The sequence below is a fragment of the Microbispora sp. H10885 genome, from assembly GCF_014161415.1.
In the GTDB taxonomy this organism is placed as follows: Bacteria; Actinomycetota; Actinomycetes; order Streptosporangiales; family Streptosporangiaceae; genus Microbispora; species Microbispora triticiradicis.
Genome location: NZ_JABBWY010000008.1, coordinates 170367 through 401052 on the forward strand (window position 1 = coordinate 170367; position 230686 = coordinate 401052).

192 protein-coding genes, 3 tRNA genes and 4 pseudogenes (2 of these 199 only partly in view) are annotated in these 230686 nt (G+C 69.4%); 102 read left to right on the forward strand and 97 right to left on the reverse strand.

Annotated features, from left to right (window positions below; all coding sequences use genetic code 11):
* Both HHX37_RS22170 and HHX37_RS22175 read right to left on the reverse strand, forming a co-directional pair.
* Window positions 1–284: the 5' end (the start) of a PQQ-binding-like beta-propeller repeat protein gene (locus HHX37_RS22170; protein ID WP_182886601.1), read on the reverse strand. 1336 nt of this gene lie to the left of the window's left edge; only the first 284 of its 1620 coding nucleotides appear in the window; the start codon lies at window positions 282–284; the stop codon falls past the left edge of the window.
* Between the two features lie 227 nt (window positions 285–511).
* A complete protein-coding gene (locus HHX37_RS22175) occupies window positions 512–2266 on the reverse strand; it encodes a glycoside hydrolase family 15 protein (RefSeq protein WP_182886602.1) in 1755 nt (584 codons plus the stop codon).
* 184 nt (window positions 2267–2450) lie between these two features.
* On the opposite strand from HHX37_RS22175, the gene HHX37_RS22180 reads away from it, so the two are divergent.
* From HHX37_RS22180 to HHX37_RS22230, 11 genes are all read left to right on the forward strand, one after another.
* Window positions 2451–2825, forward strand: a complete 375-nt coding sequence (locus tag HHX37_RS22180) for a DUF488 domain-containing protein (RefSeq protein WP_182886603.1) — start codon at window positions 2451–2453, stop codon at window positions 2823–2825.
* 439 nt (window positions 2826–3264) lie between these two features.
* Window positions 3265–4323 (forward strand): ketoacyl-ACP synthase III family protein, encoded by a 1059-nt coding sequence (locus HHX37_RS22185; protein ID WP_182875537.1) that lies wholly within the window; start codon window positions 3265–3267, stop codon window positions 4321–4323.
* Window positions 4323–5315, forward strand: coding sequence for a 3-oxoacyl-ACP synthase III family protein (locus HHX37_RS22190; RefSeq protein ID WP_182886604.1), 993 nt, complete (start codon window positions 4323–4325; stop codon window positions 5313–5315). The genes HHX37_RS22185 and HHX37_RS22190 overlap by 1 nt, the downstream gene beginning before the upstream one ends.
* 53 nt (window positions 5316–5368) lie before the next feature.
* Window positions 5369–6256, forward strand: a complete 888-nt coding sequence (locus HHX37_RS22195; RefSeq protein ID WP_182883223.1) for a Phenylacetic acid catabolic protein — start codon at window positions 5369–5371, stop codon at window positions 6254–6256.
* The gene (locus HHX37_RS22200) at window positions 6257–7357 is read left to right on the forward strand and encodes a Phenylacetic acid catabolic protein (protein ID WP_182886605.1); all 1101 of its coding nucleotides are present in this window, start codon (window positions 6257–6259) and stop codon (window positions 7355–7357) included.
* Complete coding sequence (locus tag HHX37_RS22205; RefSeq protein WP_182883225.1) at window positions 7354–7839, forward strand: iron-sulfur cluster assembly protein; 486 nt, start codon at window positions 7354–7356, stop codon at window positions 7837–7839. The genes HHX37_RS22200 and HHX37_RS22205 overlap by 4 nt, the downstream gene beginning before the upstream one ends.
* Entirely contained in the window at window positions 7836–8576 is a 741-nt protein-coding gene (locus HHX37_RS22210) for an SDR family NAD(P)-dependent oxidoreductase (protein ID WP_111701112.1), read from the forward strand. The genes HHX37_RS22205 and HHX37_RS22210 overlap by 4 nt, the downstream gene beginning before the upstream one ends.
* Window positions 8573–9373, forward strand: a complete 801-nt coding sequence (locus HHX37_RS22215; protein ID WP_182886606.1) for an enoyl-CoA hydratase/isomerase family protein — start codon at window positions 8573–8575, stop codon at window positions 9371–9373. The genes HHX37_RS22210 and HHX37_RS22215 overlap by 4 nt, the downstream gene beginning before the upstream one ends.
* A gap of 5 nt (window positions 9374–9378) precedes the next feature.
* Window positions 9379–11082 carry an AMP-binding protein gene (locus HHX37_RS22220; RefSeq protein WP_182886607.1) on the forward strand — a complete coding sequence of 568 codons (1704 nt, stop codon included), beginning with the start codon at window positions 9379–9381 and terminating at the stop codon, window positions 11080–11082.
* A 152-nt stretch (window positions 11083–11234) separates the two neighbouring features.
* On the forward strand, window positions 11235–12533 hold the full coding sequence (locus HHX37_RS22225) for an MFS transporter (RefSeq protein ID WP_182886608.1): 1299 nt from the start codon (window positions 11235–11237) through the stop codon (window positions 12531–12533).
* Window positions 12534–12594: 61 nt separating this feature from the next.
* Window positions 12595–13827, forward strand: a complete 1233-nt coding sequence (locus HHX37_RS22230) for a cytochrome P450 family protein (RefSeq protein ID WP_182886609.1) — start codon at window positions 12595–12597, stop codon at window positions 13825–13827.
* Window positions 13828–14313: 486 nt separating this feature from the next.
* On the opposite strand, the gene HHX37_RS22235 is transcribed toward HHX37_RS22230, so the two are convergent.
* From HHX37_RS22235 to HHX37_RS22280, 10 genes are all read right to left on the reverse strand, one after another.
* On the reverse strand, window positions 14314–15618 hold the full coding sequence (locus tag HHX37_RS22235) for a flavin-containing monooxygenase (protein ID WP_182883229.1): 1305 nt from the start codon (window positions 15616–15618) through the stop codon (window positions 14314–14316).
* A 25-nt stretch (window positions 15619–15643) separates the two neighbouring features.
* Window positions 15644–16633 carry a zinc-binding dehydrogenase gene (locus HHX37_RS22240; RefSeq protein WP_220499743.1) on the reverse strand — a complete coding sequence of 330 codons (990 nt, stop codon included), beginning with the start codon at window positions 16631–16633 and terminating at the stop codon, window positions 15644–15646.
* An 18-nt stretch (window positions 16634–16651) separates the two neighbouring features.
* A complete protein-coding gene (locus HHX37_RS22245) occupies window positions 16652–18145 on the reverse strand; it encodes an aldehyde dehydrogenase family protein (RefSeq protein ID WP_220503048.1) in 1494 nt (497 codons plus the stop codon).
* Window positions 18142–19674 (reverse strand): GMC family oxidoreductase, encoded by a 1533-nt coding sequence (locus tag HHX37_RS22250; protein ID WP_182886610.1) that lies wholly within the window; start codon window positions 19672–19674, stop codon window positions 18142–18144. Before HHX37_RS22250 ends, HHX37_RS22245 begins: the two co-directional genes overlap by 4 nt.
* A 24-nt stretch (window positions 19675–19698) precedes the next feature.
* Entirely contained in the window at window positions 19699–20907 is a 1209-nt protein-coding gene (locus HHX37_RS22255; RefSeq protein WP_208868463.1) for an MFS transporter, read from the reverse strand.
* Complete coding sequence (locus tag HHX37_RS22260; protein ID WP_182886611.1) at window positions 20904–22142, reverse strand: cytochrome P450; 1239 nt, start codon at window positions 22140–22142, stop codon at window positions 20904–20906. The genes HHX37_RS22255 and HHX37_RS22260 overlap by 4 nt, the downstream gene beginning before the upstream one ends.
* Window positions 22143–22260: 118 nt before the next feature.
* A complete protein-coding gene (locus HHX37_RS22265) occupies window positions 22261–23610 on the reverse strand; it encodes an aspartate kinase (RefSeq protein WP_182886612.1) in 1350 nt (449 codons plus the stop codon).
* Between the two features lie 41 nt (window positions 23611–23651).
* Window positions 23652–24764: a 3-dehydroquinate synthase II family protein gene (locus tag HHX37_RS22270; protein WP_182883234.1), complete on the reverse strand. Its 1113-nt coding sequence runs from the start codon at window positions 24762–24764 to the stop codon at window positions 23652–23654.
* A gap of 45 nt (window positions 24765–24809) precedes the next feature.
* Window positions 24810–25661 carry a 2-amino-3,7-dideoxy-D-threo-hept-6-ulosonate synthase gene (locus HHX37_RS22275; protein WP_310738343.1) on the reverse strand — a complete coding sequence of 284 codons (852 nt, stop codon included), beginning with the start codon at window positions 25659–25661 and terminating at the stop codon, window positions 24810–24812.
* Between the two features lie 15 nt (window positions 25662–25676).
* Window positions 25677–26690 (reverse strand): ParB and winged helix-turn-helix domain-containing protein, encoded by a 1014-nt coding sequence (locus HHX37_RS22280; RefSeq protein ID WP_182886613.1) that lies wholly within the window; start codon window positions 26688–26690, stop codon window positions 25677–25679.
* 257 nt (window positions 26691–26947) lie between these two features.
* Here HHX37_RS22280 and car point away from each other — a divergent pair, with 257 nt between their 5' ends.
* Window positions 26948–30409: a carboxylic acid reductase gene (gene car / locus HHX37_RS22285; RefSeq protein ID WP_220503049.1), complete on the forward strand. Its 3462-nt coding sequence runs from the start codon at window positions 26948–26950 to the stop codon at window positions 30407–30409.
* Here the strand turns inward: car and HHX37_RS22290 are convergent.
* On the reverse strand, window positions 30406–31068 hold the full coding sequence (locus HHX37_RS22290) for an HAD family hydrolase (protein ID WP_220503050.1): 663 nt from the start codon (window positions 31066–31068) through the stop codon (window positions 30406–30408). The two genes, car and HHX37_RS22290, sit on opposite strands and share 4 nt — an antisense overlap.
* 65 nt (window positions 31069–31133) lie before the next feature.
* Here HHX37_RS22290 and HHX37_RS22295 point away from each other — a divergent pair, with 65 nt between their 5' ends.
* Complete coding sequence (locus HHX37_RS22295) at window positions 31134–31721, forward strand: TetR/AcrR family transcriptional regulator (RefSeq protein WP_182875551.1); 588 nt, start codon at window positions 31134–31136, stop codon at window positions 31719–31721.
* Here the strand turns inward: HHX37_RS22295 and HHX37_RS22300 are convergent, their stop codons facing one another.
* Both HHX37_RS22300 and HHX37_RS22305 read right to left on the reverse strand, forming a co-directional pair.
* Window positions 31722–32828 carry an acyl-CoA dehydrogenase family protein gene (locus HHX37_RS22300; RefSeq protein WP_182886614.1) on the reverse strand — a complete coding sequence of 369 codons (1107 nt, stop codon included), beginning with the start codon at window positions 32826–32828 and terminating at the stop codon, window positions 31722–31724.
* Entirely contained in the window at window positions 32825–33874 is a 1050-nt protein-coding gene (locus HHX37_RS22305) for a ScbA/BarX family gamma-butyrolactone biosynthesis protein (RefSeq protein ID WP_182886615.1), read from the reverse strand. Before HHX37_RS22305 ends, HHX37_RS22300 begins: the two co-directional genes overlap by 4 nt.
* A gap of 205 nt (window positions 33875–34079) precedes the next feature.
* Between HHX37_RS22305 and HHX37_RS22310 the strand changes: the two genes are divergently transcribed.
* Window positions 34080–34730, forward strand: coding sequence for a ScbR family autoregulator-binding transcription factor (locus tag HHX37_RS22310; RefSeq protein ID WP_165900710.1), 651 nt, complete (start codon window positions 34080–34082; stop codon window positions 34728–34730).
* A 36-nt stretch (window positions 34731–34766) separates the two neighbouring features.
* Complete coding sequence (locus HHX37_RS22315; RefSeq protein ID WP_182886616.1) at window positions 34767–35780, forward strand: aldo/keto reductase; 1014 nt, start codon at window positions 34767–34769, stop codon at window positions 35778–35780.
* Window positions 35781–35818: 38 nt separating this feature from the next.
* Here HHX37_RS22315 and HHX37_RS22320 read toward each other — a convergent pair whose 3' ends face one another.
* A complete protein-coding gene (locus HHX37_RS22320; protein WP_182886617.1) occupies window positions 35819–38620 on the reverse strand; it encodes a helix-turn-helix transcriptional regulator in 2802 nt (933 codons plus the stop codon).
* Window positions 38621–38956: 336 nt separating this feature from the next.
* Here HHX37_RS22320 and HHX37_RS36955 point away from each other — a divergent pair.
* Window positions 38957–39121: pseudogene (locus tag HHX37_RS36955) on the forward strand (GntR family transcriptional regulator); the annotation flags it as partial.
* Between the two features lie 1284 nt (window positions 39122–40405).
* Here HHX37_RS36955 and HHX37_RS37845 read toward each other — a convergent pair.
* Complete coding sequence (locus tag HHX37_RS37845; RefSeq protein WP_182886618.1) at window positions 40406–43258, reverse strand: ATP-binding protein; 2853 nt, start codon at window positions 43256–43258, stop codon at window positions 40406–40408.
* A gap of 316 nt (window positions 43259–43574) precedes the next feature.
* On the opposite strand from HHX37_RS37845, the gene HHX37_RS22330 reads away from it, so the two are divergent.
* A complete protein-coding gene (locus HHX37_RS22330) occupies window positions 43575–44351 on the forward strand; it encodes a hypothetical protein (RefSeq protein WP_182886619.1) in 777 nt (258 codons plus the stop codon).
* Between the two features lie 42 nt (window positions 44352–44393).
* Here the strand turns inward: HHX37_RS22330 and HHX37_RS22335 are convergent, their stop codons facing one another.
* From HHX37_RS22335 to HHX37_RS22385, 11 genes are all read right to left on the reverse strand, one after another.
* Window positions 44394–44999, reverse strand: a complete 606-nt coding sequence (locus HHX37_RS22335) for a response regulator transcription factor (RefSeq protein ID WP_111701440.1) — start codon at window positions 44997–44999, stop codon at window positions 44394–44396.
* Window positions 44996–46099, reverse strand: coding sequence for a sensor histidine kinase (locus HHX37_RS22340; RefSeq protein ID WP_182886620.1), 1104 nt, complete (start codon window positions 46097–46099; stop codon window positions 44996–44998). Before HHX37_RS22340 ends, HHX37_RS22335 begins: the two co-directional genes overlap by 4 nt.
* A gap of 10 nt (window positions 46100–46109) precedes the next feature.
* Window positions 46110–46868: an ABC transporter permease gene (locus tag HHX37_RS22345; RefSeq protein WP_182886621.1), complete on the reverse strand. Its 759-nt coding sequence runs from the start codon at window positions 46866–46868 to the stop codon at window positions 46110–46112.
* Entirely contained in the window at window positions 46865–47626 is a 762-nt protein-coding gene (locus tag HHX37_RS22350; protein ID WP_182886622.1) for an ABC transporter permease, read from the reverse strand. The genes HHX37_RS22345 and HHX37_RS22350 overlap by 4 nt, the downstream gene beginning before the upstream one ends.
* Window positions 47610–48536 carry an ABC transporter ATP-binding protein gene (locus HHX37_RS22355; RefSeq protein ID WP_182886623.1) on the reverse strand — a complete coding sequence of 309 codons (927 nt, stop codon included), beginning with the start codon at window positions 48534–48536 and terminating at the stop codon, window positions 47610–47612. Before HHX37_RS22355 ends, HHX37_RS22350 begins: the two co-directional genes overlap by 17 nt.
* A 186-nt stretch (window positions 48537–48722) precedes the next feature.
* Window positions 48723–50198 (reverse strand): aldehyde dehydrogenase, encoded by a 1476-nt coding sequence (locus tag HHX37_RS22360; protein WP_182886624.1) that lies wholly within the window; start codon window positions 50196–50198, stop codon window positions 48723–48725.
* A gap of 105 nt (window positions 50199–50303) precedes the next feature.
* Window positions 50304–51794 (reverse strand): xylulokinase, encoded by a 1491-nt coding sequence (locus HHX37_RS22365; protein ID WP_182886625.1) that lies wholly within the window; start codon window positions 51792–51794, stop codon window positions 50304–50306.
* Window positions 51791–52501 carry a class II aldolase/adducin family protein gene (locus HHX37_RS22370; protein ID WP_182886626.1) on the reverse strand — a complete coding sequence of 237 codons (711 nt, stop codon included), beginning with the start codon at window positions 52499–52501 and terminating at the stop codon, window positions 51791–51793. The genes HHX37_RS22365 and HHX37_RS22370 overlap by 4 nt, the downstream gene beginning before the upstream one ends.
* 106 nt (window positions 52502–52607) lie before the next feature.
* Window positions 52608–52838: a hypothetical protein gene (locus HHX37_RS22375; RefSeq protein WP_182886627.1), complete on the reverse strand. Its 231-nt coding sequence runs from the start codon at window positions 52836–52838 to the stop codon at window positions 52608–52610.
* Entirely contained in the window at window positions 52835–53626 is a 792-nt protein-coding gene (locus HHX37_RS22380; RefSeq protein ID WP_182886628.1) for an FAD-dependent oxidoreductase, read from the reverse strand. Before HHX37_RS22380 ends, HHX37_RS22375 begins: the two co-directional genes overlap by 4 nt.
* Entirely contained in the window at window positions 53623–55035 is a 1413-nt protein-coding gene (locus HHX37_RS22385) for an NAD(P)/FAD-dependent oxidoreductase (RefSeq protein ID WP_182886629.1), read from the reverse strand. Before HHX37_RS22385 ends, HHX37_RS22380 begins: the two co-directional genes overlap by 4 nt.
* A gap of 320 nt (window positions 55036–55355) precedes the next feature.
* On the opposite strand from HHX37_RS22385, the gene HHX37_RS22390 reads away from it, so the two are divergent.
* From HHX37_RS22390 to HHX37_RS22480, 19 genes are all read left to right on the forward strand, one after another.
* The gene (locus HHX37_RS22390; RefSeq protein WP_182886630.1) at window positions 55356–56915 is read left to right on the forward strand and encodes an APC family permease; all 1560 of its coding nucleotides are present in this window, start codon (window positions 55356–55358) and stop codon (window positions 56913–56915) included.
* Between the two features lie 124 nt (window positions 56916–57039).
* Window positions 57040–57639, forward strand: a complete 600-nt coding sequence (locus HHX37_RS22395) for a sugar O-acetyltransferase (protein WP_182886631.1) — start codon at window positions 57040–57042, stop codon at window positions 57637–57639.
* Window positions 57640–57732: 93 nt separating this feature from the next.
* A complete protein-coding gene (locus tag HHX37_RS22400; RefSeq protein WP_259406658.1) occupies window positions 57733–58560 on the forward strand; it encodes a DeoR/GlpR family DNA-binding transcription regulator in 828 nt (275 codons plus the stop codon).
* Window positions 58561–58847: 287 nt separating this feature from the next.
* Complete coding sequence (locus HHX37_RS22405) at window positions 58848–60617, forward strand: DUF262 domain-containing protein (RefSeq protein ID WP_182886633.1); 1770 nt, start codon at window positions 58848–58850, stop codon at window positions 60615–60617.
* A 720-nt stretch (window positions 60618–61337) separates the two neighbouring features.
* The gene (locus HHX37_RS22410) at window positions 61338–61688 is read left to right on the forward strand and encodes a DUF2637 domain-containing protein (RefSeq protein ID WP_182886634.1); all 351 of its coding nucleotides are present in this window, start codon (window positions 61338–61340) and stop codon (window positions 61686–61688) included.
* A gap of 463 nt (window positions 61689–62151) precedes the next feature.
* Window positions 62152–62901, forward strand: a complete 750-nt coding sequence (locus HHX37_RS22415; RefSeq protein WP_182886635.1) for a CBS domain-containing protein — start codon at window positions 62152–62154, stop codon at window positions 62899–62901.
* A complete protein-coding gene (locus HHX37_RS22420) occupies window positions 62898–64862 on the forward strand; it encodes a DUF2075 domain-containing protein (RefSeq protein ID WP_310740472.1) in 1965 nt (654 codons plus the stop codon). The genes HHX37_RS22415 and HHX37_RS22420 overlap by 4 nt, the downstream gene beginning before the upstream one ends.
* A 567-nt stretch (window positions 64863–65429) precedes the next feature.
* Window positions 65430–65690, forward strand: a complete 261-nt coding sequence (locus HHX37_RS22425) for a hypothetical protein (protein WP_182886636.1) — start codon at window positions 65430–65432, stop codon at window positions 65688–65690.
* A 344-nt stretch (window positions 65691–66034) separates the two neighbouring features.
* The gene (locus HHX37_RS22430) at window positions 66035–67141 is read left to right on the forward strand and encodes a hypothetical protein (protein WP_182886637.1); all 1107 of its coding nucleotides are present in this window, start codon (window positions 66035–66037) and stop codon (window positions 67139–67141) included.
* Entirely contained in the window at window positions 67138–68367 is a 1230-nt protein-coding gene (locus HHX37_RS22435; RefSeq protein WP_182886638.1) for a hypothetical protein, read from the forward strand. Before HHX37_RS22430 ends, HHX37_RS22435 begins: the two co-directional genes overlap by 4 nt.
* On the forward strand, window positions 68364–70136 hold the full coding sequence (locus HHX37_RS22440; protein WP_182886639.1) for an Hsp70 family protein: 1773 nt from the start codon (window positions 68364–68366) through the stop codon (window positions 70134–70136). The genes HHX37_RS22435 and HHX37_RS22440 overlap by 4 nt, the downstream gene beginning before the upstream one ends.
* Window positions 70137–70179: 43 nt before the next feature.
* Window positions 70180–71475: a hypothetical protein gene (locus tag HHX37_RS22445; protein WP_182886640.1), complete on the forward strand. Its 1296-nt coding sequence runs from the start codon at window positions 70180–70182 to the stop codon at window positions 71473–71475.
* 373 nt (window positions 71476–71848) lie between these two features.
* Window positions 71849–72100 (forward strand): hypothetical protein, encoded by a 252-nt coding sequence (locus HHX37_RS22450; protein WP_182886641.1) that lies wholly within the window; start codon window positions 71849–71851, stop codon window positions 72098–72100.
* 507 nt (window positions 72101–72607) lie between these two features.
* On the forward strand, window positions 72608–77218 hold the full coding sequence (gene pglW / locus HHX37_RS22455; protein ID WP_182886642.1) for a BREX system serine/threonine kinase PglW: 4611 nt from the start codon (window positions 72608–72610) through the stop codon (window positions 77216–77218).
* On the forward strand, window positions 77215–80832 hold the full coding sequence (gene pglX / locus HHX37_RS22460) for a BREX-2 system adenine-specific DNA-methyltransferase PglX (protein WP_182886643.1): 3618 nt from the start codon (window positions 77215–77217) through the stop codon (window positions 80830–80832). Before pglW ends, pglX begins: the two co-directional genes overlap by 4 nt.
* Before the next feature lie 21 nt (window positions 80833–80853).
* The gene (locus tag HHX37_RS22465) at window positions 80854–84720 is read left to right on the forward strand and encodes a BREX-2 system ATPase PglY (RefSeq protein WP_182886644.1); all 3867 of its coding nucleotides are present in this window, start codon (window positions 80854–80856) and stop codon (window positions 84718–84720) included.
* On the forward strand, window positions 84720–87557 hold the full coding sequence (gene pglZ / locus HHX37_RS22470; RefSeq protein WP_182886645.1) for a BREX-2 system phosphatase PglZ: 2838 nt from the start codon (window positions 84720–84722) through the stop codon (window positions 87555–87557). The genes HHX37_RS22465 and pglZ overlap by 1 nt, the downstream gene beginning before the upstream one ends.
* The gene (brxD, locus tag HHX37_RS22475) at window positions 87557–88876 is read left to right on the forward strand and encodes a BREX system ATP-binding protein BrxD (protein ID WP_220503051.1); all 1320 of its coding nucleotides are present in this window, start codon (window positions 87557–87559) and stop codon (window positions 88874–88876) included. The genes pglZ and brxD overlap by 1 nt, the downstream gene beginning before the upstream one ends.
* The gene (locus HHX37_RS22480) at window positions 88876–91002 is read left to right on the forward strand and encodes a DEAD/DEAH box helicase (RefSeq protein WP_182886646.1); all 2127 of its coding nucleotides are present in this window, start codon (window positions 88876–88878) and stop codon (window positions 91000–91002) included. Before brxD ends, HHX37_RS22480 begins: the two co-directional genes overlap by 1 nt.
* 245 nt (window positions 91003–91247) lie before the next feature.
* On the opposite strand, the gene HHX37_RS35815 is transcribed toward HHX37_RS22480, so the two are convergent.
* The 4 genes and pseudogenes from HHX37_RS35815 to HHX37_RS22490 all read right to left on the reverse strand — a co-directional run bounded on the left by HHX37_RS35815 (window position 91248) and on the right by HHX37_RS22490 (window position 93667).
* On the reverse strand, window positions 91248–91847 hold the full coding sequence (locus tag HHX37_RS35815; RefSeq protein WP_310740490.1) for a transposase: 600 nt from the start codon (window positions 91845–91847) through the stop codon (window positions 91248–91250).
* Window positions 91848–91883: 36 nt separating this feature from the next.
* Window positions 91884–92150, reverse strand: a pseudogene (locus HHX37_RS38265) (helix-turn-helix domain-containing protein); the annotation flags it as partial.
* Between the two features lie 3 nt (window positions 92151–92153).
* A complete protein-coding gene (locus tag HHX37_RS35825; protein ID WP_220503053.1) occupies window positions 92154–92861 on the reverse strand; it encodes an ISL3 family transposase in 708 nt (235 codons plus the stop codon).
* 203 nt (window positions 92862–93064) lie between these two features.
* On the reverse strand, window positions 93065–93667 hold the full coding sequence (locus tag HHX37_RS22490; RefSeq protein ID WP_182886647.1) for an ATP-binding protein: 603 nt from the start codon (window positions 93665–93667) through the stop codon (window positions 93065–93067).
* Window positions 93668–93881: 214 nt separating this feature from the next.
* Here HHX37_RS22490 and HHX37_RS22495 point away from each other — a divergent pair, with 214 nt between their 5' ends.
* Window positions 93882–95267: a hypothetical protein gene (locus tag HHX37_RS22495; RefSeq protein WP_182886648.1), complete on the forward strand. Its 1386-nt coding sequence runs from the start codon at window positions 93882–93884 to the stop codon at window positions 95265–95267.
* 69 nt (window positions 95268–95336) lie between these two features.
* Window positions 95337–96224, forward strand: coding sequence for a phosphotransferase enzyme family protein (locus HHX37_RS22500; RefSeq protein WP_182886649.1), 888 nt, complete (start codon window positions 95337–95339; stop codon window positions 96222–96224).
* Between the two features lie 23 nt (window positions 96225–96247).
* Here HHX37_RS22500 and HHX37_RS22505 read toward each other — a convergent pair whose 3' ends face one another.
* From HHX37_RS22505 to HHX37_RS22560, 12 genes are all read right to left on the reverse strand, one after another.
* The gene (locus HHX37_RS22505) at window positions 96248–98974 is read right to left on the reverse strand and encodes a LysM peptidoglycan-binding domain-containing protein (RefSeq protein WP_182886650.1); all 2727 of its coding nucleotides are present in this window, start codon (window positions 98972–98974) and stop codon (window positions 96248–96250) included.
* On the reverse strand, window positions 98971–99390 hold the full coding sequence (locus tag HHX37_RS22510; RefSeq protein ID WP_182886651.1) for a pilus assembly protein TadG-related protein: 420 nt from the start codon (window positions 99388–99390) through the stop codon (window positions 98971–98973). Before HHX37_RS22510 ends, HHX37_RS22505 begins: the two co-directional genes overlap by 4 nt.
* A complete protein-coding gene (locus HHX37_RS22515; protein ID WP_182886652.1) occupies window positions 99387–99818 on the reverse strand; it encodes a TadE/TadG family type IV pilus assembly protein in 432 nt (143 codons plus the stop codon). The genes HHX37_RS22510 and HHX37_RS22515 overlap by 4 nt, the downstream gene beginning before the upstream one ends.
* Window positions 99815–100189: a TadE/TadG family type IV pilus assembly protein gene (locus HHX37_RS22520; RefSeq protein WP_182886653.1), complete on the reverse strand. Its 375-nt coding sequence runs from the start codon at window positions 100187–100189 to the stop codon at window positions 99815–99817. The genes HHX37_RS22515 and HHX37_RS22520 overlap by 4 nt, the downstream gene beginning before the upstream one ends.
* On the reverse strand, window positions 100186–100398 hold the full coding sequence (locus tag HHX37_RS22525) for a hypothetical protein (protein ID WP_182886654.1): 213 nt from the start codon (window positions 100396–100398) through the stop codon (window positions 100186–100188). Before HHX37_RS22525 ends, HHX37_RS22520 begins: the two co-directional genes overlap by 4 nt.
* Before the next feature lie 21 nt (window positions 100399–100419).
* Window positions 100420–101289 carry a type II secretion system F family protein gene (locus HHX37_RS22530; protein ID WP_182886655.1) on the reverse strand — a complete coding sequence of 290 codons (870 nt, stop codon included), beginning with the start codon at window positions 101287–101289 and terminating at the stop codon, window positions 100420–100422.
* Window positions 101286–102119 (reverse strand): type II secretion system F family protein, encoded by an 834-nt coding sequence (locus HHX37_RS22535; protein ID WP_182886656.1) that lies wholly within the window; start codon window positions 102117–102119, stop codon window positions 101286–101288. Before HHX37_RS22535 ends, HHX37_RS22530 begins: the two co-directional genes overlap by 4 nt.
* Complete coding sequence (locus HHX37_RS22540) at window positions 102116–103429, reverse strand: CpaF family protein (protein ID WP_182886657.1); 1314 nt, start codon at window positions 103427–103429, stop codon at window positions 102116–102118. Before HHX37_RS22540 ends, HHX37_RS22535 begins: the two co-directional genes overlap by 4 nt.
* On the reverse strand, window positions 103426–104169 hold the full coding sequence (locus tag HHX37_RS22545) for a hypothetical protein (protein WP_182886658.1): 744 nt from the start codon (window positions 104167–104169) through the stop codon (window positions 103426–103428). The genes HHX37_RS22540 and HHX37_RS22545 overlap by 4 nt, the downstream gene beginning before the upstream one ends.
* A gap of 6 nt (window positions 104170–104175) precedes the next feature.
* Window positions 104176–104826: an SAF domain-containing protein gene (locus HHX37_RS22550; RefSeq protein ID WP_182886659.1), complete on the reverse strand. Its 651-nt coding sequence runs from the start codon at window positions 104824–104826 to the stop codon at window positions 104176–104178.
* A 4-nt stretch (window positions 104827–104830) separates the two neighbouring features.
* Window positions 104831–105649, reverse strand: coding sequence for a hypothetical protein (locus HHX37_RS22555; protein WP_182886660.1), 819 nt, complete (start codon window positions 105647–105649; stop codon window positions 104831–104833).
* Between the two features lie 982 nt (window positions 105650–106631).
* On the reverse strand, window positions 106632–107126 hold the full coding sequence (locus HHX37_RS22560) for an NUDIX domain-containing protein (protein WP_182886661.1): 495 nt from the start codon (window positions 107124–107126) through the stop codon (window positions 106632–106634).
* 227 nt (window positions 107127–107353) lie between these two features.
* Between HHX37_RS22560 and HHX37_RS22565 the strand changes: the two genes are divergently transcribed.
* Window positions 107354–107806, forward strand: coding sequence for a hypothetical protein (locus tag HHX37_RS22565; RefSeq protein WP_310740473.1), 453 nt, complete (start codon window positions 107354–107356; stop codon window positions 107804–107806).
* Window positions 107807–108008: 202 nt separating this feature from the next.
* A complete protein-coding gene (locus HHX37_RS22570) occupies window positions 108009–108704 on the forward strand; it encodes a PolC-type DNA polymerase III (protein ID WP_220503054.1) in 696 nt (231 codons plus the stop codon).
* Window positions 108705–108887: 183 nt separating this feature from the next.
* Here HHX37_RS22570 and HHX37_RS22575 read toward each other — a convergent pair whose 3' ends face one another.
* From HHX37_RS22575 to HHX37_RS22590, 4 genes are all read right to left on the reverse strand, one after another.
* Window positions 108888–109976, reverse strand: coding sequence for an SIS domain-containing protein (locus tag HHX37_RS22575; protein WP_182886663.1), 1089 nt, complete (start codon window positions 109974–109976; stop codon window positions 108888–108890).
* A 53-nt stretch (window positions 109977–110029) separates the two neighbouring features.
* Window positions 110030–110836 (reverse strand): BtpA/SgcQ family protein, encoded by an 807-nt coding sequence (locus HHX37_RS22580; protein ID WP_220503055.1) that lies wholly within the window; start codon window positions 110834–110836, stop codon window positions 110030–110032.
* 291 nt (window positions 110837–111127) lie between these two features.
* Entirely contained in the window at window positions 111128–111364 is a 237-nt protein-coding gene (locus HHX37_RS22585) for a DUF397 domain-containing protein (protein WP_182886664.1), read from the reverse strand.
* Window positions 111361–112260, reverse strand: coding sequence for a DUF5753 domain-containing protein (locus tag HHX37_RS22590; RefSeq protein WP_182886783.1), 900 nt, complete (start codon window positions 112258–112260; stop codon window positions 111361–111363). Before HHX37_RS22590 ends, HHX37_RS22585 begins: the two co-directional genes overlap by 4 nt.
* Before the next feature lie 208 nt (window positions 112261–112468).
* Between HHX37_RS22590 and HHX37_RS22595 the strand changes: the two genes are divergently transcribed.
* From HHX37_RS22595 to HHX37_RS22615, 5 genes are all read left to right on the forward strand, one after another.
* The gene (locus tag HHX37_RS22595; RefSeq protein ID WP_182886665.1) at window positions 112469–113974 is read left to right on the forward strand and encodes a transcriptional regulator, XRE family protein; all 1506 of its coding nucleotides are present in this window, start codon (window positions 112469–112471) and stop codon (window positions 113972–113974) included.
* Window positions 113975–114028: 54 nt separating this feature from the next.
* Window positions 114029–115015 (forward strand): asparaginase, encoded by a 987-nt coding sequence (locus HHX37_RS22600; RefSeq protein ID WP_182886666.1) that lies wholly within the window; start codon window positions 114029–114031, stop codon window positions 115013–115015.
* A 25-nt stretch (window positions 115016–115040) separates the two neighbouring features.
* Complete coding sequence (locus tag HHX37_RS22605) at window positions 115041–115511, forward strand: PPC domain-containing DNA-binding protein (RefSeq protein WP_182886667.1); 471 nt, start codon at window positions 115041–115043, stop codon at window positions 115509–115511.
* 975 nt (window positions 115512–116486) lie between these two features.
* A complete protein-coding gene (locus HHX37_RS22610; protein ID WP_182886668.1) occupies window positions 116487–116864 on the forward strand; it encodes a hypothetical protein in 378 nt (125 codons plus the stop codon).
* Window positions 116865–117024: 160 nt separating this feature from the next.
* Window positions 117025–117351: a hypothetical protein gene (locus HHX37_RS22615; RefSeq protein WP_182886669.1), complete on the forward strand. Its 327-nt coding sequence runs from the start codon at window positions 117025–117027 to the stop codon at window positions 117349–117351.
* 274 nt (window positions 117352–117625) lie between these two features.
* Here the strand turns inward: HHX37_RS22615 and HHX37_RS22620 are convergent, their stop codons facing one another.
* Window positions 117626–118843 (reverse strand): hypothetical protein, encoded by a 1218-nt coding sequence (locus HHX37_RS22620; RefSeq protein ID WP_182886670.1) that lies wholly within the window; start codon window positions 118841–118843, stop codon window positions 117626–117628.
* A gap of 172 nt (window positions 118844–119015) precedes the next feature.
* Here HHX37_RS22620 and HHX37_RS37850 point away from each other — a divergent pair, with 172 nt between their 5' ends.
* Complete coding sequence (locus tag HHX37_RS37850) at window positions 119016–119522, forward strand: NUDIX hydrolase (RefSeq protein WP_307800810.1); 507 nt, start codon at window positions 119016–119018, stop codon at window positions 119520–119522.
* Window positions 119523–119542: 20 nt separating this feature from the next.
* Here HHX37_RS37850 and HHX37_RS22630 read toward each other — a convergent pair whose 3' ends face one another.
* From HHX37_RS22630 to HHX37_RS22675, 10 genes are all read right to left on the reverse strand, one after another.
* Window positions 119543–120076: an NUDIX hydrolase gene (locus HHX37_RS22630; RefSeq protein ID WP_182886672.1), complete on the reverse strand. Its 534-nt coding sequence runs from the start codon at window positions 120074–120076 to the stop codon at window positions 119543–119545.
* Window positions 120073–120912: a class I SAM-dependent methyltransferase gene (locus HHX37_RS22635; RefSeq protein ID WP_182886673.1), complete on the reverse strand. Its 840-nt coding sequence runs from the start codon at window positions 120910–120912 to the stop codon at window positions 120073–120075. The genes HHX37_RS22630 and HHX37_RS22635 overlap by 4 nt, the downstream gene beginning before the upstream one ends.
* Window positions 120913–120963: 51 nt before the next feature.
* Entirely contained in the window at window positions 120964–121887 is a 924-nt protein-coding gene (locus HHX37_RS22640) for a DUF2797 domain-containing protein (RefSeq protein ID WP_220503059.1), read from the reverse strand.
* Between the two features lie 31 nt (window positions 121888–121918).
* On the reverse strand, window positions 121919–122620 hold the full coding sequence (locus tag HHX37_RS22645) for a dTMP kinase (RefSeq protein WP_182886674.1): 702 nt from the start codon (window positions 122618–122620) through the stop codon (window positions 121919–121921).
* Window positions 122621–122637: 17 nt separating this feature from the next.
* Entirely contained in the window at window positions 122638–123705 is a 1068-nt protein-coding gene (locus HHX37_RS22650; protein ID WP_182886675.1) for a hypothetical protein, read from the reverse strand.
* Window positions 123702–124520: a hypothetical protein gene (locus HHX37_RS22655; protein WP_182886676.1), complete on the reverse strand. Its 819-nt coding sequence runs from the start codon at window positions 124518–124520 to the stop codon at window positions 123702–123704. The genes HHX37_RS22650 and HHX37_RS22655 overlap by 4 nt, the downstream gene beginning before the upstream one ends.
* The gene (folE, locus tag HHX37_RS22660) at window positions 124520–125218 is read right to left on the reverse strand and encodes a GTP cyclohydrolase I (protein ID WP_259406660.1); all 699 of its coding nucleotides are present in this window, start codon (window positions 125216–125218) and stop codon (window positions 124520–124522) included. The genes HHX37_RS22655 and folE overlap by 1 nt, the downstream gene beginning before the upstream one ends.
* Complete coding sequence (locus HHX37_RS22665; protein WP_182886677.1) at window positions 125215–125625, reverse strand: 6-pyruvoyl trahydropterin synthase family protein; 411 nt, start codon at window positions 125623–125625, stop codon at window positions 125215–125217. Before HHX37_RS22665 ends, folE begins: the two co-directional genes overlap by 4 nt.
* A 141-nt stretch (window positions 125626–125766) precedes the next feature.
* Window positions 125767–126501, reverse strand: coding sequence for a 7-carboxy-7-deazaguanine synthase QueE (locus tag HHX37_RS22670; protein WP_182886678.1), 735 nt, complete (start codon window positions 126499–126501; stop codon window positions 125767–125769).
* Between the two features lie 132 nt (window positions 126502–126633).
* Window positions 126634–127089 (reverse strand): ATP-binding protein, encoded by a 456-nt coding sequence (locus tag HHX37_RS22675; RefSeq protein WP_208868378.1) that lies wholly within the window; start codon window positions 127087–127089, stop codon window positions 126634–126636.
* Between the two features lie 164 nt (window positions 127090–127253).
* On the opposite strand from HHX37_RS22675, the gene fxlM reads away from it, so the two are divergent.
* The 11 genes from fxlM to HHX37_RS22730 all read left to right on the forward strand — a co-directional run bounded on the left by fxlM (window position 127254) and on the right by HHX37_RS22730 (window position 137608).
* On the forward strand, window positions 127254–128477 hold the full coding sequence (gene fxlM / locus HHX37_RS22680; RefSeq protein ID WP_182886679.1) for a methyltransferase, FxLD system: 1224 nt from the start codon (window positions 127254–127256) through the stop codon (window positions 128475–128477).
* Window positions 128478–129196: 719 nt separating this feature from the next.
* A complete protein-coding gene (locus HHX37_RS22685; RefSeq protein ID WP_220503060.1) occupies window positions 129197–129940 on the forward strand; it encodes a hypothetical protein in 744 nt (247 codons plus the stop codon).
* A gap of 666 nt (window positions 129941–130606) precedes the next feature.
* The gene (locus HHX37_RS22690) at window positions 130607–131005 is read left to right on the forward strand and encodes a hypothetical protein (RefSeq protein ID WP_182886681.1); all 399 of its coding nucleotides are present in this window, start codon (window positions 130607–130609) and stop codon (window positions 131003–131005) included.
* Between the two features lie 39 nt (window positions 131006–131044).
* Window positions 131045–131473: a hypothetical protein gene (locus tag HHX37_RS22695; protein WP_182886682.1), complete on the forward strand. Its 429-nt coding sequence runs from the start codon at window positions 131045–131047 to the stop codon at window positions 131471–131473.
* An 8-nt stretch (window positions 131474–131481) separates the two neighbouring features.
* Window positions 131482–131787 carry a hypothetical protein gene (locus tag HHX37_RS22700; protein WP_182886683.1) on the forward strand — a complete coding sequence of 102 codons (306 nt, stop codon included), beginning with the start codon at window positions 131482–131484 and terminating at the stop codon, window positions 131785–131787.
* Between the two features lie 71 nt (window positions 131788–131858).
* A complete protein-coding gene (locus tag HHX37_RS22705; RefSeq protein WP_182886684.1) occupies window positions 131859–132941 on the forward strand; it encodes a DUF4192 domain-containing protein in 1083 nt (360 codons plus the stop codon).
* Entirely contained in the window at window positions 132899–134446 is a 1548-nt protein-coding gene (locus tag HHX37_RS22710; protein ID WP_310740474.1) for a YifB family Mg chelatase-like AAA ATPase, read from the forward strand. The genes HHX37_RS22705 and HHX37_RS22710 overlap by 43 nt, the downstream gene beginning before the upstream one ends.
* A gap of 88 nt (window positions 134447–134534) precedes the next feature.
* Complete coding sequence (locus HHX37_RS22715; protein WP_182886685.1) at window positions 134535–134738, forward strand: hypothetical protein; 204 nt, start codon at window positions 134535–134537, stop codon at window positions 134736–134738.
* Window positions 134739–135022: 284 nt separating this feature from the next.
* Complete coding sequence (locus tag HHX37_RS22720; protein WP_182886686.1) at window positions 135023–135556, forward strand: hypothetical protein; 534 nt, start codon at window positions 135023–135025, stop codon at window positions 135554–135556.
* A gap of 135 nt (window positions 135557–135691) precedes the next feature.
* Window positions 135692–136714, forward strand: a complete 1023-nt coding sequence (locus HHX37_RS22725; protein ID WP_182886687.1) for a DUF932 domain-containing protein — start codon at window positions 135692–135694, stop codon at window positions 136712–136714.
* A 408-nt stretch (window positions 136715–137122) separates the two neighbouring features.
* Window positions 137123–137608: a hypothetical protein gene (locus HHX37_RS22730; RefSeq protein ID WP_182886688.1), complete on the forward strand. Its 486-nt coding sequence runs from the start codon at window positions 137123–137125 to the stop codon at window positions 137606–137608.
* A 187-nt stretch (window positions 137609–137795) separates the two neighbouring features.
* Here the strand turns inward: HHX37_RS22730 and HHX37_RS22735 are convergent, their stop codons facing one another.
* From HHX37_RS22735 to HHX37_RS35830, 8 genes are all read right to left on the reverse strand, one after another.
* The gene (locus HHX37_RS22735; RefSeq protein ID WP_220503061.1) at window positions 137796–140126 is read right to left on the reverse strand and encodes a GmrSD restriction endonuclease domain-containing protein; all 2331 of its coding nucleotides are present in this window, start codon (window positions 140124–140126) and stop codon (window positions 137796–137798) included.
* 218 nt (window positions 140127–140344) lie between these two features.
* Complete coding sequence (locus HHX37_RS22740; protein ID WP_182886690.1) at window positions 140345–140728, reverse strand: C40 family peptidase; 384 nt, start codon at window positions 140726–140728, stop codon at window positions 140345–140347.
* 284 nt (window positions 140729–141012) lie between these two features.
* The gene (locus tag HHX37_RS22745) at window positions 141013–141849 is read right to left on the reverse strand and encodes a replication-relaxation family protein (protein ID WP_182886691.1); all 837 of its coding nucleotides are present in this window, start codon (window positions 141847–141849) and stop codon (window positions 141013–141015) included.
* Window positions 141846–144224 (reverse strand): type IV secretory system conjugative DNA transfer family protein, encoded by a 2379-nt coding sequence (locus tag HHX37_RS22750; RefSeq protein WP_259406704.1) that lies wholly within the window; start codon window positions 144222–144224, stop codon window positions 141846–141848. The genes HHX37_RS22745 and HHX37_RS22750 overlap by 4 nt, the downstream gene beginning before the upstream one ends.
* 5 nt (window positions 144225–144229) lie before the next feature.
* Window positions 144230–145981 (reverse strand): VirB4 family type IV secretion system protein, encoded by a 1752-nt coding sequence (locus HHX37_RS22755; protein WP_182886693.1) that lies wholly within the window; start codon window positions 145979–145981, stop codon window positions 144230–144232.
* Complete coding sequence (locus HHX37_RS22760; protein ID WP_182886694.1) at window positions 145978–146913, reverse strand: PrgI family protein; 936 nt, start codon at window positions 146911–146913, stop codon at window positions 145978–145980. The genes HHX37_RS22755 and HHX37_RS22760 overlap by 4 nt, the downstream gene beginning before the upstream one ends.
* Window positions 146910–148478, reverse strand: a complete 1569-nt coding sequence (locus tag HHX37_RS22765; protein ID WP_182886695.1) for a proline-rich domain-containing protein — start codon at window positions 148476–148478, stop codon at window positions 146910–146912. Before HHX37_RS22765 ends, HHX37_RS22760 begins: the two co-directional genes overlap by 4 nt.
* A 134-nt stretch (window positions 148479–148612) precedes the next feature.
* Window positions 148613–149746 (reverse strand): hypothetical protein, encoded by a 1134-nt coding sequence (locus HHX37_RS35830; RefSeq protein ID WP_310740476.1) that lies wholly within the window; start codon window positions 149744–149746, stop codon window positions 148613–148615.
* A 422-nt stretch (window positions 149747–150168) separates the two neighbouring features.
* Here HHX37_RS35830 and HHX37_RS22775 point away from each other — a divergent pair, with 422 nt between their 5' ends.
* The 3 genes and pseudogenes from HHX37_RS22775 to HHX37_RS38270 form a co-directional block, all read left to right on the forward strand.
* The gene (locus HHX37_RS22775; protein WP_182886696.1) at window positions 150169–150669 is read left to right on the forward strand and encodes an XF1762 family protein; all 501 of its coding nucleotides are present in this window, start codon (window positions 150169–150171) and stop codon (window positions 150667–150669) included.
* Window positions 150666–151685, forward strand: a complete 1020-nt coding sequence (locus HHX37_RS22780) for a DNA-methyltransferase (RefSeq protein ID WP_220503062.1) — start codon at window positions 150666–150668, stop codon at window positions 151683–151685. Before HHX37_RS22775 ends, HHX37_RS22780 begins: the two co-directional genes overlap by 4 nt.
* Before the next feature lie 301 nt (window positions 151686–151986).
* A pseudogene (locus HHX37_RS38270) lies at window positions 151987–152931 on the forward strand (recombinase family protein); the annotation flags it as partial.
* Between the two features lie 869 nt (window positions 152932–153800).
* On the opposite strand, the gene HHX37_RS22790 reads toward HHX37_RS38270, so the two are convergent.
* Window positions 153801–153873: transfer RNA gene (locus HHX37_RS22790), tRNA-Arg, on the reverse strand.
* Window positions 153874–154030: 157 nt separating this feature from the next.
* On the opposite strand from HHX37_RS22790, the gene HHX37_RS22795 reads away from it, so the two are divergent.
* Window positions 154031–154534, forward strand: a complete 504-nt coding sequence (locus HHX37_RS22795; RefSeq protein ID WP_182886697.1) for a hypothetical protein — start codon at window positions 154031–154033, stop codon at window positions 154532–154534.
* 137 nt (window positions 154535–154671) lie between these two features.
* Window positions 154672–155784 carry a D-alanyl-D-alanine carboxypeptidase family protein gene (locus HHX37_RS22800; RefSeq protein ID WP_182883278.1) on the forward strand — a complete coding sequence of 371 codons (1113 nt, stop codon included), beginning with the start codon at window positions 154672–154674 and terminating at the stop codon, window positions 155782–155784.
* A 13-nt stretch (window positions 155785–155797) separates the two neighbouring features.
* Here the strand turns inward: HHX37_RS22800 and cpaB are convergent, their stop codons facing one another.
* The 5 genes from cpaB to HHX37_RS22825 form a co-directional block, all read right to left on the reverse strand.
* The gene (gene cpaB / locus HHX37_RS22805) at window positions 155798–156391 is read right to left on the reverse strand and encodes a Flp pilus assembly protein CpaB (RefSeq protein ID WP_310740477.1); all 594 of its coding nucleotides are present in this window, start codon (window positions 156389–156391) and stop codon (window positions 155798–155800) included.
* Window positions 156392–156404: 13 nt separating this feature from the next.
* A complete protein-coding gene (locus HHX37_RS22810; protein WP_182875567.1) occupies window positions 156405–157208 on the reverse strand; it encodes an S-methyl-5'-thioadenosine phosphorylase in 804 nt (267 codons plus the stop codon).
* 92 nt (window positions 157209–157300) lie between these two features.
* Entirely contained in the window at window positions 157301–157642 is a 342-nt protein-coding gene (locus tag HHX37_RS22815; RefSeq protein WP_138461836.1) for an FmdB family zinc ribbon protein, read from the reverse strand.
* A 128-nt stretch (window positions 157643–157770) separates the two neighbouring features.
* On the reverse strand, window positions 157771–159276 hold the full coding sequence (locus HHX37_RS22820; RefSeq protein ID WP_310738346.1) for a potassium/proton antiporter: 1506 nt from the start codon (window positions 159274–159276) through the stop codon (window positions 157771–157773).
* A gap of 31 nt (window positions 159277–159307) precedes the next feature.
* Window positions 159308–159883, reverse strand: coding sequence for a 5-formyltetrahydrofolate cyclo-ligase (locus tag HHX37_RS22825; protein ID WP_111701426.1), 576 nt, complete (start codon window positions 159881–159883; stop codon window positions 159308–159310).
* 24 nt (window positions 159884–159907) lie between these two features.
* On the opposite strand from HHX37_RS22825, the gene galU reads away from it, so the two are divergent.
* The 10 genes from galU to HHX37_RS22875 all read left to right on the forward strand — a co-directional run bounded on the left by galU (window position 159908) and on the right by HHX37_RS22875 (window position 167107).
* The gene (gene galU, locus HHX37_RS22830) at window positions 159908–160813 is read left to right on the forward strand and encodes a UTP--glucose-1-phosphate uridylyltransferase GalU (RefSeq protein ID WP_111701425.1); all 906 of its coding nucleotides are present in this window, start codon (window positions 159908–159910) and stop codon (window positions 160811–160813) included.
* A 5-nt stretch (window positions 160814–160818) separates the two neighbouring features.
* Entirely contained in the window at window positions 160819–162003 is a 1185-nt protein-coding gene (glp, locus tag HHX37_RS22835; RefSeq protein ID WP_182886698.1) for a gephyrin-like molybdotransferase Glp, read from the forward strand.
* Window positions 162000–162527, forward strand: coding sequence for a cyclic pyranopterin monophosphate synthase MoaC (moaC, locus tag HHX37_RS22840; protein ID WP_310738347.1), 528 nt, complete (start codon window positions 162000–162002; stop codon window positions 162525–162527). Before glp ends, moaC begins: the two co-directional genes overlap by 4 nt.
* Window positions 162490–163011: a MogA/MoaB family molybdenum cofactor biosynthesis protein gene (locus tag HHX37_RS22845; RefSeq protein ID WP_182883373.1), complete on the forward strand. Its 522-nt coding sequence runs from the start codon at window positions 162490–162492 to the stop codon at window positions 163009–163011. Before moaC ends, HHX37_RS22845 begins: the two co-directional genes overlap by 38 nt.
* 61 nt (window positions 163012–163072) lie before the next feature.
* Window positions 163073–163714, forward strand: coding sequence for a GNAT family N-acetyltransferase (locus HHX37_RS22850; RefSeq protein ID WP_111701422.1), 642 nt, complete (start codon window positions 163073–163075; stop codon window positions 163712–163714).
* A 112-nt stretch (window positions 163715–163826) separates the two neighbouring features.
* Complete coding sequence (locus HHX37_RS22855) at window positions 163827–164405, forward strand: hypothetical protein (protein WP_182883281.1); 579 nt, start codon at window positions 163827–163829, stop codon at window positions 164403–164405.
* 20 nt (window positions 164406–164425) lie between these two features.
* A complete protein-coding gene (locus HHX37_RS22860; protein WP_182883282.1) occupies window positions 164426–164992 on the forward strand; it encodes a hypothetical protein in 567 nt (188 codons plus the stop codon).
* Window positions 164993–165342: 350 nt separating this feature from the next.
* Window positions 165343–166056: a hypothetical protein gene (locus HHX37_RS22865; protein ID WP_182886699.1), complete on the forward strand. Its 714-nt coding sequence runs from the start codon at window positions 165343–165345 to the stop codon at window positions 166054–166056.
* 50 nt (window positions 166057–166106) lie between these two features.
* Window positions 166107–166183, forward strand: a tRNA-Ala gene (locus HHX37_RS22870).
* Window positions 166184–166315: 132 nt separating this feature from the next.
* Window positions 166316–167107, forward strand: coding sequence for a GNAT family N-acetyltransferase (locus HHX37_RS22875; RefSeq protein ID WP_182886700.1), 792 nt, complete (start codon window positions 166316–166318; stop codon window positions 167105–167107).
* A 102-nt stretch (window positions 167108–167209) separates the two neighbouring features.
* On the opposite strand, the gene HHX37_RS22880 is transcribed toward HHX37_RS22875, so the two are convergent.
* Window positions 167210–167752, reverse strand: coding sequence for a hypothetical protein (locus HHX37_RS22880; protein WP_182886701.1), 543 nt, complete (start codon window positions 167750–167752; stop codon window positions 167210–167212).
* Between the two features lie 167 nt (window positions 167753–167919).
* Between HHX37_RS22880 and HHX37_RS22885 the strand changes: the two genes are divergently transcribed.
* The 3 genes from HHX37_RS22885 (at window position 167920) to HHX37_RS22895 (ending at window position 169887) form a co-directional block, all read left to right on the forward strand.
* Window positions 167920–168504: a TetR/AcrR family transcriptional regulator gene (locus HHX37_RS22885; RefSeq protein WP_220503063.1), complete on the forward strand. Its 585-nt coding sequence runs from the start codon at window positions 167920–167922 to the stop codon at window positions 168502–168504.
* The gene (locus HHX37_RS22890; RefSeq protein WP_182886702.1) at window positions 168501–168875 is read left to right on the forward strand and encodes a VOC family protein; all 375 of its coding nucleotides are present in this window, start codon (window positions 168501–168503) and stop codon (window positions 168873–168875) included. Before HHX37_RS22885 ends, HHX37_RS22890 begins: the two co-directional genes overlap by 4 nt.
* A gap of 160 nt (window positions 168876–169035) precedes the next feature.
* Window positions 169036–169887: a cellulose binding domain-containing protein gene (locus HHX37_RS22895; RefSeq protein ID WP_182886703.1), complete on the forward strand. Its 852-nt coding sequence runs from the start codon at window positions 169036–169038 to the stop codon at window positions 169885–169887.
* Window positions 169888–169943: 56 nt separating this feature from the next.
* Here HHX37_RS22895 and HHX37_RS22900 read toward each other — a convergent pair whose 3' ends face one another.
* Both HHX37_RS22900 and HHX37_RS22905 read right to left on the reverse strand, forming a co-directional pair.
* On the reverse strand, window positions 169944–171305 hold the full coding sequence (locus HHX37_RS22900) for a hypothetical protein (protein ID WP_182886704.1): 1362 nt from the start codon (window positions 171303–171305) through the stop codon (window positions 169944–169946).
* A 102-nt stretch (window positions 171306–171407) separates the two neighbouring features.
* Window positions 171408–173009, reverse strand: a complete 1602-nt coding sequence (locus tag HHX37_RS22905) for a dolichyl-phosphate-mannose--protein mannosyltransferase (protein ID WP_310740478.1) — start codon at window positions 173007–173009, stop codon at window positions 171408–171410.
* A 150-nt stretch (window positions 173010–173159) separates the two neighbouring features.
* On the opposite strand from HHX37_RS22905, the gene rsmI reads away from it, so the two are divergent.
* The gene (gene rsmI, locus HHX37_RS22910; RefSeq protein WP_111701407.1) at window positions 173160–173987 is read left to right on the forward strand and encodes a 16S rRNA (cytidine(1402)-2'-O)-methyltransferase; all 828 of its coding nucleotides are present in this window, start codon (window positions 173160–173162) and stop codon (window positions 173985–173987) included.
* On the opposite strand, the gene HHX37_RS22915 is transcribed toward rsmI, so the two are convergent.
* Complete coding sequence (locus HHX37_RS22915) at window positions 173957–175453, reverse strand: hypothetical protein (RefSeq protein WP_182886706.1); 1497 nt, start codon at window positions 175451–175453, stop codon at window positions 173957–173959. The genes rsmI and HHX37_RS22915 overlap by 31 nt on opposite strands.
* Before the next feature lie 293 nt (window positions 175454–175746).
* Here HHX37_RS22915 and HHX37_RS22920 point away from each other — a divergent pair, with 293 nt between their 5' ends.
* From HHX37_RS22920 to HHX37_RS22940, 5 genes are all read left to right on the forward strand, one after another.
* Complete coding sequence (locus HHX37_RS22920) at window positions 175747–176976, forward strand: glycosyltransferase family 2 protein (RefSeq protein WP_208759110.1); 1230 nt, start codon at window positions 175747–175749, stop codon at window positions 176974–176976.
* Window positions 176977–177088: 112 nt separating this feature from the next.
* A complete protein-coding gene (metG, locus tag HHX37_RS22925) occupies window positions 177089–178675 on the forward strand; it encodes a methionine--tRNA ligase (protein WP_182886707.1) in 1587 nt (528 codons plus the stop codon).
* Between the two features lie 2 nt (window positions 178676–178677).
* Entirely contained in the window at window positions 178678–179535 is an 858-nt protein-coding gene (locus HHX37_RS22930; RefSeq protein ID WP_182886708.1) for a TatD family hydrolase, read from the forward strand.
* A 50-nt stretch (window positions 179536–179585) separates the two neighbouring features.
* On the forward strand, window positions 179586–180458 hold the full coding sequence (gene rsmA / locus HHX37_RS22935; protein WP_182886709.1) for a 16S rRNA (adenine(1518)-N(6)/adenine(1519)-N(6))-dimethyltransferase RsmA: 873 nt from the start codon (window positions 179586–179588) through the stop codon (window positions 180456–180458).
* A 183-nt stretch (window positions 180459–180641) separates the two neighbouring features.
* Window positions 180642–181685, forward strand: a complete 1044-nt coding sequence (locus tag HHX37_RS22940) for a M4 family metallopeptidase (protein WP_182886710.1) — start codon at window positions 180642–180644, stop codon at window positions 181683–181685.
* 17 nt (window positions 181686–181702) lie between these two features.
* Here the strand turns inward: HHX37_RS22940 and HHX37_RS37855 are convergent, their stop codons facing one another.
* A complete protein-coding gene (locus tag HHX37_RS37855; RefSeq protein WP_396776473.1) occupies window positions 181703–184846 on the reverse strand; it encodes a serine/threonine-protein kinase in 3144 nt (1047 codons plus the stop codon).
* A gap of 174 nt (window positions 184847–185020) precedes the next feature.
* On the opposite strand from HHX37_RS37855, the gene HHX37_RS22950 reads away from it, so the two are divergent.
* The 3 genes from HHX37_RS22950 to HHX37_RS22960 all read left to right on the forward strand — a co-directional run bounded on the left by HHX37_RS22950 (window position 185021) and on the right by HHX37_RS22960 (window position 189845).
* Window positions 185021–185947 (forward strand): 4-(cytidine 5'-diphospho)-2-C-methyl-D-erythritol kinase, encoded by a 927-nt coding sequence (locus tag HHX37_RS22950; RefSeq protein ID WP_182883296.1) that lies wholly within the window; start codon window positions 185021–185023, stop codon window positions 185945–185947.
* 58 nt (window positions 185948–186005) lie between these two features.
* A complete protein-coding gene (locus HHX37_RS22955) occupies window positions 186006–187841 on the forward strand; it encodes an ABC-F family ATP-binding cassette domain-containing protein (protein WP_182886712.1) in 1836 nt (611 codons plus the stop codon).
* 471 nt (window positions 187842–188312) lie between these two features.
* Entirely contained in the window at window positions 188313–189845 is a 1533-nt protein-coding gene (locus tag HHX37_RS22960) for a trypsin-like serine peptidase (protein WP_182886713.1), read from the forward strand.
* A gap of 492 nt (window positions 189846–190337) precedes the next feature.
* On the opposite strand, the gene HHX37_RS36985 is transcribed toward HHX37_RS22960, so the two are convergent.
* The 3 genes from HHX37_RS36985 to HHX37_RS22975 all read right to left on the reverse strand — a co-directional run bounded on the left by HHX37_RS36985 (window position 190338) and on the right by HHX37_RS22975 (window position 194895).
* Window positions 190338–191855: a trypsin-like serine peptidase gene (locus tag HHX37_RS36985; RefSeq protein ID WP_259406664.1), complete on the reverse strand. Its 1518-nt coding sequence runs from the start codon at window positions 191853–191855 to the stop codon at window positions 190338–190340.
* 528 nt (window positions 191856–192383) lie between these two features.
* Window positions 192384–194033 carry a trypsin-like serine peptidase gene (locus HHX37_RS36990; RefSeq protein WP_259406665.1) on the reverse strand — a complete coding sequence of 550 codons (1650 nt, stop codon included), beginning with the start codon at window positions 194031–194033 and terminating at the stop codon, window positions 192384–192386.
* Window positions 194034–194358: 325 nt separating this feature from the next.
* Window positions 194359–194895 carry a MarR family winged helix-turn-helix transcriptional regulator gene (locus tag HHX37_RS22975; RefSeq protein ID WP_182883299.1) on the reverse strand — a complete coding sequence of 179 codons (537 nt, stop codon included), beginning with the start codon at window positions 194893–194895 and terminating at the stop codon, window positions 194359–194361.
* Window positions 194896–194978: 83 nt separating this feature from the next.
* Between HHX37_RS22975 and HHX37_RS22980 the strand changes: the two genes are divergently transcribed.
* Both HHX37_RS22980 and HHX37_RS37860 read left to right on the forward strand, forming a co-directional pair.
* Window positions 194979–195737, forward strand: coding sequence for a trans-aconitate 2-methyltransferase (locus HHX37_RS22980; RefSeq protein WP_182883300.1), 759 nt, complete (start codon window positions 194979–194981; stop codon window positions 195735–195737).
* Between the two features lie 109 nt (window positions 195738–195846).
* On the forward strand, window positions 195847–197307 hold the full coding sequence (locus HHX37_RS37860; protein ID WP_182883301.1) for a CYTH and CHAD domain-containing protein: 1461 nt from the start codon (window positions 195847–195849) through the stop codon (window positions 197305–197307).
* Window positions 197308–197319: 12 nt separating this feature from the next.
* Here the strand turns inward: HHX37_RS37860 and HHX37_RS22990 are convergent, their stop codons facing one another.
* The 4 genes from HHX37_RS22990 to HHX37_RS23005 form a co-directional block, all read right to left on the reverse strand.
* Entirely contained in the window at window positions 197320–198189 is an 870-nt protein-coding gene (locus HHX37_RS22990; protein ID WP_182886714.1) for an NUDIX hydrolase, read from the reverse strand.
* Window positions 198190–198218: 29 nt separating this feature from the next.
* The gene (locus HHX37_RS22995) at window positions 198219–200315 is read right to left on the reverse strand and encodes an RNA degradosome polyphosphate kinase (protein ID WP_182883303.1); all 2097 of its coding nucleotides are present in this window, start codon (window positions 200313–200315) and stop codon (window positions 198219–198221) included.
* 125 nt (window positions 200316–200440) lie between these two features.
* Entirely contained in the window at window positions 200441–201418 is a 978-nt protein-coding gene (locus HHX37_RS23000) for a TetR/AcrR family transcriptional regulator (protein ID WP_220499771.1), read from the reverse strand.
* A 223-nt stretch (window positions 201419–201641) separates the two neighbouring features.
* On the reverse strand, window positions 201642–202580 hold the full coding sequence (locus tag HHX37_RS23005) for an acyl-CoA desaturase (protein ID WP_182886715.1): 939 nt from the start codon (window positions 202578–202580) through the stop codon (window positions 201642–201644).
* A 438-nt stretch (window positions 202581–203018) separates the two neighbouring features.
* Here HHX37_RS23005 and HHX37_RS23010 point away from each other — a divergent pair.
* From HHX37_RS23010 to HHX37_RS23020, 3 genes are all read left to right on the forward strand, one after another.
* Window positions 203019–203092, forward strand: a tRNA-Gln gene (locus HHX37_RS23010).
* Window positions 203093–203259: 167 nt separating this feature from the next.
* The gene (gene glmU, locus HHX37_RS23015; RefSeq protein WP_182883306.1) at window positions 203260–204735 is read left to right on the forward strand and encodes a bifunctional UDP-N-acetylglucosamine diphosphorylase/glucosamine-1-phosphate N-acetyltransferase GlmU; all 1476 of its coding nucleotides are present in this window, start codon (window positions 203260–203262) and stop codon (window positions 204733–204735) included.
* 233 nt (window positions 204736–204968) lie between these two features.
* Window positions 204969–205946, forward strand: coding sequence for a ribose-phosphate diphosphokinase (locus tag HHX37_RS23020; protein ID WP_182875596.1), 978 nt, complete (start codon window positions 204969–204971; stop codon window positions 205944–205946).
* A 58-nt stretch (window positions 205947–206004) separates the two neighbouring features.
* Here the strand turns inward: HHX37_RS23020 and trpS are convergent, their stop codons facing one another.
* Complete coding sequence (gene trpS / locus HHX37_RS23025; RefSeq protein WP_182883307.1) at window positions 206005–207093, reverse strand: tryptophan--tRNA ligase; 1089 nt, start codon at window positions 207091–207093, stop codon at window positions 206005–206007.
* A 285-nt stretch (window positions 207094–207378) separates the two neighbouring features.
* On the opposite strand from trpS, the gene HHX37_RS23030 reads away from it, so the two are divergent.
* Together HHX37_RS23030 and pth are read left to right on the forward strand one after the other, a co-directional pair.
* Entirely contained in the window at window positions 207379–207978 is a 600-nt protein-coding gene (locus HHX37_RS23030; protein WP_111701389.1) for a 50S ribosomal protein L25/general stress protein Ctc, read from the forward strand.
* 79 nt (window positions 207979–208057) lie between these two features.
* Window positions 208058–208669 (forward strand): aminoacyl-tRNA hydrolase, encoded by a 612-nt coding sequence (gene pth, locus HHX37_RS23035; protein WP_182886716.1) that lies wholly within the window; start codon window positions 208058–208060, stop codon window positions 208667–208669.
* Between the two features lie 51 nt (window positions 208670–208720).
* Here pth and HHX37_RS23040 read toward each other — a convergent pair whose 3' ends face one another.
* The 6 genes from HHX37_RS23040 to HHX37_RS23065 form a co-directional block, all read right to left on the reverse strand.
* The gene (locus HHX37_RS23040) at window positions 208721–210052 is read right to left on the reverse strand and encodes a UDP-glucose dehydrogenase family protein (RefSeq protein WP_111701387.1); all 1332 of its coding nucleotides are present in this window, start codon (window positions 210050–210052) and stop codon (window positions 208721–208723) included.
* Between the two features lie 122 nt (window positions 210053–210174).
* Window positions 210175–211377, reverse strand: a complete 1203-nt coding sequence (locus HHX37_RS23045) for a NosD domain-containing protein (RefSeq protein ID WP_220499749.1) — start codon at window positions 211375–211377, stop codon at window positions 210175–210177.
* A 3-nt stretch (window positions 211378–211380) separates the two neighbouring features.
* Window positions 211381–213342 carry a right-handed parallel beta-helix repeat-containing protein gene (locus HHX37_RS23050; protein WP_182886717.1) on the reverse strand — a complete coding sequence of 654 codons (1962 nt, stop codon included), beginning with the start codon at window positions 213340–213342 and terminating at the stop codon, window positions 211381–211383.
* Window positions 213339–215657, reverse strand: a complete 2319-nt coding sequence (locus tag HHX37_RS37865; RefSeq protein ID WP_182886718.1) for a right-handed parallel beta-helix repeat-containing protein — start codon at window positions 215655–215657, stop codon at window positions 213339–213341. The genes HHX37_RS23050 and HHX37_RS37865 overlap by 4 nt, the downstream gene beginning before the upstream one ends.
* Window positions 215658–216875 carry a glycosyltransferase family 2 protein gene (locus tag HHX37_RS23060; RefSeq protein ID WP_220499750.1) on the reverse strand — a complete coding sequence of 406 codons (1218 nt, stop codon included), beginning with the start codon at window positions 216873–216875 and terminating at the stop codon, window positions 215658–215660. It abuts the gene before it with no gap.
* A gap of 371 nt (window positions 216876–217246) precedes the next feature.
* Window positions 217247–217843, reverse strand: coding sequence for an exonuclease (locus HHX37_RS23065; protein WP_111701383.1), 597 nt, complete (start codon window positions 217841–217843; stop codon window positions 217247–217249).
* A gap of 350 nt (window positions 217844–218193) precedes the next feature.
* Between HHX37_RS23065 and HHX37_RS23070 the strand changes: the two are divergent.
* From HHX37_RS23070 to HHX37_RS37015, 8 genes and pseudogenes are all read left to right on the forward strand, one after another.
* Window positions 218194–218835, forward strand: a pseudogene (locus HHX37_RS23070) (sugar transferase); the annotation flags it as partial.
* A gap of 2 nt (window positions 218836–218837) precedes the next feature.
* Window positions 218838–219611, forward strand: coding sequence for a 3'(2'),5'-bisphosphate nucleotidase CysQ (locus tag HHX37_RS23075; protein ID WP_310740479.1), 774 nt, complete (start codon window positions 218838–218840; stop codon window positions 219609–219611).
* A gap of 10 nt (window positions 219612–219621) precedes the next feature.
* The gene (gene cysD / locus HHX37_RS23080) at window positions 219622–220536 is read left to right on the forward strand and encodes a sulfate adenylyltransferase subunit CysD (RefSeq protein ID WP_182883312.1); all 915 of its coding nucleotides are present in this window, start codon (window positions 219622–219624) and stop codon (window positions 220534–220536) included.
* A complete protein-coding gene (cysN, locus tag HHX37_RS23085; protein ID WP_182883313.1) occupies window positions 220536–221798 on the forward strand; it encodes a sulfate adenylyltransferase subunit CysN in 1263 nt (420 codons plus the stop codon). The genes cysD and cysN overlap by 1 nt, the downstream gene beginning before the upstream one ends.
* Window positions 221799–221971: 173 nt before the next feature.
* Window positions 221972–222895, forward strand: a complete 924-nt coding sequence (locus HHX37_RS23090; protein WP_310740481.1) for a sulfotransferase — start codon at window positions 221972–221974, stop codon at window positions 222893–222895.
* Window positions 222892–223812, forward strand: coding sequence for a glycosyltransferase family 2 protein (locus HHX37_RS23095; RefSeq protein ID WP_182886719.1), 921 nt, complete (start codon window positions 222892–222894; stop codon window positions 223810–223812). The genes HHX37_RS23090 and HHX37_RS23095 overlap by 4 nt, the downstream gene beginning before the upstream one ends.
* A gap of 80 nt (window positions 223813–223892) precedes the next feature.
* Entirely contained in the window at window positions 223893–224669 is a 777-nt protein-coding gene (locus tag HHX37_RS37010; protein ID WP_182886720.1) for a WecB/TagA/CpsF family glycosyltransferase, read from the forward strand.
* Complete coding sequence (locus HHX37_RS37015) at window positions 224666–224923, forward strand: DUF6247 family protein (RefSeq protein WP_182886721.1); 258 nt, start codon at window positions 224666–224668, stop codon at window positions 224921–224923. The genes HHX37_RS37010 and HHX37_RS37015 overlap by 4 nt, the downstream gene beginning before the upstream one ends.
* Window positions 224924–224953: 30 nt before the next feature.
* Here the strand turns inward: HHX37_RS37015 and HHX37_RS23110 are convergent, their stop codons facing one another.
* The 4 genes from HHX37_RS23110 to HHX37_RS23125 all read right to left on the reverse strand — a co-directional run bounded on the left by HHX37_RS23110 (window position 224954) and on the right by HHX37_RS23125 (window position 227825).
* On the reverse strand, window positions 224954–225283 hold the full coding sequence (locus HHX37_RS23110) for a hypothetical protein (protein ID WP_182886722.1): 330 nt from the start codon (window positions 225281–225283) through the stop codon (window positions 224954–224956).
* A gap of 16 nt (window positions 225284–225299) precedes the next feature.
* Complete coding sequence (locus tag HHX37_RS23115) at window positions 225300–226151, reverse strand: bifunctional 5,10-methylenetetrahydrofolate dehydrogenase/5,10-methenyltetrahydrofolate cyclohydrolase (protein ID WP_182886723.1); 852 nt, start codon at window positions 226149–226151, stop codon at window positions 225300–225302.
* On the reverse strand, window positions 226148–226795 hold the full coding sequence (locus HHX37_RS23120; protein WP_310740482.1) for a cyclodeaminase/cyclohydrolase family protein: 648 nt from the start codon (window positions 226793–226795) through the stop codon (window positions 226148–226150). Before HHX37_RS23120 ends, HHX37_RS23115 begins: the two co-directional genes overlap by 4 nt.
* A 67-nt stretch (window positions 226796–226862) precedes the next feature.
* Window positions 226863–227825, reverse strand: coding sequence for an EamA family transporter (locus tag HHX37_RS23125; RefSeq protein WP_182883319.1), 963 nt, complete (start codon window positions 227823–227825; stop codon window positions 226863–226865).
* Between the two features lie 97 nt (window positions 227826–227922).
* Between HHX37_RS23125 and HHX37_RS23130 the strand changes: the two genes are divergently transcribed.
* The 3 genes from HHX37_RS23130 (at window position 227923) to HHX37_RS23140 (ending at window position 229489) form a co-directional block, all read left to right on the forward strand.
* On the forward strand, window positions 227923–228423 hold the full coding sequence (locus HHX37_RS23130; RefSeq protein WP_117409264.1) for a MarR family winged helix-turn-helix transcriptional regulator: 501 nt from the start codon (window positions 227923–227925) through the stop codon (window positions 228421–228423).
* A gap of 56 nt (window positions 228424–228479) precedes the next feature.
* Window positions 228480–229040 carry a flavoprotein gene (locus tag HHX37_RS23135; protein WP_182886724.1) on the forward strand — a complete coding sequence of 187 codons (561 nt, stop codon included), beginning with the start codon at window positions 228480–228482 and terminating at the stop codon, window positions 229038–229040.
* Window positions 229041–229123: 83 nt separating this feature from the next.
* Window positions 229124–229489 (forward strand): hypothetical protein, encoded by a 366-nt coding sequence (locus HHX37_RS23140; protein ID WP_117409256.1) that lies wholly within the window; start codon window positions 229124–229126, stop codon window positions 229487–229489.
* Here HHX37_RS23140 and HHX37_RS23145 read toward each other — a convergent pair.
* Window positions 229479–230686, reverse strand: partial view of a hypothetical protein gene (locus HHX37_RS23145; protein WP_182886725.1) — the 3' portion only. The gene runs 106 nt beyond the window's last position; the window shows 1208 of its 1314 coding nt (coding positions 107–1314); its start codon lies beyond the right edge, outside the window; the stop codon is at window positions 229479–229481. The two genes, HHX37_RS23140 and HHX37_RS23145, sit on opposite strands and share 11 nt — an antisense overlap.

Here is a 230686-nt window from a genome sequence, read left to right on the forward strand (position 1 = left end):
GACCAGTCGACAAGCAGATCGGTCTGCGTGCGCCACCTGAGCCGTCCGCTGTACCAATCCCAGCCTTCGAGTACATTACCGGTCACTGTTACCACCGTATGGCCCGCGAGATGCGCTTCCGAGACCTCGCTCTCCGATGTCGTCTGCCAGACCGGACGGAGGAGGCCGGGGCGGATCGGTGTGAAGGCCGACTGATGTTCGGGCGTGAGATTAGGCTCGGACGCCGACACGAGACCGCAAAGAAGAACAACGAGAAGCGTCATAATGCCGACTCGTATGGCCATGCCCACCCTGCCTGATTGCTGTACGGCCATTGTTCACGATTCGAATATTCCCGCCACCGTTGTTACCGAAGTGGGATGCGATCAGGGATGGCCGGTCGTGCGATCGGTATTCTCTTGCGAGGGCGTGGCCTTATACGGCTTATCTGCACGACCAAATCCGGTACCGACGTCGCCGATGGTTCTGTAGACGTCTGCCGAGCACCGGCTGGTCAACGTTCCGGGCGGTGTCAGCAGAGCGCGAGGGCCGTGTGGATCAGGTGGAGGTGGGTGAACGCCTGAGGGAAGTTGCCCAGATGACGCCCCTGGACGGGGTCGTACTCCTCGGGGAGCAGGCCCACGTCGTTGGTGAGGGCCAGCAACCGCTCGAACAGGTCCACGGCCTCGTCCTTGCGGCCGACGAGGTCGAGCGCTTCGGCCAGCCAGAAGCTGCAGGCGAGGAAGGCGCCCTCGGCTCCGGGCAGGCCGTCGATCTCCTTGCCCTCGGAGACCGGATAACGCAGCACGAAGCAGTCGGTCATCAGCTCGCGTTCGATCGCGTCGATCGTGCCGACGACCCGGGGGTCCTCGGCGGGCAGGAAGCCGACGATCGGGATGAGGAGCAGCGCCGCGTCGAGTTCGCGAGAGCCGTACGACTGGGTGAACGTGCCGCGTCCGGGATCGAAGCCCCTGTCGCAGACCTCGGCGTGGATCCGGTCCCGCATGGCCCGCCAGCGCCTGAGGGGACCGGTGTGGCCCAGCTCCTCGATCGCCCGGACCTGCCGGTCGGCCGCCACCCACGCCATGACCTTGGAATGGACGAAGTGCCGCCGCGGGCCGCGGACCTCCCACAGGCCCTCGTCGGGCTGGGTCCAGCAGCGCTCCAGGAAGTCCATCAACCGGCAGACGATGGTCCAGGCGTAGTCGTGCGGCGGCATCCCCAGCTTGCGGGCCCGGTAGAAGCAGTTGAGGACCTCGCCGTAGACGTCGAGCTGAAGCTGGCCGGCCGCGCCGTTGCCGATCCGCACCGGCCGGGAGCCCTCGAACCCGGGAAGCCAGTCGAGCGTCTGCTCCGGCAGGCGCCGTTCGCCCGCCACGCCGTACATGATCTGGAGGTCCTCCGGGCGGCCCGCGATGGCGCGGAGCAGCCAGTCGAGCCAGGCGCCGGCCTCGGTGACGTATCCGGACTCGGTCAGGGCGTCGAGTGTCATCGCGGCGTCGCGCAGCCAGCAGAATCGGTAGTCCCAGTTGCGTACCCCGCCGAGATGCTCGGGCAGTGACGTGGTGGGAGCCGCCACGACGCCGCCGGTCGGGCTGTAGGTGAGCGCCTTGAGCGTGATGAGGGAGCGGATCACGGTGGCGCGGCAGCGGCCCGGGAGCCAGCAGCGGGAGGCCCACTCCTTCCAGAACCGGCTGGTCTCGACGAACTGCTCGCCGGGATCGATGATGCCGGGTTCCGGCTGGTGCGAGGGGTGCCACGTGAACACGAACGACCGGCGTTGCCCCGCGGCGATCGTGAAGACGCCGGTGTGCCGGCCGCCGCTGCCCTTCAGGTGGACGGGAGTGTCGATCCAGACGGAGTCGGGCCCGCCGATGGCGTGGAGGCGGCCGCCCAGGCGGCGGGCCCAGGGGACGATGCTGCCGTAGTCGAACCGGATGCTGATCTCCGTGGTCATGTGCACCGTCCCGGACACGCCCTCCACGATCCGGACCAGGGCGGGGTTGGCGTGCCGGGGAGGCATGAAGTCGATGACCTTGACGGTCCCCGTGGAGGTCTCCCACACGGTCTCGAGGATCAGCGTGTCGCCGGCGTACGCGCGCCGCGTCGCCATCTCGTGCCCGGTGGGGGCCAGCCGCCAGAACCCGTTGGACTCGTCACCGAGGAGCTTGGCGAAGCATGCGGGGGAGTCGAACCGGGGAAGGCAGAGCCAGTCGATCGATCCGTCGCGACCGACGAGAGCGGCCGACTGCGTGTCCCCGATGAGGGCGTAGTCCTCGATCCGCATGTGGACCACGCTACTCGCCGGGTGGCGCGTCACCCTCCGGGCGTGTCCTCGTCCTCGTGCGAGGGCCTGTGCCACCGGACGTCATGTCTTCGTGAACAGTGCGGGTCCGCGGCCTGGTTGCAAGACGATCCCGTCGCGACGTCAACTGACTCATATGGGTGCCGGCCGGCCGGGGAGCACTGCCATGACCAAGGACATCACCTACCGCAGGATCTACGAGGAGTCCTCACCCGAGGACGGCAGAAGGGTGCTCGTCGACCGCGTCTGGCCTCGGGGGATGCGCAAGGCGGACGCGCACCTCGACGAGTGGCTGCGTGACGTCGCCCCCTCCGCCGAACTGCGCCGCTGGTACGGCCACGAGCCCGGCCGCTTCGCCGAGTTCCGCCGGCGCTACCTCGCCGAGCTGCGCGAGCCCGAACGGCGGCAGGCCGTGGACCATCTGCGGGACCTCGCCGGCCACGACAGGCTGACGCTGCTGACCGCCACCCGCGACGTCGAACACAGCCAGGCCGCCGTGCTCGCCGAGTGGCTGACCGACCCCGGGAACTCCAGGGCCTGACGCGATCGCCCGGGAGCACGGCGTACCGGACCGGTGCCCGTGCCCTGTTAACCGCCACGACGCAAAAAATACCATCCGACAGGTATTTCGTGGCTGAGACGGCATGGCTCCTCCTTGTGCAAGTGAGGATGTCCCCCAGTTACACACTTCCGAGGCCAGTGGGGCATGTCAGGCCAGCGTAGGCCGCCTGTCGCTCCCGGGTGACGCCGTTCGCAAAGTTACATACCTACGCGAAGGTATGCGATAGTGAGCGAGAAACCACCGGTGACTCAGGGCACCAGTGTCAGCTCCCAAGTGGTGAACGACCGCGCACACCGCGCTCCGTCAGGCACGGCGCGCCCACATCCCCCGGCCAGACGAACCGCCGGCCAGCCCCCGGCGTCCGCCTGCCCGAAAACCCCCGATCACCCCACGGATCCCGAGCTTTCGAAGGAACCTGATGAAATTCGGAAACAATCTGCGGATCAAGACCGCCACCTCGTGGCTCCCGCCGGACCACGAGACCGTCGAGGACGCCGTCACGGCGGGCAAGCTGGCCGCCTCGGACGTCGAGCGGCTCGGACTCACCCAGCTGCCGGTCTCGGCCCAGTGGTCCGGCCCCGAGATGGCGGTGGCCGCCGCCCGCGACGCGATCAGCCGGGCGGGCTGGAGCCCGTCCAAGGTGGGCCTCGTGCTGCACACCTGGATCTACCACCAGGGACACGACATGTGGTCGCCACCGCACTATGTGGCGAACGAGCTGGGCACTCCCGACGCCCTGTCGTACGCCGTCCAGCAGGGCTGCAACGGCGGCGCGATGGCCCTCCAGGTGGCCGCGATGCACCTGGCCGCCGACCCCGGGCTCGGCGCCGCGCTCATCACCACCGGAGACCGCTTCCTGCCGCCCGGTTTCGACCGCTGGGCCTGCGACTACGGCTTGGGCTTCGGTGACGCGGGGTCCGCGGTGCTGCTGCACCACGGCGACGCGGGACCCGACGACTACGCGCTCGTGTCCATGGCCACCGAGACCGCCGCCGAACTCGAGCTGATGCTCCGGCACGGCGACGACTTCAGCCCCACGCCCTTGTGGCACAACGAGTACATCGACCTGCGCCGTCCGAAGAAGTCCTATATGGCGGTGCACGGCAAGGAGAAGTTCACCGAGATCGCCAGCCGGTCGATCCGCAAGGTGATCGTGGACAGCGTGCACGACGCGGGGCTGCGGCTCGACGATCCCCGGATCAAGTACATCGCGCTGCCGAGGCTCGGAACGGGCCTGCTGGACGGCATCTACATGCCGGTGCTGGACGAGGTGCTGAAGGCCGAGGCGCTGTGGTTCGGCGCGGTCACCGGCCACATGGGCTGCGGGGACTTCCTCGCGAACCTGGCCGACCTGCGGGACCAGATGCCGCTCGAACCGGGCGACTTCGCGCTGGTGATCAGCGGCGGGGCGGCCTGGACCTGGGCCTGCGCCGTCGTGCAGGTGCCGGAGGAGCGGATACCGGAAGGGGACGTCTGATGGCTCTGGGGCTCCTCGGCCTGGGCGGTCACGTTCCGCCGGTGGTCGTCGCCAACGCGCAGGTCGCCGAGTGGGCCGGCGTGGACGAGAACTGGATCGTCGAGCGGACCGGCATTCTGGAACGCAGGTACCGCGAGCCGGGCACCGCCACCTCCGACCTCGCGTTGAACGCCGCCCGTGAGGCGCTGGCCGTACGCCCCGGGGCGGCGGATCGGCTCGGGCTGATCATCGTGGGCACCTCGACGCCCGACCAGCCGCAGCCCTCCACCGGAGCGATTCTGCAGGACAAGCTCGGGCTGTCCGGTTTCCCGGCGTTCGACGTCAACGCGGTGTGCTCCGGCTTCCTCTACGCACTGGCGGTCGCCGACTCGATGATGTCGGCGCGGCTGTCCGGGCAGGGCGGCGAGTACGCCCTGGTGGTCGGCGCGGACGTCTACTCCTCGCTGATGGACTCCGCCGACCGGCGCACCGTCAGCCTGTTCGGCGACGGGGCCGGGGCGGTGCTGCTCGGTTCCGTGCCCGAGGGGTACGGCGTCCTGGACTGGCGGCTGGTCACCCACGGCGAGTACCGCGATCTGGTCGAGGTGACCGCCGGCGGCACCCGCCGGCCGCTGGACGCTCAGGCCCGGGAGGCGGGGGAGCACCTGTTCCGGATGAAGGGCCGTCCCGTACGCGAGTACGCGATGCGCACCCTTCCCAAGGTGATCGGCGAGGCGCTCGACTCGGCCGGGCTGCGGCTGGAGGACGTGGACCGCCTCATCCTGCACCAGGCCAACACCCGCATGGTCGAGGAGTGCTACCGCGAGCTGGGCGTCGACCCCTCCCGGGTACCGCTCACCGCACCGCGGTTCGGCAACACCGCCGCGGCCTCCATCCCGCTCACCCTCCGCACGGAGCACGAACGCCGTCCCTTCCGGCGCGGCGAGCTCCTGGTGCTGGCCGGTGTGGGCGGCGGCATGACCGCTGGAGCCGTCGTCGTCCGCTGGTACTGAGCCCGCCGGACCTCCGCCGGAAACCGGGCAAGCGCTGCGAAAAGGAGAGAGATATGCCGATGGCGACCGCGGCGGGGCACCGCTGCTACGAGCTGTGGGATCCGATGCCTGACGAGGTGCGGGAGGGCGCCAGGCGGTTCGCCGCCGTACAGGCGCTCAACGAGCTGGTGGGCGTGCTGCAGTACGTCGAGTGGCTGGACCGCGCCCCCAGCCACACCAGGCGGCAGATGCTCATGGCCAAGATCCAGGACGAGGTCGGTCACGGGCACGTGGTCGCACGCGTCGCCGAGGACCTGGGCATGCCGCGTGAGCGGATCCTCCTCGACTACCTGGAGGGCCGTACGCGGATCCACAACATCTTCCATTACTCCTTCGCGACCTGGGAGGAGGTCGGCCCCGGGCTGCTCCTGACGAACTCGGCCGCGATCACGCAGTTCCAGTCCCTGGCGAAGGGCGTGTACCTGCCGTACGCCCGGGCGCTGCGCAAGGTCGAGCGCGAGGAGTCCTTCCACTACCAGCACGCCCTGGACCTGACCCACGAGATCCTGACGCACGGTGACGCCGAGCAGCGCCGCCGGGTGCAGGAGGGGTTCGAGCTGTGGCTGCCGCGGATCCTGGCCTACCTCGGGCCGCCCGACACCGACACCCTGCACACCAACCGGATGTGGCAGGTCGGCCTCAAGCCGGACGGCAACGACGAGGTACGCCAGGCCTGGCTCAACAAGATCATCCCGGTGGTCCGGAAGCTCGGTCTGCACGTGGACCCATCGTTGGTCCGTCAGGCGCCCTCGGGCCAGTGGGAGTTCGAGATGCCCGACTGGGCCCAGGTGAAGAAGGTCATCGCGAACGGCGGGCCGTCGTCGCAGCGGCGGCTGGACTGGGTGCGCAGCGCCCTGGAGCGCAACGCGCCGTACCGGCGCGCGCTGCAGGGGGTGGCGTGAATGCCGCACATCCCGACCGACTCCGACGTCTACGAGGTGTTCGCGCAGAGCGGCCACGGCACGGCTCTCAACCATGTCGGCTCCATCGTCTCGCCGCGCCCGGACGCCGCCTGGCACCTGGCCAAGGAGACCTACGGGCGCCGCGACGACCTCGTCAAACTCTGGGTGGTCCGCCGCACCGACATGATCGTCTCCAGCGCGGGCGACCGCGACCTGCTCGCCGCCAAGACCCGGATGCCGTACCGCCAGCCCGGCTTCCCCACCGCACGCCGCCGCGACCGCTCCGCCGCCCCACCTGCCGCCGCCCCGCCGGAACGCCGCGACAGCGGTCTGACCGAGCGCCGCGACGACGCACGCGAGCCCGGGCTCACCGACCTGTGGCTGGCGCTCGCCGACGACCTGTTCGTCCTGGGCAACCGGCTGGGCGAACGCATCGTCGACTACATCGACCTGGAGGAGGCGCTGGCGGTCGGCTCCATCGGGCAGGAGGCGCTGGCGCACGCCGGGACGATCCTGGTGCTGTGCGGCTTCGACCAGCCTGCTGTGGATGCCCGGTTCTTCGACCGGGCGCAGGCGCAGTGGCAGGTGTCGCGCGTCGTCGAGCGGCTCACCGACTGGCCGTCCCTGGTGGCCGGCGGCCTTGTGATCGCAGCGGCCGTCGCCGTACTCGCCGAGCAGACCGCGGAGGCCGAGCCCGGCGCGGAGTGGCTGCCCGCGATCAGCGCCATTCGCGATGAGCAACTGGTCCACCTGGACCACTGGCGGCGGTGGGCGCGGGCGCTGGCCGCCTGGCCCGAGACCCGGACGGAGTTCGCGCGTGCCTACGCCGAAGTGACCGAGCGCGCCGGCGACATGTTCGGTGCCCGGCCGCAGTCGCAGGGACAGGGAGCTCCGGCGGCCGCGCCGCCCGCCGGTCCGGCTCTGGCCGTGACACTGCACGAGCGTCTCGCCGCGCTGGTCGGCGACAACGGCGGACCCGGATCGCGCCTGCCGGACGGCCCGCGGACGCGGACCTGGGGCGTGGGCGGGAGCGCACTGGCCGACTCCCTTTCCCGTGGTCGCGCGATCCGTGACCACTACGCCCCGGGGGTGTTCAGTTGAACGCCGACCAGCTCGCCGACGTGGTCGCCGGCGTGAGCGATCCGGAGATCGACGTGGGCCTGCGCGACCTCGGAGTGCTGCGCTCGGTGTCGCTGACCGACGGCCGGATCCGCGTCCACCTGACCCCCACCCGGCTCAGCTGTCCCGCCGTCGGTGAGATCGCCCGGCGGGTGCGGGCCGCGCTCGCCGAGGCGGCACCGGGGCACGGGATCGAGGTCGTGTGGGAGCGCGGCGCGTGGCAGCCCGCGGCGGTGACCGTCGCCGGCCGGGACGCGCTGCGCAGGGGCGGCTATCGCGTGGCGGGCACCGCTCCCAGGTGCCCCTACTGCGACAGCGAGGACGTCGAGCAGGCCGGCCGCTTCGGCGGAGCGGTGTGCAAGGTCCCCTACGACTGCCGCGGCTGCGGCTCGACCTTCGATGTGATCGGCACGGCCGGCTGCAACGCCATGCTCCCCACCCCCGTGAGAGGAGGGTCACGATGAGACTCAGCGGAAAGACCGCCGTGATAACCGGGGGCTCCCGGGGCCTCGGCCGGGCGATCGCGGAACGCTACCTGCAGGAGGGCGCGCGGGTGGTCTGCGCCGCCCGCAACCCCTACGACATCAAGGAGGTCCTCGACCTCGCACCCGGCCGCTGCGCCTACGTCCCCGTGGACGTCACCAGCGACGAGTCGGTCGCCGCGCTGATGGACGAGACCGTCGAACGCTTCGGCGGCATCGACATCCTGGTGGCCAACGCCGGCGTGAGCCGGGACGGGCGGGTGGACCGGCTGCCGGTGGCCGACTGGCAGGACATGGTGACCACCAACCTGACCGGGGTCTTCCTCTGCACCAGGGCCGCCGTCCCCCACCTGGAGCGCAGCGGCGCCGGCCGGATCGTCAACGTCTCGTCCAGCATGGCGACCCGGGTCGCGATCGGCGCCGCCGGATACTGCGCCACCAAAGCCGCGGTGGAGATGTTCACCAGGGTCAGCGCGATCGAGCTCGCCCCACGCGGCATCCTCGTCAACTCCCTGGCCCCGGGAATCCTCGACGAGGGGATGGGCCAGCAGCTCACCGGCAACGACCGGATCTGGTCGCGCTACAAGACCAGGCTGGCGCTCGGCCGGCCCGGCCACGCGGACGAAGCCGCCGACGCGGCGGTCTTCCTGGCCGGACCCGAGTCCTGCTACGTCAACGGCCACGTGCTGGAAGTGAACGGAGGCCTGCTGTGGTCATGACGTTCACTCCCGAGGTCGAGCACCCCGCCGTGCGGCTGGACGTCGACGGCGCGGTGGGCGTCATCCGTCTCGACCGGCCGCCGCTCAACGTGCTCGACCGTGCGGCGCAGGCCGCGTTGCGCCTCGCCGCCGCGCGGGCCGCGACCGACGAGCGGGTCCGCGCGGTGGTCGTGTACGGCGGGCCCACGGTCTTCTCGGCGGGGGCCGACATCAAGGAGATGGCCGCGATGACGCACGCCGAGATGGTCGGGCACGCGGCGGTGCTCCAGGCGGCCTTCGACGCGGTCGCCGCCATCCCCAAGCCGGTGGTGGCCGCGATCAACGGGCCCGCTCTCGGCGGCGGCTGTGAGCTGGCCCTGACCGCCGACGCGCGCATCTGCGGCAGCGAGGCGCGGCTCGGGCTCCCCGAAGTCCTGCTCGGCGTCATCCCCGGAGCGGGCGGCACCCAGCGGCTGCCCCGGCTGATCGGTCCGGCGAGGGCCAAGGAGCTGATCTTCAGCGGGCGCCAGGTGGGCGCGAAGGAGGCGCTGGAGATCGGCCTGGTGGACCAGGTCGTACCGACCGACCAGGTACTGGACAGCGCACTGCGCTGGGCGCGGCGCTTCGAGACAGGCCCGGCGCTGGCCCTCCACGCGGCGAAGACCGCCATAGACGCGGGCCTGGCGACCGATCTGGCCGCCGGGCTCGCCATCGAACGGTCGGTGTTCGCCGGACTGTTCGGCACCCAGGACCGTACGAGCGGCATGCAGGGGTTCATCACCGAAGGCCCTGGCCGCGCACGCTTCACCGGGAGGTAGTCACCATGAATCCAGCGACCGTCGAGTTCCAACGCGCCCGCGACCACCTGCTGTCCTCCTACGGGGACCTGCCGCGCGCCCGGGCCTTCCCCAGGCCCGAGGTGGGACAGGATTTCAGCTGGGTCGCGGACTGGTTCGATGTGATCGCCCAGGGGAACGACGCCATCGCGCTGCGCGTGGTCGACCTCGACCAGCGGGGAGAGGTCGTCGCCGACACCGCGCTGAGTTTCGCCGAGCTGGCCGAGCGCTCCCAGCGGGTCGCCCGGTGGCTGCGGGCGGCCGGCGTACGGCGGGGTGACCGCATGCTGCTGATGCTCCCCAACCGGGTGGAACTGTGGGAGTGCCTGCTGGCCGCGTTCCGTCTGGGCTGCGCCGTGATCCCCGCGTCCGTCCAGCTCACGCCCGACGACCTGGCCGACCGGCTGGAACGCGGTGGCGTGGGGCACGTCGTCGCCGAGGCCGGTCTCACCCCCAAGCTGGCACGTCTGAGCGGCGGACGCACGTGCATCGCCGTCGGCGGCCCGGTGCCGGGCTGGCTGGACTACCAGGGGGCCTATGCCGCCGAGCCGCTCCGGGAGGCGGTGCGGACCCGGCCCGAGGAGCCGTCGCTCATCTACTTCACCTCGGGTTCGACCAACCGTCCCAAGCTGGTCGGGCACACGAGCGTGAGCTATCCGATCGGCCACCTGTCCACCATGTACTGGATCGGCATCCGGCCGGGCGACGTGCACCTCAACATCTCCTCGCCCGGGTGGGGAAAGCACGCCTGGAGCAACCTGTTCGCCCCCTGGAACGCGCAGGCGACGGTCATGGTCGTCAACCAGCCGAGGTTCGCCGCGCGTCCGCTGCTCGAAATGATGTCGCGCTACGCCGTGACCACCTTCTGCGCGCCGCCCACCGTCTGGCGAAGCCTGCTCCAGGAGGACCTCACGCAGTGGCCGATCTCGCTGCGCGAGGCGGTGGCCGCCGGGGAACCGCTGAACGGGGAGGTGGTGCGCCGCGTCCGCGAGGCGTGGGGGGTGACGGTACGGGACGGCTACGGGCAGACCGAGACCACCGCCCAGATCGGGACTCCGCCGGGCATGGAGAGCGTCGACGGGGCGCTGGGCTGGGCGCTGCCGGGCTACGAGGTGGCGCTGCTGGACCCGACCACCGGCGTTCCCATCCCGGACGGCCCCGGAGAGGGCGAGATCTGCCTGCCGCTGGCCAGCCGCCCGCTCGGCCTGATGAGCGGATATCTGGGCAACTCCGAGGCGACCGCATACTGCACGCGCGGCGGCTACTACCACACCGGCGACATCGCCACCCGGGACGCCGACGGCCTCTTCCGCTACACCGGGCGGGGCGACGACCTCTTCAAGGCGTCCGACTACCGGATCTCCCCCTTCGAGCTGGAGAGCGTGCTGCTGCGGCATCCGGCCGTCGCCGACGCCGCCGTGGTGCCCTCACCCGAACCGCTGCGACTGGCCGTGCCCAAGGCGTACGTGGCGCTCGCCGCCGGCTACCGGCCGGAGGCCGAGACCGCACAGCTCATCCTCGCCCACGCCCGCGACCAGCTCGCGCCCTACAAGCGGATCCGCCGCATCGAGTTCGCCGAACTGCCCAAGACCGTCACCGGCAAGATCCAGCGCACCGAGCTGCGGCGGCGGGAGGAACAGCGGAGTTCGCGGTCGGCGCAGGAGTGGTGGGAGGAGGACTTCCAGAACTAGGTCGTGTCTGACACTCCCAGCCCCCCGCGACGTGAGCGGGCTGTGCGACGGGCGCGCGTTCCCCCGCACAGCTCGCCCGCCCGGGCCGACTACTCCCCGGAGACGAAATGAATGCCGTCATCATAAGCAGGGGTCAACGCAGACGAGCCGTGTTGAGCAGCCTCATCGGGAACAGCATCGAATGCTATGAGTTCCTCGTCTACGGCACGTTCTCGACGCTCTACTTCAACAAACTGTTCTTCCCTTCGTTCGACCCCGCCACCGGCACCCTGCTGTCCCTGTCGACGTTCGCGGTCGCCTTCGCGGGACGGCCGCTCGGTGCCTTCGTGTTCGGGCACTTCGGAGATCGGATCGGCCGCAAGGCGACGCTGGTCACCACGCTTGTCATGATGGGCGGCGCGACGGTCCTGATCGGCCTGCTGCCCACCTACGCCACCATCGGCGTCGCCGCCCCGATATTGCTGAGCGTCCTCCGGTTCATCCAGGGATGCTCCCTCGGCGGAGAGTCGAGCGGCGGGTTCCTGATGGCGCTGGAGAGCGCTCAGCCGAACAGGCGGGGCTTCCTCACCGCCGTCGTCGGCACCGGCAACGCCTGGGGACTGCTGCTGGCCAACGGCGCGCTCCTCCTCGTCACCGCGTTGCCGGACCGGCAGGTGCTGTCGTGGGGATGGCGACTGCCGTTCATCTTCAGCGCCGTGCTCGTGGGTGTCGCCCTCCACGTCCGGACGCGGCTCGCGGAAACCCCCGAGTTCGAGCGGTCGAAGGCCGAGGGCGCCGTCAGGAACCGGCCGGCGATCGACGTTCTGTCACGGTACGGTCTGATCACTCTTGGCGCGTCGCTGTCGATGCTTCCCATGTTCCTGGTGTTCTACCTCGGGTCGGTGTTCTCGCTCAAATACGGCGCGGCCATCGGTGTGGGCCGGCCCGTCATGCTGGTGCTGCTCGTCGCGTCGTGCGTCTTCCTGATCGTCGCCATGCCGTTCTTCGGCTGGCTCAGTGATCTCTTCAACCGCAAGGCGGTCTTCGTCGGCGGCGTCGTCGCCATGACGGTGGCGCCGTTCGCCTGGTTCCCCTTGCTGGACACCAGGTCCTTCCCTCTGATGGCTCTCGGTTTCCTGCTGCTGTTCACCGGGTTCGCCGCGAGCTACGGAGTGCAGGGGGCGTTCTGCGCCCGGCTGTTCCCCACGGTCGTGCGGTATTCCGGCATGTCCATCAGCTACAACGTGGGCGGGCTGCTCGGCGGCGCCGTCAGCCCGATCATCGCCGCGGCGCTGCTCGACAGGTTCCACAGCTGGACGCCGATCGCCGTCTACATGGCAGCCGCCGGCGTGATCGCTCTGGCCGCTTCGGCGTTCCTGCGGGAACGCTCCGGCAGCACGGCCGTACGGCGTGCCGCCGTACCACCACCTGCGACCGCCACGTCCCCCGGCCTCACGACCGCCAGAAGCTGATTCCACGCATCAGGCGGAACCGGTGGAGGTCTCCGTGCAATCTCCAGTGAGGGAGTACCGCATGTCGTCCTTGTCCGCTCCCAGATGTCCCGTTCTCGATCCCACAGGCGCTTCGGTGCACGCCGAGGCCGCCGCGTTACGCGCCGAAGGGCCGGCGGTGCTGGTGGAGCTTCCCGGCCCCGTCCGCGCCTGGGCGATCACCCGGCACAGCGTCATCCAGGCGCTCACGAACGACCCGCGCGTCTCGCGCGACTCCCGCCGGCACTGGCCCGGCTTGGCCGACGTGCCCGAGGGCTGGTCGCTCGCCGCGCTCACCATGCAGGAGAGCTTCTTCAACTTCTACGGAGAGGAGCACCGCAGGTCCCGGCGCCGCGTCGCCCCCTCGTTCTCGCCGCGGCAGGTCGAACGGATGCGCCCGCGGGTCCAGGCGACCGCGGACCGCCTGGTCAAGGCGCTGGCCGCGCTGCCCCCCGGGGCCACCGCCGACGTGCGCCACGCCCTGGCGCTGCCGCTGACCATCACCGTCATCTGCGACCTGTTCGGCGTCCCCGAACACATGCGCGCGGGGATCGGCAGCGGAATCGACGGGGCGCTGAACTCCTCGCTCGACGCGGAAGAGGCGGTGGCCGCCCACACCGCGCTGTACGACCGGCTCGGCGAGCTGCTGCGGTACAAGAGGGAACATCCAGCCGACGATCTGACCAGCGACCTGCTCCTGCCGGCCGAGCCCGGCGCGGAGCCGATGTCCGAGGCCGAGCTGCTCGGCACCCTCTTCCTCATGATCGGCGCGGGTCACGAGACCACCGTCAACCTCATCACCAGCGCCGTCCAGGCACTGCTCACCCATCCCGAGTACCTCACCCGGATCCACGAGGGCGCCATCGGCTGGCAGGACGTCATCGAGGAGACGCTGCGCATCGAGGGGCCGGTCATGCACATGCCCATGCGCTCCGCGCTGGAGGACATCGACCTCGGTGAGGGCGTCGTCATCCGCAAGGGCGACGCGATCACCATCGGATTCGCCGCCGCCGGCCGCGACCCGGAGCTTCACCCGCACTGCCCGGAACGCTTCGACCCCACACGGGCCGGCAAGGAACACCTCGCGTTCGGCCACGGCCCCCACTTCTGCCTCGGCGCGCACCTCGCCCGCCTGGAAGCGGAGGTCGCCCTGACCACGCTGTTCAACGAGCTGCCCGATCTCACCCTCGCCCACCCCGGAGAGCAGCCCGCCCGCCTGACCTCGTTCATGATCAACGGCCCCGTGGGCCTGGAGGTCGTCCCCCACCCCGCGTGACCGCACGGACTCCGGCCGCCGGAGGCGCACCGCGCCTCCGGCGGCACAGTCATGCCGTCGGCCGGCCGGTCCGAGGACGTCCCCGGCCTCACCGCCGGCCCACCGCCTGGGAAGCCCGGCCTCGTGCCCGGCAGTGCGCCGAAGCCGTGGGGAAGCGGGGCCGGCGCACTGGCACCCGCGCAGTGGCACCCGCACAGTGGCAGAGGAACGCGGACCCGGTCCCGGATGGGGAGACCTGTCGGCGTCGGCGCGGTCCGTGCGGAGAGCTCGGCGGCGGACCAGCGCTGGGAGGCCGGGGGTTTCCTGCCGGGGACGAGAGGCGTCAGCGGGAGCGTGGGGCGTCGGCGGGAACGCGAGGCTTCGGGCAGGGAGCGCGGGGTGTCGGCGGGAGCATGGGGCGGGAACGCGAGGCTTGGACGGGAACGCGAACGAGGCGGCGATCTGGTCGATCGCCGCCTCGTTCACCCTCGTCGCTCTGCCGATACGTCAGGTCCACAGCCCGCCGATCGCCATGGGCGAGCGGTGGCGCAGGGTGTTGTCCATCTGGATGTGCCGGGCGACGCGCTCGGCCTGGTTGCGTGTGGCGGCGATGAGCAGCGGCATCACCGACCCGGCCTCGGGCAGGCCCGCGTAGTACAGGCCCGGCAGGGTGCCCATCCCCCTGCGGTGCACCGGCAGGCCGTCCTGGTCGAGCGCCTCGGCGGGCAGGATTCCGTAGTCGGGCACGAAGCCCGTCGCCCAGATGATCGTCGTGATGCCGCCCGCGACCAGGTCCAGCGTGCCGCCGTAGTCCTTGATGAGCGAGGGGTCGTACTCGGGGGAGGGATCCGCCGCGGGAACGACCAGCCCGCGCTGCTCGATCGCCGCGTCGATGGCCTTCAGCAGCTCGCTCTCCTTGTGGGCGGCCGCCTGCGCCACGGCGCGGACGTTGTCCTCCAGCACCAGCACACCGCCCTGCGCGCCGCGGACGGAGCCGACGAGCGTGACGCCCTTCGCCGCCAGGATCGGCAGGCTCAGGTCCTGGCCGCCGTCCTTCCCGCTGAGCACCGACACGCCGGGCAGCACGGGGGAGTCACCGCGTCCACCCGACGCGGTCTCGAGGTTGCCCTCGGGCAGCAGCAGCTGCAGCCAGTCGAGGATCTGCGCGCCACGGTAACGCCGGGGCGCGGTCTTGTGCCCTCCGACCGCGAGGTACACGTCCCGGCCGGCGTCGCGGAGGTCGTCCGCGATCTGCTGGCCGCTGTTCCCCGCGCCCACGACGAGAACCGCGCCGCTCGGCAGGGACTCCGGATTGCGGTAGTAACGCGCGTGCAGCTGGGTGACCGAGAGGTCCACGCCCGCGGCCACCTCCGGCACACGTGGCGAGGAGTACCCGCCCAGCGCCGCGACGACGTTGCGGGCCTCGACGACGTCGCCGTCGTCCAGGCGGACACGGAAGCGCGCACCCTCGTGGAGCGCCTCGTCGATCGGGAACTCGACCATCCGGACACTTGTGTGCTCGCGGACCTGAATGCCCATCGCGGCCACGTAGCTCCGGAGACGTCCGGCCACCTCGCGGGCCGGCATGTACCCTTCGGGATCGTCCCCGTCGTACGGCCAGTCGGGAAAGGCGACCGTCCTGTTCGGCGTGTTGACGCGCAGGCTGTCCCAGCGCTCGTTGGCCCACGCCTGGCCGATCTCGCCGCGCTCGATCACCAACGCCTGGTAGCCCAGCCGGGAGAGCGCGCCCGCGACCGAGCATCCCTGCTGACCGCCGCCTATCACTACTGTCTCGGCGAACTCCGTTCCCATCCGTCCATTCCTCTCCGCAGCGAAATCAGAACTTGGTCCCGGGCAGCACGACGACCTTCCCGGTCGCCTGGTCGTTCTCCATGTGCCGGTGCGCCTCGACGATGTCGTCGAGGGCGAAGACCCGGTCGACGTTGGGCCGGTAGACGCCGGCCTCGACCTCGCCGACGACCCGTTGCAACACCGGCGCACCGGCGGCGCCCTTGAGGCTGTCGCTGTGGAAGGCCGTGAGTCTGGTACCCGGCGGGATCATCGCGATCGGTTCGAACTCCCTGATCAGCCAGCCGCTGAGCGAGCCGGCCACGCACACCGTCCCGCCGCGGCGCACCAGTTTCAGTGAGTCCGGCACCGTGGCCGTTCCGATCAGGTCCAGGACGTAGTCCGGGCCCTCGGGCCAGACCCTGTGCACGACGTCCGCCAGTGATCCTCCGTCGTCCAGGAGCACGTGGTCGACACCGACCGCTCTCAAGGCGTCCATCTTCTCCGTTCGCCGGGTCGTGGCCGCGGTGCGGAGGCCGTGGGCGGAGGCGATCGAGGCCGCCGCCATGCCGACCGACGAGGTCCCGCCGCGGATCAGCAGGCGGCCGGGCGCGCCGGGCACGACGCCCAGCGCGTCCAGCGAGCCCTGCGCGGTCAGGTACGTCTCCGGCAGCGCGGCAAGCACGTCCCAGGGCAACGTGGTGGAGATCGGCATGAGCAGCGAGTTCGGCAGCAGCGCGTACTCCGCGTATCCGCCGTCGAACTCACGGCCCATCTCGCCCATCACGGCCGCGACGGTCTGGCCGACCGGCAGCGCGTCGTCGGTCGAGTCGGCCACCGTTCCCACGCACTCGATCCCGAGCACCCGCGGGAACTTCACGTTCGGCGAATGCCCCTGACGGGTCCTCAGCTCGGATCGGTTGAGACCCGCGCCCTCCACCCGGACCAGGCTCCAGCCGTCGCGGACCGGAGGCATCGGCAGTTCGCGGATCTCGAGTACCTCCGGGCCACCCGCCCGGACACAGACCGCTGCGCGCATCGTCGTGCTCATTTCGGTTCAGCCTTCGGTGAGGACCTCGAGCGACGGCGCCCAGCGCGGAATCTCACCGCGGCCGGAGGGCAGTCGCAGACTGCGAGCGTAGCTGTACTCCTGCAGCGTCTCGATGGCGTGCTCGCGGCCGTATCCGCTGGCGCCCACGCCGCCGAACGGGGTGCCGGTGAACGAGCGGTTGTAGTGGTTGACGAACACGATGCCCACGCGCAGCTCCCGGCTGAACCGCATGGCGCGCTCGGTTTCGCGGGTGAACACGCCGGCGACCAGGCCGAACTCGGTGCCGTTGGCGATGCGGACCGCCTCGGCCTCGTCCCGGAACGGGATCACGCAGACGACGGGGCCGAAGATCTCCTCCGTGGCGATGCGCATGTCCGGGGTGACGCCGGTGAACAACGTGGGCGGGACGTAGTAGCCGTCCGCCAGCTCCGGGTCGGCGGGCAGCGCCGCCTGGGCGGCGATCGTGGCGCCTTCGCGGACGCCGAGGTCGATGTAGTCCAGCACACGCTGCCGCTGCTCCGGGGTCACGAGCGGTCCGACGTGCGTGCCGGCGTCCGCGCCGTCGCCGACCTTCAGCCGGTTCACGGCGGCCGCGAGCCGGCGGACGACCTCCTCGTAGCGGTCGACGTGGACCAGCACGCGCGAGGCGGCGGTGCAGGCCTCGCCCTGGTTGAAGTAACCGCCTTCCACCGCCCACGGCACGGCCGAGTCGAGGTCCGCGTCTTCGAAGATCACCAGGGCGTTCTTGCCGCCGAGCTCCAGCAGAGTCGGCGTCAGGTTCTCCGCGGCGGTCCGGATCACGGCCTGGCCCGTGGTGGGCGCGCCGGTGAAGGAGACCTTGCCCACGAGCTTGTGTCCGGCGAGCCGCGCCCCGACCGCACCGGTGCCGGGCACGATGTGCACGATGTCGTCCGGGAGGATGGACTGGGCGATCTCGGCGACCCGCATCACCGACAGCGGCGCCTGCTCCGGCGGCTTGATGACCACGGCGTTGCCGGCCGCGAGCGCGGGGGCGATCTTGCCGGCGGTGTGCAGCGGGGGCCAGTTGAACGGGATGATGGCGCCGATGACGCCGAAGGGCTCGCGCAGCGTGATGTCGATCATGCTGCCCGAGTCGCGCGCCTGGCTCGGGATCGCCTCGCAGAGGCCGGCGAACATCTCGAAGATGGTGGGCGCGCCTTCGAGGTCGAAGTTCCGCGCCTGGGTGAAGGGCTTGCCGTTGTCGCTGGACTCCAGCGCGGCGATCTCGTCGGCGTTCTCGCGGATCGCCTGGGCGACCTTCCACAGCCACTTGCCGCGCTCGCGCGGGGTGCGGGCCTTCCACGCGAAGTGCGCCTCGTACGCGGCGCGGACCGCCTGGTCCACCTGCTCCGCGCCCGCACCCTGGATGGCGGCCAGCGGCCTGCCGGTCGCCGGATTGTGCACCGTGAAGCGGTCCGCCTCGTCCTGCGAGGACCAGCGCGTCCGCACGATCTGAGCGGTTTCGAACGTCGTAGTCACGACAGCCTCTCTTTCAGCACCGAGGCGATCCGCTCGGCGATCACGATGGTCGGAACGTTGGTGGCCACGCGCGGCATCGCCGGGAACACCGAGGCGTCCGCGACGGTGAGTCCCTCGACGCCGTAGACGGCGCCGTCGGTGTCGACGACGGCATCCGGATCACGGTGCGGACCCATCCGCATCGTGGAACTTCCGTGGTTGTAGTGCGCCGGCGCGCGCCGGACCGCGTCCGCGAGCTCCTCGTCGCTCACGCCCGGACCCGGCACCCGCTCGTCCACCAGCAGGTCGGCGAGCGGCTGGGTGCGCGCGATCCTGCGGGCGATGCGCACGGCGTCGGCGACCCGTTCGGCGTCGTCGGCGACCGTGTAGAGCCCGAGATCGATGATCGGCGCGTCCTCCGGGTCGCGTGAGGCGAGCCGCACGGTGCCCCGCGAACGGGGCTGGACGCAGGAGACGAAGAAGACCATGTCCCAGCCGGTCGGGTGGTTCTCGACCGGCGGAACGATCATGGCGGGCAGGCTTCGGGTCGGCACCGCCGCCGAAGGCAGGATCTGCACGTCGTAGTCCGGCTCGCCCGGTCCCGCGGCGACGCTGAGCACGCTGCCGAACATCTGCCGCGCGCCGTCCCGCGGCGGCTTCGCGACGTGGATGTTCCAGAAGGCGGGGTGTTCGGTGAGGTTGCGCCCCACGCCCGGGAGGTCGGCCAGCACGTCGATGCCGTGCGCCGCGAGCTCGGCGCGGTCTCCGACGCCGGAACGCATGGCGATGAGCGGGGTGCTGTAGGCGCCGGCGCTGAGCACGACGTGCCTGGCGTCGATCTCCTCTCCGGAGGCGAGCCGGACCCCGCAGGCCCGGGTGCCCCGGAAGAGCACCCGGTCGACCGGCGCGTCGCCGCGCACCCGCAGGTTCGGCCGCTGGCGGACCGGGTTGAGGTAACCGACGGCCGTGCTCAGCCGCAGGCCGTCGGCCGCGCTGAGCGGAGTGTGCGCGAAGCCCGGCGCGCCCGGCGCGTTGAAGTCGCCGACCGTCGGATATCCGAGCCGTGCGCTCGCCTCTCCCATCGCCGCGACGTGCGGGCCCAGGTCCGCCGCCGTGCTCAGCGTGATGCGGTACGGCCCGCCGAGGCCGTGGAACTTCTCCTCGCCGTACGGGTAGTGCTCCATCTTCTTGTAGAAGGGGAGCATCTCCGGGTAGCCCCATTCGGGCCCGGCCAGGTCCGCCCACGCGTCGTGATCGGACGGCCGGGCGCGCATCGCCACGCAGACGTTGACGGAGGAGGATCCGCCGATGATCCGGCCGCGGGGGACCGGCACCTCGTTGCCGAACTCGTCCGGGACCGATCGATAACCCCAGTCGTAGGAGTACGGCGCGTAGTGGGCGTCGGCGACCTCCGCCGGCAGTTCCTCGACGGTCGCGAAATCGGGTCCGGCCTCCAGGAGCAGGACGGACAGCCGTGGATCCGCGCTCAGCCGGTTGGCGAGGACGCAGCCGGCGGATCCGCCGCCGATGACGATGACGTCGTAGGTCATGATCACTCCTCCGTCGACGCGGTCCTACACGTACCGGGGGCGGCCGACGACGAACCCGAGGACCAGGTCGACGGCGAAGACCACGGTGAGCATGACCATCGGGACGGCCCAGCCGCCCGTGGAGCCGTGCAGCACGCCGAACAGGAACGGGCCGCCGATGGCGATCAGGTAGCCGAAGCCCTGCGACATGGCCGAGATCCCGGCGGTCTCGGCCGCGGTGCGGGTGCGCAGCGCGAACAGGCCGAGCGCGATCGGGAACACGCCCATGCCCGCCCCCCACAGGAGCGACCACAGCCACGGCACCGACGTCGGCGAGACGAGCATGCCGATCGTGCCGACGATCTCCAGGCCCACGAGCCCGGCGATCCACCAGGACTGGCTGCGGCTGCGCATCGCGGCCGGCACGACCACCATCGTGACGGGCAGGGCGGCCGCGACCAGCAGGGCGAGCAGCAGACCCGACTCCTGCTTGCTGATGCCCGCGCCGGTGAACACGTTCGCGGCCCAGCCCATCAGGACGTAGGAGCCCGCCGCCTGCAGCCCGAAGAACCCGGTGATCAGCCACGCGAGCGGGCTGCGCAGCAGCAGCGTGCGCTCCGCCGGCGCGGCCGGGCTCGCGCCGAGCAGGCCGGTGCGGCGCGTTCCGGCGATCCAGACCAGCAGCGCGCCGATGGACAGCAGCGACCACGCGGCCAGGGTGACCCGCCAGCCGCCGATCTGTTCCTGCAGCCAGGGGGTCGCCGCGGCGCCTACCCCGCCGCCGACCATCAGGGCCACGGTGTAGACCGTGGTCATGAGCGGGATCCGCTGGGGGAACGCCTGCTTGACCACGACCGGGATGAGCACGTTGCCGATGGCGATGCCGGACGCCGCGACGAACGTGCCGGCCAGCATCACCCACGGGCCGCCCACGACCCGCAGCAGCAGTCCGGCGGTGAGCACGACCAGACCGGCGCCGACCGCCCGGGCCAGGCCGAGCTTGCGGGCCGCCAGCGGTGCCGCCGCGGCGGCGATGCCGAAGCAGAGGGTGGGTACGGCGGTCAGCACGCTCGCCCAGAGCAGGGAGGCGCCGAGCGACCGGCGCACCTCGTCGAGCAGCGGGCCGACGGTGGTGATGGCGGGACGCAGGTTCGCCGCCGCCAGGGCGACGCCCACCATCAGTAGCGGCGTCCCGACCATGGCGGCGTTCCTCTCGACCGCCACCGGCGCGACTTCTTGTTCCTGCGTAGTCACAGTGTTGCCTCCTTCACTCGCGATACGTCCCATTGCAGGTGGAGCTCGTCGAATCCACGCGCGATGACCAGCCGTTCCCGGCTGCGCGAGTTCGCGGGCCCCAGACGCAGTCCGGGCAGGCGGTCGAACAGCAGTGGAATGGCGATCTGCAGCTGGAGCCGGGCCAGCCCGGCGCCGAGGCAGGTGTGGATGCCGCGGCCGAAGGCCAGCATGTTGCGGCCGGCCCTCGGCTTGATGTCGAACATGTCCGGGTCGGCGAGCACACGCTCGTCCCGGTTCGCGGCGCCGAAGTGCACCATCACGCGGTCGCCGGGCCGCAGCCGGCGGCCGGCGAGCTCGGTCTCCGCCGTGACGGTGCGGAAGAGGCCCTGGACCGGAGACTCGAACCGCAGGATCTCCTCGACCATCGCCGCGGGTGTCACCTCGCCCTCGCGCAACGCCGCGAGCTGAGCCGGATTCTCCAGCAGGCTCACCAGGCCGTTGCCGATGGAGCGGGTGACCGTGACGTGCCCCGCGATGATCAGGTTCATCACGATGCGCATGAGCTCGACGTTGTCGAGGCCGTTCTCGCCGTGGTCGGCCGCGAGCGACGCGATGAGCCCGTCGCCGGCCCGCCCCGGGTCCAGCAGCATCCCCATCACGTAGTTCTGCATGGCGATGACGTCGCGGGCGCAGGCGGCCCGCTCCGCCACGTCGCCGCCGCCGACGGACAGCTTCAGCCAGCTGTGGCTCCACTGCCGCAGCAGCGGCACGTCGCCGGCCGGGACGCCGAGGATCCGCGCCATGACGGACAGCGGCAGCGGCCACGCGTAGTTCTCGATGATGTCGGTGGAACCGGCGGCGGCGAACCGTCCGATCAGCTCCTCGCCGGTCGCCCTGATGAAGGGTTCGAGCTCGGCCACCCGCCGCGGCGTGAAGACCCGGTTCACCGCCACGCGCAGCCGGGTGTGCTCCTCGCCGTCGCTCTCGGTGAGATTGGGCGTCAGCGACCAGCCTTCGGCCAGGATCTGCTTGACCTCGTCGGCCTCCGGCCCCGCGGTCGCCTTCACCGCGCTCTCGGATGAGTACGTCTCCGGATCGTGGGCCACGCGTACGACGTCTTCATGCCGCGTGACGACGAAGACATCCAGATTCTCGTCATGGAATACAGGGCATCGATCACGCATCTGCGTGTACGTCGGATACGGGTCGGCCAGTTGGCTGTCAGAGGTGGGGTCGAATGTCGGCATAGTCATCGGGGTCGCTCCGCTTGGTGGCTTCTCGTCCGGCGGGCACTGCTCGTCCGGGCACTGCTCGTCCGGGGTGCTGGGCCGGCCGGTGGGGGGACCGGCCGGCCCAGTCGCGGGGTGCGGTTCAGTCGGCCGCGGCCAGCGCGGGCACGTGGGCACTCAGCTGTCTGCGATCGGTGGCCCACAGGGGGGTGCTGTGCATCTCGGGCACCGCGGGTTCGTGGACAAAGGTGTCGTGCACGCTCTGGGTCGCCTCGGCCAAGCCGCTCTCCCCGGTCAGCACGCTGAGCCTGTTGGACGTGACGAGCAGATCGGTGCGCGCGGCGCCGACCGACCGCAGTGCTTCGAGCAGTCGCAGCGGCGAGCCGGGCAGCTGGCCTATTCCAAGGCCGACGACCGAGAGCCGGGCCAGGTTGGAGGTCCAGTGCACCTCGTCCAGGCGGCTGCCCCGGTAGGCCTCGGCCAGCAGCCCGCGCGCCTCCTCCACGCTCTCCGCGGGCAGGGTGATCGCGAGGTCGCCGGCGTCCTCCGTTCCGAGACTGCCGTAGCGGCGCAGTTCGACCTCGATCTCGCGTTCGGCGAGTCCGCGCAGGATCCGCACCGCGTGGTCCGCGGTGATCTGGCGCAGCACGCAGCGCACGAGACCGGTCTTGGTGGCCACCCCCGCGATCGCGGGGACCTCGCCGAGCGCGGCCGGCGTCCAGGAGTCGCCGGACACCGCCACTGCGGCGGTGCGGCGGCGATATCCGACCCAGGTCTCCGGGCCGCAGGCGGTGTGGTTGGACCGCACCTTCAGGTCGACGCCGTGGGTCCGCGCGTAGTCCACGGAGTCCGCGGCGAGCACCTTGGCTCCGCTCACCGCGAGCTCGGCCATCTCCTCGTAGAGCAGGGCGGTGTGGCGCCGGGCGCCGTCGACCTTCCTGGGGTCGGCGGTGTAGACCCCCGCGACATCGGTGACGATCTCGCAGTGGTCCGCGCCGAGCGCCGCCGCCAGGGCCACGCCGGTGGTGTCCGAGCCGCCGCGGCCCAGGGTGGTGCAGGGCCCTCCGGCACCCGCCTCACCCTGGAAGCCCGCGACGACGGGGATCGCTCCCTTGCGGAGATCCTCCTTGAGCCTCCGCGGATCCACCTGCTGGATCGTCGCCCGGCCGTGGCGGTCGTCCGTACGGATTCCCGCCTGGGCGCCGCTGAACGACCTGCTGGGTGCGCCCTGGCGGTTCAGCGCCATCGACAGCAGCGCGGCGGACACGGCCTCGCCCGTGCTGAGCAGGGCGTCGAGCTGGGCGGGATCCGGCCGGTCGGACACCGAGGAGGCCAGTTGCAGCAGCCTGTCGGTGGTGCCGCCCATGGCGGACACGACCGCGACGACCTCGTGCCCGTCCGCCCGCGCCGCGAGGATCTGCCGTGCCGCCTCGAAGACCTTCTCGGGCGTGGCGACCGAGGTTCCGCCGTACTTTTGCACAATGAGCGCCATCTCACGCACTCTCTTCCTTCGGAGCGGAGCCGGCTCGGGCCTTACTGCTCGTGCAGGAACTCACGGATCGCGTATCCGACGTGCCGCTGGTCGGTCATGGTGTGCCCGAGGATGTGGTCGCCGGGGCGCAGCTCGGTGAAGTTGTGGACGCTGCCGCCGGCGCCGAGGGCGCGCACGTGCCAGTCGTCCTGGCCGACCATGTTCACGACGTCGCCGGACGCGGTGCGGGCCTCGATCTGCAGCATCGGGCGGGTCTCCATCTTGATCCGGCACACGATCACCCGGCGCACGCCGCCGTTGGTGTTGACGGCCAGGATCTCCGAGCCGCAGCGCAGCTCGGACAGGTAGCGGGTGCGGTTGCCGGGCGTCAGGGTGTAGGAGCTGAGGGCGGCCGCGTTCACCCGGAAGGGGCGGGTCGGCATGTACGGCAGCGGGTGGGTCTCGCTGCTGACCAGCATCAGGCCGGTCGAGTACGAGCCGACCAGGATGCCCTCGTTGGGCTGCATGTGGGAGCAGGTGTCCACGCACACCCGGTCGCCGAGCCCCAGGTGCGTGAGCTTGACGATCTCCAGCGGCTCCAGCTCCAGCGTCTCGGCCTCGCCCTGGCACACGCGCACCAGCTCGGAGGCGTCGCCGACCCGCCGCGGGGCGAGCAGCACCGCGTCGGAGCCGCGCTCCAGGACGCCGATGGTGACCATCGCGTCCTCGACGTCCTCGACCACGGTGACGATCGAGCCCTTGGCCTTGTCGGCGGCCGCCAGCAGGATCTCCAGCGGGATCTTGCTCGGGTCCTGGCGGAACTCGACCAGGGTCAGCTCCGCCTCGTTCGCGATCCTGCAGGCGAGCTGCAGCGTCTCCTCACCCAGCACCTTGACCAGGACGCCGGTGCGCAGGCCGGGCCGGACGCCCTCGAACTTCTCGGCGATGCTGTGGTCGGCGATCAGGATGTCGACCACGCCGACGAGCTGGTCGATCAGGGTCGTGGGGGTCTCGCCGGTGACGACGGCGGCCTTCTCCAGGGTCGGCGGGACCTTCGCGGCGAGCTCGGGGTCGTCCAGCACGACGGCGCCGATGCCGAGATGGGTGCTCTCTTCGATGACGGCGGTGGCGAGTTCGGAGGAGAGGCCGCGGAGGTCGATCCACGCTGTTTTCATGTTCGCACCTTCGGTCGTTAGTCGGTCGTGAGCGGGTGGTGCCTGTCAGGCCACTGTCGCGCCGGCCAGGGCCAGGTCCAGGGGAGTCAGGGTCTTGCGGGAGCCGAGTCCGGCGTGGACTCGCTGGGCGACCGACCGGGCCAGCTTCCCGGGGTCGGTGGCGCGGAATATGTTGCGGCCGACCGCGACTCCGAGCACGCCGGACTCCATCACGCGGTCGATCAGGGTGAGGAAGGCGTCGGTGTCGCCGACCACGCCGCCGCCGGCGGTCACCACCGGGATCGGGCTCGCCTCCACGACCTCGCGCATCGTGACGGGCGAGCCGGTGAACGGGAGCTTCACGATGTCGGCGCCGAGGTCCGCCGCGACGTTCGCCGCGTGCGCCAGCAACGTGGGATCGGCCGGGTCCGCGATGCGGGGGCCGCGCGGGTAGATCATCGCGAGCAGCGGGACGCCCCAGCGTGCGCACTGGTCGGCGACCAGGCCGAAGTCGGCCAGCTGCTCGGCCTCGTTGCTCGAACCGAGGTTGATGTGCACGCTGACACCGTCCGCGCCCAGCGCCACGGCCTCGGCCACGGCGCCCACCAGGGTCTTCGCGTCAGCGTCCGGCGCGTGCCTGGTGCTGCCGCTCAGGTGCACGATCAGGGCCAGCCGCCCGAGCAGCTCGGTGGGAAGGAAACGGACCCGGCCCTTGTGGACGACGATCCCGTCCACGCCGTTCGCGGCCATCGCCGTGACCAGCCCGGTGAAATCGGCGGCGGACGACACCGGCCCGTCCGCCAGTGAATGATCGAGCGGAACCAGGAACGCCGTCCCGGAAGCCGAGTGCAGAATCCGCTGGGTCCGTAGGTTCTTTCCAGACCAACCGTACGCTTCTGCCATCTCTTGACACCCCATTTCCAGTTCGGGAATTCATTTGGAGCCGGCGGCCGCGCACCGTCGCTCTGCCAGGCGTTTCGCGAGTTCCTGCCAGGCTTGCCCGCTCGCCTCCGCGAGTTCCGCGACGAATTCGACGCAGTGGTCCGGCAGGTCGCCGACGAGGCGTTCCCGCGTCCGCGCGTCCATCTCGGCCACCGCCAGAACGCTCAGCAGCAGCCGGCCGGACTCGTTGAACCGCAGCGACGGGTCGGAGCGGAGCGCGCGCAGCATCGCGCCCGTCCGGTCCGGCCCGGCGGGCCGCGGAGTGGCGCCCCGAGCGCGTCGTGGATCGGGGTTCTGCTTGGGCGACGCGGCTCGCTGCTCCGCGGCCCGCTGTTCCGGGATCAGCGCCGTGGCCTGCTCGTTCAGTTGCATCCGCACGGCCCGTACGGTGCCCGGGGACACCCCGGCCGCCGCGCTCACGGTGCGCAGCGAGGAGGTGGGATCGCGCAGCAGGATCTCCCTGGCGCGCTCGCGCCCGGAGGCCGCGCTGACCGGGCGCACCCGGCCGTCCCGGCCGATCCTGACCTCGGCCACCGGCGCTCCGCACTGGCCGCGCAGCGCGCCGACGGTCTTGGGCGAGAGCCCCACGACCTCGGCCACCGCCCGGTTCGACCAGCCCGGGTGCTCGTGGAGGATGCGCAGCACGGCCGATTTCCGGTCGGCCAGCGAGAGCGGCAGCCCGTGCCGCACGTTCAGCCGCACCGCCAGCACGAAGGCGCCGGCGTCGTCGCCGTCGAAGTAGCGGGCTCGGATCGCCCGCTCTCCGCGCAACTGCGCGGCGCGCACCCGGTGCATCCCGTCGATCACCCGGTTGGTGCCCCGCTGCACGACGATCGGCGGCAACTCGGCCTCCGGCTCCAGCTCCGCGAGAGCCAGCGCGTGATCGGCGTCCTCTCCCGCGGATCGGGGTGAGCCCCTCAGGACGAGCTCGGCGATCGAGATCCACTCGACGTCGGAGCCGATGTCCGTCTCCCGCTCGCAATTGATCGCATCCCCGCTTACCACGTGACTCACCCCTCGTCATCAGCGGGCCTGGCGTGTCCTTGAGAGCACTCTGTCGCAAAATCATACCTTACACAAGGTATTTTTTTATAAATGGCCTTTCACCTGCGATTACACGCAATGACTGCTCATGATCATACCTTTACTACGGTATGTTTCTGACTGTGCAAGCGAGGATCGTCCCCGGTTGCACAAGGCCGCCAGGAGCTGCGCCGGCCGCCCGCACGTACAAGAGGTCCCGGTCGTCTGAAGGGGTAACCATGGGGAACGACCTGCGAGCTGACACCACCCGCGCCCGACTCGAGGCGAACCGGAACCGGCGCGTCGAGATGCTGCGGGCCGAGCCGGAGCTCGCGGACCGGATGCCGCTGCGCGAAGTCTTCGAGAGCGCCGCGGAGCCCGGACTGCGGCTTGCCGAGATCGTCAAGCGCACCTTGACGGGATACGGCGACCGGCCCGCGCTCGCCGAACGCGCCAAGGAGTTCGTCTCCGTGGCCGGACGCACCGAGCTGCGGCGACTGCCCAGGTTCGACACCGTCTCCTACGGCGAGCTGTGGTCCCGGCTGAGCGCCGTCGCCGCCGACTGGTACCACCACGGCGAGCATCCGCTGCGCGCCGGGGACTTCGTGGCGATCCTGGGCTTCGCCGGCGTCGACTACACCACCGTGGACCTGGCGTGCGGTCAGGTCGGCGCGGTCGCCGTGCCGCTGCACAACACCGCCACGGTCGCCCACATCCGCCACCTGGTCGGCGAGGCCGCTCCGCGCGTCTTCGCCACGAGCGCGGAGCGGCTGGGCACCGTGCTCGAAGCGCTGGCCGGGGAGACGTCCGTCGTCCGGCTGATCGTGTTCGACCACTGTCCCCAGCTCGCCGAGCACCGGGAGAGCGTGGCGGACGCGCGCCGGCTGCTGGCCGAGACCGGCTCGCCGATTTCGCTGGAGCTGCTGTCGCGCGTCATCGAGCGCGGGAGTGCGCTGCCGCCCGCGCCAGACCTGCCGCCGGTCGACGACGCGGGAGAGGTGCTGTCCTCACTGATCTACACCTCCGGCAGCACGGGCACTCCGAAGGGCGTCATCTTCCCGGAGTCGACCGTCTCTCTGATGTGGCGGCCGCCCGAGCAGCGTCACCCGATGATCACAGCCAACTTCCTGCCGCAGAGCCATCTCGTCGCCAGGCGGCTCGTGATCAAGACGCTCGCACTGGGCGGCACCGCGTATTTCGTGGCCGACAGCAATCTCTCGACGCTGCTGGAGGATCTCGCGCTGATCCGGCCGACGGAGTTCGCCATGGTGCCGCGCGTCTGCGAGCTGCTCCACCAGAGCTATCTGAGCCTGCTGGACCAGTGGAACGCCGAGGAGCTGCGGCGGCATTTCCGGGACGTTGTTCTCGGCGGCCGTGTCATCCACACCCCCTGCGGCTCCGCCCCGCTCGCGCCGGAGCTGGCCGCTTTCGTCGAGTCCTGCCTGGACGTTCCGTTCTTCGACAGCTACGGCACCACCGAGACCGGGCTCGTCATGCTGGACCACCGCGTGCAGCGGGCGTTCGTGCTCGACTACAAGCTCGTCGACGTGCCCGAACTCGGGTACTACACCACCGACACGCCGTATCCGCGGGGCGAGTTGCTGGTCAGGACCAAGCTGATCACCCCCGGCTACTACCGGCGCCCGGACGTCACCGCGGAGGCCTTCGACGACGACGGCTACTACCGCACCGGCGACATCATGGCCGAGGTCGAGCCCGACCGGCTGTACTACCTCGACCGGCGCAAGAACGTGCTCAAGCTGTCCCAGGGAGAGTTCGTGGCGCTGGCGAAACTGGAGGCGGTCTATGTCGCCAGTCCGCTGCTGCAGCAGATCTTCCTGTACGGCAACAGCTCCCGCCCGTACCTGCTCGCCGTGGTGGTGCCGACCGCAGAGGCGCTCGACCAGGCGTCCGACGAGGCGGCGCTGAAGGCGGCGATCCACGAGTCGCTGCAGCACATCGCGAAGCGTGCCGACCTCAAGCCGTACGAGATCCCGCGCGATCTGCTCGTCGAGACGGTGCCGTTCAGCCAGGAGAACGGACTGCTGTCCGACTCGACCAAGCAACTGCGTCCGCGGTTGAAGGAGCACTACGGCGAACGGCTGGAGCGGCGTTACGCCGAGCTGGCCGAGGAGCAGATCGACGGCCTGCGCGGTCTGCGGCACGACGAGAACCGCCCGGTCGTGGAGACGGTCGGCCGTGCCGTGCGGGCGCTGCTCGGGGCGTCCGCCGGCGAGCCGGGCCCGGGGACGCGCTTCACGGACATGGGTGGAGACTCACTGACCGCGCTGTCGCTCTCGAACCTGCTCAAGGAGATCTTCGGCACCGAGGTCCCGGTCGGGACGCTGCTCGGCCCGGCCAACAGCCTTGGCGAGATCGCCGGCCAGATCGAGCGGCTACGTGATCCGTCGGCGCAGCGGGCCACGTTCGCCGGTGTGCACGGCGACCAGGCCACCGCGGCGCGGGCCGGGGACCTCGTGCTCGCCAGGTTCATCGACGAGGCGACGCTGACCGCGGCCACGGCCCTTCCCCAGCCGACCGGCGCTCCGACCACGGTGCTGCTCACCGGAGCCAACGGCTATCTCGGCCGTTTCCTGTGCCTGGAGCTGCTGCAGTCGCTGGCCAGCGGCGGCGGCACACTGATCTGTCTCGTGCGCGGCGCCGACGACGCGGCCGCTCGCGCGCGGCTGGAGGACTCGCTGGACAGCGGGGACGTCGAGCTCAAGCGGCGGTTCGCCGAGCTGGCCGGCGCCGGCGCGTTGCAGGTGCTGGCCGGCGACGTCGGCGCGCCGAACCTGGGCCTGTCCGAGCGGACCTGGCAGCGCCTGGCCGCGACGGTGGACGCCGTCGTGCACGCGGCCGCGCTGGTGAACCACGTGCTGCCGTACCGCCAGCTGTTCGGCCCCAACGTCGCCGGCACGGCCGAGGTCGTCCGGCTGGCCGTCACCACCCGGCTGAAGCCGGTCGGCTTCCTGTCCTCCGTGGCAGTCGCGTCGCACGGAACCGGCATGGACGAGGGCGCCGACATCCGCGTGGCCAGTCCAGTGCGGCCGATCGACGAGAGCCACGCCAACGGCTACGCCACCAGCAAGTGGGCGGGCGAGGTGCTGCTCCGTGAGGCGCACGACCTGTGCGGGCTGCCGGTGACCGTGTTCCGTTCGGGCATGATCCTGGCGCACGGCCGTCACACCGGGCAGCTGAACGTGCCGGACGCGTTCACCCGTCTGGTGCTGAGCCTGATCGCCACCGGAATCGCGCCCGGGTCGTTCTATCGCGGTGGCGACGCGAGCCGGGCCCACTACGACGGCCTGCCCGGGGACTTCGTCGCCGCCTCGGTGGCCGCCCTGGGAAGCGGCGCGGCCGGATATCGCACGTTCAACGTGGTCAACCCGCACGACGACGGAATCTCACTGGACACCGTCGTCGACTGGCTGGCCGATTCCGGGATCGCGATCCGCCGCGTCGGGGACTACCAGGAGTGGCGTGAGCGGTTCGAGGCCGCACTGCGAGAGCTGCCGGACAAGCAGCGGCAGCACTCGCTCCTCCCGCTGATGCGCGCCTGGCGGGAGCCCGCGACGCCCCGGGCCGGGTCGGCGTTTCCCGCCGAACGGTTCCAGGAAGCCGTGGGGGACATTCCGCACCTGTCCCGGGCGCTGATCGAGAAGTACGTGTCGGATCTACGGCACCTGAGCCTCCTCTAGGCGGGCAGCACGGGCCAGCCGTGGCGTCTCGCCCACGAGGCCAGCACCGGGTCGTCGCCGACGACCCTCGGACTGCCGACGAACGTCAGCAGGTCCAGGTCGCTGGAGTGGTCGCCGTACGCGAAGCAGACGGCGGGGCTGACTCCGAGACTCCGGAGCAGCTCCGCGGCGGCCTCGTACTTGGCGGGGCCGATCATCGATCTGGCCACCTCGCCGGTCAGCAGTCCGTCGCCACCGACGACGAGCTCCGTGCACAGCACCTCGTCGCCACCCACGTCCGCGGCCAGCGGTTCGAGCACCGCCCGGCACGAGCCGGAGACCAGCACCACCAGGTCTCCGGCCGCTCGATGTCCGGCCAGCGCCGCCACGGTAGAGCCCACGAAGGCGTCAGGCCGCTGACGATGCCGCGCGTACCAGCGACTGCCCGCCTCCGCCAGCGTCGCGCTGGGGACGCCGGCGAAGAGCCGGTAGTAGGCGCGGTTCGCGGCCGCCCTGCCCTCCCGCTCCGCCACCGCCCCCAGCTCGGCCACGGCGCCGCGGAAGGCCGCGTCATCGCGGCCCAGCCAGTGCCGCAGGAACTCGACCATGCTCTTCCCGGCCAGCAGCGTCTCGTCCACATCGAAGAAGGCCACCCGAAGGGGAACGCTCAGCCTTTTCACAGCAAGATCCCAGTAACATACCTTCGCAAAGGTTTTTTCCTAGGATTCCCCCAAGCGAGGGCAGAGTGGCTCAGGAGCGCGCGGTTCAGACTCGGGCACTGGTGCTCGCCGCGGCGGCGGAGGAGTTCGCCGCGAACGGCTACGAGGGCACAAAGCTGCTCAACGTGGTGGAACGCACCAGTATGACGAAAGGTGCGCTGTACGGACATTTCTCCTCCAAAGAAGAGCTGGCGGCCACCCTGATCGAGGAGGCCGGGGACGAGCTGATCGCACGTGTGGAACGGCGCGCCGAGGGCACGACGGCGCTGCTGGCACTGCGGGAGACGATGCTCGATCTCACCCGGCACCTGCGCCGGGACGCGCTCGCCAGGTCCGCGTTGCGGCTCGCCGTGGAGGCCCCGCACCTGGACCGGCACGCTCACGGGCTGGTCGGGCGGATCTCCCTGTCACTGGCCCGCGCCGTGGCCCGGGCGCACGCGGAGAGCCGGGTGATGGGCAGGCATCCCCCCGACACCGTCGCCCGGCTCCTGATGTCGCTGTTCTTCGAGATCCCGCATCCCGCACCCCGTGACGACGCGGATGCCGCGCGCCGGTTCGACGACCTGTGGAAGGCCGTGTCCGGACCTCGGGACGGTGGTTCGGACACGGTCTAGTCAGCCGAGGCCGAGGAAGGCCTTCGCGTACGCGTCCGCCGCCGGGGCGAACCGCAGCGCGCCGTGACCGGCGCCGGTGTGGACGTCCCGCCACCGCCGTTGCACCGGATCGTCCTCGGCCAGCCCGTGGCCGCCGCACGCGGCGAACAGCCGGTCGACGGCGCTGACGCAGAGCTCCGCGGCGGCCGCCGCGTCGCACCGGTTCTGCGCGACGGTCCGCGCGTCCACCATGCCCCGGTCGGCGCGGTCGGCGGCCTCCCGGAGCAGCAGGCGGGCGGCGGACGCCTCCGGCGAGGACCGGGCGAGCGCCTGCCGGGCGTCCGGATCCGGCGACAGACGCGCGGCTCGCGTGGAAACACAGTCCGCCACCACGCCCAGGGCGGCTCCGACCAGGGGGGCGGCGAACATCACCGCCGCGACCAGCGTGTAGGGCACGTTGTGGCACCGTGCCTGCCGGGCGCTCCGGGTGCCGAGCAGTTCCGGCAGCGCGACCGTGCGGTGCTCGGGGACGAGCGTGTCGCACAGAACCACCGTGTTGGTCCCCGTCCCCCGCATACCGGCGGCCTGCCAGGTGTCCTCGACCACGAAGTCCCCGGCCGGGACGGCGAAGATCCGCACCGTCTCCCCGTCGCCGTCCGGCACCGTGCTGGCGAGCAGCACCCAGTCGGCGAAGTCCACCCCGCTGGCCCGGCCCCACTCGCCCTGAAGCAGCCAGCCACCCGGCACGGGCGTGGCCCGGCCCGACGGCGGCATGACGGACGCGGAGATCAGGGTGTCCGGGCCCGAGCCCCAGATCTCCTCCCGCGCCTGCTCGGGCAGGTAGGCGGCGATCCGTCCGTGCGCGGCGAACAGAGTCGCGCACCACGCGGTCGAGGGGCAGCTTTCGCCCACGGTGATCGCCGCCTCCACCAGCGGTGCGAAGCCTCCGGCCGCCCCACCCCACCGGCTGGGGACGAAGTGCCGGGGGAATCCCGCCTCCACCAGCGCGGCCACCGACTCCCGCCGAAGCCGGCGCGAACCGTCCACCTCGGCGGCGTACCGGGCCGCGCGGTCCACGAGTTCGGTCACGTCCAGACGGTGGTCCGGAGACACCGAGGTCAGCGTCATCGGCGGTCCTGCCCGCTGCTCGTGTCAGGGCCCAGCCTGAGCTCGACCGTGCCGGCGGCGACCTCGTCGCCGTCCTGCTCGGCGACGACGCGGACCACCATCCGGTCCGCGTCGCCACCGCCGGGCCGCGGCCTGGCGGTGATCCGGACCGGGGTGTCGAGTTCGCAGAAACTCGCGAACTCGCTCCGCAGACCGGTGACCGTGGCCCCGTGACCGGCCGGCGGGTGGGTCACGGCGAGCGCGGCCTGTCGGAACGCCTCCAGCACCACCATGCCCGGCACGTGGTCCACATGGTGGTCGACCATCTCGGTGTTGCTGTCGTCGAGCCGCAGCAGCCAGCTGTTGGCGTTTCCGTCGTCGGCCAGCAGCACGTCCTCCTTGCGCTGGCGCCCGACCTCGCCGGGCGAGAGCGGGCAACCGATGAAGGGCACGGACTCGTGCAGCGGGGGCGCCGCCTTCCGGCCGCGTATCGCCTGGTACACGCGCGGATCCACCGCCTGCGAAAGAAGGCTGCCGTGCCCGCAGACCACCCCGGCCACGCTGACCTCGACCTCCAGGCGCATGCACAGCCGGCGGCAGGTCCACTTGGCGGTGGGAGCGCAGGTGACCCGCAGGTTGACCGGGAGCCACGGCGTACGGGAGGGAGGCGTGGTGCCGTCGATTTCGAGCGTGACCGCGCCGAGGATGAACTTGTGCGTCTCGGGCACCCCGTAGAAGCGGTGCTGAATGTAGTAACCGGCCTGCCGGAGTGCTTCTGTCGGCAGCATCGGGTCGGTCCAGCCGGAGTCGTCCTGCTGGTAGAGGCAGTGGTCGCGCGGCAGCATGGCCGCGATGATGAAACTGTCCGGCGCCTGCCGGACTCCGTCGGTGAGCAGCACGCGCTCGGCCGCGGACTTGTGGACCAGTTCGCGGGACACGAAACGCGGGCCGGGTAAGTGCGCGCCGCCGGCGGGCTCTGGCATTGCATCCCAGTCCCAGGTGAACGGGGACGACGACTGCCAGGCAGTCGGCAGGGTGACGTCTTCTGCCGATAGTTGAGCACTCATCTCTGATCCCTTCTGATCTGGACCTTGCGCGATCGCGTGCGATGGTGTCCTAGGTCACACGGAGAAAAATATACGTCCGTGAAGGTATATTTTGGAATGACTCGGAGGATTGACGCGCGAGTTGACGAGGTGATCAGTGAACAGAGGTGAAACATACCTGGAAGGCGGTACGCTGAACGGGAGCCCCACAGAACGGATCACGCGTGTGAGTAAGATCGGCACTCCCAGAACCACCATCACGCACCGAGCGCAGCCGCGCAACGCGCCGCAGCAGGCACGGGCAGCGCAGACCCGGGCCCAGGTGCTCGCCTCGGCGGCCGAGCTGTTCGCCGACCGCGGATACCCGCACACCTCCATCGACCACATCGCCAAGCAGGTCGGCATGACCAAGGGCGCGGTGTACTTCCACTTCCGCGACAAGAAGGACATCGCCGCCGAGATCGTGCGCGAGCTGTACAACCGGTGGCGCGTTCGCATCGACGAGGCGCAGGCCATGGGCCTGCCGCCGATGGAGACGGTCGAGGCGCTGCTGAAGAACGCCGCCGACAAGTTCTTCGAGGACGACATCGTCAAGGCCGGAGCCAGGATCCAGGCCGAGCGCTCGCTGTCCGACACGACCCTGCCCGAGCCCTACGTCGAGTGGATCGCCACGCTCTCGACGCTGCTGGCGAAGGCGAGCGGCGCCGGTCAGCTCCGCGAGGGCATGGACCCCGAGTCCGCCGCGTACATGCTCGTGTCGGCGTTCTTCGGCCTGCAGCACGTTTGTGACGTCCTCAACCAGCGCGCCGATCTGCCCCGCCGCTGGGAGGAGATGAGCCGCCTGCTCTTCGCCTCCATCGCCGCCTCCCCGCAGTAGGACAACCGCCGGGAGCCCACCCAAGGAGACCTTCGCATGTCTGCTTCGATCCTCCCGGCAGTTCCCCTCGGCGCCGGCGGTCCGCCGGTCGGCGCCCAGGGCCTCGGCTGCATGGGCTTCAGCGAGTTCTACGGACCCACGGCGCCGGCCGAGGCCCGGGAGACCCTGCGGATCGCCCTCGCCCTGGGCGTCACCATGTTCGACACCGCGGACCTGTACGGAGACGGCGACAACGAGAGGTTCCTCGGCCCCTTCGTCCGCGCGCACCGCGACCGGGTCTTCCTCGCCACCAAGTTCGGCATCGTCCGGCGGGCGGGCGAGAAGTCCTGGAGCGAGGTCCGCGGCGACCGCGCGTATGTACGCCAGAGCGTCGACGCGAGCCTGAAGCGCCTCGGCATCGACGAGATCGACCTCTACTACGCGCATCGCCGCGACACGTCCGTCCCCATCGAGGAGACGGTCGGCGCCATGGCCGAGCTGGTGCGGGAGGGCAAGGTGCGCCACCTCGGTCTCTCCGAGGTGACCGGGGCCGAACTGCGCGCGGCGCACAGCGTGCACCCGATCGCGGCACTGCAGTCCGAGTGGTCGCTGTTCACCCGCGACATCGAGGCGTCCGTGGTTCCGGCGGCAGCGGAGCTCGGTGTGGCGCTCGTCGCCTACTCGCCCCTCGGCCGGGGTTTCCTCACCGGAGCGTTCACCGGCGCTCAGGGGCTGAGCACCGGCGACGTCCGGCTGAAGATGCCCCGGTTCACCGGCGACCACGCCGACGCGAACGCCGCGCTCCTCGAACCGGTCCGCGACATCGCCGCGCGCCGCGAGGTCACCCCCGCGCAGGTCGCGCTCGCCTGGGTTCACCAGCGTTCCCGGGTCCACGGCCTTACGGTTCTACCCATTCCCGGCACGCGTTCTCCCGCCCGGCTCCGGCAGAACGTCGCGGCCGCGACGATGGCCTTGTCGGACGGCGAGCTCGCCGCGCTGGAACCGCTGGCGGCGAAGGTGGCCGGTGCGCGTTACCCGGACATGAGCTCCACGGCCACCGCCCGCGAGTGACATCGGGCCTCTCGCTGGACTCGGGGCGGCGGCGCGGTTCAGTCCGGGCGGTCGAGGTCGGTGGCGGCCAGCGCCCGGGCCATCGCGGTGCGGTTGCGGACGCCGAGCTTGCGGTAGACGCTTCCGAGATGCGTCTCGACCGTCTTGGGCGTGACGTTCAGCTCCTGGGCGATCTGGCGGTTGGTCCGGCCTCGGGCCGCCAACCGGGCCACCCGCCACTCTCCGGGCGTCAGCCCGGCCCCGTGCGGCTCCGGCGGCCGCGTACCGGCCTCGCTCAGTGCGGTCCGCGCCCGCCGCGCGAGTTCCGCGGCTCCGCACTCCTCCGCCAGCCGGAGAGCCTCGGCCAAAGCGGCCCGGCCGGCCTGGGGGTGACGCTGCCACGTGCGGCGGCCGAAGGCGTGCAGGGCCGTGGCGAGCTCCAGCCTGGCCGGGCCCGTTCGCAGTACCCTTACCGCCTCCTCCAGCAACTCCGGCTCGGCCCGGCCTCCGGTCACCGTCGCCGCCACACGAAGCGCTCGGCCGAGGGTGCGTGGGGCGCCCCACCGGCGGGCCAGGTCGAGATCCTCGGCGGCCAGCGCCAAGGCCGCGTCGCGGGTCCCCAGGACGTGCTTGCCCAGTGCGGCGACCATCCGCCACGGATGCGAGGCCGGGTTCAACCAGCCGTCCGCGAGCAACCGGCGGCCCACCTGCTCCGCCTGCCGGACCGCCTGCTCGGCCCGCCCATGGGCGAGATCCACCCGGGCGGCCAGCAGGTCCAGCCGGCAACGCAGGGCCTTGTAGGGCGGGACTTCGGCGGACGCTCGGGCAAGCGCCTCGGCCGCGGCGGCCGGCCGCCCCTGTGCGAGGTGCGCCTCCGCCAGGATCTCTCCGCCGTAGACCGGGGCCAGCGGGACCGGCACCCTGCCGATCAGTCGTACCGCCTGCCGGATGCCGGCCTCGGCCTCGGCGAGGTGACCGCGCGACAGCAGCGCGTGCACCCTGAGGTAGCCGATCGGCGCGGCCAGGTACGACGAGCCCGCTTCCCGCGCCGCGGACCAGTCGTGGTCGAGATGCCGCAGCGCGTCGTCATGGTCGGCGTCGATCAGGACCAGGTAGGGAAGCGACGACGACGCGTCCTGGTAGGCCATGCCGGACGAGCGCAGCCGCAGCACCCGCAGCGCCGCGGAGACGGCCGCGTCCCGGTCGAGATCGATGACGGCGGTCCGGAACGCGGTGAACGCGTCGAGCTTGCACCGCACCTCGTCGCCGAGCCTCGGCGCGGCCGAAAGCACCGCCAGGTGCTGCGCACCGGTGTGCCGCAGGTCCAGCTCGGCCACCGCCGCCGCGATGATCTGCGTCCGCAGCCGGTGCTCCAGCTCCGCATGCCCGTCGCCCAGCTCGGTGAGGGCGTTCTCCAGAAGGGCGATCGCGTCGGCGTTGCGGCCGTTGAGGATCACCGCACGAGCGAGCAGCTCGGTGATCTCGGCGCGCCCGGCCGCGTCCGGGGCCAGCGCGGCCGCGCGTCGCAGATAGCCGATCGCGGCCGGCCAGTCGAACCAGTACGCGATGCGGCCGGCCATCCGTACCAGCTCGGCGGTCGCCTGCGGGGTGGGCGGCTCCTGCAGGGCCCGCTCCAGGAACGCCAGCGCGGACCGTGGCGCCCCCCGGCTGGACGCGTGGTTCGCGGCGGCCACCAGCGTGTCCACCACCCAGGCGTCGCCTGAGGGCAGGGTTTCGAGCAGGTGGGTGGCGACCAGCGGTGCGGGCTGCCCGGCGGCGAGCAGCTCGGCCGCTCGCCGATGCAGGCGGCTGCGCTCCACCACGGCGATGCCGGAGTACACGGCGTGCCTGGTCAGGGCGTGCACGAACTCGGGCCGCCCGCCGCCGCGCAGGACGCCCGCGGCCACCAGTTCGTCCTGGCCCCGGGTGAGTGTCTCCGGGCCGCCCGCGAGTTCGGCGACGAGCTGCGGGTCGGCCTCCTCGCCCAGGACGGCGCATGTCTGCGCGACCCGCACGGCGTCGGGGGTGAGGTGCGCGAGCACGGCGCCCATCCACTGGCTCAGCGCCGGCCCGCCGAGCGCACGCAACGCCTCCTCGTCACCCTCGGCCGCCGTGCCGCCCGCGGCAGCGGCGGCTGCCGCCAGCTCCCGTACGAACAGCGGGTTGCCGCCGGTCAGGCGGTGGCAGGCCGCGCACAGCCGGGTGTCCGCCGCCTCGCCGTTGACGGCGCGCACCAGGCGGGCCGTGGCGGCCGGCGTCAGCGGAGCCGGCCGCAGCACCGTCACGGCCGGATCGGCGGCGAGCTCCGAGCACGGCCCCGGCGCGGCGGCCGGCCGACCGGCCAGCACCATCGCCAGCGGCAACTCGGCCATGCCGGGGAGCATGTGCAGGAACACGCGCAGCGAGGGGTCGTCGGCCCAGTGCACGTCGTCGACGACCAGCGCCACCGGGCCGGCCTTGGCGACGTTCACCAGCAGCCGGTACAGCACGTGGAACGCCCCCGGGTCACCGGGCGCGGGCCCGTCGAGGTGCGAGTCGAGCAGCGCGAGCGCCCGGTGGGCGGGACCCCGCAGCAGCCGCACCCGCTGGGCGGTGTCGGCGCCGAGCAGCACCGGTTCGACCAGCTGACGCAGCACGCCGTAGCCGGACCGCTGCTCCAGCCGGCTGCCGCGGGCACCGAGCACCCGGCAGCCCGCCGTCCTGCCGAGGCGGCGGGCGGCGCCGGCCAGCGCGCTCTTGCCGATGCCGGCCGGACCCTCGATCAGCACCACGCCGCCCTGTCCGCGCGCCGCCGCGGCGAACAGCTCCCGCATCCGCCCCACCTCGGCGTCGCGCTCCAGCAAGGACGGTCCGTAGTCCACCCCGGCAAGTCTGCCAGCCGGGGATGATAAGGCGATATCGGATGGACCGCCTCGGGGATTTCCCTAGGAAATGGCGTTGAATCCGTCGGCGTCCGGGTGCCGAAGGCGCCCGGCCGGCACCTCTGAGCTGCGATGACGCGCCGCCGGCGGAGACAGGGGGTGACACTGGGGGGGACCCCGATGCCCCGGGGCCGCCGGTTGGCCGATCTTCTGATGGCGGCGCCCACACGGGGCGGGCGTCCGCCGGCAGAAGGAGGGCGCATGGTCACGGCAGAGGGGCTCGCCGCTTACCTCGACATTCGTCGCGATTCGCGTGGACACCTGCCGCAGCAGCTCATGGAGCAACTGGCCGAGGCGATCCGCGCCGGCCTCCTGCCCGCCGGGACGCGGCTCCCGTCCACCCGGGCGATGGCCCTGCTGCTCGGGGTGTCCCGCGGGGTGGTGGTGTCGGCCTACGAGCTGCTGCTCGCCCGTGGCTTCGTCGAGGGACGGCCCCGCTCGGGCACGTACGTCACGGGCGAGCCGTCACCGTATCGCCGGAGCATCCCCTCGCCGCCCGTCCGGCCGGTCGTGGCGGACTTCACACCCCGAGCCGCCGCGCCCGGCGCCTTCCCGCTGGCCGCCTGGCGGTCCGCCTGGCGCCAGGCCAGCTACCTGCCGCCGAACGGAGAGGCGGCTCCGCTGGGGTCGGCCGCCCTCCGCGAGGCCGTCGCCGAGCACCTGCACCGGACCCGCGGGCTCCGTGTCGAGGCCCGTGACGTGGTGGTGGCCGTCGGGCTGCGGCAGGCCTGCTGGTTCCTGTTCGAGGCGATCGGACAGCTGATCGGGCAGCGGGAGGCCGGAGCGGCGGCGGTGGCCGTCGAGCAGCCGGCGCCGGAATATCCCGTGTGGGCCGCCCGGCAGGCCGGATGGACGACCCACGCGCTGCCGGTCGACACGGAGGGCGCACGGGTGGACCTGCTGGACGGGGCGGACGGGGTACGCGCCGCCGTCGTGTTCGCCGAGGGCAACCATCCGTTCGGCGCGGTGCTGTCGCAGCCCCGCCGGCGGATGCTCGCCGCGTGGGCGCAGCGGACGGGCGGATATCTGGTGGACATCTGCACGGAGCAGACCGGAGCAGGGGACAGGCCGCTTCCGTCGCTGCTCGACCTGGCGAGCGGGCGGGTGGTCCTCGCGGGGACGCTGGGCGACGGCCTCGCCCCACCCGGGTTGGCGTACCTGGTGCTGCCGCGTCCACTGGTGCCGCTGGTCGCACGGGTCGCGGGCGGTGACGACGGGCGGCTCGGCGGGACGGCGCAGGCGGCGTTCGCCCGGCTGCTCGGTGACAGGACGATCGCCCAGCACGTCAGGCGCGCGTCGCGGCTCCACGTCCGGCGGCGCGAGGAGGTACGTGCCGCGCTGGCACCCGTCGGACGACCCGCGCGGCTGGTTCTCGGCCCCCGCGGTGCCAGTGCGGCACTGCTGTTGCCCCGCCAGACCGTCGATCCCGTGGTGACCGAACTCGCGGGCCGCGGTGTGACCGTGGGCCGTCTGTCGGACCTGTACCAGGTCCGGGCGGGGGACGATCCCGACGGAATCGTCCTCGGTTTCGGCCACCTGACCGACGAGGAACTGCACCACGGCCTGCTGGCCGTCCGCACGGTGCTGGCCGGCCTGACCCGGGCACGGGCCGGCCGGGGCGCCGACGGCGTGCCCGCGCACCCGCGTCCGGCACGGCCCGCGTCCGGACGCCGCCCGCACGGCGGCGGCGACACCGAGCTCACTCCCGGCGCGCCGAGGCCCCGGTCATCGGCGGGTCCGCGGCGGTCTGGCGGTCCCCGCCGCAACGCGGTCCAGCGCGTGGACCAGCTCGACCCGGCCGCCGATGCGCAGCTTGCGATAGGTGTTGGTCAGATGCAGCTCGACGGTCTTGGGAGTGACGAACAGAGTCTCGGCGATCTCGCGATTGGACAAGCCTGTGGCTGCCAGCTCGGCGACCCGGCGCTCTGTTGAGGTCAGCGCGGTGGCGCCGGGCCCGGCCGAGGCGGTCCGGGACCCGGCCGCCCCCGACATGGCGTCCACGCGCTCGCGCAACGGGGGACAGTCGCACTGGGCCGCGAGCTCGGCGGCGTCGTCGAGCAGTTCGCGCGCCCAGCCGCGCTGACCTCGCCCGCCCGCCGCCGCGGCCAGGTCCACCAGCGCCTTGGCGTACTCCAGCCGGGCAGGCGATCCGGCGAGCACGTCGACCGCCTCGGCCAGCAGCGGGAAGCCGTCCCGTGCGCCGAGCACGACGCCGGCGACCCGCAACGCGCGGCCCAGCGGCCGGGGCGCGCCCCAGCGGCGGGCCAGGGCCACCTCGGCCAGCGCGAGCTCCGCCGCCCGGTCGCCGTGACCCAGCCGGTGCAGGGTGCGGGCCGCCTCGGTGCGCCAGGGCATGAACGCGGGGTTGTCGCCGCCGAAGCGGGCGAAGAGGCGGCCGGCGTCCAGCGCCGCGGCCACCGCCCGCTCACCGCCCACCGTACGGCGCAGCAGCCGCGCCCGCGTGTCGGCGTAGAAGTACATGGGACCGGCAGGCGGCGGCTCCTCCGGCAGACCGGCCCAGGCAAGCGCGGACCGCGCGCCGGCCAGGTCGCCGCGCTCGGCCAGAATGTCGGCCAGGAACGGGGCGACGAAGGGCCGGCCGAGCCGTACTCCGGAACGCTCGACGGCCTCCACCGCCGTACGCGCCTCCCGCTCCGCCTCGGCGAGATTGCCGCGCCACAGTTCGTGGAGCGCCGCCAAGGCGTGCACCGGCCCGTACGCCCGGACGCTGCCGCGGCGGTACGCCTCCCGCCGGGCGTGGTCGATGCTCGTGCCGACCAGGTCGTCCTCGGCGGCCAGGAGTGCCAGCCAGCCGCACACGAGTGGGCTGTCCCCGGTGCCGAGGCGCACCAGCAGCCCGTCGGAAAGGCCGCGGCGGGCGGCCGGCGCGGCCTGTGGACGGGCCTCGAACGCGGCCCGCAGGGCGAGCACGCAGTCCAGCGCCCGCCCGCCGGCGCTCGGCGGCTCGTCGTCGCCCGCGGCCTGCCCCACCTCGTCGATCAGGTGCAGCTGACCGGGTTCCAGCACGGTCACATTGACCAGGTACGCGTCCAGATGCCGGCGCAGCCCGGCGTCGTGGGGAGGGGACGCCTCGCCCAGCGCCTGCCGCGCGTCACGCCAGGCCCGTATCGCCGCCTCCGTGTCGCCGCCGAGCAGCAACGCCTCCCCGAGCCGTAGACCGGCCACCGCCCGGGCGGCGGGCTCGACGGCCGACGCCAGGGCCTGTTCGCCGTAGCGCGCGGCGGCCTCGACGTCGCTGTGCAGCGCGACATCGGCGAGCTGGTCGACCAGGACCTGACGGTCCTCGTCGCCGGTCGCCTCGGGCAGCGCCCGCCGCAGATAGGTGTACGCGCTGTCGGGGGAGCCGCGGAACAGCGCCGTCTCCGCGGCCCGCCGCAGGTATCCGGCCGCGCCCGGCACCACGCCCGGAGGCACCTGCAGGATCTGGGCGGCGATCCGCTCAGGCTCCGCGCCCGTGGCGGCCAGGTGCAGCGCCGCCGCCCGGTGTCCCCGTATCCGGCGGGGGGTGTCCAGGTACTCGTAGGCCGACCGCTGCAACAGCTGGTGCGGGTAGCCGAACCGGCCGGCGGGCGCGCGGACCAGTACGTGGCTCCGGATCAGCCGATCGACGGCGGTCGCGGTGGCCTCGACGCCGAGGCCGGAGACGGCCGAGATCGCGGGCAGATCCGCTTCGTTGCCCAGAAGCGCGACGGCATGCGCCACATCGACGACGTCCTGCGGCATGTTTCCCAGGTGGGGCCGTATCCGGCACGGCAGGAGCACCGTGTCCAGCAGGGTGGCGTTGCCGCTCGTGGGTGCGATGCCCTGTTCGACGCAGCCTCGGGCCAGCTCGGTCAGCAGGAGCGGGTTGCCGCCGCTGGAGTCGTGACAGGCGGCGACGAAGGCGTCGTCGGGCCGGGTGCCGAACATCGTCGCGAGCACGGCGGCGGTGCCGGTCGGTCCGAGCGGGCGCAGCCGTACGAACTCGGTGCTGGGCGTGCGCAGGATCTCGGCCAGCAGGTCGGGGACGGGCGCGCCGGACGTCAGCGCCAGCATCACGGTCAGCGGCAGGCCGTCCAGCCGGGGCAGCAGGTAGGCCAGCAGCCGCAGAGAGGGCGAGTCGGCGTACTGGACGTCGTCGACGACGAGAGTCAGCGGTTCCGCCGTGCACGCGTTCACGACCAGCCAGTACAACCCGTGCAGGACCGCGAGGTCGCCGACCGGCCGGATCGCCTCGACGGTGAACACCGACGCGGCCTGCGCGGCGGCGCCGGCGAACAGCGGACCCCGCCCGAGTTCGGCCTCCGCGGTCAGCATCGGCTCGAACAACTGCCGCGCCACGCCGTAGGCGAACTCGCGTTCCAGCGGCGAACCCGCGGCCCGTGCGACTGGTCGGCCGTCCTGACGCAGCCGCTCGCGCACCTCGGCCAGCAACCGCGTCTTGCCGATCCCGGGAGGACCCTCGACGACGAATATCCGCCCGCCCGTATCAGGAGTGACGGCACGCGCCGCGTCGACCAGGATGGAGACGCCCTCGTCCCGCTCCTGTAGGGGCGGGTGCGCTGATCTCGGGACCATCCTGCGTTCGTGGTAGGGCGGTGGACTGGCCGGCGAGTGCGACGCCGCCGGTTTCACCGCGGTGGCTGACCGCGATTAACTTCTCACAGCATAACAAAATGGGTGGTTATTGCGCACCAAATCACCGGATGCGGCGATTACTGGTCCATGGAATGCGACGGCGAAGTGGTCCATTACGGACACCGCGCGGCGGCGATCCTGACATGGAACGCGAAGGGTGCACATCAGGCACCCAGAAGCACGCACGCAACGCAAAAGGGGCATAATGTCGACGATTTTCCGTCCCGTCCGTTTCCGTCCCACGTCGCGGAGCCTCGTGCCCGTCGGCGCGACGCTGGTCGCGGCGGTGACCGGCGCCCTACTCACCGCCTCGCCGGCCCAGGCCGCCGATGGAGCCGGCATGTCGGCCTCGTGGAACTACTACCGGTCGGACGCGTTCCAGGTCGCCGCGACGCTGCCGGGCGTCAAGCTGACGGCATTCGGCAGCGACCAGAGCGGCTCCCGCAACCTCCACGGAACGATCGAGCACGTCGCCGACGACGGCCGGTGCTCCCGGGTGGTGATCCGGGCGATCAATGTGAGTTCCGATCTCGTCAACGAGACGACCTGCGGGAACGGCACCTACAAGACATTCAGCACCGGATCCGGCAGCTTCGACGATGGCCTTCTGGTGCTGGTCTACCGGACCATTCCCGGCACCACGAACGCCGACAAGTCACTTTTCGTCGCCATTCCGAGTTCGGCGACCGATGCCGGGGTGCGCACGACGGGCACCGGAGCGAGCTGGTCCTACTACACGGCGACGGACTACACGTATTCGCTCGTGCGTCCCGGTGTGCGGCTCACCGGCTACGGCTCCGACGACGGCGGCCGGTCGACGCTGAACACCCTGGAGAAGACCGCGACCGGTTCCGGTTGCGCCTCTGCCAACGTCAAGGTGGGAGACGTGAACACGAGCGGGTCGACCTGCACCGGCACCGCGGCCTATTTCTCCCGCTGGAATCTCGACGGCGGCCTCACCGCGAAGGCCTGCTACAAGCCGACGAGCGCGGCCGAAGCGTGCCTGTCGACCTACCTGCCTAAGCCCGTGTGATTCCCGGCCCGGTCGGGATCGCGGTCGGGGTCGGGGTCGGGATCACAGCCAGCCCGCGTCCTCGGCGATGCGGACGGCGTCGATCTTGTTGCGGGCGCCGGTCTTGGTGATCGCGCCGGTGAGGTAGTTGCGTACGGTGCCCGCCGACAGGTGCAACCGGGCGGCGATCTCCTCGGCGGAGGCCCCTCGGGCGGCTTCGCGGAGGACCGTGGCCTCGCGTGGGGTGAGAGGGCTCTCTCCGTACTCCATCGCCGAGGCCACCAGCTCCGCGTCCAGCACCCGCAGCCCGGCCGCCGTACGCCTGATCGCGTCGGCCAGGCGGTCGCCGGGGGCGTCCTTGACCAGGAACGCCTCGATGCCCGCCGACAACGCCCGCCGTACCTGACCCGGCCGGCCCATCGCGGTCAGCACCAGGATGCGGCAGGAGGGGAGCACCTCCCGCAGCCGGGCGGCGGCGGTGATGCCGTCCAGCACGGGCAGGTCGATGTCGACGATGGCCACGTCCGGGCGCACCCGTAGCGCGGCGGGGACGATCTCGTCCCCGCGCGTCACCTCGGCCACCACCTCCAGGTCGGACTCCAGGCGCAGCAGGGCGGTGAGCGCGGCCCGGATCATGTGCATGTCCTCGGCCAGGAGGACGCGGATCACGCGGGCACCTCCATCGTCAACCGGAAGCCGCCCTCGGGCGTGTGCCCGGCCTCGACCGTGCCCCCTGTCTGCGCGGCCCGCTCCACGAGCCCGGTCAGCCCGCCACCGAAAGGCCTGGTGGTTCGCGCGTCATCAGGTGCGAGGCCGTTGTTGACGATCTCCAGGTGGGTGCGTCCCGCACGGTCCGAGGTGGTGATCGAACAGGTGGTGGCACGGCTGTGCCGCAGGATGTTCGTGACACCCTCGCGTACGGCCCAGGCGAGCGCCTCGTCCTGCTCGCGGGACGGGGTCATCTCGGCGAGGTTGACCTGGCAGCCGATTCCGGACGACTCCAGCAGCGCCACGGCTCGGTGCACCTCGTCGGTGAGCGTCATCCGCCGGTAGCCGCGAGCCACCTGACGCACCTCAAGCGCGGTCTCCCTCGCCACCTGGACCAGCGCGCCGACCTCGGTCTTCGCGGCGGGGAGATCGCGGTCCATGAGCCGGGCGGCCAGGTCGCCCTTCAACACGATCGCGGTGAGACTGTGGCCCAGCCCGTCGTGCAGGTCACGGGAGATCCGCAACCGCTCCTTCAGCACCGCCGCCTCCGCCAGGTCGGCCCGCGCCTGCTCCAGTTCGGCGGTGACCCGGACCAGCCGTACCACGACGTAGATCATGGCGCCGGTGATGACGATGGTGAGGGCGTAGAAGTACGAGCCGGTCACATTGTGGAAGATCCCCTGGAGCCACCAGAACTCCGCCGCCGCCATCGTCGTCACCAGGACGCCGCCCCAGCGCAGCGGGAGCAGCAGGAGCACCGGCCCGGCCAGGAGCGGCGCGGTCCCGGCCGACCAGCCGGTGAACCCGAGGGCCTCCGGCAGGTAGGCGGCGACCGCCTGCACCGCCAGTGTGGCGGGGAGCCATCGGGATCGGCCGCCCGTGAACGCCTGCCGTACGTGGAGGAAGTGCGGCCAGTAGAAAGCGGCCAGCAGCACGAGCAGCCGGGCGTTGACCGACGCGGAGGCCGTCGCGAGGGAGGCCACCAGGGGGATGATCGTGTAACCGACGGAGACCAGGACGATCAGCGCGGTTCCGAGCCGTCGCGCGGAGGTGGAGTTCATGACCGGCCCATTATGACTTCCGGGTCTCCCAGCGGAACCACCTCCTGATCGAGAGCAGCGCGACCCCCGCCCACACCGCCAGGACCAGAGCCGGTACGGCCGCCGCCGCCAGGTCGGAGCCGAAGGTGCCCGGCCCGTAGGAGGCGCGGACCGCGTCCACCACCGCGCTGGTGGGCAGGGCGGCGAAGAGCGGGTGCAGCCAGGAGGGCAGCAGGTCCACGATCGAGCCCATCGCCCCGGACGCGAGGCCGGCCAGGAAGAAGAACGGCAGCGTCATGGGCGCCGCGAGCTCCCCGCGCGGGATCGCGGCCGTCCACGCCACCCCCAGCGTCGCCATCACCGCCGAACCCGCGACCGCGAACACCGCGAAGAGCACCGGATTCCTCGGCAGCGGCACATCGGCCAGGAGGTGTACGGCCACAGCTGACACGATCATGAGGATGACCGTCTGCGTGACGGTGTTCGCGACCTCGCCGAGGAGGATCTGCCGGTCGGTGAGCCGGGTGGCGCGCAGCCGTTTGAGCAGGAGCTGGTCGCGGCGCATGGTCAGGGCGACGGTGATGTTCAGGAACGCGGTCCCCGACAGGATGAGCGCGAGCGTCCCCACGAACATCTGCGCCGCGGCCGTGACGCCGCCGGCCGTGACGTTGCGCATCAGCGTCGGCATCCCGATCGCCAGGCCCAGCGGGGTGATCACGGAGGCGGGCAGCGTGCCCTTGTCGCGCCAGAACAGCCGGGCGCTCAGCTTGTAGGTGGCCGTGAGGCTCATCGGCGTGGATCCCATCGGAAGAGGAAGCGGACGGCGACCAGGGCGAGGAGGGCCCAGACGGTCAGGTTCAGGACGGGCCCGGTCAGCGTCGCGAGCTCGCCGCCCCTGTAGGCGAGCCCGGCGATCTCGACCATCGCTCCGGTCGGCAGCAGGTCGAGTGCCCACCGGACCCAGCCGGGGAGGAGGCCGGTGACGAAAGGCCCGTACGCTCCCGCCCCGAGCGCACTGGCCAGCAGGAACGGGATCGTGGCGGGGGCGTTCAGGTCGGGGCGGCGGGTCACGATCGAGAAGACGACGCCGATCAGCGCCAGCACCCCGGCCACCACGACCACGCACGCCGCGAACAGCAGCGGAAGCTCGGGTGGCGGCAGGTAGGTGAAGGTGTAGAGGATCACCGAGACGAGGGCCGACAGGAGAGCGGCCTGCGTCACCATGTTGACCAGCTCGCCGCTGACGATGGCCCGCCCGCGCAGGCCCGAGGCGCGTAGCCGTTTGAGCACCAGCGACTCCCGCCTGGCCGACAGCGTCACGGCCGTCTGGGTGGTCGCGACGATGGTCAGGAGCGTGGCGAGCATGCCGAGGTGCATGCCGAGCACCACCTTCACGTCGCGGCTCCTGAGCGAGGCGGCGATCAGCAGCGGCAGGCCCGCGCCCAGGCAGACGCCGAGCACCGCGACGCCGCCCACGGCCCGGCCGTCGCGCCAGAACAGCCGCCCGCCCAGCCGCGCCACGGCCAGCACGTCACGCACGGGCGTCACGGGTGGTCGTGCTGTTCTGGGCTGTTTCGCCGTTGTGGGCCAGTTCCAGGAACAGGTCTTCCAGGGAGGCCGTCCGGACCTCCAGGCCGCGCAGGCGCAGGCCGCGTTCGCTGGCCCAGCCCAGCAGCGTCTGGGCGGCCAGGTCGGGATCGGCGGCCTGGACAACGGCGAGCCTGCCCCGCACGGTCGCGGGCAGCGGCAGCTCCCCGGGCTGGATCACGGAAGGCAGCTCGAACGAGACCCGCCCCACCCGCGCGGCCAGCGTCTCGGCCATGTCGCCGCCGACGACGATCTGACCCCTGTCCATGATGGCCAGGTTCGCCGCCAGCTGCTGGGCCTCCTCCAGATAGTGGGTGGTCAGCAGCACGGTCGTACCCCGGGCGGCGAGGTCGCGGACGACCTCCCAGATGTTGCGGCGGGCCTCGGGATCCATGCCGGTCGTCGGCTCGTCCAGGAACAGCACGTCGGGCCGGCCCAGCAGGGCCAGCGCCAGGTCCAGGCGGCGTTTCTCACCGCCGGACAGCTGCCGCACCTTCGTCTTCGCCTTCGCCGTCAGGCCCGCCAGCTCCAGCGCCTCGCTCGCGGGACGCGCGGCGGGGGTGAAGTCACGCCAGATCTCGACCGTCTGCCCGGCCGTCAGATCGGGGAAGAACCCGGCCTCCTGCAGCATGATGCCGACATTGCCGCGCACCTGGGCGCGGTCCCTGATCGGGTCGAGGCCCAGCACCCTGACCGAGCCGGCGTCCGGCTTCTGGAAGCCGGTGAGCAACTCGATCGTCGTGGTCTTGCCCGCGCCGTTGCGGCCGAGCAGGGCGAAGACCGTGCCCGTCTCGACCTCGAACGAGATGTCGTCGACCGCCTGGAAGCCGCCGTAGCTCTTGCTGAGGTGGTTCACCTGAATCGCTGCCACGCCTCGATCCTTGGCCAGGGACGACGGCGGAAACAGTGAGCAATTCACATCTTCGCGACCAGCCCGAGCTGCGGCACCGCGCCTGCCACCTGATCCCGGGGTGGCGTGCCGTACCGGTCAGAGGCGGATGCGGGTCGAGGTGGCGGATGGTCTCGTACGCCCTCAACGGGAGCCTGCGCGCGGTGCTCAGCGGATGGTGAACCAGATCGTCTTGAGCTCGGTGTACTGCTCGAAGGCCTCGATGCCGTTGTCGCGGCCGCCGAAGCCGGACGTACGATATCCGCCGAAAGGCGTGGTGATGTTCCCCTCGGAGTAGCCGTTGACCGCGACGGTGCCGGCCCGCACGCCCCTGGCGATGCGGATCGCGGTGTCCACATTGTGCGACCACACCGTGGCGGCAAGCCCGTAATCGGAGTCGTTGGCCAGCGAGACCGCCTCTTCGAGAGTGTCGAATCCGAGGACGGCGACCACCGGCCCGAAGATCTCCTCGCGAGCCACCGCCATGTCGGGGCGTACGTCGTCCACGACCGTGGGCGCCACGTACCAGCCGCCCGTCTCGGTCAGCAGCCGCGTGCCGCCGGTCACGATCGTCGCCCCGTCGGCCTTCGCGCCCTCGATGTGGCGTAGGACCCGCTCGAGCGCGGCCTCCTCGATGAGGGGGCCAAGCTGGGTGGACTCGTCGGTCGGATCCCCGACGACACGCGACCTCGCTTCACGGGCGAGTGCGGCGACGAACCGGTCCTTGATGGCGTGGTCGACCAGGATCCGGGAGCCGGCCGAGCAGTTCTGCCCGGAGTTCCAGAAGGCGGCGTCGGCCAGATCCGCAGCCACTTCCTCAATGCGGTCGGCGTTGTCGGCCGTGACGATCTGCGGGCTCTTGCCGCCGCACTCGAGCACGATCTCCTTGAGGTTGGAGTCGGCCGAGTAGCGCAGGAACTGCCGGCCGACCGCGGTGGACCCGGTGAACGTCACCATGTCGACGTCGGGGTGCAGGCCGAGGGCCCTGCCCGCCACGGGCCCCAGGCCGGGGACGACGTTGAACACGCCGTTCGGCAGACCGGCCTCGGTGGCCAGTTCGGCGATGCGCAGCGTCGTCAGGGACGCCAGCTCCGGTGGCTTGACGACCACCGAGTTGCCCGCGGCCAGGGCGGGAGCGATCTTCCACGCGAGCATCGCGGCGGGGAAATTCCAAGGGAGGACCGCGCCCACGACGCCGATCGGCTCGCGCACCACGAGGCCCAGGTGCTCGGGCCCGGTGGCGGACACCTTGCCGAAGACCTTGTCCACCGCCTCGGCGTAGAACCGCAGCGTCGTCACCACGTCGGGGATGTCGAACTTCCGGCACTCGCTGATCGGCTTGCCCGCGTCGACCGACTCGATCTGTGCGAGTTCTTCCGCGTTGGCTTCGATCAGCTCGGCAAGCCGGGTCAGGACCTGCTTGCGCCGCTCGGGCGCCGCCTGGCTCCAGGTGCCGGCGTCGAACGCGGCGCGCGCGGCCGCGACGGCCTTGCCGACGTCGTCAGGCGTGCAGGACGCGACCGTGATCAGGGGCCGGCCGGTCGAGGGCGCGACGGAGACGAAGGTGCCACCGTCACCGGCGTCGACGAACGCGCCGTCGATGTACGCCTGGGTCCGCACAGTGGCGGGAAGGGAGAGTGTCACGACACTGCCTTTCTGGGGAGAAGATGACGCGAGAGGTGGGCCGGAGGACGCGGGCGACGCTGTGGCGTACACGAGGGCCCGCCGCCGCACCGGGAGGTGACCGGCTCAGGAGACCAGAAGCCTGAAACGGGGGAACACCTCAGCACGGACCTCCTCCCACTGGCGGCGCAGCTCCCGATACCGATCCGCGCCCTGCACGGCGGGCTCGACCCGGGGGGAGACCTCGACCACCTGGTCCACCCCCTGGCGCGCCGAGGAGAACGCACCGGTTCCCAGGCCGGCCAGGATCGCGGCGCCGATCGACGGCGCCTCGACCCGCAGCGCGGGGACCAGCGGCTGGTCCAGCACGTCGGCCTTGATCTGGTTCCAGTCGCTCGATCGCGCTTCGCCGTCGGAGATGGTCATGGTGTCCACCCGCAGGCCACGCTCGCGCAGCACGTCCAGCAGCGCCGGGTACTGATAGGCGATGCCCTCGAGCGTCGCTCGTACGAAATGCGGCAGCCGGTGGTGACCGGAGATGCCGTGGTAGGCGGCGCGCACCTGGTCGTCCTGGACGGGAACGGTGGCTCCCTCCACGTAGGGGAAGCACAGCAGCCCGTCGCTGCCCCGCGCGATCTCGCGGGTGCCGGCGATGAGCTCGGCGTAGTCCAGCGCTCCGCCGAAGGTCGAGCGCAGCCACCGCAGGGTGGTGCCTGAGCCGACGGCGACCATCTCGTGCAGGTACCGGTCCGGCACCACGTGCGGCATCAGCCCGACGATGCCCGTCGGGTCGAATCGCGGCCGGGAGTCCACGGCACGCCAGCTCATCGAGCTGCCGGTGCCGATCGACACGTCGCCCGGGTCGATCACACCGGACCCGAGCGCGGCCGCCGGGTCGTCGCCCCCGCCGGCGACGAGCAACGTTCCGGGGAGGAGCCCGATCTCGTGTGCGGCGCCGCCCAGCTCGCCGCGCGGCTCCCACGGGGCGTAGCGCACGTCGGGCAGGATCTCGCGCGGGATCCCGGCGGCGGCGCACGACTCAGGACTCCACGTCCCCGTCCGCCAGTCGTTGAGAACCGACCGGGTCGGACCCGTCGGGTCGGTCCCGACGTCGTCGATGAGCCGGTAGGCCAGGTAGTCCTTCGGCTGCAACGCGTGACGGACCCGGCGCCAGACCTCCGGCTGGTGCCGCCGGGTCCACGTCAGGTTCGCCAGCACCAGTCCGGGAATCGGCAGAGTGCCCGAACGCTCGATCAGGACTTCGCGTCCCAGGCCGTCGTACAGCGCCGAGGTCTCCTCGGGGTCGCGGCGGTCGGTCCAGTGGATCACCGGAGCCAGCACCCGCCCGGCCTCGTCCAGGAGAACGGCGATGTCACGCTGCCCCACCAGGCACAGCGCGCTCACTTCCCGCGCGCTGACACCGGCGGACGACAGGACCTGGGGGATCGCGCGAGCCAGCGCCCGGTACCAGTCGTCGGCGTCGTTCTCCGCCCAGTCCGGGTGAGGGCGGTGCATCGGGTAGGTCTGCTCGGAGATCGCCACGACGCCCTGCTCAGGGTGCACGAGGGCCGCCTTGAGCGCGGACGACCCGACGTCCGCGCCGATGAGGTACGTCATCGCACGAGACCCGGATAGGGCTTGGGCTCGGGAGCCGGCAGCGGCTCGGGCGCACCGGGGAACTGGGCGCGCCAGTACGAGGCGATCCAGTCGACCTGCTCCTGCGGCAGCTCCTCGACGTCGACGCCCAACTGCTTGATGGTCAGGAACACCTCGCACGCGCCCTCCACGACCGAGGCGGTGTGGAACGCGTGCTCGAGGTCCGCGCCGATGGCGATGAGCCCGTGGAAGCGCATGAACGTCGCGCCGCGGTCCTCCAGCGCCTCGGCGGTGAAGTCGGCCATCTGGTCGGTCTCGGGCTGAGAGTAGGGGGAGGTGTAAACCGGGCCACCGGTGGCCTCGACCAGGCCGGTGAGGATCGGCGGGAGGGTCCAGCCCAGGTTCGCCATCGTCATGACGGCCTTGCCGTGGGTGTGCACGATCGCACCGACTTCGGGGCGGCGCCTGCAGATGAGGGTGTGCATCGGCGTCTCGGACGTCGGGGCGCGCCGGCCGTCGACGACGTTGCCGTCAAGGTCGATGATGGCGATGTCCTCCGGCTCCAGGAAGTCGTACTGGGTGGAGGTCGGTGTCACCGCGAGCAGCCCGGGCTCTCCGGGGACGCGGACGCTGATGTTGCCCGCGGTGGAGTAGACCAAGCGCTCGGCTTGGAGTTTGCGGGCGTAGGCGACGACCTTCTGACGGGTGTCGAGCCACTTGGTGCTCATCGGGTCTTCCTTCTCGTAGTCGAACCATGGGTGGGGAACTGCAGGCCGCGGGGATCGCGAACGGCCGGGGTGCGTCGGAGAACGTGAAGCTCCGTGAGCGAGGTGATCAGCGACGACGGAACAGGGCGCGTCCGGCCTGGGCGAACGCGATCCTGATCAGAACGCCCAGGACACCCGGGCGCAGGACGAGCCGCAGCAGGCCGGGAATGTCGTCGGCGTCGATCTCCACCTTGGCGGGCCAGGCACCCATGACGCCTTCCATCTGGATGCCGCCGTCCCGCGCGCGTATGCTGCGCGGCTCGAACGGCAGCTCGCCGATCGGGGAGCTGACTTTCACGGGTTTCCTCCGTTCGTTCGGGCCCAGTGGGCGGCGATGGCGCGTCCGGCCTGCGCGCGAGGCGCGATTCCCCGGGCGTCGAGGGGCTGGACGAACGTGACATGCGGGGCCCCTTCGGCCAGCGCGCCGTCGACGTTGCGGTTCGGTAAGGGCCCGGCGGCGAGGATGACCGCGTCACACGCCAGGTCCCTGGCCCGGGTCCCCTCGACGACGCGCAGCGTGTGCACGCGGTCGCGCCCGAGGACCTCCAGTCCCGTTCCTCCCGCGACCACCTGGTCGGCCCACGTGGGCGATCCGGCGCCGACGGCGGTCACGTGGCCGCCGGCCCCGCGGATCCGCTCCGCGATGTGCGGCGCCCACGGCCCGTCGCCCACGATCACGGCGCGCTTCCACAGGGGGACGCCGGTGCTCAGCAGGTGATCGGCCACGGTCGCGGGCAGCACTCCCGCGGGCCGTTCACCGACGATGTTCAGGTCGGAAGCGGTGGCGGGGCGGAGTCCTCCCGCGTAGAACAGGTGGTCGGCCTCGACCCACCGAATCGTGCCCGGTGCGGTCAGCAGCAGACGCCGGTCGGTCCAGACGGCGGCCGCGGCCCCGAACCGGAACTCGACACCGGCGTCGGTCGCGGCGCGGACCAGATCGCGCACCTCGGGCTCGTCCCACCCGGACTCGCCTCCGGCGACCGGGACCCGGTCGATCAGCAGCACGTCGTGTCCGCCACTTCGAGCGAGCTCGGTGGCGCATCCCAGGCCGCTCGGGCCGGCGCCGACGACCAGCAGGCGGCTCACGACCCCACCGTCCCGCGCACGGTGTGGCGCACGGTGTCCGGCCCGCACCCGGTCGCCATCGCCGTGAGGAACGAGATGCCGGCCAGGCACAACGAGCCTTGGCATCGCCCGTAGCCGGCGCCGGTGCGCTTGCGCACACCGTCGATGGACGTCGCCGGGACCGGGGCGCTCAGCGCCGCGTCGATCTCGGCGGCGCTGACGTGCTCGCATGCGCAGACGACCTGCCCGTACAGCGGGTTGACCTCCGTGAGCCGCTCGGGCTCGGGCGCGGTGCGCAGGCGTGGGATCCGCGGTAGCGCGGTGTGCGCGTCGGGCCGCTCGACCGCGTCCAGGCCGGCGGCCTGGAGCAGGTCGAGGGTGTACTGCGCCGCGGCCGGGGAGATGCTCACCCCTGCCGAGCGGTCGGTGACGTGCACCAGGTTCGGCACGTGCGCGTCCACACGCAGGCGGTGCGGTTCGTCGCCGGCCGGGCGGTTGGCGGCGAAGGTCTTGATCGCGTACGCCTCGGCCACGGCGGGCACCAGCCGAGCCGCCTCGGCGACGACCCGGGCGATCGTCTCGGCATCGGTGGCCCGGTCGTCCGGGTCGGTCACGTCGGTGGCCGTCGGGCCCAGCAGCGCCGAACCGTGCGTGGTCGGCACGACGTTGATGCCCTTGGTGTCGGGAAGGTGGGTGCAGAACACGATCTGGCGCAGGGCGCCGGCGAAGGCCCTGTCGACCACGACGTACTGCCCCTTGCGCGGCCAGGTCACCAGCGGCTCACCACCGGCCATCCGCGACACGGCGCCCGCGCCGACGCCCGCGGCGTTGACGACGAACCGTGCTCGGTAGCGTCCGGCATCGGTGATCACCGTGCTGGCGCCGTCGTCCTCGTGCTCGATGGCCTCGACCCGCTCGCGCAGCCGGATCACCGCACCGTTGGCGGCGGCCAGACTGGCGAACGAGGCCGTCAGGCGCATCGGGTCGATGACGCCCTCGTCCGGCAGGGACAGGCCGGCGACCGCGTCGGGGGTCACCAACGGCTCCGCCTCGCGTACCTCGCCGGCGCTGAGGATCCGCACCCGCACACCGCACGCGGCCGCCTCAGCCCTGGTGTGCTCCAGCCGCTCGGCCTCGCGCTCGCTCAGGGCCACCATCAGGCCGCCGATGCGCCGGTAGGGCACGTCCAGGCGCTCGCACAGCTCCTCCCAGAGAGGGTTGGAGGCGTTGATCAGCTCGGTCTCAAGCGTGCCCGGTCCGCCGTAGTACGACACCGCCACCCCGGCGTTGCCCTTGCTCGCGTGCTCCCCGACGTCACCTTCGGCCTCGAGCAGACATACGCTTGCGCTGGTGCGCGCCAGCCGCTCGGCCACAGCTGTGCCGAGGACGCCGCCACCGACCACCACCACGTCGTAGCGCGTAGTGGTCATCGGCCTCACCTCCGTCTTGAGAACGACGCCGGGCAGCGTCATCGCCGCGGGATCTGCCACCCGCGGCCGAACCCACCACCTACGATCAAATTCTGTTCGAAGCGATGGATCTGAAGTTCGTTTCGAACATTACTCACTATCGCAAAAAACAGGCAAGTGTTGACATGTGAACCAGAACGATGTTCGATGCTCCGCAATACACCGAGGCGTCAAGGGTCGGGCAGCGGGGCCTGCCCCGCCCTTGAGATCTGAGTGCCTCGGACCGTTCGGCGGCCCGCACGACCCACGCGCCGGGCCGCAAGAAGAAAGTGGGCACATCGATGCAGACGCAGCCCCATCCGGACTCACCCCAGGCCGCACCGGGCCCCGGCTCCCCATCCGCCGCCGATGGAAGCAAGACGCACTCGGGCGATCACGGGCTCAAGCCCAACTCGCTCGGCGCGCCGGCGATCGCCTTCTACATCATCGCCGCAGCCTCGCCCCTGACCGGCGTCGTCGGCCTCGTGCCGATCATGATCGGCCTCGGCAACGGCGCCGGCACCCCCGGCGCGTTCATCATCGCCGCGGGCATCCTGCTGCTGTTCGCGGTGGGCTACCTGGCCATGAGCCGACACGTGGCCAACGCCGGCGCCCTGTACGCCTACACCACCCTCGGCCTGGGCCGCGTCGTCGGCCTCGGGTCGGCAGCGGTCACCGTCTTCGCCTACAGCTGCATCCAGTTCTCCCTGTACGGCGGCTTCGGCTACTACCTGTCCTCACTGCTGCACGACGCGGCAGGCCTCGACGTGCCCTGGTGGGTGTGCGCGATCGTCGCGATGCTCGCCTGCCTCGCACTGGGACTGCAGGGCGTTCACGCCGGCGGCGTCATTCTGGGCGTGCTCATCACCCTCGAGTGCACCATGCTCCTGACCCTGGGCGCCGGGATCGTGTTCAGCCCCGACACCGCCGCCGCGAGTGAAGGCTTCAGCCTCACCCCGTTCTCCATCCCCACCGTCTTCGCCGTCGGTGTCGGGGTGTCCGTCATGCTGGCCCACACGACGTTCATCGGGTTCGAAGGATCGGCCATCTATGCCGAGGAGGCCAAGAACCCCCGGCGCACGATCCCCCGCGCCACCTACTTCGCCGTCGTCTTCATGGCCTGCGTCTACGCACTGACCTCCTACCTGGTCATCAACGCCGTCGGCGTCGACGACGCCCAGGCCGTGGCCCAGAAGGAGTCCGGCAACCTGATCTTCTTCGTCGCGGACACCGTGCTCGGGGGCTGGATCGCGCACACCTTCCAGGTCCTGATCATCACTGCCTTGTTCGCCGCGATCGTCACCTTCCACAACAACCTCTCGCGCTACCTGTACGCGCTGGGTCGTCAGGGCCTGGTCTGGAACCGTCTCGGCCACACCCGCAAGGTCCAGAAGACTCCTCACGTCGCCGCCACCGTGCAGACCATCAGCGCCGCGGCCGTGGTCGCCGGCTTCGCCATCGCGGGCCTGGACCCCTACACGACCCTGTTCACCTGGCTTGCCGGCATCGGGACCGTCGGCATCGTCACCGCGCAGATCCTGGCCGGCGTGGCCATCTTCGTCTTCTTCCGCCGCAACGACGTCGACAAGCGACGCTGGCACACCGTCATCGCTCCGCTGCTCGCCATCGCGGGCCTCGGGAGCATCCTCGTCCTGGCGTTGTCCAGCCTCGACCTCCTGCTGGGTGCCTCCCAAACTCTCACCTGGATCCTGATCGGCCTGCTGATCTTCTTCGGCTTCCTCGGCAGTGGGTACGCACTGTGGCTACGCCGGCGCTCGCGGGAACGCTACGACCGTATGCAGGTCATGCTCACCGCGGGAGAGGCCCCATCAGCGTCGGTGGCCGACGTCCGCAACACTTGATCCTCAACGAGCACCCGACCCTGCGCCTGCGCGGCCTGGCTCGAAGCCGGTCGCGCAGGCACCGCGCACCACACCACCCCACACTGCGCACTGACACGAAGACCGAACGCCGCAGGAGACAACCGTGAGCCTCGAGGCACAGCGCGCCCACATCCTTACCGGGCGGATGTACAACGACCTGACCGACGAACTGGTCGCCGCCCGCCAGCGGGCCGTGCTGCTCACCAACGCTTACAACGACAGCTTCGGCGCTCCCCAGGCCCACCGTGAGGCCCTCCTGCGCGACCTGCTCGACCACGTCGGTCCCGGCGCCCACTTCGAGCCCACCTTCCGGTGCGAGTTCGGCTACAACATCAGCGTCGGCGCCAATTTCTACGCCAACTTCGACGCCGTCATGCTCGACGGCGCACGGATCACGATCGGCGACAACGTCCTGCTCGGACCGCGCGTGAGCATCTACACCTCCAACCACGCCATCGATCCCGCCGAGCGCGTCGCCGGAGCCTGCTACGCCAAGCCCGTGACGATCGGCGACGGCGTGTGGATAGGAGGCGGGGTCACCGTCAACCCCGGCGTGACCATCGGCGACGGCGCGATCGTCGGCTCCGGGGCCGTCGTGACCCGGGACGTCCCCGCACGCGTCATCGCCGCCGGCAACCCCGCCCGGATCCTGCGCGAGATCACCGAGCAGGACGCCACCGGCTGGCGCCCGGGCGTCCTTTAGGCGCGCTCGACAGTGTCATGGGATACGTCAAGCCCAACTGTGCGAACGCACACCTCGGTGTTGTGTTGTGCATGAACCGAACAGGATGCGAACATGGGCGGTGTGGTGACCCAGTCCTCTTCCGCACGCGAGTCCGAGCTCAGCCCTCCCCGATTGCGTACGCGCGAACGCCGTGCGCGCGTGCTCGAGCTCCTCGACGGCAAGGAGTTCGTGAGCGTAAAGGAGCTCGCCGACGAGTTCGGCCTCACCGAGATGTCGGTGCGGCGCGACCTGAACGCCATGGTCGCCGAGGGGCTGATCACCAGGGTTCGCGGCGGCGCCGGCCGCCCCGCGCACACCCCGACCTCCCGGCAGTACGCCGAGGCCGCTCAGCGCAACGCCGAGGCCAAGTTCAAGATCGCCCGTCGAGCCGCCGCCCTCCTCGACCACGCCTCGGTGGTCTTCTTCTACTCCGGGTCCACCGTTGCCCGGGTCGCCGCGAGCCTGGACGCGTCCGCGCAGACGTCCCTGACCGTGGTAACCAACTCCCTGCCGATCATCGACGACGTCAGCGCCTGGAGCGATCCTCACCTGGTGGCCGTCGGCGGCCTGTACCTGCCCGCCTACATGGCCTTCGTCGGCCCCCAGGCGCTGGCCGCGTTCGAGGGGGTCAGCGCCGACGTCGCCGTCCTCGGGTGCGACGGCCTGAGCGCCGACGGGGGCCTGACCACACCGCACCAGCTCGTGGCCGAGGTCGGCGCGACGATCGTGCGACGGGCGACCCGGAAGGTCGTCGTCGCCGACTCCAGCAAGGTCGGGCGCCGCGGCTTCACTCCTATCGCCCCTATTGAGGACATCGACGTGCTCGTGACCGACGACGGCGCCGACCCCGCGGAAGTCGCCCGGTTGAGCGACACCGGCCTCGAGGTGATCGTCGTCTGACGACGTCACCACCGAGGCGGCGTCGAGTCCGTGATTCGAGTACGAACCTCGTCTTGCAGCGTGGCATGTGTCGGGGAAGTACACACAGGGGATCTCCCGATGAGGAGCAAGGCCATCAGAGCACACGCGGCACGGATCAGCGATGCGTCTGGGGCCTTCATCCAATCACGTGTGCTTCATTCACAAGCCATCTGTGCTAGAGCCCATTCTGTTACCTCGATTCCGATGCGCGTGTCGGTACGGTTTCCTACGCTCTTTGAAGACTGGCGCGAGGCGAGGGGTCACACATGGGTGTCGAGGCGTTCGGGATCGAGAAGGAATTTCTGCAAGATCTGCTGAAGCAGGTACGCAGCGGGCGGATTCAACTTCCCGACTTCCAACGCGGCTGGGTCTGGCCCTACCGCGGCATCACCGGACTGCTCGCCTCGATCTCGCTCGGCTACCCCGTGGGAACGCTTATGACGCTGCAGACCGGTGGTGACGCCCGGTTCAAACAGCGCCCCCTCGAGGGTGCCGCAGCCACCGCGACGAAGAAACCAGACCGCCTCCTGCTGGACGGTCAACAACGACTGACGTCGCTGTTCCAGGCCCTCATGCTGGGCGAGCCAGTGCAGACTCGCGACGACCGGGGCAAGGACATGTCCGGCTGGTTCTACGCGGACATGCAGCGCGTGCTCGACACCACGCTGGATCGCGAAGAGGCAATCCGCTTCATCCCGGCGGGCAAGGTAGTCCGAGACTTCCGCGGGCAGATGCTGGAGGATTACACAGCCGCGGCCAACGAGTATGAGGCGCAGCTGTTTCCCCTCGCCGCAGTATTCGACGGCGCCGCATGGATGAGCGGCTACTTCAAGAACTGGACGTACGCTCAGGAGAAGATCGAGCTGTGGACGCAGTTCGATGAGTTGTTCGTTCAGCGTTTCAAGCAGTACCTGGTCCCTGTGATCGAGTTGGGCCGCGACACTCCTCGCGAAGCCGTCTGTCAGGTTTTCGAGAAGGTCAACACGGGTGGCGTGACGCTCACAGTCTTCGAACTCCTCACTGCCACCTACGCGGCGGATGAGTTCGACCTGCGACGCGACTGGGAGAAAATCAAGGAACGTTGGAGCGATCAACAATTCCGGATCCTCTGGGATGTGCAGAATACTGACCTGCTTCAAGCGGTCACGCTACTAGCCACGCAAGCCCGCCGTCACGCGGCACTCGAGGCTGGAGCCGATGGCGAGCGCGCACCTCGCATCGGGTGCCGGCGTCCAGACATCCTCGGCCTGAGTCTCAACGAATATCGGCAGTGGGCGCCCAAGGCCGTCGACGGCCTGCTGCAGGCCGCGCGGTTTCTTCATAAGCAGTGCATCTACGAGACCAAGTTCCTGCCGTACGGTAGCCAGCTCATCCCCTTGGCGGCGATCTTTGCCACACTTGGGCAGGATGCGGAAGGGCTGCAGGCGCAGGAACGCATCAGCCGGTGGTACTGGAGCGGCGTGTTCGGCGAGCTGTACGGGGGGACGACCGAGACTCGGTTCGCGCGTGACCTACCCGAGGTGGTGGCATGGGTCCGCGGTGAGACGCAGGATGAGCCGCGGACGATCCGTGATGCACAGTTCCTCCCGGAGCGGCTCACTACGCTACGCACCCGTAACAGCGCGGCGTACAAGGGCCTCTATGCCATGCTGCTCAAGGCGGGCGCGAGCGACTGGCGGACGGGCGACGCTGTGAACGCAGCGGTGTACTTCGACGACGCCATCGACATCCACCACGTTTTCCCCAAGGCCTGGTGCGAGAAGCAGGGGATTCAGAGCAAGGTGTACGACTCGATCGTGAACAAGACGCCGCTCTCCGCCCGAACGAACCGGATCATCGGAGGCTACGCACCGTCCGAGTACCTTCAGAGACTGGCGAACAGCGGAAAGATAGACGTCGCGACCATCGGCAAGCACGTCGTGCGCCACGTGATCGACATTGACAGTTTGCAGAAGGATGACTTTGACGGTTTCCTTCAGCTTCGCACGGAGGCGCTCATGACTGCCATCCATAGCGCTATGCACGGCCTCAGTTAACGTTCACGTCAGCAGGCCGTTCAAACCAGCCACTCCACAACTCGTTCCCACTGGGTTCTCCTTTGCAACTGCCTGCGCAGGTTAGCGAGCGAGGGACTGTAAGAACAGCGGGTCTGTCCCGTCATCGGTGGTGGCACTGAGAGATCACCTGCCAGCCTGAGGCGTGCTGAAAATCACCGATCTAGTGGGTGTGGTGTTCTCAGGGCTGTCTGACTTGGTCATCGTGGACGTGGCGGACGAGAACGACCTCATTCGGATCATGGCCCGCACTCGGAATGAGCCTGTGCCGTGCCCGGTGTGTGGGGTTCTGACCGCACGTGTGCACGGGTTCTGACGAAAGGTCGTCACCCCTTGCGGCTACGCATGGTCGTTCAGGGGGCGGCTGTCAGGCCCAGCAGGAAGTAGCCATTCCGCACGCGCGCTGCAAGGCCGCGGGCTATCCCGAGGCTTGTCGCTCCTGGCTTGTGAGCTGGGCGAACGCGGTCGATGCCATCCCGCGCATATCCCGAGACCAACGGCGTACGGCTGCCGACAGTGACCTACGACTGCCTAAGATCGTCTGATGGATCGAGAGAAGCCCCAGGTCGGGGCCCATTCGAGCTGATCAAAGAGTGCCCCCGGCCAGGCACGACGCAAATCTACGGCGCTCTCACCTGCGGTTTCCTCCGGACGTCTCGTCGTTGAAGCCCGCGCCGAGGTGGCCAACGGAGGCGGGGCGCGATGAGTCTCTACTCCCGGGTGGATGCCTGCACTTCATGGACGACAACCGCGTCCGTGGGTCTGCTGGCCGTGATCGCCGCGGTCGTCTCGTACCGACAGATACATGAGCTGGCGTTGCGGCAGGGCGAAAGTGAGCTGGGGGCGGCCCTCGTGCCGTTGGCAGTGGACGGCATGATCGTGGCTTCGTCAATGTCGATCCTGCTCGCCAGCCAGTATGGCAGTCGCGGGAGAGCCGAACGCTCCGGCTTCGATGGAGGCTCGTTCCCTTGCGAGGATCCCCATAACCAGGAACTTCGGATGCGACCACCGCCACCTCAGTGCAGAAGCCGGGAGATCTCACCCACGAGCTGATGGCGTTACTGGCGGAGCGGGCTAACAAACGGCGGGGTGGGCCTGGCCGGTGAGGGCGGGCTGCTGGCCAAGCTGCTGCCAAACTCGGTGGTCACCATCGAGATCGGCGCATCGTTCCACTCGCGGACCTTAGATGGGTCTGGATGTGCCGCCGATGACCTTGCATCGCCACCCTCAAGACCACCACCGGAGAAAATCAACAAGGGACGCGACGTTACTGCACGTCGCGGCCCGCGTCATCACGTTTGTGAAGGAAGTCCGCCACCCCGTGCTGGTTGGGCGTGTGGTGGGAAAGCCCCGCTGCAGCAGGTCGGCAGGCGACTACTCTTCCTCTGATCACGATCGCCAAGAAACTCTCACCAAAGTGCGATCATGTCCGCTAGGGTGTCCCGTAACACATACGGCCCGCCGAGCTCCCGCCACTTGAGTGGTCTAGGGAAGCTCCCACCCGTAGGAGTAGCCAATGCTGCCGTTGAGCGGCAATCTCGACGTAACGCTACGTATCGAGCACCTCCCCAGCTCTCATCTCAGTAACCTCCTCAGCGTCTCCCCGACCGATACTGCGAAGCGCGTTAAGACACTCTTCGCTCGGTATAAGTACAGGCAACTTCCCGTACTCGCCGACCCGTCAACTCTCATCGGGGCCGTTACTCAGGAGAGCGTACTATCTGCGGATGTCTCAGGCCGTACGCCTACGCTCGCTGGTATCACTCGGCCGGCAGCAGCGGTCGCAGTAGACGAAGAAGTCCGGAAGGCATTCCCACCCGATAGCCGGCACCGCTTCGTCTTCGTTCGTGATACAGCTGGAGTAATCAGCGGAGTCGTCACCCTCTCCGACGTCCACGAGGCTCGCCAGAAATTGACCGGTCCGTATCTGTTGATCGGAGAGATTGAGCTTCGGCTCCGCAAGATACTCAGCCACATCTATCCATCGGTCAACGAACTGCGACAGGCCACAGGAAAAGCACGCATTCATACTGCTCACGAGCTTGTCCTCTGCGATGTCGAGCGTGCGTTCTCTCGGGACGAGAGCTGGGTCAAACTCGGATGGAAAATTGACTCGGAGGTCTTCATAACTGAATTGGCAACTCTGAGGCAGATAAGAAATAAGTACGCCCATTACCGTGCCGACAAGCTCTGGGAAGATGCCGACTCCAAGCAGCTCACAGGGTTTCTAGAGTGGATAGATGAGTTAGCTTCAGAATGTCTGTGAGCAACATCGCCCGACAAGGTGAGATGTCGCCTACTGCCACCATGCAGGTCGATGATTCCCTGAGCAGTAAAAAGGAAAAAATGTTCACCATTCGTTCGACCATGGTTCGCTATCCTGCGAAAAAATTGGCCACCATGTCGAAAAATGGTTCCGGTATGGATGCTTGCATGGCGCACCATCAGGGGTCTGCCCGAACCGTGCGAGCGTCGTCTTACAACGATGAGTCATGGCCCGATAGCGTTACGAATCTTGCACGGGACATGATTGCAGCGGGTCTCGGAGATATCGAAGTCCTTGTTCATTATCGGCTTCCGTTGACGAACAAGTGCGCGGACGTAGTTCTGTCTGGGGTCGACAGGCGTACCGGCAACGACGCCTACGTGATCGTCCAGCTGAAGCAGTGGGCTCATGCTGAGTTGTACGAGGACAACGCTGATCTCGTCCTGGTCTCAGGTACAGGCGACCCCAAACTCCACCCTTTGCTTGAGGTCCGTGGCTACTGCGACTACCTGGCGGACTCCATAGACGTTCTGGAGCACCGCCGCGATGCCGTCCGCGGCGTCGCCTACCTGCACAACGCGAACGACCTGGACATCCACGACCTCTACAACCTTGTGGACGACGAGCGGACCCGTCTGTTCAGCCAGAGCCGTCGTGGTCAGTTCATCGACTACCTGTGTGCGCAGTTCGCGCCCGAACCCGGTGCGCACGCCGCCGACAGGCTGCTGGCGTCGGCGATCCGGCCGTCCAAGCAACTGCTGAAGGTGGCCGCGGCCGAGATCAAGCACCGGGACCAGTTCGTCCTGCTGGACCAGCAGCGCCTGGCGTACGAGATCGTGCTGCACGCGGCGGAGAAGGCCAGGGCGGCCGACTCCAAGGAAGTCGTCATCGTCACCGGCGGTCCCGGCTCGGGCAAGAGCGTCATCGCCCTGTCTCTGCTCGGCGAACTCGCCGAGCGCGGCCATCCGGCACACCACGCCACCGGATCGCGCTCCTTCACCGAGACCATGCGCCGCCACGTGGCCAGGGGATCCACCCGCACGAAGGCGATGTTCAAGTACTTCAACAACTTCATGACCGCCAAGCCGAACAGCCTCGACGTGCTGATCTGCGACGAGGCCCACCGGATCCGCGAGACCTCGGCCAATCGCTTCACCAGGGCCGCCGAACGGACGGGACGGTCCCAGCTCGACGAGCTGATGAGCGCCGCCCGCGTCCCCGTCTTCCTCCTCGACGAACACCAGGTGGTACGGCCGGGCGAGACCGGGACCGTCGCCGACATCAGGGCGCACGCACAAGCCCGCGGTCTGGCCGTCCACCAGGTGGATCTGGACGGCCAGTTCCGCTGCGGCGGCAGCCGCACGTACGAGGAGTGGGTATTGCGCCTGCTCGGCTTGGACGGCGGCGACCCCGAGCACTGGATCGGCGACGACCACTTCGAGGTGCTTCTAGCCGAGTCGCCATACGAGCTGGAAGGGCTGCTGCGCGGCAAACTGGATGACGGCTACTCGGCTCGGATGACCGCGGGCTTCTGCTGGCGCTGGAGCGACCCCGGTGATGACACCCTTGTCGCCGACGTACGGATAGATGGTTGGTCCAAACCTTGGAATGTCAAGGGCGATCGCCCGGTCAGCAGCGCCCCTCCCAGCGCGCTGTGGGCCGCCATGCCCGGCGGATTCGACCAGGTCGGCTCTGTGTACACTGCCCAGGGCTTCGAGTACGACTGGAACGGCGTCATCTTCGGCCCCGACCTCGTATACCGGGACGGCCGCCTGACGACCGTACGCGCTGCCAGCAAGGACCCCGCATTGCTGAAAAGGTCTGTCAGCGATGAAGAGGCCGATCGGCTGATCCGCAACACATACAAGGTGCTTCTCACCCGCGGCATGATGGGTACTGTTTTGTATTCCGCCGATACCCTTACCCAACAGTTTTTCTCTAGGCTACTGCCCCCTCTGTAGTCCTGACCGCTCTGTCGCAGTTCATCAGTGCGGCGTTGAATCTCAGCTACCCCAGGCGCGGGGGAAACGAATATCGGGCGGACGCTGGATCGAACGCATGAACCGCGCTCGCGTAAACAGCAATCCGTAATCCAGCAGCTTGAAGATGGGGCAGCTTGCGAGGGCGGCGGGAGCAGCCAGATCTGGATGCCGTACGCAGTTCGGCCGAGCTGGCGGCGGCACCGGATGGCCTGCGCGAGGCGCGGGGCCTCTCGTATGCGGATCTGGAGAAGGCAGCGCGACCGGACCGGTTGCCCAAGAGCACTATCAGCAACATGCTGACTAGAAGCCGGCCCGGCGCGGAGACACTGGAGCTCTTCCTACACGCCTGCGACTTCCCCTGCGCTCAGTGGCCGCCCTGGCAGGCGGCCCGTAAGAGGGCACTATTAGAGCGCGCCCCTGCAGTGCCTGGAGCCGTCCGAGTCAGTAAGGCCGTCGTTCGCGGACTCGGTGTGCTGTAGGGCGATCGCGGTCCAGGGCGCCTACGCCTCCCTACCGGTCTATGGGGGATCCCCCTTCATCACCAAGATGCAGCGCGTCCTGGATCTCTACGGTCGCCCTGCCGCCGATGGGCGGGTGATCTGTCTTGAAGAGTTCGGGGCCGTTGAACCTGATGCCCCGCACGGGCAAGCGCTGCGCCCGGCGGGTTCGCCGGCCCGGTTGCGTGCCACCTACAACCGTTACAACGGCGTGATGCAAATGATCTCCGCGCTCGATCTGGCCACTGGCAGGCTGTACTACCGCGCTTGCGCTTGCAGATCCGACTACTCGCCCCATAAGCACCCCTAGGTCTGCGCCTGGGCTACCGACAAGAACCTTGAACTGGTGTTCCTGCCGACCTACGGCTCCTGGTTGAACTGGTCAAGTCCGATTTCGCCGCGCTGCGCTACTACGCGCTGAAGGGCAGCGACCACCGCAGTCATGACGAGCAAAGGTGGCGATCGGGCCTACGCGCGCTGGTGTAACGCCCGAGCGGAGCCCAAGACGAACTTCGCCGCTAGTGCGCCGATTAGAAGCTGGACCAGTTATCCGGCCAAGGTTGCGTGGCGGACCACTAGCCTTATTTGTGCACCAGTTCACGACTGTTCGTACGTGAGAAGGGGGCCTTTGTGGGGTTTTGGCACACCGGATACATGGAGTTCCACGAGCCCAGCGGTGAGGATCCTGACTGGAAGCCGTCGCCGCCCAAGGCCCCTACGTTTCCCTGTCACGAATGTGGCCTGATCTTTTCCTCCGAGCGGGATCGGCGCGCGCACCAGTTCGACGGGCACGCGATCAAGCGGCCGATTCTCGTTTTCAAGGGGCGAGAGTGCGGGCGAACCCGCCTCTTGGTTACCGCGCTCAGTACGCCTTCCGACTGGCGTGCTTCGGATGTCGTGTCGATCAGCGTCAACGGACAGCCCTCGACAGCGGACCAGGCGGCCCACTTCCTTGCCAGCACGAAGAGCGGCGTGCAGACGGTCACGGTGCGCAACGGTCCACTGGAGCGAACGTTTGAGTTCGACTTCTGCCTTGCCGAGGAAGAGGATCTCCGGTTGGTCGACCAAGCGCTCGACAAGCTCATCTCGAACCGCGAACTGAGCCTCCAGACGATCGACGCCTTCATCATGAGGGCAGGTCGAGGCGAGACTGCACGCCGTTACCGAGAAGGACTCGCGAGCTACCTGTACGGCGTCCTTCACCGCGAGGCGAGCCAAGACCGCGCGGGACCGGCGGATGCGACCGGAGCGCTGCTGTACGAGCAGCGTTACAACAGCGCTGTCTCGATCCTCGGCGCATTCGACCGTCCACCTGCCGAAGCGATCTGCGGTCTCGTCGCCTTTCATTACAACCAGTTCGGTCTGGCAGTGCGCAAGACGAACAGTCACCGTGTCTCTGACGTCGCGGCACGGTTCCGCTCAATGATCGAGGGAGCCCCGTTTGCCACGGCCAGCTTGATCGATCGGACGCACGGCAGTTTCGACGAGGCTCTCAGTGACTCGGTCACGGAGGAGCTGCTCAATGTCAGCGCAATGGCAGTTGACGGGTCTGAGCTCGAACCGCTTCACCACCTGCTCCCGGCGTTAAACGAGTTGCGACCGGCGGATCAGTTCAAGGTCCGCCTTATTGCATCTGAAGCCCTGCTCGCTGCAGGTGACGTCAAGGAAGCAAGCAAGCACAGCGAGGCGCTCCGGCACTCCAGAGGCACTGACGCGTGGTACACCGGATTCCGCGCTCGAATGCAAGAGGTAGGAAGTTGAACGAGGAAAATCAGCATGCCGCTGTCGAGCCGGCAGCACCTGCGGCCGCAACCCCGCCGTCAGCCGTCGATTCAACGGAGGAGGCCGTCGAGCAGACTCAGCCGCACACCCCGTCGGGTGAGGAGGGCAAGGGCGTGCAGCCCAAGAAGCATGCTTCTCGCAAGCCCAAGCCACAGGTGGACTCCGTCGAGGACTTGCTGAAGCTTGCCTATGAGTCCAACGCTCGGCTGCTTGAGTTCTCCAAGGAGTCGCTCAAGAAGCTCCCGATTACCGATGAGAGCATCACGGCTCAGGGCGCTCTCATCGCTTCCCTTTCGCCGACAGACCCGACCTTGGCGACCCCGTTCAAGCTGCTTCAATACGTGGCACGCCAGGGTGTCGATCTCAAACGCGCCGAGGATGGCGACCTTGCACGCGTGTTGCGTCGGCTGGTCGACCTCTCAATCGTGGCAATGTCCAACAACCCGGTGTTCCGGGTCTGGACGGATCAGTTGCTCGACCCCACGCGGGAACCACAGCTCTCGCCTCAGCATGTGCGATATGAGGCCGGCAAGGTCGACGCAGAGAAACTGGGCCTTGCGGCCGACCAGTTCAAGGCAGCGGACAGCGAGCGCCTAGTCAAGAACGCCGTCGCCTCCTACGGCCTTCTTCGCGCAGTTCAGCGTGATTGGAACTTGGACCGGTACATTGACGAGTCGAACGACTCGTCGTGGAAACACGAGGTTCCTGAGGCGGCCAGCCTGGAACGTGCAGTCGGCACGATCGGCTCCAGCCGTGACCTCGATGTGCTCGGGCTTGTGGCAGCCAACTACATCGCCCGGATCGCTCGCCGCGATCGTCATATCGCCGAACTGGAGCGGGCGGTCGACACCGCGGCAAACCGGGAGTCCAGGCTCATCGAGGAGCTGCAGGCCGCAACGGCCAGCGAGCAGGCGGCAACAGCCCGAGCCGAGGCATTCTCCGCCGACATCGTCCGTCTGCAGAAGGAGCTCGCCGCGGAACGCGACAACCGTGTCGTCGACAAGAGTCACATGGCCGACGACTACGAGACCCTCAGGACGAGGATTATTCGACGGTTGAGCGGCGAGATCGACCTGCTGACCGATGGACTCCACGCATTGCGAAACGGCGCCCCGAGCGTTGCCGAAGAGTTCCTGGACCGGTCTCTCCTGGCACTTACGCGTGAAGTGGAACAACTGAAAGACGCTGCTGGAGGACTCGCATGATTGTCGGGTTCGACTTTGGCACGACCAACAGCCTCATCTCCGTCGTCGTGGGCGACCGTGTCATCGATGTCATGGATGTCGAGACCGGTCGACCGCATCCGTCGATCGTTCGATACGAGGGCGAGCAAGTCGTCGTAGGACGCGAAGCAAAAGACGCACTCGGAGCTGCCGGCATCGGCGTCCACGGAAACACCGTCAAGTCGCCTAAGTTCCTGCTCGGCGAAGAAGCAGTGGCGGTCGGTGGAGTTGATAGGAGCCCGATCGACATCGTCGCCGACGTCGTCCGCCACGTCCGGTCCGAATCATTGCGGAGCCCCCAACGGAACGTCCTCGGCGCTCTCGATAACGCCGTCGTCACGATCCCCGTTACAATGAACGGCGTACGCCGTGCAGCACTTCGAGAGGCGTTCGCCAGCGCGGGAATGGGCATCGCCCAGTTCGTACACGAACCTCTGGCAGCCCTATACGGATTCATCCGTGGGTCCCGAGACCCCGAGGAGATGGCTCGACGCCTCGCGAGACGGAATGTGCTCGTCGTGGACTGGGGCGGCGGAACCCTGGACCTCACGTTGTGTCGCGTCGACGACTCCCAGATCCGGCAGTTGCGCAACGGCGGATCGGACCAGGTCGGCGGCGACGAGTTCGACAAAGTCATCCGCGACGAGGTCGTGAAGCGCTTCCGTGCTCGAGAAGACATCGAAGACGATGACTTGGCAATCCCGGAAGCCAAACTCCGACTCCTTCAAGACGCTGAACGTAACAAGATCGAACTGTCCGCTGACCGGGTGGACGTCACTTTCTACCGACCCAGCTACTTCCAGTCCGGTGCGACGTTGCAGTACCAGCTCATCCGACAGGAACTGGAAGAGATCACGAGGCCTCTCGTGACCGCGGGAATCAACGAGATCGAGTCTCTGCTCGATAGCCTCTCGATGGCACCGGGCCAGGTCGCACTGTGTGTCGTCGTGGGCGGTATGGCGGCGATGCCCGCCATCCGAAGCAGGCTCTACGAGATGTTCGGCCCGGATCGGGTCGAGGTTCCCGCCAACAGCGCGACACTGATCTCACAAGGCGCCGCCTGGATTGCCCACGACCGTCAGAGGCTGCGTCTTGCCAAACCCATCGAGTTGGAGCTGGCGCGGGGCTCGCGGATGCCGTTGTTGACAGCCGGAACCGAGATGCCGCTGGGTGGCGAGGCGAAGCATGACCGGGTGCATCTCTTCTGTGCCGACCCGACCGACGGCATCGCCAAGTTCCCGATCGTGACTCCGACGGCTCTCTCAGCGCACCCCCAGGCCAGCGAGCGGCGAACTTCGTTGGGAATCGTTGCGATCAAGGTCGATCACACGGCACCTCCATTACATGAACGACTTGAACTTGAGGTCGTTCTCGACGATGACTTGATCTTGTCGATCGAAGCGTCATCGAGTCAGGCGAACGATCGCGCGAAGGCGTCCTACTACGACCTTGAGTTCGGGCTAGGACTTCCAGACGGCGTTGTCGCCGGTGGTGATGGTGACCCAAAAGGAGAAGATGAAACCGACGCTGTCCCGGCGTCCGGACTCGTCGTACGCGCAAACGTGAGCCAGAGTCAGGACCAGGCCGCGGTGCCAGGCGACGTGCTCTACCTCCACAAGCCATCAGCGTTCGCGCGCCACGTGCGAGACGGTGCCACCCAAGCTCAACTGCTTGAACATCTGTACTACCAACCCTGTGCCGTCTGTAAGCGCCCGTGGGGTGACCCGGAGTGCCGTTGCGGGACGCCCTGACATGGCCAGGGTGAAGACGGCCGTTAGAGTCCTAGACCGGGGCATGGAGGTCGAGGCTGCTATCCGCAGGCCAGTTCGCCTCACGCCGAACGGCTATGCGGGTGTCGCCTATGCGGGCTCGGTATATGCCCTGCACGTCGGCGATGTCATTGACCTCAGCGAGCCGAGTTGGGAGATCGCAGACTGCGATCGCTTCCTCTTCGCCGGTGCCGATATCCCCTACGCACCGACATCCGACGACGTTGATGCCGTCACCAAGGGCTTCGACATCGACTGGTATCTCGAATCGAACCAATACGGCCACTACGTCGTCTTCAACGCCCCAGAACGGGTCGCGAGCCAACTCGTGGGTGCACTGGAAGCGGCAGACCTAAGTGTTCAGCGCTGGGACGTCAGCCATCGCCCAGCCGACAACGGGAACTTCTACGACTGGTTCGCTCGCCTTCGGTTCAAGGGCAGCAGGGGCGAAGCATTGGCCCTCGTCGGCGCCGTCATCTCGCCTCCAGCAGTTGCTGCACCAGTAACGGCGCCGGTCGATCCGACAGCGGCGCGCCTCGCAGACGCGGAGGCCCGTATTGAGGAACTCCTGGATCAGCTCTACGCGCTGAATCAACGGGCCGAGGCTGCAGAACGAGAAGTCGCACACCTGCAGGGTGCGGTTGCGTCGGCGGAGGCCAATGAACGCGGTCACCGAGAAGCCTTGGCGCTGGCGGAGCGCCGACGATCTGATCTTCAAAGTCAGCTCGCAGCCCTCCGTGAGAACGTAGGCAGCGGCCCTGACACTGCCGAGCTCGTTAGGAGCCTGGCTGACGCCGAGGAACTGCGTGAACTGGCACTGGCCGAGAACGCTACGCTCCTCGACCGCGCGAGTTCGTCGGAACTTGAAGCCGAGGAGCAGCGCAGCCGCGCCGACGATCTTGCCGATCAGGTCGGAGCGCTGGTCGACCGCGTTGCCGAACTCGAAGCACTTGAGATGGAGCGCCTTCGGGCTGCCACTGCAAACCGTCCGCGGCGCGGCGGCGTGGCTGAGTTCCTGCCGATCGCGTTCTCCCGGTTGGACTTCATCCTAGACGCGGTCGATGTCATCGCGAACTTGGAGTCGCCGTCATCGATTATGCGTGCTCTCGCCGAGATTGACGCCGGGCAACTTGTCGGGAAGGACTTGGAAGGAATGCCTGGCTGGTTCGAGGTCAGCAAGTTGGCGACCGGCATTGCCGGAAGCCAGCGACTTGGCCGCATCTACTACAAGCCGGACGGTGGACGCGTGTTCGTCAGCGTGCATATCAAGCAGGATGAGAAGCAGCAGAAGCGACACATCGACCGCTTGCGGGCAGTTTGAGCTATCGCAGGCGGAGCGCGGCCTCGACGTCGGTGCGATCCGAACCTGAGGTACTGAGCTGTCGTCATGGCTGTGAACGAAGTGGCAGCCGACCAGTACCGGTCGGCTGCCGCAGTCGGTCAGGCTATAGCGCGTTGGCGACCAGGAAGGCGCCAGCGTGTGCGGCCGCCTCCTCAGAGCTTGCGCACCCCCCCTCGGTCTGGTGCTCGCCGTTCGCCGCGTTGGCGCTCCAGCACCAACCGTCGTCCTCCGGCTCCCAGTAGATGTTCGCAGTGCCGCCGGCCACCTTCACTGAGACCGGGGGCCGCTGGTCGCTAGCCTTGACGACGCCGGGCCACCGGGTGCGGGCGGCCTGTCGGGTGATCCCCCATGCTTGGCCCAGCTGTGGGTAGGTGACACCCCGCCGCCCGGCCATCTTCGCCACCCGGCTGGCAATTCGCTCGGCGGCCGGGCCGACCTCACGCAGTACCCGCAGTATCGCCAGTTCCCTCTGCCGCGATATCGCAACGACCTGCTCGGCGGTACGGATACGTCCGGGCTCCGGCAGCCCTTCGATCGGGATGGCCAGGTCGCGAGCGAACTCGTACGCCAGCTCCTCGATGGCGTCGGTGAGTTCGTCGATTAGTTACTCGCTCGGTTCGGTGTACATAGGACCGGCAGGCCAAACACTCTCGGCAGTCATGGCGACAATCGTAGTTGTCATTGACAGTTAGGGTTGTCGATTCAGTTGGTTTGGTCGGGTGCTGATCTCTTGTCATTGAGCTGATTTCATCCTGTTTCTGCAGGTCGGAGAGCGTGGCCCGAGCTGGCGTGATCTTTGCTGGTAGGCAGCGAGGATCACCGCCCTCGAGGACCGGCTCCTCGATATCCGAGCTGCCCGCCTGAACCTGACCGACCACGAAGGGATCAGCACAGCAGTGGCCGCCTCTCGCTCTGTCGGGAGCCCGGCACCGAGGAAGCCCTTGCCATCACCGTCTACTGCGCCACGATGGAGCAGGCGCCCGCAAACGCCAGAGGAGGTGACTTCTTGAGCTCCTATCCGGGGTCACACCTCGCCGATAAGCTTTGACCCAAAGATCCGGCCTCAGGCCAGCGGCCGGCCAGGAAGAACATCAACAGGCGGAGTTGACGCATGCTCGAAGGCCGGTGGACCACAGTCACCGAGTCTGAGTTCGATCATGAGCGTCGTGGCCTGGAGGCCATCCGCGAGAAGCTGCCCGACTCCGAACCCTGGCGGGCGTGGTCGAACTTCACCTTCACCGCACAGGCCGGACACGTGCGGGAGGTCGACCTGCTGGTCGTCGCCCCCGGTGGCGTTTACCTGATCGAGCTGAAGGACTGGCACGGCAGCGTCGCCACCGAGAACGGCACGTGGGTGCAGACGAGCCCGAGTGGTCGCCGTGTTCCGCATGGCAATCCTCTGCACTTGACCGACAAGAAGGCAAAGGAGCTTGCCGGGCTGCTGGGGAGGCTCGGCAAGCGCATCTGGGTCGGTGCAGCAGTCTGCTTCACCGACTCATCCCTCCGCGTACGGTTGTCTCCGAACGACCAGAACGGCGTCTTCACGATCAGCGAGCTCGTAAAGATGCTACTGGAGCCTGCCCGGGACGACCGGCGACGGATCACCCCCACCGATTCCAGGGAAATCAAGTCCGCCCTGGAGCAGATCGGCATCCGCCGCAGCGATGCCGAATACAAGGTCGGCCCCTACCTACTCGAACGCAAGTCCTTCGACACCGGCCCGACCTGGGCCGACTATTTGGCCCGCCACAGCGAGCTCCCCGAGCTGGCACGCGTCCGCATCTACCTGCGCGAGCGCGGCTCGGACGCCTCCATCCGGCAGTCGGTGGAGAACGCCGCCCGGCGCGAGGCCGCCATCCTGCGACGCTTCCGCCACCCCGGGGTCGTCCAGCTGAAGCAGTACGACCCCTCAGGGCACTCGGCCGGCCCCGCATTGATCTTCGACTATCACCCGCACACTCTGCGCCTGGACGAATACCTGGTTCAGTACGGCGACAAGCTCGACATTCTCGGCCGGATGGCTCTGGTCCGGCAGCTCGCCGAGACCATGCGCTCTGCGCACTCCAGCCGCATCCACCACCGCGCCCTGGCTGCGCGCTCGATCCACGTGATCCCCCGCAATCGGGGCCCTGAAGGCCAGACCGTCGGCGAGGAGGCCGCCTGGCTCTCCCCGAGCCTGCAGATCTCCGATTGGCACATCGCCACCCACCGCAGCAGCGGCCAGTCGCAGGGCATGACAAGGTTCGCCCCGACCGCGCTGTCGGCGATCCACCTGGCCGAGGGCTCCGATCCCTACCTCGCCCCCGAACTGACCGCGCTCAACGCCGACCCGATCGCTCTTGATGTGTACGGGCTTGGCGTTATCACGTATCTGCTGGCTACGGGCCAGCCTCCAGCAGCGAGCCAGGCCGAGCTGCTGGCCCGGTTGGAGGCGGGGGAGGGGCTGCGGCCCAGCGCCCTGGTGGACGGCCTCTCACAGGACATTGATGAGCTGGTGCAGGCCGCCACCGCCTACCGGCCCGCCCAGCGGCTCTCGTCCGTCGACGAGTTCCTGGAAATGCTGGAGTGCGTTGAGGACTCGCTAACCGCACCCGAGCCAGGTACGGCTGAGGCTGATCTCCACACCCAGGCGCCGGAGAAGGACCCGCTGGAGGCCGTCGCAGGTGATGTCCTGGCTGGCCGCTGGGAAGTCCGGCGGAGGTTGGGCACCGGTTCGACCAGCCGGGCCTTTCTCGTACGCGATCTGCTGGCTAAGGCACGAGGCGGCTTCGCTGTACTGAAGGTGGCCCTGTCCGACAACCGCGGTGACGTCCTGGTCCGCGAGGCTGAGGTGCTGGGACGGCTACGGCCCGACTCGCGGATCATCCGGCTCGTGGAGCCCGAGCCATTAATCATCGGTGGCCGCACAACGTTGGCTCTGGAGTACGTCGGCGACGAGCGCGACCCCGATGCCGCGATGGAGCCGGGCGGTGTGGGCCGCCGGCGCGAGGAGACCGTGGCGCGGCAGCTCCGCGAGGGTGGTCGCCTCCAGGTCGACCAGCTGGAGGCCTACGGCGACTACCTGTTCGGCGCGGTCGACTTCCTGGAGGGCGAAGGCGTCTGGCACCGTGACATCAAGCCGGACAACATCGCGATCCGGGTGCGTCCCAATCGCACCCGTGAGCTGGTGATGATCGACTTCTCGCTGGCCGGGTATCCGGTGCAGGAGACCGACGCGGGCACGGATGGCTATCTCGACCCGTTCATCGGGACGCTGACCCGTTCGGTTTACGACGCTCATGCTGAGCGCTATGCCGTCGCCGTGACCCTGCATGAGATGGCTTCGGGCGAGCTACCGCAGTGGGGTGATGGCAAGGTCTCCGCCCGCCAGACCGACGCGAAGGATCATCCGTTCCCGTCGATCGCCGTGGACGCCTTCGACCCCGCGATCCGCGACGGGTTGGCTGCCTTCTTCCGGAAGGCCCTGCACCGTGATGTCGCACAGCGATTCGCGGAGCTCAAGCCGATGCGGGACGCCTGGAAGAAGATTTTCCTGGACATGGCGGAGACCACGCCATCCGTGCCTCGGATCTCCCGGCATCCTTCGTCCGATGACGCCCCTGCCCCGTCGATCGCCGACGCCGAGCCGGAGTCCGCCGAGCAGCAGCGCGATCGGCTCGCCGCCGAAGCCACCCGCGACACACACCTATCAGCCGCGGGCCTCACCCCGGCCGCCGAGTCCTTCCTGTACGGCTTGGGCGTCACCACGGTGGGAGGGCTGCTCGACTTCAGCCAGCGCAACCTGGTCAACGCTCCCGGCTTGGGCGCGAAGACCCGCAACGAGATCCAGCGCCGTCAGCGTGAGTGGGGCGAGCGGCTGCGCCTGATCCCGATCTCCCCGCTCAGCCCGGAGGGGCGCCGGAAGGCCGACGAGGAGCTGAAACAGCTCAGCGCTGTAGAGGCCTCCGTCGTGAGCACCCTGGCCACGGGCGAGAACGCCGACATGCTGCCCCAGCGCACCCTGCGCTCGGTCAGCCTCGACACCCTGGCCACGCTGTTCGTGCCCCAACTGAAGAAGAACGGGTCGAACGGCAACGAGGTGGAGATGGTGCGGCTGCTGCTGCGCCTGCCCAACGAACACGGCCAACTGCCCGGGCACATCGGTGTGTGGCCCAAGCAGAAGGACGTCGCGGAGGCGCTGGGGCTCAGCGCCGGCCGAATTCCGCAGATGCTGAAGACCCAGCGCCTGCGGTGGCAGAAGCTCCCGGTTGTCGCCGCGCTGCGGGAAGAGATCCTTGAACTGCTGGCCGGGCTGGGACGGGTCGCCTCCGCCGCTGAGATCGCCGACACGCTGGCGGTACGGCGGGGCACGCGCCTGCAGGGGCGCGAGCGTCGCAGGGCGCTGGCGCTGGCGGCAGTCCGGGCCGTGGTCGAGATCGAGCAGCTCGATCCGGCTAGCAGTCAGTTTCAGCACCTGCCCAACCGCGATGCCACGCACGAGGCAATGGGCGCGGGCCTCCTGGCCCTGGAGGTCGGGGACAACGACGATCCCGACACCCCTTCCGCCCCCGGCCTGCTCGACTACGCCCAGCGGCTGGGCAAGGTCGCCGACCGGCTGGCCAAGCTCGACACGCTGCCGACAGCGACCATCGTGCTGAGCGAGCTCGGCGCGATCACCCCGCCGCCCGGCACTGTCGAATGGGATGAGCGCCGCATGGTCGCTCTGGCCGCCGCCGCGTCACGGAACGCAGCTGTCACACCTCGGCTGGAGATCTATCCCCGTGATCTGCCACTGGTGCGAGCGCTGCGGCTTACGCAGGCGGGACTGGTCCGCCTCATCCCGGGCGTGCCCGAGGAGCGCCAGCCTGGCCTGACTGTGGCTGATGTCCATGAGCGGGTGCTCGCGCGGTTCCCGGAGATCACCTACCAGGGGCAGCCGGACCTGCCCACCGGAGGTCTGCTGACCAAGGCTCTGCGTGAGGCGGGGTTCGAGCTCACGCTGTCCACCCGTGAGGACACGAGGACGACCCGCTATCTGCCTACCCGCATGGACCAGGCTTCCAGCTACCTGTCGGTCGGTGCCTGGCGGCTGGCGACGCGACTGAGCGCTGCCGACCGGTACGCCGACGATCCGCAGCTCGCGAGTGCGGTGCGCGCGGAGGAACGGCTCACCATGTCGTCGCGGCGGGACGGGTTCCGGGCCCTCACCGTGCGGGCCGGACTGAGCCAGGTGGCGGTGGCCGAACTCACAGGTGACAGGTTCGGAGCCGAGGTCACCTCGGTGACGGAGCTGTTCCTTGAGGTCATGCACGATTTGGTGCCGCCGGGAACCAAGCCGACGTGGGAGACGATCCTGCGAGCCGATGCCGCTGAGCCTGGCACGAAGGCGGCGCTGAAGTTCGCCGAATACGCCCGCACGGCCTGGGGCCGGATCGAACCGCAGATCAAGGACCAGCTCGACGATGGGTCCGGGCCGGTACTGCTGACGGACGCCGGAGCGTTCGCCCGGTACGACGCGATGGGCGTCCTGGACCGGTTGGCGGCCGCGGCTCGCCTGGGCCGGCGGGGCTTGTGGCTGTTGTGTCCGCAGAGCGATGCTGCGCGGGAGCCGAGGCTCGGCACGGTGGCCGTGCCGTATCAGGCCGGGCTGGGTGAGTGGATTGAGCTGCCTGACTCGTGGGTGCGGAACACCCACCGAGGCGGCGAGCACGTAAAGACGATGCGATCAGGAGACGCCAAGTGATCGACAGCGAGCGGCTGCGGGAAGACCTAAAGGACCAGGTCAAGGCGGCTGAGGCCGACCTCGGCAGGCAGGTCAAGGCCGTGTCGGAGGTCGGGTCGCGGCTGCGGGCCGAATACGACGAGGCCCGGAAGCTTGGGCGGACGGCTGCGACCTGGGGCTCCTGGCTGGACGAGCGGGTGACGCAGGTCGCGGTGGCGTGGGTGCTGGGCACGGTGTTCGTGCGCTTCTGCGAGGACAACCGGCTGATCCCCGAGCCGTACCTGACGGCACCCGACACCGAGCGGCGTGACCTAGCACAGGTCCGGTATGAGGCATACGTCGAGGAGGACCCCAACCCGACCTATCGCGGATGGTTGGAGCGGTCCTTTGCCGAACTGGGTGAGGGGCAGGCGGGTGAACTGCTGTTCAACCATCGGCACAACCCACTGTTCCAGATCCCGCTGTCGCACGATGGGGCACGGGAACTGGTCGAGTTCTGGCGCGAGCGAGACGAGGCGGGCGAGCTGGTCCACGATTTCACCGATCCGCTGAACGAGGACGGCACCGAGGGCTGGGACACACGATTCCTCGGCGACCTGTACCAGTGGATGTCCGAGGACGCACGGAAGACCTATGCGCTCCTCCAGACCCCCGAGTTCGTCGAGGAGTTCATCCTTAACCGGACCATGGACCCGGCGATCCGGGAGTTCGGGTACGAAGATCTGAAGATGATCGACCCGACCTGCGGGTCCGGCCACTTCGTGCTGGGAGCCTTCCGTCGCCTTATACGGTTGTACGGCGAGCGCCAGCCTGGGCGCGACCGGCATGAGCAGGTGCGGGCGGCACTCGACTCGGTCCACGGGGTGGACATCAACCCATTCGCGGTCGCCATCGCACGGTTCCGGCTGCTGGTCGCAGCGATGGCCGTTGCCGGGATGCGGACGATGAAAGAGGCCGCTAAGTACGACTGGCCGATTCACCTGGCGGTCGGAGACTCGCTGATCAAGGCTCGGCAACTCGCGCTGACTCTGGGTGACGAGGTGCCGGGCGATCCGCTCGCCGAATTCGCGTACGCGACCGAGGACGTGCACGAGCACCCGCGCATCCTGGAGCTGGGCCGCTATCACGTGGTCGTGGGCAACCCGCCATACCCCACCGTCAAGGACAAGAAGCTCAACGAGCTGTACCGGGAGCTGTACAGCGCGTGCTCAGGCAAGTATGCATTGTCGGTACCGTTCGCGCAAAGATTCTTTGAGCTCGCCAAGCGAGGCGACGCCGATGGGCGCGGATACGGCATGGTCGGACAGATCACGGCGAACTCGTTCATGAAGCGTGAGTTCGGCGCAAAGCTGATCGACGACTTCTTCGCGCACAAGGTGGAACTGACCCAGGTCATTGACACCTCGGGCGCATACATTCCTGGGCATGGTACTCCCACGGTTATTCTTGTCGGTACTCCGCGGTCCGGCCGTATGCGAGGAGACACTGTACGCACGGTCAGAGGCGTCCAAGGTGAGCCCTCAGCGCCGACGAAGGCTGAAGAAGGGCTGGTCTGGCGAGCCATCGTTGAGCAGATTGATAAGCCTGGTTCGATCAGCCCCTGGGTCTCCGTGGACGATCTGGCCCGAGAACGGTACTTCGGAAAACAGCCGTGGATTTTGGCCGATGGTGGGCTAGAGATGATTGAAGCGATCACTGACGGAGCGCTGTCGCGAGTCGGCGATGTGGCCGATTCGGTAGGTATTGCCGGGTTTACTCTCAATGACGATCTCTACGTGCTCCCTGCTCGAAGCTCGCGCCGTCATCGCATACCTGAGAAGTTTACGCGCGGATTTGTTACCGGCGACAATCTACGTGACTGGCTCGAAGTTGATCTGAGTCTCGCCATCTTTCCTTACGACTCGGAACTCCAACCTATCGACGTTGAAGCGGAGCCTCAGCTGCTGCGCTACATGTGGCCAGGTCGGACTGACTTGGCACGTGGAGTTTTGTTTGGTGGAAAGACCAAGGTGCAAGCTGGTCTTCGCTGGTCCGAATACGGGCGGCTCACCAGTAAAAAGCTGCGCAGCGCCTTCTCGATCACTTTCGCCTGCGTCTCAACGCATAATCATTTTGTCCTTGATCGTGGGGGTCGTTTTTTCAATCGCCACGCGCCAATCATCAAGTTGCGGAAGGACGCAAGCGAGGAGGAGCATCTGCGCCTGCTCGGGTTGCTCAATAGCTCCACCGCCTGCTTCTGGCTCAAGATGGTGAGCCAGTCCAAGGGCAATGGTGGCATCGGTGGTGGCATCTCAGACGAGTTCTGGGAGCACCGATTTGAGTTCACCGGCACCAAGTTGGAGGACTTCCCTCTCCCAGCGGTCTATCCCACCGTTATCGCTACTGAGCTGGATGCTCTCGCTCAGCAGTTCGCCGCTACCAGCCCCTTTGCAGTAGCGGGTGCCGGAACTCCGACCGCTCCGGCCCTCCGTGAGGCTAAGGCCGAGTGGGAGTCGATCCAAGCACGGATGATCGCGCTGCAGGATGAGTTGGACTGGCAGGTCTACTCGCTCTACAACCTCTGTCCCGAGGACTTGCGCGCGCCAGAGAGCGACGTGCCTGAGCTGGTGCTTGGGGAACGGGCATTCGAGATCGTGCTTGCACGCCGGGTGGTCAAGGGGGAGGCGTCCGGCGAGTGGTTTAAGCGCCACAACTCCACGCCCATCACCGAAGTTCCGGAACACTGGGCGGAGCCGTACAAGCAGATCGTCCAAAGGCGGATCAACGCCATAGAGTCGTCGCGGGCGATTGGGATGATAGAGCGGCCAGACTACAAGCGGCGGTGGGCGACCGAAGGCTGGGACGCCCTTCAGGAGAAGGCGCTGAGCTCCTGGTTACTGGACCGCTTGGAGGCGCGTGAGCACTGGTATGACGAGAATGGGCAGCCCGCCATTGTCACGCTCGCCCGTCTGGTCGACGTGCTTTCCCGCAATGAGGACTTCGTCTCCGTTGCCGCGCTCTATGCCCCGCGCCAGGAACTGATGGCAGTGGTCTCCGACCTGGTCGCAGAGGAGCACGTTCCGTTTCTGGCCGCGCTTCGCTACAAGTCGAGCGGGCTGAAGAAGCGCGCCGACTGGGAAGAGGTCTGGGATCTGCAGCGTCAGGAGGACGCCGCGCCCGAGTTCTCCAACGACCCGCAGGTTAAGACCAAGCGGCAGATCCGGGATTCGATCCCGGTGCCGCCGAAGTACACCTCGGCCGACTTCCTGCGCGGCTCCTACTGGTCCGCGCGCGGCAAGCTGGATGTGCCGAAGGAACGGTTCATCTCCTACGGAATGGTCAACACTCAGACCCCCGACTTGTACGGCTGGGCGGGCTGGGACCATCGGGAGCAGGCACAGGCGCTGGCCACGTACTTCACCAACCACGCCCTGTCCACCGAGGAGATCACCCCGTTCCTGGCCGGCCTGCTCGAACTCCAGCCATGGCTCTACCAGTGGCACAACGAGTTCGACATCATGTACAGCGGCTCTCCGGCAGATTTCTTCGCGGCCTACCGCCAGCAGATCCAGGGTGAGCACGGGCTGACCGACGACGACCTGCGCAAGTGGATGCCGGCCAAGCCGGTCCGCGGCAGCCGTACGAAGAAGAAGTAGACGAGGGAGAGCGACCTACCCATGGCACAGCAGCCGTTACTCCGCGACGTCATCGACATCAAGGAGTCGATATCCACCTCCGACTTCGTGCTGCGTCTTGCCGAGGCGGTAACTCCCGAGGGTGCCGAGCACGCGCTCAAGGACTACGTGGTCACCGAGCGACTGCTGGAGAACTTCGACGAAGCACTCGGGCTGATCAAGTCGGCGCTCGACGGGCACACGTCGAAGGCGGCCTACCTGCATGGATCGTTCGGCTCGGGTAAGTCGCACTTCATGGCCGTGCTGTACGCGCTGCTCAGCGGCAACCGGACGGCGCGCGCCATGGGGGAATTCGACAAGGTGCTGACCAAGCACGAGTGGCTGGTCAGCGACGGCAAGAAGTTCCTGCTCGTGCCGTACCACATGCTCGGCGCGAAGGCCATGGAGCAAAGGGTGCTGGGCGGCTACGTCAGCCATATCAAGAAGCTGCACCCCGAGGCTCCGACGCCCCAGGTCTACCGGACCGACGCGCTGTTCACCGACATTCGCGCGATGCGCGCTCGGATGGGAGACACCGCGGTCATCAGCGGCCTCGGTGGCGACGACGGTGAGGACGACGAGTGGGGAGAGTCGTTCGCCTGGACACCCGAATTACTCGACCAGGCGCTCGCTGCGGAGGAGTCGCACGACGGCGGCGAGGCGCTGAACCTGGTGCACCCGACCACCCCGGCGGAGCTGCGGGCCAAGCTGGTGCAGGACGCGAGCACGAGCCTGCTGCCGGGGTTCGCGCAGAAGGCGGCCGAGGATGAGCACGGCTTCATCTCGCTTGATGCCGGTCTGTCCGTGATCGCTCAGCACGCCAAGTCCCTCGGCTACGACGGTCTGATCCTGTTCCTGGACGAGCTGATCCTCTGGCTGGCGACGCTCATCCATGACCAGAAGTTCGTGGCCCGCGAAGCCAGCAAAATTACTAACTTTGTGGAAGGCGGAGACGCCCGGCGCGCGATCCCCGTGGTGTCGTTCATTGCGCGCCAGCGGGACCTGCGGGAACTGGTCGGCGAAGAACTGGACGCCGGTGCCGCGGAGGCGTCGATCCAGGACACGCTGAACCTGGCCTCCGGACGCTTCGACAAGATCACCTTAGAAGACCGCAATCTTCCGCAGATTGCCCACGCTCGCCTGCTCAAGCCTAAGGAGGGTAAGGCGGCGCTGATCGACGAGGCTTTCGCGCAGACCAAGAAGGTCGGCCTGCAGGTGTGGGACACACTGCTGGGGTCCGAGCAGGGGACGACAGGGGCGGACGAGGAATCGTTCCGCCTGACCTACCCGTTCTCGCCCGCCTTCATGGACACCTTGGTCCATATCTCCTCGGCCCTGCAGCGCTCTCGCACCGGTCTGAAGCTGATGGGCCAGCTGCTCGCCGACCATCGCGACGACCTGCGACTGGGGCAGCTCATCCCGGTGGGCGAGCTGTACCCGGTTATCGCCGATGGCGGCGACAAGCCGTTCGTCGACAGCCTGAAGGTGGTCTTTGAGGCCGCCGACAAGCTGTACAAGACCAAGCTGCGGCCCTACCTGCTGACCTCCGCGGGCGTCACCGAGGACGAGGTCGAGCAATACCTGCACCGGCCCGAGACCATCACCGACCCGCAGCTCGCCCAGCGCTGCAAGGTGTTCGTCGGCGACAACCAGCTCGTGTGCACCCTGCTGCTGTCCGCGCTCGCTCCCAGCGTCCCCGCGCTCAGCGACCTGACAATCCGCCGCCTCGGCGCGCTCAACTACGGCTCGGTGACGGCGCCGATCCCGGGCAGCGAGGTCGGCATCATCAAGAACAAGGTGGCCGAATGGGCCGCTCGCTTCCCAGAGATCAAGGAGACTGGCGCCGGCGCCAACGCGGGGGTGCGGCTGGAGCTCGCGGGCATCGACGTCGACACGGTCATCGCCAACGCCGCCGTCAACAACAACCCCGGCAACCGGATCGCGCTCGCCAAGAAGCTACTCATCGAGGAACTGGGTGTCGACCACCCCGACGGCCGGCTCGGTGCCGACGAGCTGCGCTTCGTGTGGCGTGGTTCCAACCGCTCAGTTGAGGTGATCTTCGGGAACATCGCGGACGAGGACGAACTGCTTGACCATGATCTGCAGCCGCAGATCGATGGCCAGTGGCGGATCATCATCGACCTGCCTTTCGACGAGAACGACTACGGTCCGGTCGATGACGTCAACCGCCTGCGTGCCCTGGGCGAGCGGCAACGCGAACGCACCCGGACGGTCGCCTGGGTGCCGACGCACCTGTCCGCCCAACGGCTGGATGACTTCAAACGGCTCGTGATCATCGACAAGGCACTCTCGGATGACAACCGGTTCGCCACGCAGTACGCGGCACACCTTAGCCCGGACAACCGGGCCCGGGCGAAGGGGCTGCTGGAGAGCCAGAAGCTGGCGCTGCTCAAGCATGTGAAGGGGGCCTTCAAGCAGGCGTACGGTTTGGCCAAGCAGACGGAAGCCGATGTCGAAGTGGGCTTCGACGACCACCTTGTGTCGTTACGAGACGTTGGCGATCTGACCCTTTCGTTCGGGCAGTCGATGCATGAGGCCATCCGGGCGGTCGCCGGCAAGCTGCTGGCTGCCCAATTCCCGGAGCATCCGAATCTCGACCCGGACGGCAGCAGGGTCGCGGTGAAGTCGAGCGACGCCAAGACGGTCTTCACGCACGTACGGGCCGCTGCGGAGGCGCGGGACGGGCGTGTGGAAGTGCCGCTGAAGGACCGCAAGCTGATGGAGCGGGTTGCAGGGCCCCTCGGGCTCGGACAGCAGAAGGAGGCGTACTTCGAGCTGTCCCACCGCTGGGCTGACCATTTCCGGCGTATGGCGCAGACCGAGGGCATCACCGGGGATCTGAGCCTGATTCACCTGATCGACTGGATGGATAAGCCGGACAAGCGTGGCCTGGAGCCGTTCCTGGCCAACCTGATCGCCGCCTCCTTCGCCGAGATGGACGACCGGGTTTGGGTACGCGGTGGAGTTCCGCTCGACCCCGCTCCCGAACTGGCGCAGATCAAGCCAGGAGACGCGCTGCGCAGCCAGCCGCTGCCCAGCGAGCATGACTGGAACACCGCGCGGGAGCGATACGAGACTATCTTCGGTGACAAGGCACCGACGCTCCGGCGTGGCCGGATGGTGCACCAGTTCGCCCGGCAGATCCTCACTGCCGCGCGCCAATACCAGGAGACGGCGGCCAGGCTGGTTGAGCAGTTGGAGCACCACACCGCGTTCCTCGGCTTGGATGAAACAGACGAGAGCGGACGGCTCGTCATCGCCCGCCGCTCCCTCGAGTTGCTCAAGGCGCTTGTGGCTACCGGGCAGGCAGGCGCCGGGGCGTCCTCGGCGAAGAAGACCATCGAGACGCTGGCCCGTTTCGACCTCGACCCCGTGAGTCCGGACCGGTACGGCACGTCCATCAAGAAGGCCAATGCCGTTGCCCAGGCTCTGGTCGGGGCCGCATGGGACACACTGGACCTCGCGTCGGGGCAGGGCGCCGAGGGCCAAGCCCTGCTGGAGTCGCTGCGTGGGGTGGCCGGTGCTGACCAGCGAACGGCTGACCTGGTCGAAGCACTGGACCATACTCGTCGTGAGGTCACCGCGCTGATCAAGCGCAACCAGCAGGATCGGCAGCCCACGCCGCCTTCGCCCACCCCCACTCCGCCCTCTCCCGGACCCGGGAACGTGGACCTGACCACGGTCACCAGCGACCCGCGGGTGCCGGTGGACAACCCAGTGCGCCGGTCGAGTGGTCGGCGCAGGACGACAGCCGCCAGAGCCGCCGCTGACCTGCAGGCCGAACTGTCGGATCTCGCGGCCCAGCGGCCTGGAGCCACCATCGAGATCAGCTGGCAGGTCGTGGATTGATGAGCACCGCGGGCGCCACCCCGGGAACGGTACGGCTGAACACTACGACCGTCACCCAATACCTGACGTCGCAGTCGTCTCTGGCCTCCTCGTTGACGGGTGAGGGACGACGGCGTGTCGTCTTACTGCGCTCCACACCCCAGTGGGATGGCCCCGGCGAGATAGTCTGGGGCTCCGGTCAACGAGTTCAGGTCGCGACCGCTTCCTCTCCGCTGGCCGTACACGAACTGGTGCTCGCGCATCTGAAAACAGGTGACGACGCGCCCGCGGTTCTGGTCGTGCTAACCGATCGTGAACAACCCGAGCTGGATCCGGCGATCCTCGCCCGCGTGCACAAACAACGCATCGAGACCGTCGACAGCTGGAACGTCGTGCGCGAGGCGTTCGGGGCCGAGCAGATCGATCCCCGGCTGCGGGACATCAACTGGGCGGCCGAAGCGCTTCTTGACGCCACCCCGCCAGGGGGCTGGCCTCCGCTGGCTGGGGGCCTGCTGTCCCGACGGGCGGCGCTCGCCGAACTCACGCTCCGGCGGCTCCGGCTCGGACGCTACGACACTGACCATGACCAGGTACTCGGCGACAACCTGGACATCTATGCCCTGCTGTCATGGTCGATCAGTCCGGGGGGGCCGGAGCGGCTACTCGCCTTGCGAGGGCCGGAGCGCGAAGGGCTGGCGGCCTTCCTCGGAGAGGAGGACCAGGCGGGAGCAGCAGGGAAGACGCTCATGGCGCTGGTGGCGGCCGAGCACGGAGCCGATGCGGTGCCGTACGGGCTGGTATGTGCGGCCCTGTGGCAGCATGCCGAGGCCGACACGCAGACCTACCGGGCGAGGGGGCGGGTCGAACGGTGGCTTGGCGAACAGCCACCCGCAGTGGGCGAGGCCCTGGACGGGCTGGTGGCCGCGTTCGCGCGGGCCTGCGAGGAGTTCGTGATGGTGCTGCTGGGCGTGAGCCGTACCGACGCAGATGAGAAAACGGCGCGCGAAGCACGGCGGATCACCAGCATGGTGCTGGACCGGGCGGAGGCGCTTGCACGGCAGTTTGGCGCCGAAGCCGAAGCGGCGGCCAGCCCCGTGTTGGCCGCTGGGCTGAAAGCGCGCTTTGTCGCGGCGGGGCAAGCCCTGGCTACCGGAGAGCCGCAGGTGATCGCGAAGGCCGTTCGGGCGCTGGACGCCCACCAACTGGCCGTGGATCCGGACGCCCGAGTGCGGATCGAGCGTGCTCGAATGGGACAGCGGCTGGCCCAGTGGCTAGCGACCGATCCGGTTATCGAAGTCGAGACGGTCGCGGCGGCCGTTCAGCGACACGTTGCCGAAACGGGCTGGGTGGATCAGGCTCTAGAGCACATCGAGTCAGGAGGCGACCCTGAACCGGTGCTGAAGGCCGCCTACGACACGCTGGGCGCTCGTGCTCGCGAGCAGAGGAAAAAGATCGACCGGTCGTTCGCCACGACACTGGCCGGGTGGACCGCGGCGGGCACCGACCCCGGCTCCATGTTGACGGTCGAGACATTTTTGAGCCGGGTGGTCCGCCCACTGGTGGCACCCAAGGCGGCGCGCCGGGTGCTGCTTCTGGTCTTGGACGGCATGAGCGCCGCGATCGCCGCCGAACTCGGCGAGGAATTGCGCAGGCAGTGGGCTGAATACGACCCGGTGTCCAATGCGGAGGGTCAGCCGCGACGCCGTGCCATGGCTGCGGCGCTGCCCACGTTGACCGCTGTGTCGCGCACATCGTTGTTCGCGGGCAAGCTCACGAAGGGGAACCAGACCGACGAGAAACGAATGTTCCCCGCTCACCGGTTCTGGGGTGGGGCTCCGGCCGCAGTTTTTCACAAGGACGACCTGCGTGGCGAAACGGTCGGCGATTCGTTCGGACCTGAACTGACCGCTGCTCTCACCGATCAGCACACCCATGTCGCGGTCGTGCTGAACACCATTGACGACCGGCTCGCCAAGGAACAGAAGCTGGGCGACGGAGCCTGGCGGCTCGATCAGATCGGCAAGCTGCGAGAACTGCTGCGGATCGGCGCAGAGCAGGGAATGACGGTGATCATCACCAGCGACCACGGACATGTCGTGGACCGCCACGGGATGAAGATCGACGGCGAGGGCTTTGGCTCCGCCCGCCATCGGACGCCCGGGGGGCCGCTGGCGGAGACTGAGATCGCGCTGTCTGGTCCACGGGTGGTGTGGCCGGAACCCGGTGGCGAGATCGTGGCGCTGTGGGACGCAGATTCTCGGTACACCGCGCAGAAGGCCGGCTACCACGGTGGTGCCTCGCTCGCTGAGTTCGCCATTCCAGTCCTGGCATTCCTGCCGTTCGGTGCCGAGCCTCCGAAAGGGTGGCGCGAACTCGGCGACCAGCGCCCAAAGTGGTGGTCGCTCCAGGCCGAACCGCTACGGCCGGTGGCCACAGAACCCAAGAAGCCGGCTAAATCGTCCAAGCGGGTGAAGTCGCAACCGGCCGCAAGCGAAGCGCTGTTCGAGATGGACCTGACCCGGCAGGCCGCCCCTCCGGTGCAGTCGGCCGGTGATGCCCTCGTTGACGCGCTGCTCGCCTCGGTGATCTTCAAGGAGCAGGTTAACCTGCTGGCACGCAAGCCCCCCATGGACAAAGTCGAAACGGCCATGCGTGCTCTGCTCGACACCGGCACGCTTCCCGTTACCGCGCTCGCGCAGCGGATCGGTTACCCAGCCGCCCGCGCCGACGGCTTCGCCGCGGTGCTGCGCCAGCTCCTGAACTACGACGGCGTACAAGTTTTGGAGACCCTGCCCGACGGGAGGACGCTACGGCTGAACACCGGCCTGCTCCGGGATCAGTTCGAGCTGGGACACTGATGGGCGTGGGTAATGTTCGGTCGTCACAGGTCAGCGCGACGCGACGGCGTGCGGTGATCGACGCGCTGCGGCGCGGAGCTGTACCCGAGAGCGGTCTTGACCTGCTCGCCACCGGCCTGGATCGCTTCGAGACGGCGCTCGACGCAGAGTTGGAGGCCGTCGCCTCCGGGGCATCAGTGTTCAAGGCTGTTCGGGGAGAGTACGGCTCGGGCAAGACATTTTTTACGCGCTGGCTGGGGGAACGTGCCAAGCGGCGGAACTTCGCCGTCTCGGAGATCCAGATCTCCGAGACCGAGACCCCGCTGCACAAGCTGGAGACCGTCTACCGGAGGCTGACCGAGCGGCTCACCACCGCCAGCTTCCCGCCGAGCGCGCTGCGGCCGGTGGTGGACGCGTGGTTCTACGCACTGGAAGAGGACGCCCTGGCTGCTGGAGCCAGCGAGGAGGAGCTCCCCTCCGAGGTGGAGAAGCTGCTGGTCGCCCGGTTGGCTGAGGTGTCTCGACACGCACCGTCCTTCGCCACGGCATTGCGTGGCTATCGGAACGCGTTGGTGGGCGGGGACGAGGCGACCGCTGCCGCTGTGCTGGCCTGGCTCGGTGGACAGCCGCACGTGGCCGCCGCCGCTCGCCGGGCAGCTGGGGTACGCGGAGACCTTGATCACTTCGGGGCGCTCGGATTCCTGCAAGGGCTGCTGACCGTGTTGCGCGACACCGGCCATCCCGGGCTCTTCGTCGTGCTGGACGAGGTCGAGACCCTGCAGCGGGTGCGTTCCGACGCCCGTGACAAGGCGCTTAACGCGCTGCGTCAGCTCATCGACGAAGTGCACTCCGGCCGTTTCCCCGGCCTGTATCTCGTGATCACTGGAACCCCGGTGTTCTTCGACTCCCAGCATGGCGTGCAGCGTCTCGCCCCGCTGGCTCAGCGTCTCGCGACCGACTTCACGACGGATCCGCGCTTCGACAACCCGCGTGCGGTCCAGCTCCGGCTCCCCGGATTCACGCTTGAGTCGCTGGTCGACCTCGGGGCGACCATTCGCGATCTGTATGCCATCGGATCTTCTGAGCGGGTCAAAATTCTCGCTGACGACGCGTACATCGCCGACTTGGCGCGAGCGGTTGGCGGGGCGCTCGGCGGCAAGGTCGGAGTGGCGCCCCGATTGTTCCTGAAGAAGCTCGTTGGCGACGTACTCGACCGAATCGACCAGTTCGAGGACTTCGACCCGCGCCAGCACTATCGGCTGACCGTGACCAGTGGCGAGCTCACCGACGTCGAACGAAACCTCGCCGCCTCTGCCGACGACATCGACCTGGACCTGTGATGGCGGACCCGCTGGATCGGCTCGATCCAGTTGTGTTGCATCACATCGTCAACACTCTCGGCTGGCCGGACCTGCGTGAACTGCAGCGGGCGGCGATCGAACCACTGATGGACGGTGACGACGCGGTGCTGCTCGCCCCCACCGCTGGGGGCAAGACGGAAGCGGCGTGCTTTCCGATGCTGTCCGCGATGACCCGGAAGCGTTGGACCGGGGTTTCGGCGCTGTACCTGTGCCCGCTGAAGGCGCTCCTCAACAATCTGGCTCCACGAGTTGACTCCTACGCCCAGTGGGTTGGGCGGCGGGCCGCGCTCTGGCATGGCGACGTTCGTGAATCGCAGCGGCGCCGGATCCGTCTTGATCCACCGGATATTCTGCTCACCACCCCGGAGTCGCTGGAGGCGATGCTGATCGGGGTGAAAACTGATCACTCGCACCTGCTGGGACAGGTACGGGCGGTGATCGTGGACGAGGTACATGCCTTCGCCGGCGACGACCGCGGGTGGCACCTGCTGGCCGTACTGGAACGGCTGGAGCGGGTGACCGGGCAACCTATCCAGCGGATCGGGCTGTCGGCGACCGTCGGCAATCCGGAACACCTGCTCAGCTGGCTGCAGGGGGCCCGGGCGGGCAAGCGGAACGGTCGGGTGGTCGCCCCGAACCCGACGCCACCGGCTGAGGCATCACGCCCAGCCGGCGAAGTCGAACTGGACTACGTGGGCTCGCTCGGCAACGCCGCGAAACTGATCGCGACACTGCATCGAGGCGAGAAACGGCTGGTGTTCTGCGACTCGCGCCGGCAGGTGGAACAACTGGGGGCCGCGCTGCGCGCCCGTGAGGTAACGGTCTTTCTATCGCACGCCTCTCTATCAGCGGAGGAACGGGCTCGATCGGAGCGGGCATTCGCCGAGGCCCGTGACTGCGTCATCGTGTCCACTTCCACCCTCGAACTCGGCATCGATGTCGGAGACCTGGACCGAGTGATCCAGATCGACTCTCCGAGCACGGTCGCGTCGTTCCTCCAGCGGATCGGGCGAACCGGGCGGCGGGCGGACAGCGTGCGTAACTGCTTGTTCCTCGCGACGCGGAAGGACACTCTGCTCCAGGCCGCCGGTCTGTTGCTGCTGTGGGGGCGCGGCTGGGTGGAACCGGTGATTCCGCCGCCGGAACCGCGTCACCTGGTCGCGCAACAACTGTTGGCGGTTACGCTCCAGCAGCTAAAGATCGGTGATCAGGTGTGGGCCGAGGAGTGGAACGGGCTGGCACCCTTCGACCGCTCTGCTGCCCCTATTCTGCGCCACCTGGTCAGCGAGGGGTACCTCAACGAAGACAGCGGGCTTCTGTTCATTGGGCCCGAGGCCGAGCGACGCTTCGGGCGACGGCATTTCATTGAGCTGACCGCATCGTTCACCGCGCCGCCGCAGTTCACCGTCCTGGCGGGCCGACAAGAGATCGGGCAGACCGACACTTCGGTGCTGACCGAGCACCGGGAAGGGCCGCGCCTCCTGCTCCTGGGTGGCCGGAGTTGGCGAGTGAACTTCATCGACTGGATCCGCAAGAGGGTCTTCGTCGAACCGGCCGACAGCGGCGGCATCGCCAAGTGGACCAGCGGAGGGATCTCTGGCCTGTCGTTTGAGCTCACCCGTGCTATGCGCGATGTGCTGCTCGGCGATGACCCACCGGTGTCACTTACCCGCCGGGCACAGGGCTGTCTTGCCGAATGGCGAGAGGATGAGGCACCGAGCATCGTGCATCCTGGCGGGACGCTTGTAACTCGCGCAGGCGATGACGTTCGATGGTGGACCTGGGCCGGCTACCGAGCCAATGCGACGTTGGCAGCCACGCTGCCCTCGGTCGCCGATCCTGTGCAGCGACCGACCGACTTCTATGTACGGCTGCGCGAAGACTTGACGTTCGCCTCTTGGCACGAGGCTCGTGAAAGTGCGGGTAACGGCGAACTCCTGGTGTTGCCAGACGTCGATCGACGAGCCGTCAGCGGTCTGAAGTTCGCCGCTGTTCTGCCGGAACGGCTGGCGGTAGCGACGGTCGCAGCCCGACTCGCCGACTTCGACGGGGCACGTGCCGCCTTGGCCGAACCAGCTCGCCTCCAGCTCGGGGACGTCCACTGACCACCGGAATCAAACGTCCTCACCGGAGCAGATGCCCTCCGCCTGCTGAAGGGGAGGTCGGCGCGGAATGGCTTATTCCGCCAACGCTCGAGGCCAGGAGCTGGCCGACTAACTGATCGGCGAGAAACAGCAGCAGGAACGGCTCACCAGCACCCGAATAGCTCGCGTTCTGGCGACCCAGGGAGCTGAGGGACGGCGGCGCTCCAATACTGGATCAGGCACACTTTCCGTGAAGTGGACCCTGGTCAGTCGGCCAGCAGGAGGCGTTTGCGCAGGAGATCGGGATTGGCCCGGCCGTACATCTGCCGCTTGAGCATTTTGGTCCGGTTGACGTGCCCTTCGACGGGTCCGGAGTTGTAGGGCAGGGTGAGGCCGGCGGTGACGGCGTCTTGGTCGCGGCGTACCCCGGTGACGAAGGAGTGCAGGTCAGGCAGGTCGTCGTGGAGTACCGCGTTGATCCATGCCTCCAGGTCCCGGCCGCGGCGGTTCATCATCATTTCGGCGAACTCACGCACGTGAACCCGGAGCGCTGCCAGCTGGGGAGACAAGGCGGTGAGTGTGTCGAACTGGCGTTGCTCGCCGGGTTCGAGGCGGGCGGGGTTGCGCAGGAACCAGCCGGTGGCTTGGCGGACCGTGGGCGGTCGGAGCGAAGCCGGGGTGGGTGGCAGGCCCCTTCGCCAGGGGCGGACGTATTGGCGGACGGCGGTGCTGCTGCCGCGGTAACCGACATTCCGCAGTTCACGGCAGAGGAGTTCGGCGTTGGTGCATCCTTGCGCCCACCGTTTGCGCAGGTAGCCGTCATAAGTGTCCAATGCCTTGGGGCGTTGGCCGGTGCCGATGTGCACGAGCAAGTCTTCGGGGCTGCCGGCGCGGGCGAAACGCCGGACGGTGTTGCGGCCGAGGTTCAGCCGCCGGGCGATCTCCCGGATGCCGTGGCCTTGCTTCAGCAGAGCGTGAACGACGGCATGCCGTTCCCGGGTGCGGACGGCGATCCGATCGTCCCGGTCGGCGGGCGACCGCGGTGGGGTGGGCGCCTGCGCAGGCGGAGCAGGTGCGGGCTGAGCGGTGAACGTGGGGATCAGGGACGGCAGGTGATGGCGGTGCCGGGTAAGAGTGCGTTCGACGGCCTCGCCGAGGTTCCTCCACAGGTGTCAGCGATCTGCCACCTGGATCGCCTGCGGTGCGCCGCGGGCCACGCCCTCGGCATAGGCGCTGGCCCGGTCCCGGCACACGATCTCGACGCCGGGGTGAGCCTGTAACCAGGCCGCGAGGGTCTCGGCCGTCCGGTCGGGCAGCACGTCGACCACCCTGCTGGTGGAGACGTCGATCAGGATGGTGCCGTAGGAGTGGCCCCGCCGGTAGGCGAAGTCGTCCACGCCGAGCACCCGCGGGCCCGCCAGGAGGGGCGGCTCGGGCAGGCCGCGGATCAATCTGACCAGCGTCGTCCGGCTCACTGAGGTGGCCAGGCGCTGGGTAAGCCGGGCCCCGGCGCGACCGCCCAGCGCCAGCGCAATCGCCGCCAACACCTTGCCCGCCGGGATGCTGCGGCGGCCGTATCGCACCGTCAGGCCAGGAATCTGTTCAACGAACGTCGCCCTCACGCAGGTGGTATTACGGCAGAAGAATCGGTGTACCCGCAGGTGGATGAGCAGTTCCTGACCGCCGACTGCGGTGTCGGACAACCGCCGCTCATAGTGACTGTGCCTGCGCCGCGACCGAACCCCGCAGTCCGGGCACGCCGCCTCCACGGTGCCGGTTCTGGCCCGGATCCGCACCGTCGTTCCTGCACGGAACACCTGGTCAATGCACACACGAGCCAGGTGGGGGAACAACGCCGCGACCATCCCACTGATCAACACGCCGCAGATCGTCGCCGCTGGGAGTCGAGCTACTGGCTAGAACGCCTGAACCGTGATCAGCTCAGCCCGGGTCCGATCACGGAAAGTGTGCCTGATCCCACATTCGAGCGACGTTGACACTGAGCCCCGCGCACGGTTGGAGCCGCGTGGCCGGAGTCGGGGGTACGTCCCGGGGGTGGACGATTCTCCGGCCACGCGGCGGTCTATGCGCCGCTCTGCTCCAGGGCGGCGATTCGGCGTGCGAGATCGTGTGCAGACGAAGCGGAGATCAGAAGCGGCTTGGCCATCCGGGGCATGGCCCACCATTGACGTGTCTGGTTGCCGAACCAGCAGACCCAGGCACCGAACTTCGTTCCCAGCTCGACGAGGGCTCGGGCGGGCTCGGCCTCCGGTGACGTCCGGGTGACGGACTGCTGCTCTGGCCAGCGGAACTCGGCCCACACGGTCCGGCCTCGCGCGTCCCCGTCGACACCCATCTGCTCGCTGAGCGCCGCCACGATCGCGAGGCCGCGGCCGCCCTCAAGGAGGTTCTCGGTCTCGGCAATGCGGATGGCCGGCTGCGTCGCGGCTCCTGCGTCCGCCACGGCGATGCGCAGTGCGTTGGTGCTGCGCTGCACGTGGACAACGAAGGTGCCGCCGTTTCCGGAGCGGGTGTGCATGATGGCGTTCGAGGCCAGCTCGGCCACGCAGGTGATGACGGCGTCGCGGTCCGGGCAGTCGGCCAGCAGGCCGCCGACATACCGGCGTACCTCCTGGAGTTGGCGCGCCTCGCCGCGAAAGGCGCGCTGGCACCAGCCAGGGGTCATTGCTGTCTCCTCGGAATGAAGGGCCAACCGCGGTCCCGCTCGGTGGCCGAGGCCCAAGGAAATCTCATCCGCAGCCTCCTGACCAGGAATTTCGCGTCCGCTGCAAGTTCAGGGAGTTCGGCGCGTTCATTGGTGAACATGGCAGTGATGGGGCGATTGCAGCCTGTTATCCTGCGGGCCCCGTTGTCCTCCTCCTGACGAAGGGAAGGACGAAATGATCGGACTCGCGCGCCTATACGCGGAGGCCAGCTTCGGAAAGCACGAAAGCTTCGCCGCGGCGGTCAACGCCCATCCGCTCGCCCGGGAGTCGGGGGTGAGCGTGAGCCGGGTGAGCATCGGGCGCTACCTGTCCGGGACGACCGTGCCAGACCTGGCGGTGGGCCGCGTCATCGTGGCCGTGCTCGCCGCTCGCCTGGGTCGGCCGCTCACGCTGAACGACGTGTGGCCAGTGGCCTTCGCCCCGGCGGTCTCCGATCTCGCCCTGCGGTACGAGCGGTCTCTTCCTGTCACCGTTGAATGCGTCGCCGAGCTGCTGGCATGCGAGGTGGACCATGCACGCGCTCGGGCCTTGGCGGCGTTGGACTTCGCCCCTCCAGCTGTTTCCGAGGCCATCACCGGCTGGCGGTACGGTCTGGTCGACTCGGTGACCGGCAGGCAGACGGAAAGCCGGGATGTGACTCACCGCCAGGTTGCCCAGATTCGTGAGACGTGCGCATGGTTCTCCGGGCTCGACCACGCCCGAGGAGGCGGGCTGGTACGCAGCGCGGTGACAACCTACCTGCACGATCACGTGGCCCCTCTGCTGCGCGGCAGCTACACCGATGCCGTGGGCTGCAGCCTGTTCGCCGTAGCGGCCGAGATGCTGCAACTGGCCGGATGGATGGCCTACGACCTCGAACGGCACGGCCTGGCCCAGCGCTACTACATCCAGGCGTTGCGCCTGGCAAAGGCGTCCGGCGTGGAGTCGCGGGGCTTCGACGCGTTCGTGCTGGTACGACTCAGCCAGCAGGCGCTCAACCGCGACCATGCCGACGAGGCCCTCTACCTCGCGCGTGCCGCCCATGACGACGTCGCTCTGTCCGCCACGACGCCGGCCGTACGCGCACTCGCCTACGCCGCAGAGGCTCGGGCGTGCGCTCGGCTGTACGAGAGAGGCGACGCTCACGCGGCCACGGCCTGCCGCCAGGCCCTCCTCGCCGCCGAACGTGAACTCGACGCCGGCGAACCCGGCGGTGAGCCTGCCTGGATCGGCTACTTTGACCCGCCCGAACTCGCGGCGGAGGTAGCGCACTCGCTGGTCGTGATCGGCGACACCACCGCCGCGCTGCCCCACCTCGACGCAGCGCTCACTGGCAAGAGCACCGACCGCGCCCGCGACAGGCTGTTCTGCCAGCTCAACCTGGCTGCAGCCCATCTCAAGACCGGCGACCTCGACGCCGCCTTGGCCGTCGCGGAGCAGGCCCTTCCCACCGCTGGAACCATCGCCTCCACCCGGGTCCGCAGCCGGTTTCGGAGCTTCCGCCGATCGCTACCGGCCAAGGAGCCTCGCGTTGTCGCGTTCAATGAACGCGTGCATGATGAATTGGCCGGAGTTGCGTAGAGCTCCGGGGACCAGACGACGAAATGCCGTCTGGTGAGCCGGACAACACGGGGAGCGCCAACTCTCACGATGAGTACGCAGCCGGTCGACGCTCCCTACAGGACTGCCCTGGTAGACGCCTGTCGACAGGCCGGGCTCGATTGTGATGGTGCTCGGCTGCTGCGCGTTCACGCCAACGCGATCTACCACTTGCCCCGGGAGAACGCCGTCGCGCGCGTCCGCAACGCCTCGGCGCTGGAACGCATGCGCATCGCCGTCCAGACCGCTGCCTGGCTCGCCGAGAAGGGCTTTCCCACGCTAAGGCCGCTCGACGTGACCCAGCCCGTGATCGTCGGCACCCACTTGGCGACCTTCTGGGAGTACCTGCCGCCCCTCGACGGACGGTCGGCCGACGTCACTCACCTCGCCGGCCTGCTGCGCGTGCTGCACCGTTATCCGCTGCCTCCGTTGCCGCTTCCCTCCATTCGCCCTGTGGGGAGCACCGCGGCCGAGGCGAGGGCGTCCACCGTCCTGTCTGAGAGCGAGCGGGACTGGCTGGTCGCGCGTTGCGTGGAGTTGGAGGAGGGCTTCGCGCGGCTCGCGGCCACGCTGCCATGGGGAATCGTGCACGGAGACGCCCACACCAACAACCTGCTCCCTCATCACGAAGGCGGCTGGGTGCTCATCGACTGGGACTCCGTCGGCGTCGGCCCGCCCGCATACGACTTCATGCCCATCTACCTGCGCCCCCGCCGCTTCGGCTACCCGCACTCCTTATGGCACGACTTCTGTACGGCCTACGGAACCGAACCAGTGGAGGACGGCGACCTGAACCTGCTGGCACAGATTCGCGAGGTTCGTAGCCTGAGCGCCTTCATCCGCGGCGCCGAACACAACCCCGCCGCCCGCGCTGAACTCTTCAACCGACTGTCCTCCCTCATGACAGGAGACAGCACGCGCAGGTGGAAGGCCCTCTGATCCGGCGCGACCGACAGCGAACCCTAAGCCCGTGGGGTCTGAAGCCTGACCGGCGGCTTCGGAGCGGTATTCATCCGGTCCAGAAGGGCTTGGGTTTCGGAGGAGCACGCCACCCCGAGGGCATCGAGGCGGGCCTTCAGATGGCGAGCGCGCATGCGGGCTTCGTCAGCGCGGCCGAGGTCGATCAGGAGCCGGATGGCCGACCTGGCTGCGCTCTCCATGTCCGGGTCGAGAGCGCACGCCTGGTCGTAAACCTCCAACGCGCGCTCGTTCCGCCCTGCGCGTTTGTGAAGCACTCCGAGCTGAAGGAGGGCCTTCACACTGGCCACGGTCAGCGGCCAGCGGTGGTCCTGATCGAGCCAGTCGTACTTGAGGCCCTGGCACAGGCGTCCCCGGCACAGGCTCGCTATCGCTTCCAGCGCGGCTGTCTTGGCCTCGTCGTCCGCGGCGGTACGCGTGTCGGCGAGCGCGCGGTGGAAGGCCCACAGGTCCACGTCGACGCGCTGCGCCTCGATGCGGTACGTCTTGCCGCTTCGTTCGACGAAGCTGGCTTCCTTCTCGCCCACGCCGGAGGCTCCGCGCAGCGCGGCGCGCAGGTCCTTGAGCGCGGCGTGGAAGCGGTACCCGGCCAGCGTTTCCTCCAGATCCGGCCAGAGATGCTCGCAGATCTCCTCGCGATCCAGGCCCTTGGGGTGGACGGCCAGCAGGACGAACAGCTCAAATGCTTTGGCGCGGCCGGAGATGTCCACCGGCGTGCCGTTCACCTCGATGACCGGTGCGCCGAGGATGGCGAACCGGACCGGTTGGAGTGCGGTGCTGGGTGGCGGGACCTCGAGTTCAGCCGGCTTCTCGTTTGGCTCGCCCGGCATGCCGTTCCCCACGGCGAGTGTGTGGAGCACTGTCGCCGCCGCATTGGCCGGCATGTGGAACAGCGTGACGTCGCGGAGTTCCTTCTCCAGGGTGCCGGTCGCCTCGGCTACTCGATGTTCCTGGTCGACCTCGCAGGTGGTTCCGGACGGCGATCGCCCTATCAGGACGGACCCGACGCCGAAGGTGGACCCCAAGCTCATGAGGGTGTCCAGGTACGCGTGGCCGTCCGCAGCGCAGGCGGTCAACAGCAGCGCGGGCAGCGGCTCGCCGGGCTCAGCCTCGCGGAGCTGGGGGATGTCGTCGGTGTCGTGGTCGCGGAGGATGCGGCGGCGGGCGACGAACTGTTCCTCCAGGTGGTCGACGGCTTCGTCCAAAGTGGCGATCAGCCGGAGGCCCGGCAGGTGGCCGGTCAGCGTGGTGATGGTCTCGCCGAACCACCGTACGGCGTCCTGGGAGGGGATGACGATCTCGGCGCGGTGCTGGTCGGCCTGAGTGAGGAGGCCGAGCACGATCGCTCGTACGCAGTCTTCGGCTCCCGGACCAGTCAACGCCAGGTTCAGTCCGGACAGCTCCAGGGAGACCGGATCCTCGCCGCGGATCCCGGCTTTGAGCATGAGCGGCGGGTCGATGGAGAACGCGGAGGTGACCAGTTCGAAGTCGTCCGGTGGTCCATCTTCTGATTCGGCGAAGCTGCGGCGGTGTGACTGTTCCAGCGCTCGTACGGCGGGCGCCTGCGGTTCGGGAGCAGGCACGCTGAGCGGCTCGTCGACGGCCGGGACGGGTAGGCGTCGCCGATGGCGGAGCCGGGCGGAGGCGAGCGCGACGGCCACGCCGGCGGCGAAGGAGATCGCCATAATCCCGCCTTCGGGCAGCACAACCACGCTGGAACAGACTGCCGATCTCCTTGGCTGCGGCGAGAAGTCCGCCGTGGGACGAGGTGAGACGTCATCGTGGTGAGCGGGCCGCGTTGCCGACGTAGTCGTGGGAAGAGGCGAAGGGGCTCGGTGGTGGGTCGGATCGGCCTTCCTGGCGTTCTGTTCGCGTTCGGGCAGGACGAGGTGCCATCCGGATTCCAGCACGTCAGGATCGGTCAGCCGGGCGCCGCCCGGCTGCGGCCGATCTCTGTTCAGCCTGAAGATCTCTTTGTATCGCCTGCCATCGCCGAGGTGCTGTTCGGCGATCTCCCACAGACTCTCGCCCGGCCTGACGGTATGGGTGCGTTGGGATGAGCGACGTTCCTTCCTGGCGGCGTCACCGGGCAGACGTAGGGTCCATCCGGGTCTCAGCCAGTCTCCTCGGGTGAAGGTCTGCCCGTCGTCCAAGGTGCGTCCCTGGTTCAGCGCGACGATCTCCCGGTAGCGCATCGGGTCTCCGAGTTGCTTGTCGGCAATCGACCAGAGCGTGTCTCTCGGCTGGACCACGTAGGTCGCGTACGGCTTGGCCGGCTCAGACGTCTTCGGCTCGGCCGCCGTCAAGTGATGCGAGGGCAAGGCCACTGGTGTGACTGCCGCCGCTGCCGCCGGGATGGTTCCGCGGGATGCGGCAACCGGAGCTGTGGTCGCCACGGTGATCGTGGTGATCAGGTAGGCCGCCAGTCGCTGGAACGGCATGCGTACCCTCCCGCGCTTGGCGCGGGCCGTTGCCACCAACTCGGCGATCACGGCCCCGGCGAACAGGGCCCAGCACGTCCATACGGTCGCGAGCAGGAGCGTCTTGATCACAACGGGTTCGGCGGGTGTGGCCAGGTCGTCGAGAGTGGGCAGGTCCACCGGCCAGAAGAAGGTCAGCAGGATGGCGGGGATTCCGGCGAGCAGCCCAGTAAGCACTGCGATCGCCGCTGCCTTGGCGAGGATGGGGTGACGCAGCCCGTACATCGTCATGATCGTCCTTGCTCGATGCCCTGGAACATGCGCGCTGAGGCGCTGGCTGTGGCGGTCACGCTGCCGATCCCGATCAGGGAGATCAGCATGGTCGGCCGGGACACCGTGACGGTCACCTGGACCGTGCGGTTGCCGGATAGAGAGGCGTTGCCCGAGTGCCCGCTGGAGGACAGGTAGGCCCGGGCGGCGGCCAACGCCTTGGAAGTGTCGATTTCGAATCGGCCGCTGGCGTAGGCGTGGTCGATGTCCACCTGTCCAGCTCCGGCGCGAGCGGCCTCCTCGGCCACGGCGTACGCCTCGCGGTATGCCTGAATCTTGGCTCCGCCGTCCACGACGAGTCCGGCGCAGATCAGCAGCGCCAGGCCGAGCACCGCAGTGAACGCGGTGACGGAGCCTCGCTCCTTGGTCCGGGTCACGGCTGTCCGCTCCTTGCGCGGTGCGGGTCGATCGGACTGCTGAAGCTGCTGGTCAGGCGCTTGGATCCGGGAACTCCGGGTACGGCGAGGTCGGCCAGGTCCACGTCACAAGCGACACGAGCGACCACGACAGCAGGCACCCCCAGCGGAGTGGAGAACCCTGTCGTATCGACGGTCACCGACGGCAAGCACGCCAGCCCTTCACGATCGAGCGCCGCCCGCGCACTGGACAGAGCGGCCGATCGTGCCGCGGCTGGATCGCGGGCGATGGAAGCCTGCCGGGCCGCGTCCCGCGCCGCGGCGTCGATGGCACCGTGGGCGAGCGTGACGCGGCCCAGTCCGACCACCATCAGCAGCACAGCAACCAGAGCGGGCGCGATGATCGCCGTCTCCAAGGCCATCGAGCCGCGCTCACGCAGGTCCGTCATTCGGATGTCCACTTCTCCACCGGGGCCCGGGCGACCTGCTCGACATCGAGGGGCAACAGTGGAATCAGGCTGATCGCCTGGCCGCTGACCGCCACGCTGAGGCTGTCCGCGGTGCGCTCGACGCTGACCTTCGCGGAGGTGAGGAACGACCCGCCGACCTGCCGTATGAAGCGTTCGGCTGTCGCTTGCCCAGCGGAAAGACTGGAGCCGTACGCGCGCCCGGCTCGCAGTCCTTCCTGAGCCGCCGCCAACGCGAGGTTCCGGGCGTGAAACCACAGCGCGGCGTTGATTGCGAGCAGGACCAGCAGGAGGAGCGCGGGATAGACCAGCGCGGCCTCCAGCGTCGCCGATCCTCGCTCACGCCCGTTCATTTGATCTTGGCGAGCTGTTCGTTGACGACGGACGTGATCTTCGCGCCTACGGCGATGGCCAACAGGAACACCACGGCTGCGATGATCACCCATTCAACCGTCGAACCACCGTGTTCAGGGTTCGCGCCGCGCCGCTGCGCGTACCGGTTGACAACCAGCGACATCCGCTCCAGCTGCACGGCCAGCGCGAGCATGGCTCTGTAGATCATCGGTGGGTACCTCCGAAAGGGTCAGCCGCCGGTCATTCGCGCGAAGGCGGGATAGCCGAGCAGCAGCAGGAACCCGAGGACCGACAGGGCCATCGGGACGGTCATGGTCTCGGTACGGGACTTGGCCTTGGACACCTCGGCCGACAGTTCGACCTCGCGCAGGGACTGGGCCTTGGCCATGAGGGTGTCGAGGATGCCGGCGCCGTGAGTTCCGGCGAGCCGGGCGATGGCGGCCAGGTCGGCGAGCTCGGGAACGCGGATCTCCTCGGACAGCCGGGTGAGCTCATCCCATGCGCTCGCGGTGGCCCGCCGTGTGGGGTCCAGCGCAAGGCACAACCGCTGGAAGGTCCACCCTCCGCCGACCCTGGCGGCCGACTCCAGCGCCTCGGCCGGCCCCGATCCTGCCGCGCGAGCGAGCGCCACCAGATCCAGGTACGCCACGATGGCCTGCCGGAATGCCGCCCGCGCCTCAGCGGCCTGGCCGCGTATCGAGGCGTCGGGGGCGAAGAACGCCGCGACGGCGAAGGCCAGGCATGCTCCCCAGGAGACCGGCCAGGGAAGGGCGACGCCGAGCAGTGCGCACCACGCCCAGAAGACGACCGGACCGGCCGCCCCGAGTCCGATCACCGCGCCCTTCTGGGTGAGGTAGTCATCGGCCGTCTTGCCGAGCACTGCCAAATCCGCCTGCGGGAGCCGCGCGGCGATTACCGTTCCGGACAGTCTTCGCGCCATGCGCGACCGCCAGTCCCCGTCCGGCTCGCTGCGGCTCCCACCCGGCCTGAGCCGTTCCATCGCCGGTGCGAGCGCGGGCGGAGCGGGGAAGACCGCCACGATGGCGAGGGCTCCGCCGAGGCCGATCAATGCGCCGCAGGTCAGAACCAGCGCTATCACGATGGATCACCTGCCGGGTTGAGGAAGCGATGTCCCTTCGGCGCTCTGGTCAGGCGGTGCAGCCACATGAAGGCACCCGCGTACAACGCGATCACGACGCCGAGAATGAGCTGGCCGCCGACCGTTCCGAATGGGGCAACATAGGCCTGGTTGACCAGCGCGAAGGCGGTGTATCCGAGCAGCGCGCCGATGACCCATCGGGCGGTCGTGCGATGGGTGGCGCGCTCGGCGTCGATCTCGCGCCGTGCGGCCACGTCCTTGGCCACCGTACGGGCAAGGCCCTGGAGCACCTCTCGCAGTCCCTTGCCGCGGGCGCGGCAGGCCAGGATCAGCGCTGCGGCGATCACATCCCCGGTCGGGTCGTTCAGGTCATCGGCGAACGCCCGCAAGGCCTGCTCGGTCGGGGTGCGATAGGCGAGCCGCCGTGCCAGCGCCCGCACCTCGGCGGCGATCGCCGGCGGCGGGTTGTCCGCGCTGGACTGCAACGCCTCCTCGATGCCCGCGCTGCCGCCCAGCACGTCGGCCAGATGACGGGTCCACGTCTGAAGCGCCTCCAGGCGCTCGATCCGCCGCCCGCTGCCGCTGGCGCTTAGCATCCGCGGCAGCGTCACAGCGCCCGCGGCGGCCCCAAGGGCGGCGACCGGCCACCCCGTCAGCCACCATGTCAGCACGAGAACTCCCGCAACCACGGTCGTAGGAATGGCCGGTATCCGTGGCAGGCGCCGTACCGGGTGCGGAGGCCGTACCGGGGCTCGGCGCATTCCCACGATGGCGAGCAGAGGTCCCGCGACGAGCGCCGCGCCGGCCAGCGCGGCGAGCCAGCCGGTCATGCGTACCCTCGATCCCAGCCCCGAGGCGCGAACAGGTCCGGATCGAACCCCGCCGCCACCAGTTCCTCCATGCATTGCGGGATCGTGTTCGGTACGGCACGGCCGTCCGGCCCCGGGACGTAGACGTGGTTGACCGCCGGTTCGAGTCCCTCTCCCGGCGGGAGCACCTCGTTCACCGCGGCGACGTAGCGGCGGTTGACCAAGCCGTCGATGTCGTGACGGAGTTCGTGTCGCAGGTGGACGACGAAGTCCACGGCCATGCCGATCGTGCGGAAAAGCGTGTCCGGCGCGATGGAAAGGCCACCGGAGCCGGCGAGGATCAGCATCCGGGCGAACACCTGGTTGGCCGAGTCGGCGTGCATGGTGCAGATGGAGCCAGAGCCGCCGGTGTTCATCGCCTCCAGCATCGGCACCAGCTCGTCGCCGCGGACCTCGCCAACGATGATCCGGCGTGCGTTGAACCGAAGCGCGTCCTCGATGAGCTGGCGCATCGTGATCGCGCCCAAGCCTTCGGTGTTGCCCTCCCGGGCCTCCATCGCGAGCACATCTCGGTGCCGGTCGGCCTGCAGGTGGAGGAAGAGCTCGTACTCCTTCTCCACCGTGGCGATCCGCTCGTCCGGGTCGATCTCGGCGGCCAGCGCCCGGGCGAAGGTGGTCTTGCCGTCACCCATCCCACCCGTGATCACGATGTCCTTGTGGGCACGTACGGCGGCGGCGAGAAACGCGCGAAGCCCCTTGTCCACGGTGCCGTTCACCAACAGGTCGTCCAGATCGGCCTCGAGCAGGCCGTGTCTACGGATGGACAGGCACGGCCGTGGCGTGACTCCCATCAGCGCGGCGATGCGGGTCCGGTGACCGACGGACAGATGAAGACGCGGCCGGGCGATCGAGAAATCCCGGGCGGTCTGTCCCTGGTAGGCGGCCCACCGGCGGACGTTGCTCACCAGCTCCTCATCACTGTCGGCAATCGGTGGTCCGAGCGCCTTACGGCCGTCCCGGTAGGTGATCCACACCTGGTCACAGCCGTTGACGTCGATGTTCTCCACCTCGGGGTCGTCGACGAACGGCTGCAGACGCCCCAGCGCGAAGATCTCGTTGTAGACCGCTTCCGCGAGTCGGCGCTCCTCCTGCAGCGTCGGCGCATCCCTGCCGGCCAGCGCTCTGCTGTCCACGTGCTCGCGGACCAGGTCGGTGATGACTGCTCTCGCGTACTCGCGTACGGCCTCGTCCCCGGTGACCGCTGCGGCATCAAGCGCTTGCGTGACCGTGGGCAGGACCTCGCGCACCGCCTGCTGAACGTCGAAGCTCACGAGACTGTCACCCCGGTACGTGCCGGTTCCTCACAGAGGTGATCGGCCAGCGAACGAGCGGCCCGAATCAGTGGAGAACGGGGGACGTATCGCTCGTTGCCGATGCCATGCGACAACACCGTGGCGGCCCGCGGATCGTGGGGAAGGTGGTCGACCACCTCCACGCCGAGCGTCTTCGCCACCTCCTTGCGGCCGTACGGCCCGGCCCCGACGAGCAGAGCCCGCGCAGCGGACCGACGACCGCGCAGGGCTCGAATATCAGTGAGGCGGGGAGCCAGCGCGGACAGGTCCACCAGCGTGGGACGAGCGACCACGAGCACCTGGTCCGCGTCGACGAGCAGCGGGGTAGGCGTGTCCGAGCCGCCGACGCGTCCGACGTCGGCGATCACATCCCCGGGCGTCGCGGTGAAGGTCTTGGTGATGTCCACCCAGAGTTGCCGGACCGAGGCCACCTGAGCAGGGTCGGCGAGGCCTGGCAGGATCCGGCGGGATACGGTCCCGGCCAGATGCAAGAGCTGCTCGCGAAGTGTGGCGCCGGGGTCGGCGCCGCGGCGGAGTTGGACCGCCCACTCGCCCAGGCCGCGTTCCTGCGGTTGGCCGACCAGATATCCGGACAGGACGCTGCCACCAGCAGGATCGCACTCGGCGAACAGAACCTCACGCGGCCAGGCCAGCGTGAGAGCCAGTCCGGTCGTCGTGACGCCCGGACTGTGGCCGCCCGAGCACAAGACGGTCAGCATCTATGTTCACCTCGCCCGCGACTGGAGGATGAGCGCGATCTTCCCGTCCGCAGCCTGACGGGCCAGCGCACTGCCCTCGCTGGCCGGGACGACGAGGTCGATCACGATGAGTCCGTCAGCGTCGGGCTCGCCGACGCGGTCGACCCGAGCCTGGTGATCGGCCGGGGCGCCCTGCCCGTTCGAGATGGCGGGCGCCACGGCGGCGGCCACGACGCGATCACCGGGCTGGATTCCCCTGGCAGGCAGTTGGCTGGGCTTGAGCGCCACCGGCACGACGACCTGTCCCGGTGCCGGAACGAGCGTCCCGGTCAGGTGCGTGGGTGCCAGCAGGCTGCCGGCCTTCAGGTCCACAGCGGCGCGTCTGCCGATGACCGCGCTCTTGTCGGTAGCCTCCACGGCCCGTACTCCCGAGTCCAGGCCGAGCGCGACCGTCCGAAGGTCCTGTGCTTGCAACTGCTGGCCGAGGGGAACGTCGCGTGCCATGACGAGGACCGGCGTCCGGTGCCCGGCACTGCCGTACACCTGCCAGGCGATCAGCGCGCCGAGAGCGGTCAGCGCGATGCTCACCACGAGCATCACCGGGCTGCGCCTGCTCGGTAGCGGGCGCACGTGTGTGGCCCGGCTCGCTTCCCTGCTCGGCGTGGAGCGCTGGAGCATAGGGCTATCCCTTCGTGACGAGAGCCTGGGCTTCGATGACGCGGATCGGGAAGGTGACCGACTTCGTGATGGGCGGCAGAGTGCCGCCTGTGCCACCCGAGCCGCGCCAGGTGCCGCTCCAGGTCACTGACACGGTCACCCGATAGGCGCTTGCCGGATGCTGGTACGTGTGCGAACAGGTGGAGTTCTGCTGGTCGGCAGGCCGAGTGGTGTCGTACGCGGTTCCGGGCCCGTCGCAGGTGAGCGTCTGGCCGTCGCCGGTACTGATGGTCATCCGCTCGGGAGTGGCAGTGGCCGCGGCCCAGACCGTGCCGATGTGCAGTCTCTTGGACTTGGGCGCCCACTGCCCGTCGGCTAGGAAGAACCACTGCGGGAGCCCGACCAGCCCGTTCTGTTCGCGTGGCGGAGCGGTGAGCACCGTCGGCGGCGTGATCGGGATCAGTTTGTACGCTCGACGAGCGAGCTGCTCCGGGGTGACCTCATCGCGCCGCTTTTTCAGCCAGACGACGTCTCGGTAGCCATCGGAGCACTCGACCAGGTAATAGGCGCCCTTGCCGGTCGGCTCGCTGCTCAGGTTGCTGCCCGGATCGACGAACTCCAGACCACCGTTCTCCCGCCCATCAGCGAACCACGGCTGGTAAGAACATCTGACCTTCGATCCCTTGCCCGTCGGAGTCGCTGACCCGGGACGGGGCAGGCGCTTGGCCGAAATGATGTAGCCCGTGTAGTCACTCGACACGCCGACGCCATCTCCGTCCCCGTCTCCGAGTGGGGCAATGGCAAGTCCGGCGATCAGGACATAAGTCATGCCGTAGGCGAACAAGGCTCTTTCACCTGCTCTACCTTCGACACTCGCCAGGCGCCATCCGCGCTCTTCGCGAGGGTGGCGACAAGATGAATGCGACTCGTTCCATGCGTGAGGCGCTTTCCTGTCCGATCGTCTGCCTGACCGCCTTTCCGGGCATCTTGGCAGTCGTGGAGGGTGGCGCGATCTCTCTCGATCCGTACGTCGAACGGGTGATGTTCGGGATTTCCCCATGTCACCCGGTGAGTGGCGCGGAGCGCAGCGATTCCTCGCAACATCCGGCTCAGGAGAGGCTGGGTGGCTACCTGTTCAAGGATCGCCTTGCGCTCTGCTGGGTAAGCCCGCTCGGCGCGTTGGCCGGCGGGGTAGAGGTTGCGGTATACGGCAAGGACGGCATCCTCGCTCGTGGTGGCCGTCCGAGTGGGCGAGGGCGGCGTCATGGTGAGGGTTGGTTCTGGAGCGGTGCTGCTGGACTGGCAGGCAGTCACAGCGCTTGCCGTGACGACGAACATCGCCACCAAGGGCAAGGCTCGTTTTGGGCATCGCGAAACAACCCTCACCGGCCAGCACCTTCACCGTAGAAATTGGTCCACTACAAGCAGTCGCCAGATTAGAGTAGTGGCCCAACCGTGGCGCCTAACGGTCTGGTCATTCAATCATTACCCGCGATTTATCAACCGGCTAAGCTCTTATGGTGGCTGCCCTCTTGTGGTGTGAGAGGTGGAGCCCAAACCGCCAAAATTAAGTGATTCTCCGCCTGATGGGCGCTTGTTTCTAGAGCGCCCTAAATGTGCTCAGGAGTTCCGTGAACGTCTCGAACCGCAGCCTTGAAGGCGGCAAGGTATAAACCGCCAATGACGGCGGTTACCTGCTCGCCAACAGTCCGGCCATCGCTGTCCGTAGCGGCTACTTACTGCGCCCGCTGGCCCACGAGGTACTGGCTGTGGCGCTTGCCGACCGCGACGGCGGCGCTAACCTACGAGCCCGCGCATGGATCCGGCTACGGGAGCAGGCGGATGAGGCCGTCCTCCAGGTAAGCAGTCTGGCCGGCGTCTGCCGCCAAGATCGCCGCGGTCATCCTCCTCGCCAGGCCTGGCGGCAAGAGCTTGTCCAAGTCCGCGGGAGGAGCGAATACGTATTCGTCGAGCTCCTCGGGCTGCAGGCGGAGCGCCGCAATTTGGGAGTCAGTGAGCACGCCTGCGTTGAAGACGAACATCAGCCCGGCGTCCCAGGGCGGTGCCGGTGGCACCCAGTCGACACATGCGAGCTGCCCCACCGGCGGTGCGATGCCCAGCTCCTCCTGTAGTTCACGGAGCAGAGCACTGACGGGGGACTCCCCTGCCTCGACCATCCCGCCGGGGATGTCCCATTCGTCCTTGTAAACCGGGTGCACGACAAGCACCCGCCCCTCGTTGTCTCGGAGCAATGCGCCTGCCGCAGCACGAAGGCGGGGTACGGAGGCGACGAAGGCCAGGTATGACGCGGAGCCGCTCATGACGGCTCCGACACTACGATCCGCGCACGGCCTGGCGCCGGGGTATTTCCAAATCTCACGTGGAGGCAGCTCGTACACCACTGGGCGGGACGTCACCAGCAGGGAAAGCCGGCGTGTCGCCCACGGACTGTTCGTACCCTGAGCCGGTGCGTACCGGCTCTCTCGATACCCGTTTGATCGTTCTCCGCGGGAACTCCGGCTCTGGGAAGACCAGCGTCGCCCGGGCCGTGCGGGCTGCCTATGGCCGTGGCCTGGCGCTGGTCGGCCAGGACGTCGTACGGCGGGAACTGCTGCGAGAACGGGACGTGGACGGCGGTGTGAACATCGGCCTTATCGACACGATCGTCCGGTACTCCCTCGATCACGGGTATCACGTCCTGCTCGAAGGCATCCTCACCGCCAGCCGGTACGGGGCGATGCTGCAGTCCCTACGCCGTGACCACACCGGGACCAGCGCCTTCTTCTACCTGGACGTGTCCTTTCCCGAGACGCTCCGGCGGCATGACAGCCGCCCCCAGCGGTCGGAGTTCACCCCAGACCAGATGCGGGAGTGGTACCGCGAGCGCGACCTGCTCCCGGACGGGTGCGAGACGGTCATCGGCGAAGACAGCCCGCTGGAAGCGTCGGTGCGGCAGGTGCTGCGCCAAGCTCGCCTGACTCCAGCGCAGACCAACCAGTGACAACGCCTCCTCACGACGACGACCGCCTCGATCGGCGATGATGCCCGCCATCGCGGCGGCGGACCCGATCCGCACCGCTTGGAGCCCTCTTGGTCGTCTCGTACGCGCCGTGCCGTCGGACTGGCAGGCAGCCACAGCGCTTGCTGTAACGCCACCAAGGGCAACAGGCCCGCGTGTAGACCATCGGAAAAGAGACTCTGGCATGGAGCCCACCTACCAACTGACGCCACGCCCGGGCATGGAGCTGGCCGCTGATTCGGACTTCGCCCGCCACACTTTCGTGGTCATCGACTTCGAAGGGCTCACCCCGGCGGGGCGATCGCCGGTGCCGATCGAGGTCGCGGCCGTGGCACTGGTCCCCGCGGACGGCGAACTACAGGAGACCTGGCGGTTTGAGTCGCTGATCCGGCCGCCCGCGGACGTGCCGGTCACCGCCTTCGACACGCGCCAGACCGGCATCACGGCAGCGATGCTGGCCCGAGTGGCTGGGCCCGAGCACGTCATGGCCACCCTGGATGCCCTGCTGGACGCGCCGCCGTACCGGCTGGTCGCTCACGGCGCCGGCACCGAAGCCACACTGATCGCCCACCACGCGGCGCACTGCCCAGCCCTGGCGGCCACCCCACTGCTGGACACCGTCCGCCTGGCCCGCACCGTCTACCCCGAGTTGCCCTCGCACGGGCTGGATGCGTTGACGCGTTACCTGCGCATCCCGGTCCCCGCCGATCGGCACCGGGCGATGCCGGATGTAAGGGTCACCATCCAGGTGCTGCAACGCATCCTCGCCGAGAACGCCACGGCGGGCCGCTGGGCCAGCCTGCACGCCATGGACACGGTCGCCGGCCTGCCGCCCAAGCGGCTGCCCGCCATCGAAGGCATCCAGGACGAACTCTTCTGAATGCGGATAGACACACTGGCGAGATCACGTGCGCGGCCGCTCGGACCGCCTCGGTGTCCTATAGCGGCCGGCTACGGCCGCCGCTGCGTAGGCCGCCGTGCACGTCCACCCGACGGGCTGTACCTTCGCGAACCGCCACTGATCGCACACCATATGACCTAAGTAGCGGACGAACTCGCGAAATCACGCTTGACGATTGGTCTCGAAGGGGAGTCGTCCCAGCCGCCTGGCCACGAAGCAGGCAAGGTATCCCGCGAAGACGTGATACAGCAGCGGGGAGAATTCCTCGCGTACCTCGCCGTGTACCGGCAGTACCTCGTCAGCCGCCTTGGCCAGCTCGTCATCGGCGGCGTCGGCTACTGCGATGACGGTCCTGCCGAAGGAGCGGGCTCTGTCGAGAACCGCGTGTGCGCGGTCGTGGCTGCGGCCCGGAGGCGCGATCACGAAGGTGGGCAAGTCCCGTGGGCGGGCCAGGGCCTCGACGTGTTCCCATTCCTCCAGATCCTGACCGGCAGCGAACACTCCGGCCGCCTCGACGACCTTCGCCGCGGCAAACTGTGCGGTGCCGTACCCAGGACCGCTGCCGAGCATGATCATGACGGGCGCGTGGGCGATCCGCGCTGCGAGCTGTTCGCATCGCTCCCTGGCCACCGTCGCAGTGACTTCAATGGAGTCGGCTGCGGCGAGCAACTCACTGCGCAACTGCTCGGCTTCCGCCGCCGAGTTTCGGTCCCGACGGTGGCCCAGGCCGATGGCGGTCATGGCCATCCCCAGCAGGCTCGCCTGGTAGGTCCGAATCCCTGGCGACGGATTGGCGCCGGTCAGCGGCAGCACGAGCGCATGATCAGCGGCACGAGTGATCGCGCTGCCGGGAGTGGTGGTGATGGCCAGGGTCAGTGCTCCATGGTCGCGGACCCGCTCCAGTGTTTGCAGGACCCGTTCAGTACGGCCCGAGGCTGACGTGGCGATCACGACTGTCCCCGTGGGAAGGGCAGGAGGACGGTCCCAAGCCGCGCCGTACCGAAGAAGCCGAAGCGCGCTCAACGGCTCGCAGGGGACATCGGCCAGCGACTCGAAGGCCAACTCCGAGGAGAGCGAGGCGTGGAAGGAGTCGCCGTCCCCCGTCAGGTAGATGCCGGACGCCGTCACCCAACGGGCGTCGTCCAGCAGCATCTCCACCTGCTCGGCAGTGGGGCCGATCAGAGTGCGGAGGTCTGCGGCCAGAGCGTCGCCTTGAGCCAGCATCTCCTCCAGCGTGTAGGGGTGATGCACGGTGGTCCGCCTTCCGTCTCGTCAATCGCGGGGCATAGCCTGCGCCGCCGCCCTCACGGCTGCAGCCCGCGCATGACCTCTACGTACGCTTTGACCTTCCCGACATCGATGAGCCCGCCCCAGCCGCCGCGCTCCAGGCAGGTCCCGACGAAGGCACCGTCCGCCGCGCTCAGCAGCCGAGCGGCGTTGTCATGGTTGGTGTGGCCGGCCAGGATGATCGGCAGATCCGGCGTTGCGGCGCGGACCGCAGCGATCATCTCCAACACGATCGCCTCATCCTCATGACACAGGGAGACGGCGTCCGCACCGACCTGCCGGGCCGCCTTCGCCACCTGCCCGACGGTCTTGCCGCCGCCGAACCAGGTGTAGTGCATCGACTCCACCTCGGCGATGATGCCGACGTTCCAGGCGTCAATCTTTTTGCGGTACTCCATCACGGACAGGGGATCGGCCTCGACCATGCCGTGCGTCGTCAGAGTTGCGCCCACCAAGGCGCCCGCGCGTACGAAGGAGCCACCGGCGACCTTCGCCACAGCCAGCGACGCCTGCACCGCGTTGCGCATGAGCTGCACCCCGACATGGAACTCACGACGGGTGACCTGCGCGACGGCGCGAGTGATGACGCTCATCGCCGCGATCCGCGCCGGATCGGACTGCTCGCCGGTGCTGTAGACACGGTCCACGGTCTGGATCAGACACCCGTCCGCACCGCCCTCGTCCAGTGCACGAGCCGAAGCGACAGCGTCGTCGAGGATCTGCTCGAAGCTGCCCTCGCGATGAAACGGTGTCCCCGGCAGGGGCTGCAAATGAATCATTCCGAGGACAGCCTTGTGCCGCCCGGATGCCTCGAGGTTGTGCACGCCGCCTCCGATGATCAGTCGCTGTCGCGATGAACGTCGTACTCGTCATGCCAAGATCGGCAAATCCGACCATGTCACCTTCTCGGCAGACGGAACAGTGATGGGAAGGTGACAACGTCACATACGCTCGTGCGAGCCCGCGGCGTCCTTGAGATTCAGATCTCGCGGCGGCAGCACCGGTCACGACCTGCGCGGCCGATTCTAAATGAGGGCCGGAAAGAGGTTCCGGCGTGGTGGTCACTCATACAACGGAAGGCCGCGCGCGGTGGGCGACCTCGCTGGCACGACTCTCTAAAGGTTGAGAAGGAAGTCGAAGTCTCCCTCTTTCGCCCCCAGCAGCCACGCCTTGGCTTCGGCGGGCGTGAAGACATGGGGCTCACGGTTGGGAGTCTGGGAGTCGCCGAGCAGGACGTAGCCATCTACGACGGCAACGCGAACGCAGTTTCCACCACCTCCGCTGTGCCGGGACACCGCCCACTCGACATTGGTCAGGTCGAAAGAAGACGGGTGCGGCTTGCGCGGTGTCACTGCTGTAGCTCCTTGATCTTTTCCTTGAGAAGTGCACGTGTATCGTCGGGGCTGAGCGCCCGCTCCCACAAATCGGTGAAGACCTGGGTGTAGCGCCCGACGTCCGCCTCGTCGTCGAAGTACACCGAACTGGCCATGGTCTCCACCCACGCGACGGCACGGGCGGCTTCGGGGAAGTGCATGAGCACGAAGGGGCCCGCCATCCCGGGGTGGCATCCGGTCGAGTCCGGCAGGACCCGGATTGCGTTTCGGGGTCGCTCGGATTCGGCGAGCAGTCGCTCCAGCTGTGTCTGAGTCACCGCCTGATCTCCGACGATGGGGCGGAGCGCGCCCTCGTCGATGAGAGCGCGGAAGTCCTTGAGTGCGCCGTCCGACATCTGCTGCTGCCGGTCCATGCGAACGTCTACGAGGGCTCTGACCTCCGCGGGCCTCAGTTCGGGACGCATACCAGCGATCACAATCCGGGCGTAGTCCGGAGTCTGGAGGAGTCCCGGAATGAGAGTCCTCTCGTAGTTGAAGAGTGCGGCGGCCCGACGCTCCATCTTCAGAAAACCTTCGAACTGCATGGGGCCAAGCAGCGCCTCGTTGCGCCGCCACAGCGCAGGCCGTGGTCGGCCGGTCGGCATTGTGTCCGCGTTCACAAGCTGCAGGATCTCGGAGCGTTCGGTGGCGTCGGCTTGATAGCAGTCCAACAGAGCCTCGGCCAGCTCGCGCGAGACCCGGCGTCGTCGACCTCGCTCCAGCCTGCTCAGTCCGCTCTTGTCGATCCTTATGCCGCGTTCGCGTAGCACTGGGTGCTCGGCGACATCGCCTTGCGTCATGTTGCGGCGCTCGCGCAATTCTTCGAAGCGAAGCCCGACCTCACTGACGAGCAGCGACCATGGCGGTTGCTTCATTTCCGGCACGGGGGCCAGTGTGACGGCTCTCCACGAGTCGATACAACCATCTATTGAGCAATTTGCTCGACCATGTTGCTAACCCCGGATGGAGGGAGGATCCTGGCCCGGGGGCACAGCGGGCGGGGAGCCCGTTGCTCCATCTGGCACCTGCCGCTCTTGCGCCGCTGGACACCTGTCCGACGTTCGACTCGGGAGGACTGACGCGATGCCCCGCCCCACGTTGTTCCGCCTCCTGGTCCAGGAGCGCCACTGGGACAACTGGGTGGTGTTCTGCGACCACTTCGAGGAGGCGGCACGGGCGCTCGCCAAGGAGACTCGTGATCCTCGGCTTGCAAGCGTCACGGTGGCTCGGCGCACCTTCGACCGTTGGTTCACCGGCGACTGGTACGGGCGCCCGCAGAAGGACGCGGCGCGGGTGCTGGAGCGTCTCCTGGGGTTTCCCCGGACGGAGCTGTTCGCGCCGGCGCCTGATGTCCTCGAAGCCCGAAAGACGGTCCACGACCGCGGTGGCCTACGGGCGTCCATGAAAATTGGCCAGAGATGGCCCACGTCGCGGCTGTTCCTGTCCGCAGCAGATGATGTCGCGGACTCTTGGGAACTGGCGGGCCGCAAGGTCCTGGACGGCACCACCTCCGCTGTCCACTTCCTCCCGGCGGTACGGCGCGATGACGAGGTGACTCTTCATCCTCCGAACCCTGGAGCCCTTGCGAGGTTCCTCCGGCAGGCTCGGCGTGGCCTGGTCGTCGGGGTGGAGGAGCAAGGCGACGACCTGCGTCTTTACGTAATCGACTCCGTGAACGCCCGCAAGAATCTGGCCGCCTTCACCCCACAGGATGAAGGACTTGCGGTCCCCGCTGCCCACGAGCTGGACGACCTTTCGTACGGCATTCTGTGGTCCTTGGTGCAGCTCGACGACGCGCTCCTTGCAGACGACCGGGTTCTGGATGAAGAGCAGCAGGTGCTCAAGACCTATCTGCAGCTCCCACGCTCGGCACCCAGCCGAATGACCCTGCCTCTGCTCACGTCGGTCGGGGCGAGATGGCTCGGCTCCTCGTTCTGCGCGCAGCACATCCAACGTCATCTCGATGGAGCGCCGGAACCGCCGCTGTTCTGGACCAGAGAGCAGACGGGTGAGGAGGCGGCTGCTTGGCTGTTCTTCCGGCATAAGATCGCCTACCTGCGCGGCCTTCGGCAGCGGTTCGGTGGCGCGGCCAACTCACTGGCGCGGACGTTCTGCATCCCGGAGAACGAAATCGCCCGCACCGGCCGCTACGAGCGCGTGCTGCTGTTTCTGGCTATCGCGCTAATGGAGATGTACGGCATCCGCGTCCAGGTCACGACGCACCCCGAGTACTCCGCGGTTGACGGGTTCGCGCTGGTGCCCGGCGAGCGCGCGATCGTGGCGAACTGGGTGCGTACCGAAGCGCTTTGGGTGGCGGACATCACCACTGGACGGGCTGACCTGCGTAGCTACCACGAGGCCGTCAGGGACGCTGCCGAGCAGAGCATCCTGCAGGGCCCCGACCCCGAGACGAGGCTGCGCGCTCTGGCCGGTTATCTCGACCTGGACTGGAAATGGGTCACCAATCGGTGCAATGACCTGGGTGATTGCGGCTTTGCCAACGTGGTGAGGCCGCGCAGCAGACTGATCAGCATCGACGCCCTTGATGAGGTGCTGCGCTTTCTTGGAAGCCTTGCCCCCGATGGTTAGGCCCGCAAGGCTGACCCTGTCCAGCAGTCGGCCCCTCCCATAGAAAGGCACCCTGTGCCAGACAAGAGCCGCATCCTGGTGGTCACCCTCGGCGGCACCATCGCGATGACCAAAACCTCCGGTGAGACCGGCGGGGTGACGCCACGCCTGACCGGAGCCGACCTTGTCGCCGCGGTGCCCGGTCTGGGTGAAGGGGCCGCGATCAGCGTTGAGGACTTCCGCCGGGTCCCGGGCGCGTCGCTCACCGTGGACGACATCGCCGAGCTTGCCGAGCGACTTCGCAAAGCTGGGGCCACCGGCTCGGACGGCTTCGTCGTCACACAGGGAACCGACACCCTGGAAGAGACCGCCTTCCTGCTGGATCTTCTCTACGACGCCGACGCGCCCCTCGTGCTAACCGGGGCAATGCGCAACGCCGCCATGCCGGGGGCCGACGGGCCGGCAAACCTGCTGGCGGCGGTGCGCACCGCCGCCAGCACCGATGCCCGCGGCCTGGGAGCACTCGTGGTGTTCGCCGATGAGGTTCACGCGGCACGCCACGTCCGGAAGGTCCACTCCACCAGCATCGCCGCCTTTGCCTCACCGGGCGCCGGTCCTATCGGACACGTGATCGAAGGGGTTTCGCGGCTGCACTTCACACCCGAACGTCACCGCGCAGTGCCGCCGCCGGTACGGCCGGCCACCGTCGAGATCGTACACACGACCCTAGGGGGCGACAGCTCAGTGCTCGACGGCCTCGCGGGCCGCGCGGATGGTGCGGTTATCGCGGCGTTCGGTGCCGGCCACGTACCGCAGACCTGGGTCGAGCCTTGCCAGCGGCTGGCCGAGCGCATTCCGGTGGTGCTTGCCTCCCGGACCGGTGCAGGCAGCGTCCTCTCCAGTACCTACGCCTTCCCCGGCTCCGAGAGCGACCTGCTGGCCCGTGGACTGATCAGCGCCGGCCCGCTGGATCCGTATAAGGCGCGGCTGCTGCTCATGGCCCAGTTGCGGGCAGGAGCCGATCGCGCGACGGTCGAGACCGCGTTCGCCGAACGCTGCTGATCACACTTACGAGCAGGAGATCCGCATGCGCGCCACCCAGTTCAGCCGAGGCCGGGAGTTCATCTTCGCCATCGACCACGGGGAAGACTTCTTCACCTCACTGGAGAAGCTCTGCGCCGAGCACGAGATCCGCGCCGGCTACATCCCCACCTTCATCGGAGGGTTCGGCTCCGCCAAGCTGGTCGGTACCTGCGGCCCTCTGCAGCATCCCGAGGCCCCACTGTGGGATCACATCGAAGTGAAGACGCTCGAGGTGCTCGGCGGCGGAACGCTGGCCTGGGATACCGACAGGGACTGCCTGGCGCCGCACATCCATGTCACCGCCGGGCTGAAAGCCGACTCCGCCGACGGACGAACCAGCCACCTGCTTGCTGCTCAGGTGCAGTTCATCGCCGAGCTCGTCATCGTGGAGATCACGGATCCCCCCCTGACCCGCCCCCGGCAGCCGAACCTGTTCGACGTCCCGCTGCTCACTTTCGGGGTTCTTCGCAGTTGAGGGTGTATCCGCGGGGCGTGCGGCGATCGCTGAGTTGGGTCGAGCCCGTCGAGGCACACCCAGCGGGAGAGACTCACTTGTCCAGTTCAACCCGAGACCCCACCCGGCTGACGGTCGGCGCTCGCTCACTCCTCTTCGCCGCGCTCTTCGCAGGCAAGGGCGACGCAGCGCGCCAACACCCGCACAGTCCCCACGACCGCCACACCTGCTGCTCCAATGGAGGCTTTGCCCCCCACCTCTGCGGCCGCGTTCTTCAAGTGCCTCGGGTCTCGGGCCGCTCCCACCATCGTGTCGCCTCCAATGAGTGTCGACCAGACTCGATTCCAAGCGGCCTGTGGAAGTCATCGACGGCGATGCTATGGGGACGTCGAGCGCGCTCAAGCGCCTGGTCAGCCGCGGCATCCTCATCGAGACCGAGCCCGGAGTCGCTCGGGGGTACGTGAGCGCACTCACTCCAGCCCGACGGTGTTCAAGGAACCCAGATAGTTCCTTAGAAACCTTCTTGTTTGCCCTTCGTCGGCTGGGTATTCACTATCAAAGCGACTGTCTGCCCACGAAGTCTTGCCGTACGAACGAATATATAACTGTCCACTCGAAATTCTATACGTCCTATGTTCCGTGATGTTCTTTTGGCGGTTGGTGGTCTCCGTTACGAAGCCCTCATTCTGGTCCAGTAATTGCTGGATCACTTCCTTTGTCAAGCGCATAGCAGACTCCTTCCATGGGGTTGGCTCTCGTAATTCCGCCACAGATTCCAGATCGTAGTGCCCCCCGTGGGCAGGGGGGAGGTTCCTGTGCAAACGGGCAACACCTGCCACGAATGCCGGGCAACCTCCAGCTAGGAGGTGCCTGGTCAGCTCTGAAGCTCGCGCATCTCGGTGCGAGCCTTGCGTAGCTTCTCGTACGCCTTCCTGACCTTCTCGGCTTCGGCTCGGCCGTTGTACCAGGAGGTTTGCAGCTTGGGAGGGGATTTCCGTGAGCGACCCGATCGAGGTACCGGCCGAAGTGCTGGCCGTCTTCCGCAAGATCCAGGCCGTTGCCGACGCGACCGTCAACCTCCTCGAAGAGCTTCAGGCGCAGCCAGGCACGCTTCAGCTCAGCGCCACCGGCAGTGGAACAACAACAGGCAGCCTCTCCGTCCAGACCATCTACCCCATCGGCATCGCGTCCGAAGAAGACTTCGCCCTCCCCATCGTGGCCCTCAAAAAGCCCCCGATGCCGACGGTCCCCGAGGTCAAGATGGCGCATGCCTGGGTGGAAGGAAGTAAGACCGCCCTGAGGGCGGCCGAGCTTCTGATCATGGCCGAAGGACTGCTCCAGCTTGCCGACCGACTACTCGGCGTCCATCAGTAGGCCGGCTACTCGGCGTCCATCAGTAGGCCGGCGCCGGCCGCGGCCGTACGGTGGAGGCAGGTCCCATCTCGGTGGGTCTGAGCCGGCGGGTTGCCTGCGGCTACGGCCGCCCCGCCGGTCCCTGTGCCCGAAGCAGGACAGATTGTCGGGGGCGGCGGCTATGGTCACCAACGTGACTAACTCGAACATGCCGGACCTCACCCGGCTGCAGCAACTCCTGGAAGAGTCGAAGACGGTGGCCGCATCTGGAGAGGCCATGCTGCGCGACCCCGAGGGGTTCCGAATCAGAAAGCAGGCCCAGGACACCCTGGAGCAGGCGCTGCGCAACCGACGCATCGACGTCGCGCAAGAGGCCGCGCGAATCCTGGAGAACCTCAACGAGAAGGAAGCCGAGCTCCGGCGCGCCTTGGTGCAGCAAGCTGCGGTCGACAGCAATGCCGAGAAAGTGATTCGCGAGGTCCGCGAGGAGTTCGGCCACGCTGGCTGAGAGCCACGTATTTGCAGGCCGGGCCTCGACTGAGCCCCGGCAAACGGTGGGGACTCACGATCAGATCCACGACGGTCAGCCAGCGCAGCGTCATCGCGAAGAGCGCGGACCGGGCGATCGGCGTGGCGGGGGCGTCCTCGATCAGGTCGAGCGCCAGCTCGATCGCGCGCATGAGGACGTCGGGGTCGTCAAGGTCCTGCGCGGGCGGCAGCCATCCGTGATGTCCGTCGCCCATAAACTCACACTTCCTTCAACGGCGCAATTTGCAGGTGGCTCAGCGGGTCATTGTTGATTTAGGGGCCAGCTCAGGTCGGGCGGCGACGGTGTCGCGTAAGAAGCTGAGCTTGGAGTAGAAGGTGCGCTGCTCTGCCAAGCCGCTTGTCGAAAGGTGGTCCGAGAGCCAGCGGTCGATGCGTTCCATCTCCCGCAGTACCTCATGTTCGTCATGCTCCAGAAGGCTCCGCGAGCGCCGGTACTCCAGCTCACACTGCGACAGGACCACCTCGGGTGCCGCCATAAGGGAGCAGTGATCGAAGAAGATGCCATAGACGTGCCCGGTGCGCATCGACTCGCACTGGACGTCGTAGCGGACGCGCCGGAAGGGCGGCATAGCCCGCACCTGGAGGCCGAGTCCTGAGCGCAGGTACTCTCCGAAGCCGTCTGGAGCGACCTCGATGTCGGTGTACAGCTGCTCGCGGCGTGCGAAGGTGTCCTCCGCATACCACTTGCGCTTCAGCACGTGCTTCCCCTCGACGGTGGGGATGAAAGACGCGTAGCCGCGTTCTGCGTCGGGGGCTGTGACCTCGAAAAGATGGTTCTCGAAGGAGTAGATCTGGAATTCGTCGCGGTACTCCGGCCGGCAGTCGGGCAGCTCGCCGTAACGGAGGGCCTTCAGCAGCTCCATCGAGGCCGCCCAGATGTCCGTGCCCGGCGCCAGGTTGTACTTGTACTCCAGTTCTGTGCCCGCGAAGTGGGTGTGGAAGTACCTCAGGTGGTTGTTGAGCCGGAGCGCCGACGTCCTGTGTGCGGCCAGCATCGGGTCCAGCCAGCGCAGCGCTTCCACCGAGCCTCCGCCGACCGGCTCGCGAGTGACGCGGACGAAGCAGGCGTCCTCGGGGTGGAACCGGATCTGCGCGTACGCGTGGTATCCGTCAGGGTGTTCGGCCAGGTAGCACAGCGGTACCAGACCAGGATCGGAGGCCTCGCCGATCATCTCGCGCAGGGCCGCGCCGGCCATGGCGTCGGGCAGCAGGGCACTGCCCTCAATCAGGCCGCCTCCGAGCGGGGTGCTTTCTGCGGTCAGGGCGGTGACCTGGCACATACCAAGCGCGTCCCACCTCACGACTACCGTGATGCTCGGGACGCAGACCTCCTGCGAAGGCACCCGGACCAGGACGATCGGTTCGTCCGGGCGGCGGGGCGCGATCCCATTCAGCAGATGGACTCCTCCCAGGACGACCCAGGTGCCTCGCGGCTGCGCGTCATTGTCCATGGCTGGTACCTCCTCCAGGAGCGGGCACGTCAGCGTGCCTCTCCATGTCGTCGCTCTGGTTTCCGCTCGCTGCCTACACGGTGCGCGCCCGGAGGGTCATCCGGCCGCATCCACGGACCGAGCCGGGTGGCGGCATAGGGTGTGGCGGGTGACTCACGGTGTGCCTGGACAAGTGACCTTGGACGCGGCGATCGCTGATGCTCGCCTCGCTGTACTGGAGTTCGACGACGCTCGGGCCTGGCTGGATCGGGCCCGTCAAAGGCCAATGGAGCCGCTGGCGGCGGAGGTCTGGGTGACCGACCCCACCTGCAAGCACGTCCTGCTTGTGAGGCATCGCTGGCGCGGTTGGGTGCCGCCCGGAGGCAAGGTCGAGCCAGGTGAGACACCACGAGCCGCCGCGTCCCGCGAACTCGCTGAGGAGACCGGTCTGCGGGCTGAGCTGCTGCCAGTTCCGGCGGCGGTATCCGTACGTTCCTACCGTGCGGACTGGTCGCCGACGCTGGGCCTGTCGTATGCCGCGATCATCGACCGTGATGTCCCGCTCCACGGACAGAGCGGCCAGCCGCCGAAGTGGTTCCAACTCGGCGACGAGTGGGAGAGCGTCTTCCCCGAGGATCGCGACCGTATCCAGACGCACGTGCGCAGCCTGGCGGCCGAGCACCTGGGCGAGGTGGGCTGAGCCCCGTCGCGGACCACCCATCAGATGATCTTGTCGATCTGGGCGAGGACGTCGTATGGCAGCGTCAGAAGCCGAAGGTCGTGCAGGAAGCGGGCCCATACCGGCGTCAGCCCAGGTTGCTCCCTGAACTCCGGTTCGCTGATATGCCCGGTGGCGTAGGCAGCGGTGCGTTGCGCGTACCGCTGGAGCTGATCAGGGTGTATCCATCGGGGAGCGCGTACCTCTCGAGCGGACGGGCGGAGTGGACCGGTTGTCTGAGCCTGGTAGATCCACCAGCGGTGGCCGACTTCGCCGCTGATCGAGCGACGGCACCGGTTGAGCCGCCATGCGGTCAGCAGCAGGTCGAGGTGGGTGACTGCCATGCCTACTTCTTCGGCGACCTCCGCGATCGCGGCCTGCTCGGGGCTGCCGTGCTGGTCGATGTGACCGGCAACGGGGGCGATACCGGGGGGTGGCGTCCCCCGTTCGAACATCAGGAGTCCGGCCGGCGAGGAGATGAGCACCCCGACGCTTGTGCGGTCGCAAAGTGTGTCGGGGAAAGCCAGTGCGGTCATGGCTTCTCCCCAGGCCGTTGGGCGACGACGACGAGCCAACTCGTCACGATCGGAGCTTCGGGGGTGGTCAGGGCATACGCCTTGTCCAGGATCTCCAGGCGCTGCTCGTGGGTGAAGTCGCCGACGGGCCGGGCGAAGATCGGGATCGAGAGCCATGCCTTCTTCTCCGCCATGGTGCTGTGCTGAGCGGTGACCTCGGTGTCCAGGACGGTCAGCCCTGCGGCGGCTAGGTGCTCGGTGGCGGCCTCCAGTGACAGCTTGGGTTGTGCCTCCATGGCTAGGGGCGGCGTGTGGCCGTACTCGCGGACGGTGATCTGGTGGATCAGTGTGGTGAGCGAGGGGCCAGTGTGCGCGGTCTTCTCGTCCGGGTGGGCGACTCCCGCGAAGCCACCGCCGACGTTGAACACGAACCGGCCGCCGGGCCGCAGAACGCTCCGAACCGCGGTGAACACGGCCGGGACGTCGGTCTTCCAGATCGCCGAGTTACACACCACGGCGTCGACCATGCGGGGGACGTGCTCAGCGAGCTCCTCGGCCTGGGCGGTGACCCATGACAGGCGCGGGTCGGTCACGGTACGTCGACCAACTCGCTGCATGGCGGCGGCGTTGTCCAGGGAGATGACCCGGGCCTCGGCTGGGACCAGGGCGAGGACCGCCTCGGCAGTGGCGCCGGCTCCGCCGCACAGGTCGACCACCAGGCGGCTGACGTAGAGGCCTGCGCGCCGGGCCAGGTCGCGGCTGGTAGCGCCGTACATGGGGAAGTCGCGGGTGAAGGCGGCGTACGCCTCCGCGGTGGTGTCTTCGTCCCAGCCGAGAAGGGCGTCCTGGGGTGCCATGCTGTACCTCGCTTTGGGGAGAAGAGTCGCGCTCGGTCGCAGGGCTGAGGTTCAGAACAGGAAAGCCTGGACCGCGGCACTCGGGGAGGAGAACGGGCCGAGGACGATGCGGCGGCCGGTGAGCGCGCCGAGGTCGAGGACGTAGTGCATCTCCTCGTCTCGGTCGAGGACGGCGAGGATCTGTGAACCGATGCAGGAGACGGTGGCGAAGCCGTGCTCACCTTTCCGTAGGTCGTACGGATAGAGCGCCCGCTTAGTCCTGCCCGTGCGAAGGAGGTCCCCTTCGGCTGGCGGGGTCCATGCCTCCAGCACCAGCGGAGCGTTCATATCAGTGAGCGCGTCGGCGGCGTGCGCGACATGCTCCTCATGGGCAGTGCGGGCGGCAGCCAGGTCGATCAGGCCGGTCAGGGACTGGAGCTTGGCCGCGGTCCGTACGGTCTGCGGCAGTTGCAGGCGGCGGGCGAGTGCGTCTTCGAGATACCGAACCGCGCGGCCGTCGGGGCTCTTGGTCACGTAGGTAGCGAAAAGTGCGCCCTGTTCGTCGAGGCGGGAGCGCTTGCGTGGCTCGGCGGCGGTGCCGACCTTGGTCGCTCCGTCGGCGAAGGTCGCTAGGTACAGCCAATGCGGCTGGGCCATGTAGCGGACGAGCGCCTCGGGGGCGTGGCCGCCCTGATGGAACTGGTGGGCGAAGCGGAAATCGTCCTGCCGAGCGCACCGGGCGCACTGCCCGCTCTGCTCCGCGGGCGCGCGGTGGGGGCAGGCAAGGGCCTCCACACGGACGGAGTGGGCGAACTGGTACCGACCCGTGCACCAACGGCCGGCGTCGGTCACTCGGAAGCCGAGGCGCTGGCCCATGAACTCGGCGTACGCCAGCGGCCCACCGGGGAGCGGAGCGAGCAGCAGCCGGGGATCGCTGGTCGCCCAGGTGACGCCGTGGCACACGTACTCGGCGGCTTCGAACAGAGGCACTGGCACGATGTGTTCCTCGTCGTGGGGTGAGCGTGGTTCAGATGGCGAGCTTGAGGCGGCCGGCAAGGGCGTCGGCGACGGTCTTGAACACGGTGTCGCGGTCCATGTCGGTGACGTCCAGGGACAGCCAGTTGCCGCGTTGTTCCTGTTCGTTCAGTTGGGCCAGGACGGTGTCCTGGTAGCGGATGAAGTCCTCGTCGCCGCTGCCGGAGTGGCCGGTTTCCAGCGAGGTGAACTCGCCCTTGCGCCGCAGGGCTTCGTGGGCGCCGATGCGCAGAAAGATCACAAGATCGGGTTCGGTGAGGTGGGCGAATACCTGCTCGGCAAGGTGGGTGGGGACGGCCGGGTTGACCGCGTAGCGCGCGAGGATCTTGTGGTGCGCGTTGTCGAGAATGACGTGGGTACCGGCGGCCAGCGCGGGCTGGATAACGAGCTTGTCCTGGAGGGAATACCAGGCAGCCAGCGCCAGCAGCCAGTAGTGGTCGCCGCAGGCCTGGGCGACCCGCACGTCGCGGCGGTAGACGAGTTCGTTGAGCCGGTCCAGATAGGCGGATAGATCAGGGTCCATGAGGACGTCGGTGGTGTGCTTGCCGACAAGGATGGCCGGGTGGCCGGCGTCGAGCAGGGCAAGGTGCAGGCGAGCGGCGAGAGTGGACTTGCCCGCCCCGTCGATGCCGGTAACCGTGATCTGCCGCCCGCGGGCGGCCCTGTGGGTGGCAGGGTGTGCTGCGACCGTCATGGTCGTATCCCTTCGTTTCAGATGAGGCGGGCTGCCAGCCGGTTCGTGAGGATGTCGCGAATGCGGCCGACCAAGAGGGCGCGCCGCTGGATGACGTCACCGTGACGTTCATTCGACAGGTCCGCGGGGTAGTGGCGGGCGAGGTTGTTGGAGATGACGTGGAGGTAGCCGAAGCCGATCCCCGCGTTGCGCGCAGCCGCCCCCATCGAGCCGATCTCGGGATCCACAAAGGCGTGCTCGGCGTGCCTGGCCAGCCAGTCGCGGTTCTCCAGCAGGATCGATGGGGAGGTCACGTGGAGGCCCGTGTGCACACCGGGCTGGGCGACGGCGAAGTCGCCGAAGAAGTCGTTCCACGTGACGAGCTCACCGTCGACGAGGCTGGCATTGCCGGTCGCGAGCATCGTGTTGGGCTCGATCTGGGGTGCCAGAGCGCCGACCTTGCCCACGTAGACAACGTCGCTGGCCCCGAGCTCGGCCAGTCGGTGGACCACGCGGCCGGCAACGTCGCCCCAGATACTGTGCCGAAAGCCGAGGTAGACCACACGACGGCCGTGCATCGTGGCCCGGTGCCAGGCATAGCCCGGCCCGCGCGTCCATACCGCGTCGGCAGGTGCCAGATGCTCCAGCGCCCAGCCGACGATGACCAGGTCGCCATCGAGCCCGAGGTTGAGCTGCTCGACGGCCGCGCGGCACAGAGCTGGGCCGGGCAGTTGGTAGGTGACGTTGTCAGTGGGACGACCGGTCATCGCGAGGTACGTCGCGATGATCAGCCCGTAGTGGTGGACGTAGTCGGTGCCGGGGAACGCCTTGACCAGCAGGTCTCGGCCGTCGGCCTCTGCCGTGGGGCGCTCCCAGTTGAAGAGCTTGCCGTCCTTCTCGTACCGGGAGATCTCCGCTCGGCGGTCATATCCGCCAATGACCCGGATGCTGTCCCAGGGCTGTTCCTGAATGAGGTGGTGGACCTTGATATGCAGGTAACGCAGCAGGCGGCCCGGGCTCATTGTGTGCCCGTCCACCTCGATCGGCGCCGCAGGCAGAACCGCACTGGTGCTGCTGGCGAGCATCTGGTCGGGCGCGAGGCTCATGAGCGAGCCTCCGGGATCCGCACACTGCTGCCCGCTGCCGATCGGACGACGGCGATGTTCCGCCGGATCAGGTCGAACCGCTCCTCCGGGATCGGCCCGAGGTGTTCGATGCGCGGAGTCTTGGGCTTCTCATACGGCCCGTCGAGGAGCATCGCGATGCCCAGCGCGCCGAGCACGACTGGGGCGGCGCCGTCGACGGAGGCAATCCACTCATGCTCGCGCTGTTCGACCAGCTCCAGATGTCCGGTTCGGCCGAGGCCCAGCAGCCGGTAGACGATCCGCTCGTCGACCATGCCACGGTCCTCCAGGTAGCGGGTGGCTGTCCACCGCGTACGGCACAGCTGCTCCTCGGGAGCAGGATGCCGGGAAGCGGGCAGTGCGATCGCGCCGACGTAGTCGCTGGAGACGAAGTGGTCGTAGCAGCGCAGCCACTCCTCGTCGTCCGCTGCGTGCAGTACTGCGCACAGGCGGAACTCATCGCTCATATCGCGGATCTCACGAGCGGCCTCGTCGCTGGCCTTGATAGTCGCGGCTCCGTCCCGCATGACGTCCGGAAGGATGATCTCGCGGGCGCCGACGGCGCAAGCAGCCGCAACCAGATCGGCGGCCGGCAGAGCGTGGCCGAGATCGAAGACGCCATTGTCGACGATGATCTCCGCGCCACGTTCGGCCTCCCGACGGAAGAACGCCCGATAGGTGGAGTCGGACAAGAGGCGCTGGGCGGCCACGTGGTGCACGCGGGCCGGCTCCTGGGCGACGAACATCTCCAAGTATTCGGGCGGCGCAATCACCGAAAAGTCGATGGTTTTGGCCATCACACCGCTCCCCGCTGCCCCGCGGTGATGGTGAGGAATTGCTGGGAGAGGACCGGATCGTGCTTGAAAAGGCCGCCGACCTGCAGGGTGGTGGTGCGGGCGGCTTCCATCCGCACCCCTCGCATACTCATGCACAAGTGGGTTCCGCGGACGGCGACCGCCACATCCTTGCCGCCGACCACGCGGGCGATCTCGTCGGCGACCTGCCGGGTGAACCGCTCCTGCACCTGAAGCCGTCCGGCGTAGTGCTGAGTGATCCGCCCGAACTTCGACAGCCCGATCACCTCACCGTCCGGCAGGTAACCGATCGCGACCTCCAGGTTCATGGGCAGCAGGTGATGCTCGCACAGGGACCACACGCTCATGCCGCTAACCACGACGAGCTGAGCGCTGAGGCGGGTCTCCGTGAAGGACGTGACCATGGCACAGGGCTCGGGCGTCAAGAATGAGCTCCACCAGGACGCGACCCGGGCCGGCGTGTCGATTAGGCCCTCCCGCTCGGGGTCCTCGCCCAGCGCGGCCAGTAGCTGGCCGATCAGCTCGGTGACGCGCTTGGTGTCGACTGGCCTCGGCGCTGCAGGGCCAGGCTGCGCCGGCACGGCCGCACTCTGACCCGGCGCGGAACCGTAGACGGCGTTCGTCATGGACGTCGCCTCGGTTGCAATGGTGGGGGAATTGAACATGGGGTGGGCGCTCATCGCTCCTCCACGTCGAAGCGAGCCCAGCTGTGCTCCGTCTCCCGGACCTGGACAGCGACCAGTCGGCCGGGGATGCCCGGCTCGACGTTCTGGATGAACCAGCCGGCCAAGAACTGAGCCAGACGCTCAGAAGTCGGCTCGACGGGCATGATCTCGTGCAGGTTGTGGTGGTCGAGTTCGGTGTCCAGGAACCTTCTGAACGGCGCGAGGTCCCCGAAGTCGGTGACGAAGCCTGGGCCTTCCAGGGCCGCCGCGGTGAGGATCACCTCGACCTCGTAGCTGTGCCCGTGCTGCCGCGAGCACTTGTGCTCCCGCGCAAGGCTAGGAAGCCGGTGTCCGGCCTCAAAGTCGAACAACCTGCCGATGGTGTGCTTGCCCGGTGGGAGCGATACCGAGCTGAAGTCCATGGACTCCCCCTGAACGTGAGTTTCGGCGATACGAGCGGCTGGGGACCGCAAGCCAGGTGAGCGGCTGGTTGTGGGTTCTCCGGAAATGACGTGAGAGCGCCCCTGACCTGCGGGTCTGTCGGAGAAGATTCACCCGCAAGGTCAGCGGCCTCGCTTGTCACCCCACAGCAGTACGTGAAGGCGTTGGGTCATCGACCAGCCGCGGGCGATTACGTCGTCGGCCAGCTCGCGGGCCCGGGAGATAACCGCGTCGGGGGTCGTGCCCTCCGGCATCACGTACACCGGAGTCAGCCTGTAGCGCTGCACCAGATCCTCGATCTCGTCCAGGTCCGACCTGTCGGTAGCGACAAACTTGAAGGCCGAGCGACCGCTTTCGGCCAGGGCGGTCAGCGCCTCAGGGACGATGCGCATGCTCTCCGGCATGCCGGCGTTCGACAGCTTGGGCGAGACGTTGAAGCGGACGCCGTCGAGGAGGATCTCGGAGAGCGGCGCGAAGGTGCCATTGGTCTCGAACTCCACCCGCCGACCGGCTTCGACCAGGCGGCGCACCAACGGGACGAGCTGCCTCTGCTGGATCAGTGGTTCCCCGCCGGTGATCACTACGAGTGGCGTATTCAGAAGCAGCAGTTCGTCCCCCACCTCGGTGGCGCTGCGCCGGGACGACTCGTTACGCAGGTCGTATCGGACGACGTCCCAGGTGTAGGGGGTATCGCATGGCATCCGTCCGCTACAGGTCAGGTTGCATCGAGAGAGGCGAAGGAAGGTTGCCCGCGTGCCGAGGCTGGGCCCTTCGCCCTGGAAGGTGGGGCCGAACAGTTCGGCGACGATCAGGCCGGTTTCCCGTACCGAGATGGCAGCGGTGCTTTGCTCGCTCATGGTTCTCCTGCTCCGTCTGCAGGTTCTGTAGGTCAAACGCGACTGCGCTGCTCGGCGGCTGCACAGTTCACACCCAAGTGGTGGGAAGGTCACGCCGAGGCAGGTAGCCGGACGGCAGGTGAGACGCCTGTGTCATTGGGCACCGCCGGTCAGGTCGAACACGGCCACGACGGCTTTTCCCCCTTCAACCGCCTGGACCATCCAGGCAGTCGCGAACTGCGCGACCAGGAACAGACCGCGACCGCCCTCGTTCTCGACGTTGCCAACCTGGTCCACGGTTGGAGCCGTGGGGATGGCACTGATGTCAGTTCCGCGATCGAGGACGCTCACTGTGACGCCTTGCTCGTAGATGTCCAGAGTCATCGAGACGACGCCGTAACCGTGCTGAAGGGCGTTGCCGACCAGTTCATCGGCCACGAGAACCGCGTCGTCGATCTGATCCATGCTGGTGCGGCCAGTTAGTGCCGTGCGCACCAACTGTCGGGCGACTGACTGAGGGGCGGTCATGCCGCTGAGGTCGAAGTCGACGCGGTCGACCAGTTCTCCCAAAACGCACTCACGGACCAACTCGGCGGTTGTGGGCGACACCCTCGTCTCCTCGCAGGAGAGACGCCCTTCGGCGGGGGACCGATGTCGGCCCGGGCTCTACCGTGACGCGCCGTGCATGGCAGCGATACGCCGAACCGTCGCCATTTCGTGGCCATCTCTGGGAGACAAGCTGGATACAGGGGTCTTTCGCTAACGTCGGGCGAGTGTCCGCCGACGCTCGTTCACCGAAGTCCGCCGATCGCCTTCGTGCCGACCTGGTCACCGCGCTCAGGGAGCACGGATCGATCCGCTCCCTCGAGGTCGCCGCGGCCTTTGAGAAGGTCCCGCGGGAAAGGTTCGCGCCGGAAGCGCCGCTCGACGCCGCCTACTCCGTCTGGGATGTCGTCGTCACCAAACGCGACCCTGACGGCAAGGCGACCAGTTCCATCAGCGCGCCCTGGCTGCAAGCCGAGATGCTGGAGGCCGCCCGGCTGACCCGCGGCACGCGAGTCCTGGAGATCGGCTCCGGCGGCTACAACGCCGCGCTCATCGCCGAAATTGTTGGCCCCGACGGCTTCGTGGTCACTGTGGACATCGATCCCTGGGTCACCGAGCGGGCGGCCCGCTTCCTGGCCGACACCGGATATCCACAGGTCAAGGTCGTTCTCGGCGACGCCGAGCACGCTGCCAACGAGTACGGCCCGTTCGACGCCATCCTCGTGACCGCCGGCGCCTGGGACTGCCCCTGGGGGAGGCTCCTCGCCCCGGAAGGCCGAATGGTGGTCCCCCTACGCTTCGCCACCATCACAAGGTCCATCACCTTCGTCCGCGACGGCGACCGGCTCCGAGGCCTGGACCCCACCGTGTGCGGGTTCATCCCCATGCAAGGGGCCGGGGCGTACAAGGACCAAGAAGCCGTCCTCGCCGATGGAGCCGTCAAGCTGACGATCGAAGGCGGCCCCGGCCTCGACGTCGACGCGCTCGGCTGGGCGCTGGTCGAACCTCGCACCGAGTTGTGGACCGGTGTCGAGGTCGGCAGAGGGGAGCCGTTCAACACTCTAAACTTGTGGCTGGCCACGGTCGAGGACAGGTTCGGCATGATCTGGCAGGACCCAGAACGTGACCGCGATCTCGTCCAGACCGCCGTACGCTGGTACTGCCCAGCTCTCATTACTCGCGACAGCTTCGCCTACCTCACCATTCGCAACGTTCATCGCCCCGATGAGACCGTGGCCGCGGGCTATGAGCTTGGGGTATACGGACATGGCTGCCGCGGCGCCGAACTCGCCCAGCAGCTCCGTGAGCAAATCAAGGTCTGGGATCGCGAGTGGCGCCACCACCACGAGCCGACCTTCAGCCTCTATCCTGCCGAGACCGCAGTGCCGAAACCGGAGGTAGGCCGAATCTTCCCCAAGCGGCACACCCAACTGGTCATGGCCTGGACCTAAGGTCTGCGGCCTGTATGACCCGCAGGGCCTGTGCGCTGGCTATGACGGATGCGGATGTGGCGTGGCTCATGCATCAGTTTCCTGTCCCTCGCGAGGTCAGGCCGATGCTTCTCGTGAGGCTTGCCATTCTAAACCGACAGCGCTCTGCGCCGACTCAAGTCGTGACCGTTCGGATGACCGATGACAGGCCAATGGGCAGCCGATTGAGAGTGGCTGACGGCAGGGTGACGAAATCCCAGGTCAGGGAGGTAAACCCCTAGCCACTCGGCGACCCGACTGACTGGCAACCGTCAGCTATCAGAGGGCCGGCGAGTCGATAGATGAATTATGTTTTTCCTGTTGAATCTCAGGATCGCTGAAGTGCGCATTTTTCAACGTCTTCTGTTTCTGGGACTCAATCTAATCCCGCCTTGATTTGGCTAGAATCTTATCTGCGGCCGGTTCTGTCGCCGATTCCCGGGCTTCTCCTCCGGAATGGAAACTCCTCGCCAGCTGGACATTCTTCGTCCGGTCGGCCCGTCATTAATCAAATACAGTAAAGAAACGCCGAATGTCGTTGAGCTGAGCGCCGTTCTGGGGTTGAATTGAACCGATCAAAGGCAGTAGGAGCGCGAAAAGCGTGCTCCTCACGAAGAGATCGGAGACGGAAGATGTCCAACGGGGCTCCCGGAAAGTGCGTTCCCGCCAACGTCCCCGGGGAGACGCTTACACCGGAAGACATGGCAAGGGTGACGCCGGAAGACTGGGCGGAAATCCGGCGGCTGGCACGCGGCTATTGCCGAACGGTCGACGCGACGCGATCTCGTAAGCGCATGGACGGAAGCGCCACAATAGTCAAGCAGGGACACGCCCCGTACGGTACCGATGACGTGTCGGATGACGTCACGCAGGATGCCCTTCTTCTCTTCGCTCAGCGGATCCGAGACATAATCGCTTCCTGCCGTATGGCTCCTGAAGGCACGGCAGAATCCCCCGCGTGGGTCTACGTCCGGCGCGATGGCGGCGAGATGGCAATCACGCGGACCACCCTGCAGAGGTGGGCGGTTCGCGATGCCGCCGCGCGGAACGGATACCGCATCGATGTTCCTCCGAGCGATGTCGACGCCACACCCGGCGCTCAACTCATGCGTGGATTGCCGCAGGCTGAGAACGTCACAGGGGCGGCCGTAGCTTTCTGCACTGCGCAGAACAGCGCCGTCATCTTCCGTCAGGCGTTCGGGGATGGTCAGGACTTCCCAACCATCACGGATGTGATGGAGGTAGCGGGTCAGGCCGATGATCTGGGCCGTGCGGGGGTCCTGAACAAGGTAGCTCAGAAGCGCTACGGGGGCGCGTACGGCTCTCGCCGGAACGTGATCCGGGTGCGGGATGCCGCACGCGCGGAGTGGCGCGAACTGTCGGAGCGTCTTGACGACGTCAGGAGCGCGATGGTGCACGGCGGAACCAACGGCGTAGAGGACTGACGCAACCCGTTGAGAGGGCCTCAGAGAGCGTTCTGAGGCCCTTTTCCATGCCCCCAGGATGCGCCGCACCCCGTTTCGGAGCCACGAAGTAGCCGGGCAAGTACGGACGCTTGGGCTGTTGTACGTCCCGTATTCAAGTGAGAGCGAAATCCGCCGGTGCGCGTCTGCCGCGTCCGGTGTGATGTTCGCTCTTACGGTGCTGTTCTGCGGCTTGGTTGCTGAGCCGTAGGACGGCAACAGGCCGGAGTTCCTGACCGTTCGCATAGTGCGCGGTGACGTTGGTAAAACGTCGCCGTGCGCGGACGGTCGGGCCGTTCCGGTCACCGTATTTAAGTGAGAACGAAATCCGCCGGTGCGCGTCTGACGCATCCGGCGCGATGTTCGTTCTCACATGTTGTTCTGTGGCTCACGTAGCCGTGCCACAGGGCGGCACGGGGGCCGGAACGGTCGGCCGTCGGTGCGGCGTGCGCGGCAATGCTGCGAAAATGTTGCCGCGCGCGGACGGTCGGGCCGTTCCGGCCCCCGTATTTAAGTGAGAGAAATTCGCGCCGCGAGAGCGCCGGACACGCCGGTATCCGCCATACGTGAACCGCCGTCCTGATTCCCGCATCCGCCGGACCGTACGACAGGCCGCCGGACAGGCGCCGCGAAAAGGGAGGCAATCGTATGGAGGTGAATTCCGCCGGCCCGCCGGGCTGGGCCGTGGGAGACCTGACGGTGTGCGGCGGGGGCCGCGTGATGCGCGTGGCCGCGTTGGGTGAGGTTCGCCCGGACATCGCGACTCTGGTTCCCGCCGCTGATCCCGGCGGTGGGCGTGAGTACGTGGTAACGGTGGCGCTCACGCCGATGCCCAAGGCGGCCGAGGTGATCACCTGTCTGGGCTGTCTGGCCAAGACTCATTTGTGGATCGACGCCACGCACACCAACCGGGCATCCGGCGCGTGTGTGCGGCTGATCCGCTGCTCACGCTGCTTCGTCGATGCCCTCGACTTCCGGGACTGCGAGATCCACGCGGTCAGCTCGACCGTACGACCGCATCACCTGAGCCGCCGTCGCTCGTATTGACGGCCGCCATTCCACCTTTCTGAACCTTTTGGAGTCGCCATGGCGATGACGCATGCCCTGACCCTGCCACCCGGGTGGATCATCAGCTCCCGGCTGGTGCCCGCGTGGCAGATCGACGCGGACCACCTGTTGGAAGTGGAGGCCGCCGGACGCACCGATGAGGGCCGGATCCGGTGGCGTTACCGGCTGTCTCGGCGTCGCCGCACGATCTTCGCCGCGTCCGACATCTGCTCGGGTGTCGGCGCGGTTCTGACGCCCGATGAGCTGCTCGATGCGGCCCGGACGGTCCTGCACTATCTCACCCTGCGACCGGGCGACACCGACGCCGACTATTTCGACTCCTACACCAGGGTTCAGCTGGAGTGGCGCGACCGGTACGCCGAGGAGCTGTCGATCTACGTCATGGACGAGTGGTGCGGCTACTGCGGCGGCGACCACCTCTCGCCCGGCTGCCCGTCTCGCGCCTGAAGCGGGGCATGGTCATGGGACGTTGGTTCGGGCTCTGGTCCGGCGGCAGCGGGTACGGCCCGCCGCAGCCGGATGACCTGGAGGAGTTCTCTTCCCTGGCCGATGCCCGGCGCACGCTAGCCGATCGGCACCGGTACGGCTATTGGCAGCGCTCGCACTTCGCGTTCATGCACCGCGAGGCCGCCGACGTGCTCACGCCATGCGTGGGTGACGACTGCGAAATCACGCTGTACGGCTCGCCCGACGGGCTCGACTACCCCGATCGGCGGATCTTCCTTGGGCCGCGCGGCGGCGTCCGCATCGAACGCTGCTGACTCCGCCTTTCTTCATTCCATCGCCCTCGGCTGACCGCGCCGGGGGTTTCTTTATGTTCAGGAGGACACTCATGACCTCTGGTCTGGATCACAGGGTACGCCTGAGCCGTCCGGCGGACTTCATCGCGATCGTGCCCTACATGCTGGGGTTCCACCCGCAGCGCAGCATCGTCGCGATGGCGTTCGAACCCAGCGCCGACCCTGACAGCGCGGCCCGAGGGTTGCGGTTCAGCATGCGGTTCGACCTGCCGGACAACTCCGAGGACACGCCCGGCCTGGCCCGGCGCTTCGCCGAGTTGCTCACCCGCAACGGCGCCGAGCGGGCGATGCTGATCGGGTACGGGCCCGGGTGGCACGTCACACCCGTGATGGACGCCGTACGCGGCTGCCTGTCGGATGCGGGGATCGACACGATCGACGCCTTGCGGGTGGAGGACGGCCGCTACTGGTCGTACCTGTGCCCCGATCCCGACTGCTGTTCTCCGGACGGCATGCCGTACGACGCGGGGACCAATCCGGCTGCGGCGGCGGCGGTGTTCGCCGGGTACGTCGCCCAGCCTGACCGCGCGGCACTGTCGGCCATGCTCGCCCCGGTGGGAGGGCAGGACCGGGAACAGGTGCGGGCCGCGACGCGCGAGGTCTGTGCTCAGGCGCGCAGTCTGCTCTCCGGTGGGGGCGATCATGACTGGTATCACGAGGGCCTCGACCACGTTGCCACCGCACTGGACCGTACCCAGGCCGGTCAGGAGCTCTCCGCCGACGAGGTCGCCTGGCTCGGCGTGCGGCTCAGTGCGATCTTCGTACGCGACGCGGCCATGACCTTGATCGGCCGATACGACGACGACACCCACATCAGGCTGTGGACCCAACTCACCCGCAGGGTGGAACCGGACTTCGCCGCCCCTCCGGCCGCGCTGCTGGCGTTCCTCGCGCTCCGCACCGGAGACGGGCCGCTGGCGCGCGTCGCCGTGGAACGGGCACTGTCAGCAGATCCCCGCTACAGCCTGGCAGGCCTGATCCGCACCGCCCTGGACTGCGGGCTGCCGCCGGAGGCAGCCGCCGGGATGGACTGCGCGGGCATGGCCGACGAGATCGCCGATAAAGCCGCCCAGTGCCCGGACGGGACCCGCCCGGTGCTGCCGGTGGGCTGGTGAACGGGATGGGCTACGCCTCCACCCGGGCGGTCGCCCTGATCGGCATCACCGCGCACGTGGTCGACGTCGAGGCCGATGCCGCACCAGGCGATGCGCAGGTGCATCTGGTTGGCCTGCCGGAGCTGTCGGTCTGGCCTGCCCGCGCCCGGATCCGGGCCGCGATCCTCAACAGCGCAGCGGCCTGGCCGGACGCGCGGATCACGGTGAGTGTGTCACCGGTGATCCCTGGCTACGCTGCGGCGGCCGATCTTGCGCTGGCCGTAGCGGTGCTGGCCGCCGCGGGTGTGATCCCGGCCCAGCGGATCATGGGGCGGGTGTTCCTTGGTGAGCTGGCGTTGGACGGCGGGATACGCCCGGTCAGAGGCGTCCTGCCGATGGTGGCTGCCGCTGTCCGGGCTGGAATCAGCAGAGTCGTCGTCCCCGCCGAATGCGCGCGGGAGGCGGCGCGGGTGCCCGGCGCCGTGGTGATGCCCGCAACCCGGCTGGCCGACGTCGTCGACCAGCTCCGGCACGGGGTACTCCGCGACCACCACGACCAGGAGCCGGAGCCGGAGCCTGCGCCGTCATCGTCATTCGCCGTCGACCTGGCCGACGTGCCCGGCAACCCGGCGGCCCGCCGCGCGCTGGAGGTCTGCGCGGCGGGCGGGCACCACCTGTTCCTGTCGGGCGACGGCCCGGCCACGATGCTCGCCGAACGCCTTCCGAGCATCCTGCCGCCGCTGAACCATGAGGCCGCCCGGGAGGTCGCCGAGATCTACTCGTTGGCCGGACACTCCGACCGGGCGCCCGGGTTCGCGCCTCCGCTGTCGGCGCCGCATCACACGTCCACGGCTGCAGCGATCTTCGGGAGTGTGGCGGGCAACCGCCCCGGTGCGGTCTCGCTCGCTCACCGCGGCGTGCTGCATCTGGCCGATGCGCCGGAGTTCGTGCGCCCGGTCCTGGACGGGCTGTGCCGGCCGCTGGACAGCGGACAGGTCCACCTCGCGGGGCTGGGCCGGAGTGCCCGTTACCCGGCGCGGTTCACCCTGGTTCTCGGCGCTCGCCCATGCCCCTGCCCAGAAGGGCGGGAAGAGTGTGCCTGCACACCGGAGGCCAGGCGCCGTTACCGGGCACGCCTCGCCCTGCTGCTGTCGCGGGTCGCCGTACGCGCGCCTGTCGAGTGGGGTGATTCCGGGGCGCGGGCGGGTGAGTCGAGTGCGGCGGTGGCCGCGCGGGTGCTCGCAGCGCGGGTACGGGCGGCTCACCGGCTGGCCGAGACACCGTGGCGGACCAACGCCGAGGTGCCCGCGTCAGACCTGCGCACGCGCTTTCCCGTCGCCCCGGAGGCCGCCGAACTGCTCCGATCGGAGGCCAACACCGGGCTCGTGACGGCCGACGGGCTTGCCTGGCTGCTGCGCGTGGCCTGGACACTGGCAGACCTACGCGGCGCCGACCGCCCGCAGCTCGACGACGCGGCGGGCGCCCTCGAGTTGTGGAAGGGGGCAGACGGCGATGGAGCCCGGTGACCGCGTCCTGGTTCGCCCCTTCTTCCATATTCCAGTGCGGCCGTGGTGGACGGAGTCTTACCAATCGCCCTTTTACTACCCGGCTACAGTGACCAAGGTCAACGAGCAGCGCGGACGCGCGCACGTGGAACTGGACGAGTCGCTCTACCCCACACCGTGGCAGGACCGCATCCAGCTCTTCCACATCAGCGACATCCACAGGTACGGCTGCCGCTGCCAAGAGTGCGCCAAGCCAGGCCGGGATATCTACCGATTCCGCGCCGACCAAGAACGCATGCGCAACGAAGAGTAGCCATAAAGCCATTCCCGATCGGCGGGCGCTGTCCCGATTCGGGGAATCAAATCCGCTAAACCTCTTACGCCTGCGCCGAATCAGATTGCAGCGCGTCAAGGCATTGGGGGCGGACGTTCGGGCCGTACCAGCCCCCGTATTTACATGTCAGCAATGAGCGTCTATTCGGTCGAAGTGATGACGCTCGATTGGCTCAATCTGCGCTCTGGGCGGGCCCGCTTTCACTCGTCAATCAATAACGCGAAAGGAGTCCGTGAGTGAACGAATGGGAGATTGAGGAACTGGTGATCGAGGTCGCCGAGCACCTGGACGGCTTCAGCCCTCTGGTGCGGCCCGGTCATCCGGCCTACCTGACGGGACCGGCTGGCGCCCGGCTCGTCGTGCATCCGATCTGGAATCAGCGGGGGCGGATCAGGGTGCTCGGTGTCTACCCCGGCGGCAGCAGAGGAACGCTTCCTGGCCTGCGGCGGCATGAGATCACGGTGACGGCGGCGCGAGGGGCGAAGTTCGTCGCGAAGAGGATCGAGCGCCGCCTACTGCCCGACTACCGGCGAGACCTGCTGGCCTGCCGTGAGCGACTGGCAAAGAGGGCGGCCGAGAACGGCACGCGGGCCGAGATCGTCGAAACCCTGGTCGAGCTGCTGCCGGAAGCCTCGCTCACTGAGAACGAGCGAGAGACCGTCGTCCGGTGGCGCCTGGACGGCGCTTCCGGCTCATTCACCGTGTACGGCGACACCACGAGCGCGATTGAGATTCGCGCGGCCGATCGTGAACTGACCGAACGCATCGCCTACGCCGTACAGCACCGCTCCACGTGACCTCGCCCGAGCTTCGGCGCTCACGCTGGACAGACGGGCAAATCCGGAAAGCTGACTTACCAACAGCATCGACAGCATCGAGGGCACCGGCTACGGCCGGTGCCTTTCTCATTTCCATCGAGGGGGAGAAGGAACATGTCCAAGGAGTCTCTAGAGTGGCTGAACGCCAACACCTTGATCGGCTTCACGGAGAGGCGTGGTACGGCTTGGCATTATCGGGCGAGCATGCAGGGCGAGGAGCCGAACCACTATCCAGGCCCGATTCCTGTGGACGACGTCAAGCGGCGGCTGTTCGGCTGGGAGGCGCTGAGCAGCCCGGTATATGTCGAAGACCCGCGAGGTGGGCTCGCCCAGGTGCCCGGACGGCAGGCCATCCTGCGCAGCGACAACGGCCACGTCATGGGCATCTTCTCCGACGGCTACGAGCCACATCCCTACGTCGAATGGCTGATCAACACCGTCGCCCGGCTCCTGGGCGCCGACCTGTCGATCGGCTCCGCCGGACTACTCAAGGGCGGAGCGGTCGCCTGGGTGTCGGTCGAGGTGCCCGAGAACGTCATCACGCCGGAAGGCGTCGAGTTCCGGCCCCACCTGTTCGGGGCGACGTCCTTTGACGGCTCGCTGGCCACGACGTTCAAGCGAGCGGTGACCAACATCGTCTGTGACAACACGATGGCTGCCGGCCTTGCCGAGCGCGGGCAGCAGGTGAAGATCAAGCACTCTCGGCATTCGAAGTTCCGGCTCGCCGAGGCCCGCGAGGCGCTGCACATCGTGTATGCACTGGCCGACGAATTCTCAACGGCGGTACGCGAACTGTGCCGCGTTGAGGTCACCGAGCGGCAGTGGCAGGCATTCCTGGACGCCCACGCACCGATGCCGCGAGAGCGAGGCCGCAGCCGCACCATGGCGGAAAGTAAGCGAGACGCCCTGGCCAAGCTCTGGAACCACGACCTCCGAGTGGCTCCGTGGCGTGGTACGGCCTGGGGCGTGGTCCAGGCGGTGAACACTTTCACGCACCACGAGCAGAACGTACGCGGCGCCGAGCGAGCTGAGCGAAACATGCTCCGCGCGGTGACGGGCGGCATCGACGATCTCGACCGCGGCACCCTCTGCACGCTGGCCGCCGTGCTGGATCAGCCGCTCGCCATAGCTGTCTGACATCACACTCACACGGCTCCCCGTCCCGCAAGGGGCGAGGAGCCGTACTCAACGGAAGGAGGTTGCGTGTTCCCCAAGCGCTCCCACATGCAAGGGCTGCCAACACCCAGCAAAGATCGTCGGAGCGTCGGCCAAAGCGGGCGCCGCAATCCACGCTCGCGTGAGAAACGGCTTCGGGAGACGGAGCAGCGAGCACTTCGCGCCCGCAGGGCACGTGGTGTGAGCCGTTTCGCAAACCTGCCATCACGGCGGACCAGATTGGCGCCCGCGTCTTCGAGGCGCTGGGGGCCACCAGCCGTCTGAGGTGCCACCGCAACGATAGAGCTTCTCCGGGATCTGCCCCTCGTACGACCGTTTCTGAAACCCTGGTGGACTGTCAACGCCGCGAGCGAGGGGGCCAGAGGCGACATGAACGAGGCGACCGCGCATCTGCTGTTCGACGTGGTGGAGCGTCTGGAGAAGAACATCGTGGCTCGTGAGTGCCCGGCGATCATCGCGCTTGAGGGCGCGCGGAAGCTGACTCTGAGCGATTACGACTACCTGCGCGACAGCTCGACTGCGGCGGCGTTCGAGGCCAGGGCAGCTGAGAAGGCGGCTGAGATCGACGCGGCTCGATGGGTGCTGGCGGTTCCGCAAGTGTGGGTGTTCAAGCCGCCGAGCACGATCGCAGTGCGAGCCGTCTCCAATCACCCTCTGCGGGAAGGTGAGCAAGAAGCCATCACGTGGATGAGCTTCGACCGAGGTGACGGCGTCGACTACGGGCGAGTCGCCTACGCGCGTCGCCCTAGCGGAGAGCCCGTCTTCGAGGAGCCAGAGATTTTCGAGGTTGGGATCCGGCCGAGGAGCGAGATGCCGGGCTTCCTGCTGTTGCAGCGATGTCTGGGAGAAGAGTGAGGGCCGGCTCGCGAAGAACCGGCCCTCCGACCAACTTCAACTCTGTGATCAAAGGCAGATTGAGATCGGTCATCGCGATTCTACGGCCTACCGCGTGTCATCACTGGGATTGGCTCGATGCCCCGCGGACGCCGTGGAAGTCACGTATGGTTCGCGTGCTTCATGTCCGGGATGACCTGGTTCACGACTATTTGAACCATCGATCGTGCTGATACTTGGATGCCTCGGGCCCGTCGAGCTCGTGCGTCGTATTGTTGAGCCGGACAAGGAACACTGCTCCTTTCGCCCCGGTCTTCGTCCTGGTTGTATATACCGGCCCTGAGGCCGGCGCGACGTCGATCCGGGCGACCGTGCGTTCGTCGATGGTGCCGAACGCGACAGTCACGTTGGCCGTCACGGCCTTCCCGAAGGTCTGAATCAGCAGCTGGGTCAGCCACTGCTCCCAGCCGTCGGTGTTTTTCTTGGAGAAGACGGTTAAATCCTCTTCCAGACCCAGCACCGACCCGTCGTCCTGAACACCGACGAGCAGAGTCCCCCCGTGACCGTTCATGAAGCCGGCGATCGTCTTGATCACCGCCCACTCCATCGCCCAGTCCTTCTGCCCGGTCTTCAGGTTCTTGCGGCCGGTCGACTTGAACTCGACGACCTTGCTCTCACCTGCCTTGATCAGCGACTGGATGCCGTGTGCCAGCGCGGCCCCGCCGCGTTGCCCGGCGAACGGGCTGCCCTGACCATCGCTGCGGTTCACCGGCCGGCCGGTCGCATCCTCGATCTGGCGGATCAGCCGTTCATAGCGCGCGTCAAAGACGGCGCTGAAGTCGTCCTGGCGAAGTGCGAGCGGGTCGATGTCGTGGCTGGTGAGGATCGCATCCAGGTCCTGCGGGTCCACCGGAACACCGGTCTCGATCGCGGCCAGATACTTGCTCGGCGCGCTCGCACCCATGTATCCCCAGGTCTTCCCGTCGATGGCGGTCTTGTTGACGATGCAGTTGGCATACGCGCTTTCAATGCCGTTCGCTGCGCACCACTTCTGCGGGAAGATGTGGCGGATGTCGATCGCGTCGGCCGCGTACGCCTTCGCATCGATCGTCTCACCGGTATGGAAGTCGCGACCGCCCCGCTTCATCATGAGTGCGTAGAGACCCTTGTAGGCAGCACTGTTGCGGGTGCGCAACCCCAGCAGTCGTTCAGCCTGGAACTGTGACTCGCGGACCGTGCGCGGTTCCTCGCCGTCGTCCTGAATCCACGCGAGCACGTCCTGCAGGTCGTTGGCGAAGCGGGTGTCAGTGGTGCCGCCGTACAACTCACCGAACACCCCACACCAGTACCACTGACGTAACCTTGCGATCGGCTTCGGCGTGAACGCGGCTTCGCCAAGCAACGTGAGGATCGCCGTCAAGGGAACGAGCTGGGTGCTGTACGGGAGGTCGCGGGCCCGGAAGATGCGCTCACCGTGGAGGAACCGCACCACCCCCTGCAGCGCCTTGGTGACGGCACCGGCCCAGCGGCGGTACTCGCTCAGCGGAAGCGACAGCATGTCCCTGCGCTTGGCCGACACCGCCGGGACGCGGTCACCGCGAACACGTTCGCGAGTACGCTCCTCCCAGCGGCTACGAGTCCAGAGCAGCGTGACGATCTGCAAGAAGGTCGTGGCGTCCAGATCTGCGAGCAGCGGCTCGTCCACCCAGGTCGCCTGCCGGCTCTCCCAGTCGTCGCGCAACCGGAAGTTTTCCGCGGCGTACGTAGCCGTTAGCAGCTCAAAGACCGTCAGCTCGACGCCGCCGGTGTTCACCTTCTCGAAGACCTGGCAGACGGCCTCCTTGGTCGTCTTCTGATGAAGCGCGATCCGCGGAACGCTGTAATGGAGGAACGGCAGGATCAGCGCCTCCTGGAATCTCTTCCAGATCATCACCTGCTCCTGCGGTGGTCCCGCCATCAAATAGGCGACCTGCCAGTCGGTGGTGGCAGCCGAGTCGAGCACGATGTCGAGCGGAAAGAGGCCGGCCTTGCCGGCCCGCACCTGCATCTCGGTCGTGGAGGCGTCGAGTACGACGTCGCCGCGGGCGTTCACCCGTCGCTTGTCAACTGGTAGCGACAGTATGGCGTCATTTCGGTCTGCGTCCGGGTCGATGCATGCATCGATGTCGGCGAAGTACCAACGCTCGATGTCATTCTTCCGGTTATCCCTGGTCGGGACCGGTGCTCCGGACCGGAGCGCCAGGTAGAGCGAGGTCGTGCGCTGCTGTCCGTCGAGCAACAGGTACTTCGGTTCGCTCATCGCCGCCGAACTCGGGACTCCCTCGAGTGGCCGAGGCTGGAATCGCACGTCAGCGTTCCCCGTCTCCAGCGTCATCACGGTGCCGATCGGGAACGAGCGAGAGACCGAGGCCAGCAGACTCACGATGTGGTCGTCGTCCCAGACCCACCCGCGTTGGAAATCGGGTAACTGCAGTACACCCTGGTGTGCTTGATTGAGTAGGTCCGCCAGCGGAATGTCGCCACTTTCGAACGTCTTCACTAGCCCAATTCCTCCCCACAGACACGCTCTCGCGACAGGGTAGACGAAAGCGCCCAGGCGGACGCCACGATTAATACCTCCGGAGGAGCCAGTGCGCACGCACACTGCTTCAGAGACAACCGCTGATGCCATTCACATGCAGCTGACCGGACGTCTGCTGTTGCAAAGCGGCATACCGTCTGAGTCGGAAGAAACGGTCATACCTGCGAAAACTCACGTCACGCGGGCCTGACAGCTCCAGCGAATTCTCGCTCCCGGCTCGGTACGCCTGCCCAGGTGTCGACGCGCACGGTGCTGCCGGTGAACGGCGCGTGGACTATGCGGGTGCCGTCGATCGCGATGCCGACATGGTGGATCGTCGCGGGATTGGCCGGATTGGAGGCGAAGAAGATCAGATCTCCTGGTCTTATCTGGCTTCTGGGCACGTGGACTCCGGCGTTCCACTGCGCGGAGGTGTCGCCGCCGATCCGGGCCCCGGCTCTCGACCAGGCGTATTCGGCCAGGCCGGAGCAGTCGAACCCTCGCGTTCCGGCACCGCGACCAATGCCGAAGCTCGGCCCGGCCGGTCCGCCGCCTCCCCAGGAGTACGGGGTGCCGCGCATGCGCAACGCCGCCTGAACGGCGATTATCCCGCGCTCCGCTCCAGCCCGTGCCTCTGCCGGGATCTCTCCGGGCGATAGTTCCGCGCACAGTCCGGCGGCCGCGGGCGGTGTTTCTCGGGGCTGCGTCGATCTCAGCTCGGACGCTGGGGGGCTGGGGTAGTTACAGACCGCGCTGGCCGAGATGGCCGCATACCGCGCGCCTCCTGCCAGTCCTATTAGGAGGGCAATCCCTGCCACGAGGCTGGCGCCTGCAGCGAGGATCTTCGCCAATGCGGCTTCTTCGATCAAAGGCGCTCCGCTGCGGGCTGAGGCCAGTGCTCAGCGAGTTCGGCCAGGCGCAAGCGTGCTTCTCGGCGGTTATGGGGCAGCCAGATGGGGCCCTGCGGATCAGCCCCGGCGACGGCCGTCGCGCACGGCACCGCGGTTTGAGCCGCGCGGAGCTGGAGTCGGCCATGAAGGCTGGTCTCCCTTCGCCTGGAGGCGGTCAGGAACAGGACGGGGGTTGTGATTCCGGTGGCCGTCGCCAGTGCGGCGTAACCGTGCAGCTTGGCCAGCACCCGGTCGAGGGTCTCGGTGCCAGTGTCGTACTCGAGAAAGAAATCGACGGTGCGGCCGTTCTCGGTCCACCTACCGTAGGCGTCGGGGCGGACGTGCTTGCCCCACTGGGCGGCACAGCGCGCCTCTGGCCACCAGATGTCCAGGCGGCACCCGTGCGCCTGACGGGCGGCGCCGTACAGGCGGGCGAAGACGTCGTTGACGCCGACAGTGTGGGCGAGGCGCTGGCTGTAGGCCACGGCAAGGGCGCGGTCGCGGCGGTAGCCGAACTCGCTCAGGTCGACGCCGTCCTCAGTGGCGAGTACGGCGGCGCCGGGTTCGCCGAGCACGTAGTGCCAGGGGGCGGAACCGACGGGTGGCTTGGGCCGGAAACGGTCGAGTACGCCGATGCGGTGCAGCCTGACCAGGCGGTGCCGTGCGGTGATCGGGTTGTCGAAAGCGATGTGGGTGATCTGGTGGCCGGTCAGGACCTTGTGGGTCCAGACCAGGCGCAGCAGGTGCCGGTCGCGGCTGGTCAGCTGGGTGGCGAGCGAGGCCAGCACGCCGGGAGTGTAGTGCTCGTTCACGTGTTCTCTCCGTTTCTGGGCTGCTGTCGTGGGTCGTCGTGCGGAAGCACTTCGGGCTGGGCGGGGGTCCGGCCGTGGGCTTTGGCGGCGGCGGCGCGGACGCGTCGCGCCAGGTCCGGGTCGGGGGCGGGCAGCGGTCGCGTGCGCAAGGTGAAAGGTGGAGTCTCGGCAGAGCGGACGACCAGGCGGGCGGCAGCCTGGAAGGCGCCGAGGTTGGCGAGGTCATGCCGGGACAGGTACGGGCTGAAGTGGTGCTCGACCTCGCGGGCATCCTCGGGCGAGAGCGAGAAGTAGATCTTGTTACGGGCATCGGAGCTGATCGCCTGGCACAGGTCCCGGGGGAGCTGGGCCAGATGCTGGTGGGCGAGCACCATCGACAGCCGGTAGGCGCGGGCCTCGGCGAGCATGTCCGACAGGGCGTGCGGGAGGTTCAGGAAGTTCTGCGTCTCGTCCACGTACAGCGCGGACGGCGCGCGGCTGCGGCCGAGCCGGGCGCGGTGGGAGGCGGCCTGCCAGACCTGGGCCAGCAGAAGCGAGCCGAGCAGGCGGGCGGTGTCGTCGCCGAGCACGCCTTTGGGCAGCCGGGCGAGCAGGATCTTGCCGTCCAGGACGTCGCCGACGTCGAAGGTGGACTGGGCCGAGCCGAGGATGTCCCGGACGAAAGGACGGAGCAGGAACGCCCGCAGCTTGTTCATGATGGGCGCGGTGACGTGTGCCTGGGCCTGCTCGGACAAGCGCTCGTACCAGTTCCAGAACCCCAGCAGGAAGGGGTCGTTGAGGCGTTCGGTGAGCTGCTTGCGGTAGAGGGGATCGCTGAGCAGCGCTGGGATGTCGGCGAGAGTCCCACCGTTGCGGGAGAGGGTGAGGGCGCAGCCGCGCAGGATGTCGTCGCTGCGTGGGCCCCAGGAATCGGCGTAGATCTTGTGGAAGATGCCGACGAGGTTGTCCACGAGGGTTTCCAGGTCCGGGCCGCTCAGCACGTTGAGTGCTGGCCGGGGCTGGCGGTCGTCCGGGTCGATCAGGGCAATGCGCTCGCCTGCTTCTTCGGGGATGAGACCGAGCAGGTCGGCGACGAGGTCGCCCTTCGCGTCGACGACGGCGACGCCGCGCCCGGCCTGGATGTCGGAAAGGATCATCTGGGCCAGCAGCGTGCTCTTGCCTGTGCCGTTCGGGCCGAGGACGTGCACGTGGTGGCAGGAATCGATCACACGCAGAGCGACCGGCCGCTCGTGACCGGCGTCGGCCAGGCCGAGCACCTTCCCGTTCTGGGCGACCTGCGGTGAAGGAGCCACCGTGTTCGCTCCGGCTCGTTGCAGCCCGGGTACGGCAGGGTCCATTGGCAGATGCGCGAGTGCTGCCAGCTCGGAGACCGACAGGAGGTAGCCGCGTCTGAGTCGACGGGAGGCGAGATGGCGAGCGGGGAGCGGCAGGCGGCGCCGCTCCAGGTGATTGTGTCCGGAGAACAGAGCGGACGCCGAAGCGATCGCATGCGCGCGACCTTTGACGATCTTGCGGCGTGCCTTGCGCGCTGCCCGGTCCTTGCCTTCGTCGCCTTGGACGGCGTAGCGGACGGCGACCTCGTATCGGGGTTGTAGGGCCTTGTCCCTCATGGCGCGGGCCTCGGCGTACTGCTCCAGACGGGCAGCGTGATCCTGCAACCCGTGGTTCGGCTGGTGGTGAGCGCGAGCCGGGCCCGGCGCGAAGAGGTCGAGTCCGGCTCGCAGTAGGAAGACGGGAATGCCGCCGGCACCGCCGGAAAGACGGCGACCGGTGGCGGGCCTGGCGAGGATCTGTACGGCGGCGTGCTGCCAGCCAGGCATGCCCACCGCGGCTCCGAGGAGGGCGCGGAGAGGGTCGTGATCATGGTCGTGCCGGAGCGGCAGCCGCTCACTGCGTGCGATCACCAGGTGCCCGCCCGTGGCCTGCCCGCTGAGCGGTATCGGCGGAGCGGCCTCCACGACTGTGGTGCGGGCGGACGGCCAGGCGGCTTCGATCGCGTGGTCCACCAGGTGCTGAGGGACTCTGCCGGGGACCCACATCCGGATCTGGACTCCGCCGGTGCCGAAGACGTACTCGAAGGCCAGATGCGGCTGGCCGAACAGGATGCGCTTCCAGGCCGGGCGCAGCAGTCCGAGTAGGTTGCCCCACAGTGCCTCGGCACCCGCCATGTCCGCCGTGGGCGGGGCGAAGATCTCCACGCATCGTGCGCCGTTCGTCGCGGCGCGGTGGCGGAGCCGTACGACCAGGACGTGGAGCAGTTCGAGGACGATCGCGGCGACCGAGAGCGCGAGAGCGAGCTGCCAGACGCGGCCGTTTACCCAGGCCAGCAGCCAATCGATGAAGGCTTCGGGATCGTACAGCGGACCCTGAATCATCGTCTTCACAGGTCGTCCTCCGCGTACTCGGCGAGTTCCTGAGGGGAGGAGGTGACCAGGCGGTGTTCCTGCTCGCTGGCCAGGACCTGGAAGGCCACGCGGGACGCGCCGGAGTTCGCTGCCAGCAGGCCGAAGCCGCGCTCGGCGGAGAGCAGGAGGTGGCGTTCGCCGTCGGACAGGCCGAAGGCGTCGCTGACCGCGTCGATGGCCTGGGGAGCCTGCCGAAGCAGAATCTGGGTGGCGGAGTTGGCGATGATCGCCTGTCCGATGTCGGAGCCGAGCAGGTCGGCAGCGTCCTGGGTGACCACCGACAGCCCGGCCCAGTGTTTGCGGGCCGCCTTCGCCATCCGAAGCAGGAACTTGGCGCCCTCGGGGTCCTTCATGAGCAGCCATGCCTCGTCGACCACGACGAGGCGCGGGCGACGGTTGCGCGGGTCGGAGACCCTTCGCCAAACGGCGTCCAAGGTGAGCAGGGTGCCGACGGCCTTGAGCTCCTCGGGCAGGTCCCGGAGGGAGAAGACGACGAGGTGGGAGTCGGGCTGGGTGGTGGTGTGTCCGTCGAAGAGCTGGCGGTGGCTGCCGGTCACGTACGGCGCGAGGCCTGCCGCTATCCCGGCGGCCTTGGGGTCGTCGTCTCTGGTAAGCGCGTTTGCCAGATCGCTCATGAGGGGCGGGCGCTTCTTCCATGTGCGCTGGTCGAAGGTGATCCCGGCCTGCTTGTAGGTGGCGAGGATCGCCCGATCGAGTGCCGCCTTACCGGCGTGGTCCAGCGGCCCGCCGAGCATGACCGCGACCAGCGTGTGCAGGAAAAGCGACCGCCGGGTCAGCGGGTCCCCGTCCCGCCACCCCTCAAGGGGCAGGTCGAACGGGTTGAGCCGGACGTTCGGCGCGCCCAGGTGGAGGTAGGCACCACCGACGGCCGTACACAGGCGGGCGTATTCGTCTTCGGGGTCGATGACCGCGACCTCGACCCCGGCGTAGAGGGATCGCAGCGCTTCCAGCTTGGCCAGATAAGACTTCCCGGCTCCGCTGCTGGCGACGATGGCCGAGTTGTGGTTGGGCTGGGCGAATCGGTCCCAGGCAACCAGGGACGGGCTGGCAGCGTTGGCGCCGTACAGGACGGCGGTCGGTCCCAGTTCGGTGGTCAGGTCCGGGCTGGTGAACGGGAACGCCGCCGCGAGCGCCGGGGTGTCGAAGGTACGGCTGATGGCCAGGTTGTCGAAGGCCAGCGGCAGCGAGGACACCCAGCCCTGAAGCTGTCGGAAGGCGACCTGCCGGGCATCCAGCAACAGCGACGCGGCCAGTGCGCGTACCTGGGCGCACGCCTCGTCCAACTCATCCTGGGTGGCGGCGTGGACGGTGAGATAGATCGAGACGCGGAACAACTTGGCCTGACCGCGCGCGATGCGGGAGGCGAGATCCTGAGCGTCTTCTGCCGCGACCTCCGCTCCGGGATCCAGAAGCCGGCCGTGCTGCTGGTCGCTGCGCAGCCCGGATTCCAGACGCGCGAGCTGCTTGCGCAGCCGGTCGGCGGCGACCTGGGACGGGACCGGATCGACATGAAGCGACACGTCCAGGCGACAGGGATAGGTCAGCAATGGCTCCAGCCAGCCGGGTGTGACCTCCCGCGGGTATCCGCTGATGGCCAGGGTGGCGCACAGACCGCCGCTTACTCGAAGGTCCCGCGGCCGGACCTGGATCGCGTCCGGCCCGAACCTGGTGGCGAGGGCCGTGCGCTTGTGCGGGAACAGCTTCACTGGTGTCCTCCTGTCGTGATGACCTCGTCCGGGGTCGCGAGTTGGTCGGTGGGTAGCGGGCCGGCGGGGTCGAAGCAGGAGGCGAGCAACGCCCGTGTGGCCGGGGCGTCCAGCGGGCGGACGGTGAGTCCGCAGCCCGCCAGCAATCGGGCGGCCTCCTCCAGGCGGCGCAGCGCCCGGGCCGATGCCGCGTCCCGGCCGCCCGCTTCGGCGCAGGGCTCCCGGACGACCAGCAGGACTTGACGGCGCAGCAGGTCGTGCCTGGCCGAAAGGCCGGTGAGGAAGGCCGTGTGCTCGTGTGCGGCGGCCGTCAGCGCGGGATGAGGAAGCGCGCGAGCGTTGTCCACCAAGCTGTTGATCGTCTCGCTGAGGTCCACCGGCGCGGCACGAATGAGGATCTGGACCGGGCCGGACAGTGAGTTGAGCCAGCGGCCGAAACCCGAGACGAGGGCGTCCTGCTCGTCCGATGTCCGAAGGGCGAAGCTGATCGTGGACACCTCCGCCATGGCGGCAACTCCGTCTGGCCCGAGATCGATGAGCCCGTCATCGGCCACCCCTCGCGCGGGAAGGCGCAGCGGTGCTGGCCGGGGAACGGACCTGGCGGCTATCCAGGCGGGAGCCGAAGGAATGCTCTCCGATGCGGAGACCAGATCCTTCCGAGAACGCTGGTGGCGGAGCGCGGCCAGCACGTATCGGTCGAGACTCACACCGTCACGCCGTCCGACCGCCAGCAGGATGCCGGTCAGCGCGATCGGTAGGGCCCCGACGCCGTACATCACCAGAGGCACGTGCTCTCCGAGGAGCATGTAGGCGGCGTACAGCAGGCCCGCGGAGCCGCCGAGGATGGCCACCTGACGGGCGGTGAAGCCGCCGACGATCCGGTCCTCCTGGTCCACATCGGCGGGGATGCGTACCGGCTGCACCCAGCTCATCGGTTGTCACCACCCCCGGACGGGCGGCCATGCCGCTGCGGCCCACGACGGCCAGGGTTCTGGGGGCGGTCGAATCCGCCGGGAGCCGACGCACCGGGTGCTTGGACTGGCCGCCCAGAGGCTGATGGAGTGGATTGGGTGCGGAGCCAGTACATCTGCACCAGCCCTGCCGGGCCGTTGGCGTAGTAGGTGTCGCGCGGGTAGCCGTACACCGGCGTGGTGGGGGGAATCGGGACCGATGGCCGCAGCGGCGTCCGGTACTTGCCCTGACCAGGCGGACCGGACAGGGCATGCTTGACCGGACCGGGCTGCCAGTTGCCAGGATTGCCGGGACGGCGAGCCACCCCGGGCGCGTGGTGGGCCTGGCCGGCACCGCCCCTGGCCACGGAGGCGGTGGTCGCTGTGGTGGCGGCAGCCGTACCGGCGGGACCTGCGGCGAGCGCGGGCAGCGCCCTGCTCGCCATCGCGAAGGTCGCACCCTTGGCCCTGCCTGAACCCCTGCCGCCACGTGCACCTCTGCCGAGGTGCAGAGCGTTCATGACCGGAGAGGTGAGCTTGTAGGCCAAGGCGTACTTGACGATCCGCGTGACCGTTGAGCCGCGGCCGGCGGTTTGGGCGAACACGCGCCGGGAAACCCAGCCCGGAACGCGTACCAGGATGATCAACAGGCACAGGACGAGGACCAGGTTGACGAGCTGCCCGGTCGGCATGAGCCCGAGCAGGAGACGGCCGTCCTGGTTGAAGAAGATCCGTACCGCCATGACCAGCGTGAGCGACTGGGCGACCTGCACGATCAACAGCCCGGTGAAGGCTCGCCACCAGAACCGGGCCAGCCCGTCGGTGTACGGCAGCGCGAGGCAGGCCAGGGCGAGCGGCGCGGCGACCACCAGCAGCACTATCAGCGCGGCCCGCATGACGAACGCGATCAGCAACAGGATCAGCAAAATGACTGCGACCAGCGCGAGCAGAATGTAAAAGATCTCCTGCTGGCCGGGGACGACAACCAGGAGGCGCAGGGTCGCCGCAGCGCGCCTCTCATCGAAGTCCTGGCCGAGCAGCGCGTGTGACAGGGTGTTGGCAAGTTCGATGGCCTTGCCGCAGATGCCGAAGCTGACGTTGACGGCCAAGACCGCGACGAACAGGCGCGGCAGGACCTCTTTGACCGCGTATCGGGTCTGGACCGTCTCATGCCCCATCGCGGCGATCGCACCGATCGTGGCCAGCAGGACGAATCCGGTGTTCGCGATGGCCGCGGTCGCTTTCCACAGGTCGAAGACCCTGCCGTTGCCGGACACGTCCGGGGTCGCCAGCAGTGTCGCGGCTAGCACGTCCAGCAGCGGTTTGATCGCGAGCGCGACCAGATTGGCGAACCAGGAATTGATCTGGCCGTTGACCCAGTCGCCGATGCCGAATCCGAATCCGGGACTGTCGACCGGGATGTCGACTGGTCCGGGCAGCGACGGTGAGGGCGAAGGAGACGGCACTGGAGTGGCGCTCGCGGTTGCCGCCATGGCGGCAACCGACACCGTGACGACGGCCGCCGTGATGACCAGTAGCACGGCCATGCGTGGCAATGAGAGGCGAACGACTGCCGCACCGGCAACGGGCCGAGAAATCGTGGCAGCGCGGAACGAGGCGTCGGGCCGACTGACGTTGGCTGAGCCGGTGACCCTGGGTCGGGACGAGGAAGCCATCGCTCTCACCCCACGACGCGCTTGAGGATGCTCACGAAGAGCGGAGCCAGCACGGCCAGCGCGTAGCCGAAGGCTGCCGCCTTCAACGCCGCTTTGGCCTTCTGGACCTCGCCGGGATCACCGCCGGCGACGAGGTAGCGAAGCCCGCCGATGGTCAGCATCAGCGTGGCCAGCGTCGCCAGCAGGCCGATCAGCCAGTTGCGTAGGTTCGTGAAGACCGCATTGAGATCCGACGGAGCGGCGGCGACCGGGGAAGCCGCGAAGGCGGCGGTTGCCACTGCGGCAATAACGAGGATGGCGATTGCCGCAGTGGCCAGGCCCCAGGCGGCGATCCCCCGCGAGGATGGTCTCCTGCGGCAGGGACGGCTGCCGCTGGTGTGCCGTACCGGGTGCCGCTGCCGGGCGGCCCGGTGACAGCGGGCCACGACTGAGGGGTGGTTGGGAGAGAACCGCGCGGAGCCAGGGGTTGTGTCCCTGCCTCCCTTCGGGTCGGTTGCTGTGTGCGCATCCGGAGTTCCCTGGCTCCGCGCGGAAGCCGAGTGCGCTTCTCCTGGGATCGGAGAAGTGGTCAGGGGAAAGGTGGCGGGGTCGGATTCCTCCCGCCGCAGGACGTTGATCAGTGGCACCTCCCGGCGGTTCTGCTGCCCGCTGACCGGGCCGCGGTCCCTCAGCGGCACGTCCTCAAGCCGCGTTAGGCTGATCAACTCGGCGTCGAGCTCGCTGAGTACGCCTTGGGCCACTGCGTCGATCAGAACAAGATCGGGGTGGTACCAGGGACGCGGGGGAGGCATCGGCTTGCTGGCCGCACAGCGGTGCTTGGCCGTGGCCTCGATGTGACGGCGGGTGCGCTCACCCGCGAAGCGGGCCGCCTCGCACAGCCGAGCACGGATGTGGGGCAGGCCGGTGTCCACACGGTGCAGGGCCCGTAGGAAGCCCGCCATGATCGCGATGTCGACGTCCACCGGGTCCCCGCGGACCAGGTCGCGGGTCAGCGATATCGCAATCGTGCGCAGGGCCGGCAAGGCCATGCCGACGGCCGCGACCGTCCAGGTCGAACTGGCCAGGCGGGAGCGTGCGACCAGCTCCCGCCAGACGGCATCCCGCGCTTCGTCAGTGACGGTCCGGCTGGTGAGCAGCACGCGCAGCTCCCGAAGGCAGACCGCTCCCCGGGGCAGACCGGGGGCGAGTGCCGTGCAGTCCAGTGACAGGGCGCCCGGGCCGGTCGTCAGCAACCGGAATGACGTCTCCGCGGTGTCCAATGGTGATTCGGTGAGGCGATGCGCGCTCATGTCGTGCTCCGGGTCGAGAAGGAGTTCGTGGTCTCGAAACCGGTGTACGCGCCGCCTCAGAAACGGCTCAGAGAAAAGCCGGGTAGTCGCTCAGGAATTTCTCAGAGCCTCGGCATTCTGAGTAGCTCGACGGCTTCTGCGAGCGACCTTCTGAGCTTAGCCGCCCGGCTTCTGAGCAGACTCTGAGCCTGCTGCTTGCCTGGTAGCACGCCACCGGAGCCGTGCTCACGGCCTCGGCGGCCCGCATCCGGAAAACGTGTCGCGACAGATCAATGGAGAAAAGTTATGGCATCCAGAAGAACGCCGGCAGCGGCGGCCTAGCCACAACGGAAAAGCCGCGCCTGCTGATTTCGCCGGTCGCGGTTCAAACCGCGAGGGCGTTCACCGCCTGGACGCACCGCTACCTCGCCCCGCCAGCCGCAGCGGAGTTCGTCATCGGTGTCCAGACCAGCGACACAACCCTGGTCGGCGTCGCATTCCTCGACAGGCCCGCTTTCTGGGCCTTCGACGACGGCAGCACGGCCGAGGTCGTCTGCCTGTCCACTGACGGCACGCCCAACGCCTGCTCGGCCCTGCTGGGTGCCGCTTGGCGGGCCGCGCAGGCTGAGGGCTACCGGCGCCTGATCGCCTACACCCGTGTCGACGAGCCCGGCACCAGCCTGTGCGCGGCCGGCTTCCGGCTGGTCCCCAGCCCACTCGGATGGGACACCAGCCGTACCGACGAGGGCGCCCGCGTCCTGTGGGAGATCCGGGTCGCCGGAGGTCGCGCATGAGGAAACTGCGCGAGCCGTACTGGAGCGACGAGTACGCGGCGATCTACCACGGGGACGCGCGTGCGGTGCTGGCCGAGATGGATGAGGGCTCGGTGGACTGCATCGTCACGAGTCCGCCGTACTGGGGCCTCCGGAACTACTGCGAGGGCCAGTACGGGCAGGAGCCCACGCCGGAGGCGTACGTGGAGAACCTTCGGGTCACCTTCGCTGAGGCCCGAAGGGTGCTCGCCGACGACGGCACCTGCTGGCTGAACCTCGGGGACTGCTACGCGGCCAACTCCGACGGCTGGGCCCGCGGCAAGGACTACAACCCGCGCCAGCCGGAGGTGCGGCCCAAAGCGCGGCTGGCCGTGCCGCCGAAAAACCTGCTCGGCATGCCGTGGCGGGTCGCCTTCGCCCTGCAGGAGGACGGCTGGATCCTCCGCAACGCCATCGTCTGGCAGAAGCCCAATGCGATGCCGCAGTCCGTCCGGGACCGGATGTCCAACCGGTACGAGCTGATCTTCCTGCTCGTCAAACAGCAGCGGTACTGGTTCGACCTCGACCCGGTCCGTCAGCCCTACACCGGCGATCGCCCGATTTCCAGGCGGGCACGAGCCGGGGGCAACAAGCCGAACAGCATCACGACGGCCTGGCCTCCGAGCGGCAAGTACGGGGAGGACTCGGCTGGCCCGCGCCACGGGACGGCGATGCGGCCCACGGGTGAGCGGCATGCCGCCGCGCACCCGAACGGCAGGAACCCAGGGGACGTGTGGTCGATTCCCACCCGGCCACTGCGGGCGGCGCACTTCGCGGCGTTCCCCATTGACATCCCGCTGACGGCGATTGCCGCCGGCTGCCGCCCCGGCGGCACCGTCCTGGACCCGTTCACCGGCAGCGGCACCACCGGCATCGCCGCGCGGCAAATTGGGCGGTGGTTCGTCGGCATCGAGCTCAATACCGACTACTGCGAACTCGCCCGAACTCGGCTCCTCGTCACTCAAGACGAAGGCACTCCCGGCAGGAGGAGAAGGTGACCGGGCAGCCACAAAGGGCCTGCTCACAGCCTCCCGAACCAGCCTCAGCGGCGTACCCTGCAGGGCCCGGAAGGGCGAGTCGGGCAGCCGGTCCTCTGATTACTGTGGATGAAGAGCCTCGCTCGGCAGCAGAGGGTTCATCTGCACGGTCAGGGACGGCAGAGCCGCAGCCACTGACGATCGAATATCAGGTCGTCACGCTTGCCGGGGAGCAGGGAAGAGGACTGCGGGCCACCCAGGCGCGTGCCATCTACAAGATCCTGCTCTGGATGACCGCTGAGGATGCAAGGGGGTAAGGCTGGTGGGCGGATGGGAGAGCAAGGCACGCGAGGACCCCTTCGATGGGCTACGTGTCGCTTGGTGCGGACGAACCTCGACCGAGGACCTACAGGACCCGACGCTCTCTCTGCCTCGTCAGCTCAGCAACAGCCGGGCGGCACTGCCGCCCGGCGCCCTGATCGTTGCTCACTTCTACGACATCGAATCGGGCCGCAAGAACCTGGAAGACCGCGGCCACAGCACCGCCCACGAGCGCTTCACGATTCCCATTCCTCGGGATGGCGGGATTCAGGACCTGCTGGCCGAAGCCGCCCGGCCGAACCGCCGGTTCGACGCGGTCATTTGCGAGTCCATCGACCGGATCTCCCGCCGCACGTTCTACGGGACGAAGATCGAGCACGAGCTCGAACAACTCGGGGTCGCCCTCTTCGCGGCCGACGAGCCGATCACGCTCAACGGCAAACGCGCCACGGCCATCCTCACCCGCCGGGTCAAGCAGGGCATCGCCGAGTGGTACGCCGTCCAGATGATGGAGGCGTCCTGGGACGGCCTCCGCACCCACACCCAACAGGGCTGGAACATCGGGCGCCCTCCGTACGGCTACCAGGCGGAGAAGGTCCCACATCCGGTCCCGGCCAAGGCGGCGGACGGCAAGAGCAAGACCAGGTTGGTGCCCGACCCGCTGCGTGGCCCTGCCGTCACGCAGATCTTCGTATGGCGGGTGATGGAACGGCTGGGATATGGCGACATCGCCGACCGGCTGAACGCGGACCATGAGCGCTATCCACCGCCTGAGTCGCTGAACCCGAATTTCCGGGGACGTAATTCCTGGTCTCGGTCCGGGATCCGGGAGATCCTGCTCAACCCGAAGTACACCGGTTACATGGTGTGGAATCGGAAGGCGACCACCAGCCGCCGAGGTACGAACCGCAGCATGCTGAACCCTCCCAGCGCCTGGGTCTGGTCCGAGCAGCCGACCCATGAGCCCCTGGTCACCCGGGAGATCTACGAGAGCGCTCAGAAGGTCGGCCGGACGCGCAACACGTCGCGTTCCGGTGCTCAGCTCAACAGGCACTCGCAGGCACGCCGAACGTACCTGCTGCGTTCCTTCGTCCATTGCGATCTTTGTGACCGGCGCATGTTCGGCCAGACCGAGACGCGCCGCAAGGCCCAGGACGCCTACTACGTGTGCCAGCCCGACCGTAACCATCACGGCCGGGAGGACCGTTTTCCTGGCCACCCAAAGGTTGTCCGCGTTCGCGAAGACCTGCTTGTTGACGCAGTTCATGATCTGTTTCGACGACGCGTCTTCGGTCACCAGCGGCATGAGCTTCTCGCCGCCGACCTTCCGCAGAACAGCCGCCAGGCGGAGGAGGAGTGGGAGTCTCGGTGTCGTGCGCTGAAGAAGAGCATCACCGAGATCACGCGGAAGCAGGACAGGCTGATCGCCCAGATTGAGGACAGCGACGCGGGCGACGCTTTCTGTCAACGTCTGCGGGCCCGCTTTACCGAGCTTGAAGGTGAGCGCCGGACCAAGTCGCAGGAGCTTGCCGATGCCGAGGCGAGTCCGCCCGCTCGTGACCACCAAACCGGCCTGCTCCACAAGATCCCCATGCTCCAGGCGAAGCTCGCTGAACTGCCCGAAGAGCTCCAGCGTGAGCTGTTCACGGCCTTCCGCCTGGAGATTCGCTACGACGCCCGCCTTGGGGTGGCGTTGATCCGAATCACCCTGGACCACGAGACGATCGAAGGAGTCGCGGCGATGGCAGAAGAACTTCCCGGAAACGAGAACAGGCGCCTGCCGGAGACAGGCGCCTGTGCCGAAGATTTGGTGAGTGCCCCCGGCAGGATTCGAACCTGCGGCACCCGCTTTAGGAGAGCGGTGCTCTATCCCCTGAGCTACGGAGGCAAGTGTGCGGTAGTAAGCCTAGCGAAAGGTTGGGGCGCTCGCGCCTCCACCCGGGGGTGCGGTGGAGAAGTCGTAGGTTAGCGGTCGGCCGACCTGCGGTAAAGGCATGGCAACTCGCCGCCGCTCCCACCAGGGAGGCCCCTTACCGTCGCTGGCTGTGACCGTAACACGACGCGGATCCCTGCGGCGGCGATCGATGACGCTCCTCGCGGCGATGATCGCGCCGGGGATCCTGGCTTCGGGCTTGCTCGTGGCCGACCTCGCGGGCTACAGGGAACGTACGCGGAGCGGCCTGGCAGATGAGGCCCGGCGTGTGCTCGCCGAGCCTGTCGGCGGCGTACGGAGCGCCGGGCTGGGGCTGTCTGCCGAGGCGCCACGAAGAGTAGACACCGGCCGGGCCGCGCAGACGGCAAACAAGGTGCTGGATCCGACGCCGGTGCCTGAACCGTACGGGCCGGCGCGTCGCTATGAGGGGCTGGTGCGGCTTCCCGCTGTTCCCGCGCCGGTTGTCCGGCGGGTCTGGAAGGCCGTCCCCCGGAGTGCCCCGGAGAAGGAGAAGAGGCGGCCCATCGAGGAACCCCGGGAGGAGCGCCCGGCCTGTGCTCCGGAGTGGGAGGGCACGTGGCTCTGGGACGCCTGCCGGGAGGGCGGCGGACAGTAGGCGCATGAGCTGGAAAGGCGCAAACGCGACGTGATCGGTCGATAGCTCTTGGGCGAACCAGGGCACCGGCGCACCGGACGCTGTAGTAACGTGCGTCCCTGACCCAGGTCACGAGTTCGCAAACGGGGGAGTCGGGCGTGTCATCTCCTCGGTCGGCCGGGCTGATCGCGGTCGTCACGGCGATGACCTCGCTCACCGGTGCCTCTACGGCCGCGGCGGCATCGGCGCGTACGACCGTCGGCGCGAGCGCCCGTACGGACGCTGCCGTGCGGACGGGCGGCAAGGAGCCCACGTCCCTGACGGAGCTGCGGCGTGAGGCCCAGAAGGCCTACAAGTCGATCGAGGACGCGAACCGGGCGCTGGTGGCGCGGCAGAAGAAGTTCGCGGGCGTGGAGAAGGAGCTCGCGGGCAAGCTCACCCGCCTCCAGGAGGCAACGGCCGAGCTCAACAGGCTGCGCAAGCCGTTGTCCGACCTGGCGGCGTCGCTCTACCAGGACCCCTCGGTCGGAGGCCTCAGCCCGTTCATCGCCGGCGGGGACGGCACGGCCATCCTGCGCCGGATGAGCGACATGCAGCACCTGGTCGCCGGGCACAACACCGTCCTCAGCGAGGCGTCGAAGCTGCTTGAAGGTCAGCAGCGGCTCGCGCAGGAGGCGCAGGAGCTGCGGGCGGCCAGCCTTCTCCAGGAGGCGCAGCTCAGCGCGCAGGTCACCCTCCAGCGCAAGCGCTCCACGACTCTGGTCCGGTCGCTGACCAGGGCACTGGTCAAACTGGGCGTGAAGATCGGCCAGGGGACGGAGGGCGCGGGCGGCTGCGATCCCACCCGGATCGCCCAGGCGGAGCAGTATCCGAACGGACTTCTCCCCAAGAACATCCTGTGCCCGCTCCCGCAGCGCGGGGAGACCCTGCGCGCGGACGCGGCGATCGCCTTCGCCGACCTCAACATCGCCTACAAGAAGCGCTTCGGCACGCCGATGTGCATCTCCGACAGCTACCGCAGCCTCGGCGAGCAGCAGGCCGTCTACTACCGGCGGCCCGGGTTCGCGGCCACTCCGGGCAAGAGCAACCACGGGCTCGGGCTCGCCGTCGACCTCTGTGGCGGCGTGCAGAGCTTCCGGTCGGCCCAGTTCAACTGGCTTGAGGCCAACGGCAAGAAGTACGGCTGGTTCCACCCCGACTGGGCCTATCACAGCCCCTTCGAGCCGTGGCACTGGGAGTACGACCCCAAGCTCGGCTCGCTGCTGCCTTAGCGACGGGGTGAACCTAGCGGGGGTGGATGGTCACCGAGAGCCTGCCCTGCGCCTGGGCCTGGGCGAGCCCGGCGGCCTGGGCGGGAGTCGTGGCCAGCACGAGCAGTCCGCCGCCGTCCGTGGAGCCCGGCGGCCGGGCGATCACCCGCACTTCCTGGGCGACCGTCCGGGCCTCGAAGGGGCCGTCCTCGTAGGCGGCCAGGACGTCGATCACATCTCCTGGTGACAGCAGGCGGGCGGCGCCGGGGTCCGCGATCCGGACCGGCGTCGCGACCGACCCCGGTGACCCGGAGAACCGGAACAGGCCCGGGCCGAGGAGGCGCGCGTCGGTGAGCGGCTCACCCCGGCGCAGCGGGCCCGCGACCACCCTGCCGGTCACCGGGGAGCCGGCCGCGTACGCCCCGGCGGGCACGGCGTCGGGCGGCAGCCGTACGACCACGACGTCGGAGGCGGCCAGCCTGCCTCCGGCGAGGTCGCGGGCGGCGGCGAGGACCTCCACGCCCCGCGGCGCCCGTACGGCCGACAGTGCGCACGCCGCCGCGAACCCGGCGAGGATCGCGGCGACCGCGCGGCGCCGGCGCACGGGAAGCCGTTTCAGGGCGCGCACGACGACCTGACCATCAGGGGAGATCGATCGGGAGCTTGATGCCGTCGAGGGCGTTGCCGCAGGGGCAGGTTCGGTCCTCCGGCAGGGCCTCGACCACCTGGGAGACCAGCGTGCGCATCCGCTCCACGTTGGCCGCGAAGAAGGCCAGCACCTCGTCGTGGGTGACCCCCTCGCCCGCCTCGACACCGGCGTCGTGGTCGGTGACGAGGGAGAGCGTCGTGTAGCAGAGGGCCAGCTCACGGGCGAGGACGGCCTCGGGGTGCCCGGTCATGCCGATGATCGACCAGCCCGCGCCCGCGTACCACTGCGACTCGGCGCGGGTGGAGAAGCGGGGGCCCTGGATCACGACCAGCGTGCCGCCGTCGACCGTGTCCCAGCCTGCCTCGCGTGCCGTGGCCGTCGCGGCGGCCCGGCCCGAGGGGCAGTAGGGGTCGGCGAACGACACGTGGACGGCGCCCGCGTCGAAGAAGGTCTGCTCGCGTCCCTGGGTGCGATCCACGATCTGGTCGGGGATCACGAGGGCGCCCGGGCCGATCTCGGGGCGCAGGGACCCGACCGCGCTGGGCGCGAGAATCTGCCGGACGCCGAGGGACCGCAGGGCCCACATGTTCGCCCGGAAGGGGATGCGGTGCGGAGGGTACGTGTGGCCGCGGCCGTGCCGCGGGATGAACGCGACGGATCTGCCGCCGATGCGGCCCACGGAGATCGAGTCACTGGGCGGGCCGTACGGCGTCGTCACGTCGACCTCGTGAGCGTCCTCCAGCAGGGAGTAGAGCCCGGATCCGCCGATGACCCCGATGTCTGCGCGATTGACCATGGGGCCGACCCTAGCGAACGGCGCCGTGCCTCCGGCGCGGCCCGGCGGCCCCTGTGGACAACATCAGACCCCTGTGGACGACCTCAGTGACCTCAGGCGGCGGCGGTCGATCCCGACGAGGAGGTGCTCGTCGACGTGCTGGTCGAGGCGGTCTCCTTCTTCCCGGAATCGCCGGAGCCGTTGGAGCTCCCCGAACCGGCGGAGTCGGCGGACTTCGACGGCGTCGTCGTGGTCGACGTGGTCGTCGACGAGCTCGACGAACGGCTGTCGGTCCGGTAGAAGCCGGAGCCCTTGAACACGATGCCGACGGCGGAGAACACCTTGCGCAGCTTGCCCTGGCAGGCCGGGCACTCCGTGAGCGGGTCGTCAGAGAACTTCTGAACGGCCTCCAGCTGCTCCCCGCAAGCGGTACAGGCGTACTGGTAGGTGGGCACTCGCTCCTCCTGAGACTGGCACTCGACCGGGTCGACTGCTAATGGTAGTCAGTCAAGAAGCGCAAACGCCACTCCAGCCCGGTTTATTGCCCCCCGATGTCCCATCCGCCCACGACCCCTACAGCAGGTCAGCCGCCGCGTTCGCCGTACCAGCCGGCCAGCTTGCCCTTGCGGCTGACCGCGCGCAGGCGGCGCTCGACCGTCTCCCGCTGCGCGGCCGTGGTGACGACGAGAAGCTGATCGCCCACCAGAAGCTGGGTCGTCGGCCCGGGCACGAACGACCGCCCGTTCCGTACGACGAGGGTGACCATGGTGTCGGTCGGCAGCCGCAGCTCGAAGATCTCCACGCCGTGCATGAGCGACCCGCGCGGGATGCGGACCTGCAGCAGGTCGGCCTTCAGCTCCTCCAGCGGCGCGGCCTCCACGTCGAGGTCGCGCGCCTCGCCCTCGGCGGCCAGGCCGAGCACCCGCGCGAGGTACGGCAGCGTCGGCCCCTGTAGGAGCGTGAACACGATGACGATGACGAAGACGTCGTTGAACAGGCCCTTCGCCCCCGGCACCCCCGCGCTCCAGGGGATCGTGGCGAGCACGATCGGCACCGCGCCGCGCAGCCCGGCCCACGACAGGAAGATCTGTTCGCGCCACGGCATCGAGCCGAGGCGCAGCAGCCACACGACCGCGCTGGACACCAGGACCGACGCCGGCCGGGCGACCAGGACCAGCAGCACCCCCGACACCAGGGCGGGCACGATCACGACGGGCAGTTCCGCGGGGTCGGCCAGGATGCCGAGCATCACGAACAGCCCGATCTGGGCGAGCCACGCCGCGCCCTCCGCGAAGCCGCGGGTCGCGGCGCGGTGGGGGAGGCGGGCGTTGCCGAGGATCAGCGTCGCCACGTACACCGCGAGGAAGCCGCTGCCGTGCAGGAGCGCCGCCCCGCTGTAGGCGACGAACGCCAGCGCCAGCACCGCGATCGGGTAGAGGCCGGAGGCGGGCAGGGCCACCCGGCGCAGCGCGTACGCCCCGGCGGGGCCGATCGCGAGGCCCACGGTCGCGCCGATGGCGAGTTCTGCGGTGGTCTCCAGCAGGGTGACCGGCAGCGAGGGCGTCAGCGTCGTGCCCACGCTCAGCGTCATCACGAGGATGACGGCGGGCGCGTCGTTGAAGCCCGACTCGGCCTCCAGGATCCCGGCGAGCCGGGGTGGCAGCGGCAGCCGCCGCAGCACCGAGAACACGGCCGCCGCGTCGGTGGAGGCCAGCACGGCGCCGAGCAGGAACGCCGACCGCCAGTCCAGGCCGAGCAGGGGCGCGACGGTCGCGGCGAGCACGGCGACGCTGACCGCGATGCCCACCGTGGCGAGCACGAGCGCGCTCGGCACGGCGTCGCGTACGTGACTCCAGTTGGTGGTCAGGCCGCCTTCGGCGAGGATCACCGCGAGTGCGATCAGGCCGAGTTCCTGGGCGAGGTGCGCGTTGTCGAAGTGGATGCCGCCGAGGCCGCGCTCGCCGAGCAGCAGGCCGAGGCAGAGGTAGATGAGCAGGGTGGGCAGGCCGGTGCGGTGCGCGATCCGTACGGACGCGATGGCCGCGATGACGACGGCGGCGGACAGCAGCAGCCAGACGTTCAGACCCACCGCTCCCTTCGCCGCGACTGCGCCAATCTTGTCACATCTGCACCAACCGGACGATTCCGCTCGGGAGGGCAGCGAACCGTACATGCTGATCGTGCGGCTCCGCGGGGACGCCCTCGATGAGCTCGCCCTCGTGCAGCAGCGCCACCGTCGGGACGTTCGGTCCGACGCGGGTCAGCGCCCGGTCGTAGAAGCCGCCGCCCCGGCCGAGCCGTACGCCGGTCACCCGGTCGACGGCGAGGGCGGGGACGAGGACCAGCGCGGCCGTCCTGATCGCGTCCACCCCGCGCCGGACGTCGACCGGCTCCATCACCCCGTACGGCCCCGGGGCGAGCGAGTCCGGGCCGTCGTACACCGCCCAGTCGAGCTCGCCGTCGGGCCGCTGCACCGGCAGGATCACGGTCGCGCCGTGCTTCCACATGGCCAGGATCAGCCCGTGCGTGGACGGCTCGGCCCCGATCGACCAGTAGCAGGCGACGAGCCCGGCCATCTGCACCCACGGCTGGTCGAGGAGCGTCTCACGGACCGCGGCAGAGGACGCGCGCAGCGTGCGTTCGTCGAGCTCCGACCGGTCGCGGAGGATACGGCGACGCAGGTTCAGCTTGTCCACAGCCCGCTCCGTTAGTGTTCAACCATGGCTGACTTCGATCCCGTGACCAAAGCCGTTGTGCCCGCCGCGGGTCTGGGCACCCGCTTCCTTCCCGCGACGAAGGCGACCCCCAAGGAGATGCTGCCCATCGTCGACAAACCGGCCATCCAGTATGTGGTGGAGGAGGCCGTCTCCGCCGGGCTGCTCGATGTCCTGATGGTGACCGGCCGCAACAAGCGTTCGATCGAGGATCACTTCGACGTAGCGTACGAGCTTGAGGACGCGCTGCGCGCCAAGGGCGACGAGGAGCGGCTCAACCAGGTGAAGGAGCCGGTGGACCTCGCCACCATGCACTACGTGCGGCAGGGCGAGCCGAAGGGCCTCGGCCACGCCGTCCTGTGCGCCAAGCAGCACGTCGGCGACGAGCCGTTCGCCTGCCTGCTCGGCGACGACCTCATCGACCCCCGCGACCCGCTGCTCAGGCGCATGATCGAGGTGCGCGCGACGTACGGAGGCAGCGTCGTCGCGCTGATGGAGGTGCCGCGCGAGCACGTCTCCCTGTACGGCGCCGCCGCCATCGAGCCGACCGACGAGGACGACGTCGTCCGCGTCACCGACCTCGTGGAGAAGCCCCCGGCCGACGAGGCCCCCTCGAACTGGGCGATCATCGGCCGGTACGTGATCGACCCGGCCGTGTTCGAGGTGCTGGAGCGGACCCCGCCGGGACGCGGCGGCGAGATCCAGCTCACCGATGCGCTGCGCACGCTGGCCGCGACGGCCCCCGGCGAGGGTGGGCCGGTGCACGGCGTGCTGTTCCGGGGCCGCCGCTACGACACCGGCAACAAGCTGGAATATCTCCAGACCGTGGTGCAGTTCGCCGCGAACCGGGGCGATCTCGCGCCCGAGTTCCTGCCCTGGCTCCGGCAGTTCCTCGACACGATCGAGTCCTGAGCGACATGAAGCCCGTCGACCGCCATCTCGCCGACATCCTCGCGGTGGTGCGCCCGCTCGCCCCGCTGGAGGTCGAGATCGACGCCGCCCTCGGTGCCGTGCTGGCCGAGGACGTCGCCTCACCCGTGCCGCTGCCGCCGTTCGACAACTCGGCGATGGACGGCTACGCCGTACGGGCCGAGGACGTCGCCGGGGCGCCCGTCACGCTGCCCGTGATCGGGGACGTGGCGGCGGGCGACGGCGGGCTGAACGCCGTCGGGCCCGGCCTGGTCGCCCGCGTCATGACCGGCGCGCCGATCCCGGCCGGGGCCGACGCCGTCGTCCCGGTCGAGTGGACGGACGGCGGCACCGCCCGCGTACGGATCGACAGGCCGGCCCCGCCGGGCAACGCGATCCGGCGGGCGGGAGAGGACGTCCTCGCGGGGGAGACGGTGCTCCGAGAGGGCGCCCGGATCGGCGCCGCCCAGGTCGGGATCCTCGCCGGAGCCGGCCGGCGGCGGGTGCGGGTGCGGCCCCGGCCGAGGGTCGTCGTGCTGTCCACGGGTGCCGAGCTCGCCGAGCCCGGCACCCCGCTGGGCGCGGGCCAGATCTGGGAGTCCAACAGCTTCATGCTGACGGCCGCCGTACGGGAGGCCGGAGCGGAGGCGTTCCGGGCCGGTTCGGTCTCCGACGACCCCAAGGAGTTCCTGGACGTCCTGGACGCCCAGCTCCTGCGGGCCGACGCCGTGATCACCAGCGGCGGCGTCTCGATGGGGGCGTACGAGCCGGTCAAGGAGGCCCTCTCCCCGCTGGGCACGGTCGCCTTCGAGAAGGTCGCGATGCAGCCGGGGATGCCGCAGGGCTTCGGCGTCGTCGGGCCCGACCGTGTGCCGATCTTCACGCTGCCCGGCAACCCCGTGTCGTCGTTCGTGTCGTTCGTGCTCTTCGTGAGGCCGGCCCTGCGGGCCATGCAGGGGCTCCCGGTGGGACCGCCGGAGGCCGTACGGGCCACCGTGACGGCGCCGCTGCGATCGCCCGCCGGGAAGCGGTCCTACCTGCGGGCCGTGCTGACCGGGCGGACCGTCGCGCCGGTCACCGGCCAGGGTTCGCACCAGCTGGCCGCACTGGCCGCGGCGAACGCGCTGATCGTGGTTCCGGAGGACGTGACCTCGCTGCCCGAGGGCGCCGAGGTGGAGGTGATCCCGCTGTGAAGCTGACCCACGTCGACGAGACCGGCGCCGCCCGTATGGTCGACGTCTCAGAGAAGGACGTGACCGCCCGTACGGCCGTCGCGACCGGCCGCGTCCTGCTGTCGCCGGAGGCGGTGGCGGTGCTGCGGGCGGGAGACGTGCCCAAGGGCGACGCGCTGGGGGTGGCGCGCATCGCCGGGATCATGGGGGCCAAGCGCACCCCCGACCTGGTGCCGCTCTGCCACCCGATCGCCCTGACCGGCGTCAAGGTCGACCTGTCCGTCGTGGACGAGGGCGTGGAGATCACCGCCCGGGTCCGTACGGCCGACCGCACAGGCGTCGAGATGGAGGCCCTCACGGCCGTCACCGTCGCGGCGCTCGCCCTGGTCGACATGATCAAGGCGGTGGACCCGGCGGCGGTGATCACCGGCGTCCGGGTGGAGGAGAAGACGGGCGGCAAGACGGGCCACTGGGACCGCGAGGCCGGCGACGACCGTGACGCCCGCGATGTTCCCGGCGCTCACGGCGCTCGCGATCGGAGGTGAGGGCGGCGTGCGCGCGCTGGTGGTGACCGTCTCCAACCGGGCGTCCGCGGGCGTGTACGAGGACCGGTCCGGGCCGCTGCTGGCCTCCCTCCTCAAGGAGGCGGGCTGCGACCGGGTGGACGGCCCGCGGGTGGTCCCGGACGGCGAGCCCGTCGAGGCGGCGCTGCGCGAGGGAGTCGGCGAGGGGTACGACGTGATCGTGACCACCGGCGGCACCGGCGTCACACCCCTGGACCTCACGCCCGAGATGACCCGCCGCGTCCTGGACCGGGAGATCCCCGGCATAGCCGAGGCCGTACGGCAGGTGAACCGCGAGAAGGTGCCGACGTCGATCCTGTCCCGCGGCCTCGCCGGGCAGGCGGGCCGGACGCTGGTGGTCAACCTCCCGGGGTCGTCCGGCGGCGTACGGGACGGCATGGCCGTGCTGGCCCCGATCCTGGCCCATGTGGTGGACCAGATGCGCGGCGGCGACCATGTTCGCTGACCGCTCGATGCCGGGCGCCCCCACGTGGCGCGTTGACCGTTCTCCGGTGGATGATTGACGGATGGATCGACTTCGCGGCTGGCCGGTGTCCCTGACCGAGGGGCCCGTGGGGCTGCGGCCGCTGCGCCTGCGTGACGTCCGTGACTGGCGCGACACCCGGCTGCGCAACGCCGAGTGGCTCCGTCCGTGGGAGCCGAGCAACCCGGAGACCCCGCTGTTCCGCACCGGTCTCGGGCCGTACGTCTCGATGGTCGGCACGCTGCGCCGCGAGGCCCGCCAGGGGATGGCCATGCCCTGGGTCGTCACGTACGAAGGGCGGTTCGCCGGGCAGCTCACCGTGGGGGCGATCGTGTGGGGATCGGCCCGTTCCGCCCAGGTGGGCTACTGGGTGGACGGCCGGCTGGCCGGGCGGGGCATCATCCCGACCGCGCTCGCCATGGCCGTGGACCACTGCTTCTTCACCACCGGTTTACACCGTCTGGAGGCCAACATCCGGCCGGAGAACCAGGCCAGCCGCCGGGTCGTGGAGAAGCTCGGCTTCCGCGAGGAGGGCATCCGCCGGCGTCAGCTGCACATCGACGGCGCCTGGCGCGACCACATCTGCTACGCGTTGACCGTGGAGGACGTGCCCCGCGGGCTGCTCGTGCAGTGGCGCCGCACGATGAACTCGGCCGCCCGCCGCAGCGAGCCCAGCCCCGGTTAGGCGTCGGCGGGTGTGCCTCGCCGCCGTCGCAACCGAGACACAAGTGGATCACCAGTGGGCCCCGTGATGCTTCGTGGCCGTAAGCGAAACCGCATCACGGGGAGACATCCGTATGAGGAAAAAGGCGTTATCCACCGCGGCGGCCGCTCTGACCGCTCTGGCCGCCTCGGCAGCCATGAGCGCGGCGGCTCCCGCACCCGCGTCCGCCGCGGTCGTGACGATCGAGATCGTGCCCGCCCGCACCGAGACCGTGCGGGAGTGGATCGACCCGTTCACCTGCCCGACGAACATGGTGCTCACCGGGCGCTCGCACTACGGCGACGAGAACGATGCCACCACCTACACCTGCAGCTTCGTCCTCATCAACGGTGAGCAGGCCCGGGTGTACCTCGGCGACTGGACCTCCCGCCAGAAGGAGAGCAGGTCCGACTACAGCGCTCCCGACCACCAGGCCGTCGCCGGCAGGTGGCACGAAGGCGACGAGAACGGCTACACGAGGTACCGCACCGCCACCATGTACTGGCAGGGGCGGCAGGTGCTGCTGGCCAACGGGGACATCAGCGGTGCGTTCCGGGAGAGCAGCCACAACTGGCAGGCCGAGGGGAAGACGGTCATGACCGGCCGTAAGCACAGCGGGGACGAGAACGGCAACACCTGGTACCGCTTCGCCACCGTGACCGTCGCGGGCTGACAAGAGAGGCACCGAATACCATGAGAACGTTCGGCAAGGCCCTGTCCGTCGTCGCGGCGGCCGCCGCCCTGTCCGCCACCGCCATGGCCGCTCCCGCCTCGGCGGCGGTGACGATCAAGGTGGAACAGATCTCCAGCCAGACCGTGCGGGAGTGGTGGGGCGTCCAGGTCACCTGCCCCCCGAACCAGGTGCTCACCGGCCGCTCGCACTACGGTGACGAGAACGCCTACACCACCTACTACTGCAGCCGGATTCTGATCAACGGCGAGCAGGTCGAGGTGCACACCGGAGACTGGACATCCCCCCAGCGGGAGAGCAGGTCCGACTACAGCGCCCCGAACGACCAGGTGGTCGTCGGCAGATGGCACGAGGACGACGAGAACGGCGACACGAGGTATCGCAGCGCCGCGCTGTACTGGCAGGGGCGGCAGGTCAGGCTGATCGACGGGGACGTGAGCGGTCAGTACACCGAGAGCAGCCACACCTGGCAGGCGCGGGCCGGCAGGGTCATGACCGGTCGTACGCACTTCGGGGACGAGAACGGCAAGACCACGTACCGGTCCGCCACCGTGTACTTCGAGGGCTGATCTCCTCCGGCGCATAGGCCTGCGTACCGTCAGTGCCCTGGTGCGGCTGAGGCACTGATCGTCCGGGCCGGGACGGTCGGCCGGGAACGCCGCGGGGCCACCGCGACCCGGTCGGCCGGGCCAGGAATCCGCGTGGTCCGTCGGGACCACGCGGCTTCCGCGGGATCGAATTACATGAACAGCTTTGACGATCTCGCGACACACCGGACCGAATGCTCGTCATTCATCGACACGCGGTCCTACGGTGCGTGACGTGAACACCTCTCAGACGACACGAGCGCAGGGACGTGTTCACCATGCCCCCGGACCCGCCCGTACGGCGTTCCGGAGGCTGATCCGGAGGTGGGCGCGTGGGTAGCGCCGTGCTCTACCTCGCCATCGTCGTCATGTGGCTCAGCGTCCTGCTGCCCATGTGGCTGCGCCGCGACCGGCACACCGACGACGACCTTTTCGAGGACCCGGCGGCGGAGGCGACCACGCTGTCCGAGCGGCCCGCCGCCTCGGCCGGCCCTGAATCCGACCTCGAAGCCGACCTCGAAGACGGTTCCGCTCCGGGCGCCGAGGAGAACGACGCCGACACGGTCGTCACCCCGCCTGCAAGGGTCACCTCGACCGCCCCGGCATCCGCGGCTCCGGCCGACTCCGCGGACCAGGCCACCGCGGACCAGGTGGCGGCCGAAAGGCACGCGCGGGCCCGCAGGATGGCCGCCCACCGCCGCGCCCGGATCCTCGCGCGGCGCCGCAGGCGCCTTTTGTGGAGCGTTCTGCTCGTCCTGGCCTCCGTGGTCACCGCGGCCGTCCGGGTGATGCCCTGGTGGGCGGTCGCGCCCTCCGGCGTGCTCCTCGTCGGCTACCTCGCCGTGCTGCGCGTGGCCGTACGCGCGGACCGGGAGCAGCGGGAGAAGGCCGCGCGGGCGCGGGCGGCGTACCTGCGCAGGCAGCGGGAGCGCCGCCGCGCCCTGGCCGCCCTGACCCGCGAGGCGGAGATCATCAAATTCGAGGCGCGCAAGCGTTCGCAGGTCTTCGACCAGTACGCCGACGGGCGGCGCGCGGCCGGAGACTGATCCGGTGGCGCGAACACCCCGCGGAGTTTGCTAATCTAGTCGAGGTCGTTGGGGCTATAGCGCAGTCCGGTAGCGCACTTCGTTCGCATCGAAGGGGTCTGGGGTTCAAATCCCCATAGCTCCACCACGACGAGGGCCCGTCAGGTGATCCACCTGGCGGGCCTTTTCGCTGCTCGCAGGCGTTTCGCTACGTGCCGGGCCGTTCGCCGCCGAGGCCGGTCGGTGCGGACACCGTGGCGCGCTGGCTAGTCTGCCGTCCATGATCCCCCTCGCGCGGCACCGCCTGACCCCCGCCGAAACCGGCCGGGCGCTGCGCGCGCTGTGCGAGTGGACGCCGGGCGATGCCCCGGGCGGCGGCCTCCATCCCGGAGACGTGGGGTGGCACCTGCGGTTCGACGACGCGGCCGTTCTTCTTTGGACCGATGATGTGGCGCCGGTTGCCGTCGGCTTCCTCGACGGCCCTGTGCTGCGCGTGACCGCCGCGCCCGGCGCCGATCTCGGGGCGCTCGCGGCCGACGCCGAGGAACTGCTCGAGCCCGGCGACGACCGGTCTGATGGTCTGCCTGTGCCCGGGTGGGAGCTCGACCAGGAGGAGCCCTGGCTCGTCATGTCGTGGCACCCGCGGCCCGTGTCGAGCCGTGCCGAGCCGGTCGGTGCGGCCGGTGCCGCCGACCGGGTGCTGGTGCAGCGGTCCGCCTTCGCGGGGTCCACGTTCACCGTCGAGCGCTGGCGCGCGATGAAGCGGTCGCCGGCCGGCGGGCTGGCCGTGGAGGCGCTCGTGCGCACGCCCGCGGGGGAGCCCGCCGCCGCGACCGGATGGTTCGCGGGTGTGGGCAGGTGCGGGCTGCTGGAGCCGGTCGGCACCCATCCGGACCATCGCGGGCACGGCTACGGGCGCGATGCCGTGCTGGGCGCATGCGCGGCTCTCGCCCTGCGGGGCGCGAGCGCGGTCGCCGTCGTGACGCCGTCCGCGAACGACGCCGCGGCGGCGCTCTACCGATCGGCCGGGTTCACCGTCGTGCGCGAGGATCGTCACTGGGTTCGTCCCTGACGAGCGTGAACAGCGCGGTCACCTCGCCCGCAAGCGCTCCACGCGCCGTAGCGGGTTGAGATCCCCGGCCGGGAGCTTCGTCGGCCGATCAGGACGTGACGGTCAGGAGGAGGCGGCTATCAGGCCGACCACGATCAGCACCAGGGACAGGGCCGCGACCACCGATCCGGCGATCACGGCGGTCCTGCGGCCCCGTCTGACCTTGAAGACGTACAGCAGGACGTAGGGCAGGAAGGCCAGCGCCGCGAGGCCGGTGGCGGGAAGCGCCATGGCCCGCAGGACGCCCTTCGTGCCGGACGGCAGCGCCCGGTCACCCTCGGGGGTGAGCTGGGCCCGCGTCACGTCCCCCGCCTCCGAGTCGGGCGAGGCGGCCACCGCGACCGCGTCTCCACCGCCGTCGGGGACGAACCTGCCCTTGCAGTCGTACCGTCCCTGGCCGAGGGAGACGCAGGAGACGACGGTGAGGGTGCCGGGGGTGCCGATCTTCCCGGTCGCGAGCCGGAAGTCCGGCACCGCCGCCACGAACGGCAGCACGCCGAGCGCGAGCCAGCAGATCAGGAGGATGCCCATTCCGATCTTGCCCGGCATTCGGCGACCCGGGGTCACGGTCGTGGTGAGTCCCTCGAAAGCCTCGGTCAGGTCCATGACGCCAGCATGGCGTCGCGCACTTGGGACTCACCTGGAACAGGCTTGCCAGGCCGAGACGACCCGGTATGAGCGACGAGCCGAAAAACAATTGACGGAGTGAGTGCTCACTCCGCACTATTGATCGCATGACAGAGACGACGACACCACGCCGGAGAGCGCCGGCGATGAGCACGGAGCAACGCAGAGAGATGATCGTGGCCGCGGCGCTTCCCCTGGTCGCCGACCACGGCGCCGCGGTCACCACCAGCCAGATCGCCCGCGCGGCCGGCATCGGGGAGGGCACGATCTTCCGGGTCTTCACCGACAAGGACGAGCTCCTCGACGCGTGTCTCGTCGAGGCGATGAACCCCGGCCACGTGCTGCGCGAACTGGCCTCGATCTCCCTCGACGAACCGCTGGCCGATCGGCTGACGCAGGCGGCGGAGGCGCTGCGCGCCCACCTGGGCCGCATGGGGACCGTGATCGGCGCCCTGCACGGCACCGGACACCGCCGCGAGCGAGGCTCCGGAGAGCGGCAGGCCCCCGGCGGCAGGGATGCGTCGATGAAGGCGACCCACGAGGCGATCGTCGAGCTGATCGAGCCCGACCGGGCGTCGCTGCGCCTGGAGCCCGGAAAGGTGGCATCGGTCTTCCTGGGGATGCTCTTCACCCGGCCCCTTCCCGCGTCCGGCGAGCTGGGCTCATCTCCCGGGGAAGTCGTCGACATCCTGCTGCACGGCATTCTCGGGTCCCCTGGGAGCGGGGCATGACCATCACGTTGAACCACACCATCGTCCCCGCCGTGGACAACCGCGAGGCGGCCCGCTTCTTCGCCTCGATCATGGGCCTGGAGGAGATGCCGCCCGCCGGCCGCGACGGCCACTTCGCGCCCGTACGGGTGAACGACACGCTGACCCTGGACTTCATGACCGTGGACGACCCCGTCGGCATTCATCTGGCCTTCGACGTGGACCCGGCCACGTTCGACCGGATCCTGGCCCGGCTGCGGGAGGCCCGGGTGCCCTACGGCAGTGATCCGGCCCATCCCGGCAACGGCCGGATCGACCACCCGCTGTGCCCGCGCGGGCTGTTCTTCGTCGATTCGGCGCGCAACCTCTACGAGGTCATGTCCCCCGCCTGACCGCGGCCGGTGATCCGGACGGGGGACTCCGGATGAAAGTTGCAGGGCCGCGCGCCGTTCGTCCCGCGCGTACGGCCTCACGCGCCCGCGTTTCATTGACCACGAGTCCACTTTCGCGGACGATCCGGGGCAAGGGGGCCGGCCGACACGAGGAGTGGGAATGACACGGAGCAGAACGGGGACGGGCGCCTGGATCACGGCGGCCCTGCTGGCGGGGGCCGCGATCGTCGCGCCCGCGGCGGCCCGCGCGACCGCCGGGACCACGGTGGCCTACACGACGTTTCCGCCGAGCCCGTCGCCGACGGCGAGTCCCACTGCCTGCCCGGCGATTCAGCCTCCGTCGGAGCAGAACACGCCGCCGACCGCCCCGGGAGCGCCGACGGACGTCCAGGTCTTCATGACGCAGGTCCTCCTGCGCTGGGCGCCCGCCACCGACGCGGACGGCATCGCCTGCTACCAGGTCCGCGAGGTGTGGAACGGCGCCGAAAGGGTCGTGGGCACCTTCGCGGGCACGGTCACCTCGGGCTCCGTCTACCTGCCGTGGCCGCCCTACGGGGTCCCGTCCCAGGTCCACCAGCTGTACGTCGTGGCGGTGGACACGAAGGGGGCGGTCAGCCCGCCGTCCGGCTCGGTCTCCGTGACGATCTACAACGACATCGTCACCCCGCCCTCGCCCTCGGTCTCACCGGCCGTGGTCACCTGCCGGGTGGCGGTCAGCTCCTCCGACTGGTGGAGCGGGATGAGCACGAGCATCACGATCACCAACACGACAGAGACGCCCGTGAGCGGATGGCGCCTCAAGTTCATCTTCCCCGACCCCGGGCAGAAGCTGACCACGGGCTGGTCGGCCACCTGGTCGCAGGCCGGCTCCGAGGTGACGGCGGTGAACCTCGACTGGAACAAGACCATCGCGCCGGGCAAGTCCGTGACCATCGGCTTCCTCGGCAGCCACACCGGCTCGAACCCGTCGCCGACGAGGTACACCCTCAACGGCGCCTCCTGCGCCTCCTGACCGCCACGGTTCCCGCCGTCCCTCGCCCGAAGGGACGGCGGGAACCCGGGCGAGACTCAGCCGAGGCCGGCGTACTGGCGGGGGCGCAGCGCCTGCGCGCGCAGCGCGGCCAGCGCGGCGCGGCGGCCCGTGCCGGTGAGCCGCCAGACGTACGCGTCCCGGGCGGGCCCGGACGCCCGCGCCGGGGCGGCCGGCCCCGAGCCGCCCGAAGCGCCGTCCGAGAGGCCGAGGGCGTCGAGACGGTGCCGGAGCCGGGCCAGCGGATGGGAGAGGTCGACGCCGGTGACACGTCCGCCGTCGGCCGAACGCCAGCCCTCGCCGTTGACCACCTCGGCGACCCGGTCGCGCAGGTCGCCGTCCGGTACGGCGTCGCCGTCCACCAGGATCATCAACGCGGACTCGCGGATGGAGATCTCGAAGTCGTGTTCGCCGGGGGCGGGGACGAGCAGGGTGGCCGCGGCGGCCTCCCACAGGGCGGCGGGGTCGTCCAGGAGGTTCCGGCCGGTGGTCGTGAGCACCAGCCTCCTCCCACTGCGCCGCAGCGCCCCGAGGTCGTGGACGGCGATCCGCCTGAGCTCGGTCACGGCGGGCACGTCGGCCTCGCCGCGCACCGCCCGCGACTCCGCGCCCGGCCTCATAGGAGCGGCCCAGCCGAAGCGGCCCGCCGCCTCCGCCGCCACGGCCCGCCCGACGTTGAGCCGTTCGGTCAGGCGGACGCCGGTGCGGGCCAGGTCGAGCAGCCAGCGCAGCGGCTCCAGGTGGGGCTCGGCCGGCGCCTCGATGGGCGCGTGCAGCCGCACCTCGAAGGGCTGGGCGAGCTCGCGGCGGGCGGTGCCGCGCCCGAGCACCCAGCGGTTCAGCCGTTCGCCGTGCACCCGGTGCAGCCAGCAGTCGCCGCCCAGCTCGGCTCGGGGGGCGGTGAGCCAGCGGCGGGTCAGCTCCTCGCGGTCCACCGGATCGCCGGCGACGATGGCCAGCTCCAGCGCGGCGGCGCAGGCGACGTGGGCCCCGAGCTCCTCCGGGCCCATGATCGAGCTCCAGGACAGCTCGGGGACGTCCGGGGGCAGCACCCCCGTCGACTCCAGCTCACGGTGGTAGGCCGAGGTCCCGGCCTCCTCGCCCTCCCTGGCGTACGTGAGCAGGATCCGGGCGGTGGCGGGGGAGTCGCACAGGGCGGCGTACCGCTCCATCCCGGCGAGCCGGAGCAGCTTGCCGAGCGCGCGTGCGATGGTCGCCTGGTCGCCCGGGACCTTGATCGGCAACGTGTACCAGAGGAACTCGCACACGTCGAACTGGCTGATCGTCTCCAGCGCCTCGCCGCCGGCGAGCCATTCCACCGCGACGCGGGCGGGCTCGGCGATGTCCGGTTCGGAGCGCTCCAGTTGGACCAGGAGCGCGGCGACGTCAGGTGCGGGCATGACCCGCAGTCTGCCGTATCGACCCCATCGTTGACGACGACCCGGTAACACTGACGACCACCCCCTCTGGGCGCAACGGTATGGCCCAACCATACGGGGGTGTCAGATCCAGGAGTCGAACAGCATCCTCGCGTGCCAGGAGTCGTACGGGATGACCTCGGCCGCGATGACCGGATAGAGCCAGCCGAAGTTCACCAACGACAGGAGGACGAACGCGCCGACGACGGCGGTGCCGATCACTCGGCGGTTCGGCCGGGCCGGGTCGGCCCGCCCCATGATGAGCCCGCAGCCCAGCACGATCGCAAGGATCATGAACGGCACCATCGGCATCGCGTAGAACGCGAACATCGTCCGGTTGTCGGAGATGGAGAAGTAGAACCACGGCAGCCAACCGGCGGCGTAGCCGAGCAGCACCGAGCCCGCGCGCCAGTCCCGGGTCGCGACGTACCAGGCGATCATGCCGATCAGCGCGAGGAGCCCGGCGAACCAGATGATCGGCGTGCCGGTGCCGAGGATCGAGTAGGAGCAGCTGGGCGCGCCGCACGTGGTGGGCGACTCGTAGAAGAACGCCACCGGGCGCAGCAGCATCGGCCACTGCCAGGGTCTCGACTGGTACGGGTGGGTCTGGGCGAGGCCCGTGTGGAAACTGAGCACCTGATGCTGGTAGTCGAACCACGACCGGAGCGAGTCGATGACGAAGTAGGCGGGGCCGTTGGCGGTGGCCTGCTCCCAGTTGCGCCCGTAGCCCTTGTCGGTGACGAACCACCCCGTGAACGAGACGAGGTAGACGAGGGCCGGGACGACGGCCATCCAGGCCGCCGCGAGCGGCAGGTCGCGCACGACGACGCCGCGGAAGGGGCGCGGCACCCCGGTGGTCCGCCGCGCGCCCAGGTCCCACAGCAGCACCATGACCGCGAACGCGGCGATGTAGAAGGCCGCGGTCCACTTGGTGGCGAGGGCCGCGCCCAGGCAGAGCCCGGCGCCGAGGAGCCAGGGCCGCAGGCCCGTCCGCGGGCCGTCGTCCGGCGAACCCGCCTCGTTCCAGGAGACCAGCCGGGAGCGGAACCAGTCGCGGTCGGCGACCAGGCAGGCGAACCCGGCGACCACCCAGAACATCAGGAAGATGTCCAGCAGGGCCGTACGGGACAGCACGAAGTGGAGGGCGTCGAGGGAGAGCAGCAGGCCGGCCACGCAGCCGAGGAGCGTCGAACGGGTCATCCTGCGGGCCGTGCGGGCGAGGATCAGGATCGACAGCGAGCCGAGCAGCGCGGCGGCGAACCGCCAGCCGTACGGGTTCGGGCCGAAGAAGACCTCGCCGAGGCCGATCATCCACTTGCCGAGGGGCGGATGCACCACGTACGAGGCGCACTCGCCGACGGTCGGGCACTGCTTGAAGATGTGGTCGTTCCCGGCGAGCAGGAGCTTGTCCGCGCCGTCCACGAACTGCCGCTCGGCGCCGTACCTGACCGTCGCCCAGGAGTCCTTGGCGTAGTAGGTCTCGTCGAAGACGACCGCGTGGGGCGTGCCCAGCCGGAAGAAGCGCAGGAACGCGCCGAACAGGGCGATCACGATGGGGCCGACCCAGCCCCACATGACGCTGCCGGGCATGGGCGGCACCAGCCGGTCGCGAAGGGACACCTCGGGAGCTTCGCCCTCAGGTTCCTCTTCCGGCTGCTCGAACGCCTTGTGGGAATAGTCGGTCACGGCCACCCCGACAGATTACTGGTGAGTCCCCGCGGAGGACACGATTCGCGCTGGGATCGGGGCCTGCGAGCCTCTTACCGTGAATGTTTCACACCCTGGGCGGACGAGGGACGTCGCGGGGCCGCCGCGCGCCGGTCATAGGGTGGACGGGTGCTCGTTCTCGCCGCGGCGCCCATCGGCCAGCCCAAAGACGCCTCCCCCCGGCTCCGCGAGGTGCTCGCGACGGCCGACGTGATCGCGGCGGAGGACACCCGCCGGCTGCGGCGGCTCACGGCCGACCTGGAGGTGACCCCGGCGGGCCGGGTGGTGTCCTACTACGACGCGAACGAGAGCGCGCGGGCCGCCGAACTGCTGGAGGCGCTGCGCGAGGGGCGCACCGTCGTCGTGATCACCGACGCGGGCATGCCCGGGGTGTCCGACCCCGGCTACCGGCTGACCCGCCTCGCGGTCGAGGCCGGCCTGCCGGTGACGGCGCTGCCCGGCCCGTCGGCGGTGACGACGGCACTCGCCGTGTCCGGGCTGCCGAGCGACCGGTTCTGCTTCGAGGGCTTCCCGCCGCGCAAGCCGGGGGAGCGGGCCCGGCGGCTCGCCTCGCTGGCCGCCGAGGAGCGCACGATGGTCTTCTTCGAGGCGCCGCACCGCCTGCGGGCGACCCTGGAGGCGATGGCGGAGGCCTTCGGCCCCGGACGGCCCGCCGCTGTCTGCCGCGAGCTGACCAAGACGTACGAGGAGGTGCGGCGCGGCGGCCTGGGCGAGCTGGCCGGATGGGCGGCCGGCGAGGTCAGGGGAGAGATCACGCTCGTCGTGGCCGGACGGACGGCCGAGGAGGCCGCGCCCGGCATCGACGAGCTGGTCGAGGAGGTGGCCCGGCGCGAGACCGCGGGAGTCCCCCGCAAGCAGGCCATCGTCGAGGTGGCCAAGGCCGCGGGCGTCTCCAGGCGCGACCTCTACAACGCCGTCCACACCTCCTCCCCCTGACCGCTCTCTCCCTGGCCGCTCCGCCGCTCCGCCCGCGCTCCGGCCCGGCGCCGTACGAGGTCACGCACGGTAATGGCGGCGGCGAGGCAGGCGAGCGGGACGGCGGGCAGCAGGTAGCGGTAGTCGAACTCGGCGGTCGCCGCCGGCGCCAGGATCAGGCCGGCCGACGCCAGCCAGGGCAGCAGCACGGGCCCGCCGAGCTCGCGCCAGCGCCGCACCACGCCGTACAGGCCGAACAGCAGCAGCAGCCCCAGCACGAGGCCCGGCAGCCGGACGACCTTCTGGTAGGTGATCATGAAGTTCGACCAGGGCGAGACGATTCGCGTCGCGGCCGGCCCGTTCTCGTACGCCTCGGCGTCCTTGTCGGTGGTGCTGTGGAAGGAGCTCCACTTGGGCAGCTTGCGCGTGTACTCGTTGGAGAACTCGTACTGCTTGTAGGTCTTGGCATCCGGGAAGCGCGGGCGGCCCCAGTGGAAGGCGCGGAAGAAGTCCTTGGCCACCGCCGCGAGGTAGTCGCCGGGCTGCGACAGGATCGCCTTCTTGGCGAACGCGCTCGCGTTCGCGTTGATCTCCGGGGTGAACTTCATGCCCGAGCCGAACACGTGGAGCTGGTTCTGGTCGTCCCACCACAGGTACGCCTGGGAGTAAGGACCGCGTTTGTCCGGCGGCGTGTTGATGCACAGGAGAGCCAGTTCCAGCTCACGCCGCTCGTCGATGTCCATCTTGTGGCAGTCGGCGAACAGCGACGTCCGCATGTAGAGGATGACCCCGTCGCTGTTGGTCATCGCGAACTGCCCGTTCACCGCCTTGAACCAGCCCATGTACGCCAGGACGGGCAGCGCGCAGGCAACGACCATGGCGGCGATCGGCCGCCACCCGGCCCGCTTGATCACCAGGTACGCGACGACGAGCGCGAGGATCGGCAGGCCGATGCTCCGGGTCAGCGCCGTCACGGCGAGCAGCAGCCCGACGGCGGTCCCGCCGCGCCAGGTCATCCTTTCCCGCCACAGCACGAGCGTCACCACGCCCACCACGAGCAGGATGAACATGCCGTCCGACATGACCAGCTGTTCGAGCTGGATCTGGTAGGCGTCGAACAGCACCGGGGCCGCCGCGAGCGTGGCGCCCCAGCCCGGCATCCCGAATCTCCTGGTCAGCAGCGCGTAGATCAGGACCGCCGCGGCCAGTCCCATCAGGTGCTGGGTCAGGATGACGAGCGAGAAGCTGTGGAACGGCCTGAGCAGGAGCAGCCAGAAGCTGTATCCGTCCGGGCGGATCGGGTGCGGCCGGGGGCGCAGCGCCACCGACACGTAGTCGTAGGAGTCGTTGAACCACATCGCCGGGCCGAAGCCGAGCATCGTGACGATCCGCAGCACGAAGCCCACACCGAGGGTGACCGCGAAGACCCGGTGCCGGCGCAGCAGGGCGGCCGCGCGGCCCCATCGGCCGAGCGGGACCGCGTCCACCGAGGGAGGATCCGCGATCGCGACCATCAACGTCGCGCGGGGGCGACCGGCTGCCTGAGCAGGCGGGCGGGTCCCCGCTTCCTCCCCTCGGATCTCGTCGGTGATGTCTTCCGATTTCCGGTGCCGGGCCCGTCCTCTGCGTCGCCGTCCGGGCGGTGACGCGGGCCGCCCGCCGCTCCGGCGGTGGGTGGAGTCACGGTTACAGAATGCCAGCCGTTTCGCCGACTTGACTCGGACGCTACCGGGAAGCAGGCATCATTGGTGTCCTGCCGTCATATGCAAGGAGTTGCGACGTGGAACTTACCGTTGTCATGCCATGCCTCAATGAGGCCGAGACCGTTGAGATCTGTGTCCGCAAGGCTCTCACCTGCATGCGGGAGAACGGTGTCGACGGCGAGGTGGTCATCGCCGACAACGGCAGTACGGACGGCTCGCAACAGCTGGCCCGCGACGCGGGTGCCCGGGTGGTCCACGTCGACGCGAAGGGCTACGGCAACGCCCTGATCGGCGGCATCCGCGCCGCCCGCGGCAGGTACGTCATCATGGGCGACGCCGACGACTCCTACGACTTCACCAACCTGATGCCCTTCGTGGAGCAGCTCCGGGACGGCGCCGAGCTGGTCATGGGCAACCGGTTCCGCGGCGGCATCGCGCCGGGCGCCATGCCCCCGCTCCACCGCTACCTGGGCAACCCGGTCCTGTCCTTCATCGGCCGGCTGTTCTTCCCCAGCGAGATCGGCGACTTCCACTGCGGCCTGCGGGGCTTCCGCCGCGACTCGATCCTGCGGCTCGGGCTGCAGACCGGCGGCATGGAGTTCGCCTCCGAGATGGTCGTCAAGGCGACCCTGCAGGGGCTCGACGTCCGCGAGGTGCCGACGACCCTGTCGCCCGACGGCCGCTCCCGCCCGCCGCACCTGCGCTCCTGGCGGGACGGGTGGCGCCACCTGCGCTTCCTCATGCTCTACAGCCCGCGCTGGCTGTTCTTCATCCCCGGCCTGGTGCTGATGACCCTCGGCCTCGTGGCCGGCGCCGCGCTCACGTTCGGCCAGGTCCGGATCGGCAAGCTCGCCTTCGACGTCGACACGCTGGTCGGCGCGTCCGCGATGGTGGTGATCGGCTTCCAGGCCGTGCTGTTCGCGTTGTTCACCAAGGTGTACGCGGCCGAGGAGGGCTTCCTCCCCGAGGACCGGCGGGTCAGGAAACTGGTCGACATCGTCACGCTGGAGCGTGGCCTGCTGGCCGGTGGCGCGCTCGCGGTGGCCGGTCTCGCCGGCCTGGTGGCCTCGCTGTCCCACTGGGGCGGCCGCGGCTTCGGCGAGCTGATCCCGGCCGAGTCGCTGCGTCTCGTCGTGCCGTCGGCGACCGCGTTCGTCATGAGCTTCCAGACGATCTTCGCGTCGCTGTTCATCAGCATCCTCGGCATCCGCCGCTCGCGGGAGACCCCGGCCGACATCGCCGCGTCCGCCGCGGAGGAGGCCGCCGAGGCCGTCAACCAGGACGTCAACCGCGAGTCCGTGGCCTGATCCCGGCCTTGGTCCCGGCCTGATCCGGGGCATGATCGGGAGCTCGCGCGGACCCGTGTGCCGCCCCCGTTATCCAGGGGAGGCACCGGTCGCGGACCGATAGGATTCGCACATGGCGGCTACAGGAACGACAGCATCCGGGGAGTCGGCGTACTACGTGACGACGCCGATCTACTACGTCAACGACGCCCCGCACCTGGGCCACGCCTACACGACCGTCGCGGGCGACGTGCTCACCCGCTGGCACCGCCAGCGCGGCGAGAAGGTGTGGTACCTCACCGGCACGGACGAGCACGGTCAGAAGGTCATGCGCACGGCCGAGGCGAACGGCGTCACACCCCAGGAGTGGTGCGACAAGCTCGTCGAGGACGCCTGGAAGCCGCTCTGGGAGCACCTCCAGATCGGCAACGACGACTTCATCCGTACGACCGAGCCGCGCCACACCGACCGCGTGCAGGAGTTCGTGCAGGACCTGTACGAGAAGGGCGAGATCTACAAGGGCGGGTACGAAGGGCCGTACTGCGTCGCGTGCGAGGAGTACAAGTCGCCCGGCGACCTGCTGGAGGGCGACCTGTGCCCGATCCACAAGCGCCCGGTGGAGTGGCTGAAGGAGGAGAACTACTTCTTCCGGCTCTCCGCGTACGGCGAGCGGCTGCTGGAGTTCTACGAGCGCAACCCCGACTTCATCCGGCCCGCCTCGGCGCGCAACGAGGTCGTGTCGTTCGTGAAGCAGGGCCTGCAGGACCTGTCGATCTCGCGGTCCACCTTCGACTGGGGCGTCCCGATCCCCTGGGACACCAAGCACGTCATCTACGTGTGGATCGACGCCCTGCTCAACTACGCCACGGCCGTCGGGTACGGCTCGGACCAGGAGAAGTTCGACGCCACCTGGCCGGCGAACATCCACCTGGTCGGCAAGGACATCCTCCGCTTCCACGCGGTGATCTGGCCCGCCATGCTGATGGCGAACGGCCTGTCGCTGCCGCGCGGGGTCTTCGCCAACGGCTGGCTGATGGTCGGCGGCGAGAAGATGAGCAAGTCCAACCTGACCGGCATCTCGCCGCGTGAGCTGACCGAGCACTTCGGCGTGGACGCCTACCGCTACTACTTCCTGCGGGCGATCCCGTTCGGCCAGGACGGCTCGTTCTCCTGGGAGGACTTCTCCGCCCGCTACACCTCCGAACTCGCCAACGACTTCGGCAACCTGGCGTCCCGGGTGGCCGCGATGGTCGGCAAGTACTTCGAAGGCACGCTTCCTGAGGCGACGGACGCCGGTCCCGCCGAGCAGGCGATCGCGGACGGCCTGGTCGCCGCGGCGGCCCAGGCGGACACCCTGATCGGCGACAACCTGGACTTCTCCGCCGGCATCGGCGCGATCTTCGAGTTCGTGAAGCAGGTCAACGGCTACCTCAGCGACCAGGCGCCCTGGAAGGTCGCCAAGGACGAGTCGCCCGAGGGGCAGGCGCGGCTCGCCACGATCCTCTACACGGCGGCCGAGTCGCTGCGCGCGATCGCGGTGCTGTTGCACCCGGTCATGCCGGGCACGAGCGCCAAGCTGTGGGCGTCCCTCGGGGCGGAACCCCACCTCGGCGCGCTCGCGGACCAGCGGATCGCCGACGTCGCCACCTGGGGCGGGCTGCCCGCCGGGGCGCAGGTCGTCAAGGGAGAGATCCTCTTCCCGAGGCTGGAGAACGCCTGACCATGTCGCGAGAGCGTCCGGCGCCGCCCGAGGCGCTGCCCGCAGAGGTGTTCGACAGCCACTGCCACCTCGACATCATGGTCGGCAACCGGCAGGCGTCCTCGGGCGACCCGGTCGCGCTGGCGGCCCAGGCGGCCGGCGTGGACGTCGAGTCGATCGTGGCCGAGGCGCGAGCGGTCGGCGTGACCCGCCTGGTGACCGTCGGGTACGACCTGCCGTCCTCCCGCTGGAACGCCACCGTGGCCGCCGGGCACCGCGACGTGTACGCCGCGGTGGCCATCCACCCCAACGAGGCGCACGCGTCCACGCCCGAGGTCCTCGCCGAGATCGAGGACCTCGCCCGGCGTCCGGACGTGCGGGCGGTGGGGGAGACCGGGCTCGACTACTACCGCGACTGGGCCTCGAAGGAGGACCAGCACGCGAGCTTCCGCGCGCACATCGAGATCGCCAAGCGGACCGGGAAGGCCCTGGTGATCCACGACCGGGACGCGCACGACGACGTGCTCGCCGTGCTCGCCGACCAGGGCGCCCCGGACGTGGTCGTCTTCCACAGCTTCTCCGGGGACGCCGAGATGGCCAAGCGGTGCGTGGACGCCGGCTACTACATGTCGTTCTCCGGCCCGGTGACGTACAAGAACGCCGGATATCTCCGCGAGGCGGCGGCGGTGGCCCCGCCCGAGCTCGTGCTGGTCGAGACCGACGCGCCCTACCTGCCGCCGACGCCGCACCGGGGCAAGCCCAACGCGCCCTACCTGATCCCGCTCACGCTCCGCTGCCTCGCCGAGGTCAAGGGCATGGACGTCGCCGATCTCGCGGCCCGGGTCTCCGCCAACGGCGAGGCGGCGTTCGGCGCCTGGTGAGGCGCCCGCCGGTGGTCCGGGCCGGCGCGGGGATGCCCGACACTGGAGTCATGAGTCTGCTCGGGCCGGTCGAAGTGCGTGTGCTGGCGGAGAAGCTGAACCTCCGCCCGACGAAGAAGCTGGGGCAGAACTTCGTGATCGACGGCGGCACGGTCCGCCGGATCGTCCGGGTCGCCGAGGTCGCCCCGCAGGACGTGGCGATCGAGATCGGCCCCGGGCTCGGCTCGCTCACCCTGGCGCTGCTGCCGGAGGTCGCCGAGGTCGTCGCCGTGGAGATCGACCCGGTGCTGGCCGGGCAGTTGCCGCTGACGGTCGCGCAGCGGGCCCCCGAGGTGGCGGACCGGCTGACCGTGGTGCACGCCGACGCGCTCAAGGTCGGCCCCGCCGACCTCCCGGCCGAGCCGACCGTGCTGGTGGCCAACCTGCCGTACAACGTGTCGGTGCCGGTCGTGCTGCACCTGCTGCGGGTGCTGCCGTCGCTGCGGCGCGGGCTGGTGATGGTGCAGGCGGAGGTCGCCGACCGCCTGGCCGCCGCTCCGGGCTCGCGCGTCTACGGAGTGCCCTCGGTGAAGGCCGCCTGGTACGCCGACGTGCGCCGGGCCGGCCCGGTGGGCCGCAACGTCTTCTGGCCCGCGCCGAACGTCGACTCCGGCCTGGTCTCCCTCGTACGGCGCGAGCCGCCGGCGACGACGGCGACCCGCGAGGAGGTCTTCGCCGCCGTCGACGCGGCCTTCGCCCAGCGCCGCAAGACGCTGCGGGCCGCGCTCGCCTCCTGGGCCGGTACGCCCGCCGCCGCCGAGGAGGCGCTCGTCAGGGCCGGAGTCGACCCCTCGGCCCGTGGCGAGCAACTGCGCGTCGAGGACTTCGCCCGCATCGCCGAGCAGCGCGCCGCCAGATCCCCCCGCCCCGCGACCACCCCCTGACCCGCCGGGCGGCCTCTCGGCTCGACGACTGAGGCATACGCTCCGGCCTGCCCTGATCTCGCTCGGCCGAGTTGGATGAAACCGGCCGAATATGATCATTACGGACAGGCCTCGGCTCTTGTGGTGGCGAGGGGACGTGACGACGATTGCTTGGAATCGTGCGCCACACCACGGAGGATCTCCATGCCCCCCAAGCGCTTCCCCGCCCTGGCCGCCGGCCTCGCCGGCGCTCTCGCCGCCGCCGTGGCCGGTGCGGCCGTCACGCCCGTCGCCGCGCACGCCGGTGCCGGGACCGCCACGGCGACCGCGACCGTCTTCGCGCCCAACCCCGTGCAGCAGCTCGGCCTGCAGAACCTGACCGACGCCAAGGACGCGGACCTGCCCGGGTTCGGACCGGCGTACACGCAGGTCACGCTCACCGACCTCGACGGCTCCGGCACGCTCACCGGCCGCTACGTGCGGGTGAAGAGCACGACCGGCGCCGCCGCGAAGGTGTCCGGCGGCGCCTTCCCGGCCTACCACCGCGACGCGGACCAGTTCGAGCAGGTGATGGGCTACCACTGGGTGACCACCGCCCAGCACTACATTCAGTCGCTCGGGTTCGGCGGCACGCTGCGGCCGGTGAACCAGCGGCAGATCGAGCTGCGCATCGACCAGTACGGCGGCGACAACTCCTTCTTCCGTGACGACAAGGCCAACGTCACTCTCGGCAAGGGCGGCGTCGACGACGGCGAGGACGCCGAGGTGATCGTCCACGAGTACGGCCACAGCGTCCAGGACGGGCAGGTGCCCGGGTTCGGCACAACCCTTGAGTCCGGCGCGATCGGCGAGGCGTTCGGCGACTACCTCGCCGTGGCCGTGAGCAGCTGGGCGACCGGCACGCCCACCAGGACGGACGAGGCGTGCGTGGCCGACTGGGACTCGGTGAGCTACACCTCGGCGCCGCACTGCCTGCGCCGCCTCGACGGGACCAAGCACTATCCCGAGGACGTCAGGGGCGAGGTGCATGCCGACGGCGAGATCTGGTCCCGCGCGCTGTGGGACGTCCGCCGCGCCCTCGGCGACCGCAAGGCGAGCACACTGATCATCGAGGCGCAGTTCGCCTTCGCCCCCGACACCACGTTCAGAGCCGCCGCGGAGGCGACCGTCGCCGCGGCACGCCGCCTGTACGGCGCGAGCGCGGCGAACGCAGTGACCAAGGCGTTCGCTGACCGCGGCATCCTCTGAGGACGCGGAGGCGGGCGTCAGCCCGCGACGGCGGCGCCGAAGTCGAGGGTGTCCGCGCCGTCCGGCCCGGGGAACACCGTCCGCCCTCCAGACCCGGGAGAGGGTTCGGAGCCGGGTGACGCCCCGGCGCGGGAGACCGTCGTGTAGATCACCGTGCCCGTCACGCCGCCGTCCGGAGCCCCGGCCAGCACGCGGCCGTCCGCGGTGCCGCTCACGCTCCACCCCAGATGGTCGTACGGCGCGGGGCTGTCCTCCCGGAGCACGACGCGGCCGGGTGGGCCGGTGAGCCCGATCACGTGGACCGCCCCCGCCTCCGGCACGCCCGGCAGCGCCTGCCCGGGGGCCCCGGCGAGCAGGGACGGCCCGGCCAGCGCCAGGGAGAAGCCGAACCGCCCGCGTTCGCCCGCCTCGGCCTGCGCGCCCAGCAGCCGGACGAATCGCGGTCCGGGTCCGGCCGCCTGGAGGAGCAGCACCGCCCCGGCGTCACGGGTGTCGTAGGGATCGGCCCCGGGGGCGCCCACCGCCAGGTACCCCGCGCCGTACGCCAGGGAGTAGCCGAGGCGGTCGCCGGGATGGGACGGCAGGTCGGCGGTGAGGCCGGAGACACTCCACCCGGCGCCCTGGTAGGCCCACGGCCGGGTCGCCACGTCGTAGATCACCGTGACGGCGCCGGTGTCCGCCTGGCCGTTCTCCTCCTGGTCCTCGAACGGCGCGCCCACGGCGAGGTCGAGCGGCCCAGCGGCGCCGCCGAGCCGCCCGAGGGCGAGCGACCAGCCGAACATGTCGCCCGGCTGGGACCCTCCCGGCACTCCGGGCGAGTCCTGCGTGACGCGCTGGGGCGTGCCGGGGCTGCGGCCGGTGAACCGATAGACGTAGACGGCTCCGGAGTCGACCTCGCCGTCGGCGTCCTCGTGCGGCGCGCCGACCACGACCACCCCCTGCGCGGCCGTCCCGGTGCCGCCATCGGTCGTGCCCGTGCCGGTGTTCGCGGGGGCCGGGGCGGTGAGGCCGTCGGAGTGCCCGCTGCCGGGAGACGTGTCGCTCACGGCGAGCGACCAGCCGAAGTGGGCGTCGGTCCTGGCCTCGGGGGCGCGCAGCTCGGTCCGGGGCGCGCCGGGCGTGCCGAAGCCGCGCCCGCCCCAGTAGACGTACGCCACCCCCGCCCCGTGCGCCTGCACCTGCCCCGCGCCCCCGTACGCGTACGGGGTCGAGACCACGAGATCCAGGCACCGGTCGCCGTCGATGTGCGCCGCGCGGGCCGTCCAGCCGGGGGCGGCGGCGTCGAACGCGGTGACCACGGGCGCCGGCTTCGACGGAGGCCCGCCGCGAAGGAGGAACACGCGTCCGGATCCCACCGCCGTGCTGTCCGGGCTCGGGGCCAGCGGGTCGGTGACCACCGCGTCGTCGAAGCCGTCCCCGTCGAAGTCGGCCGCGCCGGCCCGCGCGCAGTCGCCGCCTCCGGCGTCGCCGGGGGGCGTCACCGTCGTCGCGCCGCTCGCCTCCAGGGCGGGGTCCGGCGTCCCTCCGGGGGCAGGACTCCCGGCGGCAGGACTTCCGGGGGCAGGACTCCCGGTGGTGGGACTCCGGGGGGACGGGCTCGCGGGGGCCGGTTCCGGCGCGGCCCGCCGGGGCGCCTCCCCGGGCACCTTCCCGTACGCGCTCCCGGGCGGGGGAAGACGCACGTGGACGGCCGGCGCGTGGGCCACGAACGGGCCGTCGAGGCGGGCGGCCGTACGGCCGGAAGGCAGGGCGTACTCGGCGCTGAGCGTGACCATCGCCCCCGGTGCGAGCGTGCCGGGCGCGGGGTGGGAGGCACGGGGGTGGTGCGGCACGTTCCGGTCGTCGAGAAGGTCGGGCGGGCCGGCCGGTTCGGCGTCCGCGCCGCCCATGTTGAGCATGATCCAGTCGATTCTGCACACCAGGCCGTCCCCGGCCACCTCACCGCCGGCCACGCTCGCTCTGACCACGTCGGCTCGGGCCGCGCCACCGCCGACCGCGCCGGAGCCGGTCGGGGCGTGGCAGGCCGGGGGTTCGACGACGACCTGGACGTCCCCGATCTCGATGCGGCGGCCCACGTCGCTCTCCCGGGCGGCGGGCGGAGCGCCGCCGGAGCGGGAGGTGAGCAGCCCCACCGCGAGGCCCGCGACGATGGCGAGAGCCACGGCGGAGGCGACCAGCGCGAGCAGTCTCCCGGTCCTCCGCCGCGGGCGCGGCCCGGACGGATGGGGTGACGGCGCGTCCCACGGGCCCTCGATCACCTGGGTCGTCGGGTCGGGCCGGCTGCCGACGAGGTCCAGCAGCAGTTCCTGCGACGTGGGCCGGTTACGCGGCTCCCGGTCGAGCGCCCGGCGGACCAGGCGGTCCAGCGGCGCGGGCAGCGTACCGAGATCGGGCGCGCTCTCCAGCAGGCGGTGGGCGAGGACCATCGGGTCGCCCTCCCCGAAGGGGTGACGCCCGCCCGCGGCGTACGCCACCAGGCAGCCCCAGGTGAAGACGTCGGCGGCGGGGGTGACCGGGAGGCCCCGGAGCTGCTCGGGCGCCCACCAGCCGGGGGTGCCGACCAGTTCGTCGGTCCCCGTGTGGCCGTGGGTGGCGTCCACGGCCCGCGAGATCCCGAAGTCGATGACACGGGGCCCGGACATCGACAGGATCACGTTCGAGGGCTTGAGGTCCCGGTGGACCAGCCCGGCCGCGTGGATCGCGGTCAGCGCCGCCGCCACGCCGAACGCGACGCCGTGCAGCGTGCCCGGCTCCAGCGGGCCGTCCGTCGCGATGTGCCGGTCGAGCGGCGTGCCGGGAATGTACTCGGTGACCATGTACGGCCGTCCGTCCGGCGTCTCGCCGTGACCGAGCACCTGGGCGGTGCAGAACGACGCGACGGCGCGGGCGTGCTCGACCTCGGAGGCGAACCGCGCCGTGAAGCCGGGGTCGCCCGAGCGGCCGGCCCGGATCACCTTGACCGCGACGTGCCGCCCCTCCGGGGAGACGCCCATGTAAACCGTGCCCATGCCGCCCGAGCCGATCCGGCCCACCAGCCGGTAGTCGCCGATCGCGCTCGGGTCGCTCGGTGAAAGGGGGGTGGCGGCGTCGGAATCGATCAGGGCTCCCAGGGGGCGGTGCCGGGGACGGCATGACGGGAGGGCGTCACGGGAGGCCGGCACGGGGGCGGATCTGAGGTCACCGTACCGGGACGTGTACGGCTTTCGCCCTCGTTTATGAGCTTCTCTTGGCCGGACGGAGAACGGGACCACGTTAGGCTCGGGTCCCATGTCTGGAGCGAACCCGCAGGCCGCCCGCAGGGCCGGCCGCCAGGACGTCCCGCGGGCGGCGGCCCGATGAGCGCGATCACCGTACGCGTGCCCGCGAAGGTCAACCTGCAACTCGCGGTCGGGCCGCTGCGCGAGGACGGTTACCACGACCTCGTTAACGTCTTCCACGCCGTGTCGATCTTCGACGAGGTCACGGCCGCCGAGCCCGGCGACGTGTCGGCGGCCGCGCCGCCGCTGACCGTGCGGATCGAGGGGGAGTCGGCGGGCGAGGTCCCCGCGAACGACGACAATCTGGCCGTACGGGCGGCCCGCGCGCTGGCCGGCCACGCCGGTCGCTCCTACCGCGCCGATCTGCTGATCCGCAAGTCGATCCCGGTCGCCGGCGGCATGGCGGGAGGCAGCGCCGACGCGGCCGCCGCCCTGGTGGCCTGCAACGAGCTGTGGGGCCTCGGCCTGCCGGTGGAGGACCTCATGGAGATCGCCGCCGACGTCGGCAGCGACGTGCCGTTCGCCCTGCTCGGCGGCACGGCCGTGGGCACCGGCCGGGGCGAGCGGCTGTCACGCCTGGAGACGTCGGGCGCCTTCCACTGGGTCTTCGCGCTCGCCGACGGCGGCCTGTCCACTCCCCGGGTGTACGGCGAGTGCGACCGCCTGCGCGAGGAGGCCGGGACGGACCCCGGCCTTCCGGGGGCGAGCGAACCCCTGCTGGCCGCGCTGCGGGAGGGGGACGCCGCGGCCCTCGGCCGGGCGCTGACCAACGACCTGCAGCCCGCGGCGCTGTCCCTGCGGCCGTCGCTCGCGCACACGCTGCACGCCGGCGCCGAGCTGGGCGCCCTGGGCTCGCTCGTCTCGGGGTCGGGCCCGACCTGCGCGTTCCTCGCCGCGTCGGAGACGCACGCCGCGGAGATCGCCGCCGGGCTCAAGAACGCCGAGGGCTGCCGGGCCGCCGTCACGGCCACCGGCCCGGTCCCCGGAGCCGTGGTCGTGGGCTGAGGCCCGCATGCTCGCCGAATAGGTTCGAGGGTCGCGGGGCGGATAGGCTTGTCGGACGATGAACCTGGTCAATCTGGAGTCGGTCTCCCACGCCTTCGGTCTCAAGCCCCTGCTGGCCGATGTCTCCCTCGGCATCGAGCAGGGCGACCGGATCGGCGTCGTGGGCCGCAACGGCGGTGGCAAGACCACGCTCATCTCCATCATCTCCGGCACGCTGCGCCCCGACAGCGGGCGCGTGACGCACACGCGCAACCTGCGGGTGGGCATGCTCTCCCAGCGCGACGAGTTCGACCCGGACATGCCGGTGAAGGACATCGTCCTGGCCGGGCGGGCCGAGCACGAATGGGCCGGCGACGCGGCGATCAGGGAGATCCTCGCCCGGCTGCTCGGTGACGTCGACCTGGCGTCCCCGGCCGGCGCCCTGTCCGGCGGCGAACGCCGCCGTACCGCACTGGCCAGGCTGCTGATCGGCGAGCACGACCTGATCGTCCTCGACGAGCCGACGAACCACCTGGACATCGAGGCCATCGCCTGGCTGGCCGGGCACCTGTCCCGGCGCAGGTCGGCGTTGCTGGTCGTCACGCACGACCGGTGGTTCCTCGACGCGGTGGCCACCCGGACCTGGGAGGTCGTGGACGGCACGGTCGAGCGGTACGAGGGCGGCTACGCCGCCTACGTCCTGGCCAAGGCCGAGCGCGCCCGGCTCGCCCAGGCGGCCGAGGAGCGCAGGCAGAACCTCATGCGCAAGGAGATCGCCTGGCTGCGGCGCGGCCCGCCGGCGCGTACGTCCAAGCCGAAGTTCCGGATCAACGCCGCCGAGGCGCTGATCGCGAACGAGCCGCCGGCGCGTGAGACGGTCGAGCTGCTCAACTTCGCCTCGGCGCGGCTGGGCAAGACGGTCTTCGACCTGGAGGACGTGACGCTCCACGCCGGCGGCCCCGGCGCCGGGCCGCTCGTGCTCGACCACAGCACGTACCAGTTCGGCCCGGGTGACCGGATCGGGCTGATCGGAGTCAACGGCTCGGGCAAGTCGTCGGTGCTGCGCCTGTTGTCGGGCACGGTCACCGAGGACAGCGGCCGGGTCGTGCGGGGCAGGACCGTACGGCTCGCGCACCTGTCGCAGGAGCTGCACGATCTCGATCCGTCGCGGCGGGTGCTGGAGACGGTCGAGGAGGTGCGCAAGTACGTCCAGGTAGGCAAGAAGGAATGGTCGGCCTCTCAGCTGCTCGAACGCCTCGGCTTCCGGGGCGAGGCGCAGTGGAAGGTCGTCGGCGACCTGTCCGGCGGTGAGCGGCGGCGGCTCCAGCTCCTTCGGCTGATCATGGACGAGCCGAACGTGCTCCTGCTCGACGAGCCGACCAACGACCTCGACATCGAGACCCTCACCGAGCTGGAGGACCTGCTCGACGGCTGGGCCGGCACGCTGGTCGTGGTGAGCCACGACCGCTACTTCCTGGAGCGGGTGGCCGACCGCTGTGTGGCCCTGCTCGGGGACGGCAGGCTCTCCATGCTCCCCGGTGGCGTGGACGAATACCTGGAGCGCCGGGCCTCGGGAACCGCGCTGTCCGCCCGCGCCGCGGCGTCGTCGGCCGCTCCGGCCGCCGTACCGGCGGAGCAGAGGCAGGGCGGGGACGGGCAGGGCGCGGACCAGGCGGCCACGGCCGGGCTGTCGGCCAAGGAACTGCGGGAGCTGCGCAAGGAGCTCAACCGGCTGGAGCGGCAGCTCGACAAGCTCGGCGAGCGGGAGGCGGCGCTGCACGCCGACATGGCCGGGGCCGCCGGCGACTTCACCCGCCTGGCCGCTCTCGACGCGGACCTTCGCGAGGTCGGCGCGCAGAAGGAGACGGTCGAGCTCGAGTGGATGGAGCTCGCCGAACGCCTCGAAGGCCAGTGACCCCGGTCTCTGCGGCTGCGCGCCCAGGGCCACGGAGACCGGCCGCAGGGCTCACATCTCCATCAGGACGCGGGACAAGGCGGCGCGTGGCCCGGGAGGGCCGCGCGCCGCTGCCTTGTGACGGTCCTTGTGACGGTCACCGCCGCGCCGTGTACGGTCCGTGTACGGTCCGCGGGGCCACTCGGACGTATTCACGACGGGTATGGGTTCCACCCCTGGGATGTGACCTTCGTCACATCACGTCCTGACCCACTGGCTGACAGCCATCCCGTCAGGTCCCACATGATCAGCGCAAACACAGCTGACATTCAGGAACCGCGCTGACAGGGCGCCACGTATGTCGCGCTTGCCGGCTAATTGCGCTGCAGGATTACCACTTTTTCCCTCCTTTCTTCGTATAACTTTCTCCTCGTTCCTTCACTGACGCATGGGGCGCAAGTGACGCCTCACGACAGACCAGGGAGATTTTCCATGAAGCGCACGCTTGCTCTGGGTGGCATGGCGGCCGGTCTGCTGGCCACCGCCGTTGTCGCCTCCCCGGCCGCTCACGCCGGGAACGATGTCGCCGCCGACTCGCTGGCCAAGACCAACCTTGCCGCCCAGCAGGTCGCGGCGTTCTGGTACGGCGAGAACGCGGCCAACCTGATCAACGCCACGCCGTACGGCGTGGAGACCAAGGTCGTCGCCAAGCACGTCTCCAAGGGCGGGCCGGCGGCCGACAGCAAGCCCGGCGTGGTGCCGGCGATCGGCGACGAGAAGAAGTCGGCCGCGAAGTCGAAGAACGTGAACCTGCCCAAGACCACGGGCAAGGTGTTCTTCATCGGCGGCGACGGCAAGCCGCACTGGTGCACCGCGACCTCGGTGCAGTCGGCGTACCACAACCTGGTCGGCACGGCCGGGCACTGCGTGTACGACACCGAGTCGAACAAGGCCACCCTCGACAAGTGGGTGTTCGTCCCGGGTTACTACCAGGGCAAGACCCCGTGGGGCATCTACGTCGGTAAGACCGCCTACACGCACTACGACTACGACGTGTACGAGGACGGCGACCGCGACTACGCGTTCGTCACCGTGTACAACGGCGTCAAGGTCGACCGTGCTCACCTGTCCGGCGCGCACAGCGACGCGGGCAAGGACTGGGGCACCTTCGAGACCCCCATGGACGCGCAGAAGAAGGTCAAGGACCTCCAGGACGCCAAGGCGTCCGGTGCGTCCGACCTGAAGATCACCCCCGTCGTCGACTGGGCGCACAAGGTGGTCCTGGGCACCCCCGGTTCGCAGAAGGTCGCGGCCAGCGTCGCCCAGCTCGCGGTCATCCCGTCCACGATCCCCACCGCTCGGACCACCCTGGAGAACTGGGCCAAGGGCCACATCGGCTCGTCCACGTTCACCGACAACACGTGGGGTTCCGTGGTCACCCAGACCGTCGGGTGGGCCAACACCGGCTGGAACTCGAACGACGCCACGAAGCAGACGACCTACGTCTTCTCCCAGAACAACAAGAAGTACAAGGCCACCTTCTGGGGCAACTTCGACACCGACTACAAGGTCACCGGCAAGGTGCTCTGGATCGGCCTGTCGGACGTCGGCCGCCTGGGTGACAACGTCGGTGGTCAGGGTCTGGCCTACAACCAGAAGATCGGCCAGCCGGTCTTCGTGTTCGGCTACCCGAGCGGGTCGCACCCGGACGGCAACTACGCCTTCTCCGGCCACACGCTCAAGTGGACGTACGGCAAGACCTTCGCCGCGACCGCTTCGGCGATCAAGGCCGAGGAGCTGCAGGGCGTCCGGTCCTCCTTCACCGGTGAGGGCTCGCTCGGCTCGGCGTGGCTGCTCAAGTACAACAACAGCCGCCGTCTCGGCTACCTGAACGGCGTGACCATCGGCGTCTCCGACACCGACAGCAACGACCGCTACGACACCTCCGTCTCCCCGTACTTCGACGGCGAGACCTACGGCGTCTACAAGGCCGCTGCCAGCAAGTGGTCCGGCAAGATCGTCTGATCTGCCCAAGACTGATCGAGAAGGGGCCCGGCATCCAGCCGGGCCCTTTTTCCGTTCCCACAGCACCCCTGCTCACAGGTCCCCACGGTCATGGGCGCTGGTCCACAGCGACGGTGGCCACGGGAGGTGTGGTCAGAGGGCTGTGGGTCGGTCAGGCCTACGGACCTGCAGGGCTCCCGCCACGCTCGGGGCGTCCTGCTCCATGTTCATCGTCGGTCATCGTCGCCGACGGGTGCTTGCTCGCCGGCCCGCCGCGCCGCCCGCTGTCGGCCCGGCAGGACACGCGGCGCATCAGCAGCACATCGGCAGCACATCGGCAGCACACGGCAGCGCAGCATCGGCAGGGTAGGGGCCGGTGCGGCCTCCGCGCCTCTTCAGCCGTGGAGAGATTCGCCGGAGCGGCCGGTTGTGGCGGAGGGGCTGTCCGGGTGACCGGGACGACGGAAAAGGGCCCGGCATGAAGCCGGGCCCTTCTCGTCAGGCGTACGGAGATCAGACGATCTTGCCGGACCACACGTTGGCGGCCGCCTTGTAGACGCCGTAGGTCTCGCCGTCGAAGTACGGGGAGACGGAGGTGTCGTAACGGTCGTTGCCGTCGGTGTCGGAGACGCCGATGGTCACGCCGTTCAGGTAGCCGAGACGACGGCCGTTGTTGTACTTGAGCAGCCAGGACGAGCCGAGCGCGCCCTCACCGGTGAAGGAGGACTTGACGCCCTGCAGCTCCTCGGCCTTGATCGCCGGAGCGGTCGCGGCGAAGGTCTTGCCGTAGCTCCACTTGAGGGTCTTGCCGGAGAAGGCGTGGTTGCCGTCCGGGTGCGACCCGCTCGGGTAGCCGAACACGAAGACCGGCTGGCCGATCTTCTGGTTGTAGGCCAGACCCTGACCACCGACGTTGTCGCCGAGGCGGCCGACGTCCTTCAGGCCGACCGACGCCGTCTTGCCGGTGACCTTGTAGTCGACGTCGAAGTTGCCCCAGAAGGTGGCCTGGTACTTCTTGCCGTCCTTCTCGAAGGTGTAGACGGTCTGCTTCGTGGCGTCGCTGGAGTTCCAGCCGAGGCGGTAGTAGTGGTGCCTCCGGGCCTCCTTGACCACGGCGCCCCACGTCTTGTCGTCGTAGGTGGACTCGCCGATGTGGCCCTTGGCCCAGTTCTCCAGGGTCGCGCGAGCCGAGTCGTTGGTCTTCGGGTCCACCGCGATCTGGGCGACGCTGGCCGCGACCTTCTTCGAGCCCGGGGTGCCCAGGGCCACCTTGTGGGCGTAGTCCACGACGGACTCGACCTTGAGGCCGGAGTAGCCCGAGTGCGCCTTCAGCTTGCGCAGGGCCCAGGCAGCCTGGCCGTAGGTCTCGTACGCGGCCGACTCGTACTTCTTGCCGTCGGAGGTGACCGTCGGGAGCACGCCGTTGTACACGGTGACGAACGCGTAGTCGCGGTCGCCGTCCTCGTACACGTCGTAGTCGTAGTGCGTGTAGGCGGTCTTACCGACGTAGATGCCCCACGGGGTCTTGCCCTGGTAGTAACCCGGGACGAACACCCAGCGGTCGAGCGTGGCCTTGTTCGACTGCGTGTCGTACACGCAGTGACCGGCCGTGGCGACCAGGTTGTGGTACTTCGACTGGACCGAGGTGGCCGAGCACCAGTGCGGCTTGTGGTCGGCGCCGATGAAGAACACCTTGCCCGTGGTCTTGGGCAGGTTCACGTTCTTCGACTTGGACGTCGACTTCTTCTCGTCGCCGATCGCCGGCACGACGCCGGGCTTGCTGTCCGCGGACGGCCCGCCCTTGGACACGTGCTTCGCGGAGACCTTGGTCTCCACGCCGTACGGCTTGGCGTTGACGAGGTTGGCCTTGTTCTCGCCGTACCAGAACGCCGCGATCTGCTTGGCCGCCAGGTTGCTGCTGGCCAGCGTGTCGTGCGAGATGTCGTTCCCGGCGTGGGCGGCCGGGGAGGCGACAACGGCGGTGGCCAGCAGACCGGCCGCCATGCCACCGAGGGTGAGGGTGCGCTTCAAGAGGGTTCTCCCTTGGTCTGTCGTGGGGCGCCACCTGCGCCCCATGCGTCAGTAAAGGACTGATAAGCAAAGTTATAAGAGAAATGAGGAGGATCAACGGCCTTTGGGTGAGCGCACAGTCGCACTCCGTGATGTTGAGCCTCGGAGTGCCCTCGGACCGTTTCTGAGAATTTGCTGTGTTTCACCTGTTGGGGGCGTGAATCTTCGGCCGCGCCCGGCGTCGCTCGCAAGATCCATAAGGTGCTCTCAATGTGACCTAAATCACATCAAAGAGATGAAACCAGAAAGCATAGTGATCACGTCTGAGTTGCCCGTCGCGGTGGTGCCGGGGGTCTGGACGTGACTCGGACCGTCCCGGAGGGGATGGGCGGCGCCGCTGAGTTGCGACGAGCCCCGAGGGGGTGTCCGCACGGGGGGAAGGGCGCGTGCGGCCGCCAGGGGCGAGCACAGAGCAGCGGCGAGCAGCCCGAAACACGAAAAAAGGGCCCGGCTGGATGCCGGGCCCTTTCGGGATCAGTCTGGGACAGATCAGACGATCTTGCCGGACCAGTTGCCGGCCGCGGCCTTGTAGACGCCGTAGGTCTCGCCGTCGAAGTACGGGGAGACGCTGGTGTCGATCCGGTCGTTCTTGTCGGTGTCGGCGAGGCCGATGGTCACACCGTTCAGGTAACCGAGGCGACGGGCGCTCTTGTACTGCAGCAGCCAGGACGAACCGATGGCGCCCTCACCCGTGAAGGAGGACTTGACGCCGACCAGCTCCTCGCCCTTGACCGCGGCGGCCGAGGCGGCGAAGGTCTTGCCGTAGCTCCACTTGAGGGTCGCACCCGAGAAGGCGTTGTTGCCGTCGGGGTGGTATCCGCTCGGGTAGCCGAAGACGAAGACCGAGCTGCCGATCTTCTGGTTGTAGGCCAGGCCCTGACCGCCCACGTTGTCGCCCAGGCGGCCGACGTCCTTCAGAACGATCAGCGGGCCGTGACCGCCGCCGCGCAGGCTCTTCACGTAGAAGGTCCGCTTGAAGTAGCGGTACTCCCGGTGCCCGGGCCAGGTGGGGCTGGGCGTCGCGGACGGGGAGGCCGAGGGCGTCGCGCTGGGCGAGGCGCTCGGCGACGGGCTCGGCGAGGGGGACTGGTGGTGGCCCTGGCCGAAGCCGGGCACGTCGCGGTCGCCGTACTGGCCGTGGCCGTGGTGGTCGTCACCGTGGTGGTCGTCACGACCGCGCACTTCCTTGCGGAAGTACAGGGTCTTGCCGTCCTCGCTGATGTACCAGTCACGCCGGCTGTCGTACTCGCGGCCGCTGATGTCCTTGGTCACGACGCTCGTGCCCTGGGCCCAGGGGCCGTTGCCCGTGAGGTCCTTGCCCTTGTTCTTGGCCTGGAACTCGCGGACGCTGATCTGGCGGACCAGGGTGCGGTCGTCGTGCCCGCGCCCACGGTGGTCGTCACGTCCGTAGCGGTCGTCACGCCCGTGGTGGTCGTCACGGCCGTGGTGGTCGTCGCGCCCGTGGTGGTCGTCACGGCCGTGGTGGTCGTCACGCCCGTAGCTGTCCGTGACCACGGTGGGCAGCACGCCGTTGTACACGGTGACGAACGCGTAGTCGCGGTCGCCGTCCTCGTACACGTCGTAGTCGTAGTGCGTGTAGGCCGTCTTGCCGACGTAGATGCCCCACGGGGTCTTGCCCTGGTAGTAACCCGGGACGAACACCCAGCGGTCCAGCGTGGCCCGGTTCGACTCGGTGTCGTACACGCAGTGCCCGGCCGTGGCGACCAGGTTGTGGTACGACGACTGCACCGAGGTCGCGGTGCACCAGTGCGGCCTGTGGTCGGCGCCGATGAAGAACACCTTGCCCGTGGTCTTGGGCAGGTTCACGTTCTTCGACTTGGACGTCGACTTCTTCTCGTCGCCGATCGCCGGCACGACGCCGGGCTTGCTGTCCGCGGACGGCCCGCCCTTGGACACGTGCTTGGCGACGACCTTGGTCTCCACGCCGTACGGCGTGGCGTTGATCAGGTTCGCCTTGTTCTCGCCGTACCAGAACGCCGCGACTTCCTTGGCGGCAAGGTTGGTCCCGGCGAGGGTGGCGGAGCGATGGTCGGAGCCGGCATGAGCGGCGGGGGCGGCGATAGCGGCGGAGGCCAGCAGGCCGGCCGCGACGCCACCGAGAGCGAGCGTGCGCTTCAAGAGAAACTCCCTGGTCTGTCGTGAGGCGTCACCTGCGCCCCAAGCGTCAGTAAAGGAACGAAATGGAAAGGTATCTGAGAGAATGCTGGGAAAGGGGGTATTTCACGTGACCAGATTGCGGACCCCCCGGCGTCGAGCCGGTGTCCGAAGGGCTCTGGCGTGGTCGTTTCCGCTGATCATGACGGGTGGATCCGGTCGCTGATCACGCTCGGTGATGGACCGGTCCAGTAATCGATGTGACGAACATCACACTCGGTGATGAAACCGGTGATCGCCGAAGACCCGTCCGAGATTGCCGTGTCGGCGCCCAGAGGGGCGGTGCCGCCTACCGGAGCCCGTTGTCGAGCGCGTCGGACGGGGCGTCGAAGGGCACGAGGAGCGTGCGCAGCAGCCGGGCGAGAGCCTGCTGCTCGTGCTGGTCGAGGCCGGCCAGTAGTTCGCGTTCCCGTCGCAGCAGGTCGGCGAAGGCGGCGTCCACCCGGTCCATGCCGGCGCGGGTGAGCCGCACCAGCACGCCGCGCCGGTCCTCGGGATCGGGGCGCCGGGTGACCAGTCCGGCGGCGGCGAGCCGGTCGATGCGGTTCGTCATGGTGCCCGACGTCACCAGGGTGGCGCGCAGTAGTGCGCCCGGGCTCAGCTCGTACGGCTCGCCGGAGCGGCGCAGCGCCGTCAGCACGTCGAACTCCCACGACTCGATGTCGTGGGAGGCGAAGGCGGCCCGACGCTCACGCTCAAGATGCCGGCTCAGGCGGGAGACCCGGCTGAGCACCTCAAGCGGTGTCACGTCCAGGTCCGGGCGCTCCTGCTTCCAGGCCGCGACCAGCCGGTCCACCTCGTCCTCGGCGGGCCTCGAGAAGGTCATGGGCCGAGTCTAGCTTTTCTTGACATCGAGATATCTCACGCGATATCGAGTTATCTTGACATCAAGATAATCGGGAGGTGGGTATGCCTGCGGACATCTGGGACCCGGAGGTCTACGAGCGTTACGCGGCCGAACGCGGAAGGCCCTTTCACGAGCTCGTCAGCCGGGTGGGCGCCCGGTCGCCCGAGTACGTCGTCGACCTCGGCTGCGGCACCGGGGAGCTCACCGCGACGCTCCTCGCCCGCTGGCCCGGCGCCCGGGTCCACGGCGTGGACGCCTCACCCGCCATGATCGCCAAAGCGCCACCGGGCCCCGATTTCGAGGTGGCCGACGTACGCGACTGGCGTCCGTCGCGGCCGGTCGACGTGATCGTCTCGAACGCGCTCCTGCAGTGGCTCCCCGAGCGCCGCGACCTGCTGGCCCGGTGGAGGGGCTGGCTCGCCGAGGACGGGTGGCTCGCCTTCCAGATGCCCGGCAACTTCGACGCGCCGAGCCACGCCGTCGTGCGCGAGCTGTGCCGTACGACCTGGCGGGCGGAGCTGGGCGACGTGCCGCGCGGCGCGACGGTGGGGGATCCCGAGGAGTACGTGGACCTGCTCGCCGGTCTCGGCCTCACGGTGGACGCCTGGGAGACCACCTATGTCCACGTCCTGCCGGGGGAGGACCCGGTGCTGAACTGGATCAAGGGCACGGCGCTGCGGCCGATGCTCGACCGGCTGCCGCCCGAGCGGCACGCCGCCTTCCTCGCCGACTGCGCGCGCGCCCTGCGGGAGGCCTACCCTCCCCGCCCGTACGGCACCCCCTTCCCTTTCCGCCGCATCTTCGCCGTCGCCCGCTCATGAGGCCACACCCGAGCGATCCGGAGTGAGCGCCCCGACGAGCGAAGCGGGCAAAGCTGTTCATTTTGGCGTGGCACTATGACGGCCCGACCGGGAGGCACTTGGGGGAACGGTGGCGCTTGAGATCGAGGACAAGTTCGACGTCCAGGACGACTTCACCCTGCCCGACCTGGGCGGAGTGCCGGGGTGCGCGCGGGTGGCGGAGCCGCTGTCACACCGCCTGACCGCGGTCTACTTCGACACCGCCGACCTGCGCCTGGCCGCCCGGGGCGTCACGCTGCGGCGCCGGCGCGGCGGGGACGACGAGGGCTGGCACCTCAAGCTGCCCAAGGCCGCGGGCGCCCGCGAGGAGATCACCCGGCCGCTCACGCGCAGCGCGAAGACCGTCCCCGCCGAGCTGGCGAGCCTCGTCCTCGCGTACACACGGGGCGCCCCGCTGGCGCCGGTGGCCCAGCTGGAGACCCGCCGTTCCATCGCGCTGCTGCTCGGTCCCGGGGACGCGCCACTGGTGGAGGTCGCCGACGACCGGGTCAAGGGCACCGTCCTCGGCGACGAGCCGGTGGTGCGGCGCTGGCGGGAGGTCGAGGCCGAGATCAAGGAGGGCGACCGCGAGATCCTCAAGAAGGTGGGCAAGCGGCTGCGCGGGGCGGGCGCCGTCCCCGCCGCCGGCGGGAGCAAGCTCGCCCGGGTCCTCGGCGACCGCCTGCCCGCGCCGCGCCCGGCCACCCGGCCCGAGCCGGGCTCCGTCGGCGAGGTCGTCGTCGGCTACCTCCGCGCCCAGGTCGCCGCGCTCGCCGCCCAGGACCCGCGCGTACGGCTCGCCGGGGAGGACGCCGTGCACCAGGCCAGGGTGGCCTGCCGCCGGCTGCGCAGCGCGCTCAAGGCGTTCAAGCGGATCGTCGTGGAGACCGAATCCGTGCAGGAGGAGCTGAAGTGGCTCGGCGAGGTGCTGGGCGAGGCCCGTGACCTGGAGGTCATCCGGGCGCGCTTCGCCGCCCGCCTCGACGCGCTCGACCCCCGGCTCGTCACCGGCGAGGCGCGCCGCAGGCTGGGCGACGACCTGCTCGCCAGGGAACACGAGGCGTACGACCGCATCCGGGCCGCGCTCGGCGGCGAGCGTTACTTCGCGCTGCTCGACGCCCTCGACGCGCTGGCGGCCGACCCGCCGCTGACGGCGGCGGCGGGCAAGGACGCGGGCAAGGCGCTGCGGAAGATCGTGGACAGGAACTGGCGGCGGGTGGCCGACGCCTACGACGCGGCCCTCCGGGCGGAGGAGGGCGAGGAGCGCGAGACGGCCATGCACGAGGTGCGCAAGGCCGCCAAGCGCGCCCGCTATACGGCGGAGGCGGCCGGCCTGTCCGGGCCGGCCAAACGGGCCAAGGAGGTGCAGAAGGTGCTCGGCCGCCACCAGGACGGCGTGGTCGCCCAGGACACGCTCCTGGAGGAGGCGGGCCGGGCGAGGGAGGCCGGGGAGGACACCTTCACCTACGGCGTGCTCGCGGGCGTCGAGAGCGCCGAGGCGGCCCGCGCCCACGAGGAGTTCCCCGCCGTCTGGGCCTCCGTCACCGGGTGATCCGCCGGTCGGTCAGGTGACGTAGCGCTCCAGCGTGACCGCCCGGCCGGCCGCGTGGTGGAGGACGGCGAAGCCGCCCTTGGCGAGGGCGAGGTCGGCGGACCGCGTGCGGTGCAGCGCCTCGCCCGCCGTGCCCAGCAGCGCGGGCAGCACCTTGCCGTGGCTGCACAGCACCGCCGCATCCGCCGCGGCGAGCGAATCGCGCACCAGCCGTTCCGCCTCCCGGGGGTCGTAGCCGCTCTCCGACAGCGCCTTCTCCCCGCGCACCTCCAGGCCGTGCCGTTCCGCGTACGGCCCGATCGTCTGCGTGCAGCGCCTGCTGTGCGAGCTCACGAGCCGCTCCGGCCGGTACGCCCCGAGCACCGTGGCCAGGATCTCGGCCTGGGCGAGACCGCGCTCGTCCAGCGGGCGGTGGTCGTCGTCGCCCTTCCACTCCTGCCGGGAGCCCGCCAGAGCGTGCCGCAGGAAGATCAACGGGGTGGTCGTGAGGGGCGCGGCGCCGACGGCCCGCAGCAGGCGCCTGTCCCAGCCGTAGGTGAGGCGCCGCGCCGCCTCCTCGATCGGCAGCCAGACGACCTCGTCGACCTCCTCGCCGTCGCCGCCCGCAGCCCGCCCGTCGCCGGGATCGCGGGCGAGCCAGTAGTCCACCCGCTTGAGCCGGCCGTCCTTCAGATAGTGCACGGGCGGGAGCGCGCGGCCGAGCACGACCCGGAGGCCGGTCTCCTCCCGCACCTCGCGCAGCGCCGCGGCGATCACGTGCTCGCCGTGCCTGAGCTTGCCCTTGGGCAGGCTCCAGTCGTCGTACGCCGGCCGGTGGACGAGCGCGATCTCCGGATCGGCCTCCTCGCCCCGCCACACGACCGCGCCGGCCGCTCTGATCACGCGGGCCTCCCTGAGCACACCGGTCGTCGTCACTCGGCACCGTCGTCCACGGTCCGCCAGCGGCGGCTCGCGATCAGGTGGTGCTGGAGGTCGGTCTCGCCCCGGTGGCGCAGCCACTTGCCGTCGGAGTGCAGCGTCCAGGCGGTGGCGTTGTCCTCGAACGCCAGGTCGAGCAGGTGGGCGAGGTACCTCCGGTGCTCCGGGCTGCTGACCTTGACCAGCGCCTCGACCCGCCGGTCCAGGTTGCGGCGCATCAGGTCGGCGCTGCCGATCCAGATCTCCGGCCGCCGTCCTCCGCCGAACTCGAACACGCGGGAGTGTTCGAGGAACCGGCCGAGCACGCTGCGTACGCGGATGGTCTCCGACAACCCCGGCACACCCGGCCGGAGCGTGCAGATGCCGCGGACCCACAGGTCCACCGGCACGCCCGCCTGCGAGGCGCGGTACAACGCGTCGATGACCGGCTCGTCCACCATCGAGTTCGTCTTGATCCGGATGCGGGCCGTGCGGCCGGCCGCGCGATGGGCGATCTCCTGCTCGATCCGGTCGAGCAGGCCCTGGCGCAGCGAGTCCGGCGCGACCAGCAGCCTGCGGTAGTCGGACTGGTGGGAGTAGCCGGTCAGGTGGATGAACAGGTCGGTCACGTCCTCGCCGACCTGCGGGTCGGCGGTGAGCAGGCCGAAGTCCTCGTACTGCCGGGCCGTCTTCGGGTTGTAGTTCCCGGTGCCGATGTGGCAGTAGCGCCGCAGTTCGCCGCCCGCCTCCTGGCGGACCACCATGGCGAGCTTGCAGTGCGTCTTGAGGCCGAGCACGCCGTAGACCACGTGGCACCCGGCCGTCTCCAGCTTGCGGGCCCAGGAGATGTTCGCGTGCTCGTCGAACCGCGCCTTGATCTCCACCACGACCACGACCTGCTTGCCCGCCTCGGCCGCGTCGATCAGGGCGTCCACGATGGGCGAGTCGCCACTGGTGCGGTAGAGCGTCTGCTTGATGGCCAGCACGTCCGGGTCGGCCGCCGCGTCCTCCACGAACCGCTGCACGCTCGTCGCGAACGAGTCGTACGGGTGGTGCACCAGGATGTCGTGCTCGCGCAGGGTCGCGAAGAGGTCGTCCGCGATGCTCACCGCCTCCGCCGGCACGAACGGCCGGTAGCTGAGCTCGGGGCGGTCGAGATCGGCGATGGCGTGCAGCCCGGTGAGGTCCAGCGGGCCGGGCAGCCGGTAGATCTCGTGGTCGCCCACCCCCAGCTCGTCGACCAGCAGGTCGAGCACCTCGGGGGTGATGGTGTCCTCGACCTCCAGCCGCACCGGCGGCCCGAACCTGCGCCGCAGGAGCTCGCGCTCCAGCGCCTTCATCAGGTTCTCCGTGACGTCCTCGTCGATCTCCAGGTCCTCGTTCCTGGTGACCCGGAAGACGTGGTGCTGCACCACCTGCATGCCCTTGAACAGCTCGCCCAGATGCGCCGCGATCACGTCCTCCAGCGGGACGAAACGGTCCTTCGACGCGTTCACGAAGCGGGGAAGCTGTGAGGGCACCTTCACCCGCGCGAACACCGTGTGGCCCGTCACCGGGTTGCGCACGGTGACCGCCAGGTTCAGCGAGAGCCCCGAGATGTACGGGAACGGGTGGGCGGGGTCGACGGCCAGCGGCGTCAGGACCGGCCGGATCCGCTCGCGGAAGAGCTTGCGCAGCGCCGTCCGCTCCTCCCTCGCGAGGTCGTCCCAGCGGACGATCGCGATGCCCTGCTCGGCCAGCTCCGGGCAGATCCGGTCGTGGAAGACCGCCGCGTGCCTGCGGGCGAGGTCGTCGGCGACCGACGCGATCCGGGTCAGCGCCTCGCTCGGCTTGAGCCCGCCCGGCGTCCGCAGCAGCAGCCCGGTCGCCATCCGCCGTTTCAGCCCGGCCACCCGTACGCGGAAGAACTCGTCCAGGTTGCTCGCGAAGATGGCGAGGAACCGCACCCGTTCGAGCAGCGGCACCGCGGGGTCCTCCGCGAGCTCCAGGACCCGTTCGTTGAACTGGAGCCAGCTCTCCTCACGATTGAGGAACCGGTCGTGCGGCAGCGGGGCGGGCACGGGGAGGTCGGCCTCCTCCGGCTCAGGCGAGGGGGAGCTTTGGGCGGACATATAACGAAATATGCCCCACTACGTTGAACAGAACGTTAACTTCGCAGCAACGAAACCGTCAGGCCGGTTCACCCCCGCCGGCCATGTCACCGGCCGTCCCGCCGGTCGTCTCGCGGGGGCGCCCCTCAGATCTCCCCGGGCTGCTGCCGTTCGAGGCTCCGGCCCCGCTCGCGCTGCTCGCGTTCCTTGGCCTTCTCCAGCTCGCGCTGGCGGCGTTCGAGCTCCTTGGCGCGTTCGCGCTGCTCGCGTTCGCGGGCCTTCTCCTGCTCGCGGCGGAGCTTCTCCTGCTCCTTGAGCTGCCGTTCGAGCTCCCTGGACCGCTCGCGCTGCTCGCGCTCCTTGGCCTTCTCCAGCTCGCGCTGGCGGCGTTCGAGCTGCCTGGCGCGTTCGCGCTGCTCGCGTTCGCGGGCCTTCTCCTGTTCGCGGCGGAGCTTCTCCTGCTCCTTCACCTCGCGCTCGGTGGGCCGCGGCGTACGGGTCTCGGCGGCGGGGGTGAGGATCATCCCGCGGGTCGCGCCGGTGAGCCCGGGGTTGGCGTCGAGGCCCTTCAGGCCGTTCCAGGACAGGTTCACCAGGTGGGCGGCGACCTCCTCGCGGGCGGGCCTGCGCACGTCGAGCCACCACTGGCCGGTGAGGGCGGTCATCCCCACGAGCATCTGCGCGTACATCGGCGCGAGCTTGGGGTCGTAGCCGCGTTCCCTGAACTCGTCCGCGAGCACGTCCTCGACCTGGCTCGCGATGTCGCTGATCAGGCTGGCGAAGGTGCCCGTCCCCGACGCGGCGTGGGAGTCGCGGACCAGGATGCGGAAGCCCTCGCTGCTCTCCTCGATGTACTGCAGGAGGGCGAGCGCGGCGCGCTCCAGCTTGACGCGGGCGTGCGAGGCGGAGAGCGCCTGGGTGACCAGGCTCAGCAGGCGCTGCATCTCCCGGTCGATCACGACGGCGTAGATGCCCTCCTTGCCGCCGAAGTGCTCGTACACCACGGGCTTGGAGACCTTTGCGCTGGCCGCGATCTCCTCGACCGACGTGCCGTCGAAGCCCTTGTCCGCGAACAGGGCCCGGCCGACCTGGATCAGCTGCTCGCGCCGCTCCGCGCCGGTCATGCGTCTTCGCGTTCGGGAGGACTCGGTCACAGGTTCCATGATGGCGGTTGCCCCGGCCGGAACCCGGCCCGGGACGGATAAGGGGAGCGGCGCCGGTGCGGCCGCCACCGGTGCGGCCGCCATCGTGGCGGACGTCACCGGAACGGACGTCATGGGAGAGGTGGTGGGAGACAGGGCCGCCGCCTGTGCGAAAGCGGCCCCGCCATCCGCGCCGACGGGAACGTCAGGCAATGCGCTTCGCCGCCAGCCGCTCCGGTGTCGGCCAGCGCACGTCGCGGGCCCAGCCGGCCTTCTCGAACCAGCGGATGAGGCCGGCGCTCAGGTCGATCTGGCCCTTCAGCGCGCCGTGCCGGGCGCAGGTGGGGTCCGAGTGGTGCAGGTTGTGCCACGACTCGCCGAACGAGGGAATCGCCAGCCACCACACGTTGCGGGACTTGTCACGCGACTCGAAGACCTCCTCGCCGAAGACGTGGCAGATGGAGTTGATCGACCAGGTGACGTGGTGCAGCAGGCCGATCCGGATGACCGTGCCCCAGAAGAACGCGGTCACCGCGCCCTGCCAGGACCAGCTGATCAGGCCGCCCAGGATCGCCGGGAGCAGCAGGGAGGTGATCGCCAGGGCCGGGAAGGCCCGGTGCAGCTTCATCACGTCCGGGTCCTTCATCAGGTCCGGGGCGTACTTGGCGCGGTTGACCCGCTCGGACTCGAACAGCCAGCCGATGTGGGCGTACAGCAGGCCCTTGCACATGGACTTGAAGCCGGGGCCGAAGCGCCACGGCGAGTGCGGGTCGCCCTCCTTGTCGGAGAACTTGTGGTGCTTGCGGTGGGCGGCCACCCAGTCGAGCACGGACATCTCCAGCGAGAGGCTGCCGGCGATGCCGAGGGCGATCTTCAGCGGCCGGTTCGGCTTGAACGATCCGTGCGTGAAGTAGCGGTGGTATCCGACGGTGACGCCCAGGCCGGACACGATGTAGAACACCGCGGCGATCACGACGTCCGTCCAGCCCAGGCCCCAGCCCCAGGCGAACGGCACCGCGGCGAAGACCGCCAGGATCGGCGCGCCGACGACGATCGCGAAGACAACCAAGTCGGCCTTGCTCTTGTCCTGCGGTTCGAAGTCCGGCTTCGGCTGTGGTGCGGCGCGGTCGGTGACGACGGTCATGGGCTACCTCACGGGTGTTGGGAAGATTGTCTGGCTACGCGACCGTAACTTACGCCATCGTAAGTTAGGAACCCCTAAGAGCGAATGTGTGGAAGGTGACGCGCGGGGCCACATCTGGTGGCGAATCCACGTCTTGCACCAACTCTCGGCAATCTGGTAAAGCCCGATGCCCCACCTCAGAGGCTCGTCGCCGGCCGCGCGAGGTCTACGACGCCCTGCCCGAAATGTGGCTTAGATAACATCCCGAGGCCCGCTGTCGGGTGGTCCGGCTCCGGTCGCGGACCACGGGTCCGGGCAGGGGGTCGGCTGGAGGGGTCGGGCGGGGTGAGCCGGGCCGATGGGCGTCGCTTTTTGGGGGCGCGCGCGAGGGGTCGGCTCTGTATCCTGAGGTCGGATTCCGGCGCCTGTTGGAATCGGACAAACGGGGCTTTGGCCCATTCCCGGGTCGTCTAGGGGCAAGACTACAGATTTTGGTTCTGTCAACGGAGGTTCGAATCCTCCCCCGGGAGCCAGCCCGTCCGTTCGCCGTGCGCTCCGGGGGGCCTGGTTCCCACTCGGGGGACGGCAGGTAAGCTCACCTTGTCGAGCGGGTGACCGTGCGGTTCCGGGGTAGTGGACGCATGGAAGCCGCGCCACGTTTCGTGTGTAGTAAGCCGCGACGCCGAGGGAGCCTCAGTCCGTGAGTGTGCCGCGCCCGGCAGCCGTGATCGTCCTCGCCGCCGGCGAGGGCACCCGGATGAAGTCGAAAACCCCCAAGGTCCTCCACGAAGTCTGCGGCCGTGCGCTCGTGGACCACATGCTCGCCGCCGCCCGCGGCCTCGCCCCCGAACGGCTGGTCGTCGTCATCGGCCACGCGCGCGAACAGGTCGGTCCCCACCTGGCGGAGACCGCGCCGGACGCCCGCACGGTCGTGCAGGAGAAGCGGAACGGCACCGGCCACGCCGTGCGCACCGCGCTGGAGGCCGAGGGCCCGATCGAGGGCACCATCCTGGTGACGTACGGCGACACGCCGCTGCTGCGCGCCGAGACCCTGGCGGCGCTGCTGGAGCGGCACGCCGCCGACGGCAACGCCGTCACCGTGCTGACCGCCGTGGTCCCCGACCCCACCGGCTACGGCCGCATCGTGCGCGACGGGAGCGGCGCGGTGCTGGAGATCGTCGAGGAGAAGGACGCGTCCCCCGAGCAGCGCGCGATCAGCGAGATGAACTCGGGCGTGTACGCCTTCGACGGCGCGCTGCTGGCCGACGGCCTGCGCCGGATCGGCGCCGCCAACGCCCAGGGCGAGGAGTATCTGACCGACGTGCTGGCCATCCTCCGCGAGGACGGCCACCGGGTCGGCGCCCACGTCGCCGCCGACCACGCGGAGGTCGAGGGCGTCAACGACCGCGTCCAGCTCGCCTTCGTGCGGCGGGTGCTCAACGACCGCATCCTGGAGGCGCACATGCGCGCCGGGGTCACCGTCGTCGACCCGGCCGGCACGTGGGTGGACGCCGGTGTCGTCATGGAGCCCGACGTCGTGATCCATCCCGGCACCCAGCTCAGGGGCGCCACGAGGATCGGGGCGGGGGCCGAGGTGGGGCCGGGCAGCACGCTGACCGACACCGTCGTCGGCGAGGAGGCCGTCGTGCGCAACACCGTGGCCGACGGTGCGGAGATCGGCGCCGGCGCCACCGTGGGCCCGTTCGCCTACCTGCGCCCCGGCACCGTGCTCGGGCGGGGCGGCAAGATCGGCGCGTACGTCGAGACCAAGAACGCGCGGATCGGCGAGGGCTCCAAGGTCCCGCACCTCACGTACGTCGGCGACGCGACGATCGGCACCGGCTCGAACATCGGCGCCGCCTGCGTCTTCGTCAACTACGACGGCGTGGGCAAGCACCACACCGTGGTGGGCGACCACGTCCGCGTGGGCAGCGACAACATGCTCGTGGCACCGGTCACGATCGGCGACGGCGCCTACACCGCCGCCGGCTCGGTGATCACGTCCGACGTGCCGCCCGGGGCGATGGCGGTCGCCCGCGGCAGGCAGCGCAACATCGAGGGCTGGGTGGCGCGCCGCAGGGGCGGCACCCCGTCCGACGAGGCGGCCCGGCGGGCGCTGGCCGCCCCGGAGAGCGGCGCGCCCGAGCAGGACGGCGGGGACACCGCCGCGCGGTAAGGACCACCCACGGCACGCGCCCCAGCGTGCCGCGCGGGGACAGGAAGAGTACGAGGCGCGGTTGCCCGACCGCGTAGCGCCGAAGGGCCAGGCCAGGAGGACACCGTGACCGACCACATCGACGGGGCGAAGGGGTTCGCGGGCCCCGGGCGAGGCGAGGGCACCGCGGACCGGCCGGCCCGGCCACAGCAGGCCCGGCACGGCCGACAGGCTCGACACGCGAGGAGCGCGGCATGAGCGGCAAGAAGACGACCGGCGAGCGGAACCTCATGTTCTTCTCCGGCCGGGCCCACCCCGAGCTCGCCGAGGAGGTCGCGAAGGCCCTCGGTGTCGAGATCACGCCGACCGCGCTGCGCGACTTCGCGAGCGGCGAGATCTACGTGCGCTACCTGGAGTCGGTGCGCGGCTGCGACGCCTTCGTGATGCAGAGCCACACCGCGCCGATCAACCAGTGGATCATGGAACAGCTGATCATGGTGGACGCGCTCAAGCGGGCCTCGGCCAAGCGGATCACCGTGATCATGCCGTTCTACGGCTACGCCCGCCAGGACAAGAAGGGCCGCGGCCGGGAGCCGATCACCGCCCGGCTGGTGGCCGACCTGTTCAAGCAGGCGGGCGCCGACCGGATGATGTCCATCGACCTGCACACCTCGCAGATCCAGGGCTTCTTCGACGGTCCGGTGGACCACCTGTTCGCGATGCCCGTGCTGATCAACTACCTGCGTGGCAAGCTCGACCCGGCGACGACCACGATCGTCTCGCCCGACACCGGCCGCGTGCGGCTCGCCGAGCGCTGGTCCGACACCCTGGGCACCCCGGTGGCGTTCATCCACAAGCGGCGCGACCTCGACGTGGCGAACCAGGTGAAGGTGCACGAGGTGGTCGGCAAGGTCCACGGCCGGACCTGCGTGCTGATCGACGACATGATCGACACCGGCGGCTCGATCTGCAAGGCGGCCGACGCCCTGTACGAGCACGGCGCGACCGACGTCATCGTGGCCGCCACCCACGCGGTGTTCTCCGGGCCCGCCGTGGACCGTCTGAAGAACTCCCGGATCTCCGAGGTGGTCGTGACCAACACGCTGCCCATCGAGGAGGAGAAGAGGTTCGACAGCCTCACGGTGATGTCGATCGCCCCGCTGATCGCCCGGGCCATCACCGAGGTCTTCACCGACGGCTCCGTCACCAGCCTCTTCGAGGGCGACGCCTGACCCGCTCGGGACCCCCGGACGTACCCGGGGGCCCGCGCAGTTCGCCTGGGAGCGGTGGTCAGTAGACGGCGCCCATCGCCGTACGCACCTCCGCGAGGGTCGCGGCGGCGACGGCGGCGGCGCGTGCGTTGCCGTCGCGGAGCACCCGGCGGACGTGGCCGCGATCCCCGGCGAGTTCGGCCCGCCGTGCCCGCAGCGGCGCGAAGTGGTCGTTGATCGCGTCGGTGACCAGCGCCTTCAGCGCGGCGGCCCCCCGGCCGCCGATCCCGGCGGCGACCTCGTGCGGGTCCCGGCCGAGGCACAGCGCGGCCAGGAGGACGAGGCTGGACACCTCGGGCCGGGCGACCGGGTCGTAGGTGATGTGGCGCTCGGCGTCGGTCTTCGCGCCGCGGATCAGCCGGGCGGTCTCGTCGGCGGTCGCGGCCAGGGCGACGGCGTTGCCCCGGCTCTTGCTCATCTTGGCGCCGTCGGTCCCGAGCAGCAGGGGCGCCGCGGACAGCAGCGCCTCGGGCTCGGGGAACACCGGGTTCGAGGGGGTGCCGTAGCGGTTGTTGAAGCGGCGCGCGATGATGCGGGCGACCTCCAGGTGGGGCAGCTGGTCCTGCCCGACCGGGACGATTCCGGCCTTGCAGAACAGGATGTCGGCCGCCTGGTGCACGGGATAGGTGAACATCAGCCCGCTGACCGCCGACTGCCGAGAGTGGGCGATCTCGTCCTTGACCGTGGGGTTGCGGCCCAGCTCCGCGACCGAGACCAGGCTGAGGAACGGCAGGAGCAGCTGGTTGAGCGCGGGCACGGCGCTGTGCGTGAAGATCGTGGCCCGGCCGGGGTCGAGGCCCGCGGCCAGGTAGTCGAGCACCAGGTCCTCCACGCGCTCGGTGAGCCGGTCGGCGACGTCCCGGTCGGTCAGGACCTGGTAGTCCGCGACGAGCACCATCATCTCCACGCCCAGGTTCTGCAGGCGGACGCGGTTCTGCAGGGTGCCGAAGTAGTGCCCCAGATGCAGCCGGCCGGTCGGCCGGTCCCCGGTCAGCGCCCGGAACGTCCCGGGCCGCTCCCGTATCGATCTCTCCAGCTCGGCGCCGCGCCGTCGCGCGCCCGCCACGCCGAGGTCGTCGGACGGGCCGCTGTCCAGAGTGGTCGTCATGTGATCTCTCCCTTGGCAGGTGGTCCGCCGCCGGTGGCGACCCCTCGTCCAGGGAGCACGAAAAAGGGCCGTCCATCCGAACGGCCCGGTCGTACGCGTGAGATGGCCGCTCCTACCCGGAGCGCCACCAGCCCTGACACGACGTACGTTGCATCCCGCCACTCTAACGGCCACCTGGCCACTGCGGGAGACACGATAAGGTAAGGGGGTTGCGCTCGTAACGCCTTCCGCTAGGGCGGGTGAGGGGGAGCGCGTCATCCGTCGAACATCCCTAGGAGATGTGCCGTGTCCGAAGTACGCATCGCCGCCGAGCTCCGCGACGAGTTCGGCAAGGGCGCCGCCCGCAAGATCCGCCGGGCGAACAAGGTTCCCGCCGTCCTCTACGGCCACGGCACCGAGACCAAGCACCTGACCCTCCCCGGCCACGAGCTGCTGCTCGCGCTGCGCACGCCCAACGTGCTCATCCGCCTGCACGGTGAGGGCGTGGACGAGATCGCGCTGCCCAAGGGCGTCCAGCGCGACCCGATCAAGGGCTTCCTGGAGCACGTCGACCTGCTCCTGGTCAAGCGGGGCGAGAAGGTCACCGTCGAGATCCCGGTCACCGTCGTCGGCGAGACGGTCGGCAGCGCCATCGTCGACCAGCCGCTGAACACGCTCTCGGTCGAGGCCGAGGCGACCCACATCCCGACCGGCGTCGAGATCGACGTGGACGGCAAGGAAGAGGGCTACACGGTGCTCGCGGGCGACCTGAAGCTGCCGGAGGGCACGACGCTGGCCGGCGACCCCGAGGCCCTGGTGCTGCACGTGATCGGCGCTCCGTCGGCCGGGCTGCCCGAGGAGGGCGAGGCCGCCGCCGAGGGCGAGACCGCCGAGGCCGCCGAGTAGGACCGATTCGTGAGAGAGTCCTCCGCGGGGTGTCCCGCGGAGGACTCTTCCATATGTGGAGACGGTGGAGGAGACAGCGATGTCCGACACGGCCGCGGAGCGGTGGCTGGTCGTGGGCCTGGGCAACCCCGGGCCGGAGTACGCCGGGAACCGCCACAACGCGGGCTTCATGGTGCTCGACGAGCTGGCGGCCCGGATGGGCGGGCGGTTCAAGGCGCACCGGTCGCGGGCCGAGGTGGTCGAGGGCCGTCTGGCCGCGCTGCCCGTGGTGCTGGCCAAGCCGCTGTCCTTCATGAACCTGTCCGGCGGGCCGGTCAAGGCGCTGGCCGACTTCTACAAGATCACACCTGACCGGGTCGCCGTGGTCCACGACGAGCTGGACATCCCGTACGGCGCGTTGCGGGCGAAGCTCGGCGGCGGCGACAACGGGCACAACGGCCTGAAGTCGATCACGAAGTCGCTCGGCACGCGCGACTACCCGCGCATCCGGTTCGGCATCGGCCGCCCGCCGGGCCGGATGGACCCGGCGGCGTTCGTGCTGCGCGACTTCGCCACGGCCGAGCGCAAGGACCTGCCGTTCCTGGTGGACCGGGCCGCCGACATGGTGGAGTCGCTGATGACGGCGGGCCTGGAGGCGACGCAGAACCGGTTCCACGCCGGCGACCTCAACCCGGCCAAGCCGCCCCGCTGAGGTCCCGCCGCCGGGAGCGCGAGGCTCCCGGCGGGGGTGACCCACGGAGTTTCAGGGGCGGCCGAGGGCGCGGTACTCCCAGCCCGCCGCCCGCCAGGTGTCCCGGTCGAGGGCGTGCCGGCCGTCCACGATCCGCCGGTGCGCGACGACCTCCGCCAGCGCCTCGGGCTGGATCTCGCGGAACTCGGCCCACTCGGTGAGCAGCACCACCACGTCCGCGTCCCTGGCCACGTCCATCGCGCTGGTGCCGTACCTGAGCTCCGGGTAGGTGCGACGGGCGTTGTCCAGCGCCGCCGGGTCGTAGACCCGTACGTTGGCGCCCAGGCCGTGCATCGTCCGGGCCACGTCGAGCGCCGGGGCGTCCCTGATGTCGTCGGAGTTGGGCTTGAAGGCGGCGCCGAGGCAGGCCACCCGCTGGCCGTTGAGGTGGCCACCGAGCAGCTCCCTGACCAGGTCGATCGTGCGGGAGCGCCGGCGCCGGTTGATGGCGTCGACCTCCCGCAGGAAGGACACGGCCTGGCCGACGCCGATCTCCTCGGCCCGGTGGGCGAAGGCCCGGATGTCCTTGGGCAGGCAGCCGCCGCCGAACCCGAGACCGGGCTGGAGGAAGCGGCCGCCGATCCGGTCGTCGTAGGCGAGGGCCTGCGCCAGGTCGTGTACGTCGGCCCCGGTGGCCTCGCAGATCTCGGCCATCGCGTTGATGTAGGAGATCTTGGTGGCCAGGAAGGAGTTGGCGGCGACCTTGACCAGTTCGGCGGTGGCGAGGTCGGTGACCACGGTCGGGGTGCCGAGGTCGAGGATCGGCGCGAACGCCGCGGCCAGCCGCTCCCGCGCCCACTCCGTGGCGACGCCGAAGACGAGCCGGTCGGGCCGCAGCGTGTCGTCGACGGCGAAGCCCTCACGCAGGAACTCGGGGTTCCAGGCCAGCTCCACCTCCTCGCCGGCCGGGGCCAGTTCGGTCAGCAGGCCGCTCAGCCGGGCCGCGGTGCCGACCGGCACGGTCGACTTGCCGACGACCAGGCAGCGCCGGGTCAGGTGCTGGGCCAGGCCCCGGACGGCGGCGTCGACGTAGCTGAGGTCGCAGGCGTCCAGGCCGGGCTGCTGGGGGGTGCCCACACAGATGAAGTGGACGTCGCCGTGCTCGGCGGCCTCGGCGTAGGAGGTGGTGAACCGGAGCCGTCCCGACTCCAGGGTCTTGGCCAGCAGTTCGGGCAGGCCCGGCTCGAAGAACGGCACCTCCCCGGACTGCAGTTTGCGGATCTTCCCGGGGTCCACGTCGAGCCCGACCACGTCGTAGCCCAGCGAGGCCATGCAGATGGCGTGTGTCGCCCCGAGGTAACCGGTCCCGATCACCGTCAGCCGGGGGAGTTCGGCGTCGCTCATGTCAGTATCCCAATGAGTGTCGGCGAGTCGCCGTCCGGCGGACTCGGTGCCTGGTGACCGCCGGCGGGGTGTGCCGGACGGCCGGAGAGTCGGTCTCCGGCGGGGGTTCCGCCGGGCCGTGGTCAGGAACAGCCGCCCTTCTTGGTCAGCGCTCCGCCGGTGACCTTGTTGTCGCAGGAGATCGTGTTGCCGCCGGCGGTGTCGTTGACGCCGTAGCCGCCCGAGCCGCCGAGATCGATGACGTTGGCCCGGAACACGTTGCCGGTGCCCCAGCCGTCCACGATCCTGTGGGTCTGGAAGCCGTCCTCGCTGGTGCCGCTGCCGGTGTTGCGCTCGATGACGTAGCCGTTGCCCTTGACGTCCACCCAGGAGTCGTTGTGCTTGGACCCGCCCAGGGTGGAGCCGTCGAAGACGTTGCCGACGATCCGGCCGTCGGAGGTGCCCTCCTTGACGTCCACGGCCTCGGCGGTGGCGCGGATGACGTTGCCGCGCACGACGTTGCGGTCGCTGCGGTCCATCTTCCCGCCGGAGAAGGACGCCCAGTTGCTCTCGGCGGTGCCGAGGTAGACGCCCTCGCCGTACCTCTCGCGGCGCAGGCCGGTCGCGTAGACCGTGTTGTACTGCACGGTGTTGTCGCTGCTGAAGTTGCGCAGGTGGATGGCCTCGTCCCCGATGTCGTGGACGGTCAGGCCCTGGACGATCGTGTGTGAGGTCTGGTCGGCCATCACACCCTTCTGGCCGTTGCGGACGTCGAAGCCGATCAACCGCCAGTGGCTCACCTGGTTGAGGTGGAAGGCGTAGCCCTTCTTCACCCCGCCGCCGTCGAGGACCGCGTCGGCCGGGCCGCAGACGAAGATCGGCTCGGAGGCGGTGCCGGAGACCGTCGCGACGAACCTGCCGACGTACACGCCGGGCTCCAGCGTGATCACCGCGCCCGGCTCGGCGGTCTTCAGCGCCTCGGTCAGCCCGGCCGCGTCGCCGACCGTCACCGTGGCCTCGGGGCAGTCGATCTTCCCCGGTCCCTCGGGGACCGGGACGGCGGGCGGGTCCTGCGTCGGGACGAACGGCACCGCCTCGTCCCCGTCCAGCGGCGCGTCCTGGTCCTCGTCCTTCCCGCCGTCGTCCGGCCGGGAGTTCTGGAGGTCCTGGGAGCCGTCGTCCATCGCCCCCGGGGGCTGGGTGTTCCCGCCCACCGGGCGGATGTCCTCGACAGGGGGCTCCGAGCCCCCGCCGAACAGCCCGCGCAGCAGCACCACGACGACTATCGTGAGGGCCGCCCCGACGAGCATCCCCACCAGGGTCCTGCGGTCGATGTAGCGGTCCACCGCTCAGTCCCCCTTCCCGGCGGCCGCGACGGCGGCGGTCCGCAGCTCGCTGGCCGGCCGTTCCTCCAGCACCGCCTGCTTCTCGTACGGGTCGACGAAGCGGCGGCCGGCCCGGGGGCCGTCGCCGTTCAGCGCCCGGATCGCGGCGATCACGATGAGGAGGATCACGCCGAACCAGATCAGGTTCATCGGCTTGGCGATCCGCTTGACCATGGTCCAGAAGCCGGCCGTGTCCTGCCAGCCGCCGGTGTTGTTCCGCGCGACGGTCAGCGACCCGGTGGCCCGGGCGGTGTCCAGCGCGCTGCGGCCGGCGCCGCCCAGGGTGTTGCCGGTGATCTCGCTGCCCCCGGCCGCGCCGAGCACGGAGATCGCGTGCAGCGAGGCCGACTGCACGGTGTTGGCCGTGACCGTGACCCGGGAGTTCCTGACGTAGATCGCGGTCGGGACCTCCCTGACGATGTTGCCGCTGACGCGGGCCGACACGACCCCGTCGCGCAGCACGATGCCCTGACTGCTCTGGCCCCTGACCCGGTTGCCGGAGACCTGCGCGCCGGTGGCGTCCTTGCTCACGACGATGCCCATCTCCCCGCCGACGACCTCGGTGGTCTGCACGACCGGCCGGATGCCACCCTGCACCTCCACGCCGTACCGGCCGTTGTCGCGGGCGGCGCTGCTGAGCAGCGAGTCGCCGCCGAAGCTGCGCAGGGACTCGCCGGACGCGGAGGGGCCCTGGGCCAGCGGGAGGCCGCTGATCGTGAAACCGTTGCCCGCGTTGCGTTCGGCCGTCGATCCCGTGATCGTGACGTTCTGCGTCCCCCGGGACAGCACGAACCCGTCGCCCCGGCTGCCGGTCACGGTGGTGTTCTCGATGGAGGCGTTACGCGCGAACCGGTGCAGCAGCACGCCGTGGATCAGGCTGTCGCCGATCGTGACGTTGGTGATGCGGGTCTGGTCCGACGCGCTGATGAAGACGCCGTACGCGTTGCCGACGACCGTGGTGTCACTGATCTCACCGGTGACCAGGTTGGCCTGGGGCATCTGGTAGGCGACCTTGCTGCCGCCCGCGCTGTCGGTGATCTCGACCTCGTCGTCGCCGCCCCGGCTCGGCACGAGCAGGCCGTTGGGCAGGAGCGTCTTCCGCTCGGCGTCCTCCCTGTCGGCCGGCTTCCTGCCGGACCCCGAGGTGCCGGGAGCGGCGGTGGCCGCCACGCCCGGGCGTACGGGGATCCGCTCGGCGGTCTCGGCGGGCCGGTCGGTGCCCGTCAGCGCCAGGCCGCCGGTCGGGCCGCTCCAGAAGCCGAGGTACTCGACCCGGGCGTGGCTCATCCTGAGCTCTCCGCCGATGGCCCGCAGGTACGCGCGGCCGTCGGAGACCTGTGTGTCCGCCGTCCTGGTGTGGGGGTTCCAGCTGGTGATCCGCACCGGGTTCTGGGCCGAGCCGTTGACCCGGATGCTCGCGTCGAAGCCCACGATCGAGACGAAGGCGCCGGGTTCGCTGCGCATCCGGATCACGAGCGGGCCCTGCGCGTTCTGCAGCACCAGCTTGGCCCCGGGGCCGAGGAACACGTTGATGCCGAGCACGAAGGAGCCGTCCGACTGCTTCTGGAACTGCTCCAGGCCGAGGCGCTCCAGGTCGGCGATGCGGTACGGGTCACGCCGCTGGGGCAGCACCAGCGTCTGCCCGTTGGCCGAGCTGGAGATGTGCGGCACCCGGGCCTGCGCCGCGGCCGGCCCGCCCCGCGCGAGCGCCGATGACAGCGTCGCCCGGGTCTGCATGACCCGCAGCGACTCCTGGTCGACCAGCGTCGACTGCTGCTGGGCCTCCGCCTGGGGCACGTCGTTGATCGCGGGCGGGGGCTCGGCTCCGTCGGTGTAGGCGAGGTACGCCCAGGTGCAGGCGGCGACCAGGCCCAGCACCAGGATCATGAGCAGGGCGCGGCTGCGGGGCCGGGGGGTGTCGCTCATGACGTCAGGCCTCCCGTCGCGGGCGCGGCCGGGGCCGGGGCCGGATGGTGGATCGGCAGCGACGGCTCGCGGTGCCGTGGCCGGTCTCCGCCGTACGCGGAGCGGGCCGGCGCGGCCCCGGCGGGACGCAGCGCGAGGACGGGCCGCTCCTCCAGCACCCGCTGGCGCGCGTAGGGGTCGCCGATCGCGGAACGGCGCCGCCGGCGATCGGCTCCCGCCTGGCGCGACCGCAGCGCCGACACGATGACCAGGAGGATGACCGCGGCCCAGATCAGGTTCATCGGCTTGACGTAACGCTTGGCCTTGACCCAGAACGTCGAGGTGTCGTGCCAGGCGTCCTCGACGTTGTCGTGCTCGTTCACCCGGTGGGCGGACCGCGAGACGCTGATCGCGCTGGTGCCCGAGCCGATGACGGTGTTGCGGGTGATCTCGGTGGCGCCGACGTCGCCGACCATGGTGATCCCGTGTGCCCGGGGCTTCACCAGGGTCGTGATCTTGTTTCCCACCACCTTGGCGTTGGAGTCGCGCAGGTAGATCCCGGTCAGGGTGTCCGTGATCGTGTTCCCGGCCACGTGGCCGGCGGTCGCGCCGTCGCGCAGCGCGATGCCCTGCCGGGCCTGGCCGGACAGCCTGTTGCCGGAGATCTGCACCTCGCTGGCGCCCTCGCGGACCACGATCCCCATGTCGCCACCGGTGATCTCGCTGGTGTAGACGGACAGGCGGCTGCCGCCGAGCACCTCGACGCCGTACCTCCCGTTGTCGCGGGCGACGCTGTCGTTGACCGAGTTGTCGCCGTAGACGGCCAGCGACTCGCCGCTCGCGGACGGGCCCTGCGCGAGGGCCTGCCCGTTGAGTGTGAAGCCGTTGCGGCCGTTGCGCTCCGCGAGGCAGTCGGTGATCTGCACCTTCTCGGTCGCCCGCGACAGCACGAAGCCGTCGCCGCCGCTGCCGATCACCTTGGTCGACTGGACGGTCGCGCTGTTCACGAAACGGTGCAGGAAGACGCCGTGCGCCAGGCTGTCCCTGATCTCGTCGTCGACGATCTGCGTCTGGTTCGACCCCGAGACGAACAGCCCGTACGCGTTGCCGGTGATGACGCTGTGCCTGATCGACCCGGACACCAGGTCGTCGGCGAGCACGTGCGTCGCCGTGCCGGGGCCGATCGGGATGGTCTCCACGTCGCCGAAGCTGCTCCCGCCCCGCTGGCTGCCGGCCTTGGACAGGCGCTCCGCCTTGTCCTGATGCCGCTGCGTCTTGGTGCGGTGCCGGTAGACGCTCGCCGGCCGCTCGGTGCCGGTGAGCGCGATGCCCCCGGTGCGGCCGCTCCAGAAGCCGAGGTCGGAGACCTCGGCGTACGACATCTCGAACTTGCCGCCGACCGCCCTGATGTAGGCGCGGCCGTCGGTGGTGGTCAGGTCGGGCTTGCGCGTGCGCACGTCCCAGCTGGTGATCCGGACCGGCTTGGCGGCGGTGCCCTTGATGTCGATGTCGCCGCCGAACGAGATGATCGAGCTGAACGACCCCGGCAGGCTGCCCATCCGCAGCGTCAGCGGCCCGCGCAACTGCAGGCTCGCCCCGTCGGCCACGAAGACCTGCACGCCGAGCAGGTAGGAGCCGTCCTTCATCCGCCGCAGGTAACGGCCCTTCTCCACCGCCGCGATGTCACGCAGCGTGTAGGGGGCCGTGGTGTCGTTGCGCGCGGGCAGCACCAGGGTCCTGCCGTACGCCGAGACGAAGACCTGGGGCCGTTTGCGCTGGGCCGCGGCGATGCCGCCGGCCTGCAGCAGGGCTGTGAGCGCGGCCCGGGTCTGGATGATGCGCTGGTCCTCGACGTCCACCAGCCGCGCCTGCGCCTCGGCGTCGGCGGAGATCAGGCCGGCCTTCAGCGTCTCGTCGTCGGCCATGACCGCCTTCTCCAGCGGCGGTGGCGGCTCCTCTTCCTCCTTCGGCTCCTCCCGCGTGGGAGCCGGCAGGCTCTGGCCACCCGAAGGAGTCGGCCGCGCAGTCCCGGCCGTGCCGGTCCCCGGCGTACGGGTGGCCTCAGGAGGCCGGGCGGACGAGCGGGTGGGGCGGGACGACGGGCTCCGCTTGGGGGTGGGGGACGGCCGGGAGGTCTCGGTCGGCGTCGGATCGGGCGAGGGAGCCGGGCTGTTCTCCCGGTCGGACGGGGGCGCCGCCGGGTCCACGAGATCCACCGGCGTCGGCTCCGCGGCCGCCGCGAGCCCGCCGCGTACGGGGGCGGCCGCGGCCGCCGCGCCGCCCGTGCCGAGCGTGAGGGCCGCCGCCGTCAGAAGAGCGGGCAGCGACCGCCTCACTCAGGCCACCCCCTTGAGGGTGGCCGCGGTCTGGCCCGCCCCGCCCATCTGGTTGGACGAGCGGGTCAGCCATCCCTGCTTGTTCATGGTGACGAACGCGTACAGCTTGATCGGCAGCGCGATCATGATGACCACCAGGCAGACCAGCGGCAGGAGCCAGATCTCCCCGGGGTGGCGGCGCAGGTGCGACCAGCCGCGGACGCCCCGGCTGAGGAGCACCCAGCCGACGGCGAGCGCGATGCTCGGCAGGGTGGGCTGGAGCCTGCTGAAGAACAGGTAGGCCAGCGTGATGCCCATGGTCACCGGGGTGAGCAGGATCTGCAGCACGGTCACCTTGGTCACCAGCGGCGTCTTCCACAGCCACCCCTTCCACAGGGCGGTGAGGTAGCAACGGTAGGAGTTGCGGCTCCACCGGACGCGCTGCTTGACGAAGGCGCGGAAGGAGGAGGGGAACATCGATATGGCCCGCGCGGTCGACTGGTGCACCGTCTTGTAGCCGGAGGCGAGGACCAGCCAGGTGAGCCGGCCGTCGTCACCGGCGATGCAGCGGCGGCCGAGGAAGAACTCGTTCTCCAGGTGCTGGACCACCGGGAGGATGGCCGCGCGGCGGTAGGCCGCCGTACGGCCGGACAGGCAGGCCACGCCGCCCCTGCTGCCCATCGCCGGCACGTAGTCGTAGTAGCGGAGGTTGACCAGCCAGTCCGCGACGCGCCGCCAGACGCTGGTGGTCCGCTGGTAGACGTTCTGCTGGGTGCCCACGCCGCCGACGGCCGGGTCCTCGAAGGGCATCTGCACCGCGTCGAGCAGGCCGGGCTGCCACCACGTGTCGGAGTCGGCGAAGACCACGACCTCGCCCTGCGCGGCCCGGATGCCGACCCCCAGTGCGGAGCGCTTGCCCGCGTGCTCGTAGATGAGGACGTGCAGCCGGGGGTCCTCCACCTTCGCGAGCTTGGCGTGGCACTCGGTGTCGCCCACGTCGACGACGATGATCACTTCGAGCGGGTCCTGGGCCAGCCAGCTCTCCAGGCAGCGCACCAGGATCTCGGGATCCTCGCGATAGGACGGGACCACCACGGAGACCGTCGTCCGGTAGCCGTTCACGATCGGCCTGGCCAGCCGGGACAGCACCACCCGATAGATCCACAGTCCCCACACGAGCAGTCCGGCCAGGCCCAGCGGGATCAGATTGCGCCAGGAACCGTCCGTTCCGGTGCGCACCAGCCATTCATAGGCGGTATCGAGCCAATTCGAATCTGACCCCACGGATCCTCCCCGACATTTATCCGCCTGCCCACGTGCGTGGGGCGACCTGCTCGCTTGGCGACAGGTAGAGAAGATACGTGGCGATATGCCTGGCTTGCCTGGAACGATCCATCTGTTATCAGAGTGAAATGTGTTTCATCAAGGGCAGATGGGGCTTATGAGGTGACGCGAAGTAAACTTGCAGGTAACTAAATATGTCCGCACGAAAAAGTAGAAATGACTTAGTACGGTCATTTCTTGCCTTTAAAGGATACCCGAAACCCCCAAAGCGGACAAACGGCGTGTCGGATAGTGAGATGACTCGAAAATTGACTGAATTGTCAGAGTCAGCTTTCCTTGCGCTTCCTGTCGGAAGATCGCCACTCCATCAGGTTCTGCAGCAGCTCGGCCTGCTCGATCGCGTCGTCGAGCGCGTTGTGGGTGTGCCGCCGGCTCGACCGCACCTCGCGCGGCATCTGCCGCTTGGTGGCCCAGGCCACCGGCACGGCGGCCTTCGCCGCGTACAGCGTCTTGATGTCGATGCACCGGGAGTGACCGAACGGCGACTCGCCCGTGAAGCGCAGGAAGTACCAGTACATCCACATCCAGTCGTACGACAGTGGGAAGGCCGCGAGCACCGGGAGGTCGGCCCCGCAGACCTCCCGGACCCAGGCGGCCGCGGCCGTCATCGCCTCCGCCGGATCGCGGCCCTCCCGCAGCAGCGTGCCGCGGTCGAGGCCGCTCACCGCCAGCGCCTCCGGCACGAAGTCGTCGCTGATCGGCCGCAGTTCGGCGTAGAAGGTCCGGGTCTCCGGATCGGTCCGCTCGAAGCGCCGTCCGATCATCCGGCCCGCCACGGTCATGCCGAAACTGACCATCGAGTACGGGCCCGGGATCGGGCCGTCCGCCTCGATGTCAACCGATATGTACGTCTCGGCTTTCACCAAATCTCCCTGAGGGCCGGGGCGCGGCGGCTAGCATTCCATCACGTTCAGTAGCAAGACGATCACTGGGGGTGAGAGTGCTGGACGGCGACATGTCCCGGGTCGCCGCCGGCGCGTCGCGGGGCGCACCCGGCCGTCCGGCCGCGCGGCCGGCGAAGTGGGCCGTGCGACACCGGCTCGCCGCCGTCGTCTGCGCCATCGCGGGCGCCCTTCTCGCGGGGATCACCGCCGTCGTGATCCGGTCCGGCGAGGTTACTGTGTCCGTGGCGCCGTACGTGATCGCGCTGCCGCTCGCGGCCGTGCTCAGCCTCTGCGCGCGGTACGGTCCGTGGCGCGGGCCGCGCCGGCGCCGGACCGCGGCCGGGGGCCGCGCGGGGCCGCCGCACGCCGGACCGGCCGGGTGGCGGCGGCTGGTCAAGGCCGTCTTCGACCGGCTGGTGGCCACCGTGGCGCTGATCGTGCTGGCCCCGCTGCTGACCGCCGTCGCCGTCGCCGTACGGGTGAGCGGGCCGGGCCCGGCCCTGTTCCGGCAGCGGCGGGTGGGCCGGGACGGCGCCGAGTTCACGATCCTCAAGTTCCGCACGACGCACCGCGACGCGGAGGCCCGCAAGGTCGAGCTGACCAGCGACGCCCGAGGCGTGCTGTTCAAGGTGCGCAGGGATCCCCGGGTCACCCCGCTCGGCGCCCTGCTGCGGCGTTACTCGATCGACGAGCTGCCGCAGCTCCTCAACGTGCTGCGCGGGGACATGTCGCTCGTCGGGCCGCGCCCGCTGCTGCCGGAGGAGGTCGCGCGGTACGGCGACGTACGCGGGAGGCTGCCGGTGCGCCCGGGGATGACCGGACTGTGGCAGGTTAACGGCCGATCTGACCTGTCATGGGAGGAATCGGTACGGTTGGACCTGCGTTATGTCGAGAACTGGTCTCTCAGGCTGGATCTGCAGATCCTATGGAGGACATGGGCCGCGGTCGCACGCGGGGCGGGAGCGTACTGAAGATGACGATGCGGGACGACCATTCCCTCGCGGGGGAACTGGCGTCGGAGGCGGGGGAGCGGCTCCTGGAGCTGCGCGTCCGCCTCGGGTTCGAGGACGGCCGGGCGTTGAAGGACGCCGGTGACCAGACCTCGCACCGGTTCCTGATGGACGCCCTGCGGCGGCTCCGCCCGGACGACGCCGTGCTGTCGGAGGAGGCGACCCGCGAGGAGCGGATGGATCCCCGGCGGCTGTCGGCCGAGCGCGTCTGGATCGTCGACCCCCTCGACGGCACGCGCGAGTTCTCCGAGGAGGGCCGCGCCGACTGGGCCGTCCACGTCGCCTTGTGGGAGCGGGGCTCCCTCAGCGCGGGCGCCGTCGCGCTGCCCGCACAGGGTCGTACGCTCACGACGGCGGCTCCGCCGGAGCTGCCGGAGAAGGCGCGCGAGCCGTTCCGCGTCGCGGTCAGCCGCACCCGGCCGCCGGAGTTCGTCCGCGACCTCGCCGCCCGCCTCGGCGCGGAGCTCGTCCCGATCGGCTCGGCCGGCGCGAAGATCGCCGCCGTGCTCACGGGTGAGGTCGAGGCGTACGTCCACGCCGGAGGTCAGTACGAGTGGGACTCGGCCGCGCCGGTCGCGGTGGCGCTCGCGGCGGGGGCCCACGCCAGCAGGATCGACGGCTCACCCCTGACCTACAACCAGGGTGACCCCTCACTCCCCGATATCCTGGTCTCCCTACCGGATCTGGCGCCAACGTTGCTCGCCGGAATCCGTGACCTGCATCGCCAGACTCCCTGAAGGAAGCCGAATGCTTCAGCGTGACTACACCACGTCGCAGCTCGATGTGCTCGAGGCCGAGGCGATCCACATCATGCGTGAGGTCGCGGCCGAGTTCGAGCGCCCCTGTCTGCTCTTCTCCGGCGGCAAGGACTCCATCGTCATGCTGCGGGTCGCGGAGAAGGCGTTCTGGCCGGCGCCGATCCCCTTCCCCCTCATGCACGTCGACACCGGGCACAACTTCTCCGAGGTGATCGACTATCGCGACCGCCGGGTCGGCGAACTCGGCGTGCGGCTGGTCGTCGCCTCGGTCCAGGCGTCGATCGACGCCGGACGGGTGGCCGAGGAGACCGGGCGGCGGGCCTCCCGCAACCGGCTGCAGACCACGACCCTGCTGGACGCCATCGAGGAGCACGAGTTCGACGCGGTGTTCGGCGGGGCCCGGCGCGACGAGGAGAAGGCCCGGGCCAAGGAGCGGGTGTTCTCCTTCCGCGACGACTTCGGCCAGTGGGACCCCAAGAACCAGCGGCCCGAGCTGTGGAACCTCTACAACACCAAGATCCGCCGCGGTGAGCACATCCGCGTGTTCCCGTTGTCGAACTGGACCGAGCTGGACGTGTGGCACTACATCCGGCGGGAGGGCATCGAGATCCCGTCGATCTACTTCGCCCACTCCCGCACGGTCTTCGAGCGCGACGGCATGCTGCTGGCCGACTCGGAGGTCGTCCAGCGGGGCGAGGACGAGCCGGTGTTCGACGCGGTCGTCCGCTACCGCACGGTCGGCGACATGACCTGCACCGGGGCGGTCGCCTCCACCGCCACGACCGTCGAGCAGATCATCGACGAGATCGCCGCCACCCGGATCACCGAGCGCGGCGCGACCCGCGCCGACGACCGGGCGTCCGAGGCCGCCATGGAAGATCGCAAGAAGGAAGGCTACTTCTGATGGACATCCTTCGTTTCGCGACGGCGGGCAGCGTCGACGACGGCAAGTCCACGCTGATCGGGCGGCTGCTGTTCGACTCCAAGGCGATCTTCGAGGACCAGCTCGAGGCGGTCGAGCGGACCTCCCGCGACCGGGGCACGGAGTACACCGACCTGTCGCTGCTGACCGACGGCCTGCGGGCCGAGCGCGAGCAGGGCATCACGATCGACGTGGCGTACCGCTACTTCGCCACGCCCAAGCGGAAGTTCATCATCGCCGACACCCCGGGGCACATCCAGTACACCCGGAACATGGTCACCGGCGCCTCCACCGCCGACCTGGCGATCATCCTCATCGACGCGCGCAAGGGCGTGCTGGAGCAGTCGCGGCGGCACGCCTTCCTGACGACGCTGCTGCGGGTGCCGCACCTGGTCCTGGCGGTCAACAAGATGGACCTCGTCGACTACTCCGAGGCACGCTTCGACGAGATCCGCGAGGAGTTCACCGCGTTCGCCAGCAAGCTGAACGCGAGCGACCTCACCTTCATCCCGATCTCGGCGCTGCACGGCGACAACGTCGTCTCCCGCTCCGAGAACATGCCGTGGTACGAGGGCTCCTCGCTGCTGCACCACCTGGAGCACGTGCACATCGCCTCCGACCGCAACCTGGTCGACGTGCGCTTCCCGGTGCAGTACGTCATCCGCCCGCACAGCGCGACGAGCCAGGAGCTGCACGACTACCGGGGGTACGCCGGGCAGGTCGCGGGCGGCGTGCTCAAGCCGGGGGACGAGGTGCTGCACCTGCCCTCGGGCCTGACCACCACGATCGCCGCGATCGACACCTTCGACGGGCCGGTGGAGGAGGCGTTCCCGCCCATGTCGGTCACGCTGCGCCTGGCCGACGACATCGACATCTCCCGTGGCGACATGATCTGCCGGCCGAACAACCAGCCGCAGGCCGCCCAGGAGATCGACGCGATGGTCAGCTGGATGGCCGACGGCGTGAAGCTCCAGCCCAGGTCGAAGCTGATCATCAAGCACACCACCCGTACGGCCCGGGCACTGGTGCGCGACCTGCACTACCGGCTCGACGTCAACACCCTGCACCGGGACGAGTCGGCCACCTCCCTCGGCCTGAACGAGATCGGCCGGGTGTCGCTGCGGACCACCCAGCCGCTGTTCGTGGACGACTACGCCCGCAACCGCCTCACCGGCGGCTTCATCCTGATCGACGAGGCCACCAACGGCACCGTCGGCGCCGGCATGATCGTCGACGCACACTGATCCGGTACGTCTGAGTTCCATCCTGATCGGCCCCCGAGCGCGATTGCGCCGGGGGCCGTTCGCGTACGGAAGGCGCCACCCCGCCCGCCGGTAGATCCTTTGGGAATCGCCGGTCGATGGATTACTCTCCGCGCTAGGGTCGTCACGTTTAGCATCCGTTTCGTGGAGGGCACGTGGCCGACGCTCAGCCGGTGATCTTCGTGGGCGGCCTGGGACGCAGCGGAAGCACCCTGATCGAGCGCCTGCTCGGCGAGCTGCCGGGGGTGGCGCCGCTCGGCGAGGTGGTCCATCTGTGGGACCGCGGGGTGCGGGCCGACGAGCCCTGCGGCTGCGGGCACCCGTTCTCCCGGTGCCCGTTCTGGACGAAGGTGGGTGAGCACGCGTTCGGGCAGTGGCGGCAGAGCCAGGCGGAATGGCTCCCGAGCCTGCGCATGCGGGTCGACCGGACCCGGCGGCTGCCCGTCCTCGCCCTCGGGCTCCCGAGCCGTGAGGCCGAACTGGCCGAGTACGTGCGGTCGTACTCCCGCATCTACGCGGCGGCGGCCGAGGCGGCCGACGCCCGGGTCGTCGTCGACTCCAGCAAGCACGCCTCGCTGGCGTACTGCCTGGCCTCGATCATGAAACTCAGGGTCGTGCACGTGGTGCGCGACCCGCGGGCGGTGGCCGCGTCCTGGCGCCGCAGGGTGCGCAGACCCGAGAACGGGCGGCCGATGACCCGCTGGACGCCCGCCAGGACCGCCGTCCACTGGCTGGCCCAGAACCTCGCCTTCGAGATCCTGCGCCGCAGGGGCGTGCGGGTCGTCCGGGTGCGGCACGAGGATCTGCTGCGCGACCCGCGCACCACGGTCGTCCGCCTGGCCGCACGGCTCGGGCTGTCCGCCGGCGGGCTCGACTTCCTCGACGGCCGCCACGCGCGCCTGGGCGTCGCCCACACCGTCTCCGGCAACCCGATGCGCTTCTCCGTCGGCCCGGTCGAGCTGCGCGACCGTCCCGCGCCGCTGCCGCGTGCGCAGCGGTGGCTGGTCACCGCGCTCACCCTTCCGCTGCTCCTCTGGTACGGCTATCGCCTCGCCCAGTCCCCGGGAGCCAGGCGATGACGCCGTCGGTCGGGGTCGTCATCCCCACCAGGGGCGACCGGCCCGGCCCGCTCCGCGCCGCGCTGACCGGGGTGCTCGCCCAGGAGTACGGCGGCGAGGTGCGCGTGGTGGTCGTGGCCGACGGCATCCCTGCGCCGCTGGTGGCCAGGCAGGTGCCCGGCGTGGCCGGGCCCGGGAGCGGAGGCCCGCGCGGCGTACGGGTGCTGGGCAACCGGCGCACCCCCGGGCTGCCCGGCGCCAGGAACACCGGGATCGCCGCGCTGGGCACCGATCTCGTCGCCTTCTGCGACGACGATGACCTCTGGCTGCCGGGCAAGCTGGCCGCCCAGGTGGCCGCGCTCGCGGAGGAGCCCGCGGCGGCCTTCGCGAGCTGCGCGGTCGAGGTCGAGTACGGGACGCGGCGCGTGCCGCGGCTGGCCGGCACCGACCGGGTCGCCCACCACCACCTCACCCGATCGAGGATGATGATGGTCCACTCCTCGACGTTCCTGTTCCGGCGCGGCTCGGTGTGGGTGGACGAGAGCGCCCCCGGCGGCCAGAACGAGGACTGGGACCTCGCGCTGCGGGCCGCCCGGCGGCACCCCATCGTCCACGTCGACCACCCGCTCGTACGGGTGCGCTGGGGATCGTCGCACTACGCGGCACGGTGGGCGGACCGGATCGCGGGGCTTGAGTGGATGCTCGCCCGGCATCCGGGCCTGACCTGCGAGCCACGCGGCGCGGCCCGCGTCTACGGGCAGCTCGCCTTCTGCCACGCCGCCCTGGGGCGGCGCCGCGAGGCCGCCCGGTGGTCGTTGCGGGCCTTCTCCGCCCGGCCGGGCGAGCCGCGCGCGGCGGTGGCACTGGCGGTCGCCGGCGGCCTCCTCACCCCGCGCGCCGTACTGCACGCCCTCCACCTGCGCGGCCACGGCATCTGATGGCCGCCGATCCCACATCGATCCCCACAGCCGCTCTGGACCCGGCGTTCGCGGCCGGGATCGGGGCGGTCGGGCCTGGGATGGACAGAGTTCCGGTGGCCGGGGTGCTGCTCGACCCGTTCACCGAGGCGCGGGTGGTGGCGCACATCATGGCCGCGCTGGAGCGCGGCGAGGGCGGTCACCTGGTCACGCCGAACGTCGACATCTGCCGGGCCGCCGCCCGCGATCCGTCGCTGCGTGAGCTGATCGACGCGGCCGAGCTCGCGGTGGCCGACGGCATGCCCCTGGTCTGGGCGTCGCGGCTGCTCGGGAGTCCGCTGCCGGAGCGGGTGACGGGAGCCGACCTGATCTGGTCGCTGACCGGAGCCGCCGCGGCGCGCGGCCTGTCCGTCTATCTGATCGGGGGACCGCCGGGCGTCGCCGAGGCGGCGCGCGACGCGCTGTGCGGGCGGCATCCGGGCCTGGTGGTGGCGGGCGTCCACGCTCCGCCGTACGGATTCGAGACCAGCCCGGCGGCGCTGGCGGAGATGCGGGGGCGACTCGTCGCCACGCGGCCGTCCCTGGTCTTCGTGGGTCTCGGGTTCCCCCGGCAGGACCGGCTCATCACGCGGCTTCGGCCCGACCTGCCGGGCACGTGGTTCGTCGGCTGCGGCGCGGCCATCGCCTTCGCCGCCGGATCGGTGCGCCGCGCCCCCGGCTGGATGGGCGACCACGGGCTCGAATGGCTGTTCCGCCTGATCAGCGAACCCCACCGCCTCGCCCGCCGCTACCTGGTCGACGACCTCCCCTTCGCCCTCCGCCTCCTCACCCGCGCCCTCCTCCACCGCGCACTCACCGCTCGCCCACCGGACCGGTGAAGGACCCGGACGCGATCTTCGAGGCGCTTCCGTCAGCACACCGAGCTCGGTTCCAAGCGGAGTACGAGGAGGCGCTGGACGCCGTCCACGACCTGGCTCGCTTCAGCCAGGTGCAGACGCTGCTGCGTCAGTGGCGACTGCGAGCGATCGCTTACGCTCGTCCGGGTTACGAGGAGGCCGTCCAGGACGCGCTCCAGCAGCGAACGGAGATGTTCGCCCGCTACACCCCGCCGGAGTGGGAAGGCCGGGTGTGAGGTGGTAGTTCGCGACGACTGATCAGGGGCTTACGGTGCGAGGACCTCGCCGAAGTCATCGTCCGGAAGCGACTGGGTGAGTTGTGCGGTCAGTGCCGGGCTCGCCAGTATGCGGGCGGCGGCCCGCCACTCGGCGATGACACGGTGCGGTGTCGCGTGAGTGGCGTCCAGCAGCTCCTGGACGAACTGCTGCCTTTCGTCGCCCGACAGGTGCCTGACCCAGGGGAGGACGCGGGGCAGGGCGTGCAGGACGGCCGGAGCACCCTCCGCGCTCGACAGGAGGGCGGCGACACCGGTGTCCTCTCGCTTTCGGCCGTGGCGAGCGGTGAAGACGAACGGTTCGGGGTCGTCACCGGTCATCGAAGTTCTCTCCGGCTCACGGCAGGTGGCGTTGGGCGGCGTGGACGGTGTGGCGCAGCAGGAGGGCGGTGGTCACCGGGCCGACGCCGCCGGGCACGGGCGTGAGCGCCCCGGCCCTGTCGGCGACCGCGACCGCGTCCACGTCGCCGACCAGGCCGCCGTCCTCGGTGGGATTGGTGCCGACGTCCACCACGACCGCTCCCGGGCGTACGTGCTCGGCCGTGATCAGACCGGCGCGGCCGACCGCCGCGACGACCACGTCGGCTGCTGAGGTGACGGCGGCCAGGTCCCTCGTACGGGAGTGGCAGACCGTCACGGTGGCGTTCCGGTCCAGCAGGAGATGGGCGGCGGGCTTGCCGACGACGGTTGAGCGGCCCACCACGGCGACGTGCCGGCCGGCCAGGTCGATCCCGTGGTGGTCGAGGATCGCCACGACCGCCTCGGCGGTCGCTGGTGCGAACGCGGGCAACCCCGCGGCCAGACGGCCGAGCGACAGCGGGTTCGCGCCGTCGACGTCCTTCTCGAACGCGATGGCGCCGGCCAGATCCTCAAGCCTGGCCCCCTGCGGCAGCGGGGTCTGGAGGATGATCCCGTGGACGGTGTCGTCGGCGCTCAGCGACGCCAGCCTGTCGTGGATCAGGGCGGGGTCGGCCTCCGCGCCGAGGTCGACGATCTCGCAGACGATCCCGGACTTCTCGGCGGCCCGAGCGATCGAGCGGACGTACCAGGCGCTGGACTCGTCCGCCGTGGCGACGACGACCGCGAGTTTCGCCGGGGTCCCGGCCGCCGCGAGTTCGGCGGCCCGCCCGGTGGCCTCGGACCGGATGGACGCGGCGAGTTCCTTGCCGGACAGCACGCGGGCGCTCACTTGGCGATCTCCTCGCGTACGGCGGCGGTGACCTGCTCGGCACGCGCGGCGACGTCGTCCACCTCCGCGGCCTCGGCGGCCAGTCCGGCGCGGACCTTCTCGTCCTTGATCCCGCCCAAGTTGATCTCGATGTTCACCCGGGCGGTGGCCGCTGCGGCCCGGGCGGCCTCGGTGGCGGCGGCGACGTCGGAGACGACGTTGCGGTTGGCGACGGGCAACAGTTCCTCGGCGATCTCGACGGCCCGCCGGGCGACGGCCACCACCTTCGCCGGCACGGTGCCCGCCCCTACCAGCGCCCGCGCGATGGCGGCTGACCGGGCGTCCTTCGCCTCGTCGGTGTCCTTGGGCAGCTTGTAGGCCTCGGCGACCGCCCCGAAGGCCGCCGCGTCGTCCTCGGCCAGGCGCAGCGCCTCCGATCGCAGCACGTCGGTCTCGCCGATGATCCGCTCGATCAGGGACGTGTGCTCGGCGTACTTCTCGCCGGTGCTGTAGCGCGCGACCATCCCCAGCAGCGCCACGGCCTGGGCGGCCTGGAGGGCCGCGGCGGCGCCTCCGCCGGGCGCCGGCACCCGGTCGGCGAGGTGGAACAGGAAGTCGCCGATCGTCTCCTCGCGCATCGCGCCGCCCTCCGCTCGTCGCAACACAACGTGAAAATCCTCCCACGCCCGTCCGGACGCCCGGCCACCGTGCACGCGTGTCGCCTGCGGAGAGTCAGGAGGCGACGGCCTTGCATGGGAGATCGTCCAACGGGACGGAACCACCGCCCGGAACGGCGGGCCGTACGGGAGGCCGGTGGGGAGAGGACGCGGAGGCCTGGCCGAGCAGGGTGCCGGCGAGGGCGAGGGCCATGCCGAGCAGCTGGATCGGGGTGAGGGCCTGACCGAGCGCCGCCCAGCCGATCACGGTGGCCGACACCGGGCTGAGCAGGGCCAGGAAGGCGACCGAGGTCGCGGGGAGCCGGGAGATGCCGCGGAACCAGATCCAGTACGCGCAGGCGGTGCCGACGATCCCGAGATAGGCGTAGCCGAGGATGTTCTCGGTGGTCAGCGCGGGCGGCGCCCCCTCGATGAGCAGGGCGACCGGGAGGAGCAGCAGCCCGCCCGCGGTCAGTTGCCATCCCGTTAGCGCGAGGGCGCCGACGCCCTCGGGACGGCCCCAGCGCTTGGTCAGCACGGTTCCGGCGGACATGGAGGCGGCCCCGGCGAGCCCGGCCAGCACCCCGACCGTGTCGAGCGCCGCGTCGGCGCGCAGGACGACCAGGCCGACACCGGCTAGCCCCACGAGACCGGCGAGCAGTTTCCGGCCGGTCGGCCGTTCGGCGAGCAGGGCGCGGGCGAAGGCGAGCGCGAACAGCGGGCCCGCCGCGCCCAGTACGGCGGCGACACCGCCGGGCAGCCGGTACGCCGCGAGGAACAGGAACGGGAAGAACGCCCCGATGTTCAGTACGCCGAGCAGCGCGGCCCGCCAGACCCACATACCGCGCGGCAGCACGCGGGTGACGGCGAGCAGCCCGAGCCCGGCCGGTAACGCCCTCGTCAGCGCTGTGAACAGCGGCCGGTCGTGCGGCAGGAACTCGGTCGTCACGGCGTAGGTCGAGCCCCAGACCAACGGGGTGAGCCCGGTGATGGCGAGTGTGCCCGCGATCGACAGGGATGTGCGGTTCGAGGCTCCCATGATTACTCCTCCGTTGATAATCTCAACGTTGAGATAAAAACATCCACGAAGCTTCAGCGTCAAGTAAACGAACGTTGAGATATCTGGAGGGGTGTCTGTGGGCGATGCGGTGGACCTGTTGCTGGATCAGTGGCGGCGGGAGCGGCCGGACGTGGACCCCTGGCCGATGGGCGTGGTCGGCCGGGTCTCGCGGCTGGCCAAGCTGCTCGACCGGGAACTCAAGGAGTTCTTCGCCTCGTACGGGCTGGAGCACTGGGAGTTCGACGTGCTCGCGACGCTGCGCCGCTCGGGCCCGCCGTACGAGCTGGCGGCGGGCGCCCTGGTCAAGGCGGCGATGGTGACCTCCGGCGCGATCACCAACCGGATCGACCGGATGGTGGCCAAAGGGCTGGTCGACCGCCTGCCGGACAAGGAGGACCGCAGGTCGGTCCGGGTGCGGCTCACCGACCGCGGGGTCGCACTCGTGGACGAGATGCTGGCACCGCACGTCGCGAACGAGGAGCGCCTGCTCGCGGCCCTGGGCCCCCGTGACCGCGACCACCTGGCCGACGCCCTGCGCACCCTCCTCGCATCCCTCGGCGACACGACACTCGGCTAGCGAGCCGAGATCCCACCCAGCAGTCCTTGACGAAACGAGACGGAGAACGGCGGGATATGGCAGAAGGCACACCGGTTCTGTATGTGATCGCGTGCGGGGGCCGGCCGGCGGGTGACCTCCCCGCCTTCGTCGAGCGCCTTCAGGCGGACGGCTGGACGGTCTGTGTGATCGCGACGCCGTCAGGCATGAAGTTCGTCGACGCCGAGCGGCTCAGCACGCTCACGGGCTATCCCGTCCGGTACGACTACAAGCGGCCCGAGGAACCGGACGTGCTGCCTCCGGCCGACGCCATGGCGGTCGTCCCGGCGACCTTCAACACGACCAACAAGTGGGCCCAGGGCATCAGCGACACCCTGGCGCTGGGCCTGCTGAACGAGGCCATCGGCCTCGGCCTGCCGATAGTCGCCGTGCCGTGGCCCAACCACGCGCTCGCGAGGCACCCCGCCTTCCCCGTCAGCGTGGCCCGGCTCAAGGAATGGGGCGTGCGGGTGATTCTCGACTGGGACCGGCTCCCCGCACCCGATTCAGGCGTACCCGGAGCGGGTTCCTTCCCCTGGGACGATCTGCACGACGCTTTGCACGCCATGCGCGGCACGTTGGGCTCTTCGTCCGGCTGACACCTGCAGCCCTCGATCCGCTGCTCGACGCCGTCTGGCAGGCTCGACCTCCAACGCGCCGTCCAAGGAAGGACACCGGCACCATGACACAACCCGGCGACTACGGCCTGCCTGGGTCGCTGAACCGAGTGCTGAGCGACGTGGCAGCCGAACGGGCCGCCCAGGATGCAATGTGGGGAGTACAGGACCACGCCGACGGCACCGGGCCCGGGTACGGACCCGAGGCCGACCTCGCCAAGCGCGCGGTGACCGACGCCGCGGCCGAAGGCCGGCTGACCTGGCGGCACATCCTGCACGAGGAGGTGCTCGAAGCGTTCGCCGAGGACGACGCCGACCGCCTGCGCGATGAGCTGATCCAGGTCGCCGCGGTCGCGGTCAAGTGGGTCCAGGACCTCGACAGACGCACCCGCTCGCAGGAGGCACCAGCACCACCACCGGTCACGGGCTGAGCCGTCTGCCCGGGTTCTTCTCCGTGAACGGGTTGAGGGAGGTCAGATCGCGGACGGCGGCCAGATGAGTGGGGAAGTTCGGATCGAGGAGACCCAGGAGGAGGACGACGGCCCAGGCGAGGGCGGCGATCAAGGCGCCGTCGTCGAAAGGAGACGGGAGCGTGAGGCCCAGCCGGTGGACGACGAGAAGAACGGCGAGGGGGACCAGGGCGATGATCAGGGTTCGGGTGGTCTCCACGGCACGGGCGTGCCAGGTGCGGCGCGTGGCCTCGGGGGTGGCTTCGCGGATGGGGAGCCGGTCGTACTCGGCTGTGAGGATGGTGCGGGTCAGCTCGGCGATGCGGGTGCGGAAGTCGTCGTGGCTGGTCGGGGACGGCAGCGCGATCCAGAGTTGGAGGTCGACGACCGCTTTCGAAGCCTCGATCGCACGGGCACGGACGACGGCCCTGGTCAGAGAGGTTCCACCGCGGGCGGCGGCCGGGATCCCTGCCCGCAGGAGGACGGCGACCTTGGCCAGCAGGGTGAGGATCTCCTGACGAGCTTTGGGCGGGAGCTGACCACGACGGTCGGGTTCGGTGCGGGCGAGGATGGTCGTCAGGTGCTCGAAGAGGGGCTCGGCGGGAAAGGTGGGGGACTCGCGGTCCCACAGCCGCATCGCCCCCTGAACCGGAGCCCACGCGAGGACCAGGCCCACGCAGAAGACGCCGATGCTCTGGACGATCGGCATCCACCACCGGCCCGCCAGGCCGACGGCCCATGCGGGGCCGCTCGCGTAGCGGCCGTACAGGGCGACCGGGAAGCAACCCAATCCCACGACGGAGACCAGCGAATCGATGAGGCGGAAGAGCGGGCGATGGCGGCGGTTCTCTGACCACCAGGCGATTACGAAGAAGACCACGAGGCCGCCGGCGGCCCGTCTGAGCTCCTGCCAGGAGTCGACGGAGAAGATCGTCACCAGGACGGTGCAGGCCACGGCGAACATCAGTAGCAAGGCGAGCAGAGACACATACCCATCGACGTTTCTCCGTCGGATCGACCAGCGGGCGGTGGACACCGCCGCCGACCGGTAGCGGCCGCGCAGGCGTGCGGGGTCGGTGGCGGGATCCAGGCTCCGGGCGAAGAGCGGCCAGGTGCCGTCCAGCTTCTTCGCCAGGCCGAACACCTCCGCGAGGTAGAGCCTCTCGTCCTCCACAGGGT

Bases quoted from the DNA above. Each gene is read 5' to 3' on its own strand.
- HHX37_RS22385 (WP_182886629.1), bottom strand. From the start codon at position 55,035: ATGACCACTACGCGCTACGACGTGGTGGTGGTCGGTGGCGGCGTCCTC.
- HHX37_RS22930 (WP_182886708.1), top strand. From the start codon at position 178,678: ATGTCGCGAGAGCGTCCGGCGCCGCCCGAGGCGCTGCCCGCAGAGGTG.
- HHX37_RS22725 (WP_182886687.1), top strand. From the start codon at position 135,692: ATGTCCAAGGAGTCTCTAGAGTGGCTGAACGCCAACACCTTGATCGGC.
- HHX37_RS22240 (WP_220499743.1), bottom strand. From the start codon at position 16,633: ATGCGCGCAGCGGTCTGTGTCCGGGCGGGTGGCCCGGAGGTACTCGAG.
- HHX37_RS22980 (WP_182883300.1), top strand. From the start codon at position 194,979: ATGCCTGCGGACATCTGGGACCCGGAGGTCTACGAGCGTTACGCGGCC.
- HHX37_RS22210 (WP_111701112.1), top strand. From the start codon at position 7,836: ATGAGACTCAGCGGAAAGACCGCCGTGATAACCGGGGGCTCCCGGGGC.
- HHX37_RS22880 (WP_182886701.1), bottom strand. From the start codon at position 167,752: ATGGACCTGACCGAGGCTTTCGAGGGACTCACCACGACCGTGACCCCG.
- HHX37_RS22315 (WP_182886616.1), top strand. From the start codon at position 34,767: ATGTCTGCTTCGATCCTCCCGGCAGTTCCCCTCGGCGCCGGCGGTCCG.
- HHX37_RS22995 (WP_182883303.1), bottom strand. From the start codon at position 200,315: ATGTCCGCCCAAAGCTCCCCCTCGCCTGAGCCGGAGGAGGCCGACCTC.
- HHX37_RS22180 (WP_182886603.1), top strand. From the start codon at position 2,451: ATGACCAAGGACATCACCTACCGCAGGATCTACGAGGAGTCCTCACCC.
- HHX37_RS22900 (WP_182886704.1), bottom strand. From the start codon at position 171,305: ATGCCCGCACCTGACGTCGCCGCGCTCCTGGTCCAACTGGAGCGCTCC.
- HHX37_RS22950 (WP_182883296.1), top strand. From the start codon at position 185,021: ATGAGCGCGATCACCGTACGCGTGCCCGCGAAGGTCAACCTGCAACTC.
- HHX37_RS22890 (WP_182886702.1), top strand. From the start codon at position 168,501: ATGACCATCACGTTGAACCACACCATCGTCCCCGCCGTGGACAACCGC.
- cysD (WP_182883312.1), top strand. From the start codon at position 219,622: ATGCTTCAGCGTGACTACACCACGTCGCAGCTCGATGTGCTCGAGGCC.
- HHX37_RS22490 (WP_182886647.1), bottom strand. From the start codon at position 93,667: ATGACCCCTGGCTGGTGCCAGCGCGCCTTTCGCGGCGAGGCGCGCCAA.
- HHX37_RS22425 (WP_182886636.1), top strand. From the start codon at position 65,430: ATGCAGCGCGTCCTGGATCTCTACGGTCGCCCTGCCGCCGATGGGCGG.
- HHX37_RS22270 (WP_182883234.1), bottom strand. From the start codon at position 24,764: ATGAAAACAGCGTGGATCGACCTCCGCGGCCTCTCCTCCGAACTCGCC.
- HHX37_RS22855 (WP_182883281.1), top strand. From the start codon at position 163,827: ATGAGGAAAAAGGCGTTATCCACCGCGGCGGCCGCTCTGACCGCTCTG.
- HHX37_RS22550 (WP_182886659.1), bottom strand. From the start codon at position 104,826: ATGCTCCAGCGCTCCACGCCGAGCAGGGAAGCGAGCCGGGCCACACAC.
- HHX37_RS22560 (WP_182886661.1), bottom strand. From the start codon at position 107,126: ATGAGCGGCTCCGCGTCATACCTGGCCTTCGTCGCCTCCGTACCCCGC.
- HHX37_RS23040 (WP_111701387.1), bottom strand. From the start codon at position 210,052: ATGAGCGACGCCGAACTCCCCCGGCTGACGGTGATCGGGACCGGTTAC.
- HHX37_RS23095 (WP_182886719.1), top strand. From the start codon at position 222,892: ATGACGCCGTCGGTCGGGGTCGTCATCCCCACCAGGGGCGACCGGCCC.
- HHX37_RS23135 (WP_182886724.1), top strand. From the start codon at position 228,480: ATGGCAGAAGGCACACCGGTTCTGTATGTGATCGCGTGCGGGGGCCGG.
- HHX37_RS22655 (WP_182886676.1), bottom strand. From the start codon at position 124,520: ATGGCCAAAACCATCGACTTTTCGGTGATTGCGCCGCCCGAATACTTG.
- HHX37_RS22215 (WP_182886606.1), top strand. From the start codon at position 8,573: ATGACGTTCACTCCCGAGGTCGAGCACCCCGCCGTGCGGCTGGACGTC.
- HHX37_RS23005 (WP_182886715.1), bottom strand. From the start codon at position 202,580: ATGACCGTCGTCACCGACCGCGCCGCACCACAGCCGAAGCCGGACTTC.
- HHX37_RS22695 (WP_182886682.1), top strand. From the start codon at position 131,045: ATGGCGATGACGCATGCCCTGACCCTGCCACCCGGGTGGATCATCAGC.
- HHX37_RS22230 (WP_182886609.1), top strand. From the start codon at position 12,595: ATGTCGTCCTTGTCCGCTCCCAGATGTCCCGTTCTCGATCCCACAGGC.
- HHX37_RS23020 (WP_182875596.1), top strand. From the start codon at position 204,969: ATGAGCGGCAAGAAGACGACCGGCGAGCGGAACCTCATGTTCTTCTCC.
- HHX37_RS22175 (WP_182886602.1), bottom strand. From the start codon at position 2,266: ATGCGGATCGAGGACTACGCCCTCATCGGGGACACGCAGTCGGCCGCT.
- folE (WP_259406660.1), bottom strand. From the start codon at position 125,218: ATGAGCGCCCACCCCATGTTCAATTCCCCCACCATTGCAACCGAGGCG.
- HHX37_RS22300 (WP_182886614.1), bottom strand. From the start codon at position 32,828: ATGACGCTGACCTCGGTGTCTCCGGACCACCGTCTGGACGTGACCGAA.
- HHX37_RS22250 (WP_182886610.1), bottom strand. From the start codon at position 19,674: ATGACCTACGACGTCATCGTCATCGGCGGCGGATCCGCCGGCTGCGTC.
- HHX37_RS22780 (WP_220503062.1), top strand. From the start codon at position 150,666: ATGAGGAAACTGCGCGAGCCGTACTGGAGCGACGAGTACGCGGCGATC.
- HHX37_RS22500 (WP_182886649.1), top strand. From the start codon at position 95,337: ATGAGTACGCAGCCGGTCGACGCTCCCTACAGGACTGCCCTGGTAGAC.
- galU (WP_111701425.1), top strand. From the start codon at position 159,908: ATGGCTGACTTCGATCCCGTGACCAAAGCCGTTGTGCCCGCCGCGGGT.
- HHX37_RS22405 (WP_182886633.1), top strand. From the start codon at position 58,848: ATGGGTGTCGAGGCGTTCGGGATCGAGAAGGAATTTCTGCAAGATCTG.
- rsmA (WP_182886709.1), top strand. From the start codon at position 179,586: ATGAGTCTGCTCGGGCCGGTCGAAGTGCGTGTGCTGGCGGAGAAGCTG.
- HHX37_RS22630 (WP_182886672.1), bottom strand. From the start codon at position 120,076: ATGACCGCACTGGCTTTCCCCGACACACTTTGCGACCGCACAAGCGTC.
- brxD (WP_220503051.1), top strand. From the start codon at position 87,557: ATGGGCGTGGGTAATGTTCGGTCGTCACAGGTCAGCGCGACGCGACGG.
- HHX37_RS22305 (WP_182886615.1), bottom strand. From the start codon at position 33,874: ATGAGTGCTCAACTATCGGCAGAAGACGTCACCCTGCCGACTGCCTGG.
- HHX37_RS22515 (WP_182886652.1), bottom strand. From the start codon at position 99,818: ATGACGGACCTGCGTGAGCGCGGCTCGATGGCCTTGGAGACGGCGATC.
- HHX37_RS37845 (WP_182886618.1), bottom strand. From the start codon at position 43,258: ATGGTCCCGAGATCAGCGCACCCGCCCCTACAGGAGCGGGACGAGGGC.
- HHX37_RS22445 (WP_182886640.1), top strand. From the start codon at position 70,180: ATGGAGGTCGAGGCTGCTATCCGCAGGCCAGTTCGCCTCACGCCGAAC.
- HHX37_RS22235 (WP_182883229.1), bottom strand. From the start codon at position 15,618: ATGGGAACGGAGTTCGCCGAGACAGTAGTGATAGGCGGCGGTCAGCAG.
- HHX37_RS22535 (WP_182886656.1), bottom strand. From the start codon at position 102,119: ATGACCGGCTGGCTCGCCGCGCTGGCCGGCGCGGCGCTCGTCGCGGGA.
- HHX37_RS22570 (WP_220503054.1), top strand. From the start codon at position 108,009: ATGGAGCCCACCTACCAACTGACGCCACGCCCGGGCATGGAGCTGGCC.
- HHX37_RS22520 (WP_182886653.1), bottom strand. From the start codon at position 100,189: ATGAACGGGCGTGAGCGAGGATCGGCGACGCTGGAGGCCGCGCTGGTC.
- HHX37_RS22875 (WP_182886700.1), top strand. From the start codon at position 166,316: ATGATCCCCCTCGCGCGGCACCGCCTGACCCCCGCCGAAACCGGCCGG.
- HHX37_RS23125 (WP_182883319.1), bottom strand. From the start codon at position 227,825: ATGGGAGCCTCGAACCGCACATCCCTGTCGATCGCGGGCACACTCGCC.
- HHX37_RS22440 (WP_182886639.1), top strand. From the start codon at position 68,364: ATGATTGTCGGGTTCGACTTTGGCACGACCAACAGCCTCATCTCCGTC.
- HHX37_RS22955 (WP_182886712.1), top strand. From the start codon at position 186,006: ATGAACCTGGTCAATCTGGAGTCGGTCTCCCACGCCTTCGGTCTCAAG.
- HHX37_RS22885 (WP_220503063.1), top strand. From the start codon at position 167,920: ATGAGCACGGAGCAACGCAGAGAGATGATCGTGGCCGCGGCGCTTCCC.
- HHX37_RS22590 (WP_182886783.1), bottom strand. From the start codon at position 112,260: ATGAAGCAACCGCCATGGTCGCTGCTCGTCAGTGAGGTCGGGCTTCGC.
- HHX37_RS22390 (WP_182886630.1), top strand. From the start codon at position 55,356: ATGCAGACGCAGCCCCATCCGGACTCACCCCAGGCCGCACCGGGCCCC.
- HHX37_RS22200 (WP_182886605.1), top strand. From the start codon at position 6,257: ATGCCGCACATCCCGACCGACTCCGACGTCTACGAGGTGTTCGCGCAG.
- HHX37_RS22650 (WP_182886675.1), bottom strand. From the start codon at position 123,705: ATGAGCCTCGCGCCCGACCAGATGCTCGCCAGCAGCACCAGTGCGGTT.
- HHX37_RS23050 (WP_182886717.1), bottom strand. From the start codon at position 213,342: ATGAGCGACACCCCCCGGCCCCGCAGCCGCGCCCTGCTCATGATCCTG.
- HHX37_RS22850 (WP_111701422.1), top strand. From the start codon at position 163,073: ATGGATCGACTTCGCGGCTGGCCGGTGTCCCTGACCGAGGGGCCCGTG.
- HHX37_RS22670 (WP_182886678.1), bottom strand. From the start codon at position 126,501: ATGAGCGAGCAAAGCACCGCTGCCATCTCGGTACGGGAAACCGGCCTG.
- HHX37_RS22940 (WP_182886710.1), top strand. From the start codon at position 180,642: ATGCCCCCCAAGCGCTTCCCCGCCCTGGCCGCCGGCCTCGCCGGCGCT.
- HHX37_RS22685 (WP_220503060.1), top strand. From the start codon at position 129,197: ATGGCAAGGGTGACGCCGGAAGACTGGGCGGAAATCCGGCGGCTGGCA.
- pth (WP_182886716.1), top strand. From the start codon at position 208,058: ATGTCCGACACGGCCGCGGAGCGGTGGCTGGTCGTGGGCCTGGGCAAC.
- HHX37_RS22545 (WP_182886658.1), bottom strand. From the start codon at position 104,169: ATGCTGACCGTCTTGTGCTCGGGCGGCCACAGTCCGGGCGTCACGACG.
- HHX37_RS22635 (WP_182886673.1), bottom strand. From the start codon at position 120,912: ATGGCACCCCAGGACGCCCTTCTCGGCTGGGACGAAGACACCACCGCG.
- HHX37_RS23110 (WP_182886722.1), bottom strand. From the start codon at position 225,283: ATGACCGGTGACGACCCCGAACCGTTCGTCTTCACCGCTCGCCACGGC.
- HHX37_RS23075 (WP_310740479.1), top strand. From the start codon at position 218,838: ATGACGATGCGGGACGACCATTCCCTCGCGGGGGAACTGGCGTCGGAG.
- HHX37_RS22810 (WP_182875567.1), bottom strand. From the start codon at position 157,208: ATGGTCAATCGCGCAGACATCGGGGTCATCGGCGGATCCGGGCTCTAC.
- HHX37_RS22620 (WP_182886670.1), bottom strand. From the start codon at position 118,843: ATGGACAATGACGCGCAGCCGCGAGGCACCTGGGTCGTCCTGGGAGGA.
- HHX37_RS22365 (WP_182886625.1), bottom strand. From the start codon at position 51,794: ATGACGTACCTCATCGGCGCGGACGTCGGGTCGTCCGCGCTCAAGGCG.
- HHX37_RS23000 (WP_220499771.1), bottom strand. From the start codon at position 201,418: ATGACCGGCGCGGAGCGGCGCGAGCAGCTGATCCAGGTCGGCCGGGCC.
- HHX37_RS22775 (WP_182886696.1), top strand. From the start codon at position 150,169: ATGGAGAAAAGTTATGGCATCCAGAAGAACGCCGGCAGCGGCGGCCTA.
- HHX37_RS22615 (WP_182886669.1), top strand. From the start codon at position 117,025: ATGGTCACCAACGTGACTAACTCGAACATGCCGGACCTCACCCGGCTG.
- HHX37_RS22265 (WP_182886612.1), bottom strand. From the start codon at position 23,610: ATGGCGCTCATTGTGCAAAAGTACGGCGGAACCTCGGTCGCCACGCCC.
- HHX37_RS22410 (WP_182886634.1), top strand. From the start codon at position 61,338: ATGAGTCTCTACTCCCGGGTGGATGCCTGCACTTCATGGACGACAACC.
- trpS (WP_182883307.1), bottom strand. From the start codon at position 207,093: ATGACGACCACTCTGGACAGCGGCCCGTCCGACGACCTCGGCGTGGCG.
- HHX37_RS22190 (WP_182886604.1), top strand. From the start codon at position 4,323: ATGGCTCTGGGGCTCCTCGGCCTGGGCGGTCACGTTCCGCCGGTGGTC.
- HHX37_RS22430 (WP_182886637.1), top strand. From the start codon at position 66,035: ATGGAGTTCCACGAGCCCAGCGGTGAGGATCCTGACTGGAAGCCGTCG.
- HHX37_RS22220 (WP_182886607.1), top strand. From the start codon at position 9,379: ATGAATCCAGCGACCGTCGAGTTCCAACGCGCCCGCGACCACCTGCTG.
- HHX37_RS22730 (WP_182886688.1), top strand. From the start codon at position 137,123: ATGAACGAGGCGACCGCGCATCTGCTGTTCGACGTGGTGGAGCGTCTG.
- HHX37_RS22845 (WP_182883373.1), top strand. From the start codon at position 162,490: ATGTTCCCGGCGCTCACGGCGCTCGCGATCGGAGGTGAGGGCGGCGTG.
- HHX37_RS22740 (WP_182886690.1), bottom strand. From the start codon at position 140,728: ATGCGCGGCACCCCGTACTCCTGGGGAGGCGGCGGACCGGCCGGGCCG.
- HHX37_RS22345 (WP_182886621.1), bottom strand. From the start codon at position 46,868: ATGAGCCTCACGGCCACCTACAAGCTGAGCGCCCGGCTGTTCTGGCGC.
- HHX37_RS22275 (WP_310738343.1), bottom strand. From the start codon at position 25,661: ATGGGGTGTCAAGAGATGGCAGAAGCGTACGGTTGGTCTGGAAAGAAC.
- HHX37_RS22505 (WP_182886650.1), bottom strand. From the start codon at position 98,974: ATGACGATGTACGGGCTGCGTCACCCCATCCTCGCCAAGGCAGCGGCG.
- HHX37_RS22340 (WP_182886620.1), bottom strand. From the start codon at position 46,099: ATGAACTCCACCTCCGCGCGACGGCTCGGAACCGCGCTGATCGTCCTG.
- glp (WP_182886698.1), top strand. From the start codon at position 160,819: ATGAAGCCCGTCGACCGCCATCTCGCCGACATCCTCGCGGTGGTGCGC.
- HHX37_RS22705 (WP_182886684.1), top strand. From the start codon at position 131,859: ATGACCTCTGGTCTGGATCACAGGGTACGCCTGAGCCGTCCGGCGGAC.
- HHX37_RS22895 (WP_182886703.1), top strand. From the start codon at position 169,036: ATGACACGGAGCAGAACGGGGACGGGCGCCTGGATCACGGCGGCCCTG.
- HHX37_RS22765 (WP_182886695.1), bottom strand. From the start codon at position 148,478: ATGGCCGTGCTACTGGTCATCACGGCGGCCGTCGTCACGGTGTCGGTT.
- HHX37_RS22760 (WP_182886694.1), bottom strand. From the start codon at position 146,913: ATGAGCTGGGTGCAGCCGGTACGCATCCCCGCCGATGTGGACCAGGAG.
- HHX37_RS22400 (WP_259406658.1), top strand. From the start codon at position 57,733: ATGGGCGGTGTGGTGACCCAGTCCTCTTCCGCACGCGAGTCCGAGCTC.
- HHX37_RS22690 (WP_182886681.1), top strand. From the start codon at position 130,607: ATGGAGGTGAATTCCGCCGGCCCGCCGGGCTGGGCCGTGGGAGACCTG.
- cysN (WP_182883313.1), top strand. From the start codon at position 220,536: ATGGACATCCTTCGTTTCGCGACGGCGGGCAGCGTCGACGACGGCAAG.
- HHX37_RS37010 (WP_182886720.1), top strand. From the start codon at position 223,893: ATGGACAGAGTTCCGGTGGCCGGGGTGCTGCTCGACCCGTTCACCGAG.
- HHX37_RS22595 (WP_182886665.1), top strand. From the start codon at position 112,469: ATGCCCCGCCCCACGTTGTTCCGCCTCCTGGTCCAGGAGCGCCACTGG.
- HHX37_RS22525 (WP_182886654.1), bottom strand. From the start codon at position 100,398: ATGATCTACAGAGCCATGCTCGCGCTGGCCGTGCAGCTGGAGCGGATG.
- HHX37_RS22645 (WP_182886674.1), bottom strand. From the start codon at position 122,620: ATGACGGTCGCAGCACACCCTGCCACCCACAGGGCCGCCCGCGGGCGG.
- HHX37_RS22605 (WP_182886667.1), top strand. From the start codon at position 115,041: ATGCGCGCCACCCAGTTCAGCCGAGGCCGGGAGTTCATCTTCGCCATC.
- HHX37_RS22750 (WP_259406704.1), bottom strand. From the start codon at position 144,224: ATGATTCAGGGTCCGCTGTACGATCCCGAAGCCTTCATCGATTGGCTG.
- metG (WP_182886707.1), top strand. From the start codon at position 177,089: ATGGCGGCTACAGGAACGACAGCATCCGGGGAGTCGGCGTACTACGTG.
- pglZ (WP_182886645.1), top strand. From the start codon at position 84,720: ATGAGCACCGCGGGCGCCACCCCGGGAACGGTACGGCTGAACACTACG.
- pglW (WP_182886642.1), top strand. From the start codon at position 72,608: ATGCTCGAAGGCCGGTGGACCACAGTCACCGAGTCTGAGTTCGATCAT.
- HHX37_RS23140 (WP_117409256.1), top strand. From the start codon at position 229,124: ATGACACAACCCGGCGACTACGGCCTGCCTGGGTCGCTGAACCGAGTG.
- HHX37_RS22465 (WP_182886644.1), top strand. From the start codon at position 80,854: ATGGCACAGCAGCCGTTACTCCGCGACGTCATCGACATCAAGGAGTCG.
- HHX37_RS22700 (WP_182886683.1), top strand. From the start codon at position 131,482: ATGGTCATGGGACGTTGGTTCGGGCTCTGGTCCGGCGGCAGCGGGTAC.
- HHX37_RS22665 (WP_182886677.1), bottom strand. From the start codon at position 125,625: ATGGACTTCAGCTCGGTATCGCTCCCACCGGGCAAGCACACCATCGGC.
- HHX37_RS22195 (WP_182883223.1), top strand. From the start codon at position 5,369: ATGCCGATGGCGACCGCGGCGGGGCACCGCTGCTACGAGCTGTGGGAT.
- HHX37_RS22185 (WP_182875537.1), top strand. From the start codon at position 3,265: ATGAAATTCGGAAACAATCTGCGGATCAAGACCGCCACCTCGTGGCTC.
- HHX37_RS22960 (WP_182886713.1), top strand. From the start codon at position 188,313: ATGAAGCGCACGCTTGCTCTGGGTGGCATGGCGGCCGGTCTGCTGGCC.
- car (WP_220503049.1), top strand. From the start codon at position 26,948: ATGGGGAACGACCTGCGAGCTGACACCACCCGCGCCCGACTCGAGGCG.
- HHX37_RS22370 (WP_182886626.1), bottom strand. From the start codon at position 52,501: ATGAGCACCAAGTGGCTCGACACCCGTCAGAAGGTCGTCGCCTACGCC.
- HHX37_RS22480 (WP_182886646.1), top strand. From the start codon at position 88,876: ATGGCGGACCCGCTGGATCGGCTCGATCCAGTTGTGTTGCATCACATC.
- HHX37_RS22260 (WP_182886611.1), bottom strand. From the start codon at position 22,142: ATGACTATGCCGACATTCGACCCCACCTCTGACAGCCAACTGGCCGAC.
- HHX37_RS22415 (WP_182886635.1), top strand. From the start codon at position 62,152: ATGCTGCCGTTGAGCGGCAATCTCGACGTAACGCTACGTATCGAGCAC.
- HHX37_RS22860 (WP_182883282.1), top strand. From the start codon at position 164,426: ATGAGAACGTTCGGCAAGGCCCTGTCCGTCGTCGCGGCGGCCGCCGCC.
- HHX37_RS22495 (WP_182886648.1), top strand. From the start codon at position 93,882: ATGATCGGACTCGCGCGCCTATACGCGGAGGCCAGCTTCGGAAAGCAC.
- HHX37_RS22975 (WP_182883299.1), bottom strand. From the start codon at position 194,895: ATGACCTTCTCGAGGCCCGCCGAGGACGAGGTGGACCGGCTGGTCGCG.